The sequence below is a fragment of the Streptomyces apocyni genome, assembly GCF_009739465.1.
Taxonomy (GTDB): Bacteria; Actinomycetota; Actinomycetes; order Streptomycetales; family Streptomycetaceae; genus Streptomyces; species Streptomyces apocyni.
The window spans coordinates 1-218861 of the sequence record NZ_WHOM01000044.1 but is presented as its reverse complement, the minus strand read 5'-3'; the positions used below and the strand labels follow the sequence as shown (position 1 = coordinate 218861).

At 70.7% G+C, this 218861-nt stretch carries 183 protein-coding genes, 5 pseudogenes and 1 riboswitch; of the genes and pseudogenes, 87 read left to right on the top strand and 101 right to left on the bottom strand.

Going from position 1 to position 218861, the window contains the following annotated elements:
• Positions 1-244: 244 nt before the first annotated feature.
• Positions 245-1606 (bottom strand): SWIM zinc finger family protein, encoded by a 1362-nt coding sequence (locus GCN81_RS10065; protein ID WP_197287552.1) that lies wholly within the window; start codon positions 1604-1606, stop codon positions 245-247.
• Positions 1603-4539, bottom strand: a complete 2937-nt coding sequence (locus tag GCN81_RS10060; RefSeq protein ID WP_156723834.1) for a DEAD/DEAH box helicase — start codon at positions 4537-4539, stop codon at positions 1603-1605. Before GCN81_RS10060 ends, GCN81_RS10065 begins: the two co-directional genes overlap by 4 nt.
• Positions 4540-4822: 283 nt before the next feature.
• Here GCN81_RS10060 and GCN81_RS10055 point away from each other — a divergent pair, with 283 nt between their 5' ends.
• Complete coding sequence (locus GCN81_RS10055; RefSeq protein WP_156723832.1) at positions 4823-5005, top strand: hypothetical protein; 183 nt, start codon at positions 4823-4825, stop codon at positions 5003-5005.
• Positions 5006-5571: 566 nt separating this feature from the next.
• On the opposite strand, the gene GCN81_RS10050 is transcribed toward GCN81_RS10055, so the two are convergent.
• Both GCN81_RS10050 and GCN81_RS10045 read right to left on the bottom strand, forming a co-directional pair.
• Positions 5572-5895 (bottom strand): hypothetical protein, encoded by a 324-nt coding sequence (locus tag GCN81_RS10050; RefSeq protein ID WP_156723830.1) that lies wholly within the window; start codon positions 5893-5895, stop codon positions 5572-5574.
• An 87-nt stretch (positions 5896-5982) separates the two neighbouring features.
• Complete coding sequence (locus GCN81_RS10045; protein ID WP_156723828.1) at positions 5983-6582, bottom strand: class I SAM-dependent methyltransferase; 600 nt, start codon at positions 6580-6582, stop codon at positions 5983-5985.
• A gap of 217 nt (positions 6583-6799) precedes the next feature.
• Here GCN81_RS10045 and GCN81_RS10040 point away from each other — a divergent pair, with 217 nt between their 5' ends.
• The 5 genes from GCN81_RS10040 (at position 6800) to GCN81_RS10020 (ending at position 11908) form a co-directional block, all read left to right on the top strand.
• A complete protein-coding gene (locus tag GCN81_RS10040; RefSeq protein ID WP_156723826.1) occupies positions 6800-7573 on the top strand; it encodes an MHYT domain-containing protein in 774 nt (257 codons plus the stop codon).
• 112 nt (positions 7574-7685) lie between these two features.
• Positions 7686-10403: a sensor histidine kinase gene (locus tag GCN81_RS10035; RefSeq protein ID WP_231626586.1), complete on the top strand. Its 2718-nt coding sequence runs from the start codon at positions 7686-7688 to the stop codon at positions 10401-10403.
• Positions 10400-10837 (top strand): roadblock/LC7 domain-containing protein, encoded by a 438-nt coding sequence (locus GCN81_RS10030; protein ID WP_156723822.1) that lies wholly within the window; start codon positions 10400-10402, stop codon positions 10835-10837. The genes GCN81_RS10035 and GCN81_RS10030 overlap by 4 nt, the downstream gene beginning before the upstream one ends.
• 62 nt (positions 10838-10899) lie before the next feature.
• Positions 10900-11322 carry a DUF742 domain-containing protein gene (locus tag GCN81_RS10025; protein WP_156723820.1) on the top strand — a complete coding sequence of 141 codons (423 nt, stop codon included), beginning with the start codon at positions 10900-10902 and terminating at the stop codon, positions 11320-11322.
• Entirely contained in the window at positions 11303-11908 is a 606-nt protein-coding gene (locus GCN81_RS10020) for a GTP-binding protein (protein ID WP_156723818.1), read from the top strand. The genes GCN81_RS10025 and GCN81_RS10020 overlap by 20 nt, the downstream gene beginning before the upstream one ends.
• A gap of 35 nt (positions 11909-11943) precedes the next feature.
• On the opposite strand, the gene GCN81_RS10015 is transcribed toward GCN81_RS10020, so the two are convergent.
• Complete coding sequence (locus GCN81_RS10015; RefSeq protein ID WP_156723816.1) at positions 11944-12372, bottom strand: PPOX class F420-dependent oxidoreductase; 429 nt, start codon at positions 12370-12372, stop codon at positions 11944-11946.
• A 179-nt stretch (positions 12373-12551) separates the two neighbouring features.
• Here GCN81_RS10015 and GCN81_RS10010 point away from each other — a divergent pair, with 179 nt between their 5' ends.
• From GCN81_RS10010 to GCN81_RS10000, 3 genes are read left to right on the top strand one after another with little or no spacing between them, the layout of a single operon-like run.
• Positions 12552-13640, top strand: a complete 1089-nt coding sequence (locus tag GCN81_RS10010) for a DUF6397 family protein (RefSeq protein ID WP_197287551.1) — start codon at positions 12552-12554, stop codon at positions 13638-13640.
• Positions 13637-14812: a D-alanyl-D-alanine carboxypeptidase family protein gene (locus tag GCN81_RS10005; RefSeq protein ID WP_156723814.1), complete on the top strand. Its 1176-nt coding sequence runs from the start codon at positions 13637-13639 to the stop codon at positions 14810-14812. The genes GCN81_RS10010 and GCN81_RS10005 overlap by 4 nt, the downstream gene beginning before the upstream one ends.
• 40 nt (positions 14813-14852) lie before the next feature.
• Positions 14853-15254: a DnaJ family domain-containing protein gene (locus tag GCN81_RS10000; protein ID WP_156723812.1), complete on the top strand. Its 402-nt coding sequence runs from the start codon at positions 14853-14855 to the stop codon at positions 15252-15254.
• Positions 15255-15304: 50 nt separating this feature from the next.
• Here the strand turns inward: GCN81_RS10000 and GCN81_RS09995 are convergent, their stop codons facing one another.
• Both GCN81_RS09995 and GCN81_RS09990 read right to left on the bottom strand, forming a co-directional pair.
• Positions 15305-16195, bottom strand: a complete 891-nt coding sequence (locus GCN81_RS09995) for an acyl-CoA thioesterase (RefSeq protein WP_156723810.1) — start codon at positions 16193-16195, stop codon at positions 15305-15307.
• Positions 16196-16257: 62 nt separating this feature from the next.
• Positions 16258-18831: a DEAD/DEAH box helicase gene (locus tag GCN81_RS09990; protein ID WP_156723808.1), complete on the bottom strand. Its 2574-nt coding sequence runs from the start codon at positions 18829-18831 to the stop codon at positions 16258-16260.
• A gap of 83 nt (positions 18832-18914) precedes the next feature.
• Here GCN81_RS09990 and GCN81_RS09985 point away from each other — a divergent pair, with 83 nt between their 5' ends.
• The gene (locus GCN81_RS09985; protein ID WP_156723806.1) at positions 18915-19709 is read left to right on the top strand and encodes a metal-dependent hydrolase; all 795 of its coding nucleotides are present in this window, start codon (positions 18915-18917) and stop codon (positions 19707-19709) included.
• A 94-nt stretch (positions 19710-19803) separates the two neighbouring features.
• Here the strand turns inward: GCN81_RS09985 and GCN81_RS09980 are convergent, their stop codons facing one another.
• Complete coding sequence (locus GCN81_RS09980) at positions 19804-21585, bottom strand: ABC transporter ATP-binding protein (RefSeq protein WP_156723804.1); 1782 nt, start codon at positions 21583-21585, stop codon at positions 19804-19806.
• Entirely contained in the window at positions 21582-23477 is a 1896-nt protein-coding gene (locus tag GCN81_RS09975) for an ABC transporter transmembrane domain-containing protein (RefSeq protein WP_156723802.1), read from the bottom strand. Before GCN81_RS09975 ends, GCN81_RS09980 begins: the two co-directional genes overlap by 4 nt.
• A gap of 203 nt (positions 23478-23680) precedes the next feature.
• Between GCN81_RS09975 and GCN81_RS09970 the strand changes: the two genes are divergently transcribed.
• The gene (locus GCN81_RS09970) at positions 23681-24472 is read left to right on the top strand and encodes a L,D-transpeptidase family protein (RefSeq protein ID WP_156723800.1); all 792 of its coding nucleotides are present in this window, start codon (positions 23681-23683) and stop codon (positions 24470-24472) included.
• A 353-nt stretch (positions 24473-24825) separates the two neighbouring features.
• Here GCN81_RS09970 and GCN81_RS09965 read toward each other — a convergent pair whose 3' ends face one another.
• On the bottom strand, positions 24826-25290 hold the full coding sequence (locus GCN81_RS09965; protein ID WP_156723798.1) for a MarR family winged helix-turn-helix transcriptional regulator: 465 nt from the start codon (positions 25288-25290) through the stop codon (positions 24826-24828).
• Between the two features lie 137 nt (positions 25291-25427).
• Here GCN81_RS09965 and GCN81_RS09960 point away from each other — a divergent pair, with 137 nt between their 5' ends.
• On the top strand, positions 25428-27230 hold the full coding sequence (locus GCN81_RS09960) for an ABC transporter ATP-binding protein (protein ID WP_156723796.1): 1803 nt from the start codon (positions 25428-25430) through the stop codon (positions 27228-27230).
• Between the two features lie 43 nt (positions 27231-27273).
• The gene (gene mltG, locus GCN81_RS09955; RefSeq protein WP_156723794.1) at positions 27274-28158 is read left to right on the top strand and encodes an endolytic transglycosylase MltG; all 885 of its coding nucleotides are present in this window, start codon (positions 27274-27276) and stop codon (positions 28156-28158) included.
• A 45-nt stretch (positions 28159-28203) separates the two neighbouring features.
• On the opposite strand, the gene GCN81_RS09950 is transcribed toward mltG, so the two are convergent.
• The gene (locus GCN81_RS09950; protein WP_231626584.1) at positions 28204-29367 is read right to left on the bottom strand and encodes an NAD(P)-binding domain-containing protein; all 1164 of its coding nucleotides are present in this window, start codon (positions 29365-29367) and stop codon (positions 28204-28206) included.
• Between the two features lie 109 nt (positions 29368-29476).
• On the opposite strand from GCN81_RS09950, the gene GCN81_RS09945 reads away from it, so the two are divergent.
• On the top strand, positions 29477-29899 hold the full coding sequence (locus tag GCN81_RS09945) for a secondary thiamine-phosphate synthase enzyme YjbQ (RefSeq protein ID WP_156723792.1): 423 nt from the start codon (positions 29477-29479) through the stop codon (positions 29897-29899).
• Positions 29900-30091: 192 nt separating this feature from the next.
• Positions 30092-31456, top strand: coding sequence for an FAD-dependent oxidoreductase (locus GCN81_RS09940; RefSeq protein WP_156723790.1), 1365 nt, complete (start codon positions 30092-30094; stop codon positions 31454-31456).
• A gap of 104 nt (positions 31457-31560) precedes the next feature.
• On the opposite strand, the gene GCN81_RS09935 is transcribed toward GCN81_RS09940, so the two are convergent.
• From GCN81_RS09935 to GCN81_RS09910, 6 genes are all read right to left on the bottom strand, one after another.
• Positions 31561-32394, bottom strand: coding sequence for an SDR family oxidoreductase (locus tag GCN81_RS09935; protein WP_231626583.1), 834 nt, complete (start codon positions 32392-32394; stop codon positions 31561-31563).
• A complete protein-coding gene (locus GCN81_RS09930; protein WP_156723788.1) occupies positions 32391-34052 on the bottom strand; it encodes an FAD-binding dehydrogenase in 1662 nt (553 codons plus the stop codon). The genes GCN81_RS09935 and GCN81_RS09930 overlap by 4 nt, the downstream gene beginning before the upstream one ends.
• Positions 34052-34696: a TetR/AcrR family transcriptional regulator gene (locus GCN81_RS09925; protein ID WP_156723785.1), complete on the bottom strand. Its 645-nt coding sequence runs from the start codon at positions 34694-34696 to the stop codon at positions 34052-34054. The genes GCN81_RS09930 and GCN81_RS09925 overlap by 1 nt, the downstream gene beginning before the upstream one ends.
• A gap of 73 nt (positions 34697-34769) precedes the next feature.
• Complete coding sequence (locus GCN81_RS09920) at positions 34770-35564, bottom strand: crotonase/enoyl-CoA hydratase family protein (protein WP_156723783.1); 795 nt, start codon at positions 35562-35564, stop codon at positions 34770-34772.
• 28 nt (positions 35565-35592) lie between these two features.
• A complete protein-coding gene (locus GCN81_RS09915; RefSeq protein WP_156723780.1) occupies positions 35593-37233 on the bottom strand; it encodes an isovaleryl-CoA dehydrogenase in 1641 nt (546 codons plus the stop codon).
• On the bottom strand, positions 37217-37828 hold the full coding sequence (locus tag GCN81_RS09910) for a TetR/AcrR family transcriptional regulator (protein WP_156723778.1): 612 nt from the start codon (positions 37826-37828) through the stop codon (positions 37217-37219). Before GCN81_RS09910 ends, GCN81_RS09915 begins: the two co-directional genes overlap by 17 nt.
• Positions 37829-38021: 193 nt before the next feature.
• Here GCN81_RS09910 and GCN81_RS09905 point away from each other — a divergent pair, with 193 nt between their 5' ends.
• Positions 38022-40241: an NADP-dependent isocitrate dehydrogenase gene (locus GCN81_RS09905; RefSeq protein WP_156723776.1), complete on the top strand. Its 2220-nt coding sequence runs from the start codon at positions 38022-38024 to the stop codon at positions 40239-40241.
• A gap of 119 nt (positions 40242-40360) precedes the next feature.
• On the opposite strand, the gene GCN81_RS09900 is transcribed toward GCN81_RS09905, so the two are convergent.
• Complete coding sequence (locus GCN81_RS09900) at positions 40361-40852, bottom strand: Lrp/AsnC family transcriptional regulator (protein ID WP_156723774.1); 492 nt, start codon at positions 40850-40852, stop codon at positions 40361-40363.
• Between the two features lie 417 nt (positions 40853-41269).
• Between GCN81_RS09900 and GCN81_RS09895 the strand changes: the two genes are divergently transcribed.
• The 3 genes from GCN81_RS09895 to GCN81_RS09885 all read left to right on the top strand — a co-directional run bounded on the left by GCN81_RS09895 (position 41270) and on the right by GCN81_RS09885 (position 45820).
• Positions 41270-42799: a cellulose binding domain-containing protein gene (locus tag GCN81_RS09895; RefSeq protein ID WP_197287550.1), complete on the top strand. Its 1530-nt coding sequence runs from the start codon at positions 41270-41272 to the stop codon at positions 42797-42799.
• A gap of 63 nt (positions 42800-42862) precedes the next feature.
• Entirely contained in the window at positions 42863-44590 is a 1728-nt protein-coding gene (locus tag GCN81_RS09890) for a glycoside hydrolase family 6 protein (protein WP_156723772.1), read from the top strand.
• A 222-nt stretch (positions 44591-44812) separates the two neighbouring features.
• Positions 44813-45820, top strand: coding sequence for a LacI family DNA-binding transcriptional regulator (locus GCN81_RS09885; RefSeq protein WP_156723770.1), 1008 nt, complete (start codon positions 44813-44815; stop codon positions 45818-45820).
• A 92-nt stretch (positions 45821-45912) separates the two neighbouring features.
• Here GCN81_RS09885 and GCN81_RS09880 read toward each other — a convergent pair whose 3' ends face one another.
• From GCN81_RS09880 to GCN81_RS09865, 4 genes are read right to left on the bottom strand one after another with little or no spacing between them, the layout of a single operon-like run.
• Positions 45913-47865: a rhamnogalacturonan lyase gene (locus tag GCN81_RS09880; protein WP_197287549.1), complete on the bottom strand. Its 1953-nt coding sequence runs from the start codon at positions 47863-47865 to the stop codon at positions 45913-45915.
• Between the two features lie 51 nt (positions 47866-47916).
• Positions 47917-48843, bottom strand: coding sequence for a carbohydrate ABC transporter permease (locus GCN81_RS09875; protein ID WP_156723768.1), 927 nt, complete (start codon positions 48841-48843; stop codon positions 47917-47919).
• A complete protein-coding gene (locus GCN81_RS09870) occupies positions 48840-49862 on the bottom strand; it encodes an ABC transporter permease (RefSeq protein WP_156723766.1) in 1023 nt (340 codons plus the stop codon). Before GCN81_RS09870 ends, GCN81_RS09875 begins: the two co-directional genes overlap by 4 nt.
• A gap of 1 nt (position 49863) precedes the next feature.
• Positions 49864-51546, bottom strand: a complete 1683-nt coding sequence (locus tag GCN81_RS09865; protein WP_156723763.1) for an extracellular solute-binding protein — start codon at positions 51544-51546, stop codon at positions 49864-49866.
• Positions 51547-51832: 286 nt separating this feature from the next.
• Between GCN81_RS09865 and GCN81_RS09860 the strand changes: the two genes are divergently transcribed.
• The 4 genes from GCN81_RS09860 to GCN81_RS09845 all read left to right on the top strand — a co-directional run bounded on the left by GCN81_RS09860 (position 51833) and on the right by GCN81_RS09845 (position 58826).
• Positions 51833-54817 (top strand): glycoside hydrolase family 3 protein, encoded by a 2985-nt coding sequence (locus GCN81_RS09860; protein ID WP_156723762.1) that lies wholly within the window; start codon positions 51833-51835, stop codon positions 54815-54817.
• Positions 54814-57132 carry an alpha-xylosidase gene (gene yicI / locus GCN81_RS09855; RefSeq protein WP_156723760.1) on the top strand — a complete coding sequence of 773 codons (2319 nt, stop codon included), beginning with the start codon at positions 54814-54816 and terminating at the stop codon, positions 57130-57132. Before GCN81_RS09860 ends, yicI begins: the two co-directional genes overlap by 4 nt.
• 243 nt (positions 57133-57375) lie before the next feature.
• A complete protein-coding gene (locus GCN81_RS09850; protein ID WP_156723758.1) occupies positions 57376-57942 on the top strand; it encodes a SigE family RNA polymerase sigma factor in 567 nt (188 codons plus the stop codon).
• Positions 57939-58826, top strand: coding sequence for a RodZ family helix-turn-helix domain-containing protein (locus GCN81_RS09845; protein ID WP_156723756.1), 888 nt, complete (start codon positions 57939-57941; stop codon positions 58824-58826). Before GCN81_RS09850 ends, GCN81_RS09845 begins: the two co-directional genes overlap by 4 nt.
• Before the next feature lie 78 nt (positions 58827-58904).
• On the opposite strand, the gene GCN81_RS09840 is transcribed toward GCN81_RS09845, so the two are convergent.
• The 5 genes from GCN81_RS09840 to GCN81_RS09820 form a co-directional block, all read right to left on the bottom strand.
• Positions 58905-60059 carry a right-handed parallel beta-helix repeat-containing protein gene (locus GCN81_RS09840; RefSeq protein ID WP_156723755.1) on the bottom strand — a complete coding sequence of 385 codons (1155 nt, stop codon included), beginning with the start codon at positions 60057-60059 and terminating at the stop codon, positions 58905-58907.
• A gap of 159 nt (positions 60060-60218) precedes the next feature.
• Positions 60219-61220, bottom strand: a complete 1002-nt coding sequence (gene yjfF / locus GCN81_RS09835; RefSeq protein WP_156723753.1) for a galactofuranose ABC transporter, permease protein YjfF — start codon at positions 61218-61220, stop codon at positions 60219-60221.
• Positions 61217-62341, bottom strand: coding sequence for an ABC transporter permease (locus GCN81_RS09830; protein ID WP_156723751.1), 1125 nt, complete (start codon positions 62339-62341; stop codon positions 61217-61219). Before GCN81_RS09830 ends, yjfF begins: the two co-directional genes overlap by 4 nt.
• Positions 62338-63909, bottom strand: coding sequence for a sugar ABC transporter ATP-binding protein (locus GCN81_RS09825; protein WP_156723750.1), 1572 nt, complete (start codon positions 63907-63909; stop codon positions 62338-62340). Before GCN81_RS09825 ends, GCN81_RS09830 begins: the two co-directional genes overlap by 4 nt.
• 111 nt (positions 63910-64020) lie before the next feature.
• Positions 64021-65052, bottom strand: a complete 1032-nt coding sequence (locus tag GCN81_RS09820; RefSeq protein ID WP_231626581.1) for an ABC transporter substrate-binding protein — start codon at positions 65050-65052, stop codon at positions 64021-64023.
• A 295-nt stretch (positions 65053-65347) separates the two neighbouring features.
• On the opposite strand from GCN81_RS09820, the gene arfA reads away from it, so the two are divergent.
• Positions 65348-66862, top strand: coding sequence for an arabinosylfuranosidase ArfA (gene arfA / locus GCN81_RS09815; protein ID WP_156723748.1), 1515 nt, complete (start codon positions 65348-65350; stop codon positions 66860-66862).
• Positions 66863-67006: 144 nt separating this feature from the next.
• Here arfA and GCN81_RS09810 read toward each other — a convergent pair whose 3' ends face one another.
• Genes GCN81_RS09810 through GCN81_RS09800 form a run of 3 tightly spaced genes read right to left on the bottom strand, consistent with a single transcriptional unit; the run spans position 67007 to position 70688 of the window.
• The gene (locus tag GCN81_RS09810; RefSeq protein ID WP_231626580.1) at positions 67007-67771 is read right to left on the bottom strand and encodes an enoyl-CoA hydratase-related protein; all 765 of its coding nucleotides are present in this window, start codon (positions 67769-67771) and stop codon (positions 67007-67009) included.
• 32 nt (positions 67772-67803) lie between these two features.
• Entirely contained in the window at positions 67804-69093 is a 1290-nt protein-coding gene (locus GCN81_RS09805; protein WP_156723859.1) for a ferredoxin reductase domain-containing protein, read from the bottom strand.
• 14 nt (positions 69094-69107) lie between these two features.
• Positions 69108-70688, bottom strand: coding sequence for an amino acid adenylation domain-containing protein (locus GCN81_RS09800; protein WP_156723744.1), 1581 nt, complete (start codon positions 70686-70688; stop codon positions 69108-69110).
• 345 nt (positions 70689-71033) lie between these two features.
• On the opposite strand from GCN81_RS09800, the gene GCN81_RS09795 reads away from it, so the two are divergent.
• The gene (locus GCN81_RS09795) at positions 71034-71450 is read left to right on the top strand and encodes an NUDIX hydrolase (RefSeq protein WP_156723742.1); all 417 of its coding nucleotides are present in this window, start codon (positions 71034-71036) and stop codon (positions 71448-71450) included.
• Between the two features lie 18 nt (positions 71451-71468).
• Here GCN81_RS09795 and GCN81_RS09790 read toward each other — a convergent pair whose 3' ends face one another.
• The 4 genes and pseudogenes from GCN81_RS09790 to GCN81_RS32280 all read right to left on the bottom strand — a co-directional run.
• On the bottom strand, positions 71469-72215 hold the full coding sequence (locus tag GCN81_RS09790; protein ID WP_156723741.1) for a hypothetical protein: 747 nt from the start codon (positions 72213-72215) through the stop codon (positions 71469-71471).
• Positions 72216-72255: 40 nt separating this feature from the next.
• Positions 72256-73713: a hypothetical protein gene (locus tag GCN81_RS32285; protein WP_231626577.1), complete on the bottom strand. Its 1458-nt coding sequence runs from the start codon at positions 73711-73713 to the stop codon at positions 72256-72258.
• 107 nt (positions 73714-73820) lie between these two features.
• Positions 73821-74588 (bottom strand): annotated as a pseudogene (locus GCN81_RS09780) (tetratricopeptide repeat protein); the annotation flags it as partial.
• 57 nt (positions 74589-74645) lie between these two features.
• Positions 74646-74812, bottom strand: a pseudogene (locus GCN81_RS32280) (transposase); the annotation flags it as partial.
• 104 nt (positions 74813-74916) lie between these two features.
• Between GCN81_RS32280 and GCN81_RS09775 the strand changes: the two are divergent.
• A complete protein-coding gene (locus GCN81_RS09775) occupies positions 74917-75291 on the top strand; it encodes a hypothetical protein (protein ID WP_156723739.1) in 375 nt (124 codons plus the stop codon).
• 23 nt (positions 75292-75314) lie between these two features.
• Here GCN81_RS09775 and GCN81_RS09770 read toward each other — a convergent pair whose 3' ends face one another.
• The 4 genes from GCN81_RS09770 to GCN81_RS09755 all read right to left on the bottom strand — a co-directional run bounded on the left by GCN81_RS09770 (position 75315) and on the right by GCN81_RS09755 (position 80060).
• Positions 75315-76670 (bottom strand): jacalin-like lectin, encoded by a 1356-nt coding sequence (locus tag GCN81_RS09770; RefSeq protein WP_156723737.1) that lies wholly within the window; start codon positions 76668-76670, stop codon positions 75315-75317.
• 99 nt (positions 76671-76769) lie between these two features.
• A complete protein-coding gene (locus GCN81_RS09765) occupies positions 76770-77744 on the bottom strand; it encodes a hypothetical protein (protein WP_156723735.1) in 975 nt (324 codons plus the stop codon).
• A 154-nt stretch (positions 77745-77898) separates the two neighbouring features.
• On the bottom strand, positions 77899-78909 hold the full coding sequence (locus GCN81_RS09760) for a zinc-dependent alcohol dehydrogenase (RefSeq protein ID WP_156723733.1): 1011 nt from the start codon (positions 78907-78909) through the stop codon (positions 77899-77901).
• On the bottom strand, positions 78906-80060 hold the full coding sequence (locus GCN81_RS09755; RefSeq protein WP_156723732.1) for a mandelate racemase/muconate lactonizing enzyme family protein: 1155 nt from the start codon (positions 80058-80060) through the stop codon (positions 78906-78908). The genes GCN81_RS09760 and GCN81_RS09755 overlap by 4 nt, the downstream gene beginning before the upstream one ends.
• A 204-nt stretch (positions 80061-80264) precedes the next feature.
• On the opposite strand from GCN81_RS09755, the gene GCN81_RS09750 reads away from it, so the two are divergent.
• The 5 genes from GCN81_RS09750 (at position 80265) to GCN81_RS09730 (ending at position 86997) form a co-directional block, all read left to right on the top strand.
• The gene (locus GCN81_RS09750) at positions 80265-81035 is read left to right on the top strand and encodes an IclR family transcriptional regulator (RefSeq protein ID WP_156723730.1); all 771 of its coding nucleotides are present in this window, start codon (positions 80265-80267) and stop codon (positions 81033-81035) included.
• Positions 81032-81946 carry an SMP-30/gluconolactonase/LRE family protein gene (locus GCN81_RS09745; RefSeq protein ID WP_231626575.1) on the top strand — a complete coding sequence of 305 codons (915 nt, stop codon included), beginning with the start codon at positions 81032-81034 and terminating at the stop codon, positions 81944-81946. Before GCN81_RS09750 ends, GCN81_RS09745 begins: the two co-directional genes overlap by 4 nt.
• Before the next feature lie 43 nt (positions 81947-81989).
• Positions 81990-82616 carry a YigZ family protein gene (locus tag GCN81_RS09740; protein WP_156723728.1) on the top strand — a complete coding sequence of 209 codons (627 nt, stop codon included), beginning with the start codon at positions 81990-81992 and terminating at the stop codon, positions 82614-82616.
• Positions 82617-82837: 221 nt separating this feature from the next.
• Entirely contained in the window at positions 82838-84001 is a 1164-nt protein-coding gene (locus GCN81_RS09735) for an exonuclease SbcCD subunit D (protein ID WP_156723726.1), read from the top strand.
• Positions 83998-86997: an AAA family ATPase gene (locus tag GCN81_RS09730; RefSeq protein ID WP_156723724.1), complete on the top strand. Its 3000-nt coding sequence runs from the start codon at positions 83998-84000 to the stop codon at positions 86995-86997. Before GCN81_RS09735 ends, GCN81_RS09730 begins: the two co-directional genes overlap by 4 nt.
• 333 nt (positions 86998-87330) lie before the next feature.
• Here GCN81_RS09730 and GCN81_RS09725 read toward each other — a convergent pair whose 3' ends face one another.
• Positions 87331-87735: a DUF6463 family protein gene (locus GCN81_RS09725; RefSeq protein WP_156723722.1), complete on the bottom strand. Its 405-nt coding sequence runs from the start codon at positions 87733-87735 to the stop codon at positions 87331-87333.
• A 182-nt stretch (positions 87736-87917) separates the two neighbouring features.
• Between GCN81_RS09725 and GCN81_RS09720 the strand changes: the two genes are divergently transcribed.
• From GCN81_RS09720 to GCN81_RS09710, 3 genes are all read left to right on the top strand, one after another.
• On the top strand, positions 87918-88505 hold the full coding sequence (locus GCN81_RS09720) for a TetR/AcrR family transcriptional regulator (protein WP_156723720.1): 588 nt from the start codon (positions 87918-87920) through the stop codon (positions 88503-88505).
• A gap of 431 nt (positions 88506-88936) precedes the next feature.
• Complete coding sequence (locus GCN81_RS09715; RefSeq protein ID WP_156723718.1) at positions 88937-89392, top strand: peptidoglycan-binding domain-containing protein; 456 nt, start codon at positions 88937-88939, stop codon at positions 89390-89392.
• A gap of 935 nt (positions 89393-90327) precedes the next feature.
• Complete coding sequence (locus tag GCN81_RS09710; RefSeq protein ID WP_156723716.1) at positions 90328-90777, top strand: SRPBCC family protein; 450 nt, start codon at positions 90328-90330, stop codon at positions 90775-90777.
• Positions 90778-90780: 3 nt separating this feature from the next.
• On the opposite strand, the gene GCN81_RS09705 is transcribed toward GCN81_RS09710, so the two are convergent.
• Positions 90781-91227, bottom strand: coding sequence for an Lrp/AsnC family transcriptional regulator (locus GCN81_RS09705; RefSeq protein ID WP_156723714.1), 447 nt, complete (start codon positions 91225-91227; stop codon positions 90781-90783).
• Positions 91228-91321: 94 nt separating this feature from the next.
• Between GCN81_RS09705 and GCN81_RS09700 the strand changes: the two genes are divergently transcribed.
• Positions 91322-91843, top strand: a complete 522-nt coding sequence (locus GCN81_RS09700) for a rhodanese-like domain-containing protein (protein ID WP_231626572.1) — start codon at positions 91322-91324, stop codon at positions 91841-91843.
• Between the two features lie 56 nt (positions 91844-91899).
• On the opposite strand, the gene GCN81_RS09695 is transcribed toward GCN81_RS09700, so the two are convergent.
• The 3 genes from GCN81_RS09695 to GCN81_RS09685 all read right to left on the bottom strand — a co-directional run bounded on the left by GCN81_RS09695 (position 91900) and on the right by GCN81_RS09685 (position 96768).
• The gene (locus GCN81_RS09695; RefSeq protein WP_156723712.1) at positions 91900-93594 is read right to left on the bottom strand and encodes a DUF885 domain-containing protein; all 1695 of its coding nucleotides are present in this window, start codon (positions 93592-93594) and stop codon (positions 91900-91902) included.
• Positions 93595-93621: 27 nt separating this feature from the next.
• Positions 93622-95037: a GNAT family N-acetyltransferase gene (locus GCN81_RS09690; protein WP_156723710.1), complete on the bottom strand. Its 1416-nt coding sequence runs from the start codon at positions 95035-95037 to the stop codon at positions 93622-93624.
• Positions 95038-95157: 120 nt separating this feature from the next.
• On the bottom strand, positions 95158-96768 hold the full coding sequence (locus GCN81_RS09685; RefSeq protein ID WP_156723708.1) for an alkaline phosphatase D family protein: 1611 nt from the start codon (positions 96766-96768) through the stop codon (positions 95158-95160).
• 286 nt (positions 96769-97054) lie between these two features.
• On the opposite strand from GCN81_RS09685, the gene GCN81_RS09680 reads away from it, so the two are divergent.
• On the top strand, positions 97055-97465 hold the full coding sequence (locus GCN81_RS09680; protein WP_156723706.1) for a VOC family protein: 411 nt from the start codon (positions 97055-97057) through the stop codon (positions 97463-97465).
• Here GCN81_RS09680 and pdxR read toward each other — a convergent pair.
• Positions 97462-98895, bottom strand: a complete 1434-nt coding sequence (gene pdxR / locus GCN81_RS09675; protein ID WP_156723705.1) for a MocR-like pyridoxine biosynthesis transcription factor PdxR — start codon at positions 98893-98895, stop codon at positions 97462-97464. The genes GCN81_RS09680 and pdxR overlap by 4 nt on opposite strands.
• Positions 98896-99024: 129 nt before the next feature.
• On the opposite strand from pdxR, the pseudogene GCN81_RS33055 reads away from it, so the two are divergent.
• Positions 99025-99384 (top strand): annotated as a pseudogene (locus GCN81_RS33055) (EamA family transporter); the annotation flags it as partial.
• Positions 99385-99945: 561 nt separating this feature from the next.
• Here GCN81_RS33055 and GCN81_RS09665 read toward each other — a convergent pair.
• Entirely contained in the window at positions 99946-100776 is an 831-nt protein-coding gene (locus GCN81_RS09665; protein ID WP_156723703.1) for an alpha/beta fold hydrolase, read from the bottom strand.
• Between the two features lie 96 nt (positions 100777-100872).
• On the opposite strand from GCN81_RS09665, the gene GCN81_RS09660 reads away from it, so the two are divergent.
• Together GCN81_RS09660 and GCN81_RS09655 are read left to right on the top strand one after the other, a co-directional pair.
• Entirely contained in the window at positions 100873-101754 is an 882-nt protein-coding gene (locus GCN81_RS09660; RefSeq protein WP_156723701.1) for an RNA polymerase sigma-70 factor, read from the top strand.
• Between the two features lie 123 nt (positions 101755-101877).
• The gene (locus GCN81_RS09655) at positions 101878-102639 is read left to right on the top strand and encodes a GntR family transcriptional regulator (RefSeq protein ID WP_156723699.1); all 762 of its coding nucleotides are present in this window, start codon (positions 101878-101880) and stop codon (positions 102637-102639) included.
• 50 nt (positions 102640-102689) lie between these two features.
• Here GCN81_RS09655 and GCN81_RS09650 read toward each other — a convergent pair whose 3' ends face one another.
• The 3 genes from GCN81_RS09650 to GCN81_RS09640 form a co-directional block, all read right to left on the bottom strand.
• Positions 102690-103847: an ROK family transcriptional regulator gene (locus GCN81_RS09650; protein WP_156723697.1), complete on the bottom strand. Its 1158-nt coding sequence runs from the start codon at positions 103845-103847 to the stop codon at positions 102690-102692.
• 121 nt (positions 103848-103968) lie between these two features.
• Positions 103969-105411: an adenylosuccinate lyase gene (gene purB / locus GCN81_RS09645; protein ID WP_156723696.1), complete on the bottom strand. Its 1443-nt coding sequence runs from the start codon at positions 105409-105411 to the stop codon at positions 103969-103971.
• 94 nt (positions 105412-105505) lie between these two features.
• Entirely contained in the window at positions 105506-106285 is a 780-nt protein-coding gene (locus GCN81_RS09640) for an SGNH/GDSL hydrolase family protein (RefSeq protein ID WP_156723694.1), read from the bottom strand.
• A gap of 140 nt (positions 106286-106425) precedes the next feature.
• On the opposite strand from GCN81_RS09640, the gene GCN81_RS09635 reads away from it, so the two are divergent.
• Positions 106426-106788 (top strand): DUF1304 domain-containing protein, encoded by a 363-nt coding sequence (locus GCN81_RS09635; RefSeq protein WP_156723692.1) that lies wholly within the window; start codon positions 106426-106428, stop codon positions 106786-106788.
• 44 nt (positions 106789-106832) lie between these two features.
• On the opposite strand, the gene GCN81_RS09630 is transcribed toward GCN81_RS09635, so the two are convergent.
• The 7 genes from GCN81_RS09630 to GCN81_RS09600 form a co-directional block, all read right to left on the bottom strand.
• On the bottom strand, positions 106833-107846 hold the full coding sequence (locus tag GCN81_RS09630; protein WP_156723690.1) for a hemolysin family protein: 1014 nt from the start codon (positions 107844-107846) through the stop codon (positions 106833-106835).
• Positions 107843-109183 (bottom strand): hemolysin family protein, encoded by a 1341-nt coding sequence (locus GCN81_RS09625; RefSeq protein ID WP_156723688.1) that lies wholly within the window; start codon positions 109181-109183, stop codon positions 107843-107845. Before GCN81_RS09625 ends, GCN81_RS09630 begins: the two co-directional genes overlap by 4 nt.
• Before the next feature lie 178 nt (positions 109184-109361).
• Positions 109362-109787, bottom strand: coding sequence for a GNAT family N-acetyltransferase (locus GCN81_RS09620; protein ID WP_156723686.1), 426 nt, complete (start codon positions 109785-109787; stop codon positions 109362-109364).
• A gap of 47 nt (positions 109788-109834) precedes the next feature.
• Positions 109835-110734 carry a DUF4232 domain-containing protein gene (locus GCN81_RS09615; RefSeq protein ID WP_156723684.1) on the bottom strand — a complete coding sequence of 300 codons (900 nt, stop codon included), beginning with the start codon at positions 110732-110734 and terminating at the stop codon, positions 109835-109837.
• Positions 110735-110756: 22 nt separating this feature from the next.
• Entirely contained in the window at positions 110757-113321 is a 2565-nt protein-coding gene (locus GCN81_RS09610) for an ABC transporter permease (protein WP_156723682.1), read from the bottom strand.
• A gap of 7 nt (positions 113322-113328) precedes the next feature.
• Complete coding sequence (locus tag GCN81_RS09605; protein WP_156723680.1) at positions 113329-114153, bottom strand: ABC transporter ATP-binding protein; 825 nt, start codon at positions 114151-114153, stop codon at positions 113329-113331.
• A 150-nt stretch (positions 114154-114303) separates the two neighbouring features.
• Positions 114304-114975: a class I SAM-dependent methyltransferase gene (locus GCN81_RS09600; RefSeq protein WP_156723678.1), complete on the bottom strand. Its 672-nt coding sequence runs from the start codon at positions 114973-114975 to the stop codon at positions 114304-114306.
• 224 nt (positions 114976-115199) lie between these two features.
• Between GCN81_RS09600 and GCN81_RS09595 the strand changes: the two genes are divergently transcribed.
• The gene (locus GCN81_RS09595) at positions 115200-115664 is read left to right on the top strand and encodes a hypothetical protein (protein WP_231626570.1); all 465 of its coding nucleotides are present in this window, start codon (positions 115200-115202) and stop codon (positions 115662-115664) included.
• Here GCN81_RS09595 and GCN81_RS09590 read toward each other — a convergent pair.
• Entirely contained in the window at positions 115648-116535 is an 888-nt protein-coding gene (locus GCN81_RS09590; protein ID WP_156723853.1) for a LysR family transcriptional regulator, read from the bottom strand. The genes GCN81_RS09595 and GCN81_RS09590 overlap by 17 nt on opposite strands.
• Positions 116536-116614: 79 nt before the next feature.
• On the opposite strand from GCN81_RS09590, the gene GCN81_RS09585 reads away from it, so the two are divergent.
• On the top strand, positions 116615-117562 hold the full coding sequence (locus tag GCN81_RS09585; RefSeq protein ID WP_156723676.1) for an EamA family transporter: 948 nt from the start codon (positions 116615-116617) through the stop codon (positions 117560-117562).
• Here the strand turns inward: GCN81_RS09585 and bioD are convergent.
• The 3 genes from bioD to bioB are packed head-to-tail and all read right to left on the bottom strand — an operon-like array spanning position 117554 to position 120853.
• Positions 117554-118312, bottom strand: coding sequence for an ATP-dependent dethiobiotin synthetase BioD (gene bioD / locus GCN81_RS09580; protein ID WP_156723674.1), 759 nt, complete (start codon positions 118310-118312; stop codon positions 117554-117556). The genes GCN81_RS09585 and bioD overlap by 9 nt on opposite strands.
• A 38-nt stretch (positions 118313-118350) precedes the next feature.
• Positions 118351-119667, bottom strand: a complete 1317-nt coding sequence (locus GCN81_RS09575; RefSeq protein ID WP_156723672.1) for an adenosylmethionine--8-amino-7-oxononanoate transaminase — start codon at positions 119665-119667, stop codon at positions 118351-118353.
• Positions 119660-120853: a biotin synthase BioB gene (gene bioB, locus GCN81_RS09570; RefSeq protein ID WP_156723671.1), complete on the bottom strand. Its 1194-nt coding sequence runs from the start codon at positions 120851-120853 to the stop codon at positions 119660-119662. The genes GCN81_RS09575 and bioB overlap by 8 nt, the downstream gene beginning before the upstream one ends.
• A gap of 199 nt (positions 120854-121052) precedes the next feature.
• Between bioB and GCN81_RS09565 the strand changes: the two genes are divergently transcribed.
• Positions 121053-122225 carry an 8-amino-7-oxononanoate synthase gene (locus GCN81_RS09565; RefSeq protein WP_156723669.1) on the top strand — a complete coding sequence of 391 codons (1173 nt, stop codon included), beginning with the start codon at positions 121053-121055 and terminating at the stop codon, positions 122223-122225.
• 36 nt (positions 122226-122261) lie between these two features.
• Here GCN81_RS09565 and GCN81_RS09560 read toward each other — a convergent pair whose 3' ends face one another.
• A complete protein-coding gene (locus tag GCN81_RS09560; RefSeq protein ID WP_156723667.1) occupies positions 122262-122510 on the bottom strand; it encodes a DUF397 domain-containing protein in 249 nt (82 codons plus the stop codon).
• A 9-nt stretch (positions 122511-122519) separates the two neighbouring features.
• The gene (locus tag GCN81_RS09555; protein ID WP_156723665.1) at positions 122520-123383 is read right to left on the bottom strand and encodes a helix-turn-helix domain-containing protein; all 864 of its coding nucleotides are present in this window, start codon (positions 123381-123383) and stop codon (positions 122520-122522) included.
• A gap of 247 nt (positions 123384-123630) precedes the next feature.
• Here GCN81_RS09555 and GCN81_RS09550 point away from each other — a divergent pair, with 247 nt between their 5' ends.
• Positions 123631-124062, top strand: a complete 432-nt coding sequence (locus GCN81_RS09550; RefSeq protein ID WP_156723663.1) for an ATP-binding protein — start codon at positions 123631-123633, stop codon at positions 124060-124062.
• Between the two features lie 30 nt (positions 124063-124092).
• Here GCN81_RS09550 and GCN81_RS31800 read toward each other — a convergent pair whose 3' ends face one another.
• Positions 124093-124275: a hypothetical protein gene (locus GCN81_RS31800; protein WP_197287554.1), complete on the bottom strand. Its 183-nt coding sequence runs from the start codon at positions 124273-124275 to the stop codon at positions 124093-124095.
• On the opposite strand from GCN81_RS31800, the gene GCN81_RS09545 reads away from it, so the two are divergent.
• Positions 124265-124840, top strand: coding sequence for a LysE family translocator (locus tag GCN81_RS09545; protein WP_407697956.1), 576 nt, complete (start codon positions 124265-124267; stop codon positions 124838-124840). The two genes, GCN81_RS31800 and GCN81_RS09545, sit on opposite strands and share 11 nt — an antisense overlap.
• A gap of 15 nt (positions 124841-124855) precedes the next feature.
• On the opposite strand, the gene GCN81_RS09540 is transcribed toward GCN81_RS09545, so the two are convergent.
• On the bottom strand, positions 124856-125329 hold the full coding sequence (locus tag GCN81_RS09540) for a C40 family peptidase (protein ID WP_156723662.1): 474 nt from the start codon (positions 125327-125329) through the stop codon (positions 124856-124858).
• A gap of 609 nt (positions 125330-125938) precedes the next feature.
• On the opposite strand from GCN81_RS09540, the gene GCN81_RS09535 reads away from it, so the two are divergent.
• Entirely contained in the window at positions 125939-126454 is a 516-nt protein-coding gene (locus tag GCN81_RS09535) for an SgcJ/EcaC family oxidoreductase (protein WP_231626567.1), read from the top strand.
• A 77-nt stretch (positions 126455-126531) separates the two neighbouring features.
• Here the strand turns inward: GCN81_RS09535 and GCN81_RS09530 are convergent, their stop codons facing one another.
• Positions 126532-127575: an ABC transporter permease gene (locus tag GCN81_RS09530; RefSeq protein WP_407697955.1), complete on the bottom strand. Its 1044-nt coding sequence runs from the start codon at positions 127573-127575 to the stop codon at positions 126532-126534.
• A gap of 116 nt (positions 127576-127691) precedes the next feature.
• Here GCN81_RS09530 and GCN81_RS09525 point away from each other — a divergent pair, with 116 nt between their 5' ends.
• From GCN81_RS09525 to GCN81_RS09495, 7 genes are all read left to right on the top strand, one after another.
• Positions 127692-128330, top strand: coding sequence for a TetR/AcrR family transcriptional regulator (locus GCN81_RS09525; protein WP_156723658.1), 639 nt, complete (start codon positions 127692-127694; stop codon positions 128328-128330).
• A 76-nt stretch (positions 128331-128406) separates the two neighbouring features.
• Positions 128407-128709: an urease subunit gamma gene (locus tag GCN81_RS09520; protein ID WP_156723656.1), complete on the top strand. Its 303-nt coding sequence runs from the start codon at positions 128407-128409 to the stop codon at positions 128707-128709.
• 13 nt (positions 128710-128722) lie between these two features.
• Complete coding sequence (locus GCN81_RS09515; RefSeq protein WP_156723654.1) at positions 128723-129034, top strand: urease subunit beta; 312 nt, start codon at positions 128723-128725, stop codon at positions 129032-129034.
• Complete coding sequence (locus GCN81_RS09510) at positions 129027-130748, top strand: urease subunit alpha (protein ID WP_156723652.1); 1722 nt, start codon at positions 129027-129029, stop codon at positions 130746-130748. Before GCN81_RS09515 ends, GCN81_RS09510 begins: the two co-directional genes overlap by 8 nt.
• Entirely contained in the window at positions 130748-131422 is a 675-nt protein-coding gene (locus GCN81_RS09505; RefSeq protein ID WP_156723651.1) for an urease accessory protein UreF, read from the top strand. The genes GCN81_RS09510 and GCN81_RS09505 overlap by 1 nt, the downstream gene beginning before the upstream one ends.
• Positions 131423-131475: 53 nt before the next feature.
• On the top strand, positions 131476-132162 hold the full coding sequence (ureG, locus tag GCN81_RS09500; protein WP_156723649.1) for an urease accessory protein UreG: 687 nt from the start codon (positions 131476-131478) through the stop codon (positions 132160-132162).
• The gene (locus tag GCN81_RS09495) at positions 132159-132971 is read left to right on the top strand and encodes an urease accessory protein UreD (protein WP_156723647.1); all 813 of its coding nucleotides are present in this window, start codon (positions 132159-132161) and stop codon (positions 132969-132971) included. Before ureG ends, GCN81_RS09495 begins: the two co-directional genes overlap by 4 nt.
• A 30-nt stretch (positions 132972-133001) precedes the next feature.
• Here GCN81_RS09495 and GCN81_RS09490 read toward each other — a convergent pair whose 3' ends face one another.
• Positions 133002-134045, bottom strand: coding sequence for an NAD-dependent epimerase/dehydratase family protein (locus tag GCN81_RS09490; RefSeq protein ID WP_156723645.1), 1044 nt, complete (start codon positions 134043-134045; stop codon positions 133002-133004).
• Positions 134046-134149: 104 nt separating this feature from the next.
• The gene (locus GCN81_RS09485; RefSeq protein ID WP_156723847.1) at positions 134150-134920 is read right to left on the bottom strand and encodes a lysophospholipid acyltransferase family protein; all 771 of its coding nucleotides are present in this window, start codon (positions 134918-134920) and stop codon (positions 134150-134152) included.
• Between the two features lie 231 nt (positions 134921-135151).
• Between GCN81_RS09485 and GCN81_RS09480 the strand changes: the two genes are divergently transcribed.
• Positions 135152-135919, top strand: a complete 768-nt coding sequence (locus GCN81_RS09480) for an SDR family NAD(P)-dependent oxidoreductase (RefSeq protein ID WP_156723643.1) — start codon at positions 135152-135154, stop codon at positions 135917-135919.
• A 23-nt stretch (positions 135920-135942) separates the two neighbouring features.
• On the opposite strand, the gene GCN81_RS09475 is transcribed toward GCN81_RS09480, so the two are convergent.
• The 10 genes and pseudogenes from GCN81_RS09475 to GCN81_RS09440 form a co-directional block, all read right to left on the bottom strand.
• Positions 135943-136422, bottom strand: coding sequence for a nitroreductase/quinone reductase family protein (locus GCN81_RS09475; RefSeq protein WP_156723641.1), 480 nt, complete (start codon positions 136420-136422; stop codon positions 135943-135945).
• A gap of 11 nt (positions 136423-136433) precedes the next feature.
• On the bottom strand, positions 136434-137465 hold the full coding sequence (locus GCN81_RS09470) for a carbohydrate kinase family protein (RefSeq protein WP_156723639.1): 1032 nt from the start codon (positions 137463-137465) through the stop codon (positions 136434-136436).
• A pseudogene (locus GCN81_RS31795) lies at positions 137462-137608 on the bottom strand (alcohol dehydrogenase); the annotation flags it as partial. The gene GCN81_RS09470 and the pseudogene GCN81_RS31795, both read right to left, overlap by 4 nt.
• An 85-nt stretch (positions 137609-137693) precedes the next feature.
• Positions 137694-138719, bottom strand: coding sequence for an endonuclease/exonuclease/phosphatase family protein (locus GCN81_RS09465; RefSeq protein ID WP_156723637.1), 1026 nt, complete (start codon positions 138717-138719; stop codon positions 137694-137696).
• 166 nt (positions 138720-138885) lie between these two features.
• A complete protein-coding gene (locus GCN81_RS09460; protein WP_156723635.1) occupies positions 138886-140370 on the bottom strand; it encodes a hypothetical protein in 1485 nt (494 codons plus the stop codon).
• Positions 140371-140609: 239 nt separating this feature from the next.
• A complete protein-coding gene (locus tag GCN81_RS31790; protein ID WP_197287546.1) occupies positions 140610-140768 on the bottom strand; it encodes a hypothetical protein in 159 nt (52 codons plus the stop codon).
• 182 nt (positions 140769-140950) lie between these two features.
• The gene (locus tag GCN81_RS09455) at positions 140951-141904 is read right to left on the bottom strand and encodes a cytochrome c oxidase assembly protein (RefSeq protein WP_156723633.1); all 954 of its coding nucleotides are present in this window, start codon (positions 141902-141904) and stop codon (positions 140951-140953) included.
• Between the two features lie 134 nt (positions 141905-142038).
• Positions 142039-143064, bottom strand: coding sequence for a 6-phosphofructokinase (locus GCN81_RS09450; RefSeq protein ID WP_156723632.1), 1026 nt, complete (start codon positions 143062-143064; stop codon positions 142039-142041).
• Positions 143065-143202: 138 nt separating this feature from the next.
• Positions 143203-143931, bottom strand: a complete 729-nt coding sequence (locus GCN81_RS09445) for a type 1 glutamine amidotransferase (protein ID WP_156723630.1) — start codon at positions 143929-143931, stop codon at positions 143203-143205.
• 31 nt (positions 143932-143962) lie between these two features.
• Complete coding sequence (locus GCN81_RS09440) at positions 143963-145201, bottom strand: Mur ligase family protein (protein ID WP_156723628.1); 1239 nt, start codon at positions 145199-145201, stop codon at positions 143963-143965.
• Positions 145202-145367: 166 nt separating this feature from the next.
• On the opposite strand from GCN81_RS09440, the gene def reads away from it, so the two are divergent.
• Positions 145368-145907, top strand: coding sequence for a peptide deformylase (gene def, locus GCN81_RS09435; protein WP_156723626.1), 540 nt, complete (start codon positions 145368-145370; stop codon positions 145905-145907).
• A gap of 103 nt (positions 145908-146010) precedes the next feature.
• Here def and GCN81_RS09430 read toward each other — a convergent pair whose 3' ends face one another.
• On the bottom strand, positions 146011-146658 hold the full coding sequence (locus GCN81_RS09430; protein ID WP_156723625.1) for a TetR family transcriptional regulator: 648 nt from the start codon (positions 146656-146658) through the stop codon (positions 146011-146013).
• Between the two features lie 152 nt (positions 146659-146810).
• On the opposite strand from GCN81_RS09430, the gene GCN81_RS09425 reads away from it, so the two are divergent.
• From GCN81_RS09425 to GCN81_RS09400, 7 genes are all read left to right on the top strand, one after another.
• Positions 146811-148037, top strand: coding sequence for an acyl-CoA dehydrogenase family protein (locus GCN81_RS09425; RefSeq protein WP_156723623.1), 1227 nt, complete (start codon positions 146811-146813; stop codon positions 148035-148037).
• Between the two features lie 48 nt (positions 148038-148085).
• Positions 148086-148160: a 50S ribosomal protein bL37 gene (locus GCN81_RS32965; protein ID WP_371657075.1), complete on the top strand. Its 75-nt coding sequence runs from the start codon at positions 148086-148088 to the stop codon at positions 148158-148160.
• Between the two features lie 135 nt (positions 148161-148295).
• Positions 148296-148480: riboswitch (cobalamin riboswitch) on the top strand.
• A 179-nt stretch (positions 148481-148659) separates the two neighbouring features.
• Positions 148660-149784, top strand: coding sequence for an ABC transporter substrate-binding protein (locus GCN81_RS09420; protein ID WP_156723621.1), 1125 nt, complete (start codon positions 148660-148662; stop codon positions 149782-149784).
• Positions 149765-150850, top strand: coding sequence for a FecCD family ABC transporter permease (locus GCN81_RS09415; RefSeq protein ID WP_156723620.1), 1086 nt, complete (start codon positions 149765-149767; stop codon positions 150848-150850). Before GCN81_RS09420 ends, GCN81_RS09415 begins: the two co-directional genes overlap by 20 nt.
• Entirely contained in the window at positions 150843-151610 is a 768-nt protein-coding gene (locus GCN81_RS09410; protein ID WP_156723618.1) for an ABC transporter ATP-binding protein, read from the top strand. Before GCN81_RS09415 ends, GCN81_RS09410 begins: the two co-directional genes overlap by 8 nt.
• Positions 151607-153514 (top strand): TIM barrel protein, encoded by a 1908-nt coding sequence (locus tag GCN81_RS09405; RefSeq protein WP_156723616.1) that lies wholly within the window; start codon positions 151607-151609, stop codon positions 153512-153514. The genes GCN81_RS09410 and GCN81_RS09405 overlap by 4 nt, the downstream gene beginning before the upstream one ends.
• Before the next feature lie 100 nt (positions 153515-153614).
• Positions 153615-154622 (top strand): slipin family protein, encoded by a 1008-nt coding sequence (locus GCN81_RS09400; protein ID WP_156723614.1) that lies wholly within the window; start codon positions 153615-153617, stop codon positions 154620-154622.
• An 83-nt stretch (positions 154623-154705) separates the two neighbouring features.
• Here the strand turns inward: GCN81_RS09400 and GCN81_RS09395 are convergent, their stop codons facing one another.
• A complete protein-coding gene (locus tag GCN81_RS09395; RefSeq protein ID WP_156723612.1) occupies positions 154706-155701 on the bottom strand; it encodes an ABC transporter substrate-binding protein in 996 nt (331 codons plus the stop codon).
• 281 nt (positions 155702-155982) lie between these two features.
• Between GCN81_RS09395 and GCN81_RS09390 the strand changes: the two genes are divergently transcribed.
• Positions 155983-156477 carry a DoxX family protein gene (locus tag GCN81_RS09390; protein WP_156723610.1) on the top strand — a complete coding sequence of 165 codons (495 nt, stop codon included), beginning with the start codon at positions 155983-155985 and terminating at the stop codon, positions 156475-156477.
• 62 nt (positions 156478-156539) lie between these two features.
• On the opposite strand, the gene pstS is transcribed toward GCN81_RS09390, so the two are convergent.
• A complete protein-coding gene (gene pstS / locus GCN81_RS09385; protein WP_407697957.1) occupies positions 156540-157691 on the bottom strand; it encodes a phosphate ABC transporter substrate-binding protein PstS in 1152 nt (383 codons plus the stop codon).
• 84 nt (positions 157692-157775) lie between these two features.
• Complete coding sequence (locus tag GCN81_RS09380) at positions 157776-158684, bottom strand: LysR family transcriptional regulator (protein WP_156723608.1); 909 nt, start codon at positions 158682-158684, stop codon at positions 157776-157778.
• 95 nt (positions 158685-158779) lie between these two features.
• Here GCN81_RS09380 and GCN81_RS09375 point away from each other — a divergent pair, with 95 nt between their 5' ends.
• From GCN81_RS09375 to GCN81_RS09325, 11 genes are all read left to right on the top strand, one after another.
• Positions 158780-159484 (top strand): succinate dehydrogenase, encoded by a 705-nt coding sequence (locus GCN81_RS09375; RefSeq protein ID WP_156723606.1) that lies wholly within the window; start codon positions 158780-158782, stop codon positions 159482-159484.
• Position 159485: 1 nt separating this feature from the next.
• Positions 159486-161465, top strand: a complete 1980-nt coding sequence (locus GCN81_RS09370; protein WP_156723604.1) for a fumarate reductase/succinate dehydrogenase flavoprotein subunit — start codon at positions 159486-159488, stop codon at positions 161463-161465.
• Positions 161462-162211, top strand: a complete 750-nt coding sequence (locus GCN81_RS09365) for a succinate dehydrogenase/fumarate reductase iron-sulfur subunit (RefSeq protein WP_156723602.1) — start codon at positions 161462-161464, stop codon at positions 162209-162211. The genes GCN81_RS09370 and GCN81_RS09365 overlap by 4 nt, the downstream gene beginning before the upstream one ends.
• Before the next feature lie 204 nt (positions 162212-162415).
• Complete coding sequence (locus GCN81_RS32960) at positions 162416-162724, top strand: response regulator transcription factor (RefSeq protein ID WP_156723600.1); 309 nt, start codon at positions 162416-162418, stop codon at positions 162722-162724.
• Positions 162725-162796: 72 nt separating this feature from the next.
• Positions 162797-164083 carry a wax ester/triacylglycerol synthase domain-containing protein gene (locus GCN81_RS09355; protein WP_156723598.1) on the top strand — a complete coding sequence of 429 codons (1287 nt, stop codon included), beginning with the start codon at positions 162797-162799 and terminating at the stop codon, positions 164081-164083.
• Between the two features lie 45 nt (positions 164084-164128).
• Complete coding sequence (locus tag GCN81_RS09350) at positions 164129-165592, top strand: MFS transporter (protein WP_156723596.1); 1464 nt, start codon at positions 164129-164131, stop codon at positions 165590-165592.
• Between the two features lie 41 nt (positions 165593-165633).
• Positions 165634-166980: an NAD(P)/FAD-dependent oxidoreductase gene (locus GCN81_RS09345; RefSeq protein ID WP_156723594.1), complete on the top strand. Its 1347-nt coding sequence runs from the start codon at positions 165634-165636 to the stop codon at positions 166978-166980.
• A gap of 74 nt (positions 166981-167054) precedes the next feature.
• On the top strand, positions 167055-168524 hold the full coding sequence (locus tag GCN81_RS09340) for an acyltransferase domain-containing protein (protein ID WP_156723592.1): 1470 nt from the start codon (positions 167055-167057) through the stop codon (positions 168522-168524).
• Between the two features lie 62 nt (positions 168525-168586).
• A complete protein-coding gene (locus tag GCN81_RS09335) occupies positions 168587-174526 on the top strand; it encodes an SDR family oxidoreductase (protein ID WP_156723591.1) in 5940 nt (1979 codons plus the stop codon).
• A 51-nt stretch (positions 174527-174577) separates the two neighbouring features.
• Complete coding sequence (locus GCN81_RS09330) at positions 174578-177028, top strand: KR domain-containing protein (protein ID WP_156723589.1); 2451 nt, start codon at positions 174578-174580, stop codon at positions 177026-177028.
• A 78-nt stretch (positions 177029-177106) separates the two neighbouring features.
• Positions 177107-177526, top strand: a complete 420-nt coding sequence (locus tag GCN81_RS09325) for an ester cyclase (protein ID WP_156723587.1) — start codon at positions 177107-177109, stop codon at positions 177524-177526.
• Between the two features lie 56 nt (positions 177527-177582).
• On the opposite strand, the gene GCN81_RS09320 is transcribed toward GCN81_RS09325, so the two are convergent.
• A complete protein-coding gene (locus GCN81_RS09320; RefSeq protein WP_156723585.1) occupies positions 177583-178062 on the bottom strand; it encodes a nuclear transport factor 2 family protein in 480 nt (159 codons plus the stop codon).
• Between the two features lie 127 nt (positions 178063-178189).
• On the opposite strand from GCN81_RS09320, the gene GCN81_RS09315 reads away from it, so the two are divergent.
• Both GCN81_RS09315 and GCN81_RS09310 read left to right on the top strand, forming a co-directional pair.
• Positions 178190-179116, top strand: a complete 927-nt coding sequence (locus tag GCN81_RS09315; protein ID WP_156723583.1) for an SDR family NAD(P)-dependent oxidoreductase — start codon at positions 178190-178192, stop codon at positions 179114-179116.
• On the top strand, positions 179113-180564 hold the full coding sequence (locus GCN81_RS09310; protein WP_156723581.1) for a cytochrome P450: 1452 nt from the start codon (positions 179113-179115) through the stop codon (positions 180562-180564). Before GCN81_RS09315 ends, GCN81_RS09310 begins: the two co-directional genes overlap by 4 nt.
• Before the next feature lie 74 nt (positions 180565-180638).
• On the opposite strand, the gene GCN81_RS09305 is transcribed toward GCN81_RS09310, so the two are convergent.
• The 3 genes from GCN81_RS09305 to GCN81_RS09295 all read right to left on the bottom strand — a co-directional run bounded on the left by GCN81_RS09305 (position 180639) and on the right by GCN81_RS09295 (position 182931).
• Positions 180639-181433, bottom strand: a complete 795-nt coding sequence (locus GCN81_RS09305; protein WP_231626563.1) for an IclR family transcriptional regulator — start codon at positions 181431-181433, stop codon at positions 180639-180641.
• Between the two features lie 176 nt (positions 181434-181609).
• A complete protein-coding gene (locus GCN81_RS09300; RefSeq protein WP_156723843.1) occupies positions 181610-182371 on the bottom strand; it encodes a dioxygenase family protein in 762 nt (253 codons plus the stop codon).
• 167 nt (positions 182372-182538) lie between these two features.
• Positions 182539-182931, bottom strand: coding sequence for a DUF5997 family protein (locus GCN81_RS09295; protein ID WP_156723578.1), 393 nt, complete (start codon positions 182929-182931; stop codon positions 182539-182541).
• A gap of 57 nt (positions 182932-182988) precedes the next feature.
• Here GCN81_RS09295 and GCN81_RS09290 point away from each other — a divergent pair, with 57 nt between their 5' ends.
• A complete protein-coding gene (locus GCN81_RS09290; RefSeq protein ID WP_156723576.1) occupies positions 182989-183807 on the top strand; it encodes a LysR family transcriptional regulator substrate-binding protein in 819 nt (272 codons plus the stop codon).
• A 7-nt stretch (positions 183808-183814) separates the two neighbouring features.
• Here the strand turns inward: GCN81_RS09290 and GCN81_RS09285 are convergent, their stop codons facing one another.
• Positions 183815-184942 carry a LacI family DNA-binding transcriptional regulator gene (locus GCN81_RS09285; RefSeq protein ID WP_156723574.1) on the bottom strand — a complete coding sequence of 376 codons (1128 nt, stop codon included), beginning with the start codon at positions 184940-184942 and terminating at the stop codon, positions 183815-183817.
• 324 nt (positions 184943-185266) lie between these two features.
• Between GCN81_RS09285 and GCN81_RS09280 the strand changes: the two genes are divergently transcribed.
• From GCN81_RS09280 to GCN81_RS09255, 6 genes are all read left to right on the top strand, one after another.
• The gene (locus GCN81_RS09280) at positions 185267-186601 is read left to right on the top strand and encodes an ABC transporter substrate-binding protein (protein WP_231626561.1); all 1335 of its coding nucleotides are present in this window, start codon (positions 185267-185269) and stop codon (positions 186599-186601) included.
• Positions 186602-186651: 50 nt separating this feature from the next.
• Positions 186652-187554 (top strand): carbohydrate ABC transporter permease, encoded by a 903-nt coding sequence (locus GCN81_RS09275; RefSeq protein ID WP_197287544.1) that lies wholly within the window; start codon positions 186652-186654, stop codon positions 187552-187554.
• Complete coding sequence (locus tag GCN81_RS09270) at positions 187551-188444, top strand: carbohydrate ABC transporter permease (protein WP_156723571.1); 894 nt, start codon at positions 187551-187553, stop codon at positions 188442-188444. The genes GCN81_RS09275 and GCN81_RS09270 overlap by 4 nt, the downstream gene beginning before the upstream one ends.
• A 66-nt stretch (positions 188445-188510) precedes the next feature.
• Positions 188511-189788, top strand: coding sequence for a glycoside hydrolase 5 family protein (locus GCN81_RS09265; protein WP_156723569.1), 1278 nt, complete (start codon positions 188511-188513; stop codon positions 189786-189788).
• A 59-nt stretch (positions 189789-189847) separates the two neighbouring features.
• Positions 189848-191971, top strand: a complete 2124-nt coding sequence (locus GCN81_RS09260; protein ID WP_231626559.1) for an endo-beta-N-acetylglucosaminidase — start codon at positions 189848-189850, stop codon at positions 191969-191971.
• 92 nt (positions 191972-192063) lie between these two features.
• Positions 192064-195126 carry an alpha-mannosidase gene (locus GCN81_RS09255; RefSeq protein WP_156723565.1) on the top strand — a complete coding sequence of 1021 codons (3063 nt, stop codon included), beginning with the start codon at positions 192064-192066 and terminating at the stop codon, positions 195124-195126.
• 24 nt (positions 195127-195150) lie between these two features.
• Here the strand turns inward: GCN81_RS09255 and GCN81_RS32275 are convergent, their stop codons facing one another.
• The 7 genes from GCN81_RS32275 to GCN81_RS09220 form a co-directional block, all read right to left on the bottom strand.
• Positions 195151-196158, bottom strand: coding sequence for a hypothetical protein (locus GCN81_RS32275; protein WP_231626557.1), 1008 nt, complete (start codon positions 196156-196158; stop codon positions 195151-195153).
• A gap of 170 nt (positions 196159-196328) precedes the next feature.
• A complete protein-coding gene (locus GCN81_RS09245; protein WP_156723564.1) occupies positions 196329-197477 on the bottom strand; it encodes a baeRF2 domain-containing protein in 1149 nt (382 codons plus the stop codon).
• Between the two features lie 134 nt (positions 197478-197611).
• The gene (locus GCN81_RS09240; RefSeq protein ID WP_156723562.1) at positions 197612-198244 is read right to left on the bottom strand and encodes a UdgX family uracil-DNA binding protein; all 633 of its coding nucleotides are present in this window, start codon (positions 198242-198244) and stop codon (positions 197612-197614) included.
• Positions 198245-198256: 12 nt separating this feature from the next.
• The gene (locus GCN81_RS09235) at positions 198257-198895 is read right to left on the bottom strand and encodes an endonuclease (RefSeq protein ID WP_156723560.1); all 639 of its coding nucleotides are present in this window, start codon (positions 198893-198895) and stop codon (positions 198257-198259) included.
• A gap of 111 nt (positions 198896-199006) precedes the next feature.
• Positions 199007-199723, bottom strand: coding sequence for a GAF and ANTAR domain-containing protein (locus GCN81_RS09230; RefSeq protein WP_197287543.1), 717 nt, complete (start codon positions 199721-199723; stop codon positions 199007-199009).
• Between the two features lie 232 nt (positions 199724-199955).
• The gene (locus GCN81_RS09225; RefSeq protein ID WP_156723556.1) at positions 199956-200783 is read right to left on the bottom strand and encodes a SigB/SigF/SigG family RNA polymerase sigma factor; all 828 of its coding nucleotides are present in this window, start codon (positions 200781-200783) and stop codon (positions 199956-199958) included.
• Between the two features lie 184 nt (positions 200784-200967).
• The gene (locus tag GCN81_RS09220; RefSeq protein WP_156723555.1) at positions 200968-201447 is read right to left on the bottom strand and encodes a hypothetical protein; all 480 of its coding nucleotides are present in this window, start codon (positions 201445-201447) and stop codon (positions 200968-200970) included.
• A gap of 186 nt (positions 201448-201633) precedes the next feature.
• On the opposite strand from GCN81_RS09220, the pseudogene GCN81_RS09215 reads away from it, so the two are divergent.
• Positions 201634-202365: pseudogene (locus GCN81_RS09215) on the top strand (thiamine pyrophosphate-binding protein); the annotation flags it as partial.
• Positions 202366-202388: 23 nt separating this feature from the next.
• On the opposite strand, the gene GCN81_RS09210 reads toward GCN81_RS09215, so the two are convergent.
• Both GCN81_RS09210 and GCN81_RS09205 read right to left on the bottom strand, forming a co-directional pair.
• Positions 202389-202712 carry a plasmid stabilization protein gene (locus GCN81_RS09210; RefSeq protein ID WP_156723553.1) on the bottom strand — a complete coding sequence of 108 codons (324 nt, stop codon included), beginning with the start codon at positions 202710-202712 and terminating at the stop codon, positions 202389-202391.
• A 50-nt stretch (positions 202713-202762) separates the two neighbouring features.
• Positions 202763-202963: a hypothetical protein gene (locus tag GCN81_RS09205; RefSeq protein WP_156723551.1), complete on the bottom strand. Its 201-nt coding sequence runs from the start codon at positions 202961-202963 to the stop codon at positions 202763-202765.
• Between the two features lie 137 nt (positions 202964-203100).
• Between GCN81_RS09205 and GCN81_RS09200 the strand changes: the two genes are divergently transcribed.
• The 3 genes from GCN81_RS09200 to GCN81_RS09190 all read left to right on the top strand — a co-directional run bounded on the left by GCN81_RS09200 (position 203101) and on the right by GCN81_RS09190 (position 205482).
• Positions 203101-204057 carry an LLM class F420-dependent oxidoreductase gene (locus GCN81_RS09200; protein WP_156723549.1) on the top strand — a complete coding sequence of 319 codons (957 nt, stop codon included), beginning with the start codon at positions 203101-203103 and terminating at the stop codon, positions 204055-204057.
• A gap of 90 nt (positions 204058-204147) precedes the next feature.
• Positions 204148-205053 (top strand): non-homologous end joining protein Ku, encoded by a 906-nt coding sequence (gene ku, locus GCN81_RS09195; protein WP_156723547.1) that lies wholly within the window; start codon positions 204148-204150, stop codon positions 205051-205053.
• A gap of 69 nt (positions 205054-205122) precedes the next feature.
• The gene (locus GCN81_RS09190; protein ID WP_156723545.1) at positions 205123-205482 is read left to right on the top strand and encodes a DUF3040 domain-containing protein; all 360 of its coding nucleotides are present in this window, start codon (positions 205123-205125) and stop codon (positions 205480-205482) included.
• Between the two features lie 39 nt (positions 205483-205521).
• Here the strand turns inward: GCN81_RS09190 and ddaH are convergent, their stop codons facing one another.
• From ddaH to GCN81_RS09155, 7 genes are all read right to left on the bottom strand, one after another.
• The gene (gene ddaH, locus GCN81_RS09185; protein WP_407697954.1) at positions 205522-206358 is read right to left on the bottom strand and encodes a dimethylargininase; all 837 of its coding nucleotides are present in this window, start codon (positions 206356-206358) and stop codon (positions 205522-205524) included.
• Between the two features lie 67 nt (positions 206359-206425).
• Positions 206426-207688, bottom strand: a complete 1263-nt coding sequence (locus GCN81_RS09180) for an MFS transporter (RefSeq protein WP_197287542.1) — start codon at positions 207686-207688, stop codon at positions 206426-206428.
• Between the two features lie 93 nt (positions 207689-207781).
• Positions 207782-207988, bottom strand: coding sequence for an MbtH family protein (locus tag GCN81_RS09175; protein WP_156723542.1), 207 nt, complete (start codon positions 207986-207988; stop codon positions 207782-207784).
• Between the two features lie 93 nt (positions 207989-208081).
• A complete protein-coding gene (locus GCN81_RS09170; RefSeq protein WP_156723540.1) occupies positions 208082-209608 on the bottom strand; it encodes an amino acid adenylation domain-containing protein in 1527 nt (508 codons plus the stop codon).
• A complete protein-coding gene (locus tag GCN81_RS09165; RefSeq protein ID WP_156723538.1) occupies positions 209605-213009 on the bottom strand; it encodes a non-ribosomal peptide synthetase in 3405 nt (1134 codons plus the stop codon). The genes GCN81_RS09170 and GCN81_RS09165 overlap by 4 nt, the downstream gene beginning before the upstream one ends.
• Positions 213002-214813 (bottom strand): carbamoyltransferase family protein, encoded by a 1812-nt coding sequence (locus tag GCN81_RS09160; protein WP_156723536.1) that lies wholly within the window; start codon positions 214811-214813, stop codon positions 213002-213004. Before GCN81_RS09160 ends, GCN81_RS09165 begins: the two co-directional genes overlap by 8 nt.
• 1 nt (position 214814) lies before the next feature.
• Positions 214815-218861, bottom strand: a 4047-nt coding sequence (locus GCN81_RS09155) for a non-ribosomal peptide synthetase (protein WP_156723534.1), incomplete at its 5' end; no start/stop codon positions are given.

The following is a 218861-nucleotide window of genomic DNA, read 5'->3' as shown; positions in this document are numbered from 1 at the left end:
GAACAGGGCGTACACCGCGTCGAGGTCGCGGTCGGCGTTGCGCCCCGCCGCCCCGCCGCCCCGCCGCCCCGCCGCCCCGCCGCGGTGTGCGGCGCGCTGCAGGCGGCTCGGCCCCGGCTCGTTGGCGACCTGCCATGGCCCCACCCGTGATGCTCCATCTGTCACTTCGGGGCTTCGGGGGCACGGGCGCGGAGCGGAATCACGGTCCGAGGGGCTCTTCGTTCCGCGCTCGGGCTCCCGCCCGTCACTCCCGGCCCGTAGCCACCGCCAGCGCCGTAGCCGGGTCGTGCGTGGCGGGGCCCGCCGGGGCCCAGCGGCCCCGTTCCTTGCGGTAGGGCCACCAGCGGCCGTCCCGGCCGTGCCGTAGCTGGGCCTGTGCGTCGACAACCGTCCAGCGGTTGCGCGCGGCACGCAGCTGGGGACGCTCGTCCTCGTCCCACGCCGCGTCCAGTGCGGCACGCGCGCGTGCCAGGGCGTCCTCCCGGGGGGTCCACTCCTCTTCGAGTACGGACAGGGCTGCCGCACCGCCGAACTCCCAGGCCCGTACGGCGAGCGCGAGCCCCTCGCGGTCCCGACCGGAGCCGGTCGCGAGCCGCGCCGTGATCCCCACGTCCGCCCCGACTCCGTCCCCGTCCCCGGGTCCGCCCCCAGCCCCAGCCAGCCGGACCGCGTCCTGCTCCGGAGTCAGCGCGGCGTCGACCGGCTGCCGCGCGTGGTCGGGTGCCAGCGCTTCGGCCAGCATCTGGTGCGCCGTCGCCGCCGCCCGGGCGGCCAGGAACTCCAGGGCCGCAACGTCGATGCCCGGCGCGGGCTCCGCCTCGGTGTCCAGTGTGGGCGGAGCGCCCGGCGCCTCGGGCAGCACCGGGGGAGCGGGCAGCGGCGGCAGGATGCCCCCCATCGCGTACGCCTCCCGCGCGGACACACCCTCCGGAGCCCTCGGCGGCGGCGCCGCGTCGGCCCCGACGTCATCGGGCGCCGCCCGTGCGACGCTGCGCGCCTGCAACTCGTCCAGGAGCTCCCGCTCCCCACGCCCACGCAACAACAGCAGCACGAACGGGTCCTGGTCGAGCAGCCGCGCCAACTGGTAGCAGAGTGCCGCCGTATGCCCGCAGTGGTCCCACGCGCCACAGTCGCATTCCGGCTCCAGGTCACCGATCCCCGGCAGGAGGTCGACGCCCGCGGCCGCGGCGTCCTCGACCAGATGGGGCGGCATCTCGCGGTCGAGCAGCGCCGCGATATGCCCGGCGCGCTCGACGGCCATGTCCAGAAAGCGGTCCCACGCGTCCTCGCTGAGCCGCTGCAGCAGCACATCGGCGCGGTGCGTTTCGCGGGCACGGTCCCGGACGACCGAGGTGATTCGGCCTGGGCGCACCGAGACGGCGCCGACCGCTCCGGATCGCGCCAGCCTGCGCCCTGACTTCACCTGCTGGGTGTCCAGCGCCGTATCCTCCAGCGCCCTCAGCCATGCCTGTCCCCACCAGGAGGTCGCGAAGCCGCGACCATGGGCTGGGGGCAGCGCGGCGAAGGTGCGCTCGCCACCGGGGGCGTCGTCGGTCTCATGATCGTCATACGCATCGCTGTACGGATCCCTGTACGCATCGCTCATCGGGCGCCTCCTCGCAGCTCGACCAGGTCGGCCAGTTCCGCGTCGGTGAGTTCGGTCAGTGCGGCCTCGCCGGAGCCGAGCACGGCGTCCGCCAGCCCCTGCTTGCGTTCCAGCATCTCGGCGATGCGGTCCTCGATCGTGCCCTCGGCGATCAGCCGGTGCACCTGCACGGGACGGTTCTGCCCGATGCGGTACGCGCGGTCGGTGGCCTGCGCCTCGACGGCGGGGTTCCACCACCGGTCGTAGTGCACGACATGCTCGGCGCGGGTCAGGTTGAGCCCCGTACCCGCGGCCTTCAAGGACAGCAGGAAGACCGGGACTTCGCCGTCCTGGAAGCGCCGCACCATCGTCTCGCGTGCGTGGACGGGCGTGCCGCCGTGCAGGAACTGCGTGGGTACGCCACGCGCTGCCAGATGCCGTTCGACGAGCCGCGCCAGCCGCACGTACTGCGTGAAGACGAGCACGCTCGCGTCCTCGGCGAGGATCGTGTCCAGGAGCTCGTCCAGCAGCTCCAGCTTGCCGGAGCGGCCGGAGATCCGGGGCCGTTCCTCCTTGAGGAACTGCGCCGGGTGGTTACAGATCTGCTTGAGCCCGGTGAGTAGTTTGACGATCAGGCCGCGCCGTTCCATGCCGTCGGCGGCGGCGATCGCGGCCATCGTCTCGCGCACCAGGGCTTCGTACAGGCCCGTCTGCTCGACGGTGAGCGAGACGGCACGGTCGGTCTCGGTCTTGGGTGGCAGTTCGGGGGCGATACCCGGGTCTGATTTGCGCCGCCGCAGCAGGAACGGGCGCACCAGCTTGCCGAGCCGTTCGGCGGCCGCCGGGTCCGTGCCGCTCTCCACGGCGTTGGCGTAGCGGGAGCGGAAGGTGCCGAGGCGGCCGAGCAGTCCGGGCGTGGTCCAGTCGAGGATCGCCCACAGCTCGGAGAGGTTGTTCTCCACGGGGGTGCCGGTGAGCGCCACGCGCGCGTGGGCGCCGATTGTCCGCAGCTCCTTGGCGGTGGCCGAGTACGGGTTCTTGACGTGCTGGGCCTCGTCCGCGACCACCATCCCCCAGGAGACCTGGGCCAGTTGCCGGGCGTCGAGCCGCATGGTGCCGTAGGTGGTGAGCACGAACTCGCCGTCCGCCAGGTCGTTCAGGCCGCGCGAGGCACCGTGGAAGCGGCGGACGGGTGTGCCGGGTGCGAACTTCTCGATCTCGCGCTGCCAGTTGCCCATCAGCGACGTGGGGCAGACCACCAAGGTGGGGCCCGCGGACGCGGGGTCGGTCTGCCGGTGCAGGTGCAGGGCGATCAGGGTGATGGTCTTGCCGAGCCCCATGTCGTCCGCGAGGCAGCCGCCGAGGCCGAGCGAGGTCATCGTGGCCAGCCAGCCGAGGCCGCGCAGCTGGTAGTCGCGCAACGTGGCGGCGAGCGCCTCCGGTTGCGCGAGGGGCGGGTCGGCCTCCGGCTGCGTGAGCCGCTGGCGCAGCGTGGCCAGCCAGCCGGTGGGCGTCACCTCGACGCGTCGCCCGTCGACCTCGGTGGAACCGGTCAGTACGGCGCTGAGCGCGTCGACCGGCGTCACCTTGTGATCCTGACGGGCACGCGCGCGCTGGGCTTCGTCGGGGTCGATGAGCACCCATTGGTCGCGCAGCCGCACCACGGGTCGGGTGGCCTCGGCCAGTTGGTCGAGTTCGGCGCGTGTGAGCTGCTGGCCACCCAGTGCGAACCGCCAGTTGAAGGCGAGCAGGGCGTCGGCGGACAGGAAGGACGGGGTTCCGGAGGCCGCTCTGATGGGCTCGTCACCGCCCGCGTACGAGTCCGGACTCAGGTCCGGACCTGAGACTAGGCCCGAGGCCGGGACCGGCACGTCGTCGGGCGGTCCGATGGCGGCGCGCGCGGTGAGCTCGCGGGCCATCTCCCGGGGCCAGTGCACCTCGACGCCAGCCCCGGCGAGCGCCCGGGCCGCCGCCCCCAGCAGCTCGGTGACCTCCTCGTCGGCCAGCTCGATCGCGTCGGGTACGGCGGCCGACAGCAGCGGCGCCAGGGGCGCCCAGGCGCGGGCCGCCCGGCGCAGGGCGAGCAGCGCGTCCAGCTTGCCGCGCGGGCCGAACGCCAGGGAGGCCGCGCCGGACCGCGCCCATATCTCGGCGGCGTCGGCGACCAATGCCGGGTCACTGACGCTGTGCAGCTGCGGTACGACGCGGAAGCTCGGCCCGGTCACGTCGACGGTCACGTCGTCGGTCGCGTCTGCCGTCAGCCCCAGCACCTCGACGCGCAGCGAGACCCGTACGCCCGCGTCATGTCCGGCCGCCACATCCGCGGCCCAGGCACGCTGGTCGGGGATGTGCTGACGCGCCGCCGCCGCGAACGCGGGGTGGCCGGTGGCCAGGGGCGCGGCGGGGGAGCGGGGCAAGGTGTCGGCGACCGCGTCGAGGAAGGCGCGCAGGAGCGTCTCGGGCTCCGCCAGGCGCGGTGGGTCCGTTCTTGGCAGAGGTACGGCGTGCGCGGTGGGCGGCATCGCGGCGGCCAGCTCCCGCAGCCGCCCCAGCTCGTCGGTGCCGAGTGGCCCGGCGCGCCAGGCGTCGTACTCGGTCGCGGACACGCCGGGCAGCAGCAGCCCACGCGCCGTGAACTCCAGGGCGAGCAGCCCGGCCGCACCCCAGAAGACAGCGGCCGGATGCGCCCCGGGCACGGTCCGCGCGCGGGTGAGTACGGGGAGCGCGGTCCCCGTCTCCAGCAGCAGCGCGGGCACCCGGACGGGGGCGACCCCGGTGGCGCCCGGCAGCGCGACGGTCAGCTCGTCGGCCGTGCCCGCCGAGGTGATCGGTGGTTGCTGTCCGTCGGGGGACCAGAAGGCGACCCGGCTGGCGCGTGCCGGGTCGGTGGGCAGGAACGTCACGGAGCATCGGGCGAGTTCGTGGATCTCAGCGGGCGTTGCGGGGGAGGGCATAGGCACAGGAATGCGCATTCCTCAAATTTGACTACTCTTTCCGGAGTGGCCGAGGGTACATCAGCGAGGAGGCAAATGGTCCCGCTGGAGGTGTGACCCCAGCCACTTCTCCTCGAGGGGTGAGTGGAGGTGTGCCGGGGTGTGCGCGACGGCGGGTGACCCTCTCAGGGTTGAGTAGGGGGCCATGTCAGGGTTGCGTCAGGGGTCCACACTGGAACTACGGCGGGCACGAGGCCGTTCTCATCAACAGAGAGCGGCAGCAGCCGCGAAGGAGGCGACGCACATGTCGAATACCGCGAAGATCGCCGTAGGCGGCGTGGCGGTCGGGCTCATCCTGTGGATCTGGCTGCCCTTCTGGGCCGTGCTGCTGATCGTGCTCGGGGTGCCCGCGGCCGCTTATATGACGCTTGACCCGTCCCAGCGGCGCAGGCTGCGCCGCGTCTCCCGCAAGGAGATAGGGCACTGACCTCCGCCTGACCGATCCGACGGGCGGCTCAGCGAGGGTGTACGCCCATGTGGCCGAGGGCGCCGAGCAGCTCGGGAAACCGAGCGGCTCGAGCGCCCGCCCTCGCCTGCTCCGCCTGGGGCGCCCGGAGTCAGGCCCGTCGGCGGTGACCGTGACTGTGTACGTGAGGCCCGGGAAACTCGCTCGTCCCACGCCCCGGCCCACACGTACGCTGCCCGGCATGTCCCGGTCCCGGCACCATTTCATCTGCACACCCTGTCGCGCCGACTTCAAGAGGGCGCCCGACTACGCGCGCGTGCGGGGCGATGTCTGCCCCCGGTGTGGCGGTGCGCTGATTAACGCGGGCTCCGCGCTCGCGGTGCCGCCGCGCCGTGACACGGCGGCTTGGCGCGCGCTGACCGCCGTACTGCACGCCGGTGTCCACTTCCGGCAGGGTTGCTGCGGTGGCCCTGGATACCGTCCGCGCACACCGCGCGAGGTCCGCGAACGCCTGGAGTTCGCCGCCGCCACCGGGACCCCCGCGTCGGAGGCGCTCGTACACCCCGACCCGGCGCCGACCACCGACGTCACGCGGCGGGCAGGCCGAGGAGGCTTCGCGCGACGGTCCGCGGCGACTCGTCGTGCTCCCGCGCGAGGGCGATGACTGCCCGGCACGCCAGCTCGCTGACGCCGAAGGACAGTGCCTCGGGCGAGACCCAGCCCGCCGCCTCGTCCATCCGGTCCCGATCGTCCTCCGCGCAGGCCGAGACGTACGCGGCTGCCGCGTCGAACAGGTTGGGTGGTGCCTTCCGGCCGCTGGGGGCTTTCCGCTCGGACCCCGGGGCCGACTGCCCCGGAGCCCTCCCGTCCGGCCTGAACAGCCTGCGCAGTCTGCTGAACACTCGGACCACCTGCCCCCGGTGCGATCGGCTCGGTCGTTCCGCCCAGTGTGCCCCGACGCGCCCCGACCCCGGGGCGCTTCGGGCTGTGGGCTCCGGTCAGTCCTGACGTACCGCCAGTGCCAGGAAGCGGGTGTCCTCGTCGACGTACTGCGTCATCCGCCAGCCGGAAGAGGTCAGCAGCGGGCGGAGGTTGGCCTCGGCGCGCAGATCGCCCGGTGTGACCTCGCGTCCCTGCCGGGCGGCGAGGGCGGCCCGGCCGATGGGGTGGAAGAGCGCGAGGCGCCCGCCGGGGCGTACCACCCGGGCCAATTCCCGCAAGTTCTCCGCTGGTTCTGGAAGGTGCGAGACGAGCCCGGCGCCGAAGACGGCGTCCAGCGACCGGTCGCGCAGCGGCAGCCGGGCCACATCGGCGAGCAGCAGTTGTCCGGCGGCCTCGCGCCCGGCCCGTACTGCCGCTGCCAGCATGGCGGGAGTCAGGTCGGCGCCGATGACCACACCGGCGGGACCCACCGCCCGGCGCAGCGCGGGCAGCGCCCGCCCAGTGCCGCAGCCCGCGTCGAGTACGGCGTCACCGGGCCGCAGCCCGAGTTCGGCGACTCCGGCCTCGTACGCGGGCCCGTCGTCGGGGAAGCGGGTGTCCCAGTCGGCCGCCCGCGCCGCGAAGAACTCCTCAACATCTGCGTGGTCGTTGCTCATACGTCTCATGATTCCGCATCCGCGTGTTCCGCGTGTTCCGCACGTTCCGCATCCGGAGCGAGGGCTCCCGGTCGTGGGTGCGATCGGCCGCACACCCGTCTGGGTGCGCACGTTCGACCTTGAGGCGGTCGTTCAGAAACATATCCCTGTCATATCTCGACAGCTTTCGAAATGCGCCCCTGTTGTGCGCCCCTGACAGGACTAGCGTCCTGGGGCCATGGGACACCTGGACCACGCCGCCTTCGGCTGGCTGACACCCGCACTGTCGTACGTCATGGCGTGCATCGGCGCCGCTCTCGGGCTGCGCTGCACAGTGCGCGCACTCGCCGCCACCGGAAGGTCACGCCGTAACTGGCTGATCACCGCGGCCTCCGCGATCGGCACCGGCATCTGGACCATGCACTTCGTGGCCATGCTCGGCTTCGGCGTCAGCGGCACGGACATCCGCTACGACGTACCGCTCACCCTGCTGAGCCTGCTCGTCGCGATGCTGGTCGTCGGCGGTGGCGTCTTCGCCGTCGGCTACGGCGCGGGCCGCAACCGCGCACTGGTACTTGGCGGACTCACCACCGGGCTCGGCGTCGCGAGCATGCACTACCTGGGCATGGCGGCCCTGCGGCTGCACGGCCACGTGACGTACGACCCCGTACTGGTCGGCCTCTCGGTGGTGATCGCCGTAGTCGCCGCGACCGCGGCACTCTGGGCGGCCCTGAACATCAAGTCACCCGTCGCGGTCGGCATCGCCTCGCTCGTCATGGGCTGCGCGGTGAGCAGCATGCACTACACCGGAATGATCGCGGTGAGTGTGCGGGTCGAGCCCTCCAGCGCGGCCCTGGCCGGGGCCACGGCGATGCAGTTCATCTTCCCCCTCGCCGTCGGCCTCGGCTCCTACCTCTTCCTGACCTCGGCTTTTGTCGCGCTCTCGCCCACGGCGGGGGAACGCGAGGCCTCCGCCTCCGCACAGCGGCCGACCGCGAGCGCCGTCCGTTAGCGGCGCCACCCGCCTCCAGCCACGCGCCTCGCGCTCCCCGCCACCCGTCTCCCGCCACGCGACCCGCTACGCCCCGAACCCGTTTCGAGACCGGATGGAACCGACGGAACCCATGTCACCCACGCCACCGACACGCGGCCGCCGCGCCCACGCGGGCCCGGCCGCCGAAGAACAGCCCGAAACGGAGACACCCCCGCGGCCCCCGGCGGGTACGCCCGGCCAGCGGTGGCGGCTGCGCCCCCGGACCGTACGCGCCAAGATCGTCTCCTTGCTGATGGTGCCCGTCGTCTCGCTGTTGGGCCTGTGGGGCTTCGCCACCGTGAACACCGCCCAGGACGTGTCGCGGCTACGGGAGTTGCGGCGGGTCGACGAGCAGGTACGCGCCCCCATCGCCGAAGCGGTCGCCGCGCTCCAGGCCGAGCGCGCCGCCGCCGTGCGCTACGCCGCCGATCCGGACAAGGCCAGCGGCCAGACCCTGAAGAGCCGTGCCGAGGAACTGAAGAAGCTGGCCCAGGGCACCGACCGTGCTGTGGACGAACTCCGCCTCGGCCAGAAGCACACCGTCGCCGACAGCGGCGACCTCCCGGCGGGTGTGGCGGGCAGGCTCGAGTCCTTCGTCTCGGGGGTCCAGCGGCTGGAGCCTTTGCGCGCCAGTGTGCTGGACCGTGGCACCGGCTGGGACGAGACCTACAGCCAGTACACCAAGGCCATCCAGACGGCCTTCGGCGTCGGCGGCGCCCTCACCGGCATCCAGGACGCCGAACTGGGCTCCGACACGCGCGTGCTGCTCGAGTTCTCCCGCGCCGGTGAACTCCTCGCGCGCCAGGACGCCCTGCTGGCCACCGCCAGGCCGGGCGACCCCATCGACGGCGAACGGCTGCACAGGTTCATCGGCACCGCCGAGGCCCGGCGGACCATGACCGAGGCGGCCGTACAGGACCTGCGTGGCCCCGACCGGACTGCCTGGCGGGACCTGGAGCGGTCCCGCGCCTACCGGGCTGTGCGCACCCTGGAGGACAAGGTCCTCGCCGCGTCGTCCACGAGCAAGGGCGCCGACGTGTTCAAAGGCGGCGGCTGGGACAAGGCGTACCCGACCGTACGGGACGAGCTGCGCGCGATCGAGGCCGACGCCGCGCGCGGAGCGGCGGACCGGGCCGACCCCCTGACCCGCGGGGTGCTGACCTTGGCGGGTGCCGCGGTCCTCCTCGGACTGCTCTCCGTCGCGGCCTCGCTGGTGATCTCCGTACGCATCGGACGCGCCCTGGTCGTCGAACTGATCAGCCTGCGCAACAGCGCCCTGGAAATCGCCAGGCACAAACTCCCGCAGGCCATGCGCCGGTTGCGGGCGGGCGAAGAGCTCGACATCCAGGCCGAGGCCCCACCCGGTCCACGCGCCGACGACGAGACGGGCCAGGTCTCCGAAGCGCTCGGCACCGTGCACCGCGCGGCCCTGCACGCGGCGGTCGAGCGCGCCGAACTCGCCAGCGGCATCTCCGGGGTCTTCGTCAACCTCGCCCGGCGCAGCCAGGTCCTGGTCCACCGCCAGCTCAACCTGCTCGACTCCATGGAACGCAGGTCCGACGACCCGAACGAACTCAGCGACCTCTTCCGGCTTGACCACCTCACGACCCGGATGCGGCGCCACGCTGAGAGCCTGATCATCCTCTCCGGGGCCGCGCCCGGTCGCGCCTGGCGGTTGCCGGTCTCCCTGACCGACGTCGTACGTGCCGCGGTCTCCGAGGTCGAGGACTACGCGCGCGTGGAGGTACGCCAGCTCCCCGAGGCCGCCGTCACCGGTGCTGCCGTCGCCGACCTCACCCATCTGCTCGCCGAACTCGTGGAGAACGCAGCCCAGTTCTCGCCGCCGCACACCAAGGTGCGGGTTTCCGGAGAGCCGGTCGGCAACGGCTACGCCCTGGAGGTCGAGGACCGCGGCCTCGGGATGGGCAAGGAGCGGCTCGCCGAGGCCAACCGGCGGATCGAGCAGTCCGAGACCCTGGACCTCTTCGACAGCGACCGCCTCGGCCTGTTCGTCGTCAGCAGGCTGGCCGCGCGGCACAACGTCAAGGTCCATCTGCGCACCTCACCGTACGGCGGCACGACCGTGGTCGTCCTGCTGCCCACCGCGTTGCTGCAGGGGGCTGTGACCGAGGGCCCCGCAGCCGCGCGGGAGCGGCTGGAGGCGGCCGCCCCACGGCAGCACGCGCGGCTGGCCGCGGCGGGCGCCCCACGGGCGGGCGGAAGCGGCCCCGTGCACGGTGGCCCCCCGCGCAGTGGTCCGGCGCACGAAGGCCCCGTACACGGAGGCCCCGTACACGAAGGTCCCGTACACGGTGGCCAAGCACATGGCGGCCAAGCACACGCTGGCCTGGCGTTTGGTGGTCCAGCCAACGCCAGCCGTACGCACAGCGATTCCGCGCCCCCACCGGCCCTCAGCCCGGCACGCGCCTCGTCCGACGAGCCCACGGCCGTACCACCCGGAGTCACCCCCCTCAGGCCGCACACCCGCTCCCACGAGGCCATCGCCGGGAACGCCGCCGACCAGGCAGGCGAGGCTCCCCTAGGCACCGTGGCCGACGACGGCGACAGCCACAGCGACAGCGAACTCCCGCGCCGGGTACGCCAGACCCACCTGGCACCCCAACTGCGCGCCGAGCGCCCCGCCGACCAGCCCCCCGACCACGCACCGGACGCGGTGGAGCGTACCCCCGAACAGGTCAGAGACCAGATGGCCGCCTATCGCGCCGGGTGGGCGCGTGGCGGAGGCCGCCCCTCGGGCGCCCCAGGGACCCTGCCGGGCCGTGACAGCAACGAAGGAGACCACGCGTGATCAAGAATCCGAGCGTCGGCAACGCCCACCGTTCCGGGGAACTCGACTGGCTCCTTGACGACCTGGTACTGCGCGTCGCCGAGGTACGCCACGCCGTGGTGCTCTCCAACGACGGGCTCGCGGTCGGCGCCTCCAGCGCGCTGCGCCGCGAGGACGCCGAGCACCTGGCCGCCGTCGCCTCGGGCTTCCACAGCCTGGCCAAGGGCGCCGGGCGCCACTTCGGCGCCGGGGGCGTGCGCCAGACGATGGTCGAGCTGGACGACGGCTTCCTGTTCGTCGCCGCCGCGGGCGACGGCTCCTGCCTCGCCGTACTGACCGTCGCCAGCGCCGACATCGGGCTGATCGCGTACGAGATGGCCCGGCTGGTGAAGCGCGTCGGGGAACACCTCTACACACCGCCGCGGTTCGCCACCCAGCCCCCCGACGCCGGATGACGTCGGTGGCATCGCACGATGACCGGGTTGCCCCGGATGACAGAAGGGGGCGGCGCAGCCTCATGAACACCCACCGCGGCATCGAAGACTCCGACCGCCCGCACCCGGGCAGTCAGTGGTACGACTCAGAGGCCGGGCCGCTGGTCCGCCCCTACGCGATGACGGGCGGCCGCACCAGCGCGGGCCCGACCGCGGCGCACTTCGACCTGATCGCCCTCGTACGCCTGGACCCCACCGCCCCCGACACGACGCGCGACAGCTCACTCGGCCCCGAACACCGGCTGCTCATCGACCTGTGCCGGGGCGAGACCCAGTCGGTCGCGGAGCTGTCCGCGGGCGCGGATCTGCCCGTGGGGGTGGTACGCGTCCTCCTCGGCGACCTGCTGAATCTGGCCTGCATCAAGGTGAGCCGCCCGGTGCCGCCCGCCCAGCTACCTGACGAACGCATCCTGAGAGAAGTGATCAATGGGCTCCGAGCGCTCTGACAGCGCGGGCGACGAAACGACCGCCCTGGCGCTGAAAATCCTCGTCGCTGGCGGCTTCGGGGTCGGCAAGACGACCCTCGTGGGCGCGGTCAGCGAGATCCGGCCGCTGCGCACCGAGGAACAGCTCAGCGAACTGGGCCAGTCGGTGGACGACATCGGCCAGGTGGAGCGGAAGACCACCACGACGGTCGCCATGGACTTCGGCCGGATCACCATCAGGGACGGGCTGTCCCTGTACCTCTTCGGGACGCCGGGCCAGGACCGCTTCTGGTTTCTGTGGGACGAGCTGTTGCAGGGGTCGCTCGGCGCTGTGGTCCTCGCGGACACCCGGCGTCTGGAGGACTGCTTCCCCGCGGTGGACTACTTCGAGCACCGGAGTATCCCGTTCGTGGTGGCCGTCAACTGCTTCCCGGGGACGCGCACGTACGGCGCTCAGGAGGTGTCGCGTGCCCTCGACCTCGACCAGGGAACGCCGGTCGTGCTGTGTGACGCGCGCGAGCGGGAGTCGGGAAAGGAGGTGCTGATCCGCTTGGTCGAGTACGCCGGGCGGATGCACACCGCCCGGCTGCTCGACACGGTGGGCTGAGAGGCCGGAGAGCCCGTCAGATCCGGTCTCGGCCCTCAGTCCGCGATACCGGATCGGGCGAGCACCTTGTCGATGGTGACGCGGACGAGGAGTTCTCCGGGCACGCCGTTACGGGCCCCGAACTCCTCGGCGCGCTCCGCGCCCATATAGCGGGCCGCGATCCGGGTCGCCGCGTCACGCACCTGGGCGAGGTCGTCGATTAGCTTGGCCCGGCCCTGGATGACCACGAACGCGAACGGCGGCCGGTCGTCGTCTACGCACAGGGCGATCCGCCCGTCACGAGCGAGGTTACGGCCCTTCACCGTGGCCGCGCCGGTGTTGAAGACGAGGTGGTCGCCGTCGAGCAGGAACCAGATCGGGGCGATATGCGGGGAGCCGTCGGCCCGGACGGTGGAGAGCTTGCCGGTCCGGGTCCCGTGCGAGACAAAGGCCCGCCATGCGTCATCGGTCATCTTCTGCGCCATGGCCCCCATCATGCCTGCCCGGACGACGTGCCTGGCCTCCAGGCGAGGACCGGGCGAGTCACCTCTGACCTGCGATGACAGGCGCGGTTCCAGAGTTATCCACAGGCCCGAGCGGAGCAAGGCCCTTCCGCGCTACGGTCTTCACCGAGAGTAACCACCACCTCACGGGGGAGGCCCTCATGGTCGGAAACACCCAGGTCCGTACGGCTGACGACGCGTTGGCCGGTGCGGCACCGACAGCCGAGAAGTCGTACGCGCTTGGCCGGGCGGCGCGGGAGCTGCACCTGCGGCGCGGGGAGTGCGAACTGGGGATTCAGCTCGGTCATATCCGCACCGTCCCGGGCCCGGAGCCTGGCACGCGCCGGGTCGCGGGCCCGGAGATCGAACGACTACGGAGCGCCGAAGGATTCCCCGAGACCCTGCGCGAGCGCGTCAGGACGGTGGGGACCACCGAGGGCGCCGGACTGCTCGCCATTCCGACGGGCCGCTTCACCCGTCTGGCCAGGGCGGGTCTGCTGGTCCCCACGCGCTTCTACCTCAACCGCTACCGCGCGGTGGTCTGGCTCTACCTCGCGGACGACTTGCGGGAGTTCGCCCAGGAGCACCGCCCCCTGCTGACCGGCACCGCGCCGGAGCCCATTCGGCAGCGCCTGGAGGCGGGCGCGGACGTGCGGGCTCGCAACTGGCGTGGCAGACGCCGCGACCTGCTGGCCCGTCAGACCGGTGACGCGTGGGAGCGGGCGGCTGTCACCGCGTCGGTGCTGGACCCGGCGCAGGTGGCCGAGGCCGTGCCGGACCCGTACGAGCGTGCCTACCTGCGGCGGATCGGTCCGCCGCCGTACCGCGCATCCGGGGCGCCCGAGGCGCTCTCCGCGCAGGTCATCGAACGGGTCCTCGTCGCGGACGACCCGGACGAGATCCAGTGGCTGCACACGACACTCAGCCAGGACCTGGACCAGGCCAGGAGGGAACGGCCCGCGCCGCGCCTCCAGGGGGCCCGCCCGCTGCTGACAGCCGCCTCACCGCCTGATCCACCGCCTGACCCCCGGGCTGATTCACGTGCTGATCCACGTGCTGTCCCGCCGACTGTCCCCAAGGCGGCCTCGGCCGCCGTGGATGGTCCAGGGCCACCGACTGCCCGGGGACCGCTGGGATGGTTGCGACGGCGACGGAACGCGGGCAAGGGCGAGGCATCCGGGTGCCGTGCGCGCGCCGTCGGCAGGGCCTCCCCGAACACCAGGCAGGAGGTTCCTACGTTGACGGAATGACAGTCAGATCACCTGCCCGCGCCGCCGTGATGGGCACGGCGTCCCTCGTCGTCGGCGCACTGCTCCTGGTCCCGGCCGCACCCGCGGTGGCCACCGCCGAGCCACGGCCACCAAAACCGATGGCCGCCGACTCCCCACTCCTGGACCGCGAGGGGACACAGGTCCGGCCGCGGCGAGGGGCACCCGAGCTGCCCGGGGGAGTGTCCGCCCTGTCCTGGCTGGTGGCCGACGCCGACACCGGCGAGGTGCTGGCCGCCCGCGACGCACACCGGCAGTTGCCACCGGCCAGCACCCTGAAGGCGCTCTTCGCCCTCACCGCGCTGCCCAACGTGCCTGGTGAGCTACGGCACCGAGTGACCGAGGAGGAGCTGGCCGGGGTCGGGGACGGCAGCAGCCTGGTCGGGATCATTCCGGGGCGCACCTACCGCGCGGCGGATCTGTGGCGGGGCGTGTTCCTGAGCTCGGGCAACGACGCGGTGCATGTGCTGGCGGAGATGAACGGAGGCTGGAAGCACACCGCGGCGCGGATGACCGCCAAAGCCAAGGAGCTGGGCGCCCGTAACACGCGGGTGGTGTCGCCGGACGGCTATGACGCACCGGGTCAGGTCTCCTCGGCGTACGACCTGGCCGTCTTCGGCCGCGCCGGGCTGCGCGAGGAGGAGTTCGTCGAGTACTCCGGTACCGCCGTGGCCAAGTTCCCCGGCGACGGCTGGTCCTACGACATCCAGAACACCAACCGCCTGCTCACCGGCGCCGACGGGGTGGGGACCTATCCGGGGATCATCGGGGTCAAGAACGGCTACACCTCCCGCGCGGGACACACCCTGATCGCCGCGGCTCGCCGCGAGGACCGCACCCTCGTGGTCTCGGTGATGAACCCGCAGGCGGGCGGCGGCCGCGCCGTGTACGCGGAGGCCAGGGCGCTGCTCGACTGGGGCTTCGCCGCAGCGGGGCGAGTGAGTCCCGTGGGGTCCTTGGAACCACCGCCAGCACCGGCCCCGAAGGCGGGCCCCGAGGCCGCGGCTCGGTCCGCGGCCGCGCGAGAGGAGGAGAAGGGAGGCAGCGGCGGTGTGTGGCCAGCTGTTGGCGCGCTCGCGGGGGTGCTCTGCGTTGCGGCGGCCGTGGCCGTGCCGCTGTGGCGCGCACGGCGTGGCGCGTTTGGGAGGGGGTGAGCGGGTTTTCCCGGCCTCGCCCGCTGGGAAGGACCACAGTATGACCGAACGCAAGCCGCCGAGTGTCAGCTACGAGTCATGGGTCGACAAGCAGATCCGCGAGGCGGAACAGCGCGGCGACTTCACGGAGCTGCCGGGCTTTGGGAAGCCGCTCGCTGATCTCGAGGCGCCGTATGACGAGACGTGGTGGATCAAGCGGAAGATGCACCGCGAGGGCATGTCCGTGCTCCCCCCGACGCTCGCCCTGCGCAAGGAGGCCGAGGACGCTCTGGCCGCCGCCGAGCAAGCCCCGTCGGAGCGCGTGGCCCGCCAGCTGCTGACGGAGGTCAACGAGAAGATCCGCGCCGCGCTCGCCCGGCCGCTGCCCGGCCCGCCGCTCGGCCTGACCCCGTTCGACGTCGAGCGGCTCCTCGCCGAGTGGCGCGCACGCCGGGAGCCGTAGGCAGGGAGTCATAGGCAGGGGGCGTAGGCGGGAGTCGTCGGGCGGTCTGGTCACGCGGGGCGGAAGAGGCCCTCCTGGACGACGGATACCAGCAGGCGTCCCTCGCGGTCGTAGATGCGGCCGCGAGCCAGTCCTCGGCCGCCCGTCGCGATGGGGGATTCCTGGTCGTACAGGAACCACTCATCGGCCCGGAACGGCCGGTGGAACCACATCGCGTGGTCCAGGGACGCCATGTCGAAGCCGCGCTGCCCCCACAGGGGCTCGATCGGAATGCGGACCGCGTCGAGCAGGGTCATGTCGCTGGCGTAGGTCAGCGCGCAGGTGTGGATGAGCGGGTCGTCGCCCAGCGGCCCGACCGCCCGCATCCACACGGCGCTGCGCGGCTCCGCGTCCTTGACCTCGTCCGAGGTCCAGCGCAGTCGGTCCACGTAGCGCAGGTCGAAGGGCTGACGGCGAGCCATCTGCTCCAACTGTTCTGGCAGCGCGCCCAGATGCTCGCGGATCTCGTCGACGACTTTCGGCAGCGACTCGGGGTCGGGGGCGTCCAGTCGCGGCGGCAGCTGGTGCTCGAAGGTGCCCTCCTCCGGCTGGTGGTAGGACGCGGTGAGATTGAAGATGGTGCGGCCTTGCTGGACCGCGGTCACCCGGCGCGTGGTGAAGGAACGCCCGTCCCGCACCCGCTCGACCTGGTACACGATGGGCACGCCGGGGCGGCCGGGCCGCAGGAAGTACGCGTGCAGCGAGTGCACCGGGCGGTCCCCGTCGGTGGTCCGGCCCGCGGCGACCAGGGCCTGGCCCGCGACCTGCCCGCCGAAGACCCGTTGCAGGGATTCGTTCGGGCTGCGGCCACGGAAGATATTGACCTCGATCTGCTCCAGATCGAGCAGGTCGACGAGTCTCTCGGCGGGGTTCGGCGCGGGCTGGGTCTCGGAATCCGTCATCGCTGCTCCTAGCTGGTCTTGGTGTCGAGGCGCGGGACGTGCGCGGGACGTGTACGGAAAGGTCAGAGCTGGCCGACGTCCGTCACCCGGACGACGGCGAGGCCCTCGGCGTCCGACGCCACCAGGTCGACCTCCGCGCTGATACCCCAGTCATGGTCGCCGTTCGGGTCGGCGAAGGTCTGCCGTACGCGCCACAGCCCGTCCTCCGGGTGCTCCTCGATCCGCAGCAGCTTCGGGCCCCGCGCGTCCGGCCCGGTGGCCAGGTCCTCGTACTCGTCCCAGTACGCGTCCATCGCCTCGCCCCACCGCTCCGCGTCCCAGCCGGACTCGGCGTCCAGTTCGCCCAGCTGCGCGACCTGGTCAAGCGCCGCGAGCTCGACCCGCCGGAACATGGCGTTGCGCACCAGGACCCGGAACGCCCGGGCGTTGGCGGTGACCGGCTTGACCTGGTCAGCCTTCTCCTGGGCCTCCTCGGCCGTCATCACCTCGGGGTTGGCGAGCTGCTCCCACTCGTCCAGCAGGCTGGAGTCGACCTGCCGGACCATCTCACCCAGCCAGGCGATCAGATCCTGGAGGTCCTCGGACTTGAGGTCGTCCGGGACGGTGTGCTCAAGGGCCTTGTAGGCGCTGGCGAGATACCGCAGCACGATGCCCTCGGTGCGCGCCAGCTCGTAGTACGAGGTGAACTCCGTGAAGGTCAGCGCCCGCTCGTACATATCGCGGATCACCGACTTCGGCGACAGCGGATGGTCGCCGACCCACGGGTGGCTGTGGCGGTACAGGTCGTACGCGTGGAAGAGCAGTTCCTCCAGCGGCTTGGGATACGTGATGTCCTGGAGCCGCTCCATCCGCTCCTCGTACTCGACGCCGTCCGCCTTCATCGCGCCGACGGCCTCGCCGCGCGCCTTGTTCTGCTGGGCCGCCAGGATCTGCCGCGGATCGTCCAGGGTGGACTCCACGACGGACACCATGTCCAGGGCGTACGACGGTGACTCGGGCTCCAGCAGGTCGAAGGCGGCCAGTGCGAAGGTGGACAGCGGCTGGTTGAGCGCGAAGTCCTGCTGCAGATCGACCGTGAGACGGACGATCCGGCCTTCGGCGTCCGGCGTGTCCAGCTTTTCGACGACGCCTCCGTCGAGCAGCGAGCGGTAGATCGCGATGGCACGGCGGATGTGCCGCAGCTGGTTGCGGCGCGGCTCGTGGTTGTCCTCAAGCAGCCTGCGCATCGCGACGAAGGCGTTGCCCGGGCGGGCGATCACCGCGAGCAGCATGGTGTGGGTGACCCGGAAGCGGGACGTCAGCGGCTCCGGCTCGGCGCCGATCAGCTTCTCGAAGGTGCTCTCGGACCATCCGACGAACCCCTCGGGGGCCTTCTTACGCACCACCTTGCGGCGCTTCTTCGGGTCGTCGCCCGCCTTGGCCAGGGCCTTCTCGTTCTCGATCACATGCTCGGGCGCCTGGGCGACCACCAGTCCCGCCGTGTCGAACCCCGCACGCCCGGCACGCCCGGCGATCTGGTGGAACTCGCGAGCCCGCAGCACCCGCACGCGGTTGCCGTCGTACTTCGCCAGAGCCGTGAACAGCACCGTACGGATCGGGACGTTGACGCCGACGCCGAGGGTGTCCGTACCGCAGATGACCTTCAGCAGACCGGCCTGGGCCAGCTTCTCCACCAGCCGACGGTACTTGGGCAGCATGCCCGCGTGGTGCACGCCGATACCGTGCCGTACATAACGGGAGAGGTTGCGGCCGAACTTGGTAGTGAACCGGAAGTTACCGATCAGGTCGGCGATCTGCTCCTTCTCGGCCTTGCTGCACATGTTGATGCTCATCAGCGACTGGGCCCGCTCCACGGCCTGCGCCTGCGTGAAGTGCACGATGTAGACCGGCGCCTGCTTGGTCTCAAGCAGCTCGGTCAGGGTCTCGGTGATCGGGGTCAGCCGGTACTCGTACGACAGCGGGACCGGGCGCGTCGCGGAGCGCACCACCGACGTCTCCCGGCCGGTGCGGCGCGTGAGGTCCTGCTCGAACATCGAGACATCGCCGAGCGTCGCCGACATCAGGATGAACTGTGCCTGCGGCAGCTCCAGGATGGGGATCTGCCAGGCCCAGCCGCGGTCCTGCTCCGCGTAGAAGTGGAACTCGTCCATCACGACCTGGCCGATGTCGGCGTCCTTGCCGTCCCGCAGCGCGATGGAGGCCAGGACCTCGGCGGTGCAGCAGATCACGGGCGCGTCGGAGTTCACCGACGCGTCGCCGGTCAGCATGCCGACGTTCTCGGTGCCGAAGAGCTTGCACAGGTCGAAGAACTTCTCCGACACCAGGGCCTTGATCGGCGCCGTATAGAAGGTGACCTTGTCCTGCGCCAGTGCCGTGAAGTGCGCCCCCGCCGCGACCAGGCTCTTGCCCGAGCCGGTCGGCGTGGACAGGATGACGTTGGCCCCGGAGACCACCTCGATCAGCGCCTCCTCCTGGGCCGGGTAGAGGGCGATGCCCTGAGACTCCGTCCACGTCGAGAACGCCTCGAAGAGGGCGTCGGGGTCGGCGGTCGTCGGCAGCTGATCGATAAGGGTCACCCCCCTATCTTGCCTGTCGGTCCGGCCGATCAGGGAACCGGCCGTCGGCACGAAGATCACAAGCGCTACGCTGTGCCGTCGACTGGGCCTTGGGGCAGGCGCAACTGGGCCGCGAAGTACGAGGAATAGGGCGGGCAACGGCCATGATGGGTCCAGCACACTCACTGTCGGGAGCAGCCGCCTGGCTGGGGGTGGGAGCCATCGTGGCCGCCACGGGCCACGATATGCCCTGGCCCGTGCTGGTCGTCGGCGCGCTGATCTGCGCGGGCGCCGCGCTGGCGCCCGACCTGGACCAGAAGTCGGCGACGATCTCCACGTCCTTCGGTCCCCTGTCGCGGACCTTGGCCGTGTTTATCGACAAGCTCTCCACCAGCGTCTACAAGGCGACCCGGAAGCCCGGCGACCCGGTCCGCCGCGGCGGGCACCGTACGCTCACCCACACCGCGGTCTGGGCGCTGCTGCTCGGCGCGGGGTTCTCCGTCGCCGCCATGACCGGCGACCGCTGGGCGGTGCTCGGCATTCTCTTCGTTCATGTGACGCTGGCCATCGAGGGCCTGATGTGGCGTGCCACCCGCGGTACGTCCGCTTCGGTCCTGGTGTGGCTGCTGGCCGCGACCAGCGCCTGGATTCTCGCCGGGGTACTGGACAAGGCGGGCAACGGCTCCGACTGGTTCGTCACCGGCACCGCGCCAGAGTACGCCTGGCTCGGTCTGCCGATCCTGCTCGGCGCGATGGTGCACAACATCGGCGACGGGCTCACCGTCTCCGGCTGCCCCATCCTGTGGCCGCTGCCGATCGGCCGCAGGCGCTGGTACCCGGTGGGCACCCCGCGCATCATGCGGTTCCGTGCGGGCAGCTGGGTCGAGGTCAAGATCCTGATGCCGACGTTCATGGTGCTCGGAGGAGCATGCGGAGTGCTGGCGCTCAACCTGTTCTGAGCCCGGCGGTAGGTGCACGGCGCTGGCCCTCAACCTCAACCTCAAGCAGAGGGTGAGGGTGAGGGCCAGCGCCGTTCCGTCAGACTCATCAGACTCACCCGTGCCAGGACCGCCAGAGCGCCGCGTACGCACCATCCGCCGCCACCAGTTCGTCATGGCTGCCCAGCTCGCTGATCCGGCCCTGCTCGACCACCGCGATCACATCCGCGTCATGCGCGGTATGCAGCCGGTGCGCGATCGCGACCACGGTGCGCCCTTCGAGTACTCCGGCCAGCGAGCGCTCCAGATGGCGCGCCGCCCGAGGGTCGAGCAGCGAGGTCGCCTCGTCCAGGACGAGCGTGTGCGGATCGGCGAGTACGAGCCTGGCCAGGGCGATCTGCTGGGCCTGGGCCGGAGTGAGGGCGACGCCACCCGAGCCGACCTCGGTGTCCAGGCCGTCGTCCAGGGCCCGCGCCCAGCCGTCCGCGTCCACCGCGCCGAGCGCTGCCCACAGCTCGGCGTCCTCGGCGCCCGCCCGGGCCAGCAGCAGGTTGTCGCGTAGCGCCCCCACGAAGACGTGGTGCTCCTGGTTGACCAGGGCCACCTCCTCACGTACGCGCTCCGCGGGCATCTCGGACAGCTCAGCGGCCCCCAGCGTCACCCGGCCGGTCCGCGGCGCGTAGATCCCCGCGAGCAGCCGCCCCAGCGTGGACTTGCCCGCACCGGACGGCCCGACCAGCGCCATCCGCGTACCGGGCGGGACCCGCAGGGACACCTCACGCAGTACGTCAACGCCCGCGCGGTACCCGAAGTGCACAGCGTCGGCCTGCACCTCGCGCCCCTCGGGCGCCAAGGACGCGTCGCCCGCGTCCGGCTCGATCTCCCGGACACCGACGAGCCGGGCCAACGACACGGTGGCTACTTGTAGTTCGTCGTACCAGCGCAGCACCATTCCGACGGGGTCGACCAGCATCTGCGAGATCAGTGCGGCCGTGGTGAGCTGGCCGACGCCGATCCAGCCCTGCAGGACGAACACGCCACCGATCATCAGCACCGAGCCAAGCACCGTCACATGGGTGAGGTTGACGACCGGGAACAGTACGGACCGCAGCGACAGCGTGTACCGCTCCCAGGACGTCCACTCCTTGATCCGCTGGTCCGACAGCGCGACCCGGCGCGCGCCGAGCCGGTGCGCCTCCACGGTGCGTCCGGCGTCCACGGTCTCGGCGAGCGCGGCGGCCACGGCCGCGTACCCCGCGGCCTCCGACCGGTACGCGCCGGGCGCCCGCTTGAAGTACCAGCGGCACCCGGCCACCAGCAGCGGAACCGCGAGCAGCACGGCGGGTGCCAGCGGCGGCGCGGTGACGACAAGACCGCCGAGCAGCAGGGCGATCCACACCACGCCGATCGTCAGCTGCGGCACCGCCTCGCGCATCGCGTTCGCCAGCCGGTCGATGTCGGTCGTGATCCGCGACAGCAGATCACCCGTACCGGCCCGCTCCAGCACGCCGGGCGGCAACGCCACGGACCGTACGAGAAAGTCCTCGCGCAGATCCGCCAGCATCTGCTCGCCGAGCATCGCACCGCGCAGCCGGACCAGCCGGACGAAGAACGCCTGGACGACCAGCGCGAGCGCGAACAGCGCCACGGAGCGCTCCAGATGAAGGTCCGACGTGCCATCGGCCGCTTTCTCGACGAGCGGGCCGAGGAGCGAAGGCCCGACCATCGACGCGACCACGGCGACCACGTTGACCCCGATGAGCACCAGGAAGGAGCGGCGGTGCCGCCGCAACAGCTCGCCTACGTAGGCCCGTACGGTCGCCGGGCCGCCCACTGGCAGGGTGGTCGCGGACTTGGGGGCCGCCGGATCGTATTCCGGTGGCGCCACGCCGATCATGCCGTCTCCTCGATGTCGTAGGCGTCGTCGAACGTGATACGCAGTTCGCTGGTGTACGCCGATCCGTTGCCGTTGCCGTTGCCGTTGGTGTCGGCCGTTTCAGGGGTGTCGGCGGCGGCTCGCTCCGTGGCGGCCTGCTCCGCCTCGGTCTCGCGGGTGACCACCGCCCGGTACCGCGCGTGTGTGCGCACGAGTTCGCGGTGGGTGCCGGTCGCCGCGACCTCGCCCTCATGGACGAGAACGACCCGCTCCGCGCGGTCGAGCAGCAGCGGCGACGAGGAGAACACCACGGTCGTACGTCCCTTGCGCAGCGCCCGCACCCCCTCGGCGACCCGCGCCTCCGTGTGCGAGTCGACGGCCGATGTCGGCTCGTCGAGCACCAGCACCTCGGGGTCGGTCACCAGCGAGCGGGCCAGCGCCAGGCGCTGACGCTGGCCACCGGACAGCGAGCGGCCGCGCTCGGTGATCGGCGCCTCCATGGGATCGTCGTCCACCGCGGCCTGGCTGAGGGCGTCCAGCACGTCGGCGCACTCGGCCGCGGCCAGCGCCTCCCGCGCGGACACCTGGCCCGATGCCGGTACGTCCAGGAGCTCCCGGAGCGTCCCGGACAGCAGCACCGGGTCCTTGTCCTGGACCAGTACGGCGCTCCGGGCCGCGTCCAACGGCAGTTCGTCCAGGGCGACACCGCCGAGCAGCGCGGACGGCACGGGCTCCGCGTGCTCCTCGAGCGCGGCATGCCCGCCGAGCCGCTCGGCGAGGCGGCCCGCCTCGTCCGGGTCGCCGCAGACCACGGCGGTGAACCGCCCGGAGGGCGCCAGCAGTCCGGTGGTCGGGTCGTACAGGTCACCACGCGGTTCCGTAGCCGCCTCCTGGGCGCCGCCCTCGTTCCCGTACGACGGTCGCTCCAGGGACAGCACCCGGGCGGCGCGGGCGGCCGACGGCCGGGAGAAGGAGTACGCCATCGCGATCTCCTCGAAGTGCCGCAACGGATAGGACAGCAGCATCACCGCGCTGTAGACGGCGACCAGTTCACCGAGCGAGATCCGGCCATCGCGCACCAGACTGACGCCGTACCAGACCACGGTGATCAGCAGCAGGCCAGGCAGCAGCACCTGGATCGCGGAAATGAGTGACCACATGCCAGCACTGCGGACGGCTGCCTTACGCACCTCCTGTGAGGCCCGCTGATAACGGCTCAGGAACAGCTCCTCGCCGCCGATGCCACGCAGCACCCGCAGCCCCGCGACGGTGTCCGAGGCCAACTCGGTGGCCTTGCCCGCCTTTCCACGCTGGATGTCCGCGAGCCCGGCCGCCCTCGGCAGCAACGGCAGCGCACCAAGCGCCAGCAGGGGTACGCCCACGGCGACCACGACACCGAGCGAGGGCTGGTACACGGTGAGTCCCACACAGACCAGCACGACCGTGACAGCCGCGGCGGCGAACCGCGACAGCGCCTCGACGAACCAGCCGATCTTCTCCACGTCCCCGGTGGACACCGCGATCACCTCACCCGCGGCGACCCGACGGGTCAGCGCCGCGCCGAGCAGCGCCGTCCTGCGGGCCAGCAGTTGCTGGACGCGGGCCGACGCGGTGATCCAGTTGGTGACGGCCGTACGGTGCAGCATCGTGTCGCCGAGCGCGATGGCGAGCCCGCTCAGCACGATCAGCCCGCCCGCCAGCGCCAGCCGCCTGCCGGAGCCGTCCACGACGGCCTGCACGGCGAAGCCGACGCAGAACGGCAGCGCCATCACGGCGGAGAAGTGCAGCAGTCCCCAGCCCAGCGACTTGAACTGCCCAGCCAGCTGATTCCGCGCGAGCCACAGCAGGAACTTCATGCCTGACCGGGTGTCGGGCACTCCCGGATCGGCGTACGGAAGGTGACGGATCTGCATGACATCCCAGGGCTCGGTGACGGCGTGTTCGGGCGGTTGTGGGGGGAAAGCGCGAAAGGGAAACCGTGCAAGGCTGGCGCTCGGCCCAGGAGGAAAGCAAACGGTTTTTCCGTTTCCGGACAGCGCACAGAGCGGATTCGGCCCGGGCCGACCGGGGGCAGCGGGCCGAGCCGGGCCGTGCGCAGGGTGCGACCATGGTCCGTATGCGGATATCCGGCACGGTGCGCTCCGTGATCGCGGCCCTCGCCTGCGGTGTGGCCCTCACCTCCTGTGGCGGCGTGGCGAGCGGCGGTTCGGACGGCGGGACAGAGCGAAGTGGGCCGTCACCACGAACAACACCAGCAACGCCGAACACCGAACCCACCCCCAAACCCACCCCCAAACCCACCCCCGAGCAGCGCACCACAGACCTCACCCGCATCCCCGACGTCGGCGACCGCCTGCACCAGCGGATACCGGACCGCTCCCGTCAGGTGCTCGCGGTCTACGGCGAGGGCGAGAACTCCGCCGACGCGACCGCCGTCCTCTACACCAAGCACGGTTCGACCTGGGACCTGACGCGCAGCTGGCCCGCCCACAACGGCAAGAAGGGCTGGACCCCCGACCATCGCGAGGACGACAACCGCAGCCCGGTAGGCGTGTTCACGCTGACCGACGCGGGCGGGGTGCTCGACGCCCCGGGTGCCCGTCTCCCGTACACCCGATCCCCGGCCTTCGCCGCCCCGCGCTCTTGGCCGAAGACGCACTGGTACGACTTCGACCTGGTCATCGCCATCGACTACAACCGTGTCAAGGGCACCCCACCCAACGACCCGACCCGGCCTGAAGGCCAGTCCAAGGGCGGCTCGATCTGGCTGCACCTGGACCACGGCAGCGGCACATCCGGCTGCGTCAGCCTCGCCAAACCAGCCATGGAATACCTGCTGCGCACTCTCGACCCGGGGCAGCACCCGGTCGTGGTGATGGGCGACAAGGCGCACCTGCGCAAAGGCTGACGTGAGGCCCGTACGCGCCCAGGGCGGTGGGGGCGCGGCGGCCGGGCGGCTGGACTCCGGCGGCGCGCGCGGACGCCCCGGGCGCATCGGGCCGCTGGCGAGAGGACGGGATCAGCGGCCCGGCACCGCGCGGAAGAGGCCGGGAGCGCGCGGTGCGTATGTCCTAGTGGACCGCATGGTTTCGGCCACCGCGAGGGCGCGCGCCTGACCGGGGTGTGCGTGCGATTCACACGGGGTGTGCGGGGCGAGCAGACGGCAGGCCCGTCCTCCGGCTTCTCCGAGCACACGCCTGGACGCGGCATCGTCGGCTACTGCTTGTGGCCGATCTGCTTGTGGCCGATCAGCGCTGGTTCTCAGCACTGCTCGGTGCCGCCAGGGCTGTCCAGCAGAGCGGACAACAGGCCACCGAACACCTCCCGTTGCTCGGTGGCCAGGGGAGCCAGGATCTCCTCCGCCGCACCCCGGCGCGCGGCGCGGAGCTTGTCCAGGGCCGCGCGGCCGGTGTCGGTGAGCTCGATCCTTATCACCCGGCGGTTGGCCGGGTCGGGTACCCGGCGCACACAGCCGCTGGCTTCCAGGCCGTCGACCAGGGTGGTCACGGCGCGCGGGACCACCTCAAGGCGCTGGGCCAGGTCCGCCATCCGGGGTGGGGCGTCGTAGTGCACGACGGTGCGCAGCAGCCGGGACTGGGCCGGAGTGAGGCCGATGCCGGACTGCTCGAGGTGGCGCTTGTGGATGCGGTGCAGCCGTCGCGTGAGCCGCAGGAGCTGCTCGGCGAGCAGGCTGTCGGGGTCGGGGGATGTCGGGCCCGTTGTCATGCCCGGAGCGTATCAGGACAGTACTCATTGTGCATATAGGTAACAATGAGCTATGCTCCCCTGGCGGTGATCGATTCCACACCCCGCAGGAGTCCCTACGTCTCACCCTTCATGCTCACGTCCTCAAGGAGCCGCCTGTGCACCCCGCTGACGCCCCCGAGTGGGTCCCGCCACCACTCGATCCCGACGAGCCCCGCCAACTGCGGCGCATCTTCGGGCTTTTCCGCCCCTATCGCGGCCGCCTGGCCGTGGTCGGCCTGCTGGTCGGCGCCTCTTCTCTGGTCTCGGTCGCCACGCCGTTCCTGCTGAAGGAGATCCTCGACACCGCGATTCCCGAGGGCAGGACCGCGCTGCTCAGCCTGCTCGCCCTCGGCATGGTCCTCGGTGCCGTGCTCACCAGCGTCTTCGGTGTCGTGCAGACGCTGATCTCCACGACGGTCGGCCAGCGCGTCATGCACGATCTGCGCACCGCGGTCTACGGTCGGCTGCAGCGCATGTCGCTCGCCTTCTTCACCCGGACCCGCACCGGGGAGGTGCAGTCCCGCATCGCCAACGACATCGGCGGCATGCAGGCGACGGTCACCTCGACGGCCACCTCGCTGGTCTCCAACCTGACGAGTGTCGTCGCCACCGTCGCCGCGATGCTGGTACTCGACTGGCGCCTCACTGTCGTCTCGCTGCTCCTGCTGCCCGTGTTCGTCTGGATCAGTCGGCGCGTGGGCCGGGAGCGCAAGCGGATCACCACCCAGCGGCAGAAGCAGATGGCGGCGATGGCCGCCACGGTCACCGAGTCGCTCTCCGTGAGTGGCATCCTGCTCGGCCGGACCATGGGCCGGTCCGACTCGCTCACCCACTCCTTCGCCACCGAGTCCGGGCGCCTGATCGACCTCGAGGTGCGCTCCAGCATGGCGGGGCGCTGGCGGATGTCTGTCATCGGCATCGTGATGGCCGCGATGCCCGCGGTCATCTACTGGGCGGCGGGCATCGCCCTCCAGATGGGTGGACCGCAGATCTCGCTGGGCACCCTGGTCGCGTTTGTCTCGCTTCAGCAGGGGCTGTTCCGGCCGACCGTCAGCCTGCTCTCCACCGGAGTGCAGATCCAGGCCTCGCTCGCGCTCTTCCAGCGCATCTTCGAGTACCTGGACCTGCCGGTCGACATCACCGAACCCGAGCGGCCCGTCCGGCTCGGCACGGTCAAGGGCGACGTCCGCTTCGAAGGCGTCGCCTTCCACTACGACGACACCAGCGGCCCGATACTCGACGCCATCGACCTGCACATCCCCGCGGGTGGCAGCCTGGCCGTCGTCGGTCCCACCGGCTCGGGCAAGTCCACCCTGAGCCATCTGGTGCCCCGGCTGTACGACGTCACCCACGGCCGCGTCACGCTCGACGGCGTGGACGTGCGCGACCTGGACTTCGACACCCTGGCCCGGTCGATCGGCGTCGTCTCGCAGGAGACCTACCTCTTCCACGCCTCGGTCGCCGAGAATCTAAGGTTCGCCAAGCCCGACGCCACCGACGAGGAGCTCTACGCGGCGGCACGCGCGGCCCAGATCCACGACCACATCGCCGCACTGCCTGACGGATACGACACGGTCGTCGGCGAGCGCGGCCACCGCTTCTCCGGAGGTGAGAAGCAGCGCCTGGCGATCGCCCGCACCATCCTGCGAGACCCGCCTGTCCTCATCCTGGACGAGGCGACCAGCGCCCTGGACACCCGTACCGAGCAGGCGGTCCAGCAGGCGATCGACACCCTGTCGGCCCACCGCACCACGCTCACCATCGCGCACCGCCTCTCCACCGTGCGCGGCGCGGACCAGATCGTCGTGCTCGACTCCGGTCGCCTAGCCGAGCGCGGCACCCACGAGGTGCTCATGGAGCAGAACGGCCGATACGCCGCGCTCGTCCGCCGAGATGCTCAACTTGAGACCGCAAAATGACGATATGCCGCGTTTATCGGTAGCCCCGCGTTAACGTGCCGACATGCAGATCAACAGTCCGCGTCAGGGCAAGATCCGGCTCACCCGCCGTGGCTGGGTGGTGCTGCTGACGACCACGGCGGTCGTGGTCGCGACGGCGGTAGCCGTGCCCCTGCTGCTCCGCGGTGAAGACGACAAGAGGCCCGAGTCCCTGCTGATCCCCGAGGGCTGGCGCAGCAACCAGGTGTACGAGGCGATCGACAAGGCCCTCGACGTACCGGCGGGCACCGCGAAGAAGGCCGCGGACAAGGCTGCGGGTAAGGAGGGCAAGGCTGGCCTGAAGCTGCCCGACGACGCCGACGGTAACCCGGAGGGGTATCTCTTCCCGGCCACGTATCCGATCGGCGGCCAGTCGACGCCTGCTTCGCTGCTCTCGTTCATGGTCAACACCGCCAACAAGAGATGGGGCGCCGACGCGGTCATCCAGGGCGCCGACCGTAACGCGGTGTCCGTGTACCAGATCGTCACCATCGCGAGCATCGTGCAGGCCGAGGCCGAGACGAAGGAGGACATGGGGAAGGTCGCCCGTGTCGTCTACAACCGGCTCGACCACGGCATGCCACTCCAGATGGATTCCACGATCAATTACGCCCTGAACCGCTCCACGCTGGACACCAGCAGGGCGGATACCAAGATCGAGAGCCCGTACAACACCTACGAGCGGTTGGGCCTTCCGCCGACCCCGATCGCCAACCCCGGTGACGACGCGGTCAAGGCGGCGCTCCATCCCACGGAGGGGGACTGGCTGTACTTTGTCACGGTGAAGCCGGGCGACACCCGCTTCACCGCGGACTACGCGGAACACCAGCGCCATGTCGACGAGTTCAACCGCAACCGCAAGTCCGAGAAGGGCACCCAGGACGCCAAGGAAGCGAGCGCGGCGTACTGACCTGTCCCGGCCGCGCCGCGCACCGGGAGCGCCCCCGGGCGTACCTCACGCCACCGACTCCGGCTCTGGCTCCCTGACCAGGCGCTCCCTGACCACGCGCTCCCGGCCCCCGTGCCGGTCCCGGTCCTGGTCGCCGTTCAGCAGGCCGCGGATGTCCCGCACCGCGGCCCGCCCGGCACGGTTGGCGCCGATGGTGCTGGCCGAAGGCCCGTATCCCACCAGGTGGACGCGGGGGTCGCGGACCGCGCGGGTGCCCTCGACCTGGATGCCGCCACCCCGTTCCCGCAGGCGCAGGGGCGCCAGGTGGTCGATCACGGCCCGGAACCCGGTGGCCCACAGAATCACGTCGGCCGCCACGCGCCGCCCGTCGGCCCACTCCACGCCGTCCGGGGTGATCCGGTCGAACAGGGGCAGCCGGTCCAGCGTCCCGTCCGCGCGTCCCTGTCGTACCGCCTCGGTCACCGGTAGCCCGGTCACCGAGACGACGCTGCGCGGCGGCAGCCCCCGCCGCACCCGCTCGTCCACCAGAGCCACGGCGGCCCGCCCCTGCTCGGCGTCGAACGGACCGTCGTGGAACACCGGTTCGCGCCGTGTCACCCAGGTCGTCTGAGCCGCGTACGGCGCGATCTCCAGCAGATGCTGTACCCCGGACGAGCCACCTCCCACCACGACGACCCGCTGCTCGGCAAACTCCCCGGGCCCCGGGTACTGCGCGGTGTGCAACTGCCGCCCCCGAAAGGTCTCCTGGCCCGGGTAGCGGGGCCAGAACGGCCGGTCCCAGGTGCCCGTCGCATTGATCAGTGCCCGGGTCGACCACGCCCCGCCGGTGGTCTCCACGAGCAGCCGCCCGCCCACGCCCTCGCGGACCGCCCGCACATCGACCGGCCGTCGCACCCGCAGATCGAAGACACGCTCATACGCGGCGAAGTACTCGCCGATCACCTCGGACGAGGGCCGCGCCTCGTCCGCCCCCGTCAGCTCCATGCCCGGCAGCGCATGCATCCCGTGCACCTTGCCGTAGGTCAGCGTTGGCCACCGGAACTGCCAGGCGCCCCCCGGCCGAGGGGAGTGGTCGAGTACGACGAAGTCGCGCCCCGGCCGGTACCCCGTACGCCGCAGATGGTGCGCGGCGGACAGCCCGGCCTGTCCGGCACCGATCACCACGACCTCGACGTCCTGTGCCGCGTCTGCTGCCCCGGTATTGTTCACGCTTCTACTAACTCGACCGGAGGCCCCGTTCTTCCCGCGTTTCTCCCGCACGCGTACGCGTACGCTGCCACCGGTGCGGCCTGGGGTCCTCCGGTGCGAAGATGACCCCATGTCCGATGCCTTCGCCACCCGCGTCCTGCACCTCACCACGGGCTCCACGGAGACGGTCGTCGACCTCACCCGCGACTGCGAGGCCTTCCTCAGGGAGGCGGCGGCCGGCCGCGACGGACTCCTGAACGTGTTCGTCCCGCACGCCACCGCCGGAATCGCGGTGATCGAAACGGGCGCGGGCAGCGATGACGACCTGCTCGCCGCCCTGCGCACCCTGCTCCCCGCCGACGACCGCTGGCACCACGACCACGGCAGCCCCGGCCACGGCCGGGACCATGTCCTCCCAGCCCTGGTGCCCCCGCACGCCACCCTCCCGGTCGTCGACGGCACCCTGGAACTCGGCACCTGGCAATCGGTCTGCTTGGTCGACACGAACAAGGACAACGCTGACCGCCAGGTCCGTCTGTCGTTCCTCGGGTAGCTCCGGTGCCGGCCCTCCGGCCGACTGCTACCCCTTCGGCCGGAACGTGCCAGGTGCGGCTGAGTTCTCCGGGGCGACAACCCATAAGGTGGGCTTATGAGGTCATAGATGCGACCCGGCTACTAGCTTAGGTTTGCCTTAGTTTAGGCTTCCCGTCGAGTCCCCCTCCCCCGCTCGAAGGGAAACCTGAACATGCCTCGCCCTCTGCGGGTAGCCATTGTCGGAGCCGGTCCCGCTGGCATCTACGCCGCCGACGCGCTGCTGAAGTCCGCAGTGGCTGACGAGCCCGGTGTGTCCATCGACCTCTTCGAGCGGATGCCGGCCCCCTTCGGGCTGATCCGCTACGGCGTCGCCCCCGACCACCCGCGCATCAAGGGCATCATCACCGCCCTGCACCAGGTGCTCGACAAGCCGCAGATCCGCCTCTTCGGCAACGTCGACTACCCGAAGGACATCAGCCTGGACGACCTGCGTGCCTTCTACGACGCCGTGATCTTCTCGACGGGCGCGACGGCCGACCGGGCGCTCGACATCCCGGGTATCGACCTCGACGGCTCGTACGGCGCGGCGGACTTCGTCTCCTGGTACGACGGGCACCCCGACGTTCCGCGGACCTGGCCGCTTGAGGCGGAGAAGGTCGCCGTCCTCGGCGTCGGCAACGTCGCGCTCGACGTGGCCCGCATCCTGGCCAAGACGGCGGACGAACTGCTGCCGACCGAGATCCCGGCGAACGTCTACGACGGCATCAAGGCCAACAAGGCCCTGGAGGTCCACGTCTTCGGCCGCCGTGGCCCGGCGCAGGCGAAGTTCAGCCCGATGGAGCTGCGGGAGCTGGACCACTCCCCGAACATCGAGGTCATCGTCGACCCCGAGGACATCGACTACGACGACGGCTCGATCGCGACCCGGCGCGGCAACAAGCAGGCCGACATGGTCGCCAAGACGCTGGAGAACTGGGCCATCCGCGACGTAGGCGACCGGCCCCACAAGCTGTTCCTGCACTTCTTCGAGTCGCCGACCGAGATCCTCGGCGAGGACGGCCAGGTCGTCGGCCTGCGCACGGAGCGCACCGAGCTGGACGGCACCGGCAACGTCAAGGGCACCGGAGAGTTCAAGGACTGGGACGTCACCGCCGTCTACCGCGCCGTCGGCTACCTCTCCGACGAGCTCCCCAAGCTGCCCTGGGACGTCACGACCGGCACGGTCCCCGACGAGGGCGGCCGGGTGATCGAGGACACCGGCGAGCACCTCCAGTCGACGTACGTCACGGGCTGGATCCGCCGCGGCCCGGTGGGTCTGATCGGCCACACCAAGGGTGACGCCAACGAGACGGTCGCCAACCTCCTGGACGACCACACCAACGGCCGCCTGCACACCCCCACTGCGCCCGACCCGGAGGCCGTGGACGCGTTCCTGGGCGAGCGGAACGTCCGCTTCACCACCTGGCAGGGCTGGTACCAGCTGGACGCCGCGGAGAAGGCCCTCGGCGAACCGCAGGGCCGCGCGCGCGTCAAGCTCGTCGAGCGCGAGGAAATGCTGAAGGCAAGCGGCGCCTGAACCCGCACCGTCGCATCGTCTGACAAGGAGTCGGCCGCGGGATGNNNCCCGCGGCCGACTCTTCGCGCCGTGCTGTTCAGAGGTTCAGTGGGCCGTGCCGGTGGTCAGCGTAGGCCGTGGCGGCGGGCCACCATCCGTTCGGCGGCGGAGCGGGGGAGTAGACGGCGCAGGGCGAAGGCCAGGGGGGCGTTGCTGCCCACCGCGTAGAGGGGCTTGGGGCGGGGGGCCTCGATGGCCTTGAGTATGGTCGCGGCGACCTTGGGCGGGGGCGTGCCGCCTGCCTCGTTGGCGTTCAGCGCCGCCAGCATCGTGCGGTACTCGTCGGCGAACGGGGAGTCGGCCGAGACGTACTGCGTACGGCGTTCGCTGATGCCGGTGTTGATCGCGCCGGGCTCGACGGTGGTGATGCCGACGCCGTACGCCGCGACCTCCCGCCGGGCCGCGTTCGCGAAGCCCTTGAGGGCCGCCTTGGAGGCCACGTACGAGGAGCGGTAGGCGAGCGGGAAGCTGGCGAGCATCGAGCCGACCATGACCACGCGGCCGTGGCGCCTGGCGCGCATGCCGGGCAGGAGGAGCTGGGTGAGGCGGACGGCGCCGAAGACGTTGAGCTGGAAGAGGCGGATGACGGCGTCCATGGGGAGCTCCTCGAAGGGGCCGTTCTGGCTTTCTCCGGCGTTGTTGACCAGGACGTCCACCGCTCCCGCCGCCTCCGCGCAGGCCGTGATGCTCGCCTCGTCGGTGAGGTCGAGGGCTAGGTACTTCACGCCAGGAACGGGGTCGCTGACCGACGACGGCGTGCGGCTCGTGCCATACACCCGGTAGCCGCGTCGGACCAGGGCCTCGGCGACGGCCGCCCCGATACCGGACGACGCGCCCGTCACCAGCGCCGTACGGCCCGCCCCCGACGGCCCCGGCACTCCCGAGGCCTCCGCGCTCACGCCAGCCGCCGGGCGAGCGCGCGCCCCGCGGCGCGGCCGGAGAAGACGCAGCCGCCGAGGAACGTACCCTCCAGCGCGTTGTAGCCGTGCACGCCTCCGCCACCGAAACCGGCCACCTCGCCCGCCGCGTACAGCCCGTCGAACACCGCGCCGTCCGGGCGTACGACCTGCGAGTCCAGAGTCGTCTCCAGGCCGCCGAGCGTCTTCCGGGTGAGCAGGTGCAGGCGTACCGCGATCAGGGGTCCCTGCGCCGGGTCGAGCAGGCGATGCGGCTTGGCCACCCGCATCAGCTTGTCCGGGCGGTAGGCGCGGGCGTTGCCGACGGACATCATCTGGAGGTCCTTGGAGTACGGGTTGCCCGTCTCGCGATCGCGGGCCACCACCTCCCGCTCCACCTGGGCGAGGTCCAGCTTGGGGCCGGGGGTGATCGCGTTCATCCCGTCGACGAGCTCGGCGAGTGTGCGGCGTACGACGAAGTCCTCACCGCGGTCGAGGAAGGCCTGGACCGGTCCTGGCGCGCCCTTCTTCACCCGTGACAGCACCAGCTTGATGTCCTTGCCGGTGATGTCGGGGTTCTGCTCCGAACCGGAGAGGGCGAACTCCTTCTCCACGATGGCGCGGGTCAGGATGAACCAGCTGTGGTCGTACCCCGTACCGACGATGTGCCGCAGGGTCGCCAGCGTGTCGTGGCCCGGGAACAGCGGTGCGGGCAGCCGCTTGCCCGTGGCGTCCAGCCAGAGGGACGACGGGCCCGGGATGATGCGGATGGCGTGGTCGGGCCAGACGGGGTCCCAGTTCTTGATGCCCTCGGTGTAGTGCCACATCCGGTCCCGGTTGACGATCGAGCCGCCCGCGCTCTCGGTGATCCCCAGCATCCGGCCGTCGACATGCGCGGGGACGCCGCTGATCATCGACTGGGGCGCCGGGCCGATCCGGTCGACCGGCCAGTTCTCGCGTACCAGTCGCTGGTTGCCGCCGATGCCGCCAGACGTCACCACGACGGCCTGGGCGCGCAGGGCGAACTCGCCCGCGGCCTCGCGGGACGAGGCGACACCGCGCGGCTCCGCTGACGGGGCGAGCACCGTGCCCCGTACGCCCACCGCCGCCCCGCCCTCGACGATCAGCTCGTCGACCTGGTGCCGGTGCTTGAAGGTGACGAGTCCGCGGGCCGCCGCGGCCATCACCGGCTCCAGGAAGACCCGTACGACCTCGGGGCCTGTGCCCCAGGTGAGGTGGAAGCGCGGCACCGAGTTGCCGTGCCCGCTCGCGGAGCCGCCGCCGCGCTCGGCCCAGCCGACCATCGGCGTCAGGCGCAGGCCGAGGCCGCGCAGGTAGGCGCGCTTCTCACCGGCGGCGAAGGACACGTACGCCTGTGCCCACTGACGCGGCCAGTGGTCCTCGCGCTCGCGGTCGAAGCCCGCCGAGCCGAGCCAGTCGGCGAGAGCGAGGTCGTAGGAGTCCTTGATGCCCGCCCGGCGCTGCTCGGGGCTGTTGACGAAGAAGAGCCCGCCGAGCGACCAGAAGGCCTGGCCGCCGAGGTTGGCCTCGTTCTCCTGGTCGACGACCAGGACGCGGCGCCCCGCGCGGGTGAGTTCGTAGGTGGCGACCAGTCCGGCCAGCCCCGCGCCCACCACGATGACATCGGCGTCGTCACTCATTACGGCTCCTCGGTGATCGGTGTGCTGACGGGCGTGCTGATGGGGGTGTTGACGGGCGTGCTGTAGGACTCCAGGACGTGCTGGAACAGCTCCTCGCGCCGGAGTCGCGCCGTGTCGCTGTCCGGTTCGAGCAGGACCTGTACGGAGGTGCCGTCGTGCACCGCCACCAGGGCCTGGCCCAGTGCCGCCGCATCGGTGACGCGGCGCCCCGCGCGGCCGAGCGCGGCCACCACGACCGGCAGGATGGTGTCCTGGATGGCCTGCTCCCGTGCCGCCATCACCCGCCGCAGCCCGGGGGTGCGCAGTGCGTGCGCGGTGAACTCCGCGGTCACCCGGTACCAGGCGTCATCGACGGGGATCGCGCGCAGCGCGGCCCGCAGCGCCTGGTCCGGCGTCGCGTCGGGCACCTCGGCCAGGGCGGCGCGCAGCCCGGTGATCAGCTGCGAGGAGCGCTCCTCCCACATCGCGAGGAACAGCTCGTCCAGCGAGGAGAAGTTCGAGTAGAACGCGCCACGCGTGTACCCGGCCCGCTCGCAGACCTGCTCCACCGTCGAGCGCCCGAAGCCCTCCTCCGCGAACACGTCCAGCGCCGCGACAAGCAGCCGCTGCCGGGTCTTCTCACGCCGGGCCGTGGGTGCCGCCATGGCTCACCACCCCTTTCGATACATGAACGTATCCGATACGCGCATGTATCGAAAGGGGTGGTGAGCCAGCCGCTTACGAGGGGGGTGGTGCGTCGAAGGCGCCGTGACGGCCCGCCCCAGCGGCGAACCGCGCTGCCCCCGCCGCCGTGTCGGCCGCCAGCGACACCGTGCCATGGGCGAACTCCACGGCGAGGGCGGCTGGTTCGCTCAAGCCCTCCTGTTCGAGTACGGACAGCCGGTCGTGTCGCAGACACGTCTGCGGGAACGCCGCGATCCGCGCCGCCAGCTCCCGCGCGGCAGCCAGCGCCTGCCCGGCCGGTACGACGCGGTTGGCCAGGCCGATTCGCAGGGCCTCGGCCGCGTCCACCGGCCGCCCGGTCAGGATCAGGTCCATCGCGACGCTGGTGCCGATCAGCCGCGGCAGCCGTACGGTGCCGCCGTCGATCAGCGGCACACCCCACCGGCGGCAGTACACGCCGAACACCGCGCTCTCGTCGGCCACCCGCAGATCCGCCCAGAGCGCCAGCTCAAGCCCACCCGCCACGGCGTGCCCCGCGACCGCGGCGATCACCGGTTTGGACAGGCGCATCCGGGACACGCCCATCGGCCCGTCCCCGTCCGCCGCGACGCGGTTACCCGCTCCCGTAGCGACGGCCTTGAGATCGGCGCCGGAGCAGAACGTGCCGCCCGCGCCGTGCAGGACGGCGACCGAGGCGTCCGGGTCCCGGTCGAAGTCCCGGAACGCCTCGGCCAGCGCGGCCGCGGTGGCGCGGTCCACGGCGTTGCGTACGTCGGACCGGTGCAGCGTGACCGTGGTTACCGGCCCGTCCCGCTCGACCCGTACGGCCTCAGCGCCTGCCTCGCTCACTCGGCGCCCCTCTCAGGACCGCCCTCGCTCATTCGGCGCCCTCAGCCGGACGGGCCCGGTCGATGATCGCCGAGGTGTCGACGCCGGTGGGCAGCGTGCCGAACGCGACGCCCCAGTCGTGGTCGAGCCGGGACGCGCAGAACGCGTCCGCGACGGCCGGATGGCCGTGCCGCACCAGTAGCGAACCCTGGAGCACCAGCGCCATCGACTCCACGATCCGGCGCGCCCGGAACTGCGCCTCGTCGAGATCGGTGAGCTGCTTGCGCAGCCGCGCCACCGCCGAGTCCAGCCGCCGGTCGGTGCCAGCGGCCTGCTCGACCTCGGTGAAGAAGGCGTCCACGGTCTCCGGCTGTTTGCCCATCGCCCGCAGCACATCCAGGGCCGCCACATTGCCCGACCCCTCCCAGATGGAGGGCAGCGGCGACTCGCGGTACAGCCGGGGCATCCCCGACTCCTCGACATAGCCGTTGCCACCGAGGCACTCCAGGGCCTCCGCGGCGTGCGCGGGCGCCCGCTTGCACACCCAGTACTTGCTGACCGCGAGACCGATCCGGCGCAGCAGCTCCTCCGCGGCGTCCCCGGCGTTCGCCCGGTCGACGGCCCCGGCCAGGCGCATCCCGACGACGGTCGCCGCCTCCGCCTCCACCGCCAGGTCGGCCAGGACGTTGGTCATCAGCGGCTGGTTGACGAGCCGCTCGCCGAAGGCGCTGCGGTACGTCGCGTGGTGCACCGCCTGGACGACACCGTGCCGCATCCCGGCCGCCGAGCTGACCGCGCAGTCAAGGCGCGTCATGTTGACCATCTGGATGATGGTGGCCACCCCCCGGCCCTCCTCGCCGACCAGATGGGCCACGGCACCCTCGTACTCGATCTCCGACGAGGCGTTGGAGCGGTTGCCCAGCTTGTCCTTGAGGCGTTGCAGCCGGATCGCGTTACGGGTGCCGTCCGGCAGCACACGCGGCACCAGGAAACAGGACAGTCCGCCAGGGGCCTGGGCCAGGGTGAGGAACACGTCCGACATCGGCGCGGAGGTAAACCACTTGTGCCCGGTCAGCGCGTACAGCCCGTCGCCCGCGGGCACGGCTCGCGTGGTGTTCGCCCGTACGTCCGAGCCGCCCTGCTTCTCGGTCATCGACATGCCCGCGATCAGGCCGCGCTTGTCGGTCGGCACCCGCAGGCCGTAGTCGTACGTGTCCGAGGTGAGCAGCGGCTCGTAGATCCTGGCCAGCTCGGGTTCGGCGCGCAGCGCGGGCACGGCCGCGTAGGTCATGGAGATGGGGCAGAGATGCCCGGGATCGGTCTGCCCCCATACGTACACCTTCGCGGCCCGTGCCACATGCGCGCCGGTCCGGTCCTCCCGCCAGGGCGCTGCGTGCAGGCCGTGCCGCACGGCGACCTTCATCAGGTCGTGCCAGTACGGATGGAACTCGACCTCGTCGATCCGGTGGCCGTACCGGTCGTGGGTGTGCAGCACCGGCGGGTTCTTCTCCACCACCCTGGCCCACTCCTGGGCCTGCTCGCCGCCCGCGCGCAGCCCCAGCTCCCGTACCTCCTCCTCGGCCCAGGCGGCGCCCTCGCGCCGCAGCCCCTCCAGGAGGGCCGGGTCATTGGCGACGTCGTACCCGGTCAGCGGGGGGACCTGGTTGGTGACCTCATGTGTCGCTGGCATCGGTGACTCCCAAGGCTCGAAGGGTGAAGGTGACCAGGGCCGGTACGGTGTCCGGCCCGGCCGCGGGATCGGACAGTGGCCCGATCAGCGCCTCCGCGACCGCGCCGACCAGCGCGGCGGCGGTCAGCGCGGCGTCCTGCGCGGGCAGTACCCCACGGGCAACGCCCTCGGTGACGCGCTCGGCGAACACATCACGGAAGGCCCGCCGGAACACCAGGCGCTCCGCGTCCACGGCAGGCTCCGCGGGCTCGGCGAGCAGCGCGTAGGCGAGTCGCGGTGCCTTCAGGGCCCGGCTCGCGAACGTCTCGATCGCCGCGACGATCGCGTCCACCAGATCGTCGTGCTGGTGCGCGGCCTGGGACACCGCCGCCACCTCGTGTGACGCCACCGTCCGGAACAGCTCGACCGAGAGCGCGGACTTGCCGGTGAAGTGCCGGTACAGGCTGCCGGTGGCGAGGCCTGCGCGCTCGGCGACCGCCGACATCGTGCAGCCCGCGTACCCCCGCTCGGCCAGCAGCTCGACGGCCGCGTCCAGGACGAGACCGCGCTGGGCGTCGAGGCGGGCCTGCACCGCAGGGGTGCGTCGATAAGGCATATAAGAAGTGAAGCAGCGATTCACTGCTTCAACAAGACCCTGCGGCGACTCGCCCGGCCCGGCCGCGGCCCGCCGCGAGGAAGCCGCAAGGAAGCCGAAAGGGAGCCGGGAGGGACAGGGCCCTGTGAAGCCACCGCCCATCACGAGATATCTTGATGTCGAGCAATGTTGCAGACGTGGAGCGGAGCACCCGGTGACTGACTCGACCATCATCTATACGCACACTGACGAGGCCCCGGCCCTGGCGACGTATTCGTTCTTGCCTGTCGTCCAGGCGTACGCCTCGACGGCCGGGGTCGGTGTGGAGACGCGTGACATCTCCCTGGCGGGGCGCATCCTCGCCAGCTTCCCCGAGCGCCTGACCGAGAGCCAGCGCGTGGACGACGCGCTCGCCGAACTCGGCGAGCTCGCCAAGACGCCCGGCGCGAACATCATCAAGCTGCCGAACATCTCGGCCTCGATCCCGCAGCTCAAGGCGGCCATCACCGAGCTCCAGCAGCAGGGCTACGCGCTGCCGGACTACCCGGACGACCCGCAGAGCGACGAGGACAAGGACGTCCGCGCGCGCTACGACAAGGTCAAGGGCAGCGCCGTGAACCCGGTCCTGCGTGAGGGCAACTCCGACCGTCGCGCCCCCGCGTCGGTCAAGAACTACGCCAAGGCGCACCCGCACCGCATGGGCGCCTGGACGGCCGACTCCAAGACGAACGTCGCGACCATGGGCGTCGACGACTTCCGCTCCACCGAGAAGTCCGTGACGATCCCCGAGGACGGCGCGCTGCGCATCGAGTTCGCCGGGGACGACGGCAGCACCACCGTGCTGCGCGAGTCGGTACCCGTACTCGCCGGTGAGGTCGTGGACGCGGCGGTGCTGCGGGTCGCGGCGCTGCGCGAGTTCCTGACCGCGCAGATCGCCCGCGCCAAGGCCGAGGGCGTGCTGTTCTCGGTGCACCTGAAGGCCACCATGATGAAGGTCTCCGACCCGATCATCTTCGGCCATGTCGTGCGCGCCTTCTTCCCGAAGACGTTCGCCGAGTACGGCGCCACGCTCGCCGCGGCCGGACTCAGCCCCAACGACGGACTCGGCGGAATCCTGGCCGGTCTGGACGCGCTGCCCGAGGGCGCGAAGATCAAGGCGTCCTTCGAGGCCGAGCTCGCCGAGGGCCCGGAGCTGGCGATGGTCGACTCCGACCGCGGCATCACCAACCTGCATGTGCCGAGCGACGTCATCGTCGACGCGTCCATGCCCGCCATGATCCGCACCTCGGGTCACATGTGGGGCCCGGACGGCAACGAGGCCGACACCCTCGCGGTGCTGCCCGACAGCAGCTACTCCGGTGTCTACCAGGCCGTCATCGAGGACTGCCGCGCGCACGGCGCCTTCGACCCGTCGACGATGGGCTCGGTCCCGAACGTCGGCCTGATGGCGCAGAAGGCCGAGGAGTACGGCAGCCACGACAAGACCTTCGAGATCGCCGCGGCGGGCACCGTCCGCGCCGTCGACGCCGCGGGCAACGTCGTCCTCGAGCAGGCCGTCGCCGCCGGTGACATCTTCCGGATGTGCCAGGCCAAGGACGCGCCGATCCGCGACTGGGTCAAGCTCGCCGTCACCCGCGCCCGCGCGACCGGCTCCCCGGCCGTGTTCTGGCTCGACGCGAGCCGCGCGCACGACGCGCAGCTCATCGCCAAGGTCAAGACGTACCTCGCCGACCACGACACCGACGGTCTGACCATCGAGATCATGTCGCCGGTCGAGGCCACCGCGTACTCCCTGGAGCGCATCCGCCGCGGCGAGGACACCATCTCGGTCACCGGCAACGTCCTGCGTGACTACCTCACCGACCTGTTCCCGATCCTGGAGCTCGGCACCAGCGCCAAGATGCTCTCGGTCGTCCCGCTGATGAACGGCGGCGGTCTCTTCGAGACGGGCGCCGGTGGCTCCGCGCCGAAGCACGTCCAGCAGCTGGTCAAGGAGAACTACCTGCGCTGGGACAGCCTGGGCGAGTTCTTCGCCCTCGCTGCCAGCTTCGAGCACCTGGCGCAGACCACGGGCAACGCGCGCGCCCAGGTGCTCGCCGACACCCTCGACCGCGGTACCGCGACCTTCCTCAACGAGGACAAGTCGCCTACCCGTCGCGTCGGCGGCATCGACAACCGCGGCAGCCACTTCTACCTGGCCCTGTACTGGGCGCAGGAGCTGGCGAAGCAGACCGACGACGCGCGGCTCGCTGAGGCGTTCGCGTCGCTCGCCAAGACCCTGGCCGAGCAGGAGCAGACCATCGTCGGCGAGCTGCTCGCCGTGCAGGGCTCTCCGGTCGACATCGGTGGCTACTACCAGCCCGACCCGGCCAAGGCCGAGGCCGTGATGCGCCCGTCGGCGACGCTCAACCAGGCCCTCGCGACGCTCGGCTGACGCGACCGCCAGGAGCTGTACCCACCCCATCGCCCCCGGCCGGACCTGCGTCCGGCCGGGGGCGATGGCGCGTCACGGCGGCGCCATCGGCACCTCGTCGCCCTGCGGGCCACTGCGGCTCAGCGGCGCTGCTCGCCGCCCGCCGCGGCCCTGCCCACCGCCGCCACCAGCGGCAGCAAGCGGTGCGGCACCCGTTCGCGCAGCGCCACCTCGGTCCGGGTCCGCACCACACCCGGCAGCTGGATCAGCTGCTGGATCACATCCTCAAGATGGGCGTTGTCCCGGGCGGCCACCCGGGTCAGGAGGTCACCGCCGCCGGTGATCGAGAAGGCCTCGATGATCTCGGGCACGGCGGCCAGCGCGTCCCCCACCTCGTCGAGATGCCCCTGCGTCACCTCGACATGGACGAACGCCAGGACCGGGTGCCCGAGCGCGGCGGGGGAGAGCGACGGGGCCGTACCGGTGATCACCCCGTCCCGTTCCAGCCGGTCAAGCCGCGCTTGCAGGGTGCCGCGGGCGATCCCCAGGACGCGGGCGTACTCGCGCACGCTGGTGCGCGGCTGCTCGAGGAGCAGGCGCAGAATCCGGGTGTCCAGCTCGTCGACCGCCATGGTTCGTTGGCCTCCTGGGTACGCGGCATGATCACGTACGACTGTACCCAGGGCGCGGCGGACTGGCGGCCGGGAAAGGGCCGGGCGGGCCTGGGGAGAGGCCCGCCCGGCCCCGTGCTTCGTGTGGGTACCCCGTGCTTCCTGTGCTTCCTGGCGACATGGGGCTTGAGCCTCCTCGCGGCTCGGCGGGATGGGGGATGTGCACAAGCCTTGAACCAGTGGGAGCGCTCCCAGCATGCTGAAGAGAAAAATGAGGGTCAAGATAGGTGAAGAGTCGAATAAATTCGATGACAAAGAAAGCCGAATCCGCTATTGCTCGACATAAGTTGATGCCTTAACGTCCTCAACTAACCAGTGGGAGCGATTCCGTCAGTCGGCGTGCCATGCGTGGCACGCCCGATCTGCAAGGAGTCGCTCATGCGACATCCCCCGCGTTTCTCCCGCTCATCTCGCTTACTGACGCTGCTCGTCGGAGCGGCGCTTGCCCTGGCGGGCACCCTGTTCGTGCCCGCTGTCACGGCCTCTGGGGCCGCTCCCGTGTGCTCGGTCGTGTACGAGACCACCAGCGAGTGGGACGACGGCTTCCAAGGCTCCGTCACCGTCACCCACCACGGCCCCGCGACGGACGCGTGGACGCTCGGCTTCGACTTCCCCGGTGGCCAGGAGATCACTCAGGGCTGGAACGCCCAGTGGTCTCAGTCGGGCAGTGCCGTCACCGCGAAGAACGCGGCCTGGAACGGCGCGCTGGACACCGGTGCGAGCGTCACGGCCGGGTTCCTCGCCTCCTGGTCGGGCACGAATCCCGTACCCACCTCCTTCACCCTGAACGGCGCGGTCTGCAACGAGGACGACGACCCGGACCCCGACCCCACCGACCCGGACCCCGACCCCACCGATCCGCCCGACCCTGAGGACGGGCCGCCCGCCCTGAAAGTCTCAGGCAACCAGCTCGTCGACAGCGAAGGCGCCCCCCGACGGCTGCTCGGAGTGAACCGCTCGGGCGGCGAGTTCGCCTGCGTCCAGGGCTACGGCATCTTCGACGGCCCCGTCGACGACGCGTCGATCCAGGCCATCGCGGACTGGAACGTCAACGCCGTCCGTATCCCGCTCAACGAGGAGTGCTGGCTGGGCCTGGACAACATCGACCCGCGCTACGCGGGCGGCAACTACACCACCGCCATCAAGGACCTGGTGCGCCGCGTCGAGGACCACGGGATGACCCCGATCGTCGAACTCCACTGGTCCTGGGGCCAGTACACCGGCAACTCATCCGGCTGCTCGGACATCCACGCGAGCTGCCAGAAGCCGATGCCCAACGCCCAGTACAGCAAGGCCTTCTGGTCCTCGGTCGCCAGCACCTTCAAGGACGACCCGGCCGTCGTCTTCGACCTGTTCAACGAGCCCTACCCGGACCGCGCCACCCCCACCGCCGAACAGGCATGGACCTGCTGGCGCGACGGCGGCGACTGCCCCGGCATCACGTACGAGGTCGCCGGCATGCAGAGCCTCGTCGACGCGGTACGGGACACCGGGGCCCAGAACGTGATCCTGGTCAGCGGACTCGCGTACTCCAACGACCTCAGCCAGTGGCTGTCGTACGCGCCGAGTGACCCGGCGGGCAATCTGGCCGCCGCCTGGCACGTCTACAACTTCAACGCCTGTGTCAGCGAGAGCTGTTGGGAGCAGACGCTGGCCCCGGTCGCCGCCCAGGTGCCGCTGGTGGCCGGTGAGATCGGCGAGAACACCTGCGGGCACTCCTTCGTCGACCGCGTCATGCGCTGGTTCGACGACCGGGACCTGTCCTACCTCGGCTGGACCTGGAACACCTGGGACTGCTCCGCGGGCCCCGCCCTGATCCGCGACTACGACGGCACACCCACCGCGTACGGCATCGGCCTGCGCGACCACCTGCTCGCCCTCGGCGACGGGTCCCGCGACGGGGCCTGAGTCGAGGCTGAGGCGAAACCGTCCAAGAGCAAACCAAGAACAAACCCACCACAAAGGAGCGCCATGAGCCGCATGGTCCGCAAGACCCTCACCAGACCACGAACGGCCTTACTCGCCGCCTGCGCCCTCATCGCTACGGCGGCCGGGACCGCCGTAGCCGCCGACGCCGACCTCCAGGCGGCAGCGCCCGGCTGCGAGGTCGACTACCAGGTCCAGGGTGACTGGGGCTCGGGCTTCACTGGGGCCGTCACCGTCACCAACACCGGTGACCCGGTGACCAGCTGGGACCTGAAGTGGTCCTTCTCCGGCAACCAGCAGGTCAGCAACGGCTGGAACGCCGAGCTCTCCCAGTCCGGCACCGATGTGACCGCGTCGAACGTCTCCTACAACGGCGCCCTCGGCACCGGAGCGTCGGCGAGCTTCGGCTTCAACGCCAACTACAGTGGCGGCAACGCCCTGCCGGACACCTTCACGCTCAACGGCGTCGTCTGCGGCGACGATGGCGGCGGCGACCCACCCGACCCCACCGACCCCCCTGGGGACAAGGTCGACAACCCCTACGCGGGTGCCAAGGTCTATGTGAACCCGGACTGGCAGGCCAAGGCCGCGGCCGAGCCCGGTGGCACGGCGATCTCCAACCAGCCGACCGGCGTGTGGATGGACCGCATCGCCGCCATCGAAGGCACCCCCGGCGCTCGCGGCCTGCGGGCGCACCTGGACACCGCTCTGGGCCAGAAGGGCGACGGTGAACTGGTCGTCCAGGTGGTCATCTACAACCTGCCAGGCCGCGACTGCGCGGCGCTCGCCTCCAACGGCGAGCTGGGACCGGAGGAGCTCGGCCGCTACAAGAACGAGTACATCGACCCGATCGCGGAGATCCTCGACGACGAGAAGTACGCGGACCTGCGCATCGTCACCACGGTCGAGATCGACTCACTGCCCAACCTGGTCACCAACACCGGCTCCCGCCCGACCGCGACACCCGAGTGCGACGTGATGCTCGCCAACGGCAACTACGTCAAGGGCGTCGGCTACGCGCTAGGCAAGCTGGGTGCCATCGACAACGTCTACAACTACGTGGACGCCGGCCACCACGGCTGGATCGGCTGGGAGGACAACTTCGCCGCCTCGGCCACCGTCTTCTACGAGGCCGCGAACGCCGAGGGCGCCAAGCCCTCCGACGTGCACGGCTTCATCACCAACACCGCCAACTACAGCGCCCTGAAGGAGGAGAACTTCTCTATCACCGACTCGGTCGGCGGCACGTCGGTCCGCGAGTCGTCCTGGGTCGACTGGAACAAATCCGTGGACGAGCTGTCCTTCGCCCAGAGCTTCCGCCAGCAGCTGGTGTCCACCGGCTTCGACTCCGGCATCGGCATGCTCATCGACACCTCCCGCAACGGCTGGGGCGGCACTGAGCGGCCCACCGGGCCCGGCGCGATGACCAACGTGGACACCTACGTCGACGGCGGCCGCTATGACCGCCGCATCCACGTCGGCAACTGGTGCAACCAGTCGGGCGCGGGCCTCGGCGAACGCCCCCAGGCCGCACCGGAGTCGGGGATCGACGCGTACGTGTGGATGAAGCCCCCGGGCGAGTCCGACGGCTCCAGCAAGGAGATCCCGAACAACGAGGGCAAGGGCTTCGACCGGATGTGCGACCCGACGTACGAGGGTAATCCGCGCAACGGCCACAGCATGTCCGGCGCGCTGCCGGACGCCCCCGTCTCCGGGCACTGGTTCTCCGCCCAGTTCCAGGAGCTGCTGAGGAACGCCCACCCGGCGCTGTAGCGCCCTGGGCACCCGGTGCGGCTACCCTCCACGGGGAGAGGGCGGCCGCACCGGGCAGGTGGCTCAGCTGCCGCCAGTTCGTCGAAGCGCTTCGATGCAGGTCTGGACAGTGCCCGAACGCCCGTCTAGGGTCGAGGGTGTTGTCTGTACGTGAGCTGAGAACAGCCTGCGTCGAAGCGGTTCGCCCCTCAGGGCCGCCCTATCCGGGAGAGCTGAAGCGAAATGGTCACCCTTGCCGAGGTCGCCCGGCACGCCGGAGTGTCGGCCAGCACGGTGAGCTACGTACTCAGCGGCAAGCGGTCCATCTCGCTGGAGACCCGAGAACGCGTCGAAGCCAGCATCCAGGAGCTCGGCTACCACCCGAACGCCGGTGCGCGCGCCCTGGCCAGCAGCAAGTCCAATATCGTCGCCCTGATGATGCCCCTGCGCAGCGACATGTACGTCCCCGTGATGATGGAGATCGCCATCGCGGTCGCCACCACGGCCCGTACGCACGGCTACGACATGCTGCTGCTCACCGGCGACGAGGGCGCGTCGGCCGTCCGCCGGGTCACCCGCAGCGGCCTCGCCGACGCCATGATCCTGATGGACGTCGAGCTCAAGGACGAGCGGCTGCCGCTGCTGCGCGAGAGTGACCGCCCCGCCGTGCTCATCGGACTGCCCGCCGACACCACCGGGCACACCTGCGTGGACTTGGACTTCGTCGCCACGGGCGCCCTGTGCGTCGAACACCTCGCCGGTCTTGGCCACCGTGACATCGCGGTGATCGGCGAGGCCCCCGCCGTCTACGAGCGCCACACCGGCTTCGCCGAGCGCACGCTGGACGGGTTGCGCGCCAGGAGCCGCGAGCTGGGGGTGAGGCTGCTGCACCGGCCCTGCGAAGGCGGCTATCAGGCGGTCGCGGCCACCCTCGCCCGGGTCTTCGATGAGCGGCCCGGCACCACGGGGTTCATCGTCCAGAACGAATCCGCCGTCGAGCCGCTCCTCGGCCTGCTGCGCCAGCAGGGCCGCGCGGTGCCCGAGGACGTGTCGGTGGTCGCGATCTGCCCGGACCAGGTGGCGCTCCAGGCATCGGTGCGGCTCACCTCGGTATCCATCCCGGCCCAGGAGATGGGGCGCCAGGCCGTCGTGCGGGTCATCGCCAAACTCGCGGGCCAGCCCGAGGACGAGGTCGCGCTGCTGACCCCGGAACTCTCCGCGCGCGCCAGCTCGGGCCCGGCGCCGATCTGACCACCCCGGACGCACGCTACATGCCCCACACGACCGAGTGCGGCCGGTTCCCTCGCCAGGGAACCGGCCGCAAGGGGCGTTGACGCGGGCGTTTACCTGGTGCCCAGGTAGTAACTGGTGTGCGGCGGCTGGTTGTAGCCGGTGTTCTGCCAGGCCATGCCGAGCCGGTACACCGGGTCGTGCATCAGGGTCGGCAGCCGGAACTCGGTCGGGTGCGGGGTGCTGTACAGCCGCAGTGCCGTAGAGTCCGCGTCGCGCCAGATCATCTCCTCGCGCCAGTCGCCGAGGATGTCGCCGGACAGCACCGGGTTGCCCTTGGTCCAGTTGTTGGACTTGGCGTCCTGGTCGTACCAGACCCGGTCCAGCTCAGTGGAGCCGTTGTACTTCAGGATCTGCCCGTAGCCCACGCCCGCCGAACCCGACCAGCGGTGGTCGAGCAGTTCCCGGTGCGCGTCACCGGTCCACCAGATGGCGGAATTGTACGAGGCGCCCCCGGCGAACGTCGGCACACTGTCACTGATTTTGGTGCCGTCGGCGGCGTAGAGCCCGCCGCCACTGGACCAGCACTCGGCCCCCGCGTACTGCCGGGTCAGGTCCGCGCAGATGCCGCGCCCGACGTCGTTGCCGGTCCTCTCGCCCCACAGGATCTCGCCGGTCCGCGCGTCATGCATCTCGAAGCCGTACGCGGAGCCCGCGCTCTCATGCACGTTGAACGACTCCAGACCGGGCCGGGACGGGTCCAGGTCGCCGACGTGCAGGGCGTCACCGTGTCCCAGCCTGGTGGTCCACAGCCCGGTGCCGTCGTGGTTCACGGCCATCGCGCCGTAGAGGATCTCGTCCTTGCCGTCACCGTCGACGTCGGCGACCGAGAGCTGGTGGTTGCCCTGCCGGTCGTAGCCCTTGCCGTAGTTGGTGGAGCTGTTGGTGTCGAACTTCCAGCGGCGGGTGAGGTCACGGCCGTTCCAGTCGTACGCGGCCAGGGCCGTCCGCTCGTAGATGCCCCGGGTGAAGACCATGCTGGGCGCCGAGCCGTTGAGGTACGCGGTGGCCGACAGCAGCCGCCCCTCGCGGTTGCCCCAGGTGTCGCCCCAGTCGGAGACCTTGCCGCGGGCGGGCTCGAAGGGTACGGAGTCCATCACCCGGCCCGTCTGGCCGTTGAAGACCGACAGATACTCGGGGCCGCTGAGGACCGCGCAGTTGTCGGCCAGATGGGAGGCGCCCGCGTCGCCGATGACGGTGCCCGCCGCGTCCCGGGAGCCGTCCGAGGTGCGGACCGCCATCTCGGCCTTGCCGTCGCCGTCGTAGTCGTACACCTGGAAGGAGTCGTAGTGCGAGCCGCTGCGGACGTTGGTGCCGAGGTTGACGCGCCACAGCCGGGTGCCGTCCAGCCGGTAGGCGTCGTAGACGGTCGGGCCGGTGCAGGTACCGGAGTTGGCCACGTCGGTGGCGTTGGACGGCACCCACTTGAGGACCAGCTCGTAGGCGCCGTCGCCGTCCAGGTCGGCGGCGGAGGCGTCGTTGGCCGAGTAGGTGTAGCGGACGCCGTCGCGGGTGGTGCCGCCCGGGGGCTTGTCCAGCGGGATGTCCTTGCGGCCCGATGACCAGGCGGTCGCCTGCTCGCCGGGCCGCTCGGAGCCGTTGACCACGGCGCGGATCTCGTAGCGGGCGCCGGTACCGCCGTTCCGGTCGAGGAAGTTGGTCTTCTGGGTCTCCTCGATCAGGGTGCCGCCCCGGTAGAGCCGGAACGACACGTCCGCCGGGTCGTCGCCGAACATCCGCCAGGTCACCAGGACCCCGCCGCTCGCGGGGACGGCGACCAGGCCGCGATCCAGCTTCTCGGCGACCCGGGCCGCCGCGAGGGCCCTGGCCGGACTGTTGGCGGCGACCGACACGGGCGCGCCCTCGGCGGCCGAGGCGAGGTGGCCGACCGCGAACAGGCCGCCGGAGCCGAGCAGCGTCATGGTGAGCAGCCCTCCGGCCAGCTTGCCGGGGCGGCGGTGTCTGCGGCGGTGTCTATGGAGAAGGGTGCGGGTGGTTCTGAACATGTCACCTCATCTTCATCAGGGGCGGGTGGTCCGTCGAGTGCGGGAAGGGGACTACCCCTTGATCGCGCCCGTGAGCATGCCCGCCCTGAAGTGCTTCTGGACGAAGGGCGACAGCACCGACACCGGCACTAGGGCGAGCACCATCACGGCCATCTGGATGGCGAGCGGCGAGAGTTGCCCGGTGTTGATCGCCGAGGCCAGGCCGGTCGGCCGCTCCTGCTTGAGGACCAGCTGTTGCAGGATGTTCTGCAGGGGCAGCATGTCCGGGTCGCTCAGATAGATGGAGGCGTTGAACCACGCGCTCCAGTACCCGACCGCGTAGAAGAGCGTGATCACCGCGATGACGGCGCGGGACAGCGGCATCACGATCTGCCACAGAATACGGACGTCACCCGCCCCGTCGATCCGCGCGCTCTCGATCAGCTCCTGGGCCGTCCCCATGAAGAACGCGCGCAGCACCAGGATGTTGAACACGTTCACCGCACTGGGCAGGACCAGCGACAGATAGGTGTCGGTCAGACCGAGCCCCTGCACGACCAGATACGTCGGGATGAGCCCGGCGCCGAAGAACATCGTGGCGAGCAGGAACACCAGCAGCGGCCGGTGCAGCACCGACCCGCTGCGGGACAGCCCGTACGCGCACAGGATCGACACCGTCATGCTGAAGAGCGTGCCGAAGACCGTCACGCCCAGGCTCACCAGCGTCGCCCGGGTCACCTGGCCACCGCTGAACAGCTCCTGGTACGCGACGAAGGTGATGCCGCGTGGAATCACCACCAGGCCACCGGTCTCGGTGATGGTCTTCACTGAAGACAGGCTCGTGACGATCACCACCCAGAGCGGGAACAGGATCGCCAGGCACACCGCGACCAGCGTGACGCCCTTGAGTGCCAGGCCCGCCGTGGTCGGCCGCTCCTCCCACGCGGGCCGCAGTCCGCTGCGGCTGCCCGGCCTGATGCCGAAGGACAACAGGCTCATCGCTTGTACACCCCCTGCTCGCCCATCAGATGGGCGACCTTGTTGGCCCCGAAGACCAGCAGCAGTCCGAAGAGTCCCTTGACGATGCCCACGGCGGCCGCATAGCTGAAGTTGCCGTTCAGCAGACCCACGTTCCAGACATAGGTATCCAGCACCTCGGCGGCGGTCGGCCCGACCGCGGTGCGCTGGAGCAGGATCTGCTCGAAGCCGACGGTGAGCGCGTTGCCGACCTGGAGCACCAGCAGCAGCGCCACCACCGGGCGCAGCGCGGGCAGGGTGATATGCCACATCCGCCGCCAGCGGCTCGCGCCGTCCATCGCGGCCGCCTCGTACAGATCGGGACTGACCGAGGCCAGCGCGGCGAGGAACACGATCACGCCCCAGCCCGCGTCCTTCCAGATCATCTCGAAGGTGATCAGGAACTTGAAGAGCCCCGGGTTCGTCATCAGGTCGATGCCGTCGTGGCCATGGTCGCGCAGCAGCTGCGAGACCAGGCCCGCGCCGCCGAACATCTGCTGGAAGACCGTGACGACCAGCACCCAGGAGAAGAAGTGCGGCAGATACAGGATCGCCTGGGCTACCGCCCGTACCCGCGGCCGCACAAAGCTGTTGAGGAACAGCGCGAGGAGGATCGGCAGCGGGAAGAACAGCGTCAGCTGGATCGCGAAGATCGCGAGGGTGTTCCGCAACGCCTGCCAGAACAACCGGTCGTTCCACATCTGCTGGAACCACTCGCCGCCCACCCACGGGCTCTGCCCGATGGCCTCGAAGGCGTTGTCCGCGACGTAGGGGTCGTAGTCCTGGAAGGCGACGACGTTGCCGAGCAGCGGTACGTAGTTGAAGACCAGGAGCAGCAGGATCGCGGGAACGGTCATCAGCAGCAGCACCCGGTCGCGGCGCAGCCGGTGGCGCAGGGTGATACCGCCCTTGGCGGGCGCTCTCGGCCCGCCGCGCCGGGGCGAGGGCCCGGTCTGCTCCGCGGCGGCGGGCTCCCGGACCTGAGTGGTGCTCTGTGTCATGTCAGGAGGCCGACTCGCCGGTCTCGTCGAGCAGCTTCTTGTACCAGTCGCGGAGCTTGTCGCCGCCTCGTGACTTCCAGTCGGACACCGCCTGCTGCATGTCGCTGACCTTCTTGCGGCCGCGCACGATGTCCTTCTCCAGGTCCTCGAACTGGGCGTTGAGATTGGTGTAGCGGTTCGGCTCCTGGATCTGCATGCCGTGGAAGAGCGGTTCCTCGCTGTGCGCGCCCTGCCGCTGCTGCCACTCGACCATGCCCTTGACGACGTCCGGGTGGTCGGGGTGGGCACGGAAGGGAGCGGGTCCGGCGATGTACTCGTACGTCGCGAAGGCCTGGTTGTTTCCCAGCTCCGTCTTCGTGAGCAGCCCGTCCTTGAGCGCGTGGTGCTGGCCCGGCAGGCCGTACGCCTTGAGCCGCTGCTCCTTCGTGCCGTACGGGGCGGCGCAGTAGTTGGCGAGGGCGAGGATCTCGCGGATGGTCTTTTCGTCGGCCTTCTTGTTGACGCAGCACCAGATATTCGAGGGGGCCGCGTTGAAGAGTGAGGGGGCGCCGCCGTCATGGGCGAAGTAGTCCATCGCGGCCATCTCGAAGTCCGGGTTCTCCAGGCGCTGGACGGCGGTCTTGCCGTACCAGTCGGAGATGTCCATGTTGTACATCCACACCTTGCCGGAGGCGAAGAGGTTGCCGATGTCGCCCTGTTCGGCCTTGGCGTCCGGGTGGACGAAACCGGCCGAGTACAGCGAGCGGGACCACTCCAGGGCTTCCAGAAACGCGTCGGTCTCGTAGCGGTTGACCAGCTTGTCGCCCTCCAGCCGCCAGTAGTGCGGCCGTTCGGGCAGCACACCGAAGAACGCGTACGCCGCCCAGGTCATGTCGCCGCAGGCCCACACCTTGCTCTTGGGGGCGTTGATCTCCTTGCAGAGGTCGTAGAACTCCTGGGTGGTCTTCGGCGCCTGGTAGCCCTTCTCGGCGTAGAGGTCGACGCGGTAGAACGGCGCGATGTTGCCGACGGCCTCGGCGGGGAAGGGCAGGCCACGGAGCTTGCCGCCGAAGATCCCGCGCTGCCAGGCGCCGGTCGGGATGGCCGCCAGGTTCGGGTACTCCTTGACCTTGTCGCCGCTCAGATACGGGCCCAGGTCGGCGAACTTGTTGCTGACCGCGCTGGGGATCTTGCCCGCCAGCTCCCAGCCGGGTATCACCACCGCGTCCGGGATGGAGCTGGAGGCCAGCACCGCGCCCAGCTTCTGCCCGTAGGTGTTGCCGTCCTGGTTGCGCCACTTGACCTTGACGCCGACCGCCTCGTCCATGGCGGTCCAGTAGGGGTTGCCGTGCTTGGGGGATGTGCCCCACAGCGGGGCCATGATGCTCACCTCGCCGCCCTGGCCCAGCTTCTTCGGCACCGAGACGGCCAGCTCGTCGGCGGGCAGCGCGGTGGTGAAGCCGGCCGCCGAACCGTTCTTGCTGGGAATGTCAGGGGTGACGGCCTGCGACGCCACATAGGCGGGAAGTACGTCCTTGAGCTCCTTGCCCGAGGTCGTGCCCTCGTTCTTCGAGCCGCCGCCGGAACCGCCGCACGCGCTGAGCAGCGGCGCACCGCCCGCCACCGCGACCGCGGCGACCGCGGTGGAGGCGAGGAAGCTTCTCCGGCCTGGAGCGGAGTTCGATGAGGGGGAGTTCGGCGTCATTGCGTCAACCCTTCGTGGCGCGCCGGGACATACGGCGGGACCACCGCTCATCCACTTTCGAAGCGCTTCGATATTGCTGCGAGGTTAAGTGAAGGCCCAGACCGTCACAAGGTTCCGGTCCAAGATTCCTGACTCCCAGGGAAATTGCTGGAGAGGGTCGCAGGTCTGGGGGCGGGAGGTGGGTCTGGTCGCTGTCTTGACATTCACGCCACTCAGCGCGGAGCATCGAAGCGCTTCGAGGATGCCGCCAGAGCACTCTTCGCCCACCTGCCAGAGGGACCTCTACGTGACCGACAGCCCGCCGCCGTTCCGTGACCCCGAGCTGCCCTTCGACCAGCGCGTCGACGACCTGCTGTCCCGGCTGACACTCGACGAGCGGATCGGGCTGCTGCACCAGTTCACGCCCGCCGTCGAGCGGCTGGGCATCGGCCCCTTCCGCACCGGACAGGAGGCCCTGCACGGCGTCGCCTGGATGGGCCAGGCGACCGTCTTCCCGCAGGCGGTCGGGCTCGGTGCGACCTGGAACGACGACCTGGTCCGCCGGGTCGGTGAGGCGGTCGGCACGGAGGCGCGGGCGATGCGCTCGCGCGACGAGCGCGTCGGCCTCAACGTCTGGGCGCCCACCGTCAACCTGCTGCGTCACCCCCTGTGGGGCCGGGGCGAGGAAGGCTACGCGGAGGACCCCGCCCTCACGACCGCGATCGCCGTCGCCTACACCCGCGGACTCCGCGGCGACCACCCGGTCTACTGGCGCACCGCCCCCGTCCTCAAGCACTGGCTCGCCCACAACAACGAGACCGACCGGTCCACCGCGTCCTCGTCCGTGCGGCCACGCGTGCTCCACGAGTACGATCTGCGCGCCTTCCGAGGAGCCGTCGAAGCGGGCGCGGTCGCCGGGGTGATGCCCGCCTACAACCTGGTCAACGGCCGCCCCAACCACGTATCGCCCTATCTGCGCGAGCAGTTGCGCCAGTGGAGTGCCGAAGAGCTGCTGGTGTGCTCCGACGCGGGCGCCCCCAGCAACCTGGTGGACTCCGAGAAGTACTTCGACACGCACGAGGAGGCCACCGCGGCGGCGCTCCTCGCGGGCGTGGACAGCTTCACCGACCACGGTACGGACAGTACGGTGATGACCGCCCGGATACGCGGCGCCCTGAAGCAGGGCCTGATCAGCGAGTCGGACATCGACACCGCCGCGCGCCGCCAGCTGTCGGTACGGTTCCGCCTCGGCGAGTTCGACCCTGGCCTCGACCCGTACGCGGCCCCCGCAGCACCGTCTTCCGACGCCTCGCTCGACACCTCCTTCGACGCTTCCTTCGACACCCCGGAGCACCAGGCGCTGGCGCGGGAGGCCGCGGAGCAGGCGGTGGTCCTGCTCAAGAACGACGGACTGCTGCCGCTGACCGAAGGCACCCGGATCGCGGTCGTCGGGCTGCTCGCCGACACCTGCAAGACCGACTGGTACAGCGGCACCCTGATCCGCCGCAGCACCGTCCTGGACGGCCTGCGCGAGCGCTTCGGCGCGGCGAACGTCACCTTCGCCGAAGGCGCCGACCGGGTGCGCCTGAAGTGCGCGGCGGGCTGGCTCCAGGTGCCCGAGCATCCCGGGACCGCGGCGGGCGGCGGCCCGGCGCGGGGCGCCGAGGGCGCCTTGGACCCGGCCCTGCTGGCGGGCCGCACCGACCTGCCGCCGCTCACGGTCGGCGACAGCCCAGCCGAGTTCGCGCTGGTCGACTGGGGCGATGACGCCCTGACCCTGCGCGCCCCCGACGGCCGGTACCTCTCGGTCGCCGACGACGGATATGTCCGCGCGTCGGCCGACGAGCCGGGCGGCTGGGTGGTCCAGGAGACCTTCACACTGCGGAGTACGGACGGCGCTGACGGCTTCCTCCTCAAGCACACCGGGACCGGGGGATACGTCTCTGTCGCCGCCGACGGCGTAAAGGTTGCCGACCAGGGAGAGATCTTCTCCGTCGACTACGTGGAGCGCGGCGAGCAGGCCGTGGCGCGGGCCGCGGCCGACGCCGACGTCGTCCTGGTCGTGGCGGGCAACGACCCGCACATCAACGGCCGCGAGACCGAGGACCGTACGACACTGGCCCTGCCGCCCCAGCAACGGCGGCTCTGGCAGGCGGCCAGCGCCGCCAACCCGCGCACCGCACTCGCCCTGGTCTCCTCCTACCCGTACGCGGTCGCCGACGCCGATGCCGCGCTGCCCGCCCTCCTGTGGACCGCGCACGGCGGGCAGGCCGGGGGCATCGCGCTCGCCCGGGTGCTGGCCGGGGACGTCTCGCCGGCCGGGCGGCTGCCGCAGACCTGGTACGCGGCCGACGACGACCTGCCCGCTCTGCTGGACTACGACATCATCGGCTCCCGCCAGACCTACCTGTACTTCGACGGCACCCCGCTGTACCCCTTCGGGCACGGCCTGTCGTACACGACGTTCGCCTACACGGACCTGGAGGCCGAGCGGGACGGCGACGTCCTGCGGGTCGCCTTCACGGTCACCAACACCGGCGCCGGGGCCGCCGACGAGGTGGCCCAGCTCTACCTGAGGGCGCCGCGCGGCCCGGTGCCCCGGCCCACGCGGCAGCTGCTGGCGCATCGCCGCGTCCCGCTCGCGGCGGGGGCGGCCGAGCGGCTGGAGTTCCAGGTCGCGCTGGCGGAGCTGGGGCTGTGGGACGTCCGCCACGGCCGCTGGACGGTACCGCCCGGCGCGTACGAGCTGCTGGCGGGATCTTCCAGTACGGACATCCGCCGTACCGCCGTCGTCACCGTCGACGGCCCCCGGATCGCCGCCAGACCGGCACGGGGGGCCGGTCTGGCGGCCGCGGACTACGACACTCAGTCCGGCACCGAGATCGTCGACTACAGCAAGACGGCGGGCGACGCGGTAACGACGGTGGACGGCGACGCCGAGGGGCGGGAAGGCGAACTGCTCTTCCAGCAGTGCGACTTCGGTGACGGCGTCACGACCGTCACGGCCGAGGTAGCGGGGGAGGGCACGGTCGAGCTCAGCCTGGACGCCATGGGCGCCATGTCCTCCCCGTCGATCCTCACGGCCGGGCCCACCGAGGGGCCGTACGCCTACACCACCCGCTCCGCCGCCTTCACCACCAGCGGTGTACGCGATCTGCGGGTGCGCCTCAGCGGCCGGATACGCCTGGCACGCCTCTCCTTCGGGTCGTCCCAGCCCTCTCCGCCCGACGTGCCCGAAGTGCCCGCCGCGTCCGACCCGCTCGCCACGAACCCGAGGAATCCCACGCGATGAAGTTCACCAACGGCTTCTGGCTGATGCGCGACGGCGTCCAGGCCTCGTACGCGACCGAGGTGCGGGACCTGGACACCGGCGAGGACCACTTCACCGCCTACGCGTCCGTCCAGCACGTACGCGAGCGTGGCGACACCCTCAACTCCCCCCTGATCACCGTCGAGTGCTTCTCCCCGGCCGAAGGCGTCATCGGCGTGCGCACCACCCACCACGCGGGCACTGTCCACCGCGGCCCCGACTTCGCCCTGCCAGGCGCCCAGCGCGAACCCGGCGCCGCTGCCGCCAAGATCCGCCGCGACGGCACCGTCACCGAGCTATCCAGCGGCCCGCTGACCCTGCGCCTGGACACCGAGGGCCCCTGGGGCCTGGAGTTCCTGGACGCCGACGGGCGCCGCCTGACCGCCATCGAGCGCAAGGGCACCGCGTTCGCCAGCACTCCGGACGGCGCGCACCACATGATCGGCCAACTGGCGCTCGGCGTCGGCGAACAGATCTACGGACTGGGCGAGCGCTTCACGCCGTACGTGAAGAACGGCCAGAGCGTCGACATCTGGCAGGCCGACGGCGGCACCAGCAGCGAACAGGCGTACAAGAACATCCCGTTCCACCTCTCCTCGCGCGGCTACGGCGTCTTCGTCAACCACCCCGGGAAGGTGTCGTACGAGATCGGCTCCGAGTCGGTCGGCCAGGTGCAGTTCAGCGTCGAGGACCAGTCCCTGGAGTTCTACGTCGTCGCGGGACCCGAACCCAAGGACGTGCTCAGCCGCTACACCGCGCTGACCGGACGCCCCGCGCTGCCGCCCGCATGGTCCTTCGGGCTGTGGCTGACCACCTCCTTCTGCACACGCTATGACGAGGAGACCGTCACCTCCTTCGTCGACGGGATGGCCGAGCGCGACATCCCGTTGTCCGTCTTCCACTTCGACTGCTTCTGGATGCGCGAATACCAGTGGTCGGACTTCCGCTGGGACCCGGAGGTCTTTCCCGATCCGGAGGGCATGCTGCGCAGGCTCAAAGAGCGCGGCCTGAAGGTCAGCATGTGGATCAATCCGTATATCGCCCAGAAGTCCCCGCTGTTCGAGGAGGCGGCGGCCGAGGGGTACCTGGTCACCCGGCCGAGCGGCGATGTCTGGCAGTGGGACCTGTGGCAACCGGGCATGGCGCTGGTGGACTTCACCCACCCCGGTGCCCGCCAGTGGTACACGGACAAGCTGCGCGGACTCCTTGACATGGGAGTCGACTGCTTCAAGACGGACTTCGGCGAGCGGGTGCCCACCGAGGTGGTCTGGCACGACGGCAGTGACCCACGGCGGATGCACAACTACTACGCCCAGCTGTACAACCAGGTCGTCTTCGACCTGCTTCAAGAGCAGCGGGGGAGCGGTGAAGCGGTGATCTTCGCCCGCTCCGCCACCGCGGGCGGACAGCAGTTCCCGGTGCACTGGGGCGGCGACTGCTTCGCCTCGCTGGAGGCGATGGCCGAGTCCCTGCGCGGCGGCCTGTCCCTGTCGCTGAGCGGCTTCGGGTTCTGGAGCCATGACATCGGGGGCTTCGAGGGCACCCCTGACCCGGCGGTCTTCAAGCGCTGGCTCGCGTTCGGACTGCTCTCCTCGCACAGCCGGCTGCACGGCAACGTCTCCTACCGGGTGCCCTGGGCGTTCGGCGAGGAAGCGGTCGACGTGGCACGGAAGTTCACCCGGCTCAAGCACCGGCTGATGCCCTACCTGTACGGAGCCGCCGTCGAGGCGCATCGCACCGGGGTGCCCGTACTGCGCCCGATGCTGCTGGAGTTTCCCGAGGACCCGGCGTGCCGGTCCCTGGACCGTCAGTACATGCTCGGCCCCGACCTGCTGGTGGCACCCGTCTTCAGTGTGGACGGCGAGGTCGAGTGCTATCTGCCCGCGGGCACCTGGACCCATCTGCTGACCGGCGAGACGGTCAGCGGACCGGCCTGGCGGCGGGAGTCACACGGATTCGACAGTCTGCCCCTGTACGTACGCCCGGGGGCGCTGCTGCCGCTTGGCGCGGACGATCAGCGCCCGGACGGCGACTGGCTGGAGGATCTGACGCTGCTGGTCACGCCGGGCATCCGCGACACCACCGTCACCGTGCCCGGCCTGGACGGGGCGCCAGCCGCCGCGTTCCGCGCGGTGCGCGAGGGGGGCCGGATTCGGGTCACGGCCGAGGGATCGGACCGGCCGTTCACGGTGCGCACGGTGCGCGGGGACGCCAGGGACGCCAGGGACGCCACGGACGCCCGGGACACGGTGGCGCGGGGAGTGGCCGATGTGACCCTAGGACTGGCGTCTAGTTGACCAATCAACGAGTCAACTCTACGGTGACCGTTCGGACCTACAGATGACGTGCGGAATCCCGAACGGGGCGGTGCGGGTCACACCGGCGCACAGGCGCGGTGCTGGGCCCCGAGCTGCGGAGAAGGTGTGGACTAGCGTGAGGTGCGCGGCGGGATCGAAGCCGCGCGGGCAGACCGGGCGCCCGACCCGCTGACGGTGCCCGCCGCCCTACGGCCGCGCCCGGGTCGGGGAGTGAGGTTACCGATGCGTTCACCCGCCGTCGCCGACGATGACGCCGCCGCGGAGTCGGAGTTCCACGCCTTCTTCGAGCAGCAGTACGCGCCGCTCTCACGCCTCGCCTACCTGCTGACCGGCGACGCTGACAACGCCGACGACCTGGCGGCGGACGCCCTGCTCGCCCTCTGGCACCGCTGGGACCGGGTGCGCGCGGCCGACCACCCGGTCGCGTACGCGCGTGGGGTGGTCACCAACATGGCGCACAGCCGTATCCGCAGCGCGGTGCGCGAGCGCCGCCGGATCAGTCTGTTCTGGTCGCCTCGCGACGAGAAGACGGATGACCCCGACATACCCGCCGTGGTCGACGTACAGGAGGCCCTGGGCAGACTGCCGTTCCGCAAGCGGGCCTGTGTCGTGCTGCGGCACGCCTTCGACCTGTCGGAGAAGGACACCGCCCGAGCCCTGGGAGTCTCGGTGGGTACGGTGAAGAGCCAGACCTCGAAGGGAATGGCCGAGCTACAGCGACTGCTCGGCCCGCAGACCGCCGTGGCACGGGTGCACGCCAGTTCCGTGGAAGCGGGGGGAGGGACATGATGGACGACGCGTTGCGCGGGCGCCTCAAGGACGCCGCGCACACCCACCAGCCCGACCGCGCGCGGATGCTCGCACGGGTCGAGCGAGGCATGGCCGAGCCCCCCGCGGCGCGGACCCCGCGGCCCCGCAGACCGGCCGCCTCCTGGGTGCGCGTGGTGAGCGCGACGGCCGCCGTGGCGGGAGTCGTCGCGGTCGGTGGGTACGCCGTCGCCTCCGCCGTACGCCAGGACCAGACGCCCCCACAGACCGTGGCGACGACACCCGACCCCAGCACCGGGACCGACACCACGCCCCCGGCACCCTCGGCATCCCCGAAGCCCAGCCACACCCTCGTCCCGCCCACCCAGCGCCCGCCCAGCACCAGCGGCACCAGCGATCCCACCGGCCCCAGCAAACCCAGCGGCACACCCCCCGCCGCTGGCGAGAGCGGCGCCCCGCCGCCCGCACCACCCAAGCAGGGCGAGCGCGACTCGAAGCCCCCGCCCGCCGGGGACCTGCTGTGGGCGGACGGCTCCATCGATCCGGGCAGCTCCGCCTACTGGGGGCAGAGCAACATCACCATCAAGGCGCGCGAGCCCCTGACCGCGCTCACCGTCGAACTGCGGGTCACCCAGACCGGCCAGGTCGCCGACGCGGGCAACTGGCGCTCGCTGCCCGTCGAAGACTTCGACGTGACGGTGCGGGAGCGCGGCGGCGTTCTGGTGTACCGCTGGACCCTCAAGGAGGGGCTCACCGTGCAACCGGGCGAGTATGTCTTCGCCGGGCAGTACCACCACGCCGAGGGCCAGCGCGATGCTGGTGGCGACAGCTACACCGTCCAGGTGGACACATCGGACGACGGACCGGCCGAGTGGAAGGGCGACTTCGCACCGACCTCCCGCTAGCCGGAACGGCGCAGCGCCCTCACCGGTGAGGTGAGGGCGCTGCGTTGACCAAGTGACCGTGTGAACGTCGGCCGGGGGTTACTTCATCGGAGCGCCGATGGCGTCGGTGCCCGTGGTGAGGAAGGTGGTCGCCGGGAGGGCGCCACTCGCCTGGCGGGCCCCGTACACCGAGCCCGCGTTGGTGGACTTGAACGTGGGTGTCGCGACGCCGCTGTCCCAGTTGTTGGCGGCCGACACCGTCGACGAACCCAGCTTTGACAGGCCCTTGCTGTTGGACACTGCCAGGTTCCTGGCCAGCCGGGCCTTGCCCTGGGCGAAGTAGAAGCCGGTCTGCTTGTTGGCGTACGCGGTGTTCCGGAAGAGGATCATCGCGCCGTGGTTGCTGTTCTCGGTGAAGCCGTGCTTGGTGTTGTCCCAGGCCGCGTTGAAGCGGACGATGTGCGCCACGGTGGCGCCTCCGCCGCCCAGCTTGAAGCCGTTGCCGTTGCCCTCGAAGGCGCCGTCGTTCCAGCGGTTCCTGCCGTTGCCGAAGGCCCAGCTGTTCTCCACCGTGACGGGGCTGGCGAACTGCCAGAAGTCCAGCCCGTCATCCGCGTTGTTGTACAGACGGGCGCCGGTGATCTTGTTGCCGGAGCCGGAGCCGAACTTCACCGCGATGCCGTCGGCGTTCTGGCCGTGGTTCTCGGGGTCGTAGTTGCCGTGGCTGTCCAGGTTCTGCACGAGATTGTTCACGGTGTTGTCGCCGCGCAGCGTGAACCCGGAGTTGCCGTTGTTCGCCGTGACCAGGTTCTTGAAGATTCCGCCGGTCGACGAGGTGACCACCAGACCGTGCGCGGTCGAGTTCTGGAAGGTGAGGTTCTGCACCGTCCAGTAGTTGCCGTGGATCGCGGTCAGCCAGGAGCCGCTGGGCAGCTTCGAGCCGTCGATCCGCACCTTCTCACTGCCGTACGCGGTGAGCGTGATCCGTGCCGAACTCGTCCCACTGGCACGGGACTTCAATGTCCTCGTCGGGTGGTACGTGCCGCCGCGCACCTGGATGGTGGTCCCCGCCGAAGCGGAGGCGAAGGCCTTCTCCAGCGCCGACGTGGACGACACCAACACGGTGGCGGACGCCGCGTCGGCGTCGTCCGGGGCGAGCCCCAGATAGACGCCTCCGGCACCCGCCGCGACGGCGACGGCGGCCGCCACGGCGATCGGACGGGTCCTGCGGTGGCGTCCGGTGCTGCTGCTCACAGCAGTCGTTCCTTTCCTGGGGGACAGGGATACGGAAGCGGCGGCCACGGAACCCCAAGTCCCGCAAACCCGCTTCCTTTTCCCTTGTCTCCGCCGCGCTCGGAAAGGTTGCCGCGCGGAAGGGATCTCTTCTCGTATGGACAGTAAGGGTCAGTACGGTCAGGACCCCGCCGACGTCCGGCGCGCCGTGAGGACCCGCTGAAGCAGTACGAAGGCGAGCAGCAGCGCACCCGTGACGATCTTCGTCCACCAGGAGCTGAGGGTGCCCTCGAAGGTGATGATGGTCTGGATCACCCCGAGCACACAGACCCCCAGCACCGTGCCCAGGACGTACCCGGCGCCACCGGTCAGGACGGTGCCGCCGATCACGACCGCTGCGATGGTGTCGAGCTCGGTGCCGAGCAGGTTCAGGCTGTAACCGGACTGGGTGTAGAAGGTGAACAGCACCCCGCCGAGCGCCGAGCAGAGCCCGGATATCGTGTAGGCGGCGAGGATCGTACGGCGTACGGGCAGGGCCATCAGCTCGGCGGACTGCGGATTGTCGCCCACCGCGTACACGCCCCGCCCGAAGCGCGTGTAGTGCAGCACGCCAAACGCGACAGCGACGATCACCAGGGCGATCACCACACTGATCGAGATGAACGTCCCGCTCGGCAGCGGGATGCGGGTCTGCGCCGCGGTGGCGAAGAGCGGGTCGGTGATGGAGATCGACTCGGTGCTGATCAGGAAGCACAGCCCACGCGCCAGGAACATGCCCGCGAGGGTGGCGATAAAGGGCTGCACCCCGAAGTCATGGACCATATGACCCATCAGCCTGCCGAGCCCCGCGCCCACGGCCAGCGCGAGCACGATCGCCAACAGCGGGGGCACGCCCGCCCGTTCCACCATCCAGGCGACCATCATCGTGGACAGCGCGGCCACCGCGCCGACCGACAGGTCGATGCCGCCGGTGAGGATCACGAAGGTCATCCCGACCGCGAGGACGAGCAACCCGGCGTTGTTGATCAGGAGGTTGAGCAGCACCTGGCCTTCGAGGAAGCCGTAGTACCGGGAGTTGCCCGCCGCGAGCAGCGCGAGGAACAGCACGGCGGTGGACGCGACGGGGATATAGCCGCGCCGGTGCCGGGCGGCGAGGCGGAGGCTGGTCAGCGGGGCGCTCATGTGTTCTGGACCTCGCGAGGGGTCGGCTCGGTGGGATCGGGCTCGTGCTCGTGTTCGGGCTTTTCGATGTGGGTGGACGACGCGCCAGGTGGCCGGGAGCCTGCGCGTCTCAGCCGGGAGGTCACCGCGTGGCGGAAGGCCGGGGACTGCAGCAGACAGACGGCGGTGACCACACAGGCCTTGAACACGAGCGTCGTCTCCGGCGGCACCCCGAGGCTCAGCACCACGGTGGTGAGGGTCTGGATGACCAGCACCCCGACCAGGGTGCCGCCGAGGTAGAAGCGCCCACCGGTGAGGGCCGTACCGCCGATGACCACCGCGAAGATCGCGTCGAGTTCGATCCACAGACCGGCGTTGTTGCCGTCAGCGCCCGCGATGTTCGAGCTGATCATGAGACCGGCGGCCCCCGCGCACAGCCCGGAGAACGCGTACACGCCCAGGGTCAGGCCACGGGACTTGATCCCGGCCAGACGGCTCGCCTCGGCGTTGCCGCCGACCGACTCGACCAGCACGCCCAGCGCGCTGCGCCGCACCAGCAGGGCCACCAGGCCGAGTACGGCACCGGCGGTCAGGGCGCTGAAGGGCAGCCCGAAGAGATAGCCGCCGCCGATCAGGTGGTACGGCGAACTGCTTACCGTGACGATCTGACCGTCCGTCACCATCTGCGCCACACCCCGCCCCGCGACCATCAGGATCAACGTCGCGATGATGGGCTGGATACCGACATAGGCGACCAGGAAGCCGTTCCACAGGCCAGCCAGCAGACACAGTCCCAGCGCCGCGCCGACGGCCAGCACGACCCCGGAGGCACTGCCCTGGTCCGCCAGTTGGCTGATCTCGGTGCAGGCGACGGCGCCCCCGATGGCGACCACGGCACCCACCGACAGATCGATGCCCTTGAGCGCGATCACCAGCGTCATCCCCAGGGCGATCAGCGCGAGCGGGGCACTCAGGCGCAGGATGTCGATCAGGTTGCCGTACAGGTGGCCGCCCTGGACCCGTACCGAGAAGAAGGAGGGGTTGTCGGCGACCGCGACCAGCAGCAGGCCCGCTAGCAGGGCCAGCGGCCAGAACAACCGGTGCCGGGTGAGGGCGCGCAGCCGCCCGGGGGTGATGCTCATACCGGTTCTCCTGTGGTGACTTCTCCCGGAGCGATTTCTCCTGTGGCGTTCTCTCCTGTGGCGATGACTTCCATGAGGCGCTCCACCGTGAGGGCCGCGCCGCCCGGCAGCGCGGCGACCAGCTCCCGGTCGCGTAGCACCGCGACGGTGTCGGACAGCCGGAGCACCTCCTCCAGTTCGGCCGAGACGAACAGCACCGCCAGGCCGTCGTCGGCGAGACCGCTGATCAGCCGGAGGATCTGCGCCTTGGCCCCGATGTCGATCCCGCGCGTGGGCTCGTCCAGGATGAGCAGCCGGGGTTCGGTGAGCAGCCAGCGGGCGAGCAGGACCTTCTGCTGGTTGCCGCCGCTGAGGTTGCGTACGGGCAGGCTGGGGTCCCGGGGCCGGATGTCCAGGGCCGTCATCCAGCGCGTGACGAGCTCGTCGGTGCGCCGCGCTGACAGTGGCCTGGCCCAGCCCTGCGCGGCCTGGAGCGCCAGCACGATGTTCTCGGTGACCGTCAGATCGGGGATGAGGCCGTCGGCCTTGCGGTTCTCCGAGAGGTACGCGATGGAGCGGGCGATGGCGGCGCGCGGCCCGCGCAGCGTCACCGGGGCGCCGTCCACGGTGAGCTGCCCCTGGTCGGCGCGGTCGGCCCCGGCGAGCAGCCGGGCGCTCTCGCTGCGCCCGGAGCCCAGCAGCCCGGCGAGCCCGGTGACCCGTCCCGGTGTGAGGTCGAGGTCGAAGGGGGCGATGGCGCCCTTGCGGCCCACGCCCCGGGCGGTGACGAAGGGCGCCTGGTCGTTCTGGTCGTCCTGGGCGCGCGAGGTGCGGTGCTGCTCGGCCTCCAGGTCGCCCGGTTCCTGGCCGAGCATCCTGGCGACCAGGTCGCGGCGGGGGAGTTCGGCGGTGGCGTACTCGCCGATCAGACCGCCGTCGCGCAGCACGGTGACGCGGTCGCTGATCTCGTAGATCTGCTCCAGGAAGTGCGACACGAACAGCACCGCGACTCCGTCGCCTCGCAGTCGGTCCAGCACCGCGAAGAGGCGGTCCACCTCCTCACGGTCGAGGCTGGAGGTCGGTTCGTCCAGGATCAGCACCCGTGCGTCGACGTCGATGGCGCGGGCGATGGCCACCATCTGCTGGACGGCCAGCGGCTGGCTGCCGAGTTCCACCCGCACATCCACATCGATGTCGAGGCGGGCGAGCAACTCCGTGGCCCGGCGCCGTAGTTCCTTCCAGCGGATGGCCCCGAAGCGGCGTGGCTCCCGGCCGAGCAGGACGTTCTCCGCGATCGACAGGCTCGGGCAGAGGTTGACCTCCTGGTAGACGGTGCTCACGCCGTGGGCCCGCGCATGGAGAGGGCCGGTGAACCGTACGGGCGTGCCCTGGAGCCGTATCTCGCCCCCGTCGGCGGCGTGGACGCCGGTGAGTACCTTGATCAGGGTGGATTTCCCGGCGCCGTTCTCGCCCATCAGGGCGTGGACTTCTCCGGGGAAGAGGCGGAAGTCCACTTCTTTGAGGGCGCGCACACCCAGGAAGTCCTTGACGATGCCCGTGGCCTCAAGCACGGGCGTGGCGGGTGCCATCTGCACTCCTCGGATCGGACGAGAGGGCCCCGGCGGAGCGGTATCCGCTGCCCTGCCGGGGCCGTTGACGGTCAGTACGCGTCAATTCGTGTCAGTACGTGTCAGTACGTGTCAGTACGTACGGTTCGGGAGTTCGTCCTTGGCCTGCTCCTGAGTGAAGACGCCTTCCTCGGCCTCGACACGCTTCTCGACGCTGTCGCCCGCGTGCACCTTCTTGACGAGGTCCATCACCTGGGGGCCGATCAGCGGATTGCACTCCACCACCACGTTGATCTTCCCGTCGGCCATCGCCTGGAAGGCTTCCTTGATGCCGTCGATGGACACGATGCGAATGTCCGTGCCGGGCTTCTTCCCGGCCTCCTCGATGGCCTGGATCGCGCCGATGGCCATGTCGTCGTTGTGCGCGAACAGCACATCGATCTTCTTGTGGGACTTCAGGAAGGACTCCATCACCTCCTTGCCCTTGGCCCGGGTGAAGTCACCGGTCTGCGAGGCGATGAACCTGAACCGGTCGTCGTTGCCGACGATCTCCGCGAAGCCCTTCTTACGGTCGTTGGCGGGGGCAGAGCCCGTCGTCCCCTCCAGGACGACGACATTGAACGGGCCGTCCTCCTTGGTGTCCTCGACCAGCCACTTCCCGGCGCGGCGGCCCTCCTCGACGAAGTCCGAGCCGATGAAGGTGACATACAGGCTGTCATCGGCGGAGTCCACGGCTCGGTCGGTGAGGATCACCGGGATCTTGGCGTCTCTGGCCTCCTTCAGCACGGTGTCCCAGCCGGACTCCACCACCGGCGAGAAGCCGATCACATCGACCTTCTGGGTGATGAAACTGCGGATCGCCGCGATCTGGTTCTCCTGCTTCTGCTGGGCGTCGGAGAACTTCAGGGTGATCCCGGCCTTCTTGGCGGCGTCCTTGATGGACGTGGTGTTGGCGGTACGCCACCCCGACTCGGAGCCGACCTGGGCGAACCCGAAGGTGATCGCCCCGTCTCCGCCGCCCCCGCCGTTCCCCCCACCTGACGGCTGTTTCTTGTCCCCGCCGCAGGCCGCGAGCGGTACGGCCACCAGCGCGGCCCCCAGGGCCATGGCGAAGTGGCGGCGGCTCAGGTCTGGCTGGCTACGGCTGCTCTTTGGTGCGGACATGATGCGGCACTCTCCTTACTGTCCGGCCAGGCCGGTGTGCGCGTCCGTTCGGCATATCGAATACTGCTCGCAACTTCGAACGGACCGTAGAGTCGAACGTGGTGCGAGGTCAACGGTTCGGGCGAACTCCCGGCCGAATCAGGGGTGATGTTCGACCGGGCGAACAGAATTGGTCGCGTGCGCCCTGCGCCGCCCGACCCATTGACCCGGCCCATTGACCCGGCCCCGAACCCGGCTTACCGTCTGTCCGGGGAGTCGTTCAACGTACGGTATTTCGAACTAGGTTGAGGGAATCATGACCCGTTCCGCGCGCTTCACGCTGCACCCCGACTTCGCCGTCGGCGAGGTCAACCCCCGGCTCTTCGGCTCCTTCGTCGAACACCTCGGCCGCTGCGTCTACACCGGCATCTACGAGCCCGGCCACCCCACGGCCGACGAAGCGGGGCTGCGCGGCGACGTGCTCGACCTGGTCCGTGAACTGGGCGTCACCGCCATCCGCTACCCCGGCGGCAACTTCGTCTCGGGATACCGCTGGGAGGACTCCGTCGGCCCCGCCGCCGAGCGCCCCCGCCGCCTGGACCTGGCCTGGCACTCCACCGAGAGCAACCGCTTCGGGCTGAGCGAGTTCATCGCCTTCCTGAGGAAGGTCGGCCCGCGGGCCGAGCCGATGATGGCCCTCAACCTCGGCACCAGGGGAGTGGCCGAGGCACTCGACCTCCAGGAGTACGCCAACCACCCCTCCGGCACCGCCCTGTCCGACCTGCGCGCCGCCCACGGCGACAAGGACCCCTTCGGCATCACCCTCTGGTGCCTGGGCAATGAGATGGACGGCCCTTGGCAGACCGGCCACAAGACCGCCCAGGAGTACGGGCGCCTCGCGGCGGAGACCGCACGCGCGATGCGCCAGCTCGACCCTTCGGTCGAACTGGTCGCCTGTGGCTCGTCCGGCCAGTCCATGGACACCTTCGCCGCCTGGGAGGCGACGGTACTCGCCGAGACCTACGACGCCGTCGATTACGTCTCCCTGCACGCCTACTACGAGGAACTCAACGGCGACCGCGACTCCTTCCTCGCCTCCGCCGTCGACATGGAGTCCTTCATCGACAACGTCGTCGCCACCTGCGACCACGTGGGGGCGCGCCTGAAGTCGTCGAAGAAGATCAACCTCTCCTTCGACGAGTGGAACGTCTGGTACCTGTCCCAGGCCCAGGAGCAGGCTGACGCGAACCCCCTCGACTGGCCCGAGGCTCCCCGCCTCCTTGAGGACAACTACACCGTCACCGACGCCGTCGTCTTCGGCTCCCTGCTGATTGCCCTGCTGCGGCACGCGGACCGGGTGACCGTCGCCTGCCTGGCCCAACTGGTCAACGTCATCGCGCCGATCATGACCGAGCCGGGCGGACCGGCCTGGAGGCAGACCACGTTCTTCCCCTTCGCGCAGGCCTCGCGGTACGGCAGAGGCCAGGTGCTCGACGTACGCGTGGACTCCGCCACCTACCCCACGGCGAAGTACGGCGAGGTGCCGCTGCTGCACGCCACCGCCGTACGGGGCGAGGACGGCACCGTCACCGTCTTCGCCGTCAACCGCGGGCAGCACGAGCCGCTTCCGCTCGAAGTGGCCCTGCACGGGCTCGGGGTGAGCGAGGTCGTCGAGCACAGCGCCCTGGCCGACGCGGACCCCGAGGCCCGCAACACCCTGGCCGAACCGGAGCGGGTCGCCCCGCACGGCGTAGCGGGCACCGCGCTGCGCGACGGCACCCTGAGCGCCGTCCTGGAGCCGCTGTCCTGGAACGTGATCCGGCTCCGCTGAGCCGCTGAGCCGCTGAGCCGCTGAGACGGGGCTCGCCCGGGCTGAGGGTCCCGGGCGGGCCCTCGGGGGAGGGGGGACGGGGGACGGGGCGGGCCGGTACGCGCGAACCGGCCCGCCCCGTACAGACCGCCCCGTACGGTCCGTCTACTGGCCGGTGAAGCGAGGGGGGCGCTTCTCCAGAAACGCGCGCATCCCCTCACGCTGGTCCTCCGTCGCGAACAGGCCGTGAAAGACCCGTCGTTCATAGCGGATGCCGTCCCGCAGCCCGGTCTCCAGGGCCTGGTCCACCGCCTCCCGCGCCGCCCGTACGGACGCCCGGCCATAGGACGCGATGACCGCGGCCGTCTGAGCCGCCTCCTCCAGGACCTGGGAGTCGGCCACGACCCGGGAAACCAGACCCCAGCGCTCCGCCTCCAGCGCGTCGATCGTGCGCCCGGTGAGGATGAGGTCCATCGCCCTGGCCTTACCCACCAGCCGGGTCAGCCGCTGCGTCCCCCCGATCCCGGGCATCACCCCGAGCTTGACCTCGGGCTGCCCGAACACCGCGGACCGGCCCGCGATCACCAGGTCGCACATCATCGCCAGCTCACAGCCGCCGCCCAGCGCGTACCCACTGACCGCCGCGATCTTCGGCGTGCGCAGCGCCGCGAACTCCTCCCAGCCCGCGAAGTAGTCGTCATCGGCCATCTCGCTCGCCGTCCTGTCCGCCATCTCGCGGATGTCCGCGCCCGCCGCGAACACCTCGGGCGAGCCGGTGACAACGAAGCAGCCGACCCCCGGGTCGCGGTCCAACGGCCGCAGCGCGTCCAGGAGGTCGGTCAGTACGGCATGGCTGAGGGCGTTGCGTACGGCGGGGCGGTGCAGCCGTACCGTCACCACCCGGCCGTCCCGGTCGATCTTGAGATTCATCAGCAGACCTTTCTGCGGGAGTGGAGCACGTGTCAGGAGTCCCAGATCGCGCCGTAGGCGGGGATGCCACGGCGCTCCAGGCCGCGCACCACCTGCCAGGTGAGCTTCTTGTTGGAGATACAGATGACCGCCTCGGCCCCGAAGTCGCGGTACGCGGCGTACGCGAGGCGCACCATGTCGGGCTTGCCGTCCGTGCCGGTGTTCCAGATGACCGCGTCCGGCTGCACGCTGAGGATCTCGTCGACGAGCCCGTCACCGTAGGTCTTACGCGGGTCACGCGTCGCCCACACCAGGCGCGAAGGGACCTCGGCGGCCAGCAGGTGCGGCAGGCATGGTCCGATGCCGCTGCCGGTCGCCACGTAGACCACCTTGGTGAACAGCGTCTCGATATTGGCGACGCCCGCCGTGGTGATGCCCTTGACCCACACCCGCGAGGGCGCGTCGTCAATGAACGAACCGGTCCAGTCGCCCGCCCGCGAGATGGTCAACCGGAAGCCGGGGCGGCCCGGTGTCGGCACGTTGGCGAAGGAGTGCCACTCGGTGAGCGGGCTGCGGCTGATCGTCGTCGACGACCCGGCGAACGGCGTCACCCCGTGGTCGAAGCGGGCCAGCGCCACATGGGACGAGGGCCGTTCGATCCGGACGTCGACCTTGCGTAGCCGCAGCCACGGCAACGCGACACTGAACGTGACCAGCGCGAGCACCCAGATACCGGGCTCACCCGGGCCGCGCGCGAGCAGCAGGGTGTGGGCCCAGAACAGCAGCAGCGCGCCCCAGCCACCGAACCGGTGGATCTTCTCGAAGTGGTCGTGGAAGCGCGACCGGAACGGCGGCAACGCGGTCGCCACGATGAAGACCAGCAGGGCGATCAGCGCGTACGACACGACGAGTACCCCGGGCGCGCCGCCACCCGCCGTCACCACCACGGTGAGCGCCAGGAACCACAGCGTGCCGGCCAGCGCACCCCCCACATGCAGTCCGCCGAAGTGGTAGACCTTCCCGAGCGTCCAGCGCACCTTCAGCGGCCAGGTCACCGGGGCCGAGGTCGCCAGGGCGAAGAAGAGGTTGATCACGTACTGCTGGCGGACCACGACGGCCAGCGCGAGATTGGTGAGCGCGGCGTACCCGAGGGCACGTTCGCCGGGCAGGCCCCCGGCGAGCAGGACCAGGTTGGCGGCGATGACGCAGGCCGCGAGGCGGTGGTAGTGCGTGAGCAGCGGGTGCTTCAGCGCCCGCCGGAGCCGGGACGTGAGCGGCGGCAGCTCGACACCGTCGCCGAAGCGCGCGTCACCCGCCGTCTCCTGGGGGAGTGCCCGGCGCACCGAGGGGGACGTGGTCACCGGGCCACCTCCTCGGTGAGCCGCAGCAATGCCGCCTTGTCGGCCTTGCCCCGGTCGGTCTCGGGCAGCGCGGCCAGCGGCACCACCGCGTCCGGCACGCAGTAATAGGGCAGAACGGCGGCCACCGCCTCCCGAGCCGCGGCCGTGTCGACGTCCTGGGGGCACACGAACGAGACGAGACTGCGCGGATCGCGCTTGAGGGTCACCGCCCGGGTGCAGCCGGGCAGCGACTCCAGCACCGCGGAGACCGCGTCGGGTTCGACCCTGAAGCCCCGTATCTTGACCTGGTCGTCCGTCCTGCCGAGATGGACCAGCTCACCCCCCGGAGTCCAGCGACCCAGGTCGCGGGTGCGGAACATCAGACGGTCGCCGCCGAGGAAGGGATCCGGGGCGTAACGCTCCGCGGTGAGCGCGGGATTGCCGAGATACCCGGCGGAGACGCAGTCGCCGCCCGCCCACATCTCGCCGCTCTGGCCGATGGGCACGGGTCGTTGGTGCTCGTCCAGGACGTAGACGGTGTTGTTGGGCGTGGGGCGGCCGATGGTGAGCAGGGCCGCGTCCGGGGTGTGCCGCCGCATCGTGTTGACGATGGTAGTCTCGGTCGGTCCGCAGCAGTTGTAGAAGACACGGGTCCTCGCCCAGAGGTCGGCCAGCGGCCGTGGGCACGGCTCCCCGGCGACGGCCACGGTCCGCACCCGTGGGCAGGACGCCGGGTCGATCCCGGACAGGACGGTCGGGGTGGCGATCACGACATCGGAGCGGCGCACGGCCTCGGTGATGTCCTTGCCGCGGATCACCAGGGTGCCGCCGCCGGTCAGCGCGCCGAGGATCTCCCAGGCGGCCATGTCGAAGGCGATGTTGAGGATCTGCGCCACACGCTGCCCCGGGCCGATGCCCAGTCTGCCGGGTTCGGTGAGCAGGATGTTGCACACGTTGCGGTGGGTGACGGTGACACCGTTGGGCGTTCCGGTGGTGCCGGAGGTGAACAGGACGTAGCAGCCGTCGTCGGGGCGTACGCCCCGCCCCGGACCGTACCGGGAGAGTGTCAGGGCGTCGGTGCCCGGTGGGCCGGACAGCTCGTCGATGGCGATCAGGGTCTGCCCGCCAGGCCGCGGAATCCGGTCCGCGTCGCGGGCCCGGGTGAGGATCACCCGCGTTCCGGCGGCCTGGATGACCTGGCGTAGCTGGCTGGTGGGGGCGAGACGGACGTCCTGCGGGACGTAGGCGGCACCGGCCTTGAGCGTGGCGAGCAGCCCGACGAGCATCGGAATCGACCGTCGCAGGAACAGACCGACCCGGTCACCGGGCCGTACGCCCTCGCGGACGAGTCGCGCGGCGAGCCGGTCGGACCGGCGGTCGAGCTCGCCGTAGGTGATCGAGCGGCCCAGATGTTCGGCGGCGACGGTGTGCGGGGTGGCCGTGGCCCAGTACGCGAAGGCCTCGTGGACGAGCAAGTGCGGTGGGACGACGGCGGGCCCTTGGCCGTACTCCTCGAAGAGGTGCTGGTCGCGGGGTGGGAGATGGCCCAGCCATGACGTGCGGGTGTCGTCGGGGTGGGTGAGCGGGAGCGGACCCATATACGGGAGACCTCCTGGCTGCTGCGCATGACGGATCTGGAGGTGGATCGGTGGCATGCCGAACGCCGTACGGTCTTGCGGGGGGTGCTGCGAAAGGATGGCGCGAGGGGCCCCGGGAACCCTTCGGACCGTTGACTCTAGCCGCACTCATTGAGCCCTCAACTATGCATGTTCGGCCAAGAGTTGATGCGCTATGAGCCACATGTGGCGAGTGCCGTCACAGCGGCAACGTGTGACCGGCTCGGCGGCGACACCAGGCGGGGAGAGGTGTGCCCGCGCGATACGGTGGCACGCCTAGCGGGTACGTGATGGATACGACCCCCGTCCACCGAGCGGTGAGGCAGCATGGGAATCCTCAGTGAGAACCACATGGCGGCGGCCGTCGTGATGCGGCGAGGCCGGGTGTTGCTCGTACGGCGCAGTACGACCGAGCGGTTCCTGCCCGGCGCGTGGGGCGTGCCCTGCGGCAAACTGGAACCAGGAGAGAGCCCGCGGGACGGGGTCCTGCGCGAGCTCAAGGAGGAGACGGGACTGCTGGGCGATGTGGTGCGCAGAGTCGGCACCTCGTCGTTCGTCAGCGAGTACGAGGGGCGCGAGATCAAGAACCACCAGGACAACTACCTGGTCCGCCCGCTGAGCAGCAGGATCTCGCTGCCTCTGCCCGACCAGGCCTACGACTGGTTCGACCCGCGGGAGCTCGAGAGCATGGGCGTGGACGCGTACAACCGCGAGATCGTGCGCCAGGCCGTCGAAGCCACCTGAGAGCCCGTACGGCGAGGCTCACCCGCCGACGAGTTCCCTCAGCGCCTCCAGCTCCGCCAGATACCCCGCCACGTCCAGGGGCGACTTCGCGACCGCTGGCTGGCGGTGCGCCGAGTCCGTGAACACGTCCGTGTGGCGACGCCGCCGCACCCCCGTCTCCAGGAACAGCGTCACGGTCGGCCCCGCCTCCGCCCCCGCCGTAGCCCAGGCTCGATGCAGGGTGTACGCCGCCAGGGCGTAGCCGCTCCCCGTCCGGTACTCGGCGGTCTGTGTGAGCCGCAGCCGGGCCGCGCCCGTTGGCCTCAGCAGCCACTCGCCCTCGGCACCCGGCTCGTCCGACACGGACTCCTCATAGCGCGTCGTGGCCAGGCCGCCGTCGGCCGTCACCTCGTACAACTCCATGGCGAGAGCGCCGCGCACCACATACGAGGCCAGTGCCGAGCGGTGGTTGTGGATGTCCCCAAGCCCCAGAAAGGAGCGCGGCGGCGACGGATGCCAGATGTGGGCGCGCAGCATATGGCGGGGGCTGCCGTCGATCAGCAGGAGCTTGTGGAAGCCCAGGACATGGCGGTACGACAGCCGGGCGCATCCCTCCGGGTCACCGGCCCCCAAGGCCAGCTCGCCCAGTAGCCCCGGGAGGTGGCCCGCCGCGCCCAGTTCGGCGACGACCGCCCGCGCGGCCCGCACGGTCTCCCGCTCGTCCGGACCGTCGCCCAGCACCTGCTCGAGCCTCCGCCGCGCCTCCGCGAACCGCCGCCCCGCCATGCGCCCTCCCTGGTCCCGCCCGAACCCCCGTCCTCCTCGCTCACCCCGCTGGTTCGCCCGGTGTGCCTGGTGCGCCGCCGTCGGGCTGGTACCGGTACAGGGCGTGGGCCCGCAGCGCCGAGACGCCCTGATAGGTCATCCACAGCGGGCGGCGCGGCTCCGCCGCCTCCATCCCGGCCCAGGTCCATATCCCGTCCGTCTGTCCCCGCCACACCGCCGCGGCCGCACCGGCCAGCCGCTCCCGCCACGCCCCCTCCAACCCCTCGGCCAGGGCGAGGTCGCGGGCGGTCTGGGTGAGCAGGGCCCGGAGCACCCAGGCCGCCGTGAAGTGCCGGACGTTCAGCACCTCGTGGTGTCCCGGTGCGTCCGTGCGAGGGCGGCGGATCTCCTCCCGGAGCCTGGTCAGGTCACCGCAGGTGTCGTGCCGTTCGGCGGGACAGGCCAGGAGCCAGCGCACGCCGTCCTCGCGGGCGGCGCGCACCTGGGGGCTCTCGGCGCCGGGCGCGCGGGCCGCGCGGTCCAGTGCCACCACGGCCTGCGCGGTGTGTACGGCGGTGGGCGGGCCGTGCGGCGCGCTCAGCCGGCGGGCCCAGCAGCGGCGGTGCTCGCGCCGTGCGTCGGTGACCGCTCCCTCGACGAGCGCGTCCCGCAGCGCGGGAAGCGCCCCCGCGTCCGGAGCCGCCCGCAGCAGACAGCGCAGCACGCTGGTCATCACATGGGTCGCATCGCGCCCGGCATGGTCCAGTTCGCGGGTGAACCTGGCCGCACAGGCCGCCGCCTCCTGGCCGACCCGCGTCGGGTCCGCGCCCGTCCTGGCCAGCACACCGAGCACCAGCGCGGTCACCTCCGGCCGGGACTCCTCCCCCTGAGAGCGCGCCGACCAGCCGCCGTCGGGCAGCCGCAACCGCCACAGCGTCCGCACCAACTCGCCGGTGGCGAGCCGCCCGTCAGGAACCCCCAGCTCCAGCGCGAGATGCAGCCCGTACGCGGTGCCGACCGCGGTCGGCCGTACCGGCGACTGTCCTGGACGCTGGCCGTCGGCCTCGCCCAGCGAGTGCGGCCAGCCGGTGAGCCGCCCGCAGGACGGGTCGTCGACCACGCTGAGCTTCTCGATCAACGTCTCGTACGCCGCCGAGGCCAGCTCAGGGAAGGGGCCGGGCGGTGGGTGCGACGCCGGGGCGGCCGCCGCGGGGGACGGCGGCGCTCCCGCACCCGGTATGCGCTCCCGCGCCAACGCCCGTACCAGCGCCGCCGACAGCCACGCCGCGACCCCCGTACCCAGGCCACTGACCGCGGCGATCGCATACCGCGCGGAGTCCCCGGTGATCCCCTCCGGCAGGATGCTGAGCAGCGACTGGAACACCGCGTAGGCCGCGGCCGCGCACCCGAAGCCACCCAGCCAGCCGACGAACCGCGCGGGCCGGGTGGCGGGCCGCGCCGGTGGCACGGGGTGCGGGTCCGGAGGGGCGGGGCTGGGGACCGGGTGGTGTCGTGACACGGCGAACTCCCTTCCCCAGGGCGGCCCGTGAGAGGTGCGGACGCCCAGTCTAGTGCCGAGGTGTGACACAGCGTGAGGGGGCGTTCGACGATGCGGACGACCGCGTCCTACGTCATCGGGCCGTGGAACGCCCGCAGCGGCGGATGCTCCGGCCCCGGCCCCAGCGTGGTGGTGCCCGGCGTCGCGCGGTGGCCGAGGCCGGTGCGGTAGGCGTCCAGCGCGGCCTCGGTCCTGCCCGTACGGCGCAGCAGGTCGCCGCGGAGGCGGCACAGGTCCGCGAGGTCCCCCGCGGCTCCGCTGCGCTCCAGCAGGACCAGGGCGCTGTCGTAGTGCCGCTCGGCCGTGGCCAGGTCGCCCCGGTCCTCGGCGATGAGGCCGAGCAGCCGGTGGGCGCCCGCCGTGTGGACCATGCCCCGCTCGTCGGACAGGTCAAGCAGTCGGGCCAGCAGCTCCTGCGCCTCCTCGTGGCGGCCGCGGCGGCGCAGCACATCGGCCAGCTCGACCTCGACCTGCGCGGTGTACAGGGAGGCTCGCCGGGCGGCCAGGGTGCCGTGGGCGACGCGGAGTTCACGCTCGGCGTCCTCCAGGTCGCCGTGCTGGGCGTGCACATAGCCGCGCATCCAGTGGCAGTGCGCGAGTTCGGTGCGCAGCCGCAGCCGCAGCCGCAGCTGCTGGTAGAGCTCCTGCGCCTTGGCGATGGAGGTGTCCGCCTCCGCGATGCGGCCCTCGGCCAGCAGGGTGCGCGCGACACTGCGGTGCATGCCCGCGACCAGTGCCGGGTCGGACACCTGGGGAGCCAGCGCGAGGGCGACCTCCGCGGCATGGGAGGCCCGGATCTGGGCGCCCATGTCCATATACGGGCCGATCGACGCGGCACCGATCCACAGGCGCTGTCCCGCCAGTAGTGCCCGACTAGTTCGGGGTGCTTTTGGGAGTCTGCGGGAGCTGACGCCTCTGAGGCTGTTGACAAGTCTGGACCGGGCAGCTTTCGGCGGGAAGTTCACGAGCGGGTGGATGGGGTCGTCGCGCCGTTGAACTCGACCAGCTCGCATGCGAAGTCGGCGCAGGCGGCCCGCGTGATCTCCTCCATGCGCGTCAGGCACCGAGACGGTCAGCAGACCGTGGCAGGAATCCCCGGGCCTTAGCTCAGGGAGCGGAAGTCAATACGCGCGGGGCCTGAACCGGCCCACCGACGCCTCCTTGATGCGCGTGCTGGACAAACCGTTCAACCTGCCCGGAGCCGAGGCGATGATCGCCGGATTCCACCGGCACGCCGCGATCGCCGCCCCCCTCACCCCGACCACCCGCGTCCTGAGAACACGCGACACCGTACGCGCCGATGTGCCGACGCTGTACGGTGCGACCCGCCTCGACATCCAGTGGTACCTGGACGGCACCAGGCTGCCGGAGCTGGCGGGCCGCACCTCGGTGAAGGTCGCCCAACTGGGCCTGGGCGCGCGGGGCAGGCACACCCCCCTCAAGCTCACCCTCCGGGTCACCGACCGCACCGAGGCGGTACGTGCCCCGAGGATCGTCCAGACCCTCCGCGACGAGGTGACCTGGCGCGTACGCCGCTGAACCGCCGGACAGGCCCTGGTTGATCAGCGGATGATCGGCGCGTAGAGCACACCGAGTTTGTCGATCTCGTCCCCTGAGCGTCCCGCGAAGCCGACGATCCGCAGGCCGGGCGGGGCGCTGAAGGTGACGCGGTCGGTGGTGGGCGCGCCTGCCGCGAGGGTGCGGCCCTGGTCGGTGCCGAAGGACGCGGAGAAGACCCGCGTCCTGCCGTCTTTCTTTCCCCGGCTGAGGGTGACCGAGGTGAGGTGTTCACCGCTGGCCAGGGTGAGGGAGACGGGGGCGCCGCCCGTGCCGCCGTGGCGCAGCACCGTACCGTCGTCGTGCGTCAGCGCCAGCCCGTCGAGGCGGGCTCCGCCGCGCAGCGTCAGGGTGCGGGGCGCCAGGGTCGTGGGCAGCGCGGGGGCGTCGTTGAAGGCCGCGCCGTGGGGGCCGCCGAAGAAGTCACTGGCCCGCAGCCCGCCGTCCGGCAGCGACCAGGTGAAGCCGACCGCGTGCGGGTAGTGGTCGGACAGATGGGTGCCGTCGTCGCGCAGGAAGTCCCGCCAGTCGTTGCGGTAGCTCGTGGCCGTGAGGTGCACCAGGGCGCTGCCCCGGTACAGGACCTTGTCGACGACCTCGCAGTCGTCGGTGGGCGCGGCCTTGTCGCAGACCAGCGCCTCGCTGCCTTCGGCGGGGACGTCTCCGTCGCGGATGAGGTCCACCCAGGGGTCGGCCAGGCCGTTGTCACGTACCAGGGTGCGGATGGTGTCGCCCGCGCGGGTGTAGCGGGTGTTGGTGTCCCCCATGACGATCACCGCGTTTCCGGCGGAGTTGGCCCGGACGAACTCCGACAGCTGCGCGATGTTGGCGCGGCGCGCGGCGAGCGCGGCGTCCGTCACGTCCGCGTTGGTGTGCACGTTGTAGACGTCGACGAAGACGCCTTCGGCGAGCCTGACCCGGCCGAGCGTGAACCCCTTGGGTGTCAGGCAGTCGGCGTTGGTGCAGTCGCGCCAGCGGACCCGCTGGAAGTCCTCGAAGGGATGGTCGGACAGCGTATTGAGGCCGTCACCGAAGACCACGCCGCCGCTGGTGGCGGTGCGGTGCGGGTGGCGGTCGTTGGCGTACAGCGCCGCGTGGTAGTTGAAGTCCTCCTGGACGTTGACGATCGCGTACGGGCCCAGGCGCTGTCCGATCAGCGGGGTGTTGGTCTCCGGGTCGCTGTCGCCGATCCCGGCGGGGAGGCCCGCGATGTTGTACGTGAGGACGTCGAAGTCACCGGACGTGGCGGCTGGCGGCGGCGTGGCGGGAGCGTGCGCGGCGGTGGGCGCGGCGGCGGCCGCACCTGTGAGGCAGGTCAGGACGAGCGCGCCCGTGGCGAGCGCGCTCAGGAGTCGTCTCATGGGGGCTCCGTAAGGGGGGTGGGGGGTTGTGGGCGCTTCATAGTGAGACTCAAGGAGCGGGAGAGCAAGGGGAGTTAGTGGATTGCAGGGCGCGGCACATCAGTCGCCCGCGTCCGGTGCGGAGCGAAAGCGGTTCAGTGGGCCGGGCAGCCGGGAGCCGAGCGGCGACATCCCGCCGTCCGCGCCGTGCCGGGCGAGCAGGTCCAGGACCAGACGGCCCCGCCTGACCCGCTCGCGGGCCGTGGCGAGGGTGTGCTCGCGCAGCTGGGCGCCGTACGGATAGATGCCAGGCGCGCGGCTCAGCCCGAACTTCAGGTACAGCGGCGCCCCGCGCCGGATCAGCTCGGCCGCCTCGTACATCCGGATATAGCCGCCGAGGTCGTCGGGTGCCTCGACGTACAGGTCCATCGGTGCCCGGCTGACGCGGCGGATCTCGGTGAGATGGGCCAGGGTCAGATCGGACGGCACATTGAGGGAGTCGGCGCCGAGGCACTCGTAGACGGCGTACGAGGCCGGGTTGACCGGACCGGACAGCGCCGACAGCTTGAACGTGGTGTCGGCGGGCAGCAGGCCCGCCGCGCGCAGCCGGTGCAGCGTCCACAGCACGCCCTCGTCCGCGACGAGCAGACAGCTCACCCCGAGCGACGCGGCGCGTAGCGCGTCCTCGACACACCCGGCGAGCGCGTCGTGCCCTCGGGCGCGCAGCCCGGCGCCGCCGGAGTCGGTGCGGGTGGCGGCGCCGATGTCCCAGGTGCCACGGGGTCCAGTGAACAGACAGAGCTCGATGTCCCGTTCGGCGCAGGAGTCCACCATGTCGGTGATCTCGCCGTCGGTGAGCATCCAGACGCCGCTGCCCTGGCTGACCCGGTGCACGGGCAGGTCCAGGCGTGCGGACTCCTTGAGGACGACCGCCAGGGCCTCCGGGCCCTCCACCGAGGGGATCTCGGTGCGCCAGGTGCCGCCGTCCGGGAAGGTGTGCGGTGAGGCGTCGGCGGTCTGGACGGCGGGGGTGGGGTGGCCGATACGGGCGAGGGCGTCGGCGCCGGGGCGGCGAGGTGTGGACGGGGCGGTCACAGGACTCCCATGTTCGAAATATCGGTCAGCATTCGGGATAGTGGATACGCGGCGGTACGGAGGGCTGACAGGGGGCAACCGCCGCACCGCCGCACCGCCGTACGGACTGGGGGAGTAGGCCCAGATGAAGGGGGCTGAAGGGGGCTGAAGGGGGCTAGGGGCGCAACAGGACCTTCCCGGTCTTCGGATCGCCGCCGCCGACCAGATCGATCGCCTCCCCGAACCGCTCCAGCGGGAACTCGTGGGTGATCAACGGGGCCGGGTCGAGCAGTCCGGTGCCCAACGCCCGCACCGCGTCCGACCACGCGCGGGACGGGGCACCGAAGACGCTGCGCACCTCCAGCTGACTCACCGACAGATGCACCGGATCGATGCCGTCGGCGCCCGGGGCGAACATCCCCGTGAGCACCACCCGGCCGCCCCTGCGCGCCAGCAGACAGGACGAGGCCGCCGTGGAGGGCGCCCCCGCGGTCTCCACGACCAGGTCGAAGACGCCGTCCAGGACCGCGGCCTCCTCGGGCACCAGGCTCTCACTGGCCCCGAACCGCAGGGCCTGCTCGCCGCGTGCCGTACGGGGATCGACCACGGTCAGCCGGGCGGGCGAGACCGCGGCCAGCAACTGCGTCGCGAGCAGCCCCAGGGTGCCCGCGCCGACCACCGCGATCCGCTCGCCGGGGCGTGGCCGCCCGGTGCGGACCGCGGCGGCGATCACGGCGGCGGGTTCCAGCAGGGCGGCGGCCCGCAGGTCCGCGTCGTCGGCCAGCGGGTGCAACAGCCGGGCGGGCACGGTCAGATGGTCCGCGAACGCGCCCGGTTCGGTGAATCCGGTCTCGGCGTACCCACCCCCGCACAGACTCGTCTCGCCGCACCGGCAGCGCTCACACACCCCACAGGCCCGGAACCCCTCGGCGACCGTCTTCCGGCCGACGAGCGCGGGATCGACGCCCTCGCCCACCGCCCGCACGGTCCCGGACCACTCATGGCCCGGCGTGATCGGGTAGCGCACATAGCTGGCGGCGCGATGGCCGTCGTACACCTCACGGTCGCTCATGCAGATCCCGGCCGCGGCGACCCGCACCAGCACCTCGCCGGGCCCGGGTACCGGCTCGTCCCGGCGTACCAGGCGGTGGCTGCCGGGCCGGTCGACGATCAGCGCGCGGCTCACTTCGGGGCCCGCTGTTCCCAGCCGTCGGCCCACAGGTCGAAGCGGGCCTTCTGCTGCGGGAACTCGGCCGCGGCGTCGACATCCAGCTCGACCCCCAGGCCCGGGGCGTGCGAAACCGTGAAGCAGCCCGTCTCGGGGTCCACCTCGGGCGCTCCGCGCACCACCTTCTTGATCTCCGCGTCCGCGAAATCGTTGAAGTGCTCCAGAACCTTGAAGTTCGGGGTGCAGGCGGCGACTTGCAGCGAGGCGGCGGTGAGCACCGAGCCGCCGACGTTGTGCGGGGCGACGAGCAGGTAGTGCGTCTCGGCGGTCGCCGCCAGTTTGCGGGTCTCCAGAATGCCGCCGATATGCCCCACATCGGGCTGGATGATGTCCGCCGCCTGGGACTCGAAGAGCTCCCGGAACTCGATCCGGTCATGGATACGTTCCCCGGTCGCCACCGGCATGTCGACCTTCCGTGCCACCTTCTCCAGCGCCTTGAGGTTCTCCGGCGGCACCGGCTCCTCCAGCCAGGCGGGCTTGAACGGCGCCAGCTCCCTGGCCAGCCGCACCGCCGTGGCCGGGCTGAACCGGCCGTGCATCTCCAGCATCAGCTCCGTGTCCGGGCCGATCGCGTCCCGTACCGCCTCGATCAGCGAGACCGCGTACCGGCTCTGCTCGGCGTCGAGTTCGAAGTGCCCCGTACCGAACGGGTCGATCTTCAGCGCGCGGTAGCCGCGTGCCACCACCGCCTGGGCCGCCTGATGGTACGCCTCGGGGGTGCGCTCCGTGGTGTACCAGCCGTTGGCGTACGCCGGGACCTGGTCGGTCACCTGGCCGCCGAGCAACTGCCAGACCGGAACCCCGAGCGCCTTGCCCTTGATGTCCCAACAGGCCATCTCGACGACCGCGATGCCGGACATGACGATCTCGCCCGCCCGGCCGTAGTCGCCGTACTTCATCCGCCGCACGAGATCCTCGACCGCGAACGGGTCGGACCCGGCGATGTGGTTCGCCTCGGCCTCGCGGAGATAGCCGATCAGCGCGTCCGTGTGGCCGAGCATGCGGGTCTCGCCGACGCCGGTGAGACCCTCGTCGGTGTGCACGAGCACATAAGTCAGGTTGCGCCAGGGCGTCCCCACGACATGAGTGCTGATTCCCGTGATGCGCACGGCAGTTGCCCCCAGAGTCCGTTCGATATTTCGGCACACGTTCGAAATGTTGGCGTGACCGTAGTCAGGGTCCCGTGGGGGTGTCAATGGGTCGCGCAGCGGATGGCGACGGCACGAGCATTGCCCGCGAACGTGGCTGTGGCTAGCCTATGTTCGTTATATCGGGCGCTGCCCGAAGTCTCGAACGGAGAGGTGGTGGAGGTCATGGGGCGGCTGGTTCCCGCGGTGACCAGGGCACTGGACATACTCGAGCTCTTCCTCGAAGGCGACGGGACGCTCTCCGCGCCCGAGGTCACCCGCAGGCTCCAACTCCCGCGCACCACCGTGCACGAGCTGCTCACCACCCTGGCCGCTCGCTCCTACCTGGTGCCTGTGCCCGAACAGCCCGGCCGCTACCGCCTCGGCGTGCGCACCTACCAACTCGGCAGCCGGTACGCGGAACAGCTCGACCTCGCCGCCGAAGGCCAGCGAGTGGCCCGCGAGGTCGCCGAGACCTGCGACGAGACCGTCCACGTCGCGATCCTGGAGGACACCGACGTCATCTACATCGCCAAGGTGGACTCCACCCACGCGGTGCGGATGGTCTCCGCGGCGGGCCGCAGACTCCCCGCACACTGCACATCGGTCGGCAAGATGCTGCTCGCCGCCCTGCCCGCCGACGAGTTGGACGCCCGCCTGGGGCACAACGAACTCGCCGCGATGACCCCGGCCAGCATCACCGATCCGGACGCGCTGCGCACCGCGCTCGCCGAGATCCGTACCCGCGGCATCGCCGTCGAACACCGCGAGTCCAACCCGGACGTGAGCTGCGTCGCCGCCCCCGTGCGCGACAGCGCGGGCCGGGTGGTGGCCGCCCTGTCCATCTCCGTACCCATGATCCGGTGGAACGAGGAGCGGGAGGGCGAGCTGGCCGAGCTGGCGGCCAAGGGCGCGGGCGACCTCTCCGGGCGGCTTGGCCACCGGGGCGTCAGGTGAGCACCGAGGCCGGGGGTGGGGTAGGGATCGGGATCGGCTCCCGCGTCAGAGTCGAGGTCGCGGTCCGCGAGAGCGCGGCCCTGGGAGAGGGCCCCACCTGGGACCCGGTCACCCAGCGGCTCATCTGGGTGGACGTCCTCGGCTCCCGCGTCCACACCTACGCGCCCGCCACCGGTCACCGCACCATCCTGGCCACCGAACAGCACGTCGGTGCGGCCAAGCCACGAGCGGGCGGCGGCCTGGTCGTCAACCTACGGGACGGCATCGGGCGGTACGACGCCGACGCCCACGCCGATGCCGATGCCGACTGGACGTTCTCCTGGCTGGTCCACGATCCCGTGCCCGGCCGCCGGGGCAACGACGCGGCCGTCGCCCCGGACGGCTCCCTGTGGGCGGGCACCATGCGCTACGACGAGGCCGACGGCGGCGGACACCTCACCCGAATCGCCCCCGACGCCTCCGTCACCACCGTCTTCGACGCCGTCGGCGTCAGCAACGGCACCGGCTGGAGCCCCGACGGCACTCTCCTCTACTACATCGACAGCCTCACTGGCCGCATCGACGTCTGCCGTATGGCAGACGGTGTCCCGGCCGACCGGCGCCCCCTCGCGGCCATCGACCCCGCCGCTGGCACCCCGGACGGCCTCACCGTCGACGCCGACGGCTGCGTCTGGGTCGCGCTCTGGGACGGCGGACACCTGCGCCGGTACACCCCGCGCGGCACCCTGGACCGTACGGTCGAGCTGCCCGTACGCCGCCCGACCGCCTGCGCCTTCGGCGGCGCCGGACTGCGTGACCTCTACATCACCACGGCCCGCACCGGCCTGAGCGACCCGCACCCGCTGTCCGGCTCCGTCCTGGTCCTGCCGGACGTGGGCCAGGGACTGCCGGGCACCCCGTTCGCAGGCTGAGGCTGACTCCGGCCCTGTCACCGCCAGCGCCTACGCTGGCCTGATGCAGGACGAGTACCGCACCGTGGCCCGCGAGGGCGTGCATGAGACCGAGGTCAGCCGCTCACGCTTCCTGTGCGCGCTCGCCCCCGCCGCCACCGAGCAGGAAGCCCAGGAGTTCCTCGCCCGCGTCCGAAAAGAGCACCCCACCGCCAGCCACCACTGCTGGGCGTACGTCATCGGCGCCGACGCCTCCGTACAGAAGGCGAGCGACGACGGCGAACCCGGCGGCACCGCGGGCGCGCCGATGCTCCAGATGCTGCTGCGCCGCGATATGCGGTACGTCGTCGCCGTCGTCACCCGCTACTTCGGTGGCGTCAAACTGGGCGCGGGCGGTCTCATCAGGGCGTACGGAGGCGCGGTGGGCGAAGCCCTGGACACGCTCGGCACGCTCACCAGGCGGCGGTTCCGGCTGGCCACCATCACCGTTGACCACCAGCGCGCGGGCAAGCTGGAGAACGACCTGCGGATGACCGGCCGCGCGGTACGTGACGTGCGCTACGGCGAGGCCGTCACCATCGAGATCGGACTGCCGGACGCGGACGTCGACACCTTCCGCGGCTGGCTCGCCGACGCGACCGCGGGCACGGCGGTCCTGGCCCTGGGCGCGGAGGCGTACGGCGACGCCTGAGAGCCCGTACGTACGCGCGCACGCCGCCGCACCCCCTCGCGCGCTGCGCGCACTCTCCCGTACGGGCAATCCACCCCGGACACCAGTGGCACACTGAGACGCGCGAGAAACGGGGAATCAGGGGCGGAGCTGCGGAGCAGCGGAGCACGGGGAGCAAGGGGAGCGATGCGGGACACGCGTGACACGCAGGACGTGCAGGACACGCGGGCCGGGGTGGGTTCATGAGGTTCCTGCATACCTCTGACTGGCACCTGGGACGGTCCCTGCACCGGGTGAACCTGCTCGACGCGCAGGCCGCCTTCATCGACCACCTCGTGACGACCGCGCGCGAGGAACGGGTCGACGCGGTCGTCGTCGCGGGTGACGTGTACGACAGGGCCGTGCCGCCGCTCACCGCGGTGGAGCTCTTCGACACGGCGCTGCACCGGCTGGCCGACCTCGGCGTCCCCACGGTGATGATCTCCGGGAACCACGACTCGGCGCGCCGCCTCGGCGTCGGCGCCGGACTGATCGGCAAGGCGGGCATCCACCTGCGCACCGAGCCCGCCCGGTGCGGCGAGCCCGTACTCCTCGCGGACGAGCACGGCGACGTGGCCTTCTACGGGCTGCCGTACCTGGAGCCCACCCTGGTCAAGGACACCTTCCAACTGGACAAGGCCGGGCACGAGGCGGTGCTCGGCGCCGCCATGGACCAGGTGCGCGCCGACCTCGCCGGGCGGCCGCACGGCACCAGGTCCGTGGTGCTGGCGCACGCCTTCGTCACCGGAGGCGAGCCGAGCGACAGCGAGCGGGACATCACCGTCGGCGGCGTCGACTCCGTACCCGCCGCGGTCTTCGACGGCGTCGACTACGCGGCACTCGGGCATCTGCACAGCGCCCAGACCGTCTCCGAGCGGGTCCGCTACTCCGGGTCCCCGCTCGCGTACTCCTTCTCCGAAGCGTCGCACCGCAAGAGCATGTGGCTGATCGACCTCGGCCCCGGCGGCGAGGTACACGCCGAACGCGTCGACTGCCCGGTGCCGCGCCCGCTGGCCCGGATCTCCGGCACGCTGGACGCACTGCTCACCGACCCCCGGTGGGACACCGCCACCGACGCCTGGGTGGAGGCCACCCTCACCGACCCGGTGCGCCCGGCCGAGCCCATGGCCAGACTCGCCGAGCGCTTCGCGCACGTACTGAGCCTCGTCTTCGCGCCCGAAAAGACCGCCGACGACCCGGCCGTGTCGTACGCCCAGCGCCTCAAGGGACGCTCCGAGCAACAGATCGCCGAGGACTTCGTGGCCCACGTACGGGGCAGTGCACCCGACCCACACGAACGCACCGTGCTGCGGGGCGCGTTCGACGCCACGCAGGCCCTGGAGGCACAGCGCGAGGTCGCCCGATGAGGCTGCACCGCATGAGCGTCACCGCGTTCGGCCCCTTCGGCGGCAGCCAGCACATCGACTTCGACACCCTGTCCGAAGCCGGGATCTTCCTGCTGCACGGCCCGACCGGCGCGGGCAAGACGTCCGTCCTGGACGCCGTCTGCTACGCGCTGTACGGGTCGGTGCCCGGCACCCGGCAGAGCCAGCCCGGCACCCTGCGCAGCGACCACGCGGCGCCCGACACCCGCACCGAGGTGTGCCTCGAACTGACCGTGGCCGGGCGGCGTTTGGAGGTCACCAGGCAGCCGCCCTGGGAGCGCCCCAAGAAGCGCGGCACCGGCACCACCACCGACAAAGCCCAGTCCTGGCTGCGCGAATACGACGCCCGGCAGGGCACCTGGAAGGCCCTCAGCCGCTCCCACCAGGAGATCGGCGAGGAGATCGGCCAACTACTCGGGATGACCAAGGACCAGTTCTGCCAGGTCGTTCTCCTTCCCCAAGGCGACTTCGCGCGCTTTCTGCGCGCCGACGCCGAGGCCCGCGGAAAGCTGCTCGGCAAGCTCTTCGACACCCGGCGGTTCGCCGCCGTCGAGGATCACCTCGCCGAGCGCAGGCGCTCCACGGAGGCCGAGGTGCGGGCCGGTGACGACCGGCTGCTCGCCACCGCGCATCGGATGCAGCAGGCCGCGGGCAGCGCGGTCGAGGTGCCACTGCCCGACCTGACGCCAGGCGAACCAGGACTCGCGGACACCGTCCTCACCTGGGCGGCGGTAGCCAGAACGGGCGCCCGGGAGCGGCTCGCCGTCGCCCACGCCGCGGCGGCGGCCGCCGAGTCCGCCCACACGGCGGCCTCCCGGGCGTTGGACGACGTACGCGAGACCGACCGGCTCCAGCGCAGGTTCGCCGAGGCCCGCGCGGGCGCGGACCGCCTCGCGGAGCGCGCCGATGAACAACGGGAGTGGCAGCGACGGCTGGACCGCGGCCGCAAGGCCGAGGCCGTCACCCCCGCACTCGCCCTGCGTACCGCCACCGAGACCGAACACCGCCGCGCCCGCACCGACGAGTCCCGGACCAGAGCCGCCCTGCCCGAGCCCTACGCCGACGCCGGAGCGACGGGCCTGGCCACGGCCGCCAGGCGCGCACTAGAGGAGCTGGGCGGACTGGAATCCGCCCGCCGCGCCGAGCACCGGCTCGCGGAACTCACCACGGAACGCGCCGACATCGAGCGTGAGCAGCGGGTCGACGACGACGCGCTCCAGGAGGCCGCGGGCTGGCTCGAGGACTGGGACACCACCCGCGCCACGCTCAAGGAGCGCGTCGAGGACGCCCAGGACGCCGCCACCCGCGCCGAACACCTCGCGGGCCAGCTGGAACCCGCCCAGGCCCGCTGGGAAGCCGCCCGCAGCCGGGACGAGTTGACCGGCCAGGCCGCCGAGGCCCGCGACCTAGCCGTCGCCGCCCGGGAGCGCGCCTCCGCCGCGCACGAGCACTGGCTCACCCTCAAGGAACAGCGGCTGCGGGGCATCGCCGCCGAACTCGCCGAAGGCCTCACCGACGGTGAGCCCTGCGGGGTGTGCGGCGCCACCGAACACCCGGCGCCCGCCCGCAAGGTCGTGGGCCATGTCGACCGCCCGGCGGAGGAGGCCGCGCTCGCCGCCTACCAACGCGCCGACGAGCAGCGCGCCACGGCCGAGCAGGCCCTGGGCGACGTACGGGAATCCCTGGCCGCGGCCAACGCGGCGGCAGGCGACACGCCGACACCGGAACTCGCTGCCACCGCTGAGGCGTTGAACCGCGAGTACACCGAGGCGCGGGAGAGCGCGACCGGGCTGCACGCCGCCCGCGAGGCTCTCGCCCACGCCGAGGCCGAACACGACCGCAGGCGCGCCGCCCAGCAGCAGGCCGCGACCCGCACCGCCTCACGCGCCGCCCTGCGGGACGCCCTGGACAAGGAACAGGCAACGCTGGAGGCGGAGTTGCGCCAGGCGCGCGGCACCGCGGAAAGCGTCGCCACGCGCGCCGCTCACCTGGAGCGGCAGGCCGCCCAGCTCACCGAGGCAGCCGAAGCCGTACGCGCCGCCGACGACACCGCGAGGCGCCTCAAGGACGCCGACGCCCGGCTCGCCGACGCCGCCTTCCGCGCCGGGTTCCGCACCCCCGACGACGCGGCCGCCGCCGCACTCGACGACGCCCAGCACCGCGAGCTCCAACACCGCCTCGACGCACGGCAGCAGCAGGAGGCCGCCGTACGCGCCGTACTCGCCGAACCGGACACGTCCGCCGCCGCCCAACTCCCGCGCGCCGACCCCGAGGCGGCCCGGCACACCGCCGACGCCACCGAACGCCGCCTGCGTGAAGCGGACCTGACACGCGACGCGGCAGCCACCCGCTGCGCCGAACTCGACCGCCTCTCCGCCCATGCCATAGCCGAAGCGCACCAACTCGCCCCCCTCCGCGCCCAGTACGACCGGGTCGCCCGGCTCGCCGCCCTCACGGCGGGGACCTCGGCGGACAACGAACGCAAGATGCGCCTGGAGTCCTACGTACTCGCCGCCCGCCTGGAACAGGTCGCGGCGGCCGCGACGGTACGGCTGGCGCGTATGTCGTCCGGGCGCTACACCCTGGTGCACTCCGACGACCGCACGGGCCGCGGCCGCTCGGGCCTCGGCCTGCACGTGGTCGACGCCTGGACCGGCCGCGAGCGCGACACCGCGACCCTCTCCGGCGGCGAGACCTTCTTCGCCTCACTCGCCCTGGCCCTGGGTCTCGCCGACGTCGTCACCGACGAAGCGGGCGGTGTACGCCTGGACACACTCTTCATCGACGAGGGCTTCGGCAGTCTGGACGACCAGACTCTCGACGAGGTCCTCGACGTCCTGGACACCCTCCGCGAACGCGACCGCAGCGTAGGCATCGTCAGCCACGTAGCGGACCTACGCCGCCGCATCCACGCCCAACTCGAAGTCGTCAAGGGGCGGGGCGGTTCGGCCGTACGTCAGCGGGGGACGGACTTGTAGCGGACCGTCGCCCCTGCGTCCGGCGTACGAACACGGCATGGGCAAGGGTGATGTTCGAAGTCAGCGGGTGGGCTTCGATCTGGGTCACGATGTACGACGTGCCGCGTTGCCGTCGTCGTCGTTGTCACCGTGGCGACGTCGTTGTTGAGCTTGAACGGCTCACCCCGCGTCGCGCGCCCGTACTGCCAGCGCGAGGCCTCGAACAGCATCCCGATGCCGATCCGGCGCAGACCGCTACCGGTAGCAGGGCTTCCTGTCAGTGGCCAGTTCAGATTCCCCGCCCGCGGCCAGTTAGGCGGGGAGCTATCTGGCCGCGGTTGTCGCAACGTGGAGTCATCGACGACCGGCCTTGGGTGCGGGGTTGTCGTGGCGGGCGCGGCGGGCTCCGATCAGCAGTAGGGCGCACGCGAGCGCGAGGAGCGGCCAGGGCGTGGACGGGAGGACTACGGCGTCGACGACGGTCCAGGCCCCCAGTGTCCAGGCGATGAACGCCGGCGGGGTGATGCCGCGGCGGTCCAGCCACAACACTGTCAGGCCGACCAGGATGAGCGGTGGGCCGAAACTCGCCAGGCTCAGCCAGTACGCGCTGCCCGCCGGGCTCATGTCGGCAAGGTCCTCGCTCCACAGTCCGCCGCTGAACCATGTCCCGGCGTGGCGCGCGGCTTCTACCACCGTCAGGGCAAGGAATGTGTGTGCGGTGCCGAATAGCGTGATGATCCAGCCAGCCCACTTGATCATCCGACTTCTCCGTTCGTGAGGCGAAGCGACATGGCGCGACTTCATCGCGATTGCCGCTGCGCAGCGGGATCCGGTGATCTCTGAGATCTTGGTTCCGATACTGCAGTTTCGAAACTCTAGTTCCGTATAGTGCAGGCATGACCGTGAGAAGGCAACGGGGCGGTCGCCCCCGAGACAGCCGCGTGGATAACAAGATCCTCCAGGCCACGCGCGAGCTGATCGACGAAATCGGCTACCCGGCACTGACCATCGATCAGGTCGCGGCGCGCGCCGGGGTGGGCAAGGCGGCGATCTACCGCCGCTACGCATCCAAAGCCGAGACGGCGTTCGCTGCCACCATGCACGACCAGCAGTTGCCGCCACTGGCCGACACCGGTTCGCTGCACGGGGACCTGCTGGCGCTGGTCCGCGCGTTCCACTCCCGCATGGCCACCCCGGCGGCCCATCAGCTCGCACCGGCCCTGATCAGCGAGATCGCTGTCAATCCCGGACTGGACGCGCGGTTCCAGGACACCTTCCTGGCCGCCGAACAGGCCATCTTCGCCGACATCATCGAACAGGCCGTGGCCCGCGGCGAACTGGCCGGGACCGTCGACCCCGCGATGGCCCACCTACTACTGCTCGGCAGCCTGGCATCTGCCCTGTACATCATCAACCTGCCCGTCGACGACGCCATGATCACCGACCTCGCCACTGCGGCCACGGCAGGAATCACCGCATTGGCCGACCGGCACCACAGCGACGTCGGCAGAGCTGTCGAGCCGCACTGACAAGGCCGATTCTCCTGGTTGAGTGGCTGTTCAAGACTCCATTCCCAGAATGTGAGACCCCCTCTGCCGCCCCAACCGGGGCTGGTGCACCTCGCTGCCGGGGAAATGAACTGACCGAGGTGCATCAAGGAGCCTCTGCCGGGTGTTCATTCCAAATCGGCTGCTCCGGTCCGGACTTTGATACGGATCACGACGTCCAACAGGTCACGCCTGCCAGCGTTACGCGGAGATCCGCTCGGACCGTCCCGCCGTCCCGCCGTCCCGTCTCACGAGACGGCGACCCTGCAGGTAAGCGCGTGGGGCGTCCCGAGGTGACGTCATTTCTGCGGCAATTGTGGCGACCGCTGCCTGTGGCCCAGCAGTCTTGTCGGCGAGCTGGCCGGTGCGGTCGGCTCCGCTCATACGACCGAGAAACCGAAGAGGGGAAACAGATGCGATCCTTGACAAGGTCACTGGTCAGCGTCGTCGCCGCCGCCGGTATCGCCGCCGGGAGCCTGGCGGCCGCGGGCACCAGCTTCGCGGCGCCCGCGCAGGGCACGAAGGCGGTGGCGAACTCGGAGGCCGTCGCCCCGCTCGCGGTCAACAACCTCGGCCTGACCAAGGCGGAAGCCAAGAGGGTCCAGGACTGGCTGAAGAAGCACCACGGCTACACCGGTGCGAGGGACGGGCTGCTGGGCACCAACAGCTGGAAGGCGTTCCAGCGCGGCCTCAAGAAGCACTGGGGATACAACGACGCGATCGACGGGATCGTCGGACCCAACACGATCAAGGCGCTCCAGCGCCTGCTGAAGTACGGCGGCTGGGACTACACCGGTCCGATCGACGGGATCGCCGGATCGGGAACCAAGGCCGCGTTCAAGCGGTTCGCCAACGGTAACCCCAACTGACACTGAATGACCGCACGAACATGCTGCGGCCCGTCCTCCGCCTCGACGAGGGAGAGGGCGGGCCGGGCGCCCGTACCAGCTTGACGTCTCACCTCGCTGATCACTCGACCTGCTGAGCTCTCCGGGATCTGGCGCCACGTGCCCCGGCCGTTCTCTGCGACTCGAGGGGTGCGCCAGCGTGCGGTCGACGAATGACGCGCCCGTGCGAGCCGTGGATTCCGAGCGGCGGGCCCCTGTGGGTCAGTTCCTGGGATCCGTCAGCCAGTCCAGGAGCGTGGAGACGGCGCCGCTCACACTCCTGCCGACCCCGCCGAACGTCTCCTGGATGCTGTCCAGTACCGCGTCTATTCCACGCGCGAAGGGCGAGACGCCGAACTCAGACTCGCCAGGATCGACGGCCTGCCTCGGAGCGCACTCTTGTCCGCACATGTTCCCCCTCCGCGGAGGTGGTTACCGGCCGGACCGACGCATTCCGTGCCCGACTGTGAGTGCCCCCGTGGGTGCGCCAATGTAGCGACACGCCCGCGGTCTCCCGTCGAAGATCACCTCATCCCGTACCAGAACGTGACCGTGGGTTCGGTTTTTTCGACTGGAAACCGTCACTGCCGCGCTGCTGGACCACTAGTTGGCCAACCTCCGGAGCCTGGGGGAGGCCGTGCCGACATCAAGCGACGTCACCCCGCCGGAGAATCCAGGAGAATCCCGCGGTCGCCGTAGTGCTGCACCTTGGCGCCATCGCGGCCGGGGCCGGAACGCTGAGCGCGCTCGTCGGCACGCGCCCGCGCGTCCCGGCTGCCGAGTGCCAGGTGAGATGACGCGCTCAGGTCGCGGTATGTGCTGAGAGCGTCGCGGACTGTGGCCGAATCTGGAAGGTCTGGTCCAGGTGCGGGGCCGGTGGGATCATGGAGCTGAAACCCTCTGACAGAGGAGTGAGCATGACTGCCGTCAGGGAAAGCATTGAGATCGACTGCCCTCCTGAGCAGGTCTTCGCGTACGTCACCGACGCCTCCCATCTGCCCGAGTGGCAGGAGAGCGCGGTGGAGGCGCACCGGATCGGCGACGCCCCGGTCTCTCCGGGCTCCAGGGCTGAGGTGACGCGCCGAATCGGCCGTCGCGAGATGCCGATGAAGCTGGAGTACGCCGAGGTGGACGCACCGCGGAGCTGGTTCGTCCGTGGTGTCGAGGGCCCCGTCAGGCCACAGGTCCACGGCACGGTCGAGCCGCTCGACGAGGGCAGGCGTTCACGGTTGACGCTTGATATCGACTTCGAGGGCCATGGGATGGGCAAGATGCTCGTGCCGCTGGTCGTCCGTCCGCACATGCGCAAGGAGGTCCCCCGAAACGAGCGCAAGTTGAAGGACCTGCTGGAGCAGCGCGCGGCATAGCCGTCACCGGCCGAAAGGTCGCCCGGAGAGTGGTGAGGAGTAGACCACGCTCGTGGTGACCGACCCCAGGGTGCCGATCTTTCCGGAGACCTCCTCCAGGTGTCCCATGGAGCGCACCGCGACCTTGATCACGAAGCAGTCGTCGCCGGTCACATGGTGTGCCTCCAGGATCTCCGGCGTCACGTCCAGCAGATCGTGGAACGGCTTGTAGTTGGCGGTCGGGTAGCGCAGGCGGACGAACGCCAGGATCGGCAGCCCCAGCCGCTCTGGCGCGACCATCGCCGCGTACCCCCGGATCACCCCGGCGTCCTCCAGGCGGCGTACCCGCTCGGTCACGGCGCTCGGCGACATCGCGACAGCGCGGGCGAGTTCGGCGAAGCTGGCCCGCCCGTCGCGCTGGAGGACTTCGAGGATGCGCCAGTCAGTGGCGTCCGGGGAATACGCGGTCATGCCCGAGAGGCAACAGGGGATTCCCCGGCAGATCAAGACCAAGGCAGGGAATCGTGCCTTCACTGTGATGATCACTGGCCATAGATTTATGCCCATGACCACGACACACCAGACCGCAGCCCATGCCGCGACCACCCAGCCCGCGACGACCGTACGGAACTCCGTGCTTCGCGTTCCGCCAGCCGCCCCCGCCGCGGCCGCCGCCTACTTCAGCGCCTCACTCGCGTTCCACGCGGACGTGTCGGATGTCGCCTCCGCGCTCGCGGCGGGCGGTGACCCCGGCTTCGTCGTACTGGACTCACGCTCCACCGAGTCCTGGGACCAGGGCCACGTCCCCGGCGCCCTCCACCTGCCCACCGCCCTGATCCCGGAACAGGCCGAGGACCTGCTCGACAAGTCCGTCCCGGTCGTCACCTACTGCTGGGGCCCCGGCTGCAACGGCGCCACCCGCGCCGCACTCGCACTCGCCCAACTCGGCTACCAGGTCAAGGAGATGCTCGGCGGCTTCGAGTACTGGGCCAGGGAAGGCTTCCCGTACGAGACCTGGGAGGGCGAGGACCGCCGCCCCGCCGACCCCCTGACGGCCCCGGTCACCGGAGACGACTGCGGCTGCTGAACCACAGTCGCCCCCGACGACCGCGTGCGTGCCCAGCCCGACCTGATCCGCCGCCCTCAGAGTTTGGAGAGTTCGTCCACCAAGTCGTCCAGGCCCAGCGAGCCCTGGGAAAGCGCGGCCATATGCCAGGCCTTCGGGTCGAAAGCGTCACCGTGGGCCCGGCGCGCGTTCTCCCGGCCGAGCAGCCAGGCACGCTCGCCCAGCTTGTATCCGATGGCCTGGCCGGGCACCGACAGGTAGCGGGTCAGCTCGCTCTCCACGAAGTCCGCGGGACGGCCGCTGTGCTTGCCGAAGAATTCCTGTGCCAGTTCGGGGGTCCAGCGCTCGCCAGGGTGGAAGGGCGAGTCGGCCGGGATCTCCAGATGGAGGTGCATGCCGATATCCACGATCACGCGCGTGGCGCGCATCATCTGCGCGTCCAGGTAGCCGAGTCGGCGCTCGGCGTCCGTGAGGAAGCCGAGTTCGTCCATCAGCCGCTCCGCGTAGAGCGCCCAGCCCTCGGCGTTGGCGCTGACCATGCCCACCGACGCCTGGTAGCGGGACAGGTTCTCGGCGACGTGCGTCCATTGGGCCAGCTGCAGATGGTGGCCCGGTACGCCCTCGTGGTACCAGGTGGAGACCAGGTCGTATACCGGGAAGCGGGTCTCGCCCATCGTCGGCAGCCAGGTGCGCCCCGGCCGCGAGAAGTCCTCTGACGGGGCGGTGTAGTACGGGGCCGCCGCACCGCCCGGCGGGGCGATGCGGGACTCCACCTTCCGTACCCGCTCGGCGAGTTCGAAGTGGGTGCCGTCCAACGCGTCGATCGCCTCGTCTATCAGACCCTGGAGCCAGTCCCGGACTTCGTTCTCCCCCTCGATGTGCGTGCCATGTGTGTCGAGGTGGGCGAGCGCCGCCCAGGGCGTGTCCGCGCCGGGCAGCACCTTCTCGGCCTCCGTCCGCATCTCGCCGAGGATGCGGTGGTACTCGGACCAGCCGTACGCGTACGCCTCGTCCAGGTCCAGGTCCGTGCCGTTGAAGTAGCGGGACCAGACCCGGTAGCGGTCCCGGCCCACGGTGTCGGGGGCGTCCGCGACGGCGGGCGCGTAGACGTCGCGCATCCAGTCCCGCAGTGCCGCTACGGCGCGGGTGGCCTCGGCCGCCGCGGCTGCCAGCTCGCCACGCAGCGCCTCGGGGGCGGCCGAGGCGAAGTCGTCGAACCAGCCGTGCGGCGCTGCCTCGCCGCCCGTCCACTCGGTGAGCTGGCCGATGAACGTGGCGGTCGCTCGCGGACCGCCGTACCGCTTACGCTCCAGGCCGAGCGCGAGCGACTCGCGGTAGCCCTCGAACGCGGCGGGCACGGCGCGCAGCCGCTCGGCGATGGCCGCCCAGTCCTCGTCGGTCTCGGCCGGCGTCAGCGTTAACGCCTCCCGCACCTCGTGCACCGGCGACATGATGTTGCTGACGACACTGAGGTGCTCCTCCGCCTCGTACAGCGCCAGCTGCGCGGACAGTCGTTCACGCAGCAGCCGGGCACACCGGCGCTCGTGGTCACTGTCCGCGCCGGGCGCGCCTTCGGCCGTGGTCAGCCGGTCCAGCGTCTTCCGGGTCAGCTCCGCGAGGGCCTGGTGGCCCGCGGGGGAGAGGTCAGGCAGGCGGGACGAACTCTCCGGCACACCCAGATAGGTGCCGGTGATCGGGTTGAGGACGATCAGGTCGTCGACGTAGGCGTCGGCGACCTGGCGGGGCAGCTGGCTGAGCGTCATGTCAGGCATAGCGACATCCTCGTACGCCGGCGCCGCTCACGTCACACGGTTTGCCCGGTGCGCTGGACGTGCGGTGATAACGAGGGTGCCCTCCTCGATCTGGTAGTCGAGCGGCAGACCCAGGCCGCGCATCGCGGCGACCATCCCGGTGTTGGACGCCTTGGTGACCGCGTACACACTGTCGCAGCCCGCCTCCGCCGCGAGCGCCACCAGGCGGTTGAGCAGCTCGGTACCGATCCCGCGGCGCTGCCAGTCGTCCTCGACGAGCAGCGCGACCTCGGTCTCGTCGCCGTCCCACAGCAGATGGCCCAGCGCGACCAGTCGGCCGGAGGCGGTCTGTACGGCCAGTGTGCGGCCAAAGCGCGGGCTGAGCAGGTGCTTGAGATAGCGGTCGACGTCCCCCGCGGGGCCGTGATACCGCATGCTCAGAGTGGACTTGGAGCAGCGCTCGTGCATCGCCTTGGCCGCCTCGAGGTCCGTGGTGTCGGCCCGGCGTACGGTGATGGCGTTGCCCTCAGGCAGTGTCAGGACGTCCTGGCTGCGCGGGATGCGCGGCCCGAGCCGGGCGTCCAGCTCCACCAGCGCGCGGGCCCGGGCGAACTCGGTGGGCGTGAAGGGGAGGTACGGCCGCTCCACGGTGATCGCCCCGCCCGCGGGGTCGCGCAGCCGCATCAGCGTTCCTTCGAGCGCCCCCTCGACGGGAGCCCGCTCGGCCGTGGCGCGCGGACCGGTCGGTGAACTGGCGGGCAGCGACCTGATGGTGCAGCGGCCGAGCAACTGGCGCAGGGCCAGCGGGAGTTCGGCCGCGTCCAGGGCGGTACGGGTGGCGAGGTCGAGCACCCGCGTCGGTGCGTCGACCAGATCGTGCGCGTCCGCCCGCTCGGTCCAGGTACCGGTGCCGCCCGCGCGGGCCACTGACCGGGTCAGCTCGTCGGCGGAGAGCTCTTCGGGGGCGCGGAGCAGAAACTCGTCGACCGTGCCCTCGGTCAGCGGATGGGTCTGCAGGCTCAGGATATCGACCTGGGCCTTGGCCAGTACGGTGCACAGGGCGGCCAGCGAACCAGGCTGGTCGCGCACCGTGGTACGCATCCGCCACAGCGTGGTCGCCCGCGCGGCGGTGAGCGGGGCGGGCGTGGGCGTGGGCGTGGGCGTCGTACCGGTACCGGTGCCCGGACCGCTCACGTCGGTCCCCGCGGCGAGCGGGGTGCCGGTATCCCCGCTCGGCGGGGCATGGCCATGGCGCCGTGCCCACCAGGTGTGGAACCCGGCCGTGGCGATCAGCACCACGGCCGAGACCACCAGCAGGACAGGCCCGTCGGGCCCGCTGACCACGGTCTTGGCGAGGGTGTCCGCGACCACGACGGCCGTGAACAGGGCGGCGAGTTCGATGGTGTCCCGGCGCCAGTGGTGCTGCTGGCGCCGGACCCGCTTCGCTGTTGTCGCATCAGTCATACCGAGCACCCTGCCGGAGCGGTGTTGCGTGATCACGAACGCTTTGTGACCGCACGGTTAAGCCAGCTTCTGACCCTTTTGCCGATTTTGTTGATTCCGCTACGACGTGATCACCGGCGACTACTGGCCCACCCGGCCCGGCTGAAGCACCTTGGTGAACAGCACCGCGTCACCCTCCTCGCGCAGCCGCACCGTCAACTCCCCACTGCCGCCGCAGATCTCGACCTCACCGAAGAGCTGCGGCGCTTCGGCGGGCGAGACGTTGGCCCGCGTCGGCGCCTTCAGGAAGGGCCGCTCTGGACCGAAGGTGCCGTCCAGGCGTACGGCGGGGAAGCCTCCCGCCGCCAGCGGCCCGGTCACGAACTCCCAGAACGGCGCGAAGTCCCCGAACGCGGCCCGCGACGGGTCGTAGTGCTGCGCGGACGTGTGGTGCACATCAGCGGTGAGCCATACGGTGCCGGTGATCCGCCGGTGCTTGATGTGCCGCAGTACGTCGGCGATCTGCAGCTCACGGCCGAGCGGGCGGCCCGGGTCGCCCTGGGCGACCGCCTCGATGTTCTCCGGGCCGTCGGCGACGACCAGACCGATCGGCATGTCGGACGCGATCACCTTCCACACGGCACGCGAACGCGACAGTTCCCGCTTCAGCCAGGCCGCCTGCTCCTCGCCGAGCACGCCGGTCGGGTCATCGGTGCCCAGGCCGGGCGAGTTGGCGTTGCGGTACGTACGCATGTCGAGCACGAACACGTCGAGCAGCGGCCCCTGCCGCAGCACGCGGTACACCCGCCCATCGCGCCCGCGCCCGTGTCCCGAACCGGAACCAGAACCAGAACCCAGTGTGGAGATCGGGAAGTACTCGCCGAACGCCCGCCGCGCCCGGGCCGCGAGCACATCCACGCGCCGCTCCGTGTAGCGGGCGTCGTCCAGGACCTCCCCGGGGTACCAGTTGTTGACCACCTCGTGGTCGTCCCACTGGACGATGCTCGGCACCTGCGCGTTGAACTCCCGCAGGTTGGTGTCGAGCAGGTTGTACCGGAAGTTCCCCCGGAACTCCGCGAGGGTCTCGGCGACCTTCGACTTCTCCTCTGTGGTGATGTTCCGCCACACCCGCCCGTCCGGCAGCCTGACGCTCGACGGGATCGGCCCGTCCGCGTAGACCGTGTCGCCACTGCACAGGAAGAAGTCCGGGTCCAGACGGCGCATCTCGTCGAAGACCCGGTATCCGCCGAGGTCGGGGTTGATGCCCCAGCCCTGCCCGGCGATGTCACCCGACCACACGAACCGCACGCCGTCCCCCCGCCTGACCGGAGCCGTACGGAAGGTGCCGGGCACCGGCTCGCCGGTGCGCCGCGGGTCGTCCGGGTCGGCGAGCAGCACCCGGTAGTGGATCTGCTGGCCGGGCGGGAGCCCGCGCAGCCGGGTGGTGCCGGTGAAGTCCGTGCCGGGGCCGAGCAGCGGCCCGCGCCATCGGGTCGTCCGCTTGAACGACTCGGTGGCGGAGGTCTCCACGACCATCCGGGCCATCCGGTCGGAGCGTACCCACACCAGGCCGGAGTGCGCGCTCACGTCACCGGTCTGCACCCCCCAGTCGGCCCGCGGCCGCCCGGAGCGGGCGAACGCGGGCGCCGCGGAGCCGAGCGCGGGCAACCCCAGGGCGGCGGCGGACGCGGCGAGCGAGCCCCGTAGGACGGAGCGGCGGCCAGGGGCCGGGATCGGGTGACCTGATGACATCGATGCGCCTCCAGTGACGGGTCCGACGGACGCGAAGGGTGTGCGGTGCCACATCTAGCGGGGCGCCGGGGCCCGCGCGCGAACCCCAAGTGAACAACTGACCCTGGCGGCGGGGGAACAGGCGCGCGGCTGCTTCCGTTCGGTTCGTTCGGTTCGTTCGGTTCGGCCCAGCGCCTTAGGTCCCAAGGCCCAGGCACCGGGTGCGCTGGACCGATACCGCAAGATCACTCAACGCCTACGGTTGAGTCACGCGCCCCCGCGTACCTCACCCACGGGAGGACCCGCCATGCCCGCCAACGGCCAGAGCCACATCCGTATCGCCCGCCCGTCCCGCGACCTCGCGGCGGCGGAACGCTTCTTCGCCCAGGGCCTCGGACTCAGCGTCCTCTATCGCGCCGAAGGCGGCGCCGTGCCCGGCGAACACGACCTGCTGATGCTCGGCTGGCCAGCTGCCTCCTGGCACCTCGAACTCGTCAACGAACCAGCCGCACCCGTCCAGCCACGCCCCACCGACGAAGACCTCCTGGTCATCTACCTCGACGGACCGGTCCCCGACGACCTGGTGGCCCGTCTGGAGAAGCACGGCGGCACCCGCGTCCCCTCGCCCAACCCGTACTGGAACGAGTGGGGCGTCACCGTCGAGGACCCGGACGGCTACCGCTTGGTGCTCTGCACCCGCGCGTGGTCCAGCTCCTAAGGACCCGCCTTCGTGGCCCGCGCCAGCAGTCGCACCCCGTCGGCGATCCGTGCGGGCGCCAGCTGCGCGTACCCGATCACGAGACGTATCGCCCCGTCGTCCGGCAACGCCGAGGTGTAGCCGCTCAGCGGGCGCAGTGCGACACCGGCTTCGGCGGCCCGGGCCAGGAACGCGTCCTGGGGGCCGTACCGCGCGGGAATGCGGGCGATGATGTGCAGCCCGGCGGCGATACCGGTCACCTCCGTGCCGGGAAAGTGCTCCGCGAGAGCCGAGACGAGGATGTCCCGGCGCTCCCGGTAAGCGCGCTGACAGCGGCGCAACTGCCGGTCATAGCCACCGCCTTCGATGAAGTGCGCCAGCAGTTCCTGGTCGAGGACCGGGTTGCCGAGGTCCATCACGCGCTTGTGGGCGACGATATCCTCGGCGAGTGCGTCAGGTACGAGCAGCCAGCCGAGCCGCAGTCCAGGAGCCAGGGACTTGCTGACCGAGCCCGTGTACGCGACGCGCTCCGGGTCGAGACCTTGAAGCGCGCCCACCGGAGCACGGTCATACCGGAAGTCGCCGTCGTAGTCGTCCTCCACGACCAGGCCGTCCACCGCCCGTGCCCAGTCCAGGAGTTCGGCGCGGCGGCGCGCGGAGTACGCGATGCCGGACGGGAACTGGTGGGACGGTGTGCTGATCACCGTACGCACCTCCCGGAGCGCGCGCAGCGGCTCCAGGGCGAGGCCCTCCTCGTCCAGCGGCAGCCGTACGGTGGCGATCTGAGCCGTGGCGAGCTGCTGCGCGTGCTCCGGGCTGCCCGGGTCCTCGGCGCCCAGTGTGCGCTCCCCGCGCGCGTACAGCACCTGGCCGAGCAGGGAGATCGCCTGCGCGACGCCCGAGCAGACGATGACCCGCTCCGGGTCCGCGACCACGCCCCGGCGCCGGGTCAGCAGCTCCGCCAGCGCGGTACGCAGCCGGGGCAGCCCGCGCGGATCGGGGTAGCCGAGCCCGTGGTGCGGCAGTTCGGCGAGCACCGCGCGCTGGGCCGCAGCCCACGCGGAACGCGGGAACAGTGACAGGTCGGGGCTTCCCGGCAGGAAGTCCACGCGCGCGTGGAGCGCGCCGGGTGCCAGGTCGCGGGCCCTGGGCGCCGGGGCCCGGGCGGCGCCGCCCACCCAGGTCCCCGAACCCCGGTCGGCCCGCAGATAGCCCTCCGCGGTCAGTTGCTCGTACGCCTCGGTGACCAGACCGCGGGACACCCCCAGATCCGCGGCCAGTTCACGGCTGGACGGCAGCCGCGTTCCCGGCGCGAGCCGCGCCGACCTGACCGCCTCCCGCAACGCCGACTGGAGCGTGCGGCCACGCGCCCGGGCGGGCGCGGTCGCGGCGGGCAGCAGCAACTCCCAGGCCGCGGCCCAGGCCTGAGCGCCGTCCTCCGGTACGGACACCGGAACCCCCTCGTCGATGCGTCGGGTGCGGATGCGTCGGGTGCCTAGCGCGGCGGGCGAAAGTGGTCCCCGAACAGCCCACCCAAGTGGACCTTAAACCGTGCCACAGCGCCTCCTAGCGTCAGGCCCATGAACGCCAACTCCACCCGAGGAGCCCTGCTCGCCGCCCTGGCCTGCTGCCTGGTCGGCGGTTCCTTCACCGCCAACAGTCTGCTCGGCGCGTACCCGTACGCGGGCGGCCAGTTTTTGCGCTACGGCCTCGCCTTCCTGCTGCTCCTGCCCCTCGTCGGCACCGGCGGCATGGCGCCCCTGCGCCGACTGACCCGCGCCCAATGGGGCCGCCTCGCGCTGCTCGCCGCCGTGGGCATGGTCGGGTTCAACCTGGCGATCCTGGCCGCCGAGCGGACCGCGGAGCCCGCCGTACCCGGCGTCTTCGTCGGCTGCGCCCCGGTCGTGGTGGCCGTCCTGGTCCCCACGCTCGCGGGGAGGAAGCCCAACCGGATCGTCCTGTACGGCGCGCTGCTCGTGGCCGCAGGCGCCGTCATCGTCCAGGGATGGGGCCGTACCGACACCGCGGGCATCGTCTTCTCGGTGCTGGCTCTCGTCGGCGAGGTCGGCTTCGCGGTCCTCGCGGTGCCGGTTCTGCGGCCGCTGGGACCCAAGCTGCTGTCCGCCACGGTATGCGGCGTCGCCGCGCTGGAGTCCGCCCTGATCGGCCTGGTGGCGGACGGCTCCGGCTGGCTGCGGACGCCAACGGGCACCGAGGCGGCGGCCCTGCTCTGGCAGGCGGTGGTCGTCACGGTCGTTGGATTCGTCTGCTGGTACGCCGCCATGCAACGGATCGGCGCCGAACGCGCGACGCTCTTCTCCGGCCTGATCCCCGTCGCCGCGGCCTGCACGGCACCGCTGGTCGGTACGGGGACCTACGGGGCCGCCCAGGCGGCGGGCAGCGCTCTGGTGGGGATCGGAGTCGCGCTGGGGTCCGGGGTGTTCGCCAAGCCGACGGACAGGCGCTCAGCGGCTGACGCGTACTCGGCGGCTGACGGGTGCTCAGCGACTGGTGTCGAGGATGACGCGGGCCACCCGGGCCGGGTCGTCGTGCATCGGCACATGGCCAGACCCCGGCAGCCGCACCAGCCGCGCACCGGGGATGGTGTGCTTGGCCCGGATGCCCTGACGGCGGAGCAGCAGCCGGTCCCGGGTGCCCCAGGCGACGGTCACCGGGATGTCGGAGATGTCATGCGCGTAGCGGACGTCCCGCCCGGCGATGAGCGTCTGGTGGAAACCCGTGGCCTGGCGCAGCGCCAGGGTCTCGGCGACGACGGCCTCGGGCGAACGCCGCCCGGGCCGGGCGTAGATGGTGCTGGTGAGCGCCGCCCGCCCGGCCGCTGACCGGGACAGCCGCTCGATCGCGGGCAGCGGCAGCCGCCGCGCACCCTGCCGCATCGCCCAGAGCACCCCGAACGCGTACCGCTGCTCGCTCTTGGACCAGAAGCCCGCCGGGGAGAGCGCGGTCACCGAGCGTGCCAGCTTCTCCCGGCCCAGCTCCAGAGCGAGCAGTCCGCCCAGCGAGTTCCCGGCCACATGCGGGCGCTCGAGCCCGAGTTCCTCGCACAGCGCCGCCAGAGTGCGCACGCTCGACGGCAGTCCGTACGGGACCCCGTCGGGCAGCGGAGACGACGCGCCGAATCCGGGCAGGTCCACGGCGATGACGTCGCGCTCGGCGGCCAGAATCCCGATCACCGGGTTCCAGGCCTGCCAGTGGTGCCCGATGCCGTGCAGCAGGAGCAGCGGCTCGCCCGAGCCCTCGCGGTGGTAGGCCACCCGCACGCTCCGTGGGCCGCTGGGGGTGTCGACGCTGACGGAGACGGTGGCGGACATGCTGCTCCTCGTGGTGGGCAACGCGGCTGCGGACAACTGCTGTAGACAGCTTGTCAGCAACGATTACCGTTCGGTAGGCCCTGGTTCAATGGTGGGGTGGCAACCCATTCCGCGACAGACGTCTTCGAAACACACCGGTCCGTCCTGACCGGCGTCGCCTACCGCATGCTCGGCCGTGTCAGCGACGCGGAGGACATCGTGCAGGAGGCCTGGCTGCGCTGGTCGGCCGCCGACCGCGCGCAGGTCAGGGAGGAGCGCGCCTACCTGGTGCGGATCACCACCCGGCTGGCGATCGACCGGCTCCGCCAGCTGCGGTCACGGCGCGAGGCGTACGTGGGGCCCTGGCTTCCCGAACCCCTGGTGACGGACTTCGGGCCCACGGTGCCCGACACCGCGGAGCGGGCCGTCCTGGCGGACTCCGTATCGCTCGCCGTCCTGGTCGTCCTGGAGTCGCTGTCACCGCTGGAACGCGCGGTGTTCGTCCTCCGCGAGGCCTTCGGCTTCCCGTTCTCCGAGATCGCCGCGACGCTGGAGCGCAGCGAAGCGGCCGTACGCCAGCTCGCCGGGCGGGCCCGTAAGCATGTCGAGGAGCGCAAGCCGCGGTACGACGTGGACCCGGACCAGTGCCGCGCCCTGACCGAACGCTTCCTCGCCGCGGCCGCGGGCGGCGACCTCGGCGAGCTGATGTCCCTGCTCGCGCCCGACGTACGGCTCGTCGGGGACAGCGGCGGCAAGGCCAAGGCGCCCCTGCGCGTCATCGAGACGGCCGACAAGGTGGGCCGCTTCCTGCACGGCGTCACCCGAAAGCCGATCATCGAGGCGGAGTTCCGCTTCGTCGAGATCAACGGCGGCCCCGCCCTGCTGGTGCTCTCCCAGGGCAAGCCCGACTCCGTGTTCCAGGTGGAGGTCGCCGACGGGCTCATCCAGTGCGTCTACATCGTCCGCAACCCGGACAAGCTTGCCGCGTTCGCCGCGTAACGGACGTCCGATTGGTCTTGACCAAGGGGGGTGGGAGCTCTATGGTCGCTGAGATAGTGAGGAACCTTTAATAAACAAGGGCATGTAAACGCCCGGGGGACCTGCGGACCGCGGAGGAACAGGGTGGGGACCACGCAGCTCGAAACGGTGCCGGAGCCGAAGTACCGGCACCTGAAGACCGTGATCAGTGAGGCGCTCGACTCTGAGTTCGCCGTGGGCGAGATCCTGCCCAACGAACGCGACCTCGCGGCCCGCTTCGGCGTCGCCCGGGCCACGCTCCGCCAGGCGCTGGAGCAGCTGGAGCTTGAGGGGCGCCTCCAGCGCCGCCGGGGCGTCGGCACCACCGTCGCCCCGCCGCGGATGGGCGTGTCCGTGGGCTCCGCCGCGCACCGCTGGCCGGGCGCGGCCGACGCCGCCTGGGAGCTCGCCGACGGCGTGCGGGAGGTTCCGCCCGCGTCCGTGGCCCGGCTGCTGGACGCCGCTCAGGACGAGCCCGTGCACGTAGTGCGCCGCCTGCGGGTCAGCGAAGGACAGCCCGTCGCCGCCGAGTTGCTGTACGTGCCCGCCGCTTCGGTGCCGCGCCTCGCCGCCGCCGACGCGCCCTCCGGCATCGCCCGCGCCCAAGCCGTGCTGCGTGAACTGCAGGGCCTGAGCCTCGAGGGCGAGGACCGCGCTGTGGAACTGGGCTCGGCCCGCTCCGACGACGCCAAGCAGCTCGACCGGCTGCCCGGCGCCCCCGTACTGATCGTCACCACCCGGTACTTCGTCGCGGGCCGTACCGCCGCGGTCTCCGTCGCCACCTACCGCGCTGACACCTGCCGCCTCACGTTCGGCGACAGCGGCGCCGTCGAAGTCCTGCACAGCCAGGAGCACAGCACCGTCTGAGGGTGACACCGACCGTCAGAGCGTCAAACCCACGGCCCGCCGCACACCGCTCAGCGGCGGGCCGTCACCGTGCTCTCCACCGCGAACAACTGCTCCTCGACATGGTCCAGGGCAAGCCGCAGCGCCCCCGTCGACACCGCCGCCTCACCCAGTACGGACAGCGCGACCCGTGGCGGACGCAGACAGTAGCGCGCCAACTCACGGCGCAGCGGATCCAGTACGCCGTCCAGGCCCGCCGCCCAGCCGCCGATCACCACCAGCTCCGGGTCAAGCGCCAGCACCAGCGCGGCCACATCGTGCACCAGCCGCTGGATGAACCGCTCGACGGCGGCCGCGGCCCGGGCATCGCCCTGGCGCGCGAGCGCGAAGACCTCGGTCACCGCCTGCTCGTCCAAGGGGTGCAGCGGCTCGTCGGTGGTCGAGAGCAACGACTCGGGGGTGACCTCGCGGCCCAGCAGGTGCAGCGCGCCGATCTCGCCAGCGGCGCCGCCGTACCCGCGGTGCAGCCGTCCCCCGATCAGCGCCCCGGCCCCGGGACTGAGCCCGGCCAGGACGAACACCACGTCATCGGATTCGGTCGCCGCGCCCTTCCAGTGCTCCGCGACGGCGGCGGCGTTGGCGTCGTTCTCCACCAGCACCGGGCACTTGAACGACCGCCGCAGCCGTTCGCCCAGCGCGAGCCCCGTCCAGCCCGGCAGGGCCGTACTGAGACGCACCGTCCCGTCGGTCTCCACGATGCCCGGCGTGCCCACGCCCACGGCCCGCAGGGAACCGCGCGCCGTACCGGCCCGCCGCAGCACGTCGGCGACCGCCGTACGCAGCCGGTCGAGCCGTTCCTCCGCGGGCGCGGCTTCGTCGACGTCCTTCTGACCGGTGCCGATCACACGGCCGTCGAGGTCGGACAGCACGGCGGCGACCCGGTGCGGCCCCACCTCAAGGCCCAGCAGATGCCCCGCCTCGGCCCGGAACCGGAACCGGCGCGCCGGACGCCCCTGGCGACGCGTCGCCCCCTCGTCGGCGGCGGCCTCCACCACAAGCCCGGCCTCGATCAGCCCTTCGACGACGCCCTCGACGGTGGGCCGCGACAGCCCCGTGACCCGGGTGACCTCGGTCAGGGTCGCCGAATCCGTGCCGCGCAGCGCGTGCAACACCACCGCGGAGTTGATCCGCCGCAGCAGAGACGGGTCCCCGCCGGTCAGCCGCCCCACCGTAGATCCTCCCAGCTCGCCCGAGTGATGGGCGGATCGTACTCGCAGCGTCGAACACGCGGCGAGGGCGGCCCACCCACCGACCCACAGACGAGCTACCGCCGGTCTACCGGCGGCTCGCTCAGAGGATCGCGCCCGGCGCGTACCCCGCGGCCTGAGGATGCCGCTTCACGATCTCCTCGATACGGGACACCACGGCCGCGACCTGATCGCCCGCCGCGCCCGTGAAGGACAGTTTGTCGGCCATCAGCGCGTCCAGCTCGGCCCGGTCCAGCGGAATCCGCTCGTCCGCGGCCAGCTTGTCCAGCAGTTCGTTGCGCTCGGCGCCCTGCTCGCGCATGGCCAGCGCGGAAGCCACCGCGTTCTCCTTGATGGCCTCGTGCGCCAGTTCGCGGCCCACACCGCCGCGCACCGCGCCCATCAGCACCTTGGTGGTGGCCAGGAACGGCAGATAGCGGTCCAGCTCACGGGCGACCACGGCCGGGAACGCCCCGAACTCGTCCAGCACCGTCAGGAACGTCTCCAGCAGGCCGTCCAGCGCGAAGAACGCGTCAGGCAGCGCGACCCGACGCACCACAGAGCAGGACACATCGCCTTCGTTCCACTGGTCGCCCGCCAGCTCACCGGTCATCGACGCGTAGCCGCGCAGGATGACCATCAGGCCGTTGACCCGCTCACAGGAACGGGTGTTCATCTTGTGCGGCATGGCGGAGGAACCCACCTGGCCGGGCTTGAAGCCCTCGGTCACCAGCTCGTGCCCGGCCATCAGCCGGATCGTCTTGGCGACCGACGACGGCGCGGCGGCCAGCTGCACCAGCGCGGTGACGACCTCGTAGTCCAACGAGCGAGGATAGACCTGCCCCACCGAGGTGAACGCCCGCGCGAAGCCGAGGTGAGCGGCGATCCGCTCCTCAAGCCCGGCCAGCTTCCCGGCGTCCCCGCCCAGCAGATCCAGCATGTCCTGGGCCGTACCCACCGGACCCTTGATGCCCCGCAGCGGATACCGCTCCAGCAGCTCTTCCACGCGCCCGTACGCCACCAGCAGCTCATCCGCCGCCGTCGCGAACCGCTTGCCGAGCGTAGTGGCCTGCGCCGCCACATTGTGCGAGCGGCCCGCCATCACCAGCTCGCCGTACTCACCCGCCAGCTTCCCGAGCCGGGCCAGCACCGCCACCGTACGGTCGCGCATCAGCTCAAGAGAGCGGCGGACCTGGAGCTGCTCGACGTTCTCGGTGAGGTCACGGGACGTCATGCCCTTGTGTACGTGCTCGTGCCCGGCGAGGGCGTTGAACTCCTCGATGCGGGCCTTCACATCGTGCCGGGTCACCTTCTCGCGCTCGGCGATCGACGCCAGGTCGACGGTGTCGAGCACGCGCGCGTAGTCGTCCAGCGCGGCGTCCGGCACCTCGATCCCGAGGTCCTTCTGCGCGCGCAGCACGGCGAGCCAGAGCTGACGCTCCAGCTTCACCTTCTGCTCGGGGGACCAGAGGGCGGCGAGCTCCGCGGAGGCGTAGCGGCCGGCCAGAACATTGGGGATACGAGGCTTCGCAGACACAGCAGTCACAGTCGGGCATTCTACTGGCGGTTTGTGCAGGCCAGCGCCGAGGGCCTGCTCGTAGGTTGCTACGAAGGCCGACGCGAAGGCCGCCGCGCGGGTGCTACGGCCGGGCCGGGTCCCACGGGAGCAGCTCCGGCCGCTTGGGCGGGAGCCCGTCGCCGGAGGACCGGCCTGTGAGGCGGCGGCCGATCCACGGACCCAGGTGTTCCCGGGCGAACCGCGCGTCCGCCCTGCGCCGGGTCAGCCAGCCCGGCGGGACGGCGGGCGGCAGGGGCGAGCGCCAGTCGTCCTCGGGCTCGTAGCCGAGGGTCTGCCAGACAGCCTCGGCGACTCTGCCGTGCCCCTCGCGCGTCAGGTGCAGCCGGTCGACGTCCCACATCCGCTGGTCACCGAGCACATCGGCCCCGTACAGGTCGACCACCAGCGCGTCGTGCCGGGCGGCGAGTGTGTCGATATGCGCGAACAGCTCCTCCATCCGCGGCCGGAAACGCGCCAGCACCGGCCCCTGCCGACCGGGGCTGCGCATCAGGACCAGCCGCTGACACGACGGTGCCAGCCGCACCACCGCCTCCTCAAGCAGGTCCTTCACCTGCCCCATGTCGCACTTGGGGCGCAGCGTGTCGTTGAGACCGCCCACCAGGGTCACGACGTCGGGACGCATCGCCACGGCGGCGTCGACCTGCTCGTCGACGATCTGCGCGATCAGCTTGCCGCGTACGGCGAGGTTCGCGTACCGGAACCCGGGCTCACGAGCCGCCATCCGACCGGCCAGGACATCGGCCCAGCCGCGGTAGGAACCGTCGGGCAGCCGGTCGGACATGCCCTCGGTGAACGAGTCGCCGATCGCGACGAGACTGGTGTGCGTGGCATTCATCTCCATGGCGGGAGCGATGCTATCCGGCGGCGCGGACGACGGCACGGCGCGGGCTGGTCCACGCCGGAGCGGTCCGCCGGGCGCGGTCGCCGCACTCGCTGATCTCGGAGGGGCCCGGCCATCGCGGAGTGACGTAGCGTGTGCGCATGTCCGTCATCGCCATGATCGCCGTCGCCGCGCTCGGCCTGCTGCACCTCTACATCCTGGTCCTGGAGATGTTCCTGTGGACCACCCCGCGGGCCCGGGCCGCCTTCGGCACGACGGAGGAGTTCGCGGCCTCCACCAAGGCGCTCGCCGCCAACCAGGGCCTGTACAACGGCTTCCTGGCGGCCGGGCTCCTGTGGGGCGCCTTCGCCGCTGATCCGGTCGGCTTCCAGGTGCGGATCTTCTTCCTGGTCTGCGTCGCCGTCGCCGGGCTGTACGGCGCCGCGACGGCGTCCCGCAAGATCCTCTTCGTGCAGACCGTCCCGGCCCTGGCCGCGCTGGTGCTGGTCCTGCTGGCCCACTGAGACTGTCCGGACCGGTCGGAGGGGTCGGAGGGGGCAGATCGGCACTAGGCCGACTGTCCGAACAGCTCTCGCAGTACGTCCTCCATGGTGACCATGCCCGACAGGCGGCCGTCCTCGCCGATCACGGCCGCCACATGGGTACGGCTGCGGCGCATCGCCGTGAGGACGTCGTCCAGCGGAGTGGATTCCCGGACCCGGGCGATCTGCCGCATGTCCGGCACCTGGAACGGCAGGTCCCGCGGCATCGCGTCCAGCGCGTCCTTGACGTGCAGATAGCCGACGATCCGCAGGCCCGAGTCGACGACCGGGAACCGGGAGAAGCCGGACTCGGACGAGAGCCGCTCCAGCTGCTCCGGGGTCACCCCCACCCGCGCGTACACCACCCGTTCCAGCGGCAGCACCACATCGGCGACCGGACGGCGGCCCAGCTCCAGCGCGTCGTGCAGCCGCTCCTGGGCCCGGCCGTCGATCAGCCCCGCCTCGCCGGAGTCCCGGACCATCCGGGCCAGCTCGTCGTCCGAGAACGTCGCGGCCACCTCCGACCTGGTCTCGACGCGCAGCAGCTTCAGCAACGCGTTGGCGAAGGCGTTGATGGCGAAGATCACCGGGCGCAGCGCCCGGGTCAGCGCCACCAGCGGCGGGCCGAGCAGCAGCGCGGTGCGGACCGGCTCCGCGAGCGCGATGTTCTTCGGGATCATCTCGCCGGTCAGCATGTGCAGATACGTCGCCAGGGTCAGCGCGATCACGAACGCGACCGGGTGGACCAGGCCGTGCGGCACCCCGACCCCGTCGAACACCGGCTCCAGCAGATGCGCGATCGCGGGCTCCGCGACCGCGCCCAGGACCAGGGTGGTCAGCGTGATGCCGAGCTGCGCCGCGGCCATGACCTGTGCCACATGCTGCAGACCCCACATCACCCGGCGGGCCCGTTTGTCGCCCTGGTCGGCGCGCGGCTCGATCTGGCTGCGGCGCACCGAGATCAGCGAGAACTCGGCGCCGACGAAGAACGCGTTGATGGCGATCATCGCGACACCGGTCAGCAGCTGGATGACGATCATCGCGTCCCCTCCGTGGTCTCCTGGCCAGCGTCGGTGGCCGGGGCGTGCAGCAGCAGCCGGGCCGCGCGGTGCCCGGTCGCGTCCACCACGTCCAGCTGCCAGCCCACGACCTCGACCGTGTCGCCGACGGCCGGGATACGGCCGAGCCGGGTGGCGACCAGACCGGCGAGGGTCTCGTACGGGCCGTCCGGCGGGCGTAGCGCGATCGTCGCGAGCTGGTCGATACGGGCGGCGCCGTAGGCGGAGTACACCTTGCGGCCTGCGGCGTCGTGTCCGGCCGGGGCCAGGTCGGGGGTCTCCAGCGGGTCGTGCTCGTCCCGTACCTCGCCGACGACCTCCTCGACGATGTCCTCCAGCGTGGCGACACCAGCCGTACCGCCGTACTCGTCGATCACGACGGCCATCGTGCGCTTGGCCGACAGCCGGTCGAGCAGCCGGTCGACAGTGAGTGACTCCGGCACCAGCAGGGCCTCACGCAGCAGCTCGGAGACCGGGTAGCGTGCCCGGTGCTCAGCGGGAACCTCCAGGACGTCCTTGATGTGTGCCACCCCGACGACCGAGTCCAGGCTGGAGCGGTAGACGGGGAAGCGGGACAGCCCCGTCGCCCGGGTCGCGGACGCCACGTCCTCCGCCGTCGCCCGGACGTCGAGGGCGATGACCTGGACGCGGGGGGTCATCACGTTCTCGGCGGTGAGGTCGGCGAGGTTCAGGGTGCGGACGAACAGTTCCGCGGTGTCCGCCTCCAGCGCTCCCTCCTTCGCCGAGTGGCGCGCCAGGGCCACCAGCTCCTGCGGCCCGCGGGCCGACACCAGCTCCTCGGTGGGCTCCATGCCGAGGCGGCGCACCGTGCGGTTCGCGGTGTTGTTGAGGTGGGTGATCAGCGGGCGGAACGCGGCGCTGAACCAGCGCTGCGGGGTGGCCACCCGTTTGGCGACGGCCAGCGGCGAGGAGATCGCCCAGTTCTTGGGTACCAGCTCCCCGACGACCATCAGGAAGACCGTCGACAGCCCCGTACCGAGGGACAGCGCGATGGACGGAACGGCCGCGACCGGGACGCCCGCGCTCCTCAGCGGACTCGCGATCAGCCGGGCGATCGAGGGCTCGGCGAGCATTCCGATGATCAGATTCGTGACCGTGATCCCGAGCTGGGCGCCGGAGAGCTGGAACGTCAGGGTACGCACGGCCTTGAGCGCACTGGCCGCACCGCGCTCCTCGCGCTCGATAGCGCCTTCGAGCTCGCTGCGCTCCACGGTGGTCAACGAGAACTCCGCCGCGACGAAGGCGCCACACGCGAAGCAGAGCAGTACGGCTACGGCGAGCAGAAGTACTTCCGTCATCGGTCACCTCCGTCCCATGATCGGGCACTGTGGCGGTGACGGCGCGATATCGGGTACCAGGAGGCTCGCCCAGGGACGGACGCTCACACCGTTCCGGAGATCACGGGAGTGACCCCATGGTAAGTGAGCGGTAGCGGGCCCAGCTCAGCTGGTAACCGGCCTCAGCCCGCAGGCGCCCTCATCCGGTAAGCGGCTTCACCCACCGCCGCCAGTGGTCTTCCCGCCGATAGCCACCCGCACCCCAGGCGCGCTGGGCCCGCTCATTGGCCTCCAGAACCATCGCGTCAGCCCGCCGCCCGCCCAACGCCACGAAGCGCCGCTCCGCCGCCTCCATCAGAGCGCTGCCGACACCCTGCCGCCGCCACTGTGGATGCACCGCCAGCCGATAGGCGGAGCAGCGCCACCCGTCGAACCCCGCTATCACCGTCCCGACGAGGAGCCCGTCGCGCTCCGCGAGCAGGAGCGCCTCGGGGTCCGTCCTGACGAGCCGCGCCACTCCGTCGTAGTCATCACTGATGCTCGTACCTTCGGCGGCCTCACGCCAGAACTTCAGCACGGTGTCGATGTCCGCGAGGGTTCCGCGACGAACAAGAAGATCACTCATACCCCGACCCAAGCAGAGCCCGGACCGGCCTGGCGAGCGAGATTCGGCTACTCGTTTTTCTTCCAGGGGCCGACGCCGAGCTTCCCGGTCGTGCCCAGGTCGAGTTCGGGGGTCACCATCACCGGGTCGGCGCCGGGCTTCGCTCGTACGCGGACGTACGGGGCGTGTACCGGGGCCGGACCGGCTTCGGTGGTGTTGCGCCAGGTCAGGCCCGCGGAGGCGGCCTCGCCTGGCTGGAGCTCGATCGGTTGCGGCTCGCCGTCGGTGCCCGTGCCGGTGGCGATGGTGCTGCCGCCTTCGAGGATCTGTACGTCCTTGACCGGTTTGTGGTCCTCGTCGATGAGCTCGAGCCGCGGGTAGCCGTTGAGCCGCTCGGTTCGGGTGCCGCAGTTCACCAGGTGGAGGCTCACGACGCGCAGGCCCATCGCGGCATCACCTCGACCGGCGTACACGCGCAGTCCTGAGCGCGGGCAGGGCCCTCCTTCGGAGGGGGCTTCCGCGGCGGGCACGCGCCGTACCGTGAGGATCTTTACGCGTGTGGCCTGAGCGGAACGCGGGGAAGGGGAATCGCCCATGGTCAGTGTGCGCCTCAGCGTCTGACCCGGTTTGACGGACGGCACTGTCTGCTTCGGGTTCGCCAGTGCTCCTCCTGACTCTGACAGCAAGGAGAAGGTGATCGTGTAAGTGAACGGTTCGGACGCGTCGTTGGTGACCTCGAACTCGCTGTCGCGCGCGTCGTCGCCTATCGCGGTGATGCGAACCCCGTCCTTCTCCAGGTCAGCCGGGTCGCCGGGCAGAGCCGACGGACCGGGGCCGCCGGACGCTCCGGGCGTGACGGGTGGGTCGGGTGTGCCGGCGGGCTGCGTTCCGCACGCCGTGAGCAGCAGGACACCGGCAAGGGCGACCGGGAGTGCGGCGGGGAGGGTGATCGAGGAGGTGTGACGCATCCGCCTAGTTGATCAGAACGCCCTACTCATGCGCGATAGCGGCCAGGACGTTCATCCGTGAGGCCCGCAGCGCGGGCAGCAGCGCGGCCGCCAGGCCCACCACCACCGAACCGGCGACCACGATCAGGATCGTGCCCCACGGGATCTCCAGCGCCGTCATCCCTTGGAGGGCCAGGACGCGTTGGGCGGCCAGCCCCCACACCAGGCCCAGCGCGAGACCGAGCACCGCGCCGAACACCGCGATCACCACCGATTCCAGGCGGATCATGCGGCGCAACTGCCGCCGGGCCAGCCCGATCGCGCGCAGCAGCCCGATCTCCCGCGTGCGCTCCACGACCGACAACGCGAGGGTGTTCACGACACCGAGCACGGCGATCACGATGGCCAGGCCGAGCAGCGCGTACACGAGGTAGAGCAGGACGGCGATCTGTTCGCGGATCAGCTCCTTGTAGTCGGCCTGGTCGCGGACCTGCACCTGGGGGTACGGCTCCAGGGCCGTCTCCAGACTCGCCCGGAGCGTGTCGGCGCTGGTGCCGGACGCGGCGTTCACGAACAGCGCCGAGTCCTGACCGTCGGGGAGGTACTTCTCGGCCGTGCCGAAGCCGATGAACAGGTTGCCCTGGGTGCCGGGCCCGCTCGTACCCGGCTGGTCGGTGAGCGCGCCGACGGTGAGCCGGGCCTCGCGCCTCGCCGGGAACTCGACGGGCAGTACGGTGCCGATCCGCACGCCGTGGTCCTCGGCGAACTCCCGGTCCATGGCGATGTGGTCCAGGGCCAGGGCGGCCGCGGTGTCCCCGTCCGTGTACACGATCTTGGCGACGTCGTCCAACTGGTCCTCGTAGGCCCCGGCCGTCGAGGTGACCTTCTTGCCGTCCGGCAGGCTCAACTCCACGGGCGCGTACCGCTGGCGTACGACAAGACCGGCGCCCTCGGCGGCGCGGACCTGCCGGGTGACCTCCTCGGGGAACGGCAGGAAGTTGCTGTTCTGCACGATGAAGTCGGCGCCCAGGGTCCGGTCGATCTGCTCGTCGAAGGACTTCGTCATCGAGGCGCTGGCCACCCCGAGCCCGCCCACCAGCGCGAGACCCACCATCAGCGCGGCGGCGGTGGCACCCGTACGACGCGGATTACGCAGGGCGTTGCGCTGGCTCATCCGGCCGACCGAGCCGAAGACCGCGGGGAACGCGCCGCCCAGGACCCGGATCACCGGACGTACCAGGAGCGGCCCCGCGATGACGGTCGCGATCAGGGTGAGGACGATGCCGAGCCCGAGCAGCGACGCCGCGTTCCCGGTGTCCTCGCTCACCGCGCACCCGATCAGCGCCGCCGCCCCGGCCGCCCCGACGAGGACACCCACCACCGCGCGCACCTTCAGCGGCCGCCCGAAGCCGGAGACCTCCACATCGGCCAGCGCGGCCATCGGCGAGACCCGCGCGGCCCGCCGCGCCGGGAGGTACGCCGCGACAAACGTGACGCCGACCCCGACCACGTACGCGGCGACGGGAGTCGCCCACCCGATGACCATCTCGGTGGACTTCAGGTTCATCCCGAAGACGCCCATCAGCTTGATCAGCCCAAACGCCAGGCCGATCCCGGCGGCCAGGCCAAGCGTCGAGCCGACCAGCCCGAGCAGCAGCGCCTCGGTCAGTACCGAGCGGCGCACCTGACGGCGATCCGCGCCCAGCGCGCGCATCAGGCCCAGCTCACGGGTGCGCTGGGCGATCAGCATGGAGAAGGTGTTGACGATCAGGAACACGCCCACCAGACAGGCGATTCCGGCAAATCCCAGCATGACGTATTTGATGATGTCCAGGAACCCGCCCAGCTCCTCCGCCGCGGACTTGGCCACTTCGTCCGCCGTCTTCACGTCGTAGTCGGCGCCCAGTTCGGCGACGACGCTCCGCTTGAGCTCGTCATCACTCACGCCGGGGGCCGCCTCCACCCCGATGCTGGTCGCCAGCCCCGGGTCGCCCAGCAGCTTGCTCTGGGCCGTCTCGGTGTCCAGGAAGACCAGCGCGGCGCCCGGGTTGGTGGTGGTGAAGGTCGCGATGCCGACGACTTCGACCTCGAAGGAGCCTGGCCGCGCCAGGATCTTCAGGGTGTCCCCGATCGACACGTTCTTGCGGTCCGCGGTGTCCGCGTCGAGCAGCGCCTCGTCCGCGCCACGCGGGGCGCGCCCGTCGGTCAGCTCTACGGGACTGCGGTCGCTCTCGTACCAGTTGACCGCGATGGTCGGGGCGCCGGTCGTCGAGCCCACCGACTCGTTGTGCGTGTCGACGATGGTGATGTTGTCCACGCCGACGTCGACCTCGGTCTTGGCGACACCGTCCACCGTGGCCACCCGGTCAGCCAGTTCGGCGGGGACGGTCGGCGTGATCCCCGACGGGACGGCTTCGCTGATGCCTTCCTTGGGCCCGATGGACACATCGGCCGAGGTGGAAGCGAAGAGCCGGTCGAAGGTGCGGTTCACCGTGTCCGAGAAGATCAGGCTGCCCGAGACGAACGCCACGGACAGCAGCACCGCCAGCGCCGAGAGCGCCAGCCGGCCCTTGTGTGCGAAGAAGCTCCGCAACGTCGCCTTCAACACGGCGGCCTCAGCTCTCTGGGGTCTCGTGGGCCTGAGTCCGACGCGGCGCGTCCGGCAATCGGATCGTGTCGAACCGTTTCAGCCGCTCCAGCACCGCCTCAGCCGTGGGGTCCGGCATCTCGTCGACGATGCGGCCGTCCCCGAGGAACAGCACCAGGTCGGAGTGGGCCGCGGCGCCCGGGTCATGGGTGACCATCACCACCGTCTGAGCCAGCTCGTCGACGGCCTCGCGCAGAAAGCCCAGCACCTCAAGACCCGCCCGCGAGTCCAGGTTGCCGGTCGGCTCGTCGGCGAAGATCAGCTCGGGCCGTGACGCGAGCGCCCGGGCGCAGGCCACGCGCTGCTGCTGCCCGCCGGAGAGTTGCGCGGGCCGGTGCCGCAGCCGGTCCCTGAGGCCCAGGGTCTCGATGACGCGCTCCAGCCACTCGGCGTCCGGCTTGCGCCCCGCGATGTCCATCGGCAGCGTGATGTTCTCGGCCGCGGTGAGCGTCGGCAGCAGATTGAACGCCTGGAACATAAAGCCGATACGGTCCCGGCGCAGCCGCGTCAGCTCCTTGTCCCGCAGTCCGGTGATCTCGGTCGACCCCAGCCACACCTGCCCCGCGGAGACCGCGTCGAGCCCGGCCAGGCAATGCATCAGCGTGGACTTCCCCGAACCCGACGGCCCCATCACCGCGGTGAACCGGCCCCGGATGATGTCCACATCGACCGAGTCCAGGGCGAGCACGGTGGTCTCACCCGAGCCGTACGCCTTGGTCAGGCCGCGGGCCCGCGCCGCGATCTGATCGGCCTGGTCGGGGCCCGTGTCGCTGGCTGTCTTGGCTGTGGACAAGTCCGCCTCCCCAGTTCCCGCCGCACGGACGCGCGTACGACTACCGAGGGTAGAGCGCCACCGTGCGCCGTCGGTATCCCTCCGAGGTAGCGGTTCCGGTGTGTCTGTAAGGGCCAGTGAAGTCGACCCCGCCACGGCGCCGCTTTCCCGCTAAGCGGTGCCGGGACGCCGAGCCGTGCCGAGCACGCAGTACGACGACGGCAGCCGCGGCCCTCTCGCGGGGATCAGCAATCGCCGGTACGTCACCACCGAGAACCCCGCGTCCTCGATCGCGGCCAGCGGCTCCCGCGCCACATGACAGCCCCCGAACAGCAGCGGCCACACCGTACGGTCCAACGCCTTCTGCGCCCTCGGCATCACCCGGCCGCTCGGCGCCCGGCCGTGCTCAAGGAACCGCAGCTCACCGCCCGGTCGCAGCACCCGCAGGGCCTCCGCCAGGCTGCGTTCCACACTGCGCACACTGCACAACACCAGCGAGAACACCGCGGCGTCGAACGCCTCGCTTTTGACCGGCAGCGCCTCGGCGGCGCCCGGGACCACGTCAACCGGCATCTCGGCGCGCAGCGCCGCATCCGCCGCCAACTTCCGCAGCAACCGCTCCGGTTCGAGCGCCACCACCTCGGACACGGTTGACGGATAGTACGAGAAGTTCAGGCCATTACCCGCGCCGATCTCGATGACCCGGCCGGAGATTCCGGCCAGCAGCTCCTCGCGGTGGGCGCGCATGACGGTCTCGGCCGCCACGCTCTGCCGTGCGTAGAAGCGGGCGAAGACGGGGTGGTGCACGAGGTCCCGGGACACTTTGGCGCTACGCGACGGCATGGCGGAGGCTCCTCGGCGAGTGCGACGGTTACCGCGATTGTGCCCCGCCGTGCGGGGTTCAGCCGTGCCACGGCGCACCCGTGACGACTGAGGTACAAGGGAAAACTATCGGCCATTCGTGCCGAGAATATGCCGCTGTCCCGTACGCGTGACGACAATGGGACTGCCCCGCACCACTGGAAAGGCTGTGCCAGGACCGTCGAGAACGGCGTGAGGGAGCGGCTGTGCACGAGGAATTCCTGTGCCATGTCACCGCGTACGGAGTGTGCGGCGGACGGCGTGTCGGCGTCCCCCTCGGCACCTACCGTGCGCCCTCCCTGGCGCTGGCCCTGTGGTGGCTGCGCGAGCGGGCGACCTGGATCGCCGAGCGGCTCGACCCCGCCCCCGACAGCGAGTATGTGCCGGTACGGGCGCTGGTGCCGGTCGCCGACCATGTGCCGGACCCCTCCGATGACCTGCGGGCCTGGCGCGACGACCCGGCCGTCCAGGGCACCGTCGCCGAAGGCCTCGCGCACGGCCAGCTCATCCGCTTCGCCACGTCCGACGACACGACGGAGTACGAACTGCTGGCGGAGTCCGTCGACGCGCTCCGGATGCAGCGCGCCACCCGCGTCGCCGACCGCGTGGGCGTGGTCCACGGGAGTGAGGCGTGGGGCGGCGACGGGGGAGTGGCTACACCTGGGCTCTGACTCCGAGGATGTCGAGCAGGGCGCGGGTGGCCGGGCTGGGGTTGAACCGGCTCCACGCCAGATACTCGACGCGACGCGGCCCGTCGACCACGGGGACCAGCGCCAGTTCCGGATCGTCGGCGGCCAGCGGGCGGATGAACGCCGACGGCAGCAGCGCGATGCCGAGGCCGCGTGCGATCAGCCGGGTGATCAGCGCCGCCCCCGCCTCGTACGCGACGTCACGGACCAGGCCCGCGGCGGCGAACGCCTGATCTGACTGGGCCCGGCCGGGGGTCCCGGCGATGAAGTCCACGAACGTCTCCTGGGCGATGTCCCGCAGCGTGACCTGAGAAACGCCCGCGAACCGGTGGCTGGTTGACACGACCAGCACATGCTCGTCGTGATCGAGCGTGACGGTCTCCACACCGGATGGCCGCTCGCCTTCCGGAAGCCCGAGGAAGGCGATGTCCAGTTCGCTGTTCCGAATCGCCGCCGCCAGCGTGTCGCTGCCTCCGGCACGGAGGATGACGTGGACGTCCGGGTGCCGGGCGCGGTACCGCTGGAGCAGTTCGGGTACGTCAACGGCGGCCGTGGTCACGATCATGCCCACGGCTAGTCGGCCGCGTACCACTCCGGCCGCGTCGGCGGCGTCGGCGACCGCGCGGTCGGCAGCGGCCAGGCACTCCCGCGCCCTGGCGAGGAACGCCGTTCCGGCGCTGGTGAGTTCGGTGCGGCGGCTGGACCGGGCGAACAGCCGGACCCCGAGCTCCCGTTCCAGGCTGGCGATCCGGTGGCTGAGGGCCGACTGCACCACGGAGCAGCGCTCCGCGGCGCGGGTGAAGTTGCGGGTTTCGGCGAGGGCGACGACGTACCGCATCTGCTGGAGATCCACCGCACCATCGTTTCGGTTCATAGCTGTGATGACAAGCATGTGTTGGACTCATGGTGCGATCGGCGGACACTCGATCACCATGCAGACCTTGACCAAGACCGACCGGTCACCGGGCCCGCCGCGGACGTCGTCCGCCGCGCGGCAGGTGGCCATCGTCGCGCTGACCGCGTGCGCTCCCGCGGCCTGGGGCACCACGTACGCCGTGACCACGGAACTGCTGCCGCCCGGGCATCCGTTGTTCGCCGGGCTGATGCGCGCCCTGCCCGCCGGGCTGCTCGCCCTGGTGATGACCCGGGTGCTCCCGCGCGGGGACTGGTGGTGGAAGGCCGCCATCCTGGGTGTACTCAACATCGGCGCCTTCTTCCCCCTGCTCTTTCTGGCGGCCGAACGGCTGCCCGGCGGTGTCGCCGCCACCCTCGGCGCTGTCCAGCCGCTGCTGGTCGCCGGGTTGGCGATCGTGGCGCTCCGTGACCGGCCGACGGTCTGGGGATGGGCTTGGGGGGTGATCGGCGTGGTCGGCGTCGCACTCGTCGTGCTCGGACCGCGCGCCGGGCTGGACGCCGTGGGGGTGCTCGCGGGTCTCGGCGGCACGGCCGCCATGGCGGGTGGGGTCGTTCTCGTCAAGCGCTGGGGCCGTCCCGCCGGGGTCGGTCCGATGACCCTGGCGGGCTGGCAGCTGACGGTCGGGGGCTTGCTGTTGCTCCCGCTCACCCTCGCGACAGAGGGGGTGCCGCAGCGGATCGACGCCGGCGCTGTGGGCGGCTACCTGTGGCTCGGCAGCATGGGTGGGCTGATCGCGTACACGCTGTGGTTCCGGGGGATCGGCAAGCTGCCGGTCGGCGCGTCGGCACCGCTGGTGCTGCTGTCTCCGCTGGTCGCGGCCGTCATCGGCGCGGTACTCGGCGAGACACTGAGCCTGCCGCAGACCCTTGGTTTCGCCCTCGCCCTGGCCGCCCTGCTCGCTGCGCAGCTCAGCCCCTCGAACCTGTCGGGCCGCGTTGCACGCGGCCAACGCCCGTCAGCGTGAGCCGGTTACGGGAGCCTCCGTCGCGTCCCACGTTCCGCCGAGCGCGGGCGCGAGCCAGCGCGGCGCGCGGGAGCGGAACGTCGGTCCGGTGAGGGTGCCGGAGCCTTCCGGTACCGCGCCCAGCAGGGGGGCGCCCGCGACCGTCGGCAGGTCGGTGAGGTTGCAGTGCGCGGCGAGGTCCGGGTGCTGTGGCCAGCTGCCGACCAGGACGCCGAGTGGGTGCAGGGAGCGCGCCCGCAGGGCCTCCGCCGTCAGCGCGGTCGTGTTCAGGGTGCCGAGCCCGGCCGAGGCGACGATCAGCACGGGAGCGCCCAGCAACCGCGCCGCGTCAGCCAGCGTGCTGCCGCCACCGCCACCGCCTTCGCCATCGCCGCCGCCGTCAGGGTCGCCGTCGTCGAAGCGTACGAGCAGCCCGCCCGCCCCCTCGACCAGCACCAGATCGTGCTCGGTGGCCAGCTTCCGCGCCGCGTCGGCGATCTCCTGCGGCCGTACGGGAGGCAGCCCCGCCCGCCGCGCGGCTGTCGCGGGCGCCAACGGCTCGGGGTAGCGGGCCAGCTCGAGCGCGGTGAGGTGACCCGCCAGCCGTACCACCTCGTCCGCGTCGCCGCGCTCACCGGGGCCGACCCCGGTCTGCGCGGGCTTCAGCACCGCCACCGTGCGCCCGGCCGCGAGCGCGACAGCGGCCACCGCCGCCGTCGCCACGGTCTTGCCGACCTCGGTACCGGTCCCCGTGACCACCAGAACCGTCATCGCCCTGTTCTCCCCATCCACCTCGTACGCCGCACCGGTCAGCCCGCCGTCGCGGCCGCGCACATCGCGCGGCAGATCCGTGCCACGTCCTCGTCCCCCGTGATGTACGGCGGCATCGCGTAGATCAGGTCGCGGAACGGCCGGAGCCACACCCCCGCGCGCCGCACCGCGTCCGTGGCCGCCGCCATGTCCACCTGGTGGTCCAGCTGGACGACACCGATCGCGCCCAGGACCCGTACGTCCATCACCCCGGGCACCTCCCACGCGGCCGCCAGCCCTTCGCGCAGGCCCGACTCGACGCGCTTGACCTCCGTCTGCCAGTCCTGCGCGAGCAGCAGGTCGATCGAAGCGCAGGACACCGCTGCCGCCAGCGGGTTCGCCATGAACGTCGGCCCGTGCGCGAGCACCGGCACCTCGCCCTGGGAGATCCCCTCCGCCACCCGCGAGGTGCACAGCGTCGCCGCCATCGTCATATAGCCGCCGGTCAGCGCCTTGCCGACACACATCACATCGGGGGTCACGCCCGCGTGCTCAGCGGCGAAGAGCGTGCCCGTGCGCCCGAACCCGGTCGCGATCTCGTCGAAGACCAGCAGCACGTCCTGCTCGTCGCACACCTCGCGCAGTACCCGCAGATACGCGGGGGAGTGGAACCGCATCCCGCCCGCGCCCTGCACCACGGGCTCCACGATCACCGCCGCCAGCTCGTCGGCGTGCCGCGCGATAGCCTCGCGCAGCTCGTCGGCGTACGACTCCTCGTACTCCGCGGGCGGCGGGTCCACGAACACCTGCCGGGGCAGCGCGCCCGACCACAGCTCGTGCATCCCGCCGTCGGGGTCGCAGACCGACATGGGCTGCCAGGTGTCGCCGTGGTACCCGCCGCGCCAGGTCAGCAGCCGCCGCTTGGCGGGGCGGCCAACAGACCGCCAGTGCTGCAGACACATCTTGATCGCGACCTCGACCGAGACCGAACCGGAGTCGGCGAGGAAGACATGCTCAAGGCCGTCGGGTGAAATGTCGACAAGACGCTTCGCGAGCCGGACGGCGGGCTCATGGGTGAGCCCGCCGAACATCACATGGCTCATCCGCTCCAGCTGGCCGCGCACCGCGTCGTTGAGCACCGGGTGGTTGTAGCCGTGGATCGCCGACCACCAGGACGCCATGCCGTCGACCAGCTCGTCGCCGCCGTCCGCCAGCCGCAGCCGTACGCCGGAGGCGGACTCCACGACCAGCGGGTCGACGCGCCCCGGCATCGGCCCGTAGGGATGCCAGACATGTCTGCGGTCGAGCTCGATGAGCTCCTGAACCCGCGAGTCAGGCGTAGCGCGCGGGTCAGGCGTCGCGTGCGGGTCAGGCATTGGGCGCGAGGTCCGTTCCCGCGCCCCGGCGGCGTACCGCCACCAGGTCCGTACGAGCATCGGAGGAGGCGGGCTCCTCGGCGACCGCGTCGCTCTCCGGGGCGGCCTCGGAACCGCACGGCGCGCATCCGCCCTGGTGGGAACCGCACCCGGAGGCCTCGTCCGACTGCCGGTCCTTGGGCAGCCGGTGCTCGGGCAGGGTCACGTTGTCCGTGCCCTCGACCTCGAAGCCCGCGTCCTTGATCATGTCCAGGTCGGCCTGACCCGCTTGGCCCTCACTGGTGAGGTAGTCGCCGAGGAAGATCGAGTTGGCCAGGTGCAGGGCCAGCGGCTGGAGCGTCCGCAGATGCACCTCGCGGCCACCCGCGAGCCGTACCTCCACGTCCGGACAGACGAACCGCACCATCGCCAGGATGCGTAGCGCCCGCTGCGGGGTGAGGTGCCATTCCTTGGCGAGCGGGGTGCCCTCGAAGGGGATCAGGAAGTTCACCGGGACCGAGTCCGGGTCGAGCTCCCGCAGCGAGAACACCACGTCGACCAGGTCGGCGTCGCTCTCGCCCATGCCCGCGATCAGCCCCGAGCAGGCGGAGAGCCCGGCGGCCTGCGCCTGGTGCACCGTCTCCACCCGGTCCGCGTAGGTGTGGGTGGTGGTGATGTCCCCGTAGGTCGCCTCGGAGGTGTTCAGGTTGTGGTTGTACGCGTCGGCGCCCGCCGAGCGCAGCCGCTCGGCCTGGCCGTCGGAGAGCAGCCCGAGGCAGGCACAGACCTCGACACCCTCGTTCTGCTCCTTGATCGCCTCAATGGTCTTCCCGACCCGGTCGACGTCGCGGTCCGTGGGGCCGCGCCCGCTCGCCACCAGGCACACCCGCTTGGCGCCGCCCGCGACACCGGCGGCCGCGGCCTCGGAGGCCTCATCCGGTTTCAACCAGGTGTACTTGAGGATCTCGGCCTTGGAGCCGAGCCGCTGTGAGCAGTACGAGCAGTCCTCGGGACAGAGCCCGGACTTCAGGTTCACCAGGTAATTGAGCTTCACCCGCCGCCCGAACCACTGCCGCCGCACCTTTCCGGCCGCGGCCACTACGTCCAGAAGCTCGTCGTCGGAGGTCGCCAATACGGCGAGCGCCTCTTCGCGGGTCGGCAGCTCGCGCCGAAGCCCCTTGTCCACCAGCGTGTTCAGCAGGTCCATGAGGTCTGATCCTCGCCTACCGCACCACCCTCGGCCAAGTAGGAACCGAACAACAGGTGGCGATAGGGGTGTGGGTATCGCCACATTATGACCTCGGCTCTGTCCCGTTAGGGTCTGTTGACTGCATACAAAGAGCGACATACGCAGCGCGACACGCACCGTGCGAGATACGCAGAGCGACGACCCTTAGGGACGGCCGATGTACCGCCAGGCGACCGATGATGCCCAGGACCCGTTCCGCTGGATCGACGCCCAGGCCGAGCAGCGTCGCCGCGCCGGTCTGGTGCGCACCCTACGCCCCCGCCTGGCCGACGGGACCTCGCTGGATCTCGCGAGCAACGACTACCTGGGCCTCACCCGCCATCCGGAGGTCACCGAAGGCGCCGCCGAAGCGGCCCGGCTGTGGGGCGCGGGCGCGACCGGCTCCCGGCTGGTCACCGGGAGTACCGCCCTCCATGCCCGTCTTGAGCGGGAACTAGCGGAATTCTGTGGATTCGAGTCGGCGCTGGTCCTGTCCTCCGGTTACGCCGCCAATCTCGCCGCCGTCACCGCGCTCGCCCCGCACGGCTCCCTCATCGTCTCGGACGCGGCCAACCACGCCTCACTGATCGACGGCTGCCGCCTGGCCCGCGCCGCGACCTCGGTCGTCCCGCACACCGACCCCGAGGCCGTCCGTAAGGCCCTGGACGCCCACGCCGGGCCCGCGCTCACGGTCACCGACTCGGTCTTCTCGGTGGACGGCGACGCGGCCCCACTGCCCGCGCTGGCCGAGACCTGCCGGGCGTACGGGGCCGGGCTCCTGGTGGACGACGCGCACGGCCTTGGCGTACTCGGCTCGGGGGGCCGGGGCGCGGCACACGCGGCGGGCATCGCGGGCGCGCCGGATGTCGTCGTCACCGTCACGCTGTCCAAGTCCCTCGGCAGTCAGGGCGGCGCCGTCCTGGGCCCCGCCCGGGTGATCGACCACCTGGTCAACACCGCCCGCACGTTCATCTTCGACACCGGCCTCGCCCCCGCCGCGACGGGCGGTGCTCTCGCGGCGCTGCGGCTGCTGCGCCGCGAGCCCGAGCGCGCCGAGCGGGCCCGCGAGGTGGCGGCCGCGCTGTACGACCGGCTCACCGCCGCGGGCCTGCGGGCGGTACGGCCTGACGCGGCCGTCGTCTCCGTCTGCGCCCCCTCGCCGGACGAGGCGGTGCGCTGGGCGGCCGACTGCCGTACCGCGGGGCTCGTCGTCGGCTGCTTCCGCCCGCCGTCCGTGCCAGACGGCATCTCCCGGCTCCGGCTCACGGCGCGCGGGGACCTGACGGACCAGCAGATCGACGACGCCGTACGGACCGTCGTCGCCGCCGCACCCCAAGGCGCCGCGGAATAGCCTGAACGAGAGCGAACGAGAGCGAACGAGAGCGAACTACAACATGTCGTCCGTGACCGCCGCGAGGAAGGGTTCCCAGGCGGCGGGGGAGAAGAGCAGTGCGGCCCCCGCCTGGTTCTTGGAGTCGCGTACCGCCAGCATTCCGGTCAGCGGTCCGCCGCCGAGGCACGCGGCCTCGACACAGTTGTTCATGCCCGTGCTGCGACTGCTGCGCCGCCACCGAGCACGGTGCGGGGCGGAGCTGAGAGTGGTGCTGGGAGAGACGTACCGAGGCAGTGCAGACATGGTGCCTCCTTACGCGCCGTCACCGATCCCGGCGATGAATTCCCGTGTGTCCTCTGCCGAAAGCGCATGTTCCTGGAGGGAGGTGAAGGCCTCGGTATAGGCCTGGAGGTCTTCTTTCCGCTCGAGATAGAGGCTACTCGTCATGTGGTCGAGAACAACCACATCCAGATCAGAAATGTTCGGGAATGAGAACATGACGAAAGATCCAGTGAGGCCGATATGTGCCCCCGCGGAGAATGGTAGAACTTGCAACCGCACCTGAGGCAGGCGCATAGCCTCCCGTAACCCGCGTAACTGCCGCGCCATCACCCCGTACCCACCCACCGGCCGACGCAGCACCGCCTCGTCGAGCACCGCGCTCAGCTCCAACGGCGGGTCGGCGCGCAGCACATCCTGGCGGGCCAGCCGGACCTCGACCAGTGCCTCCACCTCGGATTCGGTCAGCCCGCCCAGTGCCGCCCGGGTCACCGCGCGCGCGTATTCCGGCGTCTGTAACAGCCCCGGCACCACCGAGGTCTCCAGCGTGCGCATCCGGCAGGCCTGAGACTCCAGACTGATGAAGTCCCGGTAGGCGGCCGGCAGCAGCCCCTTGTACGCGTGCCACCACTGATGGCGCGCCACGCCGTCGCCCTCCGTGCCCGCCAACGCCTCGAGCAGTGCCCGGAGTTCGGGGTCGCGGACGTCGTATCGGTCGAGTAGCAGTCGTACGTCCGCGGGCTTCGCGGCGCTGCGCCCCGTCTCGATCCGGCTCACCTTGGACTGATGCCAGCCGACGAGCCGCGCGACCTCGCCGCTGGTCAGCCCGGCCTGGTCACGCAGGGAGCGGAGCTCGGCGCCCAGCTTGCGCCGTCGGACCACGGGGCCGTATCGCATCGCTGCCTCCTCTTGGCCGCCCGGTTACTCACCCCTACTCCCTACTCCAACAGACCAGTCTCGCCCAAATACGTTCTTCCGTAGCAGAGTTCACCGCTTCGGGCGACAGATATATGCATATCTTGGGGGATCGACCACTTCGGCGGCCACGGAGTGGCAGTCTGGCGCGAAGCACCAGTCCGAGGCAGCCCCGCGACAACCGCTATGTGGCGGAGTTCGGCCCCGGTGGGAAAGGGACAGCGTCGCCATGGCAGATCATCAGGAAGCATCCGTCACTCTGCCGAGCGAGCCCGCCTCGGTGTCCGCGGCGCGGAAATACGTCAGCGGCATGTTGGCTGATTGGGGACTGCCCGGCGATGCCGAAGTGTCCGACACCGTGAGACTTATCGTCTCCGAACTCGCCACCAACGCCGTACAGCACACCTTCGGTCAGTCGCCGACCTTCACGGTCGACCTGACGCTCGAGCGTGACGAGGAGCTACGGATCGGGGTGACGGACAGTCACCCCCGGTTCCCCAAGCGGCTGCCCGCGGCCGTCCAGCAGGACAACGGCCGGGGCATGGTTATCATCCGCTGGCTGACCGCCGAGTGCGGCGGCCGCCTCACGGTCCGGCCGACCGCCGAGGGTGGCAAGACCATCTCGATCAGCCTGCCCTGGACCGCACCCGTCCAGAACTGACCACCAGGGACAGTCAGGGACGACCAGAGCTCAGGACACCCCGGCGCGCCCGAACGCGCCACGCAGCAGGGCTCGTAGGGTGTCCGCCGCGAGGTTTGGCTCATCGGCCCGGTACACCGCCGAGATCGTACGACGCAGTCCCGGCGGGTCGAGCAGCCGCACGTTCACCGGGGTCAGGGCCTGCCGCGCCACCACCACCATCGTGGTGCGCAACGCCCTCGCCTCGCGCCGGGCGGGCGCCGCCTGCGCGCTCGGCATCGCGGCCGGACTGCTGGTCCACACCGCTCTCGCCGTGGCCGGGGTCGCCGCTGTGCTCGCGGCGGTCCCGGCGCTCTTTCGCGGCCTGCAGATTCTGGGCGGCGCCTACGTGCTCTACCTCGGGTACGGGGCGCTGCGCGCCGCTGCCCGGCCGCGTACGGCGCCCACCGGCGGTGCGACCGACGGCGACCCGGCCGAGGGGCCAGAGGCTGTGAGTCCCCGTAGCGCCCTGCGTCAGGGGTTCCTCACCAACGCCCTCAATCCCAAGGCATCGATCACCTTCCTCAGCGTGCTGCCCCAGTTCGTACCCGCCTCGAGCCCGGCGATGCCGCGCACCCTGCTGCTGGCAGCGATCATCGTCGGGCTCGCCGCGGTCTGGTTCCAGGCCGTCGCCCTGCTCGTGGACCGGCTCGGCCGCTGGCTCCGCGGACCGCGTACGGCCCGCGCCATCGAAGGAGTCAGCGGTACGGCCCTGGCCGCGCTGGGGCTGACCCTGCTGGCGGCGCCGCTGGCGGGCTGATGTTCCGGCTACCGGCTACTGCACCCGGCCGTAGGACACCCCGCGGGTCCAGATCTTCTGCAGCCGTACCACGTCGCCCGCCTTGGGCGAGTGCCAGATGCGCCCACGCCCCGCGTAGATCCCGACGTGGTAGACGCCGCCACGGGAGTGGAAGAACACCAGGTCCCCGCGCTGGCGCTGGCCCGTGGAGATCCGCCTGGTCTTGTTGCGCTGGGCCGCGGCCGTACGGGGCAGCGACTTCCCCACGCGCTTGAACGAGTACAGCGTCAGCCCCGAACAGTCGAAGCGGCGTGGACCGGCCGCCCCCCACTTGTACGGCGCCCCCTTCTTCGACGCCGCGACCTTGACGGCCTTGCCGCCGGCCGAGGCGGCGTCGGCCTGGTTCGCCGCGCCCGGCACCACCAGGGTGCCGCCAACAGCGACGAGGGAGAGGGCCGACGCGGTGCCGACCTTGGCGAGTAGAGAAGGAACACGGTGACGCGAAGTCATGCGCAACCCTTCGGCAGCCGCCTGCGAAGGATGACCTGTCGGATGCGGTGCGGGTCCTCCACTCCTGCCGATCCGCTGACGTCGACCCGGCATCCGGACGGCGGCAGGACTCGGCGTCCGCCCGGACCGCCCCACCGCTGCTGGCGGGGGCTTGTCGTCGCCAGGGATCTTGACCCACGGCACCCACCGAAACCGTGGAGAAACGGCGCTGTGTGAGACTCCTCACTACTGATCCATTCAGGTGGACAAGGCCGGTTCGCGGTTGCGGCGCCGATGCCCGGCGAGGCCCGGACCAGCACCGGAAGCAAGCATTCCGGGCGCCGCGTACCGCGAGGGCAGATACATACTTGCGCCATCAGGGCAACCATCCGCTCCGCCGATCAGGCGACCCGAACTGGTCCCTTCGGGTCACGGGGCGGACGGCTCACCCCCTGCCCGGCGGCGTCATCCGGTGGACGCGGGCGGCAACGCGACCCGTCCGGCGGTGTTTTGGGTCAGCCTTGCCCTGCCGTTGTCCATATGCTGCCCAGCTGCTTACCCGGGCGGTGCAAGGGTGGGATCGCTCCCACCGCAGAGGGAGTAACCCACCGCAATCGCACTGGAGTTACCTTGTCCCGCCACCTCATACGCAAGCGCGCCCTCTTCGTCGCCGCCACCACCCTCGTGACCGTGGGCACCGTGACCGTGGGGGTGGGCATGGCTACCTCCGGCGGTGGTGGCAAGGCCGCCGCCAAGCCCACGAAGAAGGAGATCGCCGCCCTCTTCGATCAGTGGAACGCGGCCCTGCAGACCGGCGACGCCGAGAAGGTCGCCGACCTTTACGCCAAGGACGCGGTGCTTCTGCCGACCCTCTCGCCGGAGGTCCGCACGGACCGCGCCGGCATCGTCGACTACATGGAGCACTTCCTGGCGAAGAAGCCGAAGGGCGAGATCGTCCAGAGTGAGATCAACATTCTCGACAGAAACTCCGCGATCGACGCCGGGCTGTACAACTTCCACCTCACCGACCCGGAGACCGGCGAGAAGAGCATCGCCGAGGCCCGTTACACGTACGAGTACGAGAAGTGCGGCGGCACGTGGAAGATCGTCAACCACCACTCGTCGATGGTGCCCGCCGACGACTGATCCGTGCGCACTGTCACAAGGCCGTGCGCGCCCCCGTCCGCTACAGCGGGGACGCACGGCCGGATCGTGGTGTCGGGTCAGCCAGCCGGAGTGGGCTCCGCCGAGCTCCCCGGCTCGGGTGCTGGGGTGGCGTGTCCGGCCCGCCGCCCGCCGAGCAGCACCGCCGTCAGGCCCAGTACCGCCCACAGGCTCAGGATCAGTGCGGGTCCGCCCGCCTGGGCGCCGTCGAAGAAGGACACCGACCGCAGCAGGCTTCCGCCCGCCCCTGGTGGCAGCCACTGACCGAGCAGCCCGATCGGCTCGGGGAGCAACTCGGGCGCGGAGGTGACGCCGGAGAACGGGTTGCCGAGCAGGACGATGAGCAGGGCGCCGACGCCGATCCCCGCGGGCCCGATCAGCGCCGCGAGTCCGGCCACCGCGGCGCTCACCGCCAGCACCGACAGGCTCAGCACACCCGCCTCGGCCCACCAGTCGCCGGTCAGCGCCCCCAGCCAGCTGTGGGTGAGCGTGGCCGCGACCAGGCCCACCACCGTGGAGGTGACCACCAGGGTGAGCGCCGCCCGCGTCCGCCGTAGCCCGAGCATCGTCACCACGGACCCGGCCGCGACCCCGGCGATCGCCATCGGCAGCACGCTGGAGCTCAGCGTGGCGCCACGCGGGTCGGTCGCCGGGGCCGGGACGATGTCGTCCGTCTCCAGCGGGGTGCCGTCGGGGGACTGGGCGGCCACCGCCTGCTCGAGCAGCTGGGCGACCACCGGGCTCGCGGCCGACGCGGTGAGCAGTTTCGGGCCGCGCTCGGTGACGACGACGGCGCCGTATACGGTCCGGTCCCTGATGGCGTCGCGAGCGGCGGCCTCGTCGGCGTACCGGTGAATCTCGAACGCGCCGCCTTGCTGCTCCAGTTGGTTCTTTACAGCGCTCGCGGCGGCCGTCGGGCCCGCGACGCCGAGCGGCAGATCCTGCGGCGCCATGCGGGCGGCGGGCCAGGTGAACGCCCACAGCGCGAGGGTGACCAGCAGGGGGACCAGTACGGCGACCGCGACCATCCGCCGGGCCTGCGGCGCGGGGGGAAGTTCCTCGGGTGCGGCGGGGGTGGGCGTCGTAGCCGATGTGGCGGACATGGTGCCCCTCGATTCGGATCGATGACCAAAGAGAAGGATCGTTCGTTTTTGTAGCTCCACTGTCCTGCCGGGGGAGCGCGCTTGTCAAGAATGAATATTCGTTTTACGTTGTGCGCATGGCTCGCGTATCCCAGGAACACCTTGACGCCCGTCGCCGCCAGATCCTTGACGGCGCGGCGCGCTGCTTCGCGCGCAACGGCTTCCACGCCACGTCGATGCAGGATGTCCTGCGCGAGGCCGACCTCTCGGCGGGCGCCGTGTACCGCTACTTCCGCAGCAAGGAAGAGCTGATCGGTGCCATCGCCGAGGAGGTGCTGACAGCCATCCACACCACCTTCGAGGCCGCCGCCCGGCAGAGCCCGCCCCCGCCGCCCGACGTGCTGGTGGCGCAGGGCCTGCGGGAGGTCTTCAGCGCGGCGACCGGCCTGACGTACGAGGGGAAGTCCGGCTTCGCGCGGATGATGATCCAGGCGTGGACGGAGACCCTGCGCAACGAGGAGCTGGCCGCGGTACTCCACGAAGGGTTCGGCCGGGTGCGGGCCGCCTGGGTGCGGATCGTGGAGGCGTATCAGCAGGCCGGGCTGATGCGTACGGACGTGTCACCGGAGAGCGTCGCCCGGACCATGATCGCTGTGGCGCAGGGTTTCGCCGTCCAGCAGGCGCTGTTCGGAGACGCTCCGGTGGAGCTCATCGAGGAAGGGCTGCGCGGGGTGATGTCGATGGGTGATGGCGCTGGTGAGGCACAGCCGAGTTAACGCGCCGGAAAAACTTCGGTATTAGCGTGCGATATCTTCCCCTTCCTCCGGGGGCATCGACTGTGAGGTGGCACGCGTGCAACTGACCCCGCATGAACAGGAACGGCTGCTCATCCATGTCGCGGCGGACGTGGCCGAGAAGCGCAGGGCGCGGGGCCTGAGACTGAACCACCCGGAGGCCATCGCGCTGATCACCTCGCACCTTCTGGAGGGCGCCCGCGACGGCCGGACCGTCGCCGAGCTGATGGCCTCCGGACGCAAGGTCCTCACCCGCGACGACGTCATGGAGGGCATCCCGGAGATGCTCCACGACGTCCAGGTGGAGGCCACCTTCCCCGACGGCACCAAGCTCGTCACCGTGCACGACCCGATCGTCTGACGGGGGAGCGCTGATGATTCCCGGAGAGATCCTCTTCGCCGACGAGCCGGTGCGCCTCAACGAAGGCCGCGCCGTCACCCGCCTCACCGTCCTGAACCGCGCCGACCGGCCCGTCCAGGTCGGCTCCCACTACCACTTCGCCGAGGCCAACCCGGGCCTGGACTTCGACCGCGCCGCCGCCCGCGGCCTGCGGCTGCACATCGCGGCCGGCACCGCCGTGCGCTTCGAACCCGGCATCCCCGTCGACGTGGAACTCGTCCCCCTGGCCGGGGCACGGATCATCCCCGGCCTGCGCGGTGAGACCGGAGGTGCCCTCGATGGCTGAACTGACCCGCCCCGCCTACGCCGACCTGTTCGGCCCCACCACCGGCGACCGTATCCGCCTCGCCGACACCGACCTCCTCGTCGAGATCGAGGAGGACCGCTCGGGCGGGCCCGGACGCGCCGGTGACGAGGCGGTGTTCGGCGGCGGCAAGGTCATCCGCGAGTCCATGGGCCAGTCCCGCGCGACCCGCGCCGACGGCGCACCGGACACCGTGATCACCGGCGCGGTGATCCTCGACCACTGGGGCATCGTCAAGGCCGACATCGGCATCCGCGACGGCCGTATCACCGGCATCGGCAAGGCCGGGAACCCGGACACCATGGACGGCGTACACCCCGACCTGGTCATCGGCCCGGAAACCGAGATCATCGCGGGCAACGGCAAGATCGTCACCGCGGGCGGCATCGACGCCCATGTGCACTTCATCTGCCCGCAGCTCGCCGACGAGGCCCTGGCCTCCGGCATCACCACCCTCGTCGGCGGCGGCACCGGACCGGCCGAGGGCAGCAAGGCCACCACCGTCACCCCAGGCCCCTGGCACCTGGCCCGGATGCTGGAGGCCATGGACGGCTACCCGGTCAACCTCGGGCTGCTCGGCAAGGGCAACACCGTCTCGCGCGAGGCAATGCTCTCCCAACTGCGCGGTGGCGCACTCGGATTGAAGATCCACGAGGACTGGGGGGCCACCCCGGCCGCGATCGACGCGGCGCTCGGCGTCTGCGACGAGACCGGCGCCCAACTCGCCATCCACACCGACACCCTGAACGAGGCGGGCTTCGTCGGCGACACCCTGGCGGCCATCGCCGGACGGACCCTGCACGCCTACCACACCGAGGGGGCGGGCGGCGGGCACGCGCCCGACATCATCACGGTCGTCTCCGAACCCAACATCCTGCCCAGCTCGACCAACCCGACCCGGCCCCACACCGTCAACACCATCGAGGAACACCTCGACATGCTGATGGTCTGCCACCACCTGAACCCGGCGGTCCCCGAGGACCTGGCCTTCGCCGAGTCCCGGATCAGACCGTCCACCATCGCGGCCGAGGACATCCTGCACGACCTCGGCGCGATCTCGATCATCTCGTCGGACGCCCAGGCGATGGGGAGGATCGGTGAGGTCATCCTGCGCACCTGGCAGACCGCGCATGTGATGAAGCGGCGACGTGGCTTCCTGCACGGCGACAGCCGCGCGGACAACCTCCGGGCCCGCCGCTATGTCGCCAAATACACCATCAACCCCGCCGTCGCCCAAGGCCTGGACACCGAGATCGGCTCGGTGGAGTCCGGCAAGCTGGCCGACCTGGTGCTGTGGAATCCGGCGTTCTTCGGTGTCAAGCCACAGCTGGTCATCAAGGGCGGGCAGATCGCGTACGCGCAGATGGGCGACGCCAACGCGTCCATCCCCACGCCACAACCGGTGCTGCCCCGCCCCATGTTCGGCGCGACGGGCCGGGCTCCCGGCAGCAACTCGCTGAACTTCGTCACGCGACTGGCCCTGGACGACGGACTGCCCGAACGGCTCGCCCTCAGCAAGGAGTTCACCGCGATCAGCAGCACCCGCCACGTCACCAAGGCGGACATGCGGGAGAACGACGCCAGGCCACAGGTACGGGTCGAACCCGACAGCTTCGCCGTCACCATCGACGGTGAACTCGTCGAGGCCGCACCCGCCGCCGAACTGCCCATGGCCCAGCGTTACTTCCTCTTCTGATGTCCCGAGCCGCACTGCTGGTACTCGCCGACGGCCGCTTCCCCGCCGGAGGTCACGCGCACTCCGGTGGCGCCGAGGCGGCGGTCGCCGCGGGCCGCGTCACCGACGCCGCGAGCCTCGCGGACTTCTGCCGGGGGCGGCTGCACACCACGGGCCTGACCGCGGCGGCCCTCGCGGCGGCGGCCGCGCTCGGCGTGGACCCGCTGGAGCTGGACGCGGCCGCGGACGCCCGTACGCCGTCGGCCGCGCTGCGTACGGCGGCCCGCAAGCTGGGCCGCCAGCTGATGCGAGCGGCTCGCGCCACCTGGCCGTCGGCCGAACTCGACGCACTCGCCGCCGCCCGGCCACGCGGCGCGCACCAGCCCGTGGTGCTCGGACTCACCGCCCGCGCGGCGGCGCTCGGCCCCACGGACGCCGCGTACTGCGCCGCGTACGAGACCCTCAGCGGCCCGGCGACCGCGACCGTACGGCTGCTCAGCCTGGACCCCTTCGACGCCACCGCGGTACTGGCCCGACTCGCGCCCGACGTCGACCGCATCGCCGACCAGGCGACCGACGCCGCCCGGCGCGTGCTCGACCACGGCCCTGACGCGCTGCCCGCCGCCTCCGCGCCGCTGCTCGAGATCAGCGCGGAGGCGCACGGCGGCTGGCCCGTACGCCTCTTCGCGTCCTGAGCGCCGCCTGCCCCCCGACCTACCACCGCCAAGCGACCTCTTGGAGCCGCACCATGCACCTCGACCACGCCACGACCTACCCCGAGCGGCACACCCACAGCGCTGACGCCCAGCGCCCCGACGGCACCCGGCGCGCGCTGCGGATCGGACTCGGGGGACCGGTCGGCTCCGGGAAGACCGCGACCGTCGCCGCCCTGTGCCGCGCCCTGCGCGACACCGTCTCTCTCGCGGTCGTCACCAACGACATCTACACCCGCGAGGACGCCGCGTTCCTGCTGCGCGAGGCGGTGCTGCCGCCCGAGCGAATCACCGCCGTGGAGACCGGCGCCTGCCCGCACACGGCGATCCGCGACGACATCTCCGCCAACCTGGAAGCCGTGGAGGACCTGGAGGACGAGGTGGGCCCGCTCGACCTGATCCTGGTCGAATCCGGCGGCGACAACCTCACGGCCACCTTCTCCAAGGGCCTGGTCGACGCGCAGATCTTCGTCATCGACGTGGCGGGCGGCGACGACATCCCCCGCAAGGGCGGCCCCGGCGTCACCACCGCGGACCTCCTGGTCGTCAACAAGACCGACCTCGCCCCGTATGTGGGCTCCGACCTGGGACGTATGGCCCGGGACGCCAAGGAGCAGCGCGCCGAACTCCCCGTTGTCTTCCAGTCCCTCCGCACGGATGACGGCGTCGGGCCGGTCGCGGAGTGGGTACGGGCCAGGCTCAGGGACTGGGCCAGCGCATGACCGCCCCAGCGGACCTCGCGCCCGTGGGCCTCGCCACCGCAGGGGTCCGGGACATCGCGGGAGTCCAGGCCACCGCCCGGATCGTCGCCGAGGTGGACCCGCGTCGGGGGTCCACGGTGCTGCCCGTTCTCGCCGGTGAGGGACCGCTCGCCGTACGTCGCACCCGGGGTGCCGGGGCCGAAGCCCAGGTCACCCTCGTCGGTGCGATGAGCGGACCGCTCGGTGGGGACCACCTCACCGTCGAGGCCGAGGCACGAGCCGGGGCCCGGCTGCGGATCGGCTCAGCGGCGGCGACGATCGCGCTGCCGGGGCAGGCGGGAGAGCCCGCGCACTACGCCGTACGGCTCACCGTCGAGGACGGTGCTGAGCTGCACTGGCTGCCGGAACAGTTGATCTCCGTCCACGGGAGTGACCTGCGGGTCACCACCCACGCCGAACTCGCCCCCCACGCCCGGCTGCTGCTGCGTGAGGAGCAGGTGCTCGGCAGGTCGGACGAGCCGCCCGGGCGGCTGACCACCCGGCTGACGCTGCGTCACGCGGGCCGCGTGCTGCTCGATCAGGAACTGGCCTGCGGCCCCGGAGCACCCGGCGGCTGGGACGGCCCCGCTGTCCTGGGCGGGCACCGGGCGGTCGGACAACTGGTAGCCGTACGCCCCGAGTTCGCCGACGATCCGCCGAAGCCCCGCACCCTCGGCGAGTACGCCGCGCTCACCCCACTCGCCGGACCCGCGGTACTCGTCACCGCCGTGGCGCCGGACGCGCTGCGGCTGCGCCGGACACTGGACGAAGCCGTACGCCTCCTCCGCTGAACCTGGCTGGCTGGCTTGCTGATCGGTCGGTCACCGCTTCAGCTTGAGCCAGGCGTCCTCCGCGGTGTAGTCGAACAGATCGCCGCCCGGATCGTAGTTCGCCGCCATCTTCGGGAAGGCTTCACGCCAGTGGGCCGCCCCACGCAGCCGCCGCTCCAGCCACTCCACGGTCTCGGGCAGCGAGTCCGCGTACGTGGTGACGGGCTGGTAGCCCAACTCCCGTTCGGCCAGGCCCATGTCGAGCACCACGGGATGCTCTGCATCCCAGGGCGTCAGCCCAACAGGCGGCTCAGGCGGGGGACCGTCCACCAGCACCGTCTCGCTCTCGAAGCCCATCGCCGAGTCGATCGCCGCCCCGATCTCCGCGACCGTCGGCGCCTCGGGATCACCGCCGTTGACCACCCGCGACCCCGGCCGCGCCGCGGCGAGGCGCACCAGCTCGGCGACGTTGCGCACGCTGACCGGATGGAAACGGTTCGCCCCGCCACGCGCCAGCACACGGGTCCGCCGACCGTCCAGCACCCGCTTGACGAAGTACAGTTCACGCGGCGTACGACAGTACGGTCCGTGCACCGCGCCCGCGCGCACGAGCGTCACCGGCAACCGGTCGCCCGCCGCGAGGAGTTCCCGCTCGATGGCCACCTTGCGGGTGGAATACGTAACTTCGCCCGCGGCCACCGTGCGCTGCGTCTCAGCAATCGGCACGGGGTAGCGGGGAAACCCATTGGGCTCCAGCTGCGTATCGAAGCCGCGACCTTGATCGTCCTCGTACACGGAGACGCTGGACAGGACGACAGCCGACCCGACGCGGTCGCCCAGCGCCGCCAACTGCCGGGCGTGCCGAGCCTGGAAGGCGACCATGTCGACCAGCAGTTCGCAGCCGTCCCCCACCGCAGCGGCCAGCGCCGCGTCGTCCTCCCGGTCCAGCCGCGCCTCCCGCACCGTGGTCGGCCAGGCCGCGTCCCGCCCGCCCCCGCGGGACGCGGCCGTCACGTCCCAGCCGTCCTCAGCGAGCGCCAGTACCGTGGCCCGCCCGATCTGCCCTGTCGCCCCGATCACCACTGCATGCCTCATGGTGTGGACCGTACGCGGCAGGCCGCCTGACCCCCAGGGGGTTTCGCCCCGCGCGGATTACTCCCATGGCTGATCCGGACGCTCGCGTGGCTGTCCGGCAGAGCTCAACTGAGCGGCATCCGCGGAAACTTCCCCTTCCCCGTCCCCTCCCGCTTCCCTTTGTCCTTCCCCTTCTCCTTTTCCTGCTGAGCCCGCTCCGCCTGTTCCTCGGCCTTCACCTCGGCCGCGTAGCGGTCCACGTACTCCTGCCCGGACAACTCGAGGATCGCGTACATGATTTCGTCCGTCACCGCGCGCAGGGCGGCCTTCTCGTTGTCCATGCCCGCGAACCGCGTGAAGTCCAGTGGCTTCCCGAAGCGGATCGTCACGCGCTTGAAGGTCGGCATCAGTTGCCCGGGCGGCTGCGCCTCGAACGTACCGATCATCGCGCAAGGCACCACCGGCACGCCCGCTCTGATCGCCATCGCGGCGACCCCGACCTTGCCCTTGTAGAGCCGCCCGTCGTGCGAGCGGGTGCCCTCCGGATAGATACCCAGCAGCTCACCCTTCCGCAGCACGCCGAGCCCCTCCCGGATCGCCGCCTTCCCCGCCTCCTTGCCGGAGCGGTCCACTGGGATCTGGCCCGCGCTGCGGAAGAACGACGCGACGAGCCGCCCCTTGATCCCGGGGCCCGTGAAGTACTCGGCCTTCGCCAGAAAGGTGATCCGCCGTTTGATGACGGCAGGCATCAGAAAGTGGTCGGAGAACGACAGATGATTTCCCGCGACGATCGCCGCACCCGACGCCGGGACCTGCTCAACACCTTCGATCCTGGGCCGGAACAACAGCCGCAACAGCGGCCCCAGCAAGACGTATTTGAGCAGGTAATAGAACACAGGGTCGTCGCCTCTCACTCTACCGGATCGGCTCCGGTGCCGCGTTCGGGCAGGTCAGGAGGTGTTCGAGCGGGTTCAGTGTAGGCGCAGACGGAGTCGGGTGTAACGGTCTTCGGCCGGATCGATGCTGCCCCTGTGCCGCCCTTCCTGACGGCCCTTCAGTACGCTAATCGTGCTGTTCAGGGCGGGCGGCTGCCCCACCGCAACCACATCCAGGAGCAAGTGAGTTTGATGACCACCGTTCTGATCACCGGAGCCACGTCGGGCATCGGCGCCGCCTTCGCCCGCCGGTTCGCGGAAATGGGCTGCGACCTGGTGATAGTCGCCCGGGACCAAGACCGCCTGGACCGCTCGGCCGCCGACCTGCGGACGCGGTTCGGTGTGACGGTCGACGTCCTGGCAGCCGACCTCACCGACCCACCGCAGTGCCGCACGGTCGAGGAACGTCTCAGCACGCCCGACCGCCCTGTGGACGTCCTGGTGAACAACGCTGGCTTCGGACTCCCGGCTCCGTTCCCCCACAGTCCGGTCGACGACGAGGAGCGGATGCTGGATCTCCTGGTCCGCGTGCCTCTCCGCCTCACCCACGCGGCCATCCCCGGCATGACCAGTCGGCGGCGAGGGGTCATCCTCAACGTCTCCTCCGTGGCTGGCCTGTTGCCCACGGGAACCTACGGCGCCGCCAAAGCCTGGATCACCAGCTTCAGCGAGTCGCTCCGCGTCGACCTCGCGCCGTACGGCATTCGCGTGGTGGCCCTGTGCCCCGGCTTCACCCGTACCGAATTCCAGCAGCGGGCGAAGATGGACGTCAGTCTGCTGCCGTCCTGGGCGTGGCTGGACGCAGACAGCGTCGTGAACCAGGCGTTGAAGGACCTGCGTCACAACAAGCCCATCAGCATCACCGGGTGGCGGTACAAGGCGTATGCGATGGCCGTACGACATCTACCGCGCCGCACCGTCGCCGCCAGGTTGGCGCGATCCCGCAAGCCCCCGAAGTGAGCGTAAGAAGGGGGAGGACGTGGTCATCGCTCGGGCTCGATCCGTGGCTGCAGGATCACCACCGTGGTCTCGTACGGTCGGAGCGCCGCGTAGGCGTCGAGGTTCGCGTCTATCTCGCGCCAGCGGGCCCATAGACGCGCCCGTTCATCGCCCGCCGCGGCGCGGGCCGTCACTCGGCGTGGCCCGTCGGCGACTTCGACCTCCGCGTCGGGGTGCGCCTGGAGGTTGAGCCACCAGGCGGGCTCGGCGGCACCCCAGCCGTTCATCGCCAGTGTGACGAGATGCGGACCGTCCTCGAAGTACCCGACGAACACGCTGCGCCGACGCCCGGTGCGCCGCCCGGTAGTGGTCAGGCGCAGCGCACCCCAGCGTCTGGACCGCGCACGCCACAGGCCGACTCGGCCCCTGGTGACGCGGTACAGGCCGCGGTGTACGGACCAGGCGAGGCGGATGAACCAACGCGGAGGAAGCCGGGGTGACGTGCGCTCACGTTCGTTCGTCATAGCCCGGTCCCTCACTCACGTTGGTGTGCCTCGCTGCCCAGGCCATGGTCCAACACGGCCGGGGCCATCAGTCTCGACGCGGTGGGCGGGTCCGCCCCCTCGCGTGCGCACGTGAGTGCTGCCGCGCGGGCCGCCACCGACAGCGCGTCGCGCAGCACCGCGGGCAGCCGATCGGTGTCTGTCGCCGCGCGGAGGGCCGCCCGGGCCGTTGCCGCCCCGGCTCCGGGGCCGCCGCCCAGCAGACCGCCGTACAGCAGGCGGCTGATCAACCCGGCCATGAACGCGTCGCCCGCCCCCACGGTGTCCGCCACCCGGACAAGCACCGGCGCGACATCCTGACGGCCGTGTGGCCACCAGGCTCGGGCGCCGTCCGCGCCCAGAGTGACGACGACCAGCGCCGGGCCGCTACGCGCCCAGCGGGCCGCCGTCTCGTTGACGCCTTCGCCGGGGTGGAGCCAGGCCAGGTCCTCCTCGCTCGCCTTCACCACGTCGCTGACGGCGACCAGTTGTTCCACCCGTTCCCGTTCCCGTTCCCGTTCAGCGGAGCGCAGCAGTGCGGGCCGCAGATTCGGGTCGTAGGAGACGGTGGCCGAGGTCCGCAGGGTGTGCAGCGCGCGGAAGACCTGGTCGGCTCCAGGGCTCAGGGCGGTGGCGATGGACCCGGTGTGGACGTGCGCGGGCGGGCCGTCGCGCAGCGATTCCTCGGCGGCCTCCGACAGTGCCCAGGTGATGTCGAACGTGTAGTTCGCGGCCCCCGCGGTGTCGAGTACGGCGGTCGCGGTGGAGGTGGGGGCGTCGACGACGGAACCCGTCGACAGCTCGACGCCGCTGCGCTCCAGGTGGTCTCGCAGCAGCTGGCCGAAGTCGTCCTGCCCCACGCGGGTGGCGAGCCGGACCGGGTGGCCGAGCCTGCCCAGACCCAGCGCGACGTTGGCGGGGCTGCCACCGGGGTGGCTCCGCTGCGGGCCGTCGGGCCCGGCGATGACGTCCACCAGCGCCTCGCCGATGACGAGCGCCCGAGGGGCGGTGGGACCGCCGGTCACGGCAGGACCTGGACCTTCCGACCCTTGAAGACCTCGGGGTCGAGCCCTCCCGCGGCGAACAACTCGGCGCCGCGCTCGTAGCTGTGCGGGACTGTCAGGGAGCCGGTGATAGCGATCTCCTCGTGCTGGATCCGGTACGGGTGTGACCACCGCGCTGCCGCAACCGATGGTACGGGCGGCGGCGAGCCGGTCCTCGTTGACGTCCACCGGCTGAGGTGTGCCGCTCTTTCAGCGCAGTGTGATCTGGGCGGCGACCGGCAGATGGTCGCTGCCGGTGGCGGGCAAGGTGCGGATCTGGGCGACGGTGGCTGAGCGGGCCATGACCTGGTCGATTCGGGCCAGTGGGAAGGCGGTGGGAAAGCTGAAGGCGAAGCCGCGTTCCGCCACGTTCATCCGTGAGGTCAGTGGGGTCAGACCCCGGTCTTCGACCGTGCCGTTGAGGTCACCCAACAGGATCGCCGTTCGCAGCTCCTCGGCGGCGATGGCCCTGCCCAGGAGGTCGGCGCTCTCGTCGCGCCAGGAGGAGGCGAAGCCGCTCGCACCGACGCGGACCGAGGGCAGGTGCGCGACGTACGCCGCGAGCTTGCCGTGAGGTGCGTGGACCACGGCCCGCAGTCCGCGACTCCAGCCATCCGCGATCCCCTGGGGTTTGATGTCCAACGACCGGGCGCCGGTCAGCGGATGCTTCGACCAGAGACCGACGGTGCCCTGGACCGCGTGGTACGGGTAGTCCGAGGCCAGGGTCCTCTCGTAGACCGCCAGCGCCGGGGGTTCCAGCTCCTGCAGCGCGATGAGATCGGGCTCGGCGTCAGCCAAGACATGGGCCGTGCCCGCCGGGTCGGTGTTCTCGTCGCTGACGTTGTGCTGCACCACGACCAAGTCGTGCGCGCCGGGCTTCGCCCCAGGCAGCAGCAGCCCGCCGAAGAGGTACGTCCAGGCCGCCATCGGCAAGAGCAGGGCCACCAACGCGGTGGCCGAACGACGCACCAGCGCCAGCCCGAACAGCACCGCGACCACCACACCGAGCCAGGGCAGGAACGCTTCCAGCAAGCTGCCCAGCCGGCCGATGGAGTTGGGCACGGCCCGGTGGAACGCCAGGAGCGCGCCGGTCAGCGCCGCGAGCGCGGCGAGCACCCGCCCCCGCGTCCAGGCCGATCGCCCCCTCGCGTCCTCGCCCCGAACCCACCGCCCCACCCATCCGGGCACCGCGGCCTTCACCGTCGACGTCGCACCGCTGTGCGCCCGCTCCACCATGGCTTCCCATCCGCTTGACCTCGTCCCTCCCAAGACGAGCTACGCGGTGAAACGGTTCTCCGCCCGCGTCGGCCCGCTCACAGAGCCGCTCGCGAACCTGACAACTCCGGGCCTCACACCTCTGGGCCTCAACTCCGAACCTGACACCCGCCCCGGACGCCAGCACTCACAGCCCCAGCGACCCCAGCGAACCGCCCCTGACGATCACCGTGCAGGTGGTGTAGCGGAAGCCGGGCCGGATGTCGCGGCCGCTGGCGATGTCCCGTACGCCCAAGCCGTACTTGGCCAGGAAGTGGTAGTCACCCGCGGGCAGCCGCAGCGTGGTCTTCCGGTACTTCTTCGAGCCGCTTTCACAGCCGTTCTTCCTGCTGGCGGTCCGGTCGGCGTACTCCTTGCAGTTGGTGCACGCCGGGATTTTGATGGTGCCGGTGATCGAGCCGGTGTACAGGATCTCGACCGGCTTCGGGGCGTCGTTGGTGATGACCAGCTCCATCTTGGCCCCGCCGGGACTGCTCGCGCGGGGCAGCTTCTTCCCGGCCGAGGGGCGCGCGACGGCGATCTCCGCGGCGATCGCGATCTTCTTGGCCTGCGGAGTGCGCGCGTTGTTCTTGTACTCGCGGGCGAAGTCGGTCATCGTGCGCTTGGCGGAACTGAACTTCTTGTCTTTGAACTGGTCGACTCCGCAGGCGTAGGTGCCGTTCTCCACCCCGTTGTCCACGTCCCGGCCCAGCGCGTCGCCGGTGCCGTCAGGCAGGTTCTTGGCCGTGCCGCCGATCCGGCGCAGCTGGTCGGTGGCCGTGCACGGCGCACTGCCCTTGAGTCGCGCGACCTGGGTCCTGATCTCCTTACGGATCGCGGGCTCGACCTTCTTGGCCTGCTCGGATTCCGGGAACGTGCGCAGCAGTTCACCCAGGTCGCCACCCGTCGACCCCGCCGTCCTGCTGCCCAGACTGGACATCCCGCACTCGTACAGCGAGGTCGCCAGCGGGTCGTCGGGCCAGTCGGCCAGCTCGCCGAGCAGCTTGCCGTCCACCTGGTCCGGCACGGTCCGCAGATACGTCAGCGGCTCGATCGCCGTGCAGTGGTCGTTGTCGTGGTACGGCGCGGCCACGGCCCGGTAGTAGGCGTCCAGCCGCTTGGGCACCAGCTTCCCGGCCCGCGAGCCCGGGTGCTTCTCACCCAGGGAGCGGTAGCGCCGCAGGGCCAGCCGGTATTCGGGCTTCGCCTGGGCGAACGCGGTGCCCGAAGCGCTCTTGACCATCCCGTCGGCCTTGTCGAGGCGTTCGAGGAGCACCTTCTCCATCGCCTCGTCCTTGGCGGAGTCATAGGCCACCGCGCCACCCGCGGGTATCGCGAGCAGGACAAGCCCGAGGGCCGCGGCCACCAGGGACCGCACCGGCAGCAGCAGGGCCGCACGGTAGGCGCGCCGCGCCCCGTCGGCCGCGGCGAGCAGCAGGAACACCGCGTAGGCGATCACCCACGGACCCGCTATGCCCTCGGGGTCGGCGGGCAGCGCGAGCACCAGCAGCCCGGCCGTGGCCGCCCAGCACACGACGGCCAGCAGCCAGCGGCGCAGCAGGACGTACCCGAGACCAAGACCGCTCAGGTTGAGCAGCCCGACGGCCAGCGCGCGCACCGAATCCGGCGACACAGGGGGCTGGACCGGGGGAGGGGGCGGTAGCGGAGGTGGGGGCGGCGGGCCGAAGGCGGGCGGCTGCCCAGGTGGGGGCGGCACCGAGCCTGGTCCAAAACGGTTGTCTCCCGGCTCCATGCAAGCCCCCCAATTCGGCGTGCGCGACTCAATCGGCGTGCCGGGTCACCACCCGTCACGCCACACAGTATGCAACCGTGCTCGGACAGTGGTCACCAGGGGGCGGTCCAAGCCAGGGCTCACGTGGGGCGGGACATCGCCATGGCCAGCGTGATCAGCCCCAGCACCACCCAGCCGAACCACAGCCAGCCGTTACTGCCGAGCGCCGCCGTGTAGGCCGTGACCACGACAAGTCCGCCGACGGTGATCACGCCCATGGCCTTCGTAGCGTCGGGCATCGCGACACTCTCCTCCCGGTAGCCGGGCGCCACTGCGCCCGTACCGCGGCTGATAGGTCATCGTCTCCCGCGATGACCCACTTCCGCTAGGCCGTTCTTCCTTCCGGTCCTTCCTTCCGGATCATCTCCCGGACGGGAGGAAGATGCCAGCGATGCGGAGGGGCCGTACGCCCGGGGAGACCCTAGCTCCCGCGCGCGTGCAGTGACGCCAGATAGGCGTTGTACTGCTCCAGTTCCTTGTCGCCGTCCCGGTCGGCGGCCCGGTCCTTGCGCTTGGCCTCCCGCTCCTCGGAGCGACGCCATTGGAACAGCAGCGCGATCAGCACCACCACGGACGGGATCTCACTGAACGCCCAGGCGATTCCGCCCGCGGCCTCCTGGTCACTGAGCGCGTCGATGCCCAGCGAGGCCGGGGGGCTCATATACGTACCGATCATCGGCTGGGACGCCATCATCAGCGCGATCCCGAAGAACGCGTGGAACGGCATGCCCGCGAAGAGCTCCAGCATCCGCATCACATACCCGGGCCGCCGCGGCCCCGGGTCCACGCCCATGATCGGCCAGAAGAACACCACACCCACCATCAGGAAGTGCACCATCATGAAGGTGTGCCCGGTCTTGGACTCCATCAGGAAGTCGAAGAGCGGCGTGAAGTACAGCCCGTACAGGCTCGCGATGAACATCGGAAGCGTGAACGCCGGATGCGTGACCACCCGCATATAGCGGCTGTGCAGCACCTTGAGGAGCAGCTCCCGCGGCCCCTTACGGCCCCGGCCCGCGACCGGCAGGGCGCGCAGCGCCAGCGTCATCGGCGCCCCGAGCAGCAGCAGGATCGGCGACAGCATGCTGATCACCATGTGCTGCACCATGTGCACGCTGAACATCACCATGCCGTAGTCGTTCAGCTTGGTGCACATCACCAGCGCGATGCTCAGCACGCCGAGTACGAACGCCACCGTACGGCCGGCCTGCCAGGCGTCCCCGCGCCGCACCAGCCGCGCCACACCCCAGCCGTAGAGCCCCAGCGCCACCAGGGAGCTAATGAGGAAGAAGGGGTCCAACGACAGTTCCAGACCCCGTGCCAGCGTGAACGGCGGCAGATCCATCATCATGCCGTGTCCGCTGTGATCCGCCATCCGCTCGCTCCTGATTCGTACCGGTTGTCCGAACCAGAGTAGAACCGCCCCGGTCCGCGACTGCGGGCGGGGGCGGTTCTGAACAGCAGTACTGGCCAGTGCTACTGACCAGCGGAACCGCTACGAGCTGAGGGTCACAGCACGCACTCGGCCTCGGCGTAGCGCTCGTCGGGCACCGTCTTGAGGGTTTCCACCGCCTCGGCGAGCGGGGCCATCACGATGTCGGTGCCTTGCAGGGCCGTCATCTTGCCGAACTCGCCGCGGTGTACCGCCTCCACCGCGTGCCAGCCGAAGCGGGTGGCGAGTACCCGGTCGTACGCGGTCGGGGTGCCGCCGCGCTGCACATGGCCGAGGATCACCGGGCGGGCCTCCTTGCCGAGCCGCTGCTCCAGCTGGAGGGAGAGCTCCCGGGCGATGCCCTGGAACCGCTCGTGCCCGTAGATGTCCTTGCCGCCCTCGTCGTACTCCATGGTGCCCGGGCGCGGCTTGGCGCCCTCGGCGACGACGACGATCGCGAACTTCTTGCCCTGCGCGAAACGCGCGCCGACCCGCTCGGCCAGCTCCGTGATGTCGAAGGGGCGCTCCGGCACGACGATGGCGTGCGCACCGGCGGCCATGCCCGAGTTCAGCGCGATCCACCCGGTGTGGCGGCCCATGACCTCGACGATCAGCACCCGCTGGTGCGACTCGGCGGTGGTCTTCAGCCGGTCCAGCGCCTCGGTGGCCACGCCGACGGCGGTGTCGAAGCCGAAGGTCACGTCGGTGACCGCGATGTCGTTGTCGATCGTCTTCGGCACGCCGACGATGGGCAGACCGCCGTCCGACAGCAGCCGGGCCGCCTTGAGGGTGCCTTCGCCGCCGATCGGGATGACCGCGTCGAGCTCCAGCTCCTCGAGGTGGTTCTTGGCCACCTCGACGCCGTTACGCAGCTGCGCGGGCTGCACCCGCGAGGAGCCCAGGATCGTGCCACCGCGGGCCAGGATGCCGCTCACGGCCTCCAGGTCCAGCTTGCGGTAGTCGCACTCCAGCAGGCCCTTCCACCCGTCGTGGAAGCCGATGACCTCGTCACCGTGGTCGACCACGGCGCGATGCACGACCGAACGGATGACAGCGTTCAGTCCGGGGCAGTCGCCGCCGGAGGTGAGGACACCAATACGCATGGCCCAAGAACCTTTGCAACGTGGGCGGGAGACCGGACCACGCCGTCCGGCAAAGACCCCGTCACCCTACTAGTGCGAAGTGACGGGGCCGAATCAGTCCCATCTGCCGGACCTTGGAGAAGCCTACGAACGACAGCGTCAGGCGGGCTGCGTCGCCGCGGCGATCCGCTCGTCGCGCAGCGCCTCGTACCACCGGTCGTCGGCCGGGGGCAGGGCGTTCACGTCCAGGGCCAGCTTCAGCAGCAGGTCCGCGATCTGCGGATTGCGGGCGAGCACCGGACCGTGCATGTACGTCCCGAACACCGCGTCGTTGTACGCGCCTTCGGTGCCGTCCCCGGTGCCGTTGCCCTGTCCCAGACGTACCCGGGCGAGCGGCCGCGCCGACGGGCCGAGGTGCGTGATGCCCTGGTGGTTCTCGAAGCCCGTGAGCTGGGGCAGGCCCAGCGGGCCGTCGATGTCGCCCAGGACGTCACCGACGCACCGCGCGCCCTCGCCACGGGTGGACACCACGTCGAGGAGGCCGAGGCCCGGCTCCCGCTCACCAAGGTCGTTGATGAACTCGTGACCGAGGATCTGGTAGCCCGCGCAGACCGAGAAGACGATCGCGCCGTTGCCCGCCGCGCGGTTCAGGCCGCCGTCCCGGCGCAGCCGCTCGGCCGCGAGCCGCTGCGGCCGGTCCTCACCGCCACCGATCAGGTAGATGTCGCCGGACGTCGGCACCGGCTGGTCGCTGCGCACGTCGTAGCGCTCGACCTGAAGGCCCCGCTGCCGGGCCCGGCGTTCCACGACCAGGACGTTGCCCTGGTCGCCGTACGTGCTCAGCAGGTCGGGGTAGACCCACACCACACGCAGGCTGTTGTCACTCATGCTGATCCGTCCTTACGAGGTGTGGCGGGGGCTAGTTGCCGACGCGGCGGCGCAGGTCCTGGAACGCGGTGTAGTTGGCGATGACCTCGATCCGTCCGGGCGGGGCCAGCTGCACCGCCTCGTCGACCGTCTCACAGACCCGGAAGTCCAGGCCCGCGACCTCCAGGCGGACGGCGAGGTCCAGCTTGCGGTCGCCGATGACGAAGATCGGGTGCCCGGCGAGCCGGGTGTAGTCGACGTCCCACAGCCACGAGGTGTCGGTGCCGTCGGCGCCACGCGCGTTCACCGACAGCAGCACCGGGGACGGCGGCGGGTCGATCAGCGAGAACGTCTCCAGCCAGCCCGCGGGGTTCTTCGCGAGCAGCAGTCGCAGGTCACGGCCCTGGAACTGCACCACGTCGTACCGGCCGGCCACCGCCTGCACCTGGTACATCCGCTCCAGCGCCACCTGCGGCGGCACCCCGAACACCGCGGCGACCGCGGCGGAGCTGGCGGCGTTGGCCTTGTTCGCCCGGCCCGGGAGCTGGAGGTGGATCGGCCACGCCGAGCCGTGCGGGTCCAGGACGTGGTCGCCGCTGAGCGCCCAGCTCGGCGCGGGACGGCGGAAACCGCACTCGCCGCAGAACCAGTCGTCGCCGGGGCGCTGCATCACACCGCCGCACGACGGGCAGGACCAGGCGTCGTCCTTCCACTCCTGGCCCGCCGCGACCCACACCACGTTCGGCGACGAGGACGCCGCCCACACCACCAGCGGGTCATCGGCGTTGGCGATGATGACGGCCTTGGAGCCCGACAGGCCCTCCCGCCAGCGCTCGGCGAGCATCCGGGTCTCACCGGCCCGGTCGAGCTGGTCGCGGGAGAGGTTCAGCAGCGCGATCGCCTTGGGCGCCACATCGCGCGCGACGCCCGCGAGGTACTTCTCGTCGACCTCGATCACACCGAACTTGGCGTCCGAGCCACCGGCCAGCGCCGAGGTGATCCCGGCGGGCATGTTCGCGCCCAGCGCGTTCGACACCACCGGGCCCGCCGCGCCGAGCGCCTCGGCGATCAGCCGGGTCGTGGTGGTCTTGCCGTTCGTCGCGGAGACCAGGATCACGTCGAGGTGCTGGGCGAGGCGCCCGAGCAGCTCCGGGTCCAGCTTGAGGGCTACCCGGCCGCCGATCACCGATCCGCTGCCGCGGCCCGCGGCCCGCGATACGGCAGCGGCCGCCTTGCCCGCCGTCACGGCCAGCTTGGCCCGCGGCGACAGCGGGTCCGTGTTCCCTGACATCGTCCTAGATCCTCCTTGCATACGGCGCTGTGCCGGTACCTGGCCCCCCAGCCCCCGACCACTGGTCCGGCCTCAGCCTATCGAGGTCCGGGCCGGGCCCCGAACCACGCCACCGGGTAAGGGCCGGTGGCAGGGCGCCGCGTGGGCGGAACGTACCCTTGCGTCCATGCGACAGGGTTCCATCCCGGGCAGCTCCGGGCGCGTACGGCCGATGACTCTGCTCGGCGATCCGGTGCTGCACGCCCCGTGCGCGGAGGTGACCGACTTCGGCCCCTCGCTGGCCCGGCTGATCGAGGACCTGTACGCCACGATGTACGCGGCCCCGGGCGTCGGCCTGGCCGCGAACCAGATCGGCGTCGCCCAGCGCGTGTTCGTGTACGACTGCCCCGACGACGAGGACCGTCGCCACGTCGGACACCTGGTGAATCCGCGCCTGGTCGAAGCGGACGGGGTGACCGTACGCGGTCCCGAGGGCTGTCTTTCGCTGCCGGGGCTCGAGGCGGGCACCGAACGCTTCGACCACGCCCTGGTGGAGGGCGTCGACCTGCACGGTGAGCCGGTACGGGTCGAGGGAACCGGGTTCTTCGCCCGCTGCCTGCAGCACGAGTGCGACCATCTGGACGGCCTGATCTACGCCGACCGGCTCACCGGCTGGCGCCGCGGCCGCGTGCTGCGCGCCGCCCGCCGGGCCCCCTGGAACCGGTAGTCCCGCGGCTGGTGGTTTCGCGGCCGGTAGTTCCGCGGCCGGTGGTTCCGCGGCCGGTGGTTCCGCACGCTGCGTGGCTCTGGCTCTCAGACCGGCCAGTCGCTCAGAACCCAGGCCCGCCCAGGCGGTCACCGGCCGCGGCCAGCCGCCCCCAGAGCAGATCCGCCAGACTCCGTACCAACTCGGCACGGGAACAGGGCCGTTCGCCGAGCCACCAGTCGCCCGCCGCGTGCATCATCCCGACGATGCCGTGCCCCCAGACGCGCGCCAACTGCGCGCTGTCAGGGCCGAGGTCGACCCGCTCGGCGATGACGTCGGCGAGTTCCTCGCCGAGCCTGCGCAGTACCGGCGCGGAGTGCAGTCCGACGTCGAAGCCCTGCTCGCCCTGGGTCCCGGTCTCGGCCGGGTGCATCAGGAAGCGGTAGACCTGCGGCCGCGCCTCGATCGCGGCGAGATAGGTGTCCAGGGTCGCCTCGACCCGTTCCCGGCGCTCGGCGGGCGCGTCGAGCGCGGCACGCAGGGCGCCAAGGAGCGCGTCGGTGTGCCGCTTGGCGAGCGCGGTGTACAGCCCGCCCTTGTCGCCGAAGTGCCGGTAAAGGATCGGCTTGGTGATCCCGGCCTCGGCGGCGATGGCGTTCATCGAGGCGCCGGGCCCGTCCCGGAGCACCACTCGGTCGGCGGCCTCCAGCAACTCGCGCCGCCTGCGCTCGGCCGACCGTTCCTGGTCGGTGTGCTGCGTGGTCGTCTCCATGGTGGTTCTCCCCGCCCGTGTGATTCCGTGACGCAACGCGCAACGTAACACTCTCCCTCGCTGTCTCCTCGAACGAGCGGCCGGGAGTTGACAGCTGCTACTTGCGAGTAACAGACTCAAGTTACCGTAAGTAACAAGGTGCTGGAGGGGACATGGCTGAGTTCACCATGGAGCTGAGCGACGAGCAGAAGGAGGTCCGGGACTGGCTCCACGGCTTCGCCGCCGAGGTGATCCGCCCCGCGGCCGCCGAGTGGGACGAGCGTGAGGAGACCCCCTGGCCCGTCATCCAGGAGGCGGCCAAGGTCGGGATCTACTCCCTCGACTTCTATGCCCAGCAGTTCTTCGACCCGACCGGGCTCGGCATCCCGATGGCCATGGAGGAGCTCTTCTGGGGCGACGCGGGCATCGCCCTGTCGATCGTCGGTACCGGGCTGGCGGCGGTCGGTGTCCTGGCCAACGGCACCGAGGAGCAGATCGGCACCTGGATACCCCAGATGTACGGGGACGTGGACGACGTGAAGGTCGCCGCCTTCTGCTCGTCCGAGCCGGACGCCGGGTCCGATGTCGCCGCGATGCGCACCCGCGCCGTATACGACGAGGTCAAGGGCGAGTGGGTGCTGAACGGCACCAAGACCTGGGCGACCAACGGCGGCATCGCGGGTGTCCACGTCGTCGTGGCCGTCGTCGACCCCGAGCTCGGCTCCAAGGGCCACGCCTCCTTCATCGTCCCGCCCGCGACACCCGGCCTGTCCCAGGGGCAGAAGTTCAAGAAGCACGGCATCCGCGCCTCGCACACCGCCGAGGTCGTCCTGGAAGACGTCCGGGTGCCCGGCCACTGCCTGCTCGGCGGCAAGGACAAGCTTGACGAGCGCCTGGCCCGCGCCAGGGAGCGCGCCAAGACCGGCGGTGAGCGCGTCAAGAACGCCGCGATGGCCACCTTCGAGGCCTCCCGCCCGGCGGTCGGAGCGATGGCGGTGGGCACCGCGCGGGCCGCGTACGAGGAGGCCCTGGAGTACGCGAAGACGCGGACCCAGTTCGGCCGCCCGATCATCGACAACCAGGGCGTCGCCTTCCAGCTGGCCGACATGCGTACGCAGATCGACGCGGCCCGGCTGCTGGTGTGGCGCGCCTCCTGGATGGCGACCACCGGCAAGAAGTTCACCTCGGCCGAGGGTTCCATGTCCAAGCTCTACGCCAGTGAGACCGCCAAGAAGGTCACCGCTCAGGCCGTCCAGATCCTCGGCGGCAACGGCTTCACACGCGAGTACCCGGTCGAGCGGATGCACCGGGACGCGGCGATCTACACGATCTTCGAGGGCACCAGCGAGATCCAGCGCCTGGTGATCGCGCGCACGCTGTCGGGCATGCCGATCCGCTGACATCGCCACACAATGGGGACAAGTCCTGACATAAGGAGATGTCTGCCGATGTCGAAGCGAGGCAACAAGCGGCGCGCCCGCAAGAAGAAGAGCGCCAACCACGGCAAGCGCCCCAACACCTGAGCGCGGCACACAGCGGCCGGTCCCCTGCCCACCCGGGCGGGGGACCGGCCGCTGTGAGGTCCGCGTCCCGCGCCCGCCCCCGCCCCGCACGCCGCCGCACTCCGGTGCGCCGCCTCGGCTGACTTCCCAGGTCCGGCCGCCGTGACTACTGTGAGCCGTCGACCAACGCGACGGGCATCAGGAAGCCGGTGAGAAACCGGCACGGTCCCGCCACTGTGACCGGGGAGCGAACCCCACAGACGACCACGGCCGCCAGGCTGGAAGGTTGGGGTGAGTGACGATCCGGGAGTCAGGACACTGACCTGTCGCGGACACCATCCACGGGGCGTGGACCCCAGGAGGCGTGCATGCGCGCTGCCGCGCAGTCCAAGGCGGCAGTCGCGTTCGGGTGCTCGGCGTGCGCCGCTCACGGTCCTCGGGGCCGTGTGCTGGCCGTACGCCGCCGTCCCGGGTGCCGTTCCCCTGGCGGGCCGTACCCCGGACGCGAGAGGAACCCCGGATGCCCGAACGCGCCGTGCCGAGTGAGCATGTCTCGCGTCGCCGACTCCTGGGAGGCGCGCTCGCCGCGGCCACCCTGCCCCTGCTCGCCACCGCCTGCGGACGCGCCGCACCAGCGGACACCGGCAAGGGACTCACCGCCACCGACCTGACCGGAAAGACCGTCGAACTGCCGCGCCCCGCACGCCGGGTCGTCACCATCCCGCTGCCCGCCGCGTCCATGGTGGTCGCCGTGAACGGCGGCCCCGAGGCGCTCGCCGGGATGAACGCCGCCTCCCGCACCGCCATCGAGGGCAGCTTCCTGGGCACGGCCTACCCGGAGTTGCTCAAGGTCCCCACTGATGTGGCGGCGGCCGAGTTCGCCCCCAACGTGGAGAGCGTCCTCGCCCTGAATCCGGACGTGGTGATCCAGTGGGGCGACCGTGGGCCAGGCATCGTCGAACCCCTGCGCAAGGCGGGCCTGAAGGTCGCCGAGCTCACCTACGGCACCCAACGCGACCTGGAGTCCGCCCTCACTCTGTACGGCGAACTCCTCGGCAAACAGGACCGCGCCGCACGCATCCGCCGCGACATGCGCGGACAGCTCAAGCGCCTGCGCGCCGAACTGCCCCGCCGCGACGGCGCCCGGCCGTCCGTGCTCTACCTGCGTGGAGCCGCCGACGGACTCCACGTCGGCGGCAAGGACTCGTACAACCACTTCGTCACCGAACTCGTCGGCGGCCGCAACCCCGCCGAAGCGATCAAGGACGAGCAAGCCACCATCGACGTCGAACAACTCCTCACGTGGAACCCCGACATCGTCCTGCTCGGCAACTTCGGCCCCGCCACCCCCAAGGACCTGTACGACGATCCCGCACTCCGCACCCTGCGCGCGGTGCGCGAACGCCGCGTCTACAAGGTGCCACTCGGCGGCTACCGCTGGGACCCGCCCAGCCAGGAGTCGCCCCTCATGTGGCAGTGGCTCGCCGGTCTGGTGCACGGCACCGGAGCGCCCGGCCTGCGGGCCGAAGTCGCCTCGCAGTACGCGTTCCTGTACGGCACCAAGCCCACCCGCGCCCAACTGGACACCATCCTCCAGCTGCGCACCAACAGCGCCTCCCGGGACTATGCCGACTTCGGCCACTGAGCGCGCCCGGGCGCGCGACCAGGCCCCGGCCCCCACACTGGCCATCGGCCGCCGACGCCAGCGCTCAGCCCTGATCGGACTGCCGCTCGCGGTGCTGCTCGTCGGCGTCATCGCCCTCGCCATCGGCCGCTACACCGTCGGCTTCGACCAGGTCCTGCGGATACTCATCGGCCAGTTGCTGCCGATCGAGCGGACCTGGACGGACACCGAGGAGGCCGCCGTACTCCAGGTGCGGCTGCCACGCGTCCTGCTGGCCATGTTGGTCGGCGCGGGCCTCGCGGTCTGCGGCGCGGCACTCCAGGCCGTCTTCGGTAACCCGATCGTCAGCCCGCAGATCCTCGGCGTGTCCTCCGGCGCGTCCTTCGGCGGGGCCCTCGCGATCGTGCTCGGCCTCGGCTCGGCCGCCCTGGTGCTCGGCTCGTTCGGCTTCGGACTGCTCGCCCTGGTGGCGGTGTTCGCCACCAGCCGGGTACGCGGGCCCGCGCCGCCGCTGACGATCGTCCTGTCCGGCATCGTCGTCGGGGCGTTCTTCGCGGCCCTGGTGTCCCTGCTGACGTATCTCGCCGACCCGTACGGCGAGTTGCAGTCCATCGTGTTCTGGCTCCTGGGCAGTCTGGCCACGGCCACCTACGGCAAGGTCGCGGTGGCCGCGGTGCCGGTCCTGCTGGGCGGGGCCCTGATCTGCGCGCTGCGCTGGCGGATCAACGTCCTGTCACTCGGCGACGAGGACGCCATGACGCTCGGGCTGCGCCCGGGGCGGCTGCGCTGGCTGCTGCTCACCGCGGTGGCCGCCGTCGTCGCCGGGGCGGTCGCGGTGAGCGGAGTCATCGGCTGGGTGGGGCTCGTGGTGCCGCACCTGGCCCGCCTGTGGGTCGGCCCCGACCACCGGGTGCTCATCCCGGTGAGCCTGGGCCTGGGCGCCGCGTACCTCACCGCCATCGACACGCTGACCCGCAACCTGGGTGTGGCCGAGATCCCGCTCGGCGTGCTCACCGCCCTGGTCGGAGCGCCGGTCTTCCTGCTGCTCCTGCACCGTAGCCGCCGGGGGATGTGGTCCGATGCTTGAGCTCGACGGCCTCGGCTTCACCCACGACGGGAGCGACTGGCTCTTCCGCGGCGTCTCGCACCGGCTCACGCCGGGCGGCATCCTCACCGTGCTCGGGCCTAACGGCCGCGGCAAGACCACTCTGTTGCGCTGTATGGTCGGCCTCGCGACGCCCACCGAGGGGCGGATACGCGCCGACGGCGCGATCGGCTTCGTCCCGCAGAGCCACCGCACGCCCTTCGCTTACACGGCCCTGGACATGGTGCTGATGGGCCGAGCCCGGCACCTGCGGCCGCTGGCCACACCCGGCCGCCGCGACACCGAACGAGCCCACGCCGCCCTGGAACGCGTCGGGCTCGACCACCTGGCTCACCGCGACTACCCACAGCTCAGCGGCGGAGAACGCCAACTGGTGCTGATCGCCCGGGCGATCGCCTCCGAAAGCCCGGTACTGGTCCTGGACGAGCCCGCGTCCGCGCTGGACCTCCGCAACCAGGGACGGGTGCTGCATCTGCTGCGCGGCCTGGCGGACGAGGGCCGGAGCATCGTCTTGACCACCCATCACCCCGACCACGCCATGGAGATCGCCGACACCGCGATGCTGATGTTCGGCGGCACCGACGTACGCGTCGGACCAGCCGACGCCCTGCTGACCGACCACACCGTCGGCGCCCTCTACGGCGTCCGCGCGCACGCCCTCGTCCTCGACGACTCCGACGACCCGGGCAGCCCGCCGCGCCGTGTCATCGTCACCCGCTACGACCAGGAGCCGCCCTCATGAGCCCCATACCCACACCCACGCCCACGCGCGGCCACGAAGCCCACCTCGCCTGCACCGTGCGGCCCTGGGCACAGTTCCCCCTCGCCCGCGCCCTGCGCGGCATCCGCACCGCCGGATACGACGCCGTCGCCCTCCCCGTGCACGGCGTCACCGAAGTGATCACCCCCGACACCCCGGCCACCCGCGCCGCCGAGGTCGCCGCGCTCATCCGCGACCACGGGCTGCGGCTGCTCGTCCTCAGCCACGCCGCCGACCTGGACGGCCCCGACGAGCGGGCGCTGGACGCGCTGCGCCGCCAGATCGACCACTGCGCCCGCCTGGGCGTCACCACCCTGGTCGACATGGGATGCCCCGAACTCACCCACGGCGACCGCTACCTACGGCTCATGGCGGCCGCCGCCCCGTCCGCCGCCGCCCACGGCGTGACCATCGCCGTCAAGCCGCACGGCGGCCTGACCCGCAGTGCCGCCGACACCCTGTCCGTCGTCCAACGCGTCGGCCACGAAGCCTTCCAGGCCTGTTGGGACCCCGGCAACCTGGTGCACTACGGCGGCAAGCCGCCCGCCGACGGGCTGGCCGAACTCGCCCCGTACATCGCCGCGGTGGGCGCCCGCGACCACCCCGTCCGCGGCAGTAACCGGGCCACCGCCACCGGAGGCATGCCACCGGCGATCACCCCAGGCGACGGCATCGTGGACTTCACCTCCCTCTACCGCACGCTGCGCGCCCATGGCTTCACCGGGCCCAGCGCCGTGGAGAGCGTCACCCGTCTGGGTACGGTCGAAGAACTCGACTCCGAGGCGGAACGCGCCCGCCACCACCTCCGCGACGCGCTCGCGGGCCGCCCACCGGCCGGGCGGTCGCGGCCCGCGCCCGCGATCCCCGCCGACCGGTCCTGTTCCCTGATCGCCCGCACCGCGGCCGAGGACCCGATCGGCACCGCGCGCCCCTTCGACCGCTTCCTGATGCTCGAACTCCCGCTGCCCTGGCCCCCCGGCATGGGCACCCCGGTATGGGAGACCGACCGGGTCCCCGCACCACTGCGGGCCGCCCTGCGTACCGCCACCCGCCGCACCACCGAACGCGGCCTGACCATGAAGACGTTCGCCGCCGCACCCGACCCGGACTACTCCACGCCCTGGCAGATGCGCATCATCCGCTTCGACCGCGCCCCGGGCCCCGCCGCCCCCCTCACCCGCATCGAACACCACCTGCCCGCCGACCGCGCCCCGGCGCTGATCGACGCCCTCTTCACCGAGGACCCCGCCGCGCTCGCGCCCTTCTCCGCGCACCGCGACCGGACCGCCCACCGTGACCTGGTCGTCTGCACCCACGCCTCGGTCGACGCCTGCTGTGGCACCCTCGGCTACCCGTTCTACCAGCGGCTCCGCGCGGCCCACGGCAGCGGCGGGGCGGTACGGGTATGGCGTATCAGCAGCTTCGGCGGCCACCGCTTCGCGCCCACCCTGGTCGACTTCCCCGAAGGCCGGTACTGGGGCAACCTCACGCCCGACCGCATGGCGCGGCTGGTCGACCGCACCGGCGACCCGGCCGACCTGATGGACCTCTACCGCGGCTGGTGCTGCCTGCCCGACCCCGGCGAGCAGGTCATCGAGCGCGCGCTCTTCCGCCACTACGGCTGGGACTGGACCGCCCACCGGCTGACCCTTCACCGGGAGGCCGCCACCGACCCTGCCACCGACCCCGCCACCAGCCGCGCCGTGAGCGCGTACGACGCCACGGTCCACGACCCTCGCTCCGGAGCCACCCACCGTCACAGCGCCGAGCTCCACCACCTCGGCCCCCGGCCGGTCCTGATCGGTTGCGACCGCACCGCGGGAGAGATCCAGCGCTACACCGCCACCCTCTCGGACCTCCCGGACCACTCAGACGTCGACGGCTGAGCCAGGGGCCCTGGCCTGGCGGGTTCCGGGCGGGCTCGACCTGGCCGATTCCCGGGCATATCGTGGTAGTGACGGGCGCCTCGGACGACAAGGGGTCGTCATGCTCGAAGAGCTGCTCACAGTAGGTCTGACGGCCGCGACAGCCGGTGCGGTGTATGTGGCTGCGGCGGCCCGCGTGGTGAAACAGTACGAGCGGGGTCTGGTCTTCCGCCTCGGACGCCTCAAGGAGCACATCAGGCCGCCCGGATTCACCATGATCGTCCCGGCCATCGACCGGATGGTCAAGGTCAATCTGCAGATCGTGACGCTGCCGGTGCCCGCGCAGGAGGGCATCACCCGGGACAACGTCACGGTCCGGGTGGACGCCGTCGTCTACTTCAAGGTGGTGGACCCGGCCAGCGCGATCGTGCGCGTCGAGGACTACCGGTTCGCGGTCGCGCAGATGGCGCAGACCTCGTTGCGTTCCATCATCGGCAAGAGCGAGCTCGATGACCTGCTGTCCAACCGCGAGAAGCTCAACCAAGGCCTGGAGCTGATGATCGACAGCCCAGCGCTCGAGTGGGGCGTGACCATCGACCGGGTCGAGATCAAGGACGTCTCGCTGCCGGAGACGATGAAGCGCTCGATGGCCCGGCAGGCCGAGGCCAATCGCGAGCGCCGCGCCCGCGTGATCAACGCCGACGCCGAACTCCAGGCGTCCAAGAAACTCGCCGAGGCCGCCCACCAGATGTCCCGAGAACCGGCGGCGCTCCAACTGCGCCTGCTGCAGACCGTCGTGGCCGTCGCCGCCGAGAAGAACTCCACCCTGGTCCTGCCCTTCCCCGTCGAGCTGCTGCGCTTCCTGGAACGCTCCCACAACCCGGATTACCCGCTCAGTCCAGATGAGGATGAGGACGGGGCCCCTGCCGAGGTGCCGGATCTCGCGGAGCCGCTCCTGGAGGCCCCGGACGCCCCGGAGGCCGCGAAGCTGGAGGAGGGCCTGAAGGTCGAGGGAGACCTGGAGCTTGAACAGGCCCTGGATGCTGAGCAACCCCCGGCACCCGATGAGCCGCCAGCGCCCCCGGCACCCGAGGAGCCCCCGAACCCCCGGGCTCCCGGTGACACTTAGCAGCATCCCGGCCCCATGACTGAGGGGCCCGTACGGAATCCGTACGGGCCCCTCAGTCATGGGGTCAGGCGGTCAGTGAGAGGTCACTCGGCGGCGCCGCCGTAGCTCTTCTCCATCTCGTCCAGGATCATGCCCGCGCCCGTGTAGCCGATGCCGAGCATCCACAGGTTGTCGTCGACCTTGTAGGTCTTCTTGTTCTTCACCGCGTCCAGCTTCTTCCACAGCGGACCACCGGTGGTCTGGGTCTCCTTGGCCTTCTTCGGGTCCCCGTAGGTCGAGTAGAAGACGACGTCGGCGTTGGCCTTGTCGATCTGCTCGGGGCTGACGTCGAGCGAGAAGCCGTCGGTGTCCTGGTTCGCCGGACGGCCGACCTGAAGGTCCTTCAGGATGGAGCCGACGAACGTGTCGTTGAGGTAGAGGCGGGTGTCCGCGCCCTCGATGAAGCGGACGAAGCCGACCTTGGTCTTCTTCGCCTCGGCCGGTCCGCCGAGCGCGTCGGTCAGCCGCTTGATGTGCGCCTCGTAGTCGGAAACGACCTTCTTGGCCTCGTTCTTCTGGCCGAGCGCGTCGGCGTGCAGGTCGAAGTTCTTGCGCCAGGTCGGGCCGGTGGTCTCGGAGAAGACGGTCGGGGCAATGGCCGACAGCGACTTGTAGTGCTTCTCGTAGCGGACCTTGCTGCCGAGGATCAGGTCCGGCTTCAGCGCGTTGATCGCCTCGAGGTTCGGCTCGCCGATCACGCCGATCGGCTTGATGCCCTTGAGCTTGTCCTCGGGAAGGTACGTGGAGAAGGGCGCCTCCTCCACGACGGTGGAGGCCCCGACCGGAGTGACACCAAGGGTGACGGCCGAGTCGAGCGCGTCGGTGTCGAGCACGACGACACGCTTGGGGCTGTCCGGGACCTTAACGTCCCCCATGGCGTCCCGCACGGTGTGCGTGGCGGCGTCGCTCGTCTTGTCCTTGTTGTCCTTGGAGGACTTGCTGGACGTGTCGCTGTCGCCCCCGCCACAGGCGGTGAGGGTGACGGCGGCAGCGGCGGCGAGAGCGACGAACGTCGCGGACCGGGTGCGGGAACTGGACATCTAGGGAAAGACCTCTCCTGGCGGTGGCCCGAATTTCACCCCGGACCGTAAGTAAGGTGAGGCTAACCTTGACGTGCGCTGGGGGCAAGTGAGGTGTGGCCCAGTGGAATGGCGGGGCTGGCGTGGTGTCGGGACGCGTGGGGGAGCGGCCGGGGCAACGTGGCGCGTTCCCGGCGTTGTTGCTTGCGCGGCGGGCCCGCGCGACTGGACGATACGCCCGCCGACACCGGCGTCCCGCCCGGGGCGCTGGCCGTAGCGGCGCAGCGCAAGAGGGGTACCGTATGCCCGACATCGCCCACTGGTGGGCGCGGCTCACCGCCACCCAGGCGCCGGGCGCGGTGATCCTGATTCGCCTCTACGCCGGGGCGGTGTTCCTGTCCGAGGGCATCCAGAAGTTCCTGTATCCCGACCGGCTCGGCACCGGCCGTTTCGACCTGGCCGGTATCCCCGCCCCTGGCTTCTTCGCGCCGCTCGACGGGGTCCTGGAGATCGCCTGTGGCCTGCTGCTCCTGGCCGGTCTGCTGACCCGTGTGGCCGCCGCCGTAATGGTCGTCAACATGATCGGTGCGCTGGCCATCACCAAGCTGCCCATCCTGTGGGGCGACGCGCCGCTGTTCGCCGACGCGAGCGGTTGGTGGGACTTCGCCCATGCCTCGCGTACCGACGTCGCCCAACTGTGCGGCGGTCTCTTCCTGCTCACGGTCGGGGCTGGCCCGCACTCGCTCGACGCGCGCCTCGCCCGCCACGCCGGGCTCGAAGCGGCCACGCGCCCCTGACGTGGGGCCGGTTGGGTGGAGGTGAGCCGGTCAGGACAGGAGGGGCCCGTCAGGAGGGCCAGTCAGGAGAGCGTACGGATAATCTCCCGTACCCGGACGGCGACGCTCTCGGGCAGCGGTGCGTAGTGGATGGAGGGAAGGAGCTTCTGCCCCTCCTCGCCCGCCGTGTAACTGAGGAACGACTTCAGCGCGGGCAGCGTCATGGGATCGTTGCCCCGGTCGCAGACGATCTCGTACGCGACCAGCGCGATCGGGTAGGCACCGTCGGCGCTCGTGCCGTAGTCCAGCTTGAGGCTCAAGTCCTTTCCCTCGCCCACCACTTCGGCCGCCGCGATACCGACCGATGCGGTCTCCGGGCTGGCCTCGACCGGCTCGGCGGCGCCGGTGTCGATCCGTACCGTGGGAATCTTCCCGGCCTCGGCGAAGGACAACTCGAAGTAGCCGAGGGACCCGGGGGTCGACTTCACCTCGGCCACCACACCGTCGGAACCGTTGCCCGAATGGCCGCCCCTGGCCTGCCACGCCTTGTCCGCGGCGTACGGCCACTCCCGTGGTGCCGCCTCGGCGAGGTAGGCGTTGAGGTTCTGCGTCGTGCCCGACTCGTCGGAGCGGTGAACCGCCCGGATCTCGCTGCCGGGCAGCTCGGCACCGGGGTTCAGCTTCCGAATCGCCGGGTCGTCCCACCGCGTGATCCGGGAGTCGTAGATTTTCGCCAGCGTCGGGGCATCCAGGACCAGATCGGACACGTCCGGCAGGTTGTAGCCGATGGCCACCGGACCGCCCACCATGGGCAGGTCAATGGCCCGGCCACCGGGACAGACCTTCCTGGACCACTCCACATCGTCCGGCTTCAACGCGCCGTCAGTGCCCCCGAACGCCGTGGCACCCCGCAGGAACTGGGCCACCCCGGCCCCTGACCCGATCGGACGGTACGCGATCCGCACCCCCGGACACGCCCGCTGGTACTCCTTGATCCAGTGCTTCACCGCGTTCTGCTGGGCGGTAGACCCCGATCCGGCCACTCTGCCGCTCTCGGCGCACTCGATCCGCGCTGGAGCCGGAGCCGACTGCCGGGCGTCAACGCGGCCTTCGGGGGCATCGCGCACCTCGCGGGAGAACAGCAGCACACCCCCGATCGCCAGTGTCGCCGCGGTCGCGCCCGCGGCCATGGGCAGGACGAAGGAGCGGGACTTCCGTCGATGCTGCACCTTGATTCCCCATCTGATGGTCTGCTCAAGGGATTCAGATGATCGACGACGCGGGTCGCCTCAGGGCGAACCCCGGACGAACACCGGGCGTCAGCCTCGCCGTACGGGAGTGAACTCCGTGGCCAGCAGCATGCGCTGAAGCTCACGGGCCGCACGCGGCGGGGCCACATCGCTGCGGTGGGCCAGGGCGATAGTGCGGTGCAGCCCGGGTTCCGCCAGCGGCGTGACCCGCAGTCCGTGCCCCGCGCGGGTGGCGACCATATGCGGGACCACAGCGACCCCGAGCCCGGCGCGTACGAAGCCCAGTACCGCGTCCAGTTCGCCGCCCTCCACGGCGAAGTCCGGCTCGAACCCGGCCGCGCGGCAGGCCGTGACCGTCAGCTCCCGCAGGTCGTAGCCGTGCCGGAACATCACAAGACGCTCGCCCGCCAGCGCGGAGATCTCCAGCGGTGTGGCACCGCCGCCCGGCGCGGGCACCTGCGGCGCCGACACCACCACCAGGTCCTCGCGCAGCAGTGGGACAGCGCTCAACGCGGGTGCCGGGCTGGGCAGCGGCAGCGCGATGAGGGCCAGGTCCAGCGCGCCGCGGGCGAGATGGCGGACCAGATCGTGCGAGCCACCCTCATTGATCAGCAGCCGGATGCCTGGATGGAGGTCGTGGAAGGCGCGCAGTACGTCCGGCAGCAGTCCGGTGCACAGGCTGGGCGTGGCGCCCAGCCGCACCCGGCCGCGGCGCAGCTGCGCCACCTCGGCGACCTCCTGGCGCGCGGTGTCCGTGTCGGCGAGGATGCGCCGGGCCAGCGGCAGCAGGGTCTGACCCGCGTCGGTGAGGGTGATGTTGCCCCGAGCGCGACTGAACAGATCCGTGCCCAGCTCCCGCTCCAGCGCCCGGATCTGCTGCGACAGCGAGGGCTGGGCGACATGCATCCGCTCGGCGGCGCGGGTGAAGTGCCGGGTCTCGGCGACGGCCACGAAGTAGCGAAGCTGCTGGAACTGCATACCGCCACTCTAGCCCCGTCAATAGGTTCAGCCTATGGATTTAAGCCAGACTATGTCTTGGACCTCTGAGGGCGGGCGCCCCTAGCGTCTCCTCTATGGCTCTGGGAACGCGGACGGACCGACGGCCGTCCATGGCGCGCATCATCTGGGACTCGTCCGTCGGCAAGAAGACCGTGATGGCCGTCAGCGGACTGGTCATGCTGCTCTATCTGGTCGCCCACATGCTGGGCAACCTCAAGATCTTCTTCGGGGCCGACGAGTTCAACGGCTACGCCCACTGGCTGCGCACCCTCGGCGAGCCCGCCCTGCACTACGAGTGGGCGCTGTGGGGCGTACGCGTGGGGCTGCTGGCCGCCGTCGTCCTGCACGCGGTGTCCGCGTACCAGCTCAGTCGGCGCGACATCAAGGCGCGCCCCAGCACGTACGTCCACAAGCGGCTCCGCACCAGCTACGCGACCCGCACCATGCGCTGGGGCGGCGTCATCCTCGGCCTGTTCATCGTGTGGCACCTGCTGGACCTCACCACCCTGACCGTCAACGAGAACGCCCAGCCAGGCCACCCGTACGAGAACGTCCTCGCCACCTTCGGCACCTGGTACGGCAACGCCATCTACCTCGTCGCAGTGCTCGCCCTCGGATTCCACATCCGGCACGGCTTCTGGAGCGCCGCCCAGACCCTCGGCGTGGGCAGCGCCACCCGTGACCGCGCCCTCAAGGCGGCGGCGACCGCCCTGGCGCTCGCGCTGACCGTGGGATTCGCCTCCGTACCCGTAGCCGTCATGACCGGATGGGTGAGCTGACATGGCCCCTGACCTCACGCACACCTCCTCGTACACCTCGTACGCCACCGGCGAGCCGATCGCCGACACCAAGGCCCCCACCGGACCGATCGCGCAGCGCTGGGACACCCGCCGCTTCGAGGCGAAGCTGGTCAACCCGGCCAACCGGCGCGGGCACACCGTGATCGTGGTCGGCACCGGGCTCGCGGGCGGCGCCGCCGGCGCCACCCTGGCCGAACAGGGCTACCACGTCGTGCAGTTCTGCTACCAGGACTCGCCCCGCCGCGCCCACTCGATCGCCGCCCAGGGCGGCATCAACGCCGCCAAGAACTACCGCAACGACGGCGACTCCGTGCACCGCCTCTTCTACGACACCGTCAAGGGCGGCGACTTCCGGGCCCGCGAGTCCAACGTCCACCGCCTGGCGCAGATCTCCGTCGAGATCATCGACCAGTGCGTGGCCCAGGGCGTGCCCTTCGCCCGCGAGTACGGCGGCCTGCTGGACACCCGCTCCTTCGGCGGCGTCCAGGTCTCGCGTACCTTCTACGCGCGCGGCCAGACCGGCCAGCAACTGCTCCTCGGCGCCTACCAGGCCCTGTCCCGGCAGATCGCGGCCGGAAACGTCGAGATGCGTCCCCGTACCGAGATGCTCGATCTGATCGTCGTGGACGGCGCCGCGCGCGGCATCGTCGCCCGCGACCTGATCACGGGACGGATCGAAACTCACTTCGCGGACGCCGTCGTCCTGGCCACCGGCGGCTACGGCAACGTCTTCTACCTGTCGACCAACGCCATGAACTCCAACGCCACCGCCGTCTGGCGGGCCCACCGGCGCGGCGCCCACTTCGCCAACCCCTGCTTCACCCAGATCCACCCCACCTGCATTCCGCGCACCGGCGACCACCAGTCCAAGCTGACCCTGATGAGCGAGTCGCTGCGCAACGACGGCCGGATCTGGGTCCCCAAAGCGCAGGGCGACACCCGCCCGCCGGACGAGATCCCCGAGGCCGAACGCGACTACTACCTGGAGCGGATCTACCCCGCCTTCGGCAACCTGGTGCCGCGCGACATCGCGTCCCGCGCCGCGAAGAACGTCTGCGACGAGGGCAGGGGAGTGGGCCCCGGCGGCCAGGGCGTCTACCTCGACTTCGCCGACGCCATCACGCGCATGGGCCGCGCCAAGGTCGAGGAGAAGTACGGCAACCTCTTCGATATGTACGAGCGGATCACCGCCGAGAACCCGTACGAGGTGCCGATGCGGATCTACCCCGCCGTGCACTACACGATGGGCGGCCTCTGGGTCGACTACGACCTGCAGACCACCATCCCCGGGCTGTTCGCGATCGGCGAGGCCAACTTCTCCGACCACGGCGCCAACCGCCTCGGCGCCTCCGCGCTGATGCAGGGCCTCGCCGACGGCTACTTCGTGCTGCCCGCCACCATCAACGACTACCTGGCCCGCCACCCGCACACCGCCCCCGCCGACAGCCTGGACGCCGACCACCCCGCCGTACACGAGGCCCTCACCGCCACCCGGGACCGCCTGGCCCGCCTGCTGGCCGTCGACGGCGACCGCACCCCGGACTCCTTCCACCGCGAACTGGGCGAACTGATGTGGGAGTTCTGCGGTATGGCCCGCACCGACACCGGACTCCGCAAGGCCCTGGAACGCATCCCGCAGCTCCGCGACGAGTTCTGGCGCCGCATCAAGGTCCCCGGCACCGGCGAGGAGCTCAATCAGTCCCTGGAGAAGGCCAATCGCGTCGTCGACTACCTGGAGCTCGCCGAGCTGATGTGCCTGGACGCCCTGCACCGGGCCGAGTCCTGCGGCGGCCACTTCCGTGAGGAGTCGCAGACCCCCGACGGCGAGGCAGCCCGCCAGGACGACACCTTCTCCTACGCCGCGGCCTGGGAGTTCACCGCAACCGGCGAGGCCCCCGTCCTGCACAAGGAACACCTCGACTTCGCCTACGTCCACCCCACTCAGCGGAGCTACGCATGAGGCTCACCCTGCGCGTCTGGCGCCAGCGCCACACCGACGCCGACGGCACGATGTCCACGTACGAGGTGGACGGCATCTCCCCGGACATGTCCTTCCTGGAAATGCTCGACACCCTCAACGAGGACCTCATCCTGCGCGGCGAGGACCCCGTCGCCTTCGACCACGACTGCCGCGAAGGCATCTGCGGCGCCTGCTCGTTGGTCATCAACGGCGACGCCCACGGCCCCGAACGCACCACCACCTGCCAGCTCCACATGCGGTCCTTCAAGGACGGCGACACCATCGACATCGAACCCTGGCGCGCCGCGGCCTTCCCCGTGGTCAAGGACCTGGTGGTGGACCGCTCGTCCTTCGACCGCATCATCCAGGCGGGCGGCTACATCAGCGTCCCCACCGGGTCCGCCCCCGAGGCACACGCGACGCCGGTCCCCAAGCCGGACGCCGACTTCGCCTTCGAGCACGCCGAGTGCATCGGATGCGGCGCCTGCGTGGCGGCCTGCCCCAACGGCTCCGCGATGCTCTTCACCTCGGCGAAGGTCAACCACCTCAATGTCCTGCCCCAGGGCGCACCCGAGCGCGAGACCCGGGTCCTGGACATGGTGGGCCAGATGGACGCGGAGGGCTTTGGCGGCTGCACCCTCGCGGGCGAGTGCGCCACGGCGTGCCCCAAGGGCATCCCGCTGCCGTCGATCGCGGCCATGAACCGCGAGTGGCTACGGGCCACCCGCCACAGCCGCCGCGGATGAACCCCGGTCCACCGCAAGTATTCCGAACGCCTGGGCTCGGACGCAAATGCGTCCGAGCCCAGGCGTTTGTGTAGCACTTTCTCGCTGGGCGGGAGAGCGGAAATCGGGGGCTTTCTCGCCCCGCGAGAAAGCAATGCAATTTCTTGACAACCTCTCGTCCCGGCGCCACATAATTCTTGCACCGACGGCGAACAGGGGAATGTCTTGACCTGTACTGCGACATCCTGTCCGAACGCGGGAGCCCGACCAACGCCGCCCACCTGGGAACTTGAGGCCGAGCGGGTCGCCCTGCTGTCCGAACGGGAGGCTGAGGTGTTCGAGCTGCTCGGTGAGGGCAGTTCGAACCGCGCTATAGCCAGGCGCCTCAATGTGACCGAGCGCACTGTCAAGTTCCATATGGCCCGTGTGCTGAGTAAATTGTGTGTTGAATCGAGGTTGCAGGCAGGTCTCGTCGCGCACGTTCATCGACACCTGTACCAAGGGACAGTCCCCCATCGCAGAATCTCGGCATAGCGTATTCACGTGAACGGCCCGAGATTCGGCTCTGTGTTTACGGAAATGACACGGTGACAGAGGGAGCGCCTTATGAAGCAGCCACTCAACCCGATCGACGAAGTCTTCCTCTCCCAGGGCCGTGACCCCGGCCCGATCCTGGGCCAGTTCATACGGTTCCGCGGGAACCCGCCGTCACTGGACGTGCTCCACAAGCACCTGGCGGACCGGCTGCCCGACCTCTCCCGGCTGACTCACCGGCCGGTGACCGACCAGGGGCGGATGTTCCGCACTCCCAGCCCGGACTTCGACCTCCGTGACCACCTGGCGGAGCGGGAGCTCCCCGCCGGGACCTCGCTGGACGAGGCGCTCACCGCCGTGGTGCGCCACCCGCTCCCCAGGGACGGCCCGCCTTGGTCCCTGGAGCTGGTCCACGGATACGAGACCGGGGAGTACGCCGTGTGCTACCGCGTCCACCACGCACTGGAGGACGGGCTGGGCGCTGTCCATGTCGTCGCCACGCTGTTCGGAGACGGTCCGCAGACCGTCTCCGCCCGAAAGGGCGAGCAGCCGATCGGACCCTTTCCCTCGTGCGAGCGGGGTGGACCGCTCTTCCCCGCTGGCGCCTCGGAGTTACTGCGCGGCACGCTGAGCGTGAGTACGTTGCTGGCGCGCGGGCTGCTGCCCGTACGGCCCTGGCCCAGGGCGCCCCGGCCCGATGCCGCGCAGCTGGCCACCTGCAGTGTGAGCGCGACCCGGCAGGAACTGGGCACGCTGGGACGGAAGTTCGGCGGCACGGTCAATGACGCGTTCTTGATGGCGCTGCGTGGTGCGCTGGCCGACTGGAGCACGGAAGGGAAAGCCCGGGACATCCGTTCGGTGTTCCAGGCCTCGCCCGTCCCGGTCCGGATGCCGCTGAGCACCCGGGACGTAGGTGAGGGTGAGGCCGTCGGCAACCATCTCGCCACCGCGGTCGTCACCCTCCCGGCCCGCGAAGCCACCTCGGCGCTGGCCTTCGGGCAACTCGTCGAAAACACCCACCGGATGCGCTCCAACGGTCTGCGCCCCGCCAGCCGGGTGCTGGTCAGACTCCTGCCGTCCGCCGTGACCCGGTGGACGGTGCGGCGGCTGCTCAATCCGCGCGCCGCACCGCTCTACGCCTCCAGCTACACCCTGCCGAACTCCCTTTCCCTGCACGGTGATCCGGTCGTGGACGTGGTCCCGCTCGGAGTGCTCCTGCCGGGTAACGCCCTTTCCGTGACCTTGTTGTCCTGCGGATCGCGGGTCCGGGTGAGCTTCCTCTACGACCGAAGGGTCCCTGGCGCGGAACGGCTGGCCGTTCTCTGGCGCGGAGCCCTGGACGAGCTACTCCTGCTCTAGAGCCTGTCGTTCGGTCGTCCCGTCCACACCCTTTGGAGGAACTTCATGCCCAGCCGGTCCAGTTCCCGCGGACACCCGGTATGGACGCTGGTCGTGACCGGCCTCGCGGTCTTCATGGCAGCCCTGGACAACCTCGTCGTCATCACGGCGCTGCCCGCCATCCAGGAATCCCTCAACACCAGCCTGCAGGACCTGGAATGGACGGTGAACTCCTACACCCTGTTCTTCGCGGTCTTCCTCATGGCGGGCGCGGCGGCCGGTGACCGTTTCGGCAGGCGCCGGATGTTCGTGGTGGGACTCGTGGTGTTCACTGGCGCCTCGGCCGCGTGCGCACTGTCCGACAGCTCACAGCAGCTGATCGTCGCCCGCGCGGTACAGGGGCTCGGCGCGGCCATGGTCATGCCGCTGACCCTGACACTGCTCACGGTCGCGGTGCCGCCTCGCCGCCGAGGCATCGCGCTCGGTATCTGGGGCGCGTTGAGCGGACTCGCCGTGGCGCTGGGCCCGCTGATCGGCGGAGCCGTCGTGGAGAAGATCTCCTGGGAGTGGATCTTCTGGGTCAATGTGCCGATCGGCGTCGTCGTCCTGCTGCTGAGCCTGTGGAAGCTGGCCGAGAGCAAGCACCCCGACAGCGCACTCGACCCGGTCGGCACGCTCCTTGGATGCGTCGGCATGTTCGGCGTGGTCTTCGCCCTCGTACGGACCACGGAACACGGCTGGACCAGCGGCGCGGTGCTCAGTCCCCTGGTCGGCGGGGTGGTGGGACTCGTGGCCTTCGTCGGCTGGGAGATCCGTACGCGCCGTCCGATGCTGCCGATGCGGCTGTTCCGCAACCGCGCGTTCAGCGCCGTCAACGCCGCCAGCCTGCTGATGTTCGCCGCCATGTTCGGACTGGTGTTCCTGCTGACCCAGTTCATGCAGCTGATCCAGGGATTCAGCCCGCTGGAGGCCGGGGTCAGGATGCTGCCGTGGACGGCGATGCCCGTAGTGGTCGCTCCGCTCGCCGCCCTGTTGACCCCGAGGTTCGGCAACCGGGTGGTGGTGGCCGCCGGCCTCCTCTTCGAGGCCGTGGGGCTCGGCTGGCTCGCCGCGGTGGCCAGCGTGGACACCCAGTACGTGGACCAGATTCCCGGCTTGGTGCTGGGCGGCGTGGGGCTCGGACTGTTCTTCGCTCCGGTGGCCGAGATGGCGATGGCGGTTGTCGCCCCGGCCGACCAGGGCATCGTGTCCGGGGCGAACAACACCTTCCGGGAACTCGGCGGCGTACTCGGTGTGGCGGTCCTGACATCGGTGTTCACCGCACAGGGCGGCTACGCCTCCCCGCAGCAGTTCGTGGACGGCCTGGTCCCCGCCTCCTGGCTCGGCGCCGCGCTCGCCGCTCTCGGCTGCCTCGCGATCCTCGCCGCACCACGGCGGTCAAAGGAACCCCGCGCCGTCACGGTCGAACACGCGATCCCGGACACCGAGTCCGTCGCCCAGGACAGCACGCTGCAGCGATCGCACCGCTGAACACGTCACGGAACATCCATCAGATCGTCCAGGGAGGCGATATGTACGACGCGATCGTCGTGGGCGCACGGATCAGCGGTGCTGCCACAGCGATGCTGCTGTCGAAGGCGGGATATCGAGTCCTGCTGCTCGACCGGGCCGTATTCCCGGGTGGCAAGGCGGCGGCGACCAACCTGCTCCATCCACCAGGCATCCTCCGGCTCAAACGCTGGGGGCTGCTCGATCAGATGGCGGCCACGGGCTGTCCGCCGATCCGGGAGTACGGTCTGCGGAGCGGGCCGGTGGAACTCATGGCCGAACTGCCCGTCGTCGACGGCGTGGGTGAGGCCTACTCCCCAGAGCGCGGCAAGCTGGACCAGATCCTGCTCGACGCGGCCGTCAAGGCCGGTGCGGAACTGCGCGAGGGTGTCTCGGTCCGCGAGTTGATCACCGAAGACGGCACCGTCACCGGCGTACGAGGGGAGGCCGAGGGCCGCACTCCGGTCGTCGAGCACGCCCGTGTCGTCGTGGGCGCGGACGGCTCCAACTCCACGCTGGCCCGCCTGCTCGGGGCCGAGAAGTACGACTCCCACCCCGTACTCAACAAGAGCCACTGGTCCTACTGGGAAGGACTGCCGCACGACGGCCGCGTACGCACCTATCGCCACGCGCACCAGCACGCGTTCACCTGGCCGACCCACGACGGCCTGACCATCGTGGGGGTGGCGCTGCCCGTACGCGACTTCAAGGCGTCGAGCGACGAGGACCGCGACCGTACCGTGATCTCCGCGTTCGCCAAGGTCGACCCGGAACGGGCCCAGCTCCTGCGGGAGACCAAGCGCGTCGACCGCTGGATGACGGGATCGGTCCCCAACTTCCTGCGCCGTTCCCACGGGCCGGGCTGGGCCCTGGTCGGAGACGCGGGATACACCCGGGACCCGATCACCGCGGCCGGGATCACCGACGCGCTGCGCGGGGCCGAACTGCTCGCGGAGTGCATCGATACGGGTCTGGCCGGGCGCACCCCGCTGCCCGAGGCGCTGGCGCGCTACGGCCGACGGCGCGATGCCCTGGTCACCGGCCACTTCCGCTACACGCGTGAGCACGCGACCATCGCCAACCACACACGCGAGGAGCTCGCATTCATCCGGGCCATGACCCGCAGCCCTACGCACGGTCGTGACATGGTCGGCATGTTCGCCACGATGATCGACCCCGCGCAGTTCTACGCCCCGGCCAGCATCCACGCACTGCTGCGCTACATGGAGCCGGGGACCGACCCCGGGTGGAAGCTGCGCATGGTGCGGTCACTCATCCATGGAGCCCCCCGGCGCATTCCAGGGGCGACCCGGCTCGCTGATCAGCTGATCGCCAAGAACCTCGGCCCCATGGGCGAGTACCTGGTCTGACCGGCCGTCCACACCCCCTTCCCTCACTCATCCCCCTCCCTTCACTCATCCCGCTTCACGACGGAGGCATCATCATGTCCGGAAACACTTCCGCACAGCTGAACACCGCATTTCTCTTCCCCGGCCAAGGCGGATTCGACGGCGACGCGCTCCGCGCGGCGCAGGCGAACTACCCGCAGGTCCGCGAGATCTTCGAGCGGGTCGACGCGGAGACCATGAACCTCTTCTCGCGGCGAATAACCGACGCGCTCTTCGGCCCGGGCGAGGCCGCCGACCTGCGGGAACTACTCGACGGCGACCCGTGGGTCTCGCAGGTGGCCATCTACGGGGCGGGCCTCGCCGCCTACGAGGTCTTGGCCGCCCGGGGCGTACGGCCCGATGTCCTCGCCGGGCACAGCCTCGGTGAGATCACCGCGCTGGTAGCCGCGGGCGCCTTCTCGATCGAGGACGGCGTACGCATCGTCGTGCAGCGCGTGGAGGTCATTCAGCGGCAGAACGGCATCGACGGCCGCATGGTAGCCCTGTCCGCCGGCGCGGGCCGGGCCCGGCGCCTCCTGGACCTGCTGGACGACCCACTGCTCGCGGTCGCCACCGAGAACCACGACGAGCAGACCGTGGTCAGCGGCCCGAGCAAGGTCCTGGACCGGGTGGTGGCCATCGCCGGAGAGCTGGGCATCGGTACCATCGAGATCGACGCGCCCTTCCCCTTCCACACCCCGGCGCTGGCGTCCGCCGCTCCTGAATTCGCCGAGTACGTAAGGAAGCTGGACCAGCTTCCGCTGCTGCTCCCGGTGTACTCGCCGATTCTCCAGCGGTACTACGAGCCCGACGACGCGCTGGCCGACCTGCTGGCGGAGCACTTCGTCAAGCCGGTCCGTTTCGCCACCGCCGTCCGTCACCTCCAGGACGAGGGCGTCACCACCTTTGTGGAGGTGGGCGGTCGTGCGGCGCTGTCCAAGCTGGTCACCCGCCTGACCAAGGAGGCGGAGGTGCGCTCCCTCGCCACACTCGCCGTCGGCGGAGACGGGCAGCTCGCGCTCGACGCCACCCTGGAGACCCTGCGGGGCGCGGACCCGACTCCCAACCTCGCGGCACTGCTGGCTCCCTCCGTGCCGGTGCGCGTGTTCGAGGCGTACTGGAACGAACACGGCGCGGCAGTCGTCCGGCGCATCGCCGACGACCTCGCGGCCTTCCAGCCGGAGACAGCCGCCACCGGCGCTGAGCCGCGACAAGAGGCGTCCCCGGCCAGCGCGGAGGGAGCCTCGGCGGCCCCGGACCGTGCCGCGGTCTTCGCCGAGCTCCGGACCCTGTACGCGGGGGCCTTGGAGTACCCGGAGGAGGTCTTCGAGGACGGCGTGCAGTTGGAGGCCGAGCTCGGCGTCGACTCCGTCAAGCAGGTCGAACTGCTCTCCCGGGTCTCCAAGCACTACGGGCTGCCGCCGCGCACGTCGGGTTTCCGGCTCGCGGACCACAGCACGCTGGGCCGGATCGCCGACTTCGTGCTCGCGGAGCTGGCCGGTCAGAGCTCCGTCACGGCGGGCTGAAAACGTCCCGTCGGCTCCTGACCGGTTCCCCGCTCCCGTAGCAGCAGAAGGGCACACGCTCCATGAAAGACCTCACAGGCAAGGTGGCGCTGGTCACCGGCGGGTCGAAAGGGATTGGCAAGGCCATCGCGCGCGAACTCGCCGCGAGAGGCGCCCACATCGTCCTCAACTACTTTCACTCGCACGACCAGGCCAAGCGGACGCGTGACGAACTGGTCGCGGAAGGCTACCGGATCGATCTCGTGCGAGCGTCGGTTGCCAGGCAGGAGCAGGTCGACCGCATGTTCGCGGAGGTCGACCGGCTGCATGGCAGGCTCGACATTCTCGTCAACAGCGCCGCCGACGGCGCGCTGCTCCCGCTCGAAGAGATCAATGACGACCACCTGAACAAGGCGCTGGAAACCAACTACAAGGGCGGGCTGCGCTGCGCGCGCGCCGCCGCGCTGCTCATGGCCAAGGGCGGCGGCGGCTCGATCGTCACCGTTTCCGCACTCGGTAGCTCACAGATGGTGATGGCGAACTACTTGGCCTGCGCCCCCGCGAAGGCCGCGGCCGAGGCGGCCTCCCGGTATCTGGCCGTGGAACTGGCGCCGTTGGGTATCCGGGTCAACACGGCGTCCGCGGCCATGCTGGACAGCGAGGTGGCGGACAAATTCCCTCGAGCCCCGGAGATGCAGGAGGTCATCGCGCGGGCCACCCCCTTCGGACGGCTCGGCAGGCCCGAGGAGTTCGCCACCGTCGTGGCGTTCCTGGCGTCGGACGACGCGCGCTGGATCACCGGCCAGGTGATCCTCGCCGACGGTGGCCTCACGCTCGGCGCGGCTCTGCTGTCGCCCCCACAAGCCGAGGCGGCTCCCGTGCCGGAGGCCATACCGGAGGCCGCACCGGAGCTCGATCCGGCCCCCCGGCCTGTCGCCGACGCGGACCACGAGCCGGAGGCCGAGCAGGAGTTCGGCGACGATCCCATCGCCGTCGTGGGCATGGGGCTCGCCGTCGGGGGTGCCAACAGCCCGGAGGAGTTCTGGAACCTCCGCATGTCGGGTGAGGAGCTCTTCACCAAGGTCCCCCAGGACCGCTGGCACCACGAGAACTTCCACTCAGCCGACGTGACGGCCGAGGACAAGGCCTACGCCGATCACTGTGTGTTCATCACCGACTTCGAGCCAGTCGACGGCGCCCTCGACGGTATGGACGGCGGTGCCGACGAGCAGGAGCTGACCACCAAGTGGTTACGGCACAGCCTGGTGCAGGCGCTCGACGGGGTCCGTTACGAGGCCACTGACGCCTGTTCCTTCGTGGTCGGCTACACCCCGGACGGCAGCCAGCACCTGGAGGAGGCCGGGGTCCTCGGCAGCCTCACCCGGCTGACGCACGGGATCGTTGACGAACTCGACCTGCCCGCAGGGGCGCGCGACGAACTGAGCGAGGGCATCGACGCGGCGCTCAGCCGCCGGTACTGGCGCGGTGGCACGACCCCGTCGCGCTTCCTGCCCCACCGCGTGGGCGAGTTGGCGATGGAGGGAATCCTCCCCCCATCCACCGAGCTGCACATGGTCGACACCGCCTGCTCCTCCTCGCTGTACGCCATCGACATCGCGGCCAAGGGCCTGCTGATGGGCAAGCAGGACATCGCCGTCTGCGGCGGGGCCTTCGCCCTGGCGCCACGCGGCACCGTGCTCTTCTCGAAGCTCCAGGGGCTCTCCAAGACCGGGCGCGTGCATGCCCTGGACGAGGCCGCCGACGGGGTGGTCTTCGCCGACGGCGCGGCGCTCGTCGTACTCAAACGCCTGAGCAAGGCGCGCGCGGACGGTGACCGCGTGCTCGGCCTGCTGCGCGCGTTCGGGTCCTCGTCCGACGGCAAGGGCAAGGCGATCTACGCCCCGAACTCCGAAGGCCAGGCCCTCGCGGTACAGCGCGCCCTGGAGGGCGGCGACGTCGACGGCGGCGATGTGCGGTGGATCAACGCGCATGCGACGGGCACGCCGGCCGGTGACCTCGCCGAGTTCACCACCCTGCGCGAGTACTTCGGAACGGACGCGACGACCGCCGTCACATCCAACAAGTCCCTGATCGGACACACCGGTTGGGCCGCGGGTGTCGTCTCGCTCATCGAGAACCTGATGGGCCTCCAGCAGCAGACGATCCCCGGGCAGTACCGATTCACCCACGCCCGTGAGGACTTCCGGCTGGCGGAGACCGGCCTGGAGATCCCCGCGGAGGCGGCGCGGTGGCCCCAGCCCACCGACGACCGGCGGAGGCTCGCGGCCGTGTCCGGCTTCGGCTTCGGCGGTACCAACGCCCACCTCATCGTCGGCGAGGACGTCGGCGAGAACGCAGCCGAGGCCGCACGGCGCCGGGACCGGATGATCCCGGCCACCAGGAAGCCGGACGCCGACAGCCGCGTCGCCATCGTCGGCTGGTCCTCCCACCTGCCGGGCATGACGGGCGACGACGAGGTGTCGCGCTGGCTCGCCGACGGACAGCAGCCGCTGGACACCTTCGGGGACACCTACCCCTCGCCTCCGTTCAACGAGGTCCGGCTGCCGCCCAAGACGATCCGCGCACTGGACCGCTGCCAGCTCATGATCCTGCGGTGCGCCCACCGACTCCGGGACCAGCTACCCGAGTTCTGGGACGCGCAGGCCGCGAAGACCGGCGTCTTCGTTGGCCACATGGGCCCGACCAGGGCAGCCATGCTGTACGCGAACCGGTGCTACCTGGACGACGCCGGGCAGGCGCTCGCCGACTCGCCGCTGGCGGACTCGGCTGAAGCGGCGAAGGTGCTGGACCGGCTGCGCGAGCAGGTCCGGGCGGTGATCCCGGCCTCCAATGAGGACGCGTTTCCGGGCCAGATGCCCAACATCATCTCCGCGCGGGTCGCGAACTACTTCGACCTCCACGGCCCGAACATGACCATGGACTCCGGCTTCGCCTCCGCCCTTTCGTCGATCACCTCAGCCAGCCGTTACCTCCGCACCGGCGAGCTGGACTTCGCGCTCGCGGGCGGCATCAACGGCAACAGCCTCCCGGAGTACCGGGCGCTGATCGGCGACCTGCTCCCAGAAAAGGAAAGCGAACTGGCCGAGGGCGCCGTCCTGTTCGCCCTGACCACCGAGGAGCACGCCCGGAACGCGGGTCTTCCCGTCCTCGCCTACGTTGACGAGCCGCTTGACGGCCGGGCCGCGCGGGCCGAGCCCGGCACCGCGCCTGAGCTCCCCACCGTGCCGTACGGAGCCCCCGCGTACGCCCGGTACCTGGGCGCGGCTGGCGGGCTCGCTGTCCTCAAGGCCCTGCACGGGCCGTCGGGCACGGTGGAGGTCCGCCGCGACGAGAGCGGGGAGTCCTCCGGCGTACGACTCCGCCTGACCGTCGCACCACAGGGGCGCGGGAACCAGACGTCCGACACCGCCGTGACCGGCAAGCTGCCCGAGAGCTTCGTCTCGCCAACCCACACCGGCGACGGGACGCCGCTGACCGTACGCCGCCAGGTCCCGGCCCTGGAGGACGTCCCGCTCCGGCGGGTACGGGACGCGGAGCCCTTCTTGCCGGACGGAGCCGTCGTCGTCACAGACGCCCCCGGCCTGCTCCGACAAGTAGCGGACCAGGACGCTGAGCTGACCGTCATTTCCACGGTGGCCCTCACCGATCCCCGCCCCGGCTGGCACCACGTGGAGCGAGTGACCCCGCAGACGGTCGCCGCGGCACTGGCGGGTAGCGGCCGGCCAGTCAGGCACCTGAGGGTGTTCAGCGATCTGGGCCGCACCGCACCGCCCGGGCGGCCGCTCACGGAGGGCGCGGCGCCCCTGCTCGCCCTGCACGACGCCGTGTTCCTGGCTGTACAGAACCTGCACGAATCCCTGTCGACCTCGGCCTCCTCCCTGGTCATGCTCTTCCTCGACGCGGTGCCCGGCGGCGTCCCGCACCCGTTCTCCGGCCTCTTCACGGGCCTGCTCAAGAGCGCGGGCCATGAACTCACCGGCAGCACCAGCTTCGGCCTGCTGACCTCGGGCAACGACCCGGCCGACGCCGTACGGCTGGTGGCGGAGGAGAGCCGGGCGCACCGGGATTTCCCGGTGGTCGTGGACGCCGACGGCGTGCGGAGGACGTACCGGCTGCGGGAGGAGCCCAACGTCCTGGACACGGCGTCCGGTGCGGTACTGGACCGGGACTCGGTGGTCGTCGTCGCGGGCGGCGCCCGTGGCATCACCGCCGAGGTACTCAAGGCGGTCGCCAGGCACTTCGGCCCGCGGATCTACGTGTTCGGCAGCAACGCACTCGACAGCTATCCGGCCTCCGTATTCGCCGGGAGCGACGAGGAGTTCGCGGCGGGCCGGGCGGCGTACATCTCAGCCGAACGCGCCAAGGACGGCGACGGCCGGACGGTCGCGGACATCAGCAAGGCCTTCGACCGGCTGCTCAACGCCCGCGCGGCCCGGCAGAACCTCGACGCGATGGCCGAGCACAGCGGAGCCGGCCGGGTGACGTATCTGACCTGCGACATGCGGGACGGCGCGGCAGTGGAGAAGGCCATCGGCCAAGTCCTCGACGAACAGGGGCGGATCGACCTGCTCGTCAACGCGGCCGGGCTCCAGCGCTCGGCGCTCATCCGGGACAAGGACTTCGGGGAGTTCACCGCCATCCGCGACCTCAAGGTCGAGTCCTACCTCCATCTGAAGCACGCGCTGCGCGCCGCCCCGCCCCGGCTGTGGTGTAACTTCGGCTCGCTGCTCGGCTACTTCGGACAGCTCGGCGAGTCCGACTACGCCTCCGCCAACGACTTCCTGGGCACCGCGGCGACCCATGCGGCAGCCACATCACGGCAGGACGAGTTCACCATCGGCTGGACCCTGTGGGCCAGTGTGGGGATGGGCGCCGACGAGCTGACGAAGGCGTACTACGAACGGGCCGGTTCCTACAGCAGCATGCCGGTCCACGAGGGCGTGCACCACTTCGTCCAGGAACTGCACGCACCCGTGCGGCGGCCCTCGCTCGTCCACCTTGGGGACGCCGAGCGCGCCACGGTCGAGGACTTCTACCCCGGCTACCTGGCCTCGGCCTCCGAGAGCGGCGGTGGCTTCTTCCTGCGCCGCACGATCGAGTCCGACAGCGATCACGCGGTCTTCGAGTGCCCCTTCGACCTGAACACCGACGCCTATCTGGAGCACCACACGGTACGCGGCGAGCCGACCCTGCCCGGGACGTTCGTCACCGAGCTGGCCGCCGAGGCCGCGCGGCACCTGGTCCCGGGCAAGCACGTCATCGCCTTCGAGGACCTGCGCTTCGAGCACTTCCTGCGCGTCTACCGCGACCTGCGGACGGGCCCCAAGCGGCTGACCGCCCAACGCGTCGACGCACCCGGTGACACGAGCGTCGTCGACGTGCGGATCACCGAGGACGTGGTGTCCCCGACAGGTGTCGTGCTGATCCGGGACCGGGTGCACTTCACGGTCCGGGTGCTGCTCGCCGATGCCTTCCCCGCGGCCCCGCGCTGGGAGGCCTGGGACACCGCCGACGACATCCCCGTCCCCGACCCGTACCACCAGAAGGGTTCCCCGGTGAAGCTGACGGGTCCCTTCGTCTCCACCAGCGACACCCGTATCCACCCCAAGGGCAAACGCGCCCGCTATGCCCTTCGGCTCCCGGCGGACGACCCGGCGTTCTCGCGCTTCACCGTCCCGAGCATCCTGCTGGACGGCCTGGCCAGGGTCGGGGTCCTGGAGCTGGTCGACGACCACCTCATTCCCGTCGCCGCTCCGCTGTCGATCAGGCGCATCGACCTGTACGAGGAGACGAACGACCAGGTCCTGTCGGCGGGGCGGGACCATATCGAGCTCTACGCGACACCGCCCGGCTTCGACCTGGCGTCCGACCGGGTCGACAACCGGTTCGTGGCCACCCGCGCCGACGGCCGGATGCTGCTGCAGATGAAGGACATGCGGGCGACCTTGATCGGTTACGTCGACGCCAGGACCGGGGAGGCCATCGCCGCCGAACGCGACTGAGCGCCACCGAAACAGGACTGACAGAGAACCGAGGAAGAAAGGAGTCAGCCCATGTTGTCCGTACGGGAAGAGCGGCGGGCGCCGCACGCACCCGTTGGCGTGCCGGGACCCACGTCCCCTGACGGCGCTGTCCAGCCGGTGACGCGTATGGAGTGGCAGCTCACCAGCCTGCCGGAGAGCCCGGCCGACCCCGCGCGGCTGGCCGGGATGCGGGTCCTGCTGCTGGGCGGCGGCCCGAGTGACGCCGCCGCCGTGGAGCGGGAGTTGAGCGCGCGCGGAGCGCGGGTACGCCGGCACGAGGCCGCTGGCGGGGCATCCGCCCTGCCGGGCGACGGCGCGGTGGACGCGATCGTCGACCTCACGCTGGGCCCTGCCTCCACGGGCGCGTCCCCAGCCGACGGACTGGCGGACGCGTGGAGTGGCCCCCTGCTGAGGACGGTCGCGGCGCTACGGGAGCAGTACGAGGACTGGGCGTCGGAGACCTCGGCGCAGCGGCTGTTCTACCTGGCCGTGACCTATCTGGGCGGCGGGATGGGCCAGCACCCGCACGACGACCTGGCGCAACCGCTGGGCGGCGTCTGGGCAGGGCTCGCCAAGACGCTCCACCGCGAACTGCCCAACTGCAACGCGCGCGTGGTGGACACCGGCCGCGCGTCGGCGCACGAACTGCCCGGGATCATCGCGGCGGAGCTGGGGCGCCCGGGCGAGCTGGAGGTCGGCTACCGGGACGGACGGCGACTGACGCTCACGCCGGTCGCCATGCCCGTGGGGGAACCGACCGTCACTCTCGGCCCCGACGACTGTGTGCTGATTTCCGGCGGCGGGCGCGGCATCGGCTGGGAGCTGGCCCGCACGCTCGCCAGAACGTACGGCACGCGGGTCGTGGTGACGGGAAGGGAGCCCTTTCCGGCACCGGACGAGCCCTGGTTCGGCGTGGATGAGGCCGGACTCAAGGCGTACGAGAAGGAGCTGTGGGCCCAGCGTCGTCAGGGGCGGCCGCTGGCCGACATCCGGCGGGACATCGCACGACACCGCCGCCTGTGGGAGCTGGCCGCCAACATCAGCGGCGCGCGGGCAGACGGACTACGGGTCGATTACGCCCGGTGCGACTTCACCGACCGGGAGCAGGTGCGCGCCCTGCTGGACAGGGAAGGCCCCGGGCTGACCGGTGTGGTGCACAACGCGGGCGTGGACATCGCGGCCCGGCTGCCCAAGAAGTCGGACGACGACATCCTGCGCACCGTCCACACCAAGATCGGCGGCTTCGTCCATCTCCTGGAGGAACTGCGGGGCCACGATCTCAAGTTCTTCTGCAACGTGGGCTCCCTCACCGGGAGGCTCGGTGGGATGGTCGGCCAGCTGGAGTACGCGGCGGCGAACGAGGGCCTGGCGCGCCTGGGCCACTGGGCGGGCCGCCAGGTCGGCTTCCCCGTCATGACGCTTGCCTGGCCGACCTGGGACCGCATCGGCCTGATCGCCAACTTCTCGGCCACGCTGCGTTACATGGCTGCCCTTGATGTGACCGACGGCCTCGCGAAGTGGCAGGGCGAGCTCCTTGCCGGAACTGAGGGCGAGGTCACGTTCGTCGGGCCGCTGGGCGGGGCGATGAGCCCCGGCCAGGCCACCGACTACCCGGTCGTACCCGATCTGCCCGGATTCACTGGCACGTACCCGAGGATCTTCCACCTCGGCGAGGTCGCCGAGTTCCGGCCGCACACCCGGCTGGTCTCACGGGTGACCTTCGATCCCGAAACGGCCCCCGTCCTGCGGGACTTCCTGGTGGACGGCGTGCCGACGGTACCGGTGAGCGTGCTGCTCGAGAGCGCGGTACGGGGGGCGGAGTGGGTCGTTCCGGAGGACTATCCGGTGCTGCGCGTCGCCTGCCTGGAGGAGGTGGTCGTACCGCTGGAGCTGATGCGTCTCGACGCTGGCACGCTCTGGGAGCGGGAGGTGCGCGGCGCGCACCAGGGGGACACCTGGGTGGCCGAGGTCCGCTTTCGGCGACCGGGCGACGGTGCCGGCGGGACGGAGCCGGAGGCCAGCCTGCGGATCGTCTACGAACCCGGGGGCATCCGCTCGCCCTCCCTGCCCCGGCCCGATGTGGTGCGGACGACGACCTGGCGCTCGGGGCCCCCGCTGCTGGAGTGGCGGTCCTCGGTGGTGCCGGCGGCGGTCTGGTCCCAGGAGCCGGACGGCCGCCGGGTCGCCGAGGTGCCGCCGTGCGCGCCCAACGACCTGTGGGCCACGCACTATGTACCGCGCACGGCGCTCTCTTTCTCCGTACTGGAGAACGTGGTGCGGGCATGCGCCAGGCTCGGGGAATCCCTCTCCGTCGCCGTCGATCCACTGGTAATAGGGCGCATTGTGGTCCATTCGCAGGAGTGCGGGAATTCTCATGTCGAGGGAGATCCCGCACTGGGTGTCTGGAAGGCGAGAAGTGTGCCATCGGGACTTCCCGTGATGACGATTTCAGGCCTTCGGGGACCCATCGGAATCGATTGACCGAATCCTTTCGAGCAGTCGTTTCGTGACGAAGACGTGACGAAGAGAAGATGTCGAGAGATATGGGAGAGTGTTGATATGTCGGACCTGCTGAAGAACAAGGCCGTGCTGGAGCGCTATTACGAGGAGTGCCTCAACAAGGGGAACCTCGACGTCATCTACGAGGGTGCGGGTGACGGGCACATCAGCCACGGCACCGCCCCCAACGGCAAGGAGGGCGTGGAGCACCTGAAGGAGTGGGTGCGGCTCCAGCGCGCCTCCTTCCCCGACCTCCAGGTGACGGTCGATGACTGGATCCTGGAAGGCGACAAGGTCGTCAGCCGGTTCACCGCGAGGGGTACGCACACCGGAGAGCCCTATGAGGGAGTGCCGCCGCTCGGGCGGGAGTTCGCCGTCAGCGGCATCGTCATCGACGCGTTTGACGACGGGCTGATCGTGGAGAGCTGGTTCTCGCTGGATGGCCTCGAACTGGCCAAGCAGCTCGGGGCGTTGGGCTGACAGCGAAGGCCCCGGCGCCGCCGGGCGCCGGGGCCTCGCGGGGCAGGCGCCGGGCCTCAGCCGTGCCGGACGGAGCGCGCGTACTCATCCGTGATCGGTTCGGCATGGGCCTCCGCGTTGCCGCCGGCGGCGATCGCGTCCAGTGCGCGCTGGAGGACGACGGTGTCCTCCAGCGTGTGGATCTCGGTGATCCTGCCCCACTTGAGGTACAGGAACTGGGTCATGGTGTTGTCGTAGCGGCTGCCGTCCGGGAGAGGTCCGCCGATCCGTACCCGAGTGGCGACCTTGGTCAGCCAGGGGCCGCCGGAAACGATGATCTCCAACGGCTCGAAATCAGCGTCGGGGATCAGCCTGAAGACCCGCTGCCACCACAGGCTCATCGCCTCGACCGTATGGCGCTCGCCCGAGAGCGCGTGCTCCCCGTAGAACACGTACGTGAATTTCGGTGCCAAGGTGTCCACCATGGACTGCCAATTCCCTGCATTGATGTCGGCGAATGCCTTGCGCAGCTTTAACTTGACGATTCGGTGGTACACGGAACAGCTCCCTTCGAAGGGGGAGGCGAATGTGAAAGCAACATGCCTCCCCGAATGATGCCCTGCGGCGTGACCATTGATACCACGGTATTGGAATTTCAGTCGAGGTAGCGAGAAGGAGAAGGTAATGACAGCACCACCATCCGTGCTGATCACCGGTTGTTCCTCCGGCATCGGCCGCGCCTGTGCCCTGCGGATGCACCGGTCGGGAATGACCGTCTACGCCACGGCGCGCAGGCCAAAGACCCTCAAGCCGCTCGCAGACGAGGGCATCAGGACCCTGCGGCTGGACGTCACGGACGAAGAGAGCATGCGTGAGGCCGTCGATACGGTCGAAGCGGCGCACGGTGCGGTCGGGGTGCTGGTCAACAGCGCGGGGTACGCACTCTCCGGTGTGGTGGAGGAGGCCGGTCTCGACGACATGCGGCGGCAGTTCGAGACCAATGTCTTCGGTCTTGCCAGGCTCAGCCAGCTGGTGCTTCCCGCGATGCGCGCCGCGCGCAGCGGGACCATTGTCAACGTCTCCTCGATCTTCGGCCGTTACGCGGTCCCGGGGGGCGGCGTGTACCAGGCGTCCAAGCACGCGGTCGAGGCACTGAGCGACGCGCTGCGGCTGGAGACAGCCGCTTTCGGGGTCCGGGTCGCCCTCATCGAGCCGGGTCCCGTGCGCACCACCGAGTTCGGCGCCACGTACATCGCGAACTTCAAGCCCGTGAGCGAGGATTACGCGGAGTTCCGCAGCCGTACGGCCGAGTATTTCGACGCGATCTACACGGGCAGCCGCCGCACCCTCGCCGGCACCTTCGCGATCCAGGCTGACGACGTCGCCCGCACCGTGGAACGCGTGGCCCGCAGCCCGCGCCCGCGTGCCCGCTACCCGGTCGGTTTCCTCGCCCACAGCACCCTCGCCCTGCGGCGGCTGGCCCCGGACGTCGTCTTCGACAACCTCTTCGTGCGGCGCGCGTTCCCGGTGCCCCGGAACACCGGCCGCAGGCCGGTCCCGCGGGTGGGGCCAGAGCCCCGACAGCCACGACACCAAGGAGACAAGTCATGAGCACAGCCGCCGTCGCCCCTGGCCCCAAGGGCGTCCCTCTGCTGGGCAGCCTCGGTTCCTGGCGCGGCAACACCGCCGAGTTCCTGCTGGGTCTGCAACGTGACTACGGCGATGTCGTGCGCATGCGGCTCGGCCCGATGACGGTCCACCAGGTCACCGGGCCCGACGCGGTGCACCAGGTGCTGGTGAAGAATCACGGAAACTACGTGCGCGGCCCCCTGTACGAGCAGTTCGGCGTGGTCATGGGCAAGGGGCTGCTCACCTCGGACGGCGAGTTCTGGCGCGGGCACCGACGGGCGGTCCAGCCGGTGTTCCTGAAGAACGCCGTCCTCGACATCATCCCGAACGTCGTGCGGGCCACCCACGAGATGCTCGACGAGTGGGAGGTCAAGGCCCAGCGCGGCGAGCCCGTGGACCTGATGGCCGAGATGCTCAAGCTCACCCTCGTCACGCTGAGCCGCTCGCTGTTCGCGTACGACATCAAACCCTCGTCCCGGGTGCTCAAGCTGATCGTCGACGATGTGGTCGAGGTGATGTTCCGGCGCGGTACGGCATCCGAGATGCTGCCCTCCTGGCTGCCGACCGACCGCAAACGCAAGATCACCCGTATTCACCAGGTCTTCGACAAGATCGTCGCCGATGTGCGGGGCAGCCATGCGCGCACCGGCGAAGGACCGCTGATCTCCCTGATGGAACAGGCCGAGGACCCGGCCACGGGCCAGCCCTGGACGGACCAGCAGATCCGGGATGAGCTGCTGACCATCTATCTGGCGGGCCACGAGACGACCGCGGTGTCGCTTTGCTGGACGCTCCTGTCCATCGCCAACCACCCTTCCGTACAAGAAGAGCTGGACAGCGAGGTCGAGCGCGTCCTGGGCGGCGGGCCGCCCGATGCGGAGAACGCCGACGCACTCGCGTACACGCAGCGGGTCGTGGACGAGAGCCTGCGCATGCACCCGCCCATCTGGATCTTCCCGCGCGCCGCGGCCGGCCCGGACACCCTGGACGGATACGCGATCGAGGCGGGGTCCTCGGTCCTCCTCTCACCGCTGGTGTCGCACCACAACCCCCGCTACTGGGACAACCCGCTGGCCTTCGACCCCAGCCGATTCACGCCCTCTGCCGTAAGGGAGCGGCCACGCATGGCGTACTTTCCCTTTGGCGCGGGGCCGCGCCAGTGCGTCGGGAATTCCATGGCGCTGCTGGAACTGCGGACGATCGTGGCGATGATCAACCAGCGGTTCAAGGTCAGCATGATCCCCGGCCATGCGCTGCGGTATGGCTCGCCGGTGATCTCGCTGCGCCCCTTGAAGGATGTGATGGTGCGCCTGACCTCGCGCGAGCGCGTGGTGTGGACGTCACCGGATCGGGCCCCGGCCACCGGGGAGACCTCCGCGGCGGAGGCGCTCAGCTGTCCCGTCACCGGCGGGACGGGCCAGCAGGCGTAGACGGAGTCACCGACCGCCCCGTTGTCGCGGCGACGGGGCGGGGAGGACGGGGGCGAGGAAAGGGCGGGGACGGCTCACACGGTACGAGGGGACCTGGACGTCCAGCCGCCCCAGTCGCCGGTCTGGGTGAACTCGGCGGCGGCCCTTCTGATCGTATGGATCATGGAGGCGGACCACCGGGGCATGTCCGCCCTGGGTTTGAAGACCGCCACGGACCCCATGACGATTCCGTCCCAGCTGACCGGCGCGGCGCAGCAGCTCCAGCCGGGCATGCACTCCTCCGTCTCGGTAGCGACCCCCAGTTCTCGCACCTGCTTCAGTGAGGCCAGCATCTCCGCCTCGTCGAGCCGTGAGTCGCGTTCCGCTTCCCCGCGCGACGGTTCGGCCAACACCTCCTCCTGGATCACCTCGGGGAGGTAGGCGAGGATGGCCTGGCCGGAGGCGCCCGTACGCAAGGACTGCGTCATCAGGAGCAACGTACGGTGGCTGAGGCCTAGTTCGGACAGGTCGGAGTCGCCGACGGCCATGTCGAGACACTGCTTGCGAGCGCCGCTGAACGGTGCCAGGCCGAAGAGGAACACCAGACCTCCGTCGGTGTCCTTGCGTAACTTCTCCAGCGCGGCGTGCGCGACCTCCGCGTTGGGCTCGTGCATGAGCGCTTTGAGGCCGAGCCGTGCGGCCCCCGAGCCAAGCCGGTACAGCCCCCGCGCCTCGCGGACGAACGTGCCGTCGTAGATACCGGACTGGAGGATCCGATGGACTGTGGAGTCGTCGAGTCCGGTTGCCTCGGCCAGTTCCCCGGGGCCGTGCATCTGCCCTTCGAGTTCGGTGAAGGCGCGCTGGACGCTGAAGACACGGGTAGCGTGCACGCTCCCTCCCTGAGATCCCGGCTTAGCCATGTGCTTCCTTCCCTCGCGGTAGCTCCGGCCGATACCCACGCGCGGACGTAGATCGGTCTTCGAGCTCAACACCGGTCGCCCGGTGACCATTCCGCTTCCGGTGGTCTCCGGGCGGGCGCGCGTCGGGGCGAGAGAAGGCGGCAGGGTCAGCCGAACTGCAGGGAGCGTTTGGCGAGTCCGCCCCAGAAGCCGTCGATGACCGACCGCTGGGTGCCGAGTTCACCTGAGGCGTCGGCCGCCCCGAGGGTGACGAACAGCGGCGCGAAGTGCTCGGTGCGCGGGTGAGCGAGCCGCCCGGCTGGTGCGGTGTGGACGAAGTCGAGCAGGGAATCGATGTCGCCAGCGGCCAGCTTCTCGCGCCCCCAGTCGTCGAACTCCACGGACCAGCTGGGTGTCCCCGGGTGCTGTAGCGCCGCGAGGTTGTGCGTGAAGAAGCCGCTGCCGACGATCAGTACGCCCTCGTCGCGCAGCGGCGCGAGCCTGCGCCCGATGTCCATCAGTCGCTGCGGGGCGAGCGTGGGCAGCGAGATCTGCAGTACGGGGATGTCGGCGTCGGGGTACATCTCGACGAGCGGCACATACGCACCATGGTCAAGACCCCGGTCTGGAACGTCCTGCACGGGGGTGTCGGCCGTCCGCAGCAGCTTGCGTACGGAGTCAGCCAGCTCGGGAGCGCCGGGGGAGGGGTAACGCACCTGGTAGTAGCGCTCCGGGAAGCCCCAGAAGTCGTACGTGAGCGGCGCGGTCTCGGTGGCGCCGAGAGCGAGCGGGGCCTCTTCCCAGTGCGCAGAGACCATCAGGACGGCCTTCGGCCGCGGCAGGTCGGCGGACCAGGCGGCGAGCTGGCCGGGCCAGAGGGAATCGTCGGCGAGCGGCGGGGCACCGTGGCTGAGGTACAGGGCGGGCATGCGCTGCTGGGCCGCGCTCTGAGCGCCCCGTCGCGTGCTGCTGTCCATGACGGCTCCCAAAACCAGTTAGTTCAACCTTAAACCGATGAGACTCCAGGATGCCTCAGGGTGATTGAACGTTCAAGTGTTGGTGCCCGGGGCCCGGCCCCTCGGCGCCAGGCCTACGGTCAGTCGCCCTTGGCCGCCCGCTGCGCGTCCCGCTCCTTGATCCGCTGCGCTTCCTGACGGACCTCCGCCTGGGTGGCCCGCTCCTTGCGCAGCCACGCGGGGAACTCCTCCTTCAGCGCCTCGATCTGCTCCGTGGTGAGGGGCTCGGTGACCCCGCCACGCGCGAGGCCCGCGATGGAGACGCCCAGCTTCGCCGCGACCACGGGCCGGGGGTGCGGGCCATCGCGCCGCAGGTCCCGCAGCCATGCGGGCGGATCGGCCTGCAGCGCGTTCAGCTCGGCTCGCGAGACGACACCCTCCTGGAACTCGGCGGGGGTGGCCTCGAGGTACACACCCAGTTTCTTTGCCGCGGTGGCGGGCTTCATGGTCTGGGTGCTCTGGTGCGACGTCATGTGTCCAGGGTATCGAGCATGTGCGCGACCTCTGACCACGCCGGGTAGCCTGGCGAGGTGACAGGCTCGGATGTAACCCCTTCGTTCCGGCTCGCCTACGTCCCCGGAGTGACGCCCGCCAAATGGGTGCGGATCTGGAACGAGCGGCTGCCCGACATCCCGCTGACCCTGCTCCAGGTTTCCGCCGCCGAAGCGTTCGGCGTGCTGCGAGACGCTGGCGCGGACGCGGGCTTCGTACGCCTGCCGGTCGACCGCACGGATCTCAGCGCGATCCCGCTCTACACCGAGACGACGGTCGTCGTGGTCCCGAAGGACCACCTGGTGGCGGCTGCCGATGAGGTATCCATCGACGACCTGGCCGACGACGTCGTACTGCACCCGCTTGACGACACCCTGACCTGGGAGGGCCTGCCCGGGCAGCCCGCGATCGAGCGGCCCGCCACGACGGAGGACGCGATCGAGCTGGTGGCGGCGGGTGTGGGTGTCCTCGTCGTCCCGCAGTCACTCGCCCGCCTGCACCACCGCAGGGACCTCACGTACCGGCCGGTCGTGGACGCCCCCGTGTCGCGCGTCGCCCTGTCGTGGCCGGAGGCCAGGACCACCGACCTGGTGGAGGACTTCATCGGGATCGTCCGGGGCCGGACCGTCAACAGTACGAGGGGCCGCACCCAGCCCCCGGCCGAGCCCGCCGCCCAGCAGAAGAGCAAGCGCTCCGACACCGGCGCCAGCAGCGGCACCCGGCGCAAGGCCACGGCGGGCAAGCCGGCCGGCAAGAGCGGGCAGCGCGGATCGGGCGGCCCCAAGGCTGCCAAGTCCGCCAAGTCCGCCAAGTCCGCGAAGCCCGCCAAGCGGGGCAAGCCGCGCCGCCGCTCGTAGGACGCGCCTACGAACGGTCCGACGCGGCCGTCGCGGCAGGTGCGGCCGTACTGTCGCGAAGCTCCAGCCTCGGCAACTCAGCCTGCACATGGCGGATCGGGCCACCATCCAGGAGCGCGAGCAGCTCCTCGGCCGCCCGTCGCCCAAACCCACCGGTATCGCGGACGAGCGAGGTCAGCCGGGGGTGTGTGACCCGGCACAGCGGGGAGTCGTCCCAGGCGACGATGGACAGTTCCCGCGGTACGGACACCCCGCGCCCCGTGGCCACGGACGCCCCGGCGACGGCCATCACGTCGTTGTCGTAAATCAGGGCCGTCGGCGCCAGCGGGCCGTCCAGCATCCGGCGCGTCGCCTCGGCGCCCTCGGTGTCGGAGTAGTCGGTGGTCACCGACCGCACCTGGTCCGCCCGCAGGCCAAGCCGCTCCGCCTCCGAACGCAGCGCCAGAATGCGGCGCTCGGTGTGGGCGAGCCCCGCCAGCCCGGCGATATGGACGATACGGCGGTGTCCGAGCCCGTACAGGTGGTCGACGATCGAGCGCATCGCGGCGGCGTCGTCGGCCCAGACATTGGAGATCGGCCAAGGTTCCTCGGACGCGTCCGGCCGCGGCGCGAGGCCACCGACGGCGACGGCGGGCAGGCCGAGTGACTCCAGCAGCGCCGGGCGCGGGTCGTCGGTGCGCGGGTCGACCATCAGCACCCCGTCGACCCGGTGCTCGGCCCACCACCGCCGGTACAGCTCGCACTCCGCCGCCATCTCCGGCACCACCTGGAACAGCAGCGCCGTATGGCGGGCGGACAGGGCTTCCTGCATCCCGGAGACGAGCTGGAGGAAGAACGACTCCACGCCGAGCGTCTGCGCGGGGCGGTTCAGCACGAGGCCCACACAGCCGGAACGCTCACCGGACAGCGCCCGCGCGGCACTGTTGGGCTGCCAGCCGAGCTGCTCGGCGACCCGGCGCACCCGGGCCCGGGTCGCGGGGGACACGCCCGCCCGGTCGTTGAGGGCGAAGGAGACGGCGGACGCGGAGACCCCGGCGCGCTCGGCGATGTCCTTCATCGTCGGGCGGCGTACGGGTACGGGACGGCGCGTCGCCGCCTCGGCGCCGTCGGGCGTCGCGCCCGCGTCGTCGTCCATGAATCCTCCAGCTAAAGCGCATTAGTCACACTGAGCTAAACCGCGTTAGGTCCTCCACCCAACACCTCATACGGCCGAATGCCAACCCCTCACCATCAAGTCAACCGTTATCAAACTGATATCACCGGGACGGGGTTCGAAACTTAAGCGCATCAGTCCAGTTCATCAAGCATGTCAATACCTCTCACGCAAGATCTTTGAGCTGATTCAGGCTGCATCGATCAGGCCTCGGCCCGCCCACGCCATTGACGAATGGAACGGACAGGGAAAACGTTGTCGCCGCTGACCGGCGGTGTCAGCCGGGTTTCTGCAAAGAGGAGCGACATGAAGCGCCTACACCTGCCCAGAATCTCCCTCGCCACGGCCCTGGCAGCCGCCGTGATGTCGACCGCGGCCTGCGGGGTCGGGGGCTCCGGCGACACCGGGGACCAGCCGACGAAGACGGGCAAGATCGAAGGGAACATCACCTTTCGGACCCTGCAACTCAAGCCGACCTTCACTGACTACGTCCAGGGCGTCATCGACGCCTTCGAGGAGAAGTACCCGGACGTCAAGGTCAAGTGGGAGGACGTGCCCGGCGAGGGCTACAACGAGAAGCTCGTCGCGGACGCGCAGGCGGGCTCCCTGCCGGACGTCGTGAACATCAACACCGACTCGTTCCAGCTGCTCGCCGACCGTGGCATCCTCGCCGACATATCCCGGCTCGACCCGAAGGCCCGGGCCGACTTCGTACCCGGCGCCTGGGACCAGTACAAACTCCCGGGCAAGGGCGACGCCGTCTACGCCTACCCCTGGTATGTGACACCGGAGATTCTCACCTACAACAAGGCCCTGTTCGCCAAGTCCGGCCTGGACGTCGACAAGCCGCCGACGACCGTCGAGGAACTGTTCGACCAGGCCGAGCAGATCACCGCGAAGTCCGGCGGCAAGTACAGCGCCTTCATGGCCGACCCGGCCAGCCGACTGCCCGGCGACTGGCAGAAGATGGCCGTCCCGATCCTCAACGAGGCAGGCGACACCTTCACCTTCGACACCGACAAAGCCGTCGAGTGGGTCAAGCGGATGAAGGAGCTGTACGCCAAGGGCGCCATGCCCAAGGAGTCACTCACCGGCGCCGCCGACATCAACCAGCTCTACGGCGCGGGCAAGCTGGTCTTCGGCCCGGGCTCACCCGGCTTCGTCAAGGACATCAAGGAGAACGCCCCGAAGGTCTACGCCAACACGGCGGTCGCCGAGGCCATCACCGGCACCCTCGGCCACATCGGCATCTACACACAGTCGATCGGCGTACGCAAGAACACCCAGCACCCGGACGCGGCCACCGCCTTCGCCAAGTGGGTCACCAACGGCCCCAACCAGGTCGAGTTCTCCCAGCACGCCACCATCTACCCGTCCAACGCCAAGGGCCTGGACGACCCACGGTTCGCCGACCGCGGTGACGGCACCGACGCCGAGACCGTCGCCCGCGCCACCGGCGCCGACCTCCTGCGAGAGGCCCAGCTCGACGCCAACACCCCGGTGCAGTGGACCAGTCAGGTCGGCGACGCCGTAGTGCGCCAGATGCAGAAGGGAATCAAGGGCGACATCTCCGCCGAAGACGCCGTCAAAAAGGCCCAGGACGACGCCAACAAGATCCTCGCCAAGCAGCGGGACCAGTGACCGACGCCATGACGCGGACGCGCACGCGCACGCGCCAAGAACGCCGCCGGATGAAGGAGATGGAGACGGCGACGGGCCTGGTACACCGGCGCTGGTGGGTCCCGTACCTCTTCCTGCTGCCCGGCCTCGGGATGGTGGTGCTGTTCAGCCTCTGGCCGTTCGTCAACACCGTCATCCTCTCCTTCACCGACGCCCAGATCCTGCGCGGCGGCACCTTCGTCGGCTTCGACAACTACACCCGGGCACTGGACGACCCGGACTTCTACACAGCCCTGACCAACTCGGTGCTCTACACCGCCGTCGTGGTCCCGGCGCTGGTCTTCCTGCCGCTGGCGCTGGCAGTACTCGTCCAGAAGAACATCCCCGGCATCGGGTTCTTCCGCTCGGCCTTCTACACCCCGGTCATCGCCTCCGCCGTGGTCGTCGGCCTGATCTGGCAATGGGTGCTGCGCAGCGACGGCCTGGTCAACACCGTGTTTCTCCAACTGAAGTTCATCTCCGATCCGATTCCCTTCCTCACCGACTCCACGGTGCTGCTGTTCTCCGCGATGGCCGTCACCATCTGGAAGGGCCTCGGCTACTACATGGTGTTCTACCTGGCGGCCCTCGGGAACGTACCCGCCACGCTCTACGAGGCCGCCGCACTGGACGGCGCCGGAGCGGTGCGCCGTTTCTTCTCCATCACCGTGCCCTCCGTCAAACCGATGATGCTGCTGGTGGGCACGCTCTCCGCGATCTCCGCGCTGCGCGTCTTCACCGAGATCTACATCCTCGGCGGCGAGAGCGGCGGCCCCGGCGGCGACGCCCGCACCCTGCCGTTCATGATCCGCGAGGTCGGTCTCGGCTTCGCCGGAGAGAGCGGCTACGCCTCCGCCGTATCGATCCTGCTGTTCCTGCTGACCCTGGTCTTCAGCCTGCTCGGGCACCGGCTGTCGAAGGGAGACGAGCGATGACCACCCTGGCTCCCCCCGGCCGCCGCGCCGACCCCACCCCCAGCCCCGCGCCCGCTACCGGCCGGGGCCGACAGCGGCTGACCCTTGGCCTCGCCGGACGCTATCTCACCCTCTGCCTGATGCTGGTCGTCATGCTGGGCCCGATCGTCTGGCAGTTCCTCACCTCGATCCGCGGCCGTGGCGAGAACGTGTACGACGGGGTGCTGCCCAGCCAGCCCACCCTCGACAACTACGTCCGCGTCACCGAGTCCTTCCCGCTCTTCCAGTACGTCGGCAACACCCTGATCGTCGCCGCGCTGGCCGTCGCCTCCAACTGCGTCTTCGCGGCCATGGGTGGCTATGCCCTGTCCCGGGCGGGCTGGCGCGGCCGCAAGATCGTGTTCACCGTGCTGGTGGCGACGCTGATGTTCCCCTTCGAAGCCGTGATGATCTCGATGTTCCTCACGATCCGCTCGATGGGCCTGGTCGACACCCTGATCGGCGTCTGGCTGCCCGGCGCCGTCTCCGTACTCAACCTCCTCATCATGCGGGCCGCCTTCCTGGCCGTACCCAGGGAACTCGAGGAGGCGGCCGTCCTGGACGGCGCCAACGAATGGCAGCGCTTCACCCGGGTATTCGTGCCATCCGCCAAGGGCGCGCTCGCGGTCGTCTGCATCACCAGCTTCATGGGCGCCTGGGATGACTTCCTCTGGCCGCTGATCGTGCTCTCCAGCAGCGACAACTACACCCTCCAGCTGGGCCTGAAGACCCTGGCGGGTGCCACCACCGTCAACGACCAACGGCTCATCGCCGCAGGCGCGATCGCCGCACTCGCCCCGATGATGCTGCTCTTCTTCGCCCTCCAGCGCTTCTTCTTCAAGGGCGTCGGCGAGGGGTCACTCAAGACCTGACCGCCACCGCCCCACTCACCGGCCTCTGAGCCTGTCCCTCGAACCCCCGGGAAGCAGCGACCGACGATGAACCACTCCGCCCCGCCCACGCCGCGCCTCGGTGTGAACTACACCCCCACCCGGGGCTGGTTCCACCACTGGCTCGACTTCGACGACGCCGCCACCCTGGACAGCGTCCGCCGGGACCTCGACTCGCTGGCCGCGCTCGGCCTGGACCACATCCGGGCCTTCGCGCTCTGGCCGGTCTTCCAGCCCAACCGCACGCTGATCCGCGGCCGCGCCGTCGAGCAGCTGGGTCAGCTCGTGGACGCCGCGGCCGAGCGCGGCCTGGACGTGGCCGTGGACGCCCTGCAAGGCCATCTGTCCAGCTTCGACTTCGTGCCGTCCTGGCTGCACAGCTGGCACCGCCGCAACATGTTCACCGACCCCGACGTGGTCGATGCCGAAGCCCGCTACCTCGAAACACTCGCCGCGTCCCTCGCCGACCGGCCCGGCTTCCTCGGCATCACCCTCGGCAACGAAGTCAACCAGTTCGCCGACAAACCCCACCCGGACCCCGACGTGTGCACCTACCAGGAAGCCGGGCAGTGGCTGGAGCGCCTGCTCACCGCCTGCGAACGGGCCGCGCCCGGCCGCGTCCACACCCACAGCGAGTACGACGCGGTCTGGTTCCAGGACGGCCACCCCTTCACCCCCGCACACGCCTCCCGGATCGGCCGGATGACCACCATCCACTCCTGGGTCTTCAACGGCACCGCACAGCGCCACGGCCGCGACGGCACCGGCACCACCCACCTGGCCGAGTACCTCATCGAACTCTCCCGGGCCTGGGCCACCGACCCGCACCGGCCGGTCTGGCTCCAGGAGGTCGGCGCGCCCGCCCCGCTCATCCCGGCCGCCCACGCCGCCGAGTTCACCGACGCCACCCTCGCCCACGCACTGACCTGCCAGAACCTGTACGGCATCACCTGGTGGTGCTCCCACGACGTGTCCCGTTCCCTGGCCGACTTCCCCGAGCTCGAGTACGGCCTCGGGCTCCTCACCGCCGACCGGGAAGTCAAGCCCGCCGGGCGGGTCCTGGCCGACCTCGCCGCCCGGCTGCGCGGCCAGCCGCCGCCTGCCGCGGCCCCCCGCCGCACCGCGCTCGTACTGGACGCGGGGGAGGAGGAGACCGCGCCGCTGCGCTCCGTCTGCGCGCCCGGCGGTGCGTACTTCGAGGCGTGGATGCGGTTGGCCGCGGACGGGGTGCGGGCCGCGGCCGTACTGGCGGGCCGGGCCCGGGACCCCGAGCACCTGGCCGCACGAGGCATCACCGAACTCGTCCACCCGCGGGACGTCCCATGACCCACCCGCACAACCCACCCCGCACAACCAACCCCCACCCGCCCGAACAGGAGACCGCCGTGTCCGACCACCAGCTCCGTGACCTCGCCCGGCGCGCCACCAACGGCCTCACCAGACGCACCCTCATCGCCACAACCGCCTCGGCCGCCACCCTCCCCTGGCTGACTTCCGGGACCGCCCAAGCCGCCGACCCAGCCCACGCCCCCAGCGCCGCCCCTGAGCCGGAGTCCCTCCAGCCATACGCCTCCTACTGGTTCCCCGAGACCTTCCCCGACACCCAGCAGCCCGACCCCGGCGCCGTATGGCGCAGCCTCAAGACGTGGCGCCCGCAGGACGACCCCGACCTGCCGTTCAACACCGCCACCGTGCCACTCGCCCAGCGCTTCACGCCCACCCCGGCCAACACCACCGCCCGCGCCGACCAGGCCCGCGTCACCGCCCTGGTCTCCTTCGCCGGGACCGCGTCCAACCCGTCCCAGGGCTCGGCCAAGGCCGACTACTACGCGCTCACCCACTGGGCGTACATCGACGAGCTGGTCTTCTGGGGCGGCTCCTCAGGCGAGGGCATCATCCTCGCCCCGAACGCCCCCGTCATCGACGCCGCCCACCGGCACGGCGTCCGCGTCCTGGGCAACGTCTTCCTGCCGCCCGCCGCCTACGGCGGCCTGCTGAAGTGGACCCGCGAACTGGTCCAGCAGGACGCCTACGGCCGCTTCCCGCTCGCCGACAAGCTCATCCAGGTAGCCCGTACCTACGGCTTCGACGGCTGGTTCCTTAATGGCGAGACCTCCGGTGGGGACCCGGAACTCGGCCGCCAGTTCGCCGACTTCGTGGCCGCGCTACGCCGCGGCGCACCCGACCTGGCCATCACCTGGTACGACGCCTTCACCATCGAGGGCACTGTCGCCTGGCAGGGCGCGCTCAACGACCGCAACGCCCCCTTCTTCCACCGAGACGGCGAGCGCCAGGCCGACACCATGTTCCTGGACTTCCGCTGGAGCGCGGCGAAGCTGGCCTCATCCGCCGCCTACGCCCGACGTCTCGGCCGTTCCCCGTACGAACTGTTCACCGGCCTGAACGTCGAACCCAGCGGCTGGAACGGCAGCTACGACTGGGACGCCTTCGCCCCCGACGAAGACCACGCCGACCATGTGACCTCGTACGCCTACTACCGCCCCGAGTGGACCCTGCACTCCCTGCCGCACACCACCCGCACCCCCACCCAGTTCCACGCGCGCGACGACCAGTTCTGGTCCGGCCAGCACACCGACCCGGGCCGCCCCGAAGGCCCAGGCCGCTGGCGCCCGGCCGCCCGGCACGTCGCCGACAGCTCCACCGTCACCACGCTGCCCTTCGCCACCACCTTCAACACCGGCCACGGCCTGGCCTGGTACGAGGACGGCGCACGCACCGGCGAAGCCGAGTGGAACCACCTCGGCCTGCAGGACGTACTGCCCGCCCGCCGCTGGCAGATCCATACCACTGGACAGCGACCCGACGTCGGCTTCGACTTCAGCGCCGCCTGGCACGGCGGCAGCAGCGTCCTCGTGGAAGGACCCCTCTCCCGGCCGGTGACCCTGGACCTGTTCCGTACCCGCCTCACCCCCACCGGCGCCACCTTCCTGGACATCACCCACCGCGCCGACCCCGGCTCGGCTCCCGTCACCGTCGAGATCGCCGTCGCCCACGCCGAGCCCCAGCGCCCCGGCCGCCGCACCCCCTACCGGCGACGGCGTGCCGCCATCGTCACCGCCGCCGACGGCTGGACCACCTCGACCGTGCGCCTGGACGGCATCCGCACGCTCCACGCCCTCGGCGTGCGCCTCTCCTCGCGCGGTGGCGGCCAAGTCCGCTGGCGGCTGGGCGCCCTGGCCGTACGCGACTGCGCGCCCACGGCCCCGGCGGCGCCCACCAGACTGCGCGTCACCGCATCCCGCGTCACCGGGCCCGACACCGCCGAGGTCCGCCTCGCCTGGCGTCCCACCGGCGGCGTACGTCACTACGAGGTGCACCAGGAACTCCCCGGCGGCGCCCGGCGCTTCCTCGGCGGCACCACCACCGGCGTCTGCTACCTACCGGCCGTGCGCCGCAGCGGAGACGAGACCAGGACCCGCCTCACCGTGCGCGCGATCGGCGCGCAGTACTCCCCATCGGCCCCCGCCTCCCTCAACCTGGCCTGGTAGACCGAAAGCCCCGCCCCCGACTCCGCCCCGCCCCCGCCCCGCCCTCGACTCCGCGGCCTCCCGACCCTCCGCACCACCAAGGAGCACCCCTCATGCACGACGACCGGAACATCGTCGAACACCGGCTGCGCCGCGTGCTCAGCGAGCGCGTCAAGCCCGCCGTCTACAGCACCCCGACCCCCCTCACCGTCGAACGCTGGGACGTGCCCGGCGAGCCCGTGCCCGTCGCTGAAGGCCTCGCCGCCTCCTACCAGCCCGCGCGGACCGGCGACGCGTGGGGCCCGGCCTGGGGCACCACCTGGTTCAAGGTGACCGGCCAGGTGCCGACCGCCTGGGCGGGCCGTACCGTCGAGGCCGTACTCGACCTCGGCTTCGACCGGATGATGCCCGGATTCCAGTGCGAAGGCCTGGTCTACCGGGCGAGCGGCGAGGCGGTGAAAGCCCTCAACCCGTACAACGCCTGGGTGCGGATCGCCGAGAGCGCCAAGGGCGGCGAACGCGTCGAACTGTTCGTCGAGGCGGCCGCCAACCCGGTCCTCGTCCACCACGGCCCCACCTACGAGGGTGACCGGACCACCGCCAGCGACCGCCCGCTGTACGCACTCGCCCAGATGGACCTCGCCGTCTTCGAGACCGACGTCTGGGAGCTGGTCCAGGACCTTGAGGTACTGCAGTCCCTGATGGCCGAACTCGCCCCGCACGACGCCCGCCGCCACGCCGTGCTGCGCGCCGTCGAGCAGTGCCTGGACACCCTCGACCTCACCGACGTCGCCGCCACCGCCGCCCGGGCCCGAGGGCAGCTCGCCGAGGTGCTCGCCGCCCCCGCCCACGCCTCCGCGCACCGCATCAGCGCCGTCGGACACGCCCACATCGACTCCGCCTGGCTGTGGCCGCTGCGCGAGACCGTCCGCAAGGTGGCCCGCACCTCCGCCAACATGGTCAACCTCATGGACGACCACCCCGAGCTGGTCTTCGCCATGTCCCAGGCCCAGCAGCTGGCCTGGATCAAGGAACACCGGCCCGAGGTCTTCGAGAAGGTCAAGAAGAAGATCTCCGACGGCCAGTTCGTCCCGGTCGGCGGTATGTGGGTGGAGTCCGACACCAACATGGTGGGCGGCGAGGCCATGGCCCGGCAGTTCCTCTACGGCAAGAAGTTCTTCCTGGACGAGTTCGGCATCGAGACCAGGGAAGTGTGGCTGCCCGACTCCTTCGGCTACACCGCGGCCATGCCGCAGATCGTCAAACTGGCGGGCAACACCTGGTTCCTGACCCAGAAGATCTCCTGGAGCCAGGTCAACAAGTTCCCGCACCACACCTTCTGGTGGGAGGGCATCGACGGCACCCGCGTCTTCACCCACTTCCCGCCCATCGACACCTACAACGCCGACCTCGGCGGCAAGGAACTCGCCCACGCGGCCCGCAACTACCAGGAGAAGGGCCGCGGCACCCGCTCACTCGCCCCCTTCGGCTGGGGCGACGGCGGTGGCGGACCCACCCGCGAACACCTCGCCCGCGCCCGGCGCACCCGCGACCTCGAAGGCTCCCCGCGCGTCGAGATCGAGCGCCCCGACGCCTTCTTCAGCAAGGCTCACGCCGAGTACGAGGACGCCCCCGTCTGGCAGGGCGAGCTCTACCTCGAACTGCACCGCGGCACCTACACCTCGCAGGCCAAGACCAAACAGGGCAACCGGCATAGCGAGTCCCTGCTGCGCGAGGCCGAACTGTGGGCCGCCACCGCCGCCGTACGCGTCCCCGGCTACGCCTACCCCCAGGCGGACCTGGAACGGATCTGGAAGACGGTCCTCCTGCACCAGTTCCACGACATCCTGCCCGGCTCCTCCATCGCCTGGGTGCACCGCGAGGCCCGCGAGACGTACGCCCGCGTCCGCGACGAACTGACCGCCCTCATCGCCACCGCGCAGCGGGCCCTGGCCGGGGAGGGCGACACCGAGGTCGTCTTCAACGCGGCCCCGCACCCCCGCGGCGGCATCCCCGGCGGCGGCGCCGCCCCGGCCGCCACCCGCGAGGCGGCGCGGCCCGTCACCGTGTCTCAGCGCCCCGGCGGCGGCTTCGTCCTCGACAATGGCCTGCTCCGGGTCGAGATCGACGGACGCGGCCTGATCACCTCCGCGTACGACATCGCGGCCCGGCGCGAGGCCATCGCCCCCGGCCAGGCGGGCGGCCTGCTCCAGATCCACCCCGACTTCCCCAACATGTGGGACGCCTGGGACATCGACGCGTTCTACCGCCACAACGTCACCGACCTCGTGGACCTGGACGCCCTCACCCTCACCGCGTCTGGCGAGGACGGCGGCCCGGCCACCGTCCGCGTCACCCGCGCCTTCGGCGACTCCACCGCGGAGCAGACCTTCACGCTGAGGCCCGGCGCCAAGGTGCTGGACCTCGACACCGAGGTGGACTGGCACGAGAGCGAGAAGTTCCTCAAGGCCGCCTTCCCGCTGGACGTGAAGGCCGACCGCTCCGCCGCCGAGACCCAGTTCGGGCACGTCTACCGTCCCACCCACACCAACACCTCATGGGAGGCCGCGAAGTTCGAGATCTGCGCCCACCGCTGGGTCCAGGTCGAGGAGCCGGGCTGGGGCGCGGCCCTCGTCAACGACTCCACGTACGGCCATGACGTCACCCGCGACATGCGCGCGGACGGTGGCCAGACCACGACCGTACGTCTGTCCCTGCTGCGCGCCCCGCGCTACCCCGACCCCGAGACCGACCAGGGCCGCCACCACCTGCGCTACGGGCTCGCCCCGGGCGCGGACGTCGTCGACGCGGTCCGCGAAGGACACCGGATCAACCTGCCCGAACGCACGGTCACCGGCGCCGCGGGCCGGGTCATCGAGCCCCTGGTGTCCGTCTCGCACGACGCGATGGTCATCGAAGCCGTCAAGCTCGCCGAAGACGGCACCGGCGATGTGATCATCCGCCTCTACGAGTCCGCGGGCGCCCGCACCAACGCCACACTGACGGCAGGCTTCCCCCTGGCCAAGGCGATCGAGACCGACCTGCTGGAACGCCCGGTCACCGACGCCCCCGACCACCCGGTAGCCGACGGAAGCCGCGTGGACCTGGCGCTGCGCCCGTTCCAGATCCTCACGCTGCGCCTGAGTCCGCGCGCGCCGCGCCCCTCCGCGGGGTAGCGGGGTCGGCGTCGGGGGTCGGGGTCACCTGCCCACGGTCCGAACCCAGTAGGAGCGGGCGGCCGTGGCCAGGGCGACCCCGTACATGGCGAAGGCGCCGAGACCGATCCAGGAGACGAGCAGAGCGTCCTGCGAGGTGGGAAAATCGCCAGGGCGCACCGTCACCACACCGGCCGTGGCGAGCGCGCAGTACCCGACGCCGATCACTCCGTACGGGGCCAGCGTGGCGGCACCGATCAGCGCGGGCGCCAACGGGAGCCAGCGCGGGACACGCCGGTCAGCCAGCACCAGCGTCCAGCGCGGAAAGACCTGTCCCCAGGGACGGACCAGCCCCCAGAGGAGGAAGACCCCCACCCCGGCGAGCAGCGCCGTGGCGTCCAGCCCCCAGGACTCCAGGGCGAGCCAGACTCCCGACGCCCCGTTGCGTTCGGAGATGGTCAGCATCTCCTGGCCGCTCACCCCGGCGAAGGTGCCCCCACCCGCCCAGACCAGCTTCATCACCACGTACGGCAGGAAGGCCAGCGTCCCCGCGCAGGCGGCGAGTTGCACCAGCGGGGGAGCGGCGGACGGCACCCGCCCCCCTGTCGCGACCGCCGGGCGCCGCCCGGCCCGCGCGGCGGCCGCGAGCAGCACCACCCCGGCAGCCGCCAGCACATGGTGCGCGGCAGCCACCCAACTCTCCACCCCCTGCCCGAACATCAGCGTGACGACGTCCATCAGCAGACCGAACGCGCCGGCCCCCAGCACCCCGCACATCCCCCAGAGCAGCCCCCGCACCCAAGAACGCGGCCCGTACCGCGCCACCGCCCCACCGGCGAACCCCGCCAGCGCGCCCACCCCCGCGCCCACCCAGCCCAGCGCCGCGGGCGCCGACTCGCTCCCCAAGTACAGCAGCGGCGTTCCGCTCATCGCGCAGACGAGCCCGAAGACCCCGTACGCCACAGCCCAGCACCACGTCACCCGCCCCACCCACCGCCGTCGCCACCACGTGCCCCCGGCCGCGCCCGCGTCCCGTACCACCCCATCAGTCATGCACTCAAGGCTGCGGGGAGCACACCGCCAAGTCATCGCACAGCCACACGATCCCCATCCCCCCACCGGGGGAGCACCCAAGAGACTCAGGTAGGAGTCGATGGCGCCTCGGGGGTACGCCGGGCCCTAACGCCCTCGACCGCAGGTGGCTCCAGAGGCTGCCTGGCTCGTCACCCCACCGTCGTCGGCCAACGCAGAACGGCGCCAATGCCGCCAGCCGGGAGAGCGGGCTCCACGTCGGCGGGCCGTAGGGCCACGGCCTCGGCTCCGGTCCTCGCCGCCGCGCGGATCAGAGCGTCGTCGGCCCGGGCCGGGAAGGGATCAGAGGCGCCGAGGGCCCTCACATCGTTGCGCCGGGCTCCGATCTGGTCAGGCTCGGGGCCGACCCACACCTGGCGGCCCCGGTCAGGCCCGTCGGTCCGCAGCAGAAGCGCGGCAATGCGATGCTCGCGGGCGGCGTCGGCGAGAGCGGGCACCCCGTCGACCGCGGCAAGCGATCTGCCCCCTCCGGACGCCGCGGCCTCCGGGGACCGGCCCGCGTAGAAGGCCTCCATGATGTCGGCGGTATGCCGCCTGGCCCGCGCGGCGGCCGCCTCGGCCACCTCCTTGTCGAGCATCCGTTCGCCCGCGGCCTCGGAGAGTGCCGGAGCCCGCTTGCCGTGCTCCGCCTCGACCGTCCGCTCGCGTACCCGCTGCGGAAGCCGATCACGTACGGTGTGGCACTGGCGGCGCTCACCGGCGAGAACGACGACGTCCGCGTCGATCTCCTCCTGGACGGAGGCCAGCCGGTCCGCCACGAGGGCCGCGTTCCGGCGCCAGGTGTCTTGGACGGACTGCTCGAAGTGACTCTCCGACCAGTCACCGATCGCGACCTGGCGCACCGGCCAGTCCTCGCCGTCCACCCGGCCGACGTCACGGGTCCCGGTGACCGTACGCAGCTCGATGTCCGCCCCCATACGGTCGATGCGCGCGACGAGGCAGGACACGCTCTCCTGAGCGAACTCCAGCAGCGGCCCGGTGTGGGGGAGGGTGCCCCAGTCGGCGTAGGTCCGGTCTGGTGGCTTGGCCAGCGGCACGTCGAGCACCACTTCACCCTCGGTGGCGAACACGGCGGACGGCACCGACAGAGCCGAGAGCTGGGCGCGCACGGCCTGGCACGTCGCGTCGTCCGCGCCCAGCGCGTCGAGCTGTTCGGCGGCGGCGCGCGCGGCGAGTTCCCGATGGGACGCGGCGTCTTCAGTCGTCATCGGCGGGTCGAAGTAGACGGTGGCCCACGGCCCTGGCCGGTCGTAGAGCGGACTGAGGAAGCTGAGATCCATGACTCCTCCCATCACGGGCGGGACAGCGGGTAGCGGAATGACGTCATGGTGTCGTCACCCTCCTTGCTGCTCTCCGTGGGTACCCCTCGGCCGCCCGCCGAATCGTCCTGGCCCGACCGGGCGAGCTGCGCCGGTCAGCCCAGGGCCTCCGCCGCCACCCGGAGGTCGGACACCAGGCCCGCGTACGCCTCCTCGCGCCTCTCGTCGGCGCGCAGTACGGCCGAGGGATGGATCGTGGCGACCACCCCGCCCGCCTCGAACTCGTCCGGCGCGTCCAGCACCGTGCCGCGTACTTCCGTCACGCGGAAGCCGGACCCGTACAGCGCCTTACCCGCGGTAGCGCCAAGCGTGATGATCAACTCAGGTTTCACGAGGTGGAGTTCGGACACGAGCCACGGCCGGCACGCGGTCAGCTCCCGCAGCGTGGGCGGCTTGTGGATGCGCCGCTTGCCGCTCCGCTCCCTGGTGACGAACTTGAAGTGCTTCACCGCGTTCGTCACGTACGCCTCGTCCCGGTCGATGCCCGCCTCCTCACACGCCCGCAGGAGCAGCTGTCCGGCGGGCCCGACGAACGGCCTCCCCTGGCGGTCCTCCTGGTCGCCGGGCTGCTCGCCGAGCAGGACGACGCGGGCGGACGGCGGCCCCTCGCCGAACACCGTCTGCGTGGCATCGCGGAACAGGGGGCATCCCTCGCAGTCCGCGGCGGCCGCGCGCAGCTCGTCGAGGTCGGCGTCCTCGGGGACGAACGGCGCGCTGGATTCGGGCACAGCGTCTCCTCCTCACGCGGCGACAGCGGCGAGCACGTCGTCGGCGACCTCCTTGTCCAGCGCGGCCCGGACCAGCGCGGCGGCGAGCCGTGGCAGCTCGCTCGTGTCGACCAGGTCCGCGAGGGCCTTCGCCGACTCGGGCAGGTCCAGCCGCTTCGCGCCCTGGAGCGCCTTGCCGTCGATGAACGGTGCCGTCTCCGGCCACACACCCTGCGCCTCGCGCAGGAAGATGCTCGCACCGGTCGGCCCGATGCCCGGCACCTCCTGTAGCAGCTTCTCCGGATCGCCGTCCTCCCGCAGCCGCCGAAGATCCCCTTGGTACCGGTCGAGCAGCAGTTCGGCGCCTTCCCCCAGCATCGTCGAGGTGCGTTCGTCATAGCGCCGGTAGTGGCCCTCGCCCAGCGCGTCCACGCGCCGCTGCCAGTCAGCCTCCGCCATGCCGCGGGCGGTGCGCATCCCGTCGTCGAAGAGAGCCCTGGCCGCCGCCACCGCGATGTCCGCCTTGATACGGGCGCTCAGCAGCAGCGAGAGCACCAAGAGCTGGTAGAGCGGCGCGGGCGTGTTGCGCAGCCGTATCCCGGCCTGTGAGGCGTAGGTCTGCCCGTGGCGCTTGAGCAGAGCCCGTATCACGTCCTCATCGCGCTTGCTCATGGTTGTCACCACCGGTTCGACATCGCGATCGCCGCCGTTTCCGCGTTTCCGTGTTTCCGCGCGTGCTGACTGTTGGGTCACCACGTGAGTGCGTTCGAAACGGGACGGGCCTCAGCTGCCAGAGCGTTCGTCGATGACGTCGGCGGGGTCCCGCCCTGTGCGTACGACGATTTCGGCGACGCGTCGCAGCTTGACGTTCATGTGCTGGGACGCCTGTACCAGCATCTCAAAGGCCTGTCGGGAAGTGGTCCCGTGACGCTCCATGAGGATGCCGCAGGCCTCGCCGATGCTCTGACGCGAGGCGACGGCGGCCTCCAGCGTCTCCTGGACGCGGGCGCTGGCGAGTGCCACCGAGGCGTGCGCGGCGAAGATCCCGGCCAGTTCCACGGCGGCGGTGTCAAAGGCACCCGGCTGTGTTCCGTACAGATTGAGCGAACAGGACAGCCCTTCCGCGGAGGGCAGGCGGTAGACGAGCATCGAGCCCACACCGAGCGCGTGGGCGCGGGCGGCGAACCGTGGCCAGCGCCGCTCGGCGGCCATGTCCGTGACGCGGACGACGGGGTTCTCGGCGACGGCCTCACGCCCCGGGCCCTCGCCCAGTTCCGTCTGGACGCGATCGCAGGTCAAGACCCACTCGGCGGTGAACGCGGGGCTCTTCGACTTCCCTCTGACCGGGTGGAGTACCGCGCTGGCCCCGTCGCATCCGTCGACCGCCCAGTGCACCGCCTCGACGACCTCGGCGAGGGTCTGCTCCGAGCTGCCCTTCTGCTGGAGCTGCTGCGCGAGGTCCGCGAACATCCGCGCCAGCTCGATTGCTGATTCGTCCACGGCACTGCTCCACATGGAGGGCGGGGGCGCTTTATGCCAGCTAACCACAGGTGGAGCAGGGGCGCGGCTGTGCGGGGGAAGGCTGTGCGGGGGGCGAGGAGTTCGCGCTGGGGCTCCGGCCGCGGTCCGGACGCCCCACGCTGGCCCAGAGGCTCTCGTGCCGAACCACCGAGTTGGGTCCGATTACCCGCGCTGCCGCGCCGTATGCCTGTACGGCCTGTCGAATCCGGTCTCAGGCTCCGGTGAGGAGCCCGTCACGAAGCTCCGCACAGATCGACCGCAGCAGCCGGGATACCTGCATCTGAGACACCCCGATCCGGTCGGCGATCTGCGACTGCGTGAGCTCACCGAAGAACCGCAGGTAGAGGATGAGCCGCTGGCGCTCCGGGAGGTCAGCCAGGAGCGGCTTGAGTGACTCGCGGTCGACCACGAGGTCGAGCTCATGGTCGTCCTCTCCCAGGACGTCGGCGAGGTGGGAGCCGTCGACTCCGGGAACGGGGGCGTCCAGCGAGGCGGCTCTGTAGGCGTCGTGTGCCGCTATCCCGGTAGCCGCCTCGCGCTCGGTCATGCCCGTGTGATCGGCGATCTCACGTGGGGTGGGGGTGCCGCCGGGGCGGGCCTGATCCAGTTCGACGGTCGCCAGATACGTCCTGCTGTGCAGTTCCTGGAAGCGGCGAGGCACATGCAGGCTCCACAGGTGGTCGCGGAAGTGGCGCTTGAGCTCCCCGGTGACCGTGGGAATCACGAACGACGCGAAGGCGTGACCGCGCTCCGGTTCGTAGCGGTCGACCGCCTTGACCAGGCCGAGTGCGGCGACCTGGCGAAGGTCCTCAGCACTTTCCCCACGGTGGCGGAAGCGGCGGGCCACCCGCTCGGCCACCGGCATCCACGCACGGATGATCTCCTCACGTACCGCATCACGCTCGGCGCCGTCGGGGAGGGACGCCAGCCTGCGGAACGCGGACGTGGTGTCGGGGGTGTCCTCGTGGCGCCGGTGGACGGGCTCTCTGGGGCCGCCGCTGTGAACGGGCTCCTTGGCAGGGCGACGGTCGGTGCGCATGGGGCTCCCGTGCCTTTCGAACCGGCTGATGCGAGCGATCCGCCGCGGGAGCCTGGCCAGCAGGCACCGCCGCCGGGAGGTCCGCGGCATGCCTCTGGCCCGAAGCACTTCTCACGTTACGCGCCCGAGCGCGCCCCAACAACGTCTGCCCCGGACGCGAGCCCGTGGCAGCGGCGGAGGCAGGTCACTTCTCCGGCTCACCCATGCTCGTATGCCGCGCGGCGAGGCGAGCCAGCACCACATCCACGCCACCGGCCAGCAGATACGCGCTGACCGTGCCAAGGCCGGTCAGGGGCCAGGCCGCGAAACCGGGGACCAGGGACAGCCCATAGGCCGCCGACACGGCCACAGCCACGGACAGCACATCGATGACTCCGCCCAGGGTCAGCTCCTGTTCTCCCTCAGTCAGCCGGGCACGGCGGAAAAGCGTCAGCAACACCAGGCCCACGACAAGGAACGCGGTGGCGGACCCCAGCGCGAACATGATGGTCTCCCCCGCGGAAGCTGGCCCCCGGGCACCGGTCACGAGCCCGTAGGCCGCCGTGATGGAGATCGAGAAGCCATACGCCGTCGCGTTGTCCCGCAGCGCCGTACGGACTCCGCGCCCGTAGAGGTTCAGCATCCCGGCCACGCCGCTGTGTGCTGCCTTCCGCTCTTCCGTCACCCGTCAAGGGTTTCAGCGAGACCCCCACCTGCCCCCGAGGCGCGGGCGGGCAACTGGGCACGCTACTCGGCTGGCCGTATCGGACGAGCCGCGGCCGCTCCTGGGATGAGAAGGCACACGGGTTTGAGCCCGTCTGTGCGTGATACCCGACGGCGCCACGGACGCACGAGCGGTCGGAGATGCGCCATGAGCAAGACCAACGTTGCCGACTACATCCTGCGGCGGCTGAGCGAGTGGGACGTGGAACACGTCTTCGCCTACCCAGGCGACGGCATCAACGGACTGCTCGCGGCGTGGGGGCGGGCGGAGAGCCCACCCAGGTTCATCCAGTCCCGGCACGAGGAGATGTCGGCCTTCGAGGCGGTGGCCTACGCCAAGTTCTCCGGCAAGGTCGGGGTCTGCTGCGCGACCTCGGGCCCGGGAGCCGTACACCTGCTCAACGGGCTCTACGACGCCAAACTCGACCACGTTCCCGTCGTCGCGATCGTCGGCCAGACGGACCGCAGCGCCATGGGCGGCTCCTACCAACAGGAAATCGACCTGCGGAATCTGTACAAGGACGTCGCCTCGGACTTCTGCGAGACGGCCATGGTGCCCGAGCAGCTCCCGAACCTCATCGACCGGGCGATGAGGACGGCGCACGCCCAATCGACGGTCACCGCGATCATCGTGCCCGCGGATGTACAGGAGCTGACGTACAGCCCGCCCACGCACGCGTTCAAGATGGTGCCGTCCAGCCGGTCTCTGAGCCGCTACGCTCCGGTCCCCGCCGAGGCCGATGTGGAGCGGGCGGCCGACCTGCTGAACGCCGGCGAGCGGGTCGCGATCCTCGTGGGTCAGGGGGCACGCGGGGCGCGGCACGAGGTCGAGCGACTGGCCGAGCTCCTCGGCACGGGGGTGGCGAAGGCGCTGCTCGGCCCTCCACACCACGTTCGGCGCGCTCAGTCACCGACCTCCCGCTGCAGCTCCGCCTTGTTCATCTTCGAGCGGCCCTCGATGTTCTGCCGCTTGGCTTCCTCGTAGAGCTGCTCCTTGGTCCGGCCGCCCGGCCCCTGACCTGAGCGCTTGCCGCCCCTGCGGCCGGACGAGATGTCGCGCTGGGACAGCTTGCTCGAACTTTCGGCTTCGCCGCTGCGGGCGCGTTCCTTGTTGACGGTGGCGGCGGCGATCCGTTCGGCCTTCCGCTCGCTGCGTCCGGCGTCCAGCTGGCTCTGCTTGATCTTCTCGTACTGCCGCTCACGCTTGCGGCTCGCTCCAGCGGGCATGTCATCGCCCCTCTCGCCTCTCGCTGATCTCCGTGGCATCTCTCTGGGCTCTAGGGGTGGTCGGGTCGCTGGTCAGGCGGGACTCCACCGCCCTCGCCGCCACCCTTGCGGCCCTTGTCCGTGCCGTGTTCATGCTCGGCGCCGCCGGGGCCGACCTTGCGGTCCATGCCTGCCTTGCTCTTGGCCTGTTCCAGTGGCGTGGCCGCGCTCTTGCCGCTGCGGCGCTCCTCCGGAGCCTGGGGGCTCGACATCTCACCCGCTCCTTCCCTCGCGTGCTCACCTGTGGGTCACCACATGAGCGGGTTCAAAACCGCAGGGCCCGGAGGCGGGGTTTCCTCGTCGCCCACGCCGGATACCCGCGAGCAGGACAACCGCGAGGGAGCACGCTATGACCACGTACGGGTATTTCCTGGCCTGCGAGGAACACGGCCCGGCCGACCTGCTAGAGCAGGCCCGGATGGCGGAGCAGGCGGGGTTCGAGGCGCTGTGGATCTCCGACCACTACCACCCCTGGAACGATGCCCAGGGGCACAGCCCCTTCGTGTGGTCACTGATCGGCAGTCTGTCCCAGGCGGTGGGGCTACCGGTGGAAACGGCGGTCACCTGCCCCATCATGCGCATCCACCCGGCTCTCATCGCCCACGCGGCGGCTACTTCCGGGGTACTGCTCAAGGGTCGTTTCCGGCTCGGCGTGGGCACCGGCGAGGCCCTCAACGAGCATGTACTCGGCGATCGGTGGCCGCCTCCGAAGACACGCCTGGGCATGCTGGAAGAAGCGGTCGAGGTCATGCGTGAACTCTTCACCGGGGAGGAAGTCGACCACCACGGCACGTACTACACCGTGGAGAACGCCCGCCTCTACGACGTACCCGAGCGGCCGGTCCCGATCGATATCTCGGGTTTCGGGCCGATCGCCACAGAGCTGGCTGGCCGGATCGGCGACGGATACATCACGATGGCCCCGGACAAGGAGCTGATCGATCGCTACCGGGGCAGCGGCGGCGGTGACAAGCCGGTGCAGGGCGGAGCGAAGGTCTGCTTCGGCCCCGAGCGGAACGAGGCGGTGCGCACCGCGCACCGACTGTGGCCGAACGAGCGGCTCCCGGGTCAGCTGGGCCAGGAACTGCGCACCCCACGCCACTTCGAGCAGGCCTGTGAACTCGTCACGGAGGACATGGTGGCCGAGGCGTTCCCGTGCGGCGACGACGTCGATGAGCACGTAGCCGCACTCAGGACATATGCCGAGGCCGGGTTCGACACCGTGTACGTCACCCAGATCGGGCCGGACCAGCGCGGGTTCTTCGACTTCTACCGCACCAAGGTACTGCCGCAGCTCACCGCCTGAGAACTCCTGACATTACAGGCGCTCGTCTATCGGCCCGGAGGCCGTTTGACACGTTCCGGACGTGATACTCGCAGGATGGAGGTGGCGAGGATGGCGCGCGCGGTGTGGAGCGGGGCACTGACCTTCGGGCTGGTCTCGCTGCCCGTGCAGCTGATCAGCGCGACGGAGAGCCATACGATCCGCTTCCGGCAGCTGGAGCGGGGGACCGGGGACCGGGTCCGTAACAAGCGGGTCAACGAGCGCACCGGCAAGGAGGTCGCGCCGGAGGACATCGTCAAGGGGCTGGAGACGGACGGCGAGTACGTCGTCGTCGAGCCGGACGAACTCGACGAGATCGCGCCCGGCCGGTCGAAGGCGCTGGAGATCAGTGGATTTGTCGATCTGGCCGAGATCGACCCGATCTACTTCGACCGGACGTACTGGCTGGCGCCCAAGGACGAGGGCCACGCGAAGGTGTACGAACTGCTTCACCAGGCGCTGGCACGGACCGGCCGCGCCGGGATCGCCACGTTCGTGATGCGCAACCGCGAATACCTCCTCGCGGTGAAGGCCGAAGCGGACGTACTCGCGGTCCACACGCTGCACTGGGCGGACGAAATCCGGGACCCCAAGCAGGAGATCTCCACCACGCTGGAGAAGGCCGAACTGCCTGAGAAGGAGCTCAAGACGGCGATGGAGCTGGTCGAGACCCTCGACATGGAATGGCACCCGGAGGAGTACAAGGACACCTACCGTGAGCGCGTTCTGGAGCTCGTCGAGGCGAAGGGCAAGGGGGAGACGTACGAGAAGGCCGAGCCGCCCCAGGAGGCCACCAATGTCATCGACCTGATGGACGTACTGCGAAAGAGCGTCGACCGGGCCGGGGGCAAGCAGAGCAAGGGCCTGCGGGGGCTCAACAAGAAGGAGCTCTACGAGCGCGCCGCCGACGCCGACATCCCCGGGCGCTCCTCGATGAACCGGGACGAGCTCATCGAGGCTCTCGGGAAGGCGTCGTGAGCGCGCTGCCGACAGCGTCGTAGCGCGAGTCGGCTGGTGGAGCCGGGCGTACGGGCGGAGGTATGCGCGATGACGAAGGCACTCTCCCGTCGGGAGCGGATGCTCCTGGCGCAGATCGAGGACCAGTTGCGTGAGGACGACGCGGCTCTGGACCGCTGTCTGAGGTCGATGCTGCCTGCCCCGGCGCCGACCGGGGCCCTGTACCGGATACCCGGTGTGGCGCTGTACGTGCTGGTCCCGGCAGCCGTCGCCTTGCTGGCGACGGCCGTCGCGACGTCTTCCCCCGTCTTGATCGCCGCGTTCGCGGGGGTCTGGGCGTTGACCTTCGCGTGCCTCGTCCTGCTGGTGTGCCGCTGGTCGCGTCGCAACAGCGCGGAGCGCCGGGGCCGAGGCGAGGCGGACGGCGGGGACGGAGGGAAGAAGCCGTGAGTGCCGTACCGCCCGCGACTCCTCAGGTCCCCGACAGACTCACCCGCGCAGCTCCAAGGTGCAGCACTTGGTGCCGCCGCCTGCCTTCAGCAGTTCGGGGAGATCGATACCGATGGGTTCGAAGCCGCGAGCGCGCAGCGCTTGGTGGAGGCGGGTCGCCGCGCTGGGCAGCAGTACGTGCCGACCGTCGGAGAACGCGTTCAGCCCGAAGACGTCGGCATCCTCGGATGTCGCCAGGACGGCGTCCGGATAGAGCTCGCGCAGGACGGCTTGGCTGCCTGCTGAGAACGCCTCAGGCAGGTACATGACCTCATCGTCCGAGAGTACGGCCAGCGCGGTATCCAGGTGGTAGAAGCGGGGGTTGACCAGCGTCAGCCCGGTGACCGGAACCCCGAAGAACTCCTGAGCCTCGGCGTGCGCGCGCGGGTCCGTGCGGAATCCGGTCCCGGCCAGCAGCCGACGGCCGGCGAGCAGCAGGTCGCCCTCGCCCTCGTTGATGTACTCCGGCCAGCGCACGGCGCCGTAGCCGTGTTCCTGGAACCAGGACAGATAGGCGGGTCCCTCGGCCGTACGCTCCATGTGACGGAAGCGCGCGGCGAGGACCTTTCCGTCCACCACGGTCCCGCCGTTGGCCGCGAACACCATGTCAGGCAGGCCGGGCACCGGGTCGATCAGTTCGACGGTGTGCCCGAGTTCCCGGTACAGCTCGACCAGGCGCTCCCACTGGGCCTCCGCGCTCCCCTGGTCCGAGGGTTTCTCCGGCTCCATCCAGGGGTTGATGGAGTAGCTGACCTCGAAGTAGCGCGGCGGGCACATCAGCAGCCGTTTGGTGTCCATCTTCCGGCTCTGCGGGGCCGTGGGTTCGGTGTAGGGCACGGGGTTTCTTCCTTCTGTCAGTCAAGAGGGGCGGGTAGCTACGGAGGTCACCGGACGCGGACGGAGGTCACCGTCCCGGTGCCGCGTCCTCCTGCGTCGCCGCCTCTGCGGCGGATGGTCCCTGCGCGGACTCGTCCGCCACGGAGGAGACCACCGTCGTGGCGGCGACCGGGCGAATGAGGAGGGATACCGCACAGGCCAGGGTGGTGACCGTCATCAGGGCGTACATGACGCGGTAGTCGAGCACGCCAATCAATACGGCGCCCGCGAACAGGGACAGCGTCTGGGCACTGTCCCGCGCCATGTTGACCGTGGCGTTCACCCGTCCCTGAAGGCGGGCCGGGGCGTACAGGTGGCAGGCGGTGCCCAGCACCACGAAGAGGAAGGGCAGGCCCACGCCGATGAGGATCACGCCCACCATGAACAGGGCCACGTCATGGGAGACACACAGCGACAGGCCGACCGCGATCGCCGCGTATCCCAGGCAACTGGTCTTGATATCGCCCAGGCGGCGGACCAGCGCCCCGGCGAACAGCCCGGCCAGCGCCGAACCGGCGCCCTGGACGGACGCCAGAACGCCCACGAAGGCAGCTGGCTGGCCCAGTCCCTCATCGACCGCGGCGAACGCGGCGGCCTCCAGCATGCCGACGCCGCCAAGGAAGATCACCATGGCCAGCGTCAGCCGGTAGAGCAGGGGAACGCCGCGCAGATAACGGAATCCGGCCGCGACCGACGTACGGAAGGACTCGCTGGTGGGCTCGGGCTCGGACTCGACGACCTTGACCGACGCCAGCAGCACCGCCGCGGCGATCAGCGTGCCCGTACTCAGCAGCGCCAGGGCGTTACCGCCGTAGGCGGCGTACAGCCCCGCACCCACCACCGGTGAGATGATCCGAACGCCCTCGCGGGTGGAGATCAGCACTGACCGGGCAGCCAGCGCGTCGGACGACGGCAGCATGTCCTTCAGCAGAGCCTGGCGCGCCGGGGTGGAGACCAGCACGCCATACCCGGCGGCCACCACGTAGATGATCCAAAGCTGCCCGGAGTCCCGTACGGCCAGCAGCGACAGGACCAGCATCGCCATTCCCGCGTACATCCACAGCAGCAGCGGCTTGCGGTGCACCCGGTCGACGAGGTGGCCGAGCAGGGGCGAGGCCAGCCCGGGAAGCGTGAGGACCAGGATGACCGCGCCCGCGGCGGCGTCCGAGCCGGTGAGGTCCTTGGCCCAGATAGCGAGCGAGAGAAACATGGCGCTGTCTCCGAAGGCGGAGACAGCTTCGCCGGCGAATATCCGACGGAACTGTGCGTTGTGGCGTAGTAGCGCCCACACTGCTTGGCCTCCATTGAAGGGTGGGACGGCGGCCCGGGGAGAGAACCCGCGGATGCGGTCCTCTCCCCGGACCGCGGGACTTCCGGAGACAGGTCAGTTCTCGCCCATGGCCACACGCAGGCTCTTGGGCCGCATGTCCGTCCAGACCGTGCCGATATGTGCCAGGCACTCCTCCTTGGTGCCGCTGACGCCGGTGTGCCGCCAGCCTCCGGGTACGGGCCGTCCCTCGGCCCAAATGCTGTACTGCTCCTCGGTGTTGCAGACCACCGTGTACTGGGCCTCAGCCGTGCGCTCGCTCATGGGCGGGGTTCCTTTCGTGTCACCGGAATCTGTTCGTGTGCCAACTGGATCTGAGGGAATGCGGGAATGCGGGATCAACTGAGGGATGCGGGATCAGGGGGTGCGCAGGCGCGCCTCGACCCACCGTGTGACGTCCTTACGGCTGGTCTTCCCGGAGGTGTTGCGCGGGAGTTCGTCGAAGAACACCAGACGGCCGGGCCGCATGGCGGCAGGCAGGTCGCGGCGTAGCGCGGTGCGCAGGCGCGCCTCGACGGCCCCGACGGACGCGCCGTCGGGCTCGGCGACCACCGCCAGGTGCAGTTCGGCCCGGCCGCGCAGGGCGTCGGACAGTACGGCGACCGCCTGTGTGACGCCGGGGACCCGCTCGGCGACCGACTCGATCTCCGCCAGTTCCACCCGATGCCCGCGAATCTTCACCTGGTCGTCCACACGCCCGTGAAAAGAGAACTGACCGCCCGGGCCGACCCGGACCATGTCTCCGGTGCGGTAGGCCCGCACACCGTCCGGCCTGGTGAAGAAGGACCGCGCGGTCAGCTCCGGACTCCCGTAGTAGCCGCGGGCCACCCCCACCCCGGAAAGACAGAGCTCGCCGATCGTCCCGTCCGGGACCTGCCGGAGATCCTCGTCCAGCACATGAGCCCGCAGTCCGGGAATCGGCACACCGATGGGCAGCGGGTCGCGATAGGGCGGGCACACCTCGGCACACAGCCCGCAGACCGTGGTCTCGGTGGGACCGTAGCCGTTCCACAGCGTGTCCACCACACCGCTCAGCTCTTCGGCGAGCACCGCGGGCAACGCTTCTCCCGCGCTGACGAGGTGCCGGAAGACGCGCTCGCCCGCCAGGAACGGCAGCAGCGAGCGCAGTTGGCTCGGAGTCGCGAATCCCGCGTCGACCCGCCGGTCACGCAACCACCGCGCGAAGAACTCGGGGTTGCGGGCGCTGCGCGGTGGAGCGACGACGATCGCGCCGCCGCTGGTGAGCGGCACCAGCATTTCGGGGACGGACATATCGAAGACGATGCTGCTGTGTGCGAGCATCCGGTCCCCGGGCCCGAGCCGCATCGCGCCCGAGAAGTAGTCCAGCATGTTGAGCAGACCACCGTGCTCGATCTCCACGCCCTTGGGCAGTCCCGTCGAGCCGGAGGTGAAGAGGATGTACGCGGCGGGCTCGGGCCCGGCCAGATGATCACCCGCCGTTGGGGACACCGTAGCGGCGGAGGCCAGTTCGGCCAGGGCGTCGCGGACCACGCCGTCGGCGTTCGGCGACGTCGCCGCCGCCCCGCAGCGCGCCTGCTGGATCTGGTGGCGGCGCCGTTCGGCCGGAGCCCGTGGATCGAGCGGCACCGCCACCGCGTCCAGCAGCCAGGTCGCCAGCAGGGCGACCACGTAGTCGGTTCCGTAGTCGCATTCGATCGCGACCCGGGTACCGCGCCGCACCCCGTCCGCGGCGAGCGCGTCAGCCTGACCGCGGGCCGCCGACAGCAGGGCGGCGTAGCTCAGTTCACCGCTCTCGTCCTCCACAGCCGTGGCCCGCGGGTGGGCCTGCGCGTGCTCCAGGAAGCGCCGCACGGTGGGGGAGGCGGTGTGGACCGCGTCCGCGCTGGTGAGAACGTCGCTCATGAGGTTCTTCCCCTCCTTGGCCGTGCGGTGTCTTCTTCGCCCAACTGCTCCCGTACGAGGGCGGCGAGGCCGCCCAGGGTGGGGTTCTCCAGGAAGTCGACCAGCTCCACGTCCGCCCCCAGCTCCTCATCGAGCAGGGCCAACAGGCGCATGGCCTTGAGGGAGTGCCCGCCGAGGTTGAGGAAGTCATCCCCGGGAAGGGCTCGCTCGGTGTCGAGGACCTTTCGCCACAGCGCCGCGACCGTCTCGTCCACCTCGTCGGGGTGGGGCTCCTGAGGCTGTCTTCCGGTGTCCTGGGCAACGTCGGGTGCGTTGTTCTCCCGCCTTGTCTGAGACAGCGTGTCGAGCAGCGCCGTCCGGTCCGCCTTGCCGTTGGGTGTGACCGGAACACGGTCCACGACCACCACGGTGGGGAGCATGTAGGGCGGGAGCTGCGCCCGCAACGCCGTACTGAGTGAAGCGGCGTTCAAAGGCTCTGTGCCCTCCATCCGAGCACCGGCCGACACGAAGGCCAGGATCTCGGCGCCGTCCGGCGTACGGCGGCTGAGGACCACCGCGTCGGCCACCCCGGCCTGGCGGCGCACCGCCCACTCCACCTCGGCCAGTTCCACCCGATGGCCCCGGACCTTGACCTGGTCGTCGAACCTGCCGACGTATGCGTAGCCGCCGTCCGGCCCCACCCTGACCTGGTCACCCGTGCGGTAGAGCCGCTGTCCGGGCTCCGTGGCGAACGGGTCGGGTACGAAGGCCGCGGCGGTCAGCTCCGGTGCGCCGAGATAGCCGTGCGCGAGACCGTCGCCCCCCACGTACAGCTCGCCGGTGCCGCCCGGTGGAACCGGCTTCCCCGACTCGTCCAGCGCATAGGCCGTGCTGCGCGGCAGGGGACGCCCCAGCGGGATCACGCCAGCGGCGATGTCCTGCGGTGTCACCGCGTGCGTGGTGCTGAACGTGGTGTTCTCGGTGGGGCCGTAGCCGTTGACCACCTGGGCGGGCGGATGCTCCCCGAACAGTCGCTCCAGCCTGCGGACATCCTGCTTCTCCCCGCCGAACAGCAGCACCCGCAGGTGACGGAACGCGTCGGGGGCGAAGTCCACCAGCTGGTTGAAGAGGGTGACCGTCAGGAACATCACGGTGATCCGCTGCTCGGCGAGGAAGGCGCGCATCCGCGCGGGAGACAGCAGGACATCCCGGTCCGCGACGACGAGCACGCCGCCACCCGCCAAGGCGCCCCACACCTCGAAGGTCGCCGCGTCGAAAGCGGGATTGGACACATGCGCGACCCGGTCACCAGGGCTGAAGGTGACGAACTCCGCGTCAGGTACGAGTCGGTTGACCGCCCGATGCGGCACGATCACGGCCTTCGGCTGCCCAGTGGAGCCCGAGGTGCACATCACGTAGGCCACGTCGGCGCCGGTCAGCGGCACCGGCTCGCACAGCTGCGGGTCGGTGGCCAGCAACTCATCCAGCCGGTGGACGGGTACGACGCCCGCCAGCATCCCGGCGGCTCCCTCGTCGGAGACAACAGCCGCCGTCGCCGCCGCGGCGGAGACGATGTCCCGCGTACGCCCAGCGGGCTGAGCGGTGTCCACCGGCAGGTAGGCGCCTCCGGCGTACAGCACACCCAGACAGGCGGTGACCGCCGCGATACCGCGTTCCATCGGCACGGCCACCACGCCGCCCCGGACGAACCCGGCCGTACGCAGCCCAGCGGCCACCGCGCGGGCCCGTCGGTCCAGCTCCCCGTAGCTGATGGTGTCGGCACCGTGCTGTACGGCCGTCGCGCCGGGCCGCACTTCGGCATGGCGGCGCACCCGGTCGTGCACCCCGGTGAAGCCCGTGGCCGTGGTGGGCGTGATCGGGCCGGGCAGCTCGCTGTCCGGAGCCGCGAAGGCATCGCGCACCGCCGTGAGCAGACGCTCGTGCACGGCCGCGGCGTGCTCCGCGGTGAACAGGTCCGCGGCGTACTCGAGTTCGCAGACCGTGCCACGGGCACGCTTCGTCACCTGCCACAGCACTTCGTACTTCGCCGTGCCCGTGCCGAGCTGCTCCCGCTCCGCCCAGTGACCACCCAGCCGTAGCCCGCACCAACTGGTGTCCAGGTAGGTGAGCGATGTCTGGGCAAGCGGGGCCCGGGCACGCTCGCCGCTGGGCCAGAACTCCTCGACAAGCGTCTGGAACGGTATCCGGCGGTGTGCGAGAGCCTGGGTGACGACTCGGCGCACCTGCCGTACGAGAGTCCGTGCGGTGGTACCCGGCGGCAGGGTGAAGCGAAGCGGCAGGACGTCCACGAACATGCCGACCTCGTCGCGCTGCTCCCGCTCGCGGGCGGACAACGGCACGGCGACGACCAGATCCCGGTCGCCTGTCACCGCGGCGAGCCCCACCACATAAGCGGCGAGCCACGTCATGAAGTCGCTGAGACGTTCCTGCTCGGCGAACGCGAACACCGGCGCCAGCTGTTCGTCGGTCAGGGTGACCCGGTGGGCACCGCCCGCGGTGCCAAGTCGCGCCGGGCGGGGCAGGTCATGGGGCAGGGACAACCCTCGCGGGGCGTCGGCCAGCGCGGTATGCCAGAAGTCCAGCGCGCTGCCGGGCTCCGGCTTCACCTCACCGGTACTCGACGCGGCTTCCCTGCCATGGCCGTCGGCTCCGTCGTCGGACGGGCCTTTCCGGCCACCCTCGTAGAGCCGCTGGAGTTCCGACTCCAGCAGACTCAACGAAATCCCGTCACACACCAGGTGATGGACCGTCAGGAGCAGCTGGCTGCCCGAATCGCCCTGATCCAGGAGTAGTGCCCGCAGCAGTGGCGGCCGCGCGAGGTCGAACGGGGTGCGCGCTTCGGTATCGAGCAGTTCACTGACGCTCGTCTCCGGGATGTTCCGCCCGTCCACCCAGCGCAACGGTACGGACACCTTGGCGGCGGCCACGGCCAGGCCCGGCCGCACGAAGCCCCGGCGCAGCGCCTCGTGCTCCACCGCGAGGGCGTCCAGCGCCGCGCGCAGCCGGGCGGCGTCCAGCGCGCCGTCGAAGCGGTAGCGGACGGCGATGTGGTAGACCGCCGACCCGTGATGCAGCTGTTCGGTGATCCACAACCGCTCCTCGGGGCCGGTCAGCGCCCTGGGCTCCGGTGCCGATATGCCGTCGGTGCCAGCGAGCAGCGTCGTCAGGGCGCCGAACTCCGGGTAGTCATACAGGATGTCCAGAGCGAGCTCGGTACCGGTGAGCTCACGCAGCAGGGTCGCCGCGTCCACGGCGAGCAGGGAGTCGCCCCCCTCGTCGAAGAAGTGGTGCTCGTCCCGGACCTCGCTGAGTCCGAGTGTCTTGCGCCAGATGTCGGCGACGCCTTCCCGAAGGTCCGCCACCGCCGCGTTCCCCGGCGCGGGCAGGGGCCGTTCAGCCATGGGCACGGCCCCCCGTCCCGGTACCCGTCCGCGCTTCGGCCGCTGCCGTGCGGGTGACCAGCCAGTCGCCTATCGCGAGTGCGTCCAGCGTGGAACGGGCGTAGGTGGCGACCGCCGTCTCGGGCGTGCGGATCACCGGCTGACCGCGCAGGTTGAACGAGGTATTGATCACCATGGGGATGCCCCGGTCGTCGCCGACCTGGCGGATCAGACGCCAGAAGCGTGGTGCGCTCTCCCGGTCGACGGTCTGGACCCGGGCTGAGCCGTCGACGTGCGTGATCGACGGCAGCAGCTCCCGGTACTCGGGCCGCACCTGCGTCACGAAGAGCATGTGCCGGTACATGGCTTCCCGCTCGGGGTCGAGCTCGAAGTAGCGGTGCGCCTCCTCCGCGAGGACCGCTGGCGCGAAGGGACGGAACTCCTCGCGCTGCTTCACCATGGTGTTCAGATGCGCCCGCATGTTCGGCGACGCGGGGTCCGCGAGGATACTGCGGTTGCCCAGCGCGCGCGGCCCGAACTCCATCCTGCCCTGGAACCAGGAGACCACCTTGCCCGCGCCGATCAGAGCGGACACCTGCGCCAACAGCTCGTCCTCGGCCAGCTTGCGGACCGTGAACGCGTCACCGAGCCCGCTGAGGGCCGCTTCGATGTCCCGCTCGCCGAACTCCTCACCCCAGTAAGGCATCGTCATAGCGGCGGGTGCCGCCGGTGCCTCCTGCCGCAGTTGCCACAGCGCGGCGCCCAGCGCCGTGCCGTCGTCGCCCGAGGCGGGCTGCACGAACACCTGGTCGAAGAGGTCGCTTCGCGCGATCACTCCGTTGGCGGTGCAGTTGAGCGCGACGCCACCCGCCATACACAGGTTGCGAGAGCGCCCCGGCTCCCGAGCCGCCGTTCCCAGCACATGCAGCAGACTCTCCTCCAGCACACCCTGCACCGTCGCGGCGATATCCCTATGACGCTGGTCCACCGGCGCCTCGGGATGCCGCGCCGGACCGAACAGCTCCTCCAGCCGCCGGATCGCACCGCGATGGGTCTCCCGCTCCGTCGGTGACTTGTCGTGCGCCAGCACCGGCACCACGATCCGGCCGCCGTCCAGGGTGCGCACGAGGTCACGCGCCACGTCCGCGTACCGACGGGAGTCGCCGTACGGCGCCAACCCCATCACCTTGTACTCGTCCATGCCCGGGAGGAAGCCCAGGTACTGGGTGACAACGCTGTACAGGATGCCCAGGGACGCGGAGATCGAGTAGCTGCGCACCAGCCGCAGATCCGCACCCGTGCCCTGGAACACCGACGTCGACTCGGCCTCGCCCATCCCGTCCGCCACCAGGACCGTCGCGTCCTGGAAGCCGCTCAGGTGATACGCGCTGGCGGCATGGGCCACATGGTGGCGCACCGGCACGAACTTCCGCTCCCAGTCCTGGTCCGGATAATGCGACCGCAGGACGTCCCACTGCACTTCCTTGCGGTAGACATCGCGGAACCAACGCCGGGCGAACTCATCGCGCTCGAAGGCCGCCGACGGTTCATAGCGGAAGCCATGGGCGACGAAGTCGACGTCGTCCAGCGTCACTCCGGCGATCCGCAGGCACGCGTCGATCGCGTCCACGGGAAACGCCCCCGTGCCCTTGTTCCCATCGTGCCGTTCCTGCGCGGAGGCGGCGATCACGCCGTCCTCACTGACCAGAGCGGCCGCCGCGTCGAGCCCCTGCACCACGCGCTGCTCGCGCCAGTCCAGGCCGGGCAGCAGCTCCTTCTTGACGGACATCGACCGGTCAAGTCCGCTGATTCCGAGCACCAGCACGTCAAACTCCCTTCGTATCCGTCGCATGGACGATCGCGTCGGCCACCGCTGTGACCCACGGATCGCGTATGAGCTGGTAGTGATCGCCGTCCGCGAGGGAGACCCGCAGCTCACGAGCGAGCCGCTGCCACCCCGCCACCGCGGTACGACGTGCCTCGTCGGCGCCGTGGCGCGAGAGGACAAGGTGGACCGGTCCGTCGAAGACCGACGGCCGGTGACGGGTGAGACCGGAGAGCATTCCCTGCCAGAACTCCATCAGGGAGTCAGCGACCGGACCGCTCAGCTGCGCCAGCCCCGCCGAGTCGACCCCGAGGAGCTTCAGCAGTCCGTCCGCGGCCCCGTCGGCGAGAACCTGCGGCAACCCCCGCCGGGCCACGTCAGCGCGCAGCCGCTCCAGGGCCAGCCCGTCCTCGGCGTCCTCCGGGTCCTGGCCTGGCGCGGCGTCGACGAGGACGACGCGCTCGGGCACGACCCCGAGTACGGAGAGCCGAACGGCGACCTCCTGGGCCAGCACACCACCCGCGGACCATCCGGCGATCACCGGCCGACGGCCCTCCAGCAGCGGTGCCAGCTCATCGGCGTACCCCTGCGCGGTCGCCGCGAAGTCCGAGGTACCGCCGCCTCCCAGCAGATCCGCCTGCACTCCCAGGATCTCGAACGAGTCCGAGACCCGGGCGACCAGATCGAGGTAGCAGAACAGCGTGCCGCCCAGCGGATGCACCAGAACCAGAGGCCGCGCCCCGGTGGTGCCGCCCAGCGACACCACCCGGCGTCCGCCGCCGTGGGCCTGCCGCGCGCCAGCTGTGCCAAGCCGCCTGTCCAGGTACTCCGCCTGACCGGCCACCGTAGGCGTGTCGTAGAGCTGCGCGAGCGGCACGGTGGTGTCGAAGGCCGCGCTCAGCTCACCGACCAGCCGCAGTGCCAGCAGACTGTGCCCGCCGACCAGGAAGAAGTCGTCGTCACGGGATACCCGCAGGCCGAGCACCTTTTCCCACGCCGCGCTCACGCGATGCTCGGTCGGGGCGGGGTCGTAGCCAGCCGTGTCCGTCACGCGGAGAAGCTCCGCGTCACGCGTGGTCCGCTCCGCCGGTCGCGCCACCGACCGCGTGTCCCCACGCTGAGGCGGCACCGACTCTTCGGGCGCCCGCAAGGCCCCACGGTCCAGCTTCCCCACGACGGTGTGCGGCAGGGCTTCCACGACCACGAAGAACCTGGGCACAGCCGCGGCGGGCAGCTGGGCCGCCGCGTGACGGCGCAGCTCCCGCTGGTCTACCGGGGCGCCGTCGACCGCGACGATATTCGCCAGGAGCCCGTCATACCCTGGCCTGAGTCCGACGACCGCGGCGGCCACGCCCGGATGCGTGCGCAGTACCGCCTCGATCTCCTCCGGCTCTACCCGCTGGCCGAGTACCTTCAGTTGATGGTCGGCCCGGCCCAGGTACTCAAGCTCGCCGGACTCCGTGAGGCGCCCGAGGTCGCCGGTGCGATACAGCCGACTACCCGCGAGGTTCCAGGCATCCGGCAGGAAACGCTCGGCCGTGAGCGCGGGCAGCTCCAGGTAGCCACGTCCGATGCCTGGGCCACCCAGGTAGATCTCGCCGACCGTTCCCGGCGGCACCAGGTTTCCGGCGTCATCGAGCAGGTGGACGCGCATGCCAGGGCGCGGCCTGCCGATGACGGGCGTGGTGCCCTCCATCACCTCGGCGAGCGTCGCCTCCACCGTCGCCTCAGTAGGGCCATAGGAGTTGACGGCCCGCACCGCGGGGTAGGCGGCCAACCGGTCCCACAGGTCCGGCGGGCACGCCTCGCCGCCGAAGACGACCAGACGCGGTGGATGAGGTGCGTCCAGCAGCCCGTGTTCCACCAGAACCTGCATCTGCAGCGTGGTCGTGTCGACGATGTCCGCCGCGCGCCGCTCGTCATGGGCGCGCTCAACGAGATGGCGCAGGTCGCGCCTCTCCTCCTGGCCCAGCACACAGAGGGTGTGGCCCTCGAGCACCAGCAGAACCTGCTCGATGAAGAAGTCGGAGATATAGGCGGAGCTGCCGGTCACGACGCGCAACGGACCGGTGGAGCCCAGCGACCGGGTCCGCGCGGCCAGCGTGCCGACCGCGTATTCGGACAGGCTGCCATGCTCGATCATCACGCCCTTGGGCCGACCGGTCGTGCCGGAGGTGAACATCACGTACGCGAGGTCGTGATCGTCGACATCCGGCAGTGGCGTCGCCTCGTCCTCAGGCTCCGCGCCCAATGCGGGTGCGGGTGCGGGTGCCGGTGCCGTCGGATCGAATACGACGTAGCCCTCGGGCACTTCCCTGGGCACATCGGTAACGATCAGCACCGGAGACGCCTGCTCCAGCATGAGGCTCAATCGCCGCTCCGGCAGGTCCGGGTCCAGCGGGACGAACGCCGCACCCGCCTTCCACACCGCCCAGAGCGTGACCAGCGCCGTGGCTCCCGGCCGCAGGCAGATCCCCACGAGGTCGCCCCGCCGTACGCCGCGCTGGCACAGCCGCCGGGCGAGCACCTCACTGTGGGCGTCCAGATCGGCGAAGCTCAGCCGGGTTCCGCCGTCTTCGACCGCCACGGTGTCCGGTGTGCGCCGTGCCTGACGACGCAGCAGCTCGTGCACCGGCAGGCTGGGGGCCGAGACGCCGGAATCGTGCCACGCCGCCAGCAGTTCCTGTTCGCGCTCACTCATCAGCTCGGCACCGCGGTGGTCGGTGTCGCAGTCCGCCGCCATCGCGGTCAGCGCCCGCAGGTGGTAGTCACGGATGCGGGTGACCTGGGCCGCCGTCAGTTCTCGAATGTCGTACTCGAATTCCATCCGCAGGCCACCCAGCACCGCTTCCCGGCTGATGGTGACGCTGAAGGGGAAGTTGGTGATCGCCACCCCCTGAATGTCGGCCCCCGGCCCCTCGGGAGCGAAGGCGCCGCTCTGCGCCAGGGTCCCGAGCTGCGAGAAGTCGTTGTACGTGAAGTTGACGTCGAAGAGCGCGCCTCCGCCGAGGCCGCGTTGGAGCGCGGACATCGGATACCGGCGGTGGGGCAGCATCTCCCGCTCCGCCTCGAACACCGCCCGTGCCAGGTCGGTCCAACTGCCTTCCGGCATACGCATCCGGAACGGCACCGTGTTGAGGAACAAGCCGCGGGCCTCGGAACCGTCGGTCTCCTCCAGGCGGCCGTTGGAGGTCAGGCCCGTCACGACATCCGTACTGCCGGTGACGAGGGTCATGGCCCGCAGGTGAGCGGCCAGTACGACGGACTTGAACGGCACACCCGCAGCCGTCGCGAACTCCTTCAGGGAGGCGAGCAACTTCTCGGAGAGCGGCGTGTTCAGTACTCCGTAGCCCTGTTCCTCATCGCGCAGGTGGGTCTCCCCGTCGAGCTGGTCTCCGGCGGGCCGGAACTCCGTCTCGGCGGACCGCCAGGGCAGCGGATCCCGCGGGTGACCGGCGAGCAGGGTGTGCCAGTAGGCGGCGCTTTCGGCGGAGGTGAGGGCGGTGCGTTCGGCGGCGATGTAGTCGCGGTAGGTGGAGCGCAGTGGGGGCAGGGTGACGTCCTCGCCGCGGAGGAGGGCGTGGTAGGTGTCGGTGATTTCGGCGAGGGTGGAGGCGAGGCTCCAGCCGTCGAGGATGGCGTGGTGGTCGGTGACGGTCCACTGGAAGGAGTCATCGGACAGTACGTGCACACTCATCCGGCACAACGGAGCCGTACGGACGTCGAACGGCTTCGCGCGCTCGGCGCTCACGCACTCGCGCAGCGTTGCCGACTGCTCAATGTCGCTCAGACCCCGCAGGTCCACGACGGTCAAGGGCAGTGTCACCGCGGTGTGTACGAGCTGCGTCGGCTCGCTGTACCCGGTGAGCGCCAGCGACGTCCGTAGCACCGCGTGCCGTTCCGTCACCAGGGCGAGCGCGCGCCGGAAGGCGACCGCGTCGAACCGGCCGGCCATGGGCAGGCTCTCCACGTTCAGGTACGGGTTGCGGTCGGGGTCCCGTTCCATTTCGTAGACCATGCCGAGTTGGAGTTCGGCCATGGGGTAGGC

Coding starts and splice junctions, on each gene's coding strand:
- GCN81_RS10065 (WP_197287552.1), bottom strand. CDS start 1,606: ATGAGCGATGCGTACAGGGATCCGTACAGCGATGCGTATGACGATCAT.
- GCN81_RS10060 (WP_156723834.1), bottom strand. CDS start 4,539: ATGCCCTCCCCCGCAACGCCCGCTGAGATCCACGAACTCGCCCGATGC.
- GCN81_RS10055 (WP_156723832.1), top strand. CDS start 4,823: ATGTCGAATACCGCGAAGATCGCCGTAGGCGGCGTGGCGGTCGGGCTC.
- GCN81_RS10045 (WP_156723828.1), bottom strand. CDS start 6,582: ATGAGCAACGACCACGCAGATGTTGAGGAGTTCTTCGCGGCGCGGGCG.
- GCN81_RS10040 (WP_156723826.1), top strand. CDS start 6,800: ATGGGACACCTGGACCACGCCGCCTTCGGCTGGCTGACACCCGCACTG.
- GCN81_RS10035 (WP_231626586.1), top strand. CDS start 7,686: ATGTCACCCACGCCACCGACACGCGGCCGCCGCGCCCACGCGGGCCCG.
- GCN81_RS10025 (WP_156723820.1), top strand. CDS start 10,900: ATGAACACCCACCGCGGCATCGAAGACTCCGACCGCCCGCACCCGGGC.
- GCN81_RS10020 (WP_156723818.1), top strand. CDS start 11,303: ATGGGCTCCGAGCGCTCTGACAGCGCGGGCGACGAAACGACCGCCCTG.
- GCN81_RS10015 (WP_156723816.1), bottom strand. CDS start 12,372: ATGGCGCAGAAGATGACCGATGACGCATGGCGGGCCTTTGTCTCGCAC.
- GCN81_RS10010 (WP_197287551.1), top strand. CDS start 12,552: ATGGTCGGAAACACCCAGGTCCGTACGGCTGACGACGCGTTGGCCGGT.
- GCN81_RS10005 (WP_156723814.1), top strand. CDS start 13,637: ATGACAGTCAGATCACCTGCCCGCGCCGCCGTGATGGGCACGGCGTCC.
- GCN81_RS10000 (WP_156723812.1), top strand. CDS start 14,853: ATGACCGAACGCAAGCCGCCGAGTGTCAGCTACGAGTCATGGGTCGAC.
- GCN81_RS09995 (WP_156723810.1), bottom strand. CDS start 16,195: ATGACGGATTCCGAGACCCAGCCCGCGCCGAACCCCGCCGAGAGACTC.
- GCN81_RS09985 (WP_156723806.1), top strand. CDS start 18,915: ATGATGGGTCCAGCACACTCACTGTCGGGAGCAGCCGCCTGGCTGGGG.
- GCN81_RS09980 (WP_156723804.1), bottom strand. CDS start 21,585: ATGATCGGCGTGGCGCCACCGGAATACGATCCGGCGGCCCCCAAGTCC.
- GCN81_RS09975 (WP_156723802.1), bottom strand. CDS start 23,477: ATGCAGATCCGTCACCTTCCGTACGCCGATCCGGGAGTGCCCGACACC.
- GCN81_RS09970 (WP_156723800.1), top strand. CDS start 23,681: ATGCGGATATCCGGCACGGTGCGCTCCGTGATCGCGGCCCTCGCCTGC.
- GCN81_RS09965 (WP_156723798.1), bottom strand. CDS start 25,290: ATGACAACGGGCCCGACATCCCCCGACCCCGACAGCCTGCTCGCCGAG.
- mltG (WP_156723794.1), top strand. CDS start 27,274: ATGCAGATCAACAGTCCGCGTCAGGGCAAGATCCGGCTCACCCGCCGT.
- GCN81_RS09945 (WP_156723792.1), top strand. CDS start 29,477: ATGTCCGATGCCTTCGCCACCCGCGTCCTGCACCTCACCACGGGCTCC.
- GCN81_RS09940 (WP_156723790.1), top strand. CDS start 30,092: ATGCCTCGCCCTCTGCGGGTAGCCATTGTCGGAGCCGGTCCCGCTGGC.
- GCN81_RS09930 (WP_156723788.1), bottom strand. CDS start 34,052: ATGAGTGACGACGCCGATGTCATCGTGGTGGGCGCGGGGCTGGCCGGA.
- GCN81_RS09925 (WP_156723785.1), bottom strand. CDS start 34,696: ATGGCGGCACCCACGGCCCGGCGTGAGAAGACCCGGCAGCGGCTGCTT.
- GCN81_RS09915 (WP_156723780.1), bottom strand. CDS start 37,233: ATGCCAGCGACACATGAGGTCACCAACCAGGTCCCCCCGCTGACCGGG.
- GCN81_RS09910 (WP_156723778.1), bottom strand. CDS start 37,828: ATGCCTTATCGACGCACCCCTGCGGTGCAGGCCCGCCTCGACGCCCAG.
- GCN81_RS09900 (WP_156723774.1), bottom strand. CDS start 40,852: ATGGCGGTCGACGAGCTGGACACCCGGATTCTGCGCCTGCTCCTCGAG.
- GCN81_RS09895 (WP_197287550.1), top strand. CDS start 41,270: ATGCGACATCCCCCGCGTTTCTCCCGCTCATCTCGCTTACTGACGCTG.
- GCN81_RS09890 (WP_156723772.1), top strand. CDS start 42,863: ATGAGCCGCATGGTCCGCAAGACCCTCACCAGACCACGAACGGCCTTA.
- GCN81_RS09885 (WP_156723770.1), top strand. CDS start 44,813: ATGGTCACCCTTGCCGAGGTCGCCCGGCACGCCGGAGTGTCGGCCAGC.
- GCN81_RS09880 (WP_197287549.1), bottom strand. CDS start 47,865: ATGTTCAGAACCACCCGCACCCTTCTCCATAGACACCGCCGCAGACAC.
- GCN81_RS09875 (WP_156723768.1), bottom strand. CDS start 48,843: ATGAGCCTGTTGTCCTTCGGCATCAGGCCGGGCAGCCGCAGCGGACTG.
- GCN81_RS09870 (WP_156723766.1), bottom strand. CDS start 49,862: ATGACACAGAGCACCACTCAGGTCCGGGAGCCCGCCGCCGCGGAGCAG.
- GCN81_RS09865 (WP_156723763.1), bottom strand. CDS start 51,546: ATGACGCCGAACTCCCCCTCATCGAACTCCGCTCCAGGCCGGAGAAGC.
- yicI (WP_156723760.1), top strand. CDS start 54,814: ATGAAGTTCACCAACGGCTTCTGGCTGATGCGCGACGGCGTCCAGGCC.
- GCN81_RS09850 (WP_156723758.1), top strand. CDS start 57,376: ATGCGTTCACCCGCCGTCGCCGACGATGACGCCGCCGCGGAGTCGGAG.
- GCN81_RS09845 (WP_156723756.1), top strand. CDS start 57,939: ATGATGGACGACGCGTTGCGCGGGCGCCTCAAGGACGCCGCGCACACC.
- yjfF (WP_156723753.1), bottom strand. CDS start 61,220: ATGAGCGCCCCGCTGACCAGCCTCCGCCTCGCCGCCCGGCACCGGCGC.
- GCN81_RS09830 (WP_156723751.1), bottom strand. CDS start 62,341: ATGAGCATCACCCCCGGGCGGCTGCGCGCCCTCACCCGGCACCGGTTG.
- GCN81_RS09825 (WP_156723750.1), bottom strand. CDS start 63,909: ATGGCACCCGCCACGCCCGTGCTTGAGGCCACGGGCATCGTCAAGGAC.
- GCN81_RS09820 (WP_231626581.1), bottom strand. CDS start 65,052: ATGTCCGCACCAAAGAGCAGCCGTAGCCAGCCAGACCTGAGCCGCCGC.
- arfA (WP_156723748.1), top strand. CDS start 65,348: ATGACCCGTTCCGCGCGCTTCACGCTGCACCCCGACTTCGCCGTCGGC.
- GCN81_RS09810 (WP_231626580.1), bottom strand. CDS start 67,771: ATGAATCTCAAGATCGACCGGGACGGCCGGGTGGTGACGGTACGGCTG.
- GCN81_RS09800 (WP_156723744.1), bottom strand. CDS start 70,688: ATGGGTCCGCTCCCGCTCACCCACCCCGACGACACCCGCACGTCATGG.
- GCN81_RS09795 (WP_156723742.1), top strand. CDS start 71,034: ATGGGAATCCTCAGTGAGAACCACATGGCGGCGGCCGTCGTGATGCGG.
- GCN81_RS09790 (WP_156723741.1), bottom strand. CDS start 72,215: ATGGCGGGGCGGCGGTTCGCGGAGGCGCGGCGGAGGCTCGAGCAGGTG.
- GCN81_RS09775 (WP_156723739.1), top strand. CDS start 74,917: ATGCGCGTGCTGGACAAACCGTTCAACCTGCCCGGAGCCGAGGCGATG.
- GCN81_RS09770 (WP_156723737.1), bottom strand. CDS start 76,670: ATGAGACGACTCCTGAGCGCGCTCGCCACGGGCGCGCTCGTCCTGACC.
- GCN81_RS09750 (WP_156723730.1), top strand. CDS start 80,265: ATGGGGCGGCTGGTTCCCGCGGTGACCAGGGCACTGGACATACTCGAG.
- GCN81_RS09740 (WP_156723728.1), top strand. CDS start 81,990: ATGCAGGACGAGTACCGCACCGTGGCCCGCGAGGGCGTGCATGAGACC.
- GCN81_RS09735 (WP_156723726.1), top strand. CDS start 82,838: ATGAGGTTCCTGCATACCTCTGACTGGCACCTGGGACGGTCCCTGCAC.
- GCN81_RS09730 (WP_156723724.1), top strand. CDS start 83,998: ATGAGGCTGCACCGCATGAGCGTCACCGCGTTCGGCCCCTTCGGCGGC.
- GCN81_RS09725 (WP_156723722.1), bottom strand. CDS start 87,735: ATGATCAAGTGGGCTGGCTGGATCATCACGCTATTCGGCACCGCACAC.
- GCN81_RS09715 (WP_156723718.1), top strand. CDS start 88,937: ATGCGATCCTTGACAAGGTCACTGGTCAGCGTCGTCGCCGCCGCCGGT.
- GCN81_RS09710 (WP_156723716.1), top strand. CDS start 90,328: ATGACTGCCGTCAGGGAAAGCATTGAGATCGACTGCCCTCCTGAGCAG.
- GCN81_RS09705 (WP_156723714.1), bottom strand. CDS start 91,227: ATGACCGCGTATTCCCCGGACGCCACTGACTGGCGCATCCTCGAAGTC.
- GCN81_RS09700 (WP_231626572.1), top strand. CDS start 91,322: ATGACCACGACACACCAGACCGCAGCCCATGCCGCGACCACCCAGCCC.
- GCN81_RS09695 (WP_156723712.1), bottom strand. CDS start 93,594: ATGCCTGACATGACGCTCAGCCAGCTGCCCCGCCAGGTCGCCGACGCC.
- GCN81_RS09690 (WP_156723710.1), bottom strand. CDS start 95,037: ATGACTGATGCGACAACAGCGAAGCGGGTCCGGCGCCAGCAGCACCAC.
- GCN81_RS09685 (WP_156723708.1), bottom strand. CDS start 96,768: ATGTCATCAGGTCACCCGATCCCGGCCCCTGGCCGCCGCTCCGTCCTA.
- GCN81_RS09680 (WP_156723706.1), top strand. CDS start 97,055: ATGCCCGCCAACGGCCAGAGCCACATCCGTATCGCCCGCCCGTCCCGC.
- GCN81_RS09665 (WP_156723703.1), bottom strand. CDS start 100,776: ATGTCCGCCACCGTCTCCGTCAGCGTCGACACCCCCAGCGGCCCACGG.
- GCN81_RS09640 (WP_156723694.1), bottom strand. CDS start 106,285: ATGGAGATGAATGCCACGCACACCAGTCTCGTCGCGATCGGCGACTCG.
- GCN81_RS09635 (WP_156723692.1), top strand. CDS start 106,426: ATGTCCGTCATCGCCATGATCGCCGTCGCCGCGCTCGGCCTGCTGCAC.
- GCN81_RS09630 (WP_156723690.1), bottom strand. CDS start 107,846: ATGATCGTCATCCAGCTGCTGACCGGTGTCGCGATGATCGCCATCAAC.
- GCN81_RS09625 (WP_156723688.1), bottom strand. CDS start 109,183: ATGACGGAAGTACTTCTGCTCGCCGTAGCCGTACTGCTCTGCTTCGCG.
- GCN81_RS09620 (WP_156723686.1), bottom strand. CDS start 109,787: ATGAGTGATCTTCTTGTTCGTCGCGGAACCCTCGCGGACATCGACACC.
- GCN81_RS09615 (WP_156723684.1), bottom strand. CDS start 110,734: ATGCGTCACACCTCCTCGATCACCCTCCCCGCCGCACTCCCGGTCGCC.
- GCN81_RS09600 (WP_156723678.1), bottom strand. CDS start 114,975: ATGCCGTCGCGTAGCGCCAAAGTGTCCCGGGACCTCGTGCACCACCCC.
- GCN81_RS09585 (WP_156723676.1), top strand. CDS start 116,615: ATGCAGACCTTGACCAAGACCGACCGGTCACCGGGCCCGCCGCGGACG.
- bioD (WP_156723674.1), bottom strand. CDS start 118,312: ATGACGGTTCTGGTGGTCACGGGGACCGGTACCGAGGTCGGCAAGACC.
- GCN81_RS09575 (WP_156723672.1), bottom strand. CDS start 119,667: ATGCCTGACCCGCACGCGACGCCTGACCCGCGCGCTACGCCTGACTCG.
- bioB (WP_156723671.1), bottom strand. CDS start 120,853: ATGGACCTGCTGAACACGCTGGTGGACAAGGGGCTTCGGCGCGAGCTG.
- GCN81_RS09565 (WP_156723669.1), top strand. CDS start 121,053: ATGTACCGCCAGGCGACCGATGATGCCCAGGACCCGTTCCGCTGGATC.
- GCN81_RS09560 (WP_156723667.1), bottom strand. CDS start 122,510: ATGTCTGCACTGCCTCGGTACGTCTCTCCCAGCACCACTCTCAGCTCC.
- GCN81_RS09555 (WP_156723665.1), bottom strand. CDS start 123,383: ATGCGATACGGCCCCGTGGTCCGACGGCGCAAGCTGGGCGCCGAGCTC.
- GCN81_RS09550 (WP_156723663.1), top strand. CDS start 123,631: ATGGCAGATCATCAGGAAGCATCCGTCACTCTGCCGAGCGAGCCCGCC.
- GCN81_RS09540 (WP_156723662.1), bottom strand. CDS start 125,329: ATGACTTCGCGTCACCGTGTTCCTTCTCTACTCGCCAAGGTCGGCACC.
- GCN81_RS09530 (WP_407697955.1), bottom strand. CDS start 127,575: ATGTCCGCCACATCGGCTACGACGCCCACCCCCGCCGCACCCGAGGAA.
- GCN81_RS09525 (WP_156723658.1), top strand. CDS start 127,692: ATGGCTCGCGTATCCCAGGAACACCTTGACGCCCGTCGCCGCCAGATC.
- GCN81_RS09515 (WP_156723654.1), top strand. CDS start 128,723: ATGATTCCCGGAGAGATCCTCTTCGCCGACGAGCCGGTGCGCCTCAAC.
- GCN81_RS09510 (WP_156723652.1), top strand. CDS start 129,027: ATGGCTGAACTGACCCGCCCCGCCTACGCCGACCTGTTCGGCCCCACC.
- GCN81_RS09505 (WP_156723651.1), top strand. CDS start 130,748: ATGTCCCGAGCCGCACTGCTGGTACTCGCCGACGGCCGCTTCCCCGCC.
- ureG (WP_156723649.1), top strand. CDS start 131,476: ATGCACCTCGACCACGCCACGACCTACCCCGAGCGGCACACCCACAGC.
- GCN81_RS09495 (WP_156723647.1), top strand. CDS start 132,159: ATGACCGCCCCAGCGGACCTCGCGCCCGTGGGCCTCGCCACCGCAGGG.
- GCN81_RS09490 (WP_156723645.1), bottom strand. CDS start 134,045: ATGAGGCATGCAGTGGTGATCGGGGCGACAGGGCAGATCGGGCGGGCC.
- GCN81_RS09480 (WP_156723643.1), top strand. CDS start 135,152: ATGACCACCGTTCTGATCACCGGAGCCACGTCGGGCATCGGCGCCGCC.
- GCN81_RS09475 (WP_156723641.1), bottom strand. CDS start 136,422: ATGACGAACGAACGTGAGCGCACGTCACCCCGGCTTCCTCCGCGTTGG.
- GCN81_RS09465 (WP_156723637.1), bottom strand. CDS start 138,719: ATGGTGGAGCGGGCGCACAGCGGTGCGACGTCGACGGTGAAGGCCGCG.
- GCN81_RS31790 (WP_197287546.1), bottom strand. CDS start 140,768: ATGCCCGACGCTACGAAGGCCATGGGCGTGATCACCGTCGGCGGACTT.
- GCN81_RS09455 (WP_156723633.1), bottom strand. CDS start 141,904: ATGGCGGATCACAGCGGACACGGCATGATGATGGATCTGCCGCCGTTC.
- GCN81_RS09450 (WP_156723632.1), bottom strand. CDS start 143,064: ATGCGTATTGGTGTCCTCACCTCCGGCGGCGACTGCCCCGGACTGAAC.
- GCN81_RS09445 (WP_156723630.1), bottom strand. CDS start 143,931: ATGAGTGACAACAGCCTGCGTGTGGTGTGGGTCTACCCCGACCTGCTG.
- GCN81_RS09440 (WP_156723628.1), bottom strand. CDS start 145,201: ATGTCAGGGAACACGGACCCGCTGTCGCCGCGGGCCAAGCTGGCCGTG.
- def (WP_156723626.1), top strand. CDS start 145,368: ATGCGACAGGGTTCCATCCCGGGCAGCTCCGGGCGCGTACGGCCGATG.
- GCN81_RS09430 (WP_156723625.1), bottom strand. CDS start 146,658: ATGGAGACGACCACGCAGCACACCGACCAGGAACGGTCGGCCGAGCGC.
- GCN81_RS09425 (WP_156723623.1), top strand. CDS start 146,811: ATGGCTGAGTTCACCATGGAGCTGAGCGACGAGCAGAAGGAGGTCCGG.
- GCN81_RS09420 (WP_156723621.1), top strand. CDS start 148,660: ATGCCCGAACGCGCCGTGCCGAGTGAGCATGTCTCGCGTCGCCGACTC.
- GCN81_RS09415 (WP_156723620.1), top strand. CDS start 149,765: ATGCCGACTTCGGCCACTGAGCGCGCCCGGGCGCGCGACCAGGCCCCG.
- GCN81_RS09410 (WP_156723618.1), top strand. CDS start 150,843: ATGCTTGAGCTCGACGGCCTCGGCTTCACCCACGACGGGAGCGACTGG.
- GCN81_RS09405 (WP_156723616.1), top strand. CDS start 151,607: ATGAGCCCCATACCCACACCCACGCCCACGCGCGGCCACGAAGCCCAC.
- GCN81_RS09400 (WP_156723614.1), top strand. CDS start 153,615: ATGCTCGAAGAGCTGCTCACAGTAGGTCTGACGGCCGCGACAGCCGGT.
- GCN81_RS09395 (WP_156723612.1), bottom strand. CDS start 155,701: ATGTCCAGTTCCCGCACCCGGTCCGCGACGTTCGTCGCTCTCGCCGCC.
- GCN81_RS09390 (WP_156723610.1), top strand. CDS start 155,983: ATGCCCGACATCGCCCACTGGTGGGCGCGGCTCACCGCCACCCAGGCG.
- GCN81_RS09380 (WP_156723608.1), bottom strand. CDS start 158,684: ATGCAGTTCCAGCAGCTTCGCTACTTCGTGGCCGTCGCCGAGACCCGG.
- GCN81_RS09375 (WP_156723606.1), top strand. CDS start 158,780: ATGGCTCTGGGAACGCGGACGGACCGACGGCCGTCCATGGCGCGCATC.
- GCN81_RS09370 (WP_156723604.1), top strand. CDS start 159,486: ATGGCCCCTGACCTCACGCACACCTCCTCGTACACCTCGTACGCCACC.
- GCN81_RS09365 (WP_156723602.1), top strand. CDS start 161,462: ATGAGGCTCACCCTGCGCGTCTGGCGCCAGCGCCACACCGACGCCGAC.
- GCN81_RS09355 (WP_156723598.1), top strand. CDS start 162,797: ATGAAGCAGCCACTCAACCCGATCGACGAAGTCTTCCTCTCCCAGGGC.
- GCN81_RS09350 (WP_156723596.1), top strand. CDS start 164,129: ATGCCCAGCCGGTCCAGTTCCCGCGGACACCCGGTATGGACGCTGGTC.
- GCN81_RS09345 (WP_156723594.1), top strand. CDS start 165,634: ATGTACGACGCGATCGTCGTGGGCGCACGGATCAGCGGTGCTGCCACA.
- GCN81_RS09340 (WP_156723592.1), top strand. CDS start 167,055: ATGTCCGGAAACACTTCCGCACAGCTGAACACCGCATTTCTCTTCCCC.
- GCN81_RS09335 (WP_156723591.1), top strand. CDS start 168,587: ATGAAAGACCTCACAGGCAAGGTGGCGCTGGTCACCGGCGGGTCGAAA.
- GCN81_RS09330 (WP_156723589.1), top strand. CDS start 174,578: ATGTTGTCCGTACGGGAAGAGCGGCGGGCGCCGCACGCACCCGTTGGC.
- GCN81_RS09325 (WP_156723587.1), top strand. CDS start 177,107: ATGTCGGACCTGCTGAAGAACAAGGCCGTGCTGGAGCGCTATTACGAG.
- GCN81_RS09315 (WP_156723583.1), top strand. CDS start 178,190: ATGACAGCACCACCATCCGTGCTGATCACCGGTTGTTCCTCCGGCATC.
- GCN81_RS09310 (WP_156723581.1), top strand. CDS start 179,113: ATGAGCACAGCCGCCGTCGCCCCTGGCCCCAAGGGCGTCCCTCTGCTG.
- GCN81_RS09300 (WP_156723843.1), bottom strand. CDS start 182,371: ATGCCCGCCCTGTACCTCAGCCACGGTGCCCCGCCGCTCGCCGACGAT.
- GCN81_RS09295 (WP_156723578.1), bottom strand. CDS start 182,931: ATGACGTCGCACCAGAGCACCCAGACCATGAAGCCCGCCACCGCGGCA.
- GCN81_RS09285 (WP_156723574.1), bottom strand. CDS start 184,942: ATGGACGACGACGCGGGCGCGACGCCCGACGGCGCCGAGGCGGCGACG.
- GCN81_RS09280 (WP_231626561.1), top strand. CDS start 185,267: ATGAAGCGCCTACACCTGCCCAGAATCTCCCTCGCCACGGCCCTGGCA.
- GCN81_RS09275 (WP_197287544.1), top strand. CDS start 186,652: ATGAAGGAGATGGAGACGGCGACGGGCCTGGTACACCGGCGCTGGTGG.
- GCN81_RS09270 (WP_156723571.1), top strand. CDS start 187,551: ATGACCACCCTGGCTCCCCCCGGCCGCCGCGCCGACCCCACCCCCAGC.
- GCN81_RS09265 (WP_156723569.1), top strand. CDS start 188,511: ATGAACCACTCCGCCCCGCCCACGCCGCGCCTCGGTGTGAACTACACC.
- GCN81_RS09255 (WP_156723565.1), top strand. CDS start 192,064: ATGCACGACGACCGGAACATCGTCGAACACCGGCTGCGCCGCGTGCTC.
- GCN81_RS32275 (WP_231626557.1), bottom strand. CDS start 196,158: ATGACTGATGGGGTGGTACGGGACGCGGGCGCGGCCGGGGGCACGTGG.
- GCN81_RS09245 (WP_156723564.1), bottom strand. CDS start 197,477: ATGGATCTCAGCTTCCTCAGTCCGCTCTACGACCGGCCAGGGCCGTGG.
- GCN81_RS09235 (WP_156723560.1), bottom strand. CDS start 198,895: ATGAGCAAGCGCGATGAGGACGTGATACGGGCTCTGCTCAAGCGCCAC.
- GCN81_RS09225 (WP_156723556.1), bottom strand. CDS start 200,783: ATGCGCACCGACCGTCGCCCTGCCAAGGAGCCCGTTCACAGCGGCGGC.
- GCN81_RS09210 (WP_156723553.1), bottom strand. CDS start 202,712: ATGCCCGCTGGAGCGAGCCGCAAGCGTGAGCGGCAGTACGAGAAGATC.
- GCN81_RS09205 (WP_156723551.1), bottom strand. CDS start 202,963: ATGTCGAGCCCCCAGGCTCCGGAGGAGCGCCGCAGCGGCAAGAGCGCG.
- GCN81_RS09200 (WP_156723549.1), top strand. CDS start 203,101: ATGACCACGTACGGGTATTTCCTGGCCTGCGAGGAACACGGCCCGGCC.
- ku (WP_156723547.1), top strand. CDS start 204,148: ATGGCGCGCGCGGTGTGGAGCGGGGCACTGACCTTCGGGCTGGTCTCG.
- GCN81_RS09190 (WP_156723545.1), top strand. CDS start 205,123: ATGACGAAGGCACTCTCCCGTCGGGAGCGGATGCTCCTGGCGCAGATC.
- GCN81_RS09175 (WP_156723542.1), bottom strand. CDS start 207,988: ATGAGCGAGCGCACGGCTGAGGCCCAGTACACGGTGGTCTGCAACACC.
- GCN81_RS09170 (WP_156723540.1), bottom strand. CDS start 209,608: ATGAGCGACGTTCTCACCAGCGCGGACGCGGTCCACACCGCCTCCCCC.
- GCN81_RS09165 (WP_156723538.1), bottom strand. CDS start 213,009: ATGGCTGAACGGCCCCTGCCCGCGCCGGGGAACGCGGCGGTGGCGGAC.